Here is a 201,364-nt window from a genome sequence, read left to right on the forward strand (position 1 = left end):
AGGTGATCCGGTTGTGCCAGGAATTTGTCCGAGGCCCAGACCATCAATGGCACCCGGAACTGCTCAGGGGGTGCCATTTCACGGGGGGTTCCGTGGAAGTGGGAGTTATCGTCGATTGACTCGCCATGATCCGAGGCATAGAACACCAAAGCCTTCTTATCACGCACCTGATCAATCACATTTGCGATAAACGAGTCGGTGTACAACACACTGTTATCAAAAGCATTCACCAGTTGCTGTTTACTGCAAAAGTCATCAACGCCCATACATTCAGGCTGATAGCGGGCATAACTGCGAGGATAGCGCTGGGAATAGAGATAATGTGAGCCTTTGGTATGCAATATTACCAAATGCTTACCTATCGGATAGCGCCCAAGTGATTCCTTTAATTCATCAACCAGTAGCATGTCATCTACCGGTTTATCATCGTTACGCTTCTCTGAAGCAATCAATTCACGGAACGAGTAATTGTCAGTGTTCGCATTGTTGTAGAACCAGATTTCGCTCTGCATGGCGAACAGTTCAGAAGTGAAGCCCAATGATTTCATCACCGTGAATACATTTTGCTCTTTCAGCGTGCGCTGCGGATTATTTTCCGTGCCACCTTCACGTACAAACATACAGCGCAATGAAAGTTTGGTTGAGGTATCACAAGATGTGCCACGGAAAGCGACTAAATTTTTCTCTTTACTCAAGCGGGGGGTGGTATCACGCGGGTATCCCAGCAGCCCCATATGATCCCAGCGCGTCGTTTCACCGATGATAAACACAACATAGGTGTCATCAATGCCAGCTGGAGCAACATAAGTATGGTGTTCAGTCGGGTTATATAATGTTGCCGCATCATAGCTCTCATTATATTGGGTATAAGCATATAAACCTAATGCCGCCAACCAGTTAGAGGGCAAATATGAGTGAGCAACTACGCCGCCGTAACTTGGTAAATCCACCGTTTTTAGTTGCTCATTAGCATCTTGTACATTATCCAGATAGCGCAATGGCAACCAAACCAGCGCCACAGTAACCGCCATCAACAAAACAGGTTTAATCCGCTGCCCTGGCGTCAAAAATTGCTCAAGTAAGGTGAGCCGTAGGGTGTTTTTCCAGATAAGTAGCAGCGGCAATGCACTGACCAGCACCATCCAAATGACAAAATGTAGCCCGATGACTTCTTTTGACAAATCTGTATCGGTGGTCAACACCGAAATAACAATGCCGTAGCCGATGACCACATTGAAAAAAGTCATGTAATAGCTGGCGGCGACAGAAATGAGTACCAGCAGGGTGGCAATAACACGGTAAAACCATCGGCCACCGAGGGAAACCACCCTCATAACAAAAAAGGTAAACAGAATAATGGCCATCACTTCGATGATAGCAGATACGACTTTTATGCCTTGGATACCTTGGCTAAAGGAGTCAAAACGACGATAAAAGACAGATATATTCAGGAAAATACCAATATAAACAGCCAACAACAAAGAAATGCTTTGCTGTGATAAATATTTAACTCTGTCCATATAACGCCAGGTCTCCAGAGACACTATTTGCTACTTGAATCAATCAGACAGTGAACCCCTCCTCAGGTTCAGTGCGATATCAATAAGCACGCTATTGATTTTAATTACAAGAATTATCTTAGCAATTCTTAGCCAAGAAATACGCGAACTACTGCATACCCCCTAAAGGATATATTGGTATATTTATTTGAATTTACAGCAGAAAAGTCGGGGTAATGACATTCAGCCCACAAGATAATTCTTATGGGCTTCTGAGATAGGATATTGGTTTATTTGATATTTAATGTCACATCGATATTGCCACGAGTGGCATTGGAATATGGGCAGACAACATGCGCCTTTTTCACCAAGTCTTCGGCAACGTGACGCTCGATACCCGGCAAGCTGATATCGAGTTGAACTTCAATACCAAAGCCCGTTGGAATAGCACCGATACCCACGGTACCTTCAATGCTGGCATCATCAGGCACTTTCACCTTTTCTTTTGCTGCCACAAATTTCAGAGCACCCAAGAAACAAGCTGAGTAACCCGCAGCAAATAGCTGTTCTGGATTAGTCACAGCACCACCCGCCCCGCCCATCTCTTTAGGGACGCCCAATTTCACATCTAATACGCCGTCAGAGGAGGTTGCCCGACCATCACGCCCGCCAGTGGCTTTAGCTTTGGCTCGGTATACGACTTTTTCAATAGACATAGTACTTTCCTTCCCGAATCAGTAAATATGAAGAACAGATACGACTTGAAAGTATGGCACTTATTATGAAAAAGCCCCCGATTCGGAGGCTTTAAGACAATCTTATTTCGCTGGCGCGCCTATCTTGTCGTCTATCCGCTGCAACATATACGGATAGAATGGATTTGATGAAATACGCATCAGTGAATCTAACCCAACAACCAGTACGGCACGCTCACCACGAGCGGCAAACGTCCCCAGGCTAATACCGTATTGGTCACGCGGTTCTGGATAGCGACCATACAGCGAATCACTCATTGGGAATGGTAATGCCACATGGGACAACGAGAAGATGTCCGGTGGGTAAATCAAACCAGTGGGTACTGAAGTCTCGTTAGTCTCACCCGCCAAGGTAGTCAGTGCCACGGTTTCATTACTTTGCGGCGAAACGTTAGTAATCACCGTTACGCTGTAATTACGCGGTGGCGGAGGTAACAAACGCGCCAGAGCAGTATAAGACGATGTTCTCAATAACGGGCCGAAACTGGCGGCACGGTTCAAGTCAAACAGCACCACTTCACTGCCATTCTTTGGCAAGTGGTTATAAAGAGCAGTAACGACCGCACGAGTACTGACCGTTGAATCCATTAACGACTGGAAGGTCAGAATTGGTGGCAACTCCGCCATCTTATTATTTCTGGCATCACGAGCAATTTGCTGTTGCAGCACAGATGTCAGTAAATACGACTGGCGGGCAGCATTCACTGGGAACGAGTTATATTTGAAAGGATTAAACTCCGGCACAATCCCCAACCAAGCGGCTTTAGCAAAAGCCGGGAAAATAGCGGGCCAACCAGCAATACCGGCAAAGCGCGCAAAACTGGTTACGCCAATCATCGGGGAGATCAAGATAACCCGCGCCGGTTTCGCCAGTGTAGGATCATCCAGTGAATCCAGCGTATATTTCATTGCCAACGCACCGCCGTTGGAGAAGCCAACTACGTGTAGCGGTAAATCAGCGCCACTCAGTGCCTTAGCTTCACGCACGGCTAAGCGCGTTGCCGCCAACCAATCCTGCCATTCAACATCAGTCAGTGCCCCAGGGACTGTTCCGTGAGCGGGCAGACGAATACCAATAGCAACATATCCACGCTGACGATAATTTTCAGCAATATGACGCAGGCTATAAGGGGTATCAGTTAAACCATGCAGTAATACCACCGCACCTTTAGGTTTACCTTCTGGTTCAAGAATATATGAACGATTCCAGTCATTTTTAAAATGTGGAGGGTAAATCGAGCTACCAGAGTAATAGCGATTTAATGGAATTTCATTTCTTGGTTCTAGTTTTTCGGTAACATTAATCCGCACTTCATCGAAAAGGTTATTTTCAGCTTTGAGGTAATCCGCCCAACTGGCTTTATCAATCTCAGCCGCACGCATATCATGAGGAACAAAAGTGTGCCAAAGCTCGAGCTTAGGGCCACGTTGTGTATCGTAAATTCGAATCGCCAGTATGGTAACTGACATTACCACCAAGACCAGTACAATCCGTTTAATCCACCGCTTAACAGCTATGGCAGTCATGGGCTGCTACTCCGTAGGTATATAATTTTTCACAATTGAGATTAGTTTATCACCATCTGGCTACACCGCTACTTTAAACGCAAAACTTAATCTTGGTATATAGTCGATCACAATAAAATGAATATATGATTATTACCGCTTACTCAACATCTTTAAATACGGTTAATTATCCATTCCTCATTGGAGCCACTCTAGGATTAAATAGCCTGAAGCATTAAATAACGTGATTTAATTTTGTCGTAAACCGATCTCGACAGAATCATTCATCTACCGGGGTAACATATTATGAAAAAAACCGAACCCGTGACCGAACAGTCGCCACTACAAACACGTAAAGTCGACTATCTTCGCTTCCATCGCGCTTATGAACACTTATCAACCCCTTTCGGTAACAGTTGGTTTGCCCAGAAAGCAGAGGCTTTTGCACGTTTTTTCGGCACGCCAATCTTCCTTGGTGCACAAACACTCATTGTGGTGATCTGGATTAGCCTGAATGTGATGGGTATAGTCAAATTTGATATTTACCCGTTTATTTTGCTGAACCTGGCTTTTAGCTTACAGGCAGCCTACGCGGCACCCCTTATTTTATTGGCACAAACCCGTCAGGCAGAGCGCGATAAAGCGAATGCGCTAGCCGATGCACAACATCGTGAAGCATTAGCCATTGCGAATGAAGAAAGGCAAAAAATGGCTGCGCAAAATGCGGATCAAATGCTGGAGTTACTGCGGCAGAATACAGAACTCACCGCCTTGACCAATCAATTAACCACTCGCCTCGAAACGATGGCGGTAGAATTACACCAAAAGTTGGTGATCAATTTACTGGCACGCCCCCCACAGAGCTAAAAAGCAGCAGTATGGCCGCTGAACCGATTATCAGCGGCCAGTCGTTGCTAGGCCTCGCGACTTTCTATTTGTTTTTGCAGACTCTCTATAGGTTCCTGAAGGGATTGTGGTGGAGCCTTGCGTAACCAGACCCACCAGGCAAGTGTCATTAAGGCCACCCACGCCACCCCAACATACATGGCGATACGGGTATCAGGGAAATAACCTAAGACTGCGATAATAAACGCCATAAAGATAATGGTCAGAATCGGTGCCACTGGCCAGAACGGTACCGGGAATGTCAGCCGGGCAATATTCTCTTTACTCATAGAGCGGCGCATCGCCACCTGCGATATCAAGATCATCAACCAAACCCAGACGGTGGCAAAGGTGGCAATCGAGGCAATAATAAGGAACACATTTTTCGGGATCAGATAGTTCAGTACCACACCACATAACAGTGCGATCGCCATCACCAAAATAGTCATCCATGGTACGCCATTACGGGTCAGGCGGCTAAAGCACTTCGGTGCCAGCCCCTCTTGCGCCATGCCGTACATCATGCGGCCAGCACCGTAAATATCACTGTTAATGGCTGAAATAGCGGCAGTAATCACCACCAGATTCAGAATATTAGCGGCCGAGCTAATGCCTAAACTACTGAAAATTTCGACAAAAGGACTGCCATTTTGCCCAATGCTATTCCACGGATAAATAGCCATCAGCACAAACAAGGTCAAAACATAGAACAGCAGAATGCGCACCGGCACGGTATTAATGGCACGCGGTAGCACTTTTTCTGGGTTCTTCGCCTCACTGGCCGTGACGCCAATAATTTCGATCCCCCCAAAGGCAAACATCACTACGGCAAAGGATGCAACCACCCCAGTGATACCGTTCGGCATAAACCCTTGATGAGACCATAAATTACTGACACCGGTACTCTCATGACCCGCACCAAAACCAAACATCATGATGCCTAAGCCAGCAGCAATCATGGCAATAATTGCTGTCACTTTTAGCAGCGATAGCCAAAATTCCATTTCACCAAATACTTTGACCGAGCAGAGATTCAACGCACCGATAAAGAAAATAATACTCAATACCCAAACCCACTGCGGTGCATCAGGGAACCATAACCCCATATAGATACCGAATGCGGTCACATCAGCCAACGCCACAATAATCATCTCAAAGGTATAGGTCCATCCGGTGAGAAAACCAGCCAGTGGCCCGAGATAACGGCTGGCATAGTGACCAAAAGAGCCGGCAACGGGGTCATGTACTGCCATCTCACCCAAGGCCCGCATCACCATAAATACGGCTGCGCCACCAATAAGATAAGCGAGCAAAACCGCTGGTCCTGCCAGGCGGATCGCCTCGGCCGATCCATAAAACAAGCCGGTCCCGATGGCAGAACCTAACGCCATAAACCGGATATGCCGGGCACTGAGGCCTCGTTTGAGCGTGGATGGATCATTCTTCATGGTACATTCTCGCAAAATTTGTGCCCTTTCAGGCAGGGGTTCAGAGAGGGTGATCCCGTGAATCGGGACCACCCATAAGTTGATGTAATAGCTGGTTATCGTTGTTATTAGTAGATTAATTGTTATTAGTTGATGAACTGTTATTAGCGGATAAATTGCTGCTAAAGGCTTGGTAGCAGATGCGGAGGCATCAGTTCATTCATATGACGCTGCGCGATAAGCTGACTTGCCGCTTCAATATCGGGGGCAAAGAAACGATCTTTCTCGTAGTAGGCCACATGTTGGCGCAATAGCTGGCGCGCAGGTTCCAACGCATCCGAAGTTTTCAAACCTTTGCGCAAATCCAACCCTTGGCATGCAGCTAACCATTCAACAGCCAGAATGCCGCGCACGTTTTCGGCCATTTCCCATAAACGTTTGCCTGCACGTGGGGCCATAGAAACATGGTCTTCCTGATTGGCAGAAGTAGGAATGCTGTCAACACTGGACGGGAATGCCAGCCCTTTATTTTCACTGGTTAATGCCGCAGCAGTAACTTGCGCAATCATAAAGCCAGAGTTTACGCCGCCATTTTCCACCAAGAATGGCGGTAACTGCGACATGTGTTTATCCATTAATAGCGAAATGCGGCGCTCGGCTAATGAACCGATTTCAGCCAATGCCAGCGCCAGATTATCCGCCGCCATAGCCACCGGCTCAGCATGGAAATTCCCCCCCGACAGCACATCGCCTTGATCAGCAAACACCAGCGGGTTGTCTGATACCGCATTAGACTCGATAGCCAGAACCTCTGCCGCCTGACGCATTTGAGTTAAGCATGCACCCATCACCTGCGGCTGACAGCGTAGAGAGTAAGGGTCCTGTACTTTGTCACAATTCTTATGAGACTCAGAGACTTCACTACGACTTCCCAGCAAGTGGCGGTAAGTATTGGCTGCGTCAATCTGACCACGCTGGCCCCGCACTGCATGAATACGAGCGTCAAACGGACTACGGGAGCCTAATGCCGCTTCCACGGTGAGACTGCCAAAGACAGAGGCCGCAGCATAGAGATCTTCGGCTTCAAACAGGCCGCGTAGCGCATAAGCTGTCGAAACCTGAGTGCCATTGAGTAATGCTAACCCTTCTTTAGCTGCCAGGGTAAGAGGCTCCAAACCCGCTTTCGACAGAGCCGTGCGCGCATCAAGCCATTCGCCCTGATAACGCGCTTTACCTTCACCCAACAACAGCAAGCTCATATGTGCCAGCGGCGCTAAATCACCGGAAGCACCCACGGAGCCTTTTAGCGGAATATGTGGATAGACTTCGGCATTAACCAACGTAATCAACGCATCAATGACTTCCCGCCGGATGCCTGAAAATCCACGGGCCAGGCTATTGATTTTCAACACCATAATCAGTCTAACAATAGCATCATCATTTGGTTCGCCAACACCGGCGGCATGGGACAGGACTATCGAACGTTGCAGGTTTTCCAGATCTTCGGTGGCGATACGAGTAGATGCCAGCAGGCCAAACCCGGTATTAATGCCATAGGCGGTACGTTTTTCTGCCAATATTGTCTGTACACACTTCACACTTTGCTCGATAGGCACATCAGCACTTTCATCTAGCAATATATTGACCGGATATTGGTAAACATGTCGCAAATCTGCCAGCGTCATCTGCCCAGGGTGCAGCATCATTTTTTTATTGATTGTTTTCATGATTTTTTACCTTGAGTTGCAGCAACCATCGGCAGATTTAACCCCTGCTCTTGTGCACAATTAATCGCTATATCATAACCAGCATCAGCATGGCGCATCACACCCGTGGCTGGATCGTTATGCAGTACTCTGGCAATGCGTTCAGCCGCATCATCAGTGCCGTCACAAACCACTACCATGCCGGAGTGCTGAGAGAAGCCCATCCCAACACCACCACCGTGGTGCAGAGAGACCCACGTTGCGCCACTGGCCGTATTCAACAATGCATTGAGTAGCGGCCAGTCAGATACGGCATCAGAACCGTCCTGCATCGCTTCAGTTTCTCGGTTAGGGCTGGCAACTGAACCGGAGTCCAGATGGTCGCGACCAATCACAATCGGAGCCGACAGTTCACCACTGCGAACCATCTCGTTAAAAGCCAAACCTAATTTAGCGCGCTGCCCCAAGCCTACCCAGCAAATACGGGCCGGTAGCCCTTGGAAACTGATACGTTCGCGGGCCATATCCAACCAGTGATGCAAATGCTCATCATCAGGGATCAGCTCCTTAACCTTGGCATCGGTTTTATAAATATCCTCGGCGTCACCAGAAAGTGCCGCCCAGCGGAACGGGCCAATACCGCGACAAAATAGCGGGCGAATATATGCAGGGACAAAACCAGGGAAATCAAAAGCATGAGTGACCCCCATGTCTTGTGCCATTTGGCGAATATTATTGCCGTAATCAAAGGTAGGGATACCCATATTATGGAAGGCCAGCATCGCTTCAACATGTTCCGCCATTGAAGTTTTAGCGGCATTAACCACCAGTGCCGGTTCGCTTTGGGCGCGCTGACGATACTCTTCCCAGTTCCAGCCTTTTGGTAGATAACCGTTTAGCGGGTCATGTGCGCTGGTTTGGTCGGTCACCATATCTGGGCGAACGCCACGACGAACTAGCTCAGGTAAAATGTCAGCCGCATTGCCACACAGTGCAATAGAAACAGCTTCACCAGCCGCAGTATATTTTTTGATTCGCGCTAACGCATCATCCAGATCTGTGGCTTGCTCATCGACATAGCGGGTTTTAAGACGGAAATCGATGCGGCTCTGCTGGCACTCAATATTCAGAGAACATGCACCCGCCAAGGTTGCAGCCAGCGGTTGTGCGCCCCCCATTCCACCCAGACCGGCCGTTAATACCCAGCGCCCTTTCAGGCTACCACCAAAGTGCTGCCGACCGGCTTCGACGAAGGTTTCATAGGTACCCTGCACAATGCCTTGGCTACCGATATAAATCCAACTGCCTGCAGTCATCTGGCCGTACATCGCCAGCCCCTTGGCATCCAATTCGTTAAAATGCTCCCAGTTGGCCCAATGAGGCACCAAATTCGAGTTAGCAATTAATACCCTAGGGGCGTTACTGTGGGTTTTGAATACACCGACTGGCTTACCAGACTGAATCAGTAGCGTCTCATCGTCATTCAGATGGGTCAGGCTTTCAACAATCTTGTCATAGCACTCCCAGTTGCGGGCAGCGCGGCCGATACCGCCGTAAACCACTAATTCTTTTGGATTCTCGGCCACGTCTGGATCAAGATTGTTCATTAGCATACGTAACGGAGCTTCAGTCAGCCAACTCTTGGCCGTAAGTTTCGTACCACGCGGGGCACGAATCTCAGTATCACGGAATCTATTTTGGGCAGTCACGGCAATTTCCTTCAACCAGTTTTTCAGGTATCAACGACATTACTTAGCATAGGTATTTATTAACATATACTCGTATAGACAAGTACAATCAAGCTCTGGGAAAACGGTCATATTCTGCCGTGCCTTTAAAAAACAATAATACTAATAGTGTTTAAAATTAATTAGTTATAATTAATCTCATTCTGCATTAAGGCAGAGCGGGAGGATTTTCAACGTGGTTTTGCTAATGAAATCAGCATAAAATTGGTGTGTTTTTGCGCACGAAGTCACATATATGTCACATGGATTTTACATTGTGACACACTAAATATGCGATATCGCACCGTGTGTATTACGCAGCTTAGCGATTGACCCAACCAGGAACCGCTAAATATAAAATATATCCGTAGTTATCTATAATTCATTGTTTATGGTGGGTCTGACTATCAACAGGCGCTTGCTCCCGCTCAGTTAAGCCGTAGTCCCGCACCACTGCGGCCACCCGCAGGCGGTAACCGGCGAACACGCTCGCACGCCCCGCAGCTTGTGCGCAACGATGCTGTTCAATATTCCGCCACTGCTTAACCGCCTCTTCATCGCGCCAAAATGATAGCGATAGCAACTTCTGCGGGTTAGTTAAACTCTGAAAACGTTCTACCGAAATAAAACCGTCCATTTTTTCTAATAAAGGTTTCAGTGCCGCAGCATAATCCAGATACGCGTGGTATTCACCGTCTGCCGGTTCAACTTCAAAGATAACTACGATCATCTGTGGCTCCATCGAATAAAATGAAAGAAAACAATATTAAACGAAGCCATCGATGTATTTAAGACATTTATTTCCAATAAAAAAGCACTTAACAACATGACTAAACACGTCGATTAAATAATTTAACCGCATAACATTAAATTTAAAATGTGATAAATCAACCAGTTAACTTTCAGAGCATTTACGCTTTTCTGGGGTTAGTTGGCAATTACATAGGATGTACATCACTTACTATGCCGGTAGGGAGCATATGCTGATGCGGGTTAAAATCTGCAGTTATTGATGGGGTTGGGGGGGGGGGCAATTGCCGCCCTCATGGCGGTTACTTTATTCTTATCGGGCTGAAAGCATTGGCTCACTCCGATAAAATTCGACAATACAAAACCTTATAAAGGCGCAATGATAAAAGCCCCGACTATTGCAGTCAGGGCTTTTAAGGTACTACAGATTTAAAATTAAACATTAATCAACTTAATAACGTGACACTTATCTTAGTACTATTTATAAAGATGTACCTATTTCTACAGGAATATTTGGTGCTTACAACTAACTATATCCTCCAATATATTAACTGAATGATAACATTTCCCGTTTGTTACATTTAGCCATGCTTATGATAAGACTGACTAAATTAGTACATCACCCTCGCGATATATACTCTTGTTACATGGCTTTACTTTCTTCGCGATATCCTCGACTTCATACTTACGTACACAAATCGCGAACATTACTATTAACAACAAAGCCTTAACTCATCGCGTTATCGTCCACATATGCGATCGTAAAAATTTATTACGTGGCCTGAAATCGTCATCGCACGAGTCAATTACTAAAAACCCATCGCGAATCTCACATAAAAAAATATTTCGTGACCTTTATCGCATTATTTTAAATCAACTACATGGACACCGGCTAAATAAAGAGTTCGTTACTAATTGCACCGGTGTTGAATTCCAATCTACGTGTTCTGTACCAGATGTCAATACTGTTTTTAAGAACATGTTTTTATTATCAGTACTACTGAAGATAACCTGTGATTTTATTGAGTTAGAATCATACAAAATCATCCGTATCGAATCATCATAACTTCAACAAACTGATTCTGCTTATTTTTAATACTTACTTAAAATAGAGATATTTTGTAAGTGCTGAGGAATCGGCAAAAAAAATTTTTGGCGGAAGATCACCGGAGTAGGTATTACAAGATAACCATCTGTATCCATTATGTTTTAAAAATTTACTGTTGAAATATGTCCCCAAATACTGTTGCTTGATAGCTAGGGTGCTGAATTGAAACGGGCCGCGGTTGGTCCGTGAGTCCGTAAGAAGGGGGCTATCGTGTACATTTTTAAGATAATTTTCGACACATTAGTCGATGTGATTCATTGGCGTAAAAAGTTTTACTCATACACCAGTCAGTCTGGACAAATACAAGCGGCTCGCAGTTCTGGCATGTTGCAAAAGCGTCATTAATATAATGGGACTATTGCTGGTACAACTGGCATAGCACAAACACCATACATCTATTATGTACCTAGAACTCAAGCACAACATCATCTACATACTTGATCGCGATAACGTCACCTTGCGTATGCCGCCCACACTTCATAGCGCCTAGCCAAAAAACCTTCAGACATCGAATCACCACTCATTGTGCGAACCCGACAACATCGAAATGGATGAGCTTCATCCCCGCGGTTATTGACCCTGATGCAGTCATAAAGAAACGGCAACCATCGGTCTTAATAATTAAAAATTAAATAAATACAATGAGTTACAGGAATAAAAGAAGTGTAAAAATCACCTATAGTTCCTGTACACAACATCTATCAAGATTTTTTGATTAAAGATCATTTTTAGGGATTTAATTTGATGATAATGCATATGGCGACATATGGAGTCGCAAACATATTTAATAATCCAGTCATTAAGTATTTCGCTACGTGCTTTATATTTTATCAATTTTCCCCTTTAATTATCAGTTGGCAGGCTGTCATAATAAGCACGCAATACGACGACTGAATAATTCATTCTTTATGAGTAGCAATTAGAACTCACAAAATTACTTCATGGTTTGTTAAAAATTATGGCTTATTTTTGTGGCTAATTAAAAGCCCTTTATCGTTATTGCAATTTTTGGAATAAAATCGTGAATGAGAGGAAGTTGTATATTCTTTTCTTAGGTGATGAATATATTTCAATAACCCCAACTACTCTCAGAAATAAAGACTATTTATCTATGCTCTCAAGAGGATTTTATGAAAAGTAAATTGATCGCTTTATCAATAATGATAGTTAGCGGCTCTACGTTATCAGTAGCAAATGCTGCCGATGGTACAATTAATTTTACAGGGAATATTATTGATCCAGCTTGTACAGTAAACCCTGCATCAGCCTCTCAAACAATTGCACTTGGTACAGTGAGTAGTAATGCTCTTGCAACATCAGGAGCGACAGCTGCGCCAACAGCATTTTCGATTGCATTAACAGATTGTGCTGTCGCTGGAAATGTTAGTGTTAAATTCGACGGTACACACAATACCAGTAATCCAGATTTATTGGCCATAACATCCGGTGCTGGTGTAGCAACTAATGTAGGCATCGCATTATATGAACAAGATGGCACAACACAGATTCCACTGAATACGGCTTCGGCTGCAAAACCTATCGTCGGTAGCAGTCCTACAGGAACAGCCACTCTAAACTACATCGCAAAATACATGGCAACGGGTCAATCGACCGCAGGTATAGCAGATGGAGTGACCCAATTCTCCGTCATATACAACTAAGTATTCGTGTATTTAACACTGTGATACTTATGTTTATTAAGTAAATAATAGGGGGTCAACACTCCCTATTATTCGATTTTTATAAGCGATGCATATCATGAACTATTCTAAAAAAATTTTTATATTTCTATATTTGATATTTATGGTTGCAACCATTTCTCATGCTGGTGTTATCGTTGGTGGTACGCGAATAATATATGACGCTAATAAAAAGGAAGTGTCTTTATCGGTAAAAAACCCCGATAACTTACCTTATCTCATTCAATCATGGATAGATAATTCATCAGAAAAAGACAGTAAAAAACCGCCATTTATTATTACACCACCATTGTTTCGTTTAAATATGGGACAAGAGAATCTTTTACGTATTATCTATACCGATGACTCGTTACCAACCGATCGTGAATCCGTCTTTTGGCTTAACATTAAATCTATTGCAGCCACAGATAAAAAATTAATCAATCGCTTGCAGATTTCAGTCAGAACTCGTATCAAACTTTTTTTCCGACCAGCCAAACTTGATGGTAATCCTCAAGAGGCCTATAAGCGCTTAACCTTTGTCCATTCCAATGGACTCCTGACTATTACTAATCCAACACCCTATTTTGTTTCTTTTTATTCATTACATGTGGGCAAGTATGAAATCAATAACCCTGGAATGATTGCGCCTAAAAGCACGACTAGCCTGCCTCTTTCATCGTCAGAATCAGGAACGATCTCTTGGAAAGCAATTACTGATTATGGCGGCACCAGTGAAACAGCGCAGCAATGACGTTAAATATGGAAGGGCTTGCTCATGAACAGAAAGTTTTATTTTTTTATAAAAACGTTTCCGCGCCTGTACGCTTTACATATTACAGTATTAATCGGAGGCGTAATTCTATGTTCTCCCGTTTGGTCAGAGGATTACTTTGATCCTAATGCTATTGATTTACAAGATAATTCAAAATCAGTTGATCTAAGTATCTTTTCTCAAAATGAGCAGTTACCTGGTATTTATCGGGTAGATATCTATCTTAATGGTAAACTTTATGACACCTCACGTGATGTCATGTTTGTTAAACAAGAAAAAAAACTGGTCCCAGAAATTACAGTGGCTGAATTAGATAAAATAGGTGTCAAAATTCATGATATCGCCGCATTTGATCGATTAAATCCCGATGCAGTGATTCTTGATTTAAATAAAATTATCCCTTCAGCCGATACAAACTTTGATTTTAGTCAACAGCGATTAGATATCAGTATTCCACAGGCTGTATTAGATCTTCGCCCCCGCGATATGGTAGATCCAGCTCGTTGGGATCAGGGGCTACCCGCTTTATTTACTAACTATAACCTGAGCGGTGCAAATACCCAGCAGAAGAACAATGACGATAAGACTACTGATAACAGCATTTATCTGAATCTGAATAGTGGCCTAAATATAGGTCCTTGGCGGCTACGTAATTATTCTACTTACACTGACAATGCTGGCCAATACGCAACTACCGAAAACACATCCAGCCCGAAACGTGAACGTCATTGGCAAAATATTAACACTTATCTTCAGCGTGATATTCAGTTCTTACGTGCCCAGATGGTCTTAGGGGAGAGTGCCACACCAGGTTACATTTTTGATAGCGTGCAGTTTCGCGGCATTCAGTTAGCATCTGATGACAACATGTTACCCGATAGCATGCGTGGATTTGCTCCTGTTGTTCGCGGTATTGCTCGAACTAATGCACAAGTTACCATTCGTCAGAACGGCTATATCATTTACCAAAGTTATGTAGCTCCTGGTGCATTTGCTATTCACGATCTGTATCCGACGGCAAACAGTGGCAACCTTGATGTCACCATTCGTGAAATGGATGGTAGTGAACATACATTTGTTCAACCTTTCTCGGCAGTATCAGTGATGCAACGGGAAGGGCAAATAAAATATGCTATTACGGGTGGGGAATATCGAACCTTGACCAAAGGGGCTAGTACACCAAAATTTATTCAATCTTATGCAGCTTACGGCCTCACTAGTTCAAGTACCGCTTATGCGGGTACTGAGATTTCAGATAATTATAGTTCATTCCTGTTTGGATGGGGACAAGGCTTTGGTGACTATGGATCGCTTTCTTTCGATATAACTCAAGCGAATACTACATTGAAAGATAATAGTAAGCACGACGGCCAATCCTATCGTATGCAATATGCAAAAGATGTTTTCCAGAGCGGGACAACTTTTACTCTGGCCGGTTATCGCTATTCTACTGAGGGATTCTATGACTTCAAAGAGGCAAATGAAATAGGGTTATGGGATACAAATAATCAAGTGTATCAATACAACAAGCGCAGTAAAATACAGATTCAAATAAACCAATCCTTGGACAGTTTTGGCAGTGCCTATATTACAGCCTACCAGCAAGATTATTGGCATCAAGAAGGGCACGAGCGCACTTTTAATGCTGGTTATAACTTAACGTTAAACAATATCAGCTATGGGTTGAACTATACTAATACAAAAATAAAGGGTCACGACTCAGATCAACAGATTGCATTCAGTGTGCAGATCCCACTCAGTAAATGGCTTCCTAATAGCTGGGCCAGCTATAACGTTAATACCAGTAAGAATGGAACGACACGCAATCAGGTTGGTATTGCTGGAACTATGCTGGCGAATAATAACTTGAGTTATTCCGTACAAGAGAGCTACGGCAATAAAGGGGAAGGCAATGGTGGTAATATAAATGCAGATTATAAAGGGAGCTATGGGGAACTCCGTGGAGGATATAACTACAATCGGAATTCTCAGCAGGAAAATTATGGTGTATCTGGTGGAATTGTAGTCCATCCATATGGTGTGACATTGAGCCAACCTCTGGGTGATACCTTTGCGCTAGTCCGTGCTCCAAAAGCCAAAGATGTCAGCATTCAGAATCAAACAGGGGTTGCCACGGATTGGCGGGGATACACAATAGTACCATACGTGAGTGCCTATCGTGAAAACCGCATTGCGCTTAATCCAGAGACGTTTAATGACGATATTGATATTGATACAGCAACACAATCGGTTGTACCAACTCAAGGAGCCTTGGTTTTAGCTGATTTTAATACCCGCGTGGGGAATAGAGTATTAATGACCCTCCACTATAAAAATGGAACAGTGCCTTTTGGTGCAATAGTATCACTTCAGAGTGATAAAAATCTTATTACCGGTATCGTGGATGAGCATGGAGAAGTTTACCTTAGTGGCGTTTCGGATAAGAGTGTATTGAAAGTAACTTGGGGTAAAAACCAATGTATTGCAAATGTTACTCTACCCACACAACAAACAACGAAAAAAACAGTGATATATAAACTGACATCTATTTGTCAATAATAGCCTATTTCAGGGGGCATGATGAAAAATGTAATATGTAGTTGTAATACGATCGCATACAGATTAAGTAAGATATCTATTTTATCTCTTCTTGCAATAGTCGGAGTAATACTATCGGTAAATGTATACGCAGCTTGCCCCGCCAAGGGAACATCGACAGGAACAGTTACCTTTGGTACGCAGACTGTCACCTCAACAGCAGTTGGTGGTCTTATTGCCACCAAGACAGTGTCTATTGGTAGTGGTAATATACTCAATATTGTGGGAACACTTTATTATAATTTAACCAGATTTACCTCTCTGAGCAGTTTGGGAAATGGTATTTATGATACAAACATCCCTGGGATCGGTATTAGAGTGTACGTTGCAAATACGAGTAGTGCCAATATGTTTCCTAAAGAAGAGGTTAGGAATGGAACTGGGTACACGCAACCAGCTCCTTATATAGTAGAGTTGTATAAAACAGCCGCTAGCGTACAAAGTGGCATTATTACAACAGGCCAGATCGCCACTTTATCATGTGGAAGTCCGAGTACTAATATCTATAACGCAATAAATCTAAGTGCTGTCACTATTGTTGACTCAGCCTGTACAGTTAATTCTTCTGATATCACTGTACCTATCGGTAATGTGAATTCGTCCATATTTACCGCGGTAGGAAGCACAAGTAATGCAACGGCATTCACTATCCCTCTCACTTGCCCAAGTTCAGGGGTACAAGTCAAGATGCAATTGGATGGCAACACCGTGAATGGCTCAACCACTGCGTTGAGTCTAAATAATAGCGGCACCGATGGTGCTGCCAGTGGTTATGGTGTTCAGATTATCACAGGTTCTTCACCTATCGTTATCGGCACACCGACTGCAGTAGCCACAACTACGAGTGGTCAAGTAAGTATACCACTCAAAGCACGCTATATTAAAACATCAGCTATCAGTAATGGTGGCGTAGCAAATTCAACAGCAACGTTCACTATGACATATGAGTAAAAACACTGTAAATATGAACCATATAATGTCTCATATACATATTATTACTTGAAGTCGATGTTTTACGCACTTATTTTTATATATGAACTCAGATTCAGGCTTACCCTGATACTTAGTTTTTCTATCAGTAACCAGTACGGGAATAATTGTTTTGGTTATTTATTGTGTTGCAGAAGTCAAATTGAAAAATTATGACAAAAATAAGACCAACAATATTAACATGTGTAATTCATCTAACTTTACTGCACCAAAGAATCAATCTAAATTATCACAACTAGTCATGCTATAAAATAATAATTTTTTGACATAAATTCATAAAAATATGTTCCATCTAAAATATCATAATTTTATTTAACATCATAATATAACCCTACCTGCAGATCATTTACTTGTAAGTAGAGCTAACCATCATAAATTAAATATATAAACCACTAACAACTCCCTTAGCCATTTCATTCTAATTATTGCTAACTCCCTATTACTAACAGGAATAATACCCATTATGAATCGCTATATCTCCTCTTGATTTATTATTTAAAAACCTCAAAAAATCACTTGTACGAGTCGCAACTAACGAAAAAAGCACCCTACATAAAGATATATAAAATATAAGTACCAAAAAGGTTGAAATTTATAAAAAATATAAGCACACCTTTAATATGAAAATATTGAATTTGCGACTTTTAGTATCGCATTAAAATAACAAGGCAGAGCTTAAGTTTGAATTTTTCATTTTTTTAAATTTATCGATCGTACAACTTTAAAATTCGATATAATAATCTGCGAATTGTCTTTATTACTACATTAATGATACTGAAACACGAGCACCAGACGGAAAGCCATATTCCCCAAAAAAGTGAATTATTGAATTCTTAATGGGTTTATTGAGTGTAAGAAGAAGCTTACTTATCCAGTAAATTTTAATTAACTGTAATATTTGGGTTAGGGTGCATAATGAAAAAAAACGCGAATGAAAGTAAGAAAATTGACGTTCTTAATGCCATTATTTCATTATCTCAAGACAGAAATATCCTCCCTGGTTCAGACTCTGAACTTTGGCCAAATACTCGACAGGTGGCAGAACTTTGCGATTTGACAATTTATAAAGCCCGCTATCTTTTATTAAAACTAACGAATGAGGGTCTCGTTGATCTGGTTCCTCACGGCCTCCACAATTCCTTACACTGGAGGTTACATACACAAGAACCCGCACACATTCGTGTCCTTGACATGAATCAGGACGGTATTCAGGATAATACAGCCTTTACTATGTTAGAAATCACAACCAACGAAAAAAAACTTTCAGATATAGAGTTATCACCTGCACTTTCCTCGGATGAGCACCACCAAGAGTCTAACGGTTCTACGCTACTGGTGACTATCAGTGGCGTACGCTATTCATTGAATCTGGTTTTTGAACCACTCTATTCACCTAAAGGGGTATTAATCGCGCTTGAGGCCCTAACACGCCTGAGAAGTCATGATACGAGTAAGGACACTCTACTACCTACTGATTTCTATATGGCCGTGACCTCAAATGTAGCCTCGCAAATCCTTGACTGGCAACTACAATGCCTAATGATGCTCAAATCTTGGTTGGAACATCGTGGTGTGCGAGTTAGCTTAAACGTAAACCGGGTTCTTGCACATGCCTGTATAGACCAGGCTGATACGTTGAAAACCCTGTCTCCACTGCTGCGTTTGGAAATTAACGAACACTTTTTCACCCAAAAAATCGTTCCAGACAAAGACCCATTACTACATTCACTGGCACGTATTTGTCCATTGTGGCTCGATGATTTTGGCATTGGGAGCGCCAACTTGCAGGCATTAATGACTCGACAGTTTGAAGCAATCAAACTTGATGCCAGTGTATTTCGCCGCCTGAATAATTCATTGAGCGGTCATTTATTCATTGACGCTCTACGTCAGACTGCTGCTGAAGTCGGTACGCGACTAGTAATAGAGGGAGTGGAGACAGCGGAACATCTTGCAGAACTGAGTCAGAGCGGGGCTTGGGCCTTACAAGGCTGGTATTGGCCCGCGTTCAGCGCTGAAGATCTACTTAACAGCAATACTATAAAATCGATAACCCTTGGTAAGGATTTACTCTAAATTCCTTTTACGCGCAGCAAAATACTGTTATTCACCATGACTTCCCTTATACAAGGAAAGCACAACACACAGGTATCAAGATAGGCATGGGCCAGAGCACGACGATAAACAGCGGTACGGACTTCAACGGGCAGATAGGATTGATTCAGGGTATTCAGTCAACTAAAGCCGGACACGGATTTAGGCACATTGCTGTAGTCGGCGTTCATATTCATCCGGCGGCATATTTCCCAGCCGATAATGCCGCCTTTTCAGATTATAAAAAATGTCAGTATAATCAATAACATCAATATTCCCCTGACTTCGGGTTTTCTACCGCGTGGATAGCGACGACGCCCAGGGCGTTTATGTCGTTGTTCATTTCCATGGCGAAGAAGGCCGAAGCCTTTTTTAACCGGTCATTGTCGCTCTGCAACTGCCGTACCTGTTTTTCAAGTTCCTGTATTCGCCGTTGTTCCGGTTTTATAGCACTGGCTATCAGTGTGTTCCCGCGAATCTCTCCGTGATACTGCCGTAGCCAGTGTTGTAAGGTTGAACGGTTGAAAAACCAACATTCATTGTTTCAACAGCCTGAGTCACCGGGTTCTTATGCTGAAGAGCCAGATTGAAGCACTCCTGTTTAAACTCATGAGTAAATGATTTTTTTTCGCATTTTCACCTCGTTAGTGTTGCTCATTATATCTCTAACAAAGTGTCCGGCATTGCGGGCAATCATGTTCTGTTGTGAGGAGGATAATTGCTGTTTAAGCTGTCTAATCTCGGTTTTAAGGTCAGTATGTCGGCACCAATGTTTAAGTCCTGAATGGGTTACTGACATACCTAGACGAGAATAACTTGTACGTTTTTGGCTCGGAGCTGCTGCACGACCTTTTGATCCGCATCTTTGCCGGTGATCAGAATGTCTATCTTGCTGGCTGAACAAAACAGAATGCCTGCCCGTTGCCCCACCTTACTGCTGTCGGCTAGTACCACCAGTCGGCCCCCATGATTGAGCATTTTCTGCTCTGCCATGGCGGTCAGCACATCCATCTTGTAGAGACCATCTGCGGTAACACCTTTACCGCTTGTGAATACCCAGTGCCCTGCATAGAGGGAAGATATCTCGTCTTGCGGAGCCAGGGTGATGGATTGTGACTTATTGTATTGACCACCGATGATGACCACGCCGTCATGGTCATTCTCTATAAGATAGTTGGCAAGTGGGAAGTAATTGGTGATGACCTGGACATCCTGCCTGCAGATCTCCTGACCCAACATGAAAGCGGTGGATCCACAGTTGATTACCGCGCTCTCGCCCGGTTTGATCAGGGCTGCGGCAGCCTGGGCGATGCGCACCTTTTCGTTATGATTCAGGCTCTCGTTGCTGTCAAGGGGCGACCAGTGTGGCTTTCTCACTTGCATCAATGCTTCAGCACCGTTACGCACCTTGCGCAGCTTGCCGGAATCATTGAGCTTGTTGATATCGCGACGAGCGGTTGCCGGCGAAATATCAAAGGCTTGCATTATACTGCTGACCGAAAGGTGACGTTTCTGATCGAGCAATTCCAAAATGGCGTTATGGCGATGTGCTTCTGTCATATCATGCCTAATTATGATTTAACTTGATTGGAGTATGATTATATCGCGCATAATTTTTAATGACAGCTACCTTGCAAATTCTTTTGGTGGCTAGATATCAGGCAAGTGACAGACCGGCTTGTTGTCCCATCGTTACCAGTCGCGCTTTGGCTATTTTCAGGTTGTTGGTCCATTGCGCATCCTTGGCCCACATCTCCAGCACTAATGGCCCGCTGTAACCCATTTTTGCCAAGGTTTTAAAAATGGCGGCAAAGTCAACCTCTCCTTCCCCGATGACCAGATCACGGAACTGTCCCTGGCTATTGCCCGATACCTTAAGAGTGTCTTTGAGATGGATCTGCACAATATGATCTGCACTCAATTGCAGTTCGGTGCAGGTGTCATAGTTCCAGCCCGTGATATTGCCGACGTCCGGATAGGCCATAAAGTAGGGGGACGGTATCATCTTTTTCAGCACTTCAAATTTGCTCAGAGAGTTAAGATAGGGGGTATCCATGATCTCCACACCCAGCATGACACCAGCCCGTTCAGCCATTTTGGTCGCCGCTTTCATCCCTTGAATGAAATGTTGATGGGTTTCTTCACTTTGTGGCTCGTAATAGACGTCATAGCCTGCCAACTGGATACAGCGAATACCAAGTTTATACGACAGATTGATCGCTTTTTGCATAATGAGCGCCGCCGTCTCGCGGATAGCTGGATCTCGTGAGCCAAATGGAAATCGGCGATGGGCGCTCAGGCACATGGATTGCAGCGGGAAGCTGTGCTTCTCGCATAGGTGTCTAAGTTGATAGATCTCGGCATCTGACCAATCCAGCCGTTGCAGCTTTTCGTCTGACTCGTCAATGGATATTTCGATAAAATCGAAGCCAAGCTCTTTGGCCGAAAGAATTTTCTCTTCCCAAGCTAGTGTGGATGGTATCGCTTTTTCATAAAGGCCAAGGCGAAAGGTATGGTCAAAGTTATGCATACAAGCTCCTGCATTTCAGATAGGAAAATAGGTGTTCAGCACATCAAGGATCCCGAGTTTGTCGTTACTCTCGGAGGTTACCCGATCGGCCATCCGCTTGACCTGTGACTCGGCATTGGCCATGGCAATGCTTGCGAGGCAAAGCATGGAGGTATCGTTATGGTTGTCTCCGATGGCAACCAACTGGGCAGGATTGATCCCTTGCTGTTCGAGATATTCCCGCAGTCGCATCCGGGCAAAGTCAATCCGATTGGACCAAGACTGCTCGCCACTGAAGTGTTCACGAACCCAAGGATGGCTTGAGAAAGCCTGAATGGTCGCGATATCTTCCTCTGCGACGAACTTCCAGACATGGAGACTGTTTGCCAACTCATCTTCAAAGGAGTGAACGCAGGCCATCTGTGGCCGGAGCGGAGGTGGAAAGCTGGTAGCCCATTGTTGCAGTGCGTCCATGTAATGAACCGGATGATGGGATGAGCACTGGTCAACGTGGTGCCATCGAGGTCGAGGGCCAGGGCGAGATAGTTCATCGTCTGTTCTTCCTGGTGAGTGGTTAAGCAGCGGTGATTGATATGACACCTTGTTGGTACATATCAATCACCTTCCCTGGTGTTACTCGGAGGATTTACAGGAAGGATTTGTAAGGCAATTCCGGCTCGTCAATAAATATGTCATCGAAACCGCGCGGGTGCTGGTAGTGTCGCTTGTTCTGGTCGGTCGGGAAGGTGTACTTGCCACCGACTTGCCAGAAGAAGGGGCTGAAACGATAGCCGAGACGCTCTTTTTTCATGTTCCAAAGTACTTCGATTTCACGGGGGTCACTCTGGAAGTTGGCCCAGATATCGTGATGGAATGGGATCACTACTTTGGTATTGAGGGATTCCCCGGCACGCAAGATGTCTGATGAGGTCATTTTGTCGGTCACGCCGCGCGGATTCTCACCGTAGGAGAGTAGAGCCACATCGATCTGGTAGTCGTTGCCATGCTTGGCATAGTAGTTAGAGTAGTGAGAGTCGCCAGAGTGGTAGAGGTTACCGCCTGATGTCTTGACCAGATAGTTCACCGCTCGATCATCCATGCCATCAAGGATGCTCTTGTCTTGAGAAGATACGCCTGCCGGTAGAGTGACCAAGGCAGTACGGTCAAATGCATCAAGCACCTGGATAATGATATCCCCCACCGGGATCTCGTCACCGACATGAGCCACCACACAACGCTCGGCAGGGACTCCCCAGCGTTGCCACAGTTCGACACAGGCTTTGGGGCCGATGAACTTCACATGCTCACCGCAGTTTTGCAGGACGGCAGCAGCCACATTGACGTCGATGTGGTCGGCATGATCATGGGTAGCGAGTACTGCATCTATCTGTTTGATACCGAAAGGATCGAGCACGAACGGAGAGGTTCTAAGGTTAGGTTGCAGCTTGCGGACTCCTCCCATCCGCATCATCTGATGCTGCTTGTTCATATGGGGGTTGCCGTGGGTTCTCTTGCCCGTGCCACACCAGAAGTCGATGGCGATATTAGTATTGCCTTCAGACTTTAACCAGATACCGGTACAGCCCAGCCACCACATGGTGAAGGTGTTCAGTTTTACATCTTCCTGCTCAATCTCTTCATTCAGCCAGGTGCCCCACTCGGGGAAGGTGCTGAGGATCCATGACTCACGGGTGATTTCATCAATCTTGCTCATCTGACATACCTTTCTGGTTTGGATGATTCACACAGTTGTGATTCATCAGGTGATGACATGGCCTACATGGTTGCGAGCCAATGATTTGTTTTGATTTCTAATGACTATATATCTGCGCAATATGATTATCAATGATTGGCGTGATTTTTTTGTGACAACTGCAACAGTTTATCTCGATATAGAAATACAGCATCATTCAACACATTGAATTAATTGTTGTTTAACATTTTTATTTGACTTATGCGGATTTTTTGTATGGTTGCCATCATCCATTTAACCTAAATTTTACATTCGGATAATGCAGGGAATAGATTATCTCGACCAAGATCTTCATCACAATAAATCAAATAATGAGCATGTATGATTATTTCAGATCTTGTAGTGAGTGGAGACAGTTGAATCTGCTCGCGGGGAGTCAGGTAAAGCAATGCCCATATGAACGGTTATATGTACACACCAATCCAATAGCAATGAGTTGTCCTCATCTGGACGGAGCATAAATATGGAAACCCTCTACAACGTTTTTTTCATTTTTTACAGTCAAGTTATGACCAAAGCCCCCTTGCTGTTGGGGCTGGTGACCTGTATTGGCTATCTGCTACTCAAACAGGATGGTACCACTGTCATCAAGGGCACGGTGAAGACCATTGTTGGTTTCATGCTTGTCCAGGTCGGTGCCAGCACCCTGGTGGCAGGCTTCAAGCCAGTAGTGGATAAGATTGCGGAGTATCATCATCTCACCGGTTCAGTGATTGATCCCTATACCACCATGATGGCCACCATGGAGACGATGGGAGAAAACTACTCTTGGGTCGGCTATGCCGTATTGCTGGCCCTGGCGCTCAATATTCTGCTGGTATTGCTGCGCCGTTATACCGGGATCCGCACCATCATGCTGACCGGCCACATCATGTTTCAGCAAGTTGGTCTGATCGCGGTTTTCTACATGGTGATAGGGGCATCGATGTGGGAAACCATTCTCTACTCTGCTGTCATCATGGCGCTCTATTGGGGGATCTCCTCCAACATCATGTTTAAGCCAACCCAAGAAGTTACAGGGGGGGCTGGTTTCTCGATTGGTCACCAGCAACAGGTTGCATCTTGGATCGCCACTAAGATTGCGCCCAGACTTGGCAACAAGGAGGAGAGTGTCGACCATCTGAAATTGCCCAAATGGCTGCACATTTTCCACGACAGCATCACGGCGACAGCCATCGTGATGACCATCTTCTTCGGCATAATCCTACTTTCGTTTGGTCTAGATAACCTGCAAAAGATGGCGGGCCAGACCCACTGGTCAATTTACATTCTTGAGACCGGTCTCAAGTTTGCGGTCGCGATTCAGATCATCGTTGTTGGTGTACGTATGTTCGTTGCCGAGCTATCCGAGGCATTCAAGGGGATCTCCGAGCGCGTCATTCCTAATGCCGTGCTTGCTATCGACTGCGCCGCCATCTACGCCTACTCGCCCAATGCCATGGTATTTGGCTTCATGTGGGGAGCCATTGGCCAGTTCCTTGCCGTGCTGACACTGCTGGCCTTCAAGGCGCCGATCATGATCATTCCGGGCTTTATTCCCATGTTCTTCTCTAATGCCACCATTGGGGTGTTTGCCAACCACTTTGGCGGCTGGCGAGCGGTGATGAAGATCTGCTTTGTGATGGGGATTATCGAAGTCTTGGGTTCTGCCTGGGCTATTCATCTGTTTGCGGTCAACGGTACCAGCTTCAATGGCTGGATGGGCATGGCTGACTGGGCGCTGGTATTCCCGGTGATCATGCAGGGCCTCTCGCTCTCTTCTCTGTTCTTCTTTGTGTTGCTGGCTGGTACTGGGCTTTATATGTACTTCGCATCCCGCACCCTGCGTATGGAAGAGGATATGGCAGCACCCGGAGTGATCACAACAGAGGGGAAACCTGAAATTGTCAAAGGGAGAAATGCGGTACGGATCCTGGCAGTATGCGGAAACGGACAGGGTTCATCCATGATGATGAAGATGAAGATCGGCAAGTTTCTTGAACAACATGGTGTGCCACATGTCATGGACTCCTGCGCCGTGGCAGATTACAAAACTAAGCTTCAGACCACCGACATTATCGTCTCTTCCAAGCATCTGGCTGGAGAGATGACTCCCGGTGAGGGCAAGTTCGTGCTGGGTGTGCAGAATATGCTTAACCCCAATTCATTTGGTGATGAACTGCTGGGCATCATCAAGCACAACTTTGCAAATTAATCCAGAGAGAGCATTCTGCAAAAAGCAGTGGGCAAGGAGAAAAATATGAAATTCAAACAATCTTTAATCGAAAATGATTCGGTATTGCTCGGCGCTACAGCAACCGACTGGCGCAGTGCCATCAAACTGGGCACTGACATGCTGATACGCTCGGGTGCCGTTGAGCCTTGCTATCACGATGCGATCATCAGCAGCATCGAAAAAATGGGCCCATATATCGTGATAGCGCCGCAGTTTGCGATGCCTCATGCACGGCCAGAAAATGGCGTAAATCGTACGGCTTTCGCGTTAGTAACGCTGTCTATCCCGGTCAAGTTTGAGGGGGAAGATGAGTTGGTGGACGTATTGGTGACTCTTGCCGGTAGCACTTCGGATGAGCACATGGAGGGGCTGATGGAGGTCACTCAGGTACTGGAAGATGAAAATAGCGAGAGCGGGATCAATCTTGACAAGCTAAGAAAATGCCACAGCAAGGCTGAAGTATTTAACGTCATTGACCAAGCGTTGGCTAAAATTATCTGAGGTGCCCAAAGCGGCTCAGGAGAACGCAATGTACAAGTTATTGAAAGAGGCTGTACTGGAGACCAACCTGCTGTTACCCCGATACGGTCTGGTTATTCCCGCCTTGGGAACCATGCATGCTGATTATTTTTATGGGAATATTCCTTGCACGCGCCCGCAGACGTTGCCTGGTGCGGTAATTACGGGGCATGCACTACTTTGCAGGGGCAAGAGTGCAACACGCACTGGTCTTGGAGGCAGTTGCCACGATGGCTCTTGCTACTAGGATCTTGAATCCGGCGATACATATCGCTCAGGAACTGTCTGACAAACACTATTTCAGAAAACATGGTAAAAAATGCCTATTACGGCCAGCGTTAATTAGTCGATAAATTATTTAAACCGAACTGCTATTTATTTTTAGTGACTTTTTGTTACGGCCTTTCTTCGGATTTAAATCAATAAGCCATTTAATCACCACAAGGTTTTAAATAAAGGGGAATATATTATGACCAAGCCAATGTTACAAATCGCTCTGGATTCAACCGACCTTGCTACAGCAGTTGATATTGCCGATCATGTTGCCGGTTATGTAGAGGTAATCGAGGTTGGTACTATTCTGGCTTTCGCTGAAGGGATGTCTGCTGTACGCACTATGCGAGAGCGCCACCCGAACCACATTATTGTTTGCGATATGAAGACCACCGATGGTGGTGCCATTCTGGCGCGTATGGCCTTCTCTGCAGGAGCAGACTGGATCACCGTTTCGGCCGCCGCGCACGTTGCCACCATTGCAGCCTGTAAAAAAGTGGCCGATGAGTTTGGCGGGGAGATCCAGATCGAGATTTATGGTAACTGGACGCTCAATGATGCCAAACAGTGGGTCGATATGGGGATCACCCAGGCTATTTATCACCGTTCGCGGGATGCCGAGCTGGCCGGTATCAGTTGGACGCAGGCAGATTTGAGCAAGATGCGAGCGCTCTCCGAGCTGGGATTGGAGCTGTCGATCACCGGCGGCATTGTGCCGGAAGATATCCATCTGTTTGAAGGGATCCAAGCCAAAACGTTTATCGCGGGGCGCGCGTTGGCCTCTGAAAGCGGACAGGCAACCGCAGAAGCACTGCGTTGTGAGATAAACAAATATTGGTAAGTTGATGGTGATGGCGATCAGTGGGTTCTGTCGCATTAGGATAGGAAAGTTAGCAAAATTTCGTGGCCACATTTTTAGGTAGCCAACAAATAAAATGGTTCCACTGGTGATAAACGGGTCCGCTTGGAAAACGGAATCTATAGTCACTCCCGTTTTTGCAACACTGATTTTGAAGATATTGTTGGCTTGCTTGAATCTATCCGGCGTCTGAATGAGCTTAATTGCCCGCACCTTGATGAGTTCTGGCCTGATGAACCTCTAGAAAATATACGGCTTCAGATGAGCCTTTCCGTTTTACAGGTTCTTCAACAGGCCAGTTGGCCGTTCATATCATCAATAATCAGTATTCGCAAAACTAGATAATTGGCTGTTTAAAATTATTATCCTCGTTGGCTTTAGGCATGGAACGTCTGTTGCCGTGCCGTCAGTGCCCAGGCTATTCTGTCAGCGTGTTTGCCAGAAATTCAAAGAGCTTTGGCCTGGTAAACTTTTTACCCAGACCCAGATCGATACCAATGAATTCAATGTCTTTCATGATGGTTCTCCAGTTTAAGCCTGCCCTCTGCATAGCGGTATTTCATACGCCAGTATTTCGCCCCACTGGCACTGACTTCGAGATATAACCCTCCCCCATCAGTCAACTTGTAGGATTTCTCTTTCGGCTTTGCAGTCTCTACCTGGCGGGCATTGAGTTTCATTTGGGGGCATCTCTAAAATAACAGTATTTTTATGCCCCCTGTATAGGGTAGAAACCAGTAGACCACGGTAGATTCAGACAGACTACTTTCTCTATAACCATAGGATTATAAAAGGATTTATTGACGAAGAGAGAAAGCAGGAGATAGGCTTTGGCGGAAGATCACAGGAGTCGAACCTGCCAGGGACCGCTGGCGGCCCCATCTGGATTTGAAGTCCAGCCGCCCCACCGGGGACGATGATCTTCCATTTGGAAGAGGATGTAAGGCGGTGATTATAACGTGTTTATTGTATGGTGCTAGCCATTCAATAAACATGATAAATAATCCCCTCAAGTGGGGGGAAGGTAAGAGATGTTAGTGGGAGCGCCAAATCAGTTAATAACTCACTTCGCCATACTTATCACGATGCTCTTTCGGGGTAATGGAATAGCCTTTTTTGAATACCGAATAGAAGTATTGTAGCGATGGATAGCCACACATTTGCGATATTTCATTGATAGGCAAGGAAGTGGCAGCCAATAAGTTACGCGCCCGATCAAGCTTCTCTTCATGAATAACACCATGAATGGTCTGCCCGATATCATCCTTAAAGCGCTTTTCCAGATTTGAGCGCGACATTCCTACCGCATCTAATACCTGCTCGACCTTAATCCCCTTACAGGCGTGATGCCGGATATAATGCATCGCCTGAATCACTGCCGGATCCCGTAGCGAGCGGAAATCCGTTGAGCGACGGGCCATGACTTTAACGGGTGGCACCAGAATGCGCTGTAATGGCGGTGCTTCTTGTTGTTTTTGGCGCTGATTAAGGCGTTGATGCAACAACTTGGCTGCCCGATAGCCCATCTGCCGCGTCCCCTGTACCACCGAAGAGAGTGCCACCCGCGATAAATAGCGAGTTAACTCTTCATTATCGATACCAATAACACTCAGCTTCTCTGGCACCGCGATATCCAGATGCTCGCACACTTGTAGCAGATGCCGCGCTCGTGCATCCGTCACAGCAATAACACCGGTCTGGTGCGGTAAGGCCTGTACCCAGTCCGCCAGGCGGTTTTGGGTGTATTGCCAGTTAGCCGGGGCGGTAGCCATACCTTGATAAACCACCCCTTGGTATTGTTCCGCCGCTACTAGCTGCCGGAAAGCGTATTCACGCTCTTGTGCCCAACGCTTATCACTGCTGGCCGGTAAACCATAGAACGCAAAACGGTTTAACCCTTTCTCTTTTAAATGCATAAATGCAGCCTCAACCAGCGCTGCATTGTCAGTCGCAATATAATCGACTGGTGGATAATCTGCCGGTTGATGATAAGAACCCCCCACGCCGATTATTGGCACGTTAACATTTACCAGTAATTGCTCTATCTGCCGATCATCAAAATCAGCAATAACACCGTCGCCCAACCAATCTCGAATATTATCGATACGGCAGCGAAAATCCTCTTCAATAAAGATATCCCAATCACATTGTGAAGCCTGCAAATACTCGCCGACCCCTTCCACCACTTGCCGGTCGTACACTTTGTTAGCGTTAAACAGCAAGGTGATCCGGTAGCGTTTCTCAAACATGGAAATGGCTCCTGAAATGGGTGGGATATCAAGGCTCAATAAGCAGAAAGATCAATGCAGTATGGCATTGATCTCCCAGCGGAAGGATGGACTAAACCCGGCGTTTGGTTGCGGAATCCATCCATACAGCTAGCAACAAAATCGCACCTTTGACAATGTACTGCCAGAACGTGGGTACATCCAGCATACTCATCCCATTATCGAGAGAAGCCATAATAAATGCCCCCATCACGGCACCCGCCACACTGCCAATTCCCCCTGCAAGGCTGGTACCGCCAATCACACAAGCTGCAATAGCATCCAGTTCGGCAATATTACCGGCAGAAGGTGAACCAGCCCCCAAGCGGGAGCTAAGAATCAAACCGGCCATGGCCACCATCAATCCATTGATAGCAAATACCGCCAGTTTAGTGCGCTCTACGTTGACCCCAGATAAACGGGCTGCATCAATATTGCCACCAATGGCGTAGATCCGGCGGCCAAAAGCAGTCCGGGTAGCCATAAATATACCGGCCAGCATCAATGCCGTAAGAATCAATACCGGGGTAGGTACGCCGCGATAATCATTCAATAAATATATAGCCCCAAGAACTATTACAGCGGTAATAGATTGGCGAGTAACATCTCCTTGTGGTGCCGCAACGGGCAAACCCAGCCGAATACGGTGACTGCGCCGACGCCATTGCCAGGCCACAAACAGCATCAGGCCAATAGCACCGATACCAAAACCGAATCCATTAGGCAGATAGCTTTGACCGATTTGTGACATCGCATTGCTGGTTGGCGATACCGTGGTACCGTTGGTGATACCGATTAAGATGCCACGGAAAGCCAGCATCCCTGCAAGGGTGACAATAAATGAAGGAACCTTCCGATAGGCAACCCACCAACCGTTCCATGCTCCCAACACCAGCCCCAAGCCTAGCGTAACCACAATGGTTAGCGGCAACGGCCAGCCAAGCCACACATCAAAAATCGCTGCCACACCGCCAAGCAACCCCATCATCGAACCGACAGACAGATCAATCTCCGCGGAGATAATGACAAACACCATCCCCACCGCCAAGATGCCGGTGATCGCCGTTTGGCGCAGAAGATTCGAGATATTTCTGGCGCTGAGATACGCCCCTTCAGTGGTAAAGGTGAAAAACAGCATAATAATGGCAATAGCAGCCAACATGACAAAGACTTGCAAATTAACTGATTTTAGCCGAAATAGCGGCTTTTTAGCGCCATTATCTGGCGAGTTCAGTTCTGACTGATTAGCTTGCGACATGGGTTTCACTCCTGAGTGCGGCTTCCATGACCTTTTCTTGGGTCAGGTTATGGTTAATAAGATCAGCTTTGATGCGCCCCTGATGCATGACCAACACCCGATCACTTAATCCCAAGACCTCCGGTAATTCAGAGGAAATCACAATGACCGCAATCCCCTGCTGGACCAATTGATTGATTAATTTATAAATTTCATATTTTGCGCCGATATCAATACCGCGCGTTGGTTCATCGAGGATCAAAATTTGCGGGTTCAGTAGCAGGCATTTAGCCAGAATCGCTTTTTGCTGATTACCGCCGCTAAGGCGGGCAATTGCCAGCTCCGAAGAGGACGTTTTCACTTTCAATCGGGCCAGGGACTGCACAATGGTGGATTGCTCTTTGGCATCATCCAGCATGCTAAAAGCGCCGGTAAAATCATCCAAGGCCGCCAGTGTGATATTAGCACCCACCCCCATCACCGGTACGATGCCATCTTTTTTGCGATCTTCTGGCACCATTGCAATGCCCAGCTTCATTGCTTGCTGGCAAGTGTTGATGGTCACCGGTTTACCATCAATAAAGATATCTCCCTGCCAACGGCCCGGATAGACGCCGAACAGACATTGCACTGTTTCGGTTCGACCTGAACCTACCAACCCGGCAACACCTAAAATTTCGCCACGTTTTAATGTGAAAGAGACCTCATCAACCCTGCGAATATGGCGGTTGACTGGATGCCAGGCACAGAGATTCTCCACTCGCAGAATTTCTTCGCCAATATGGTGGGCTTCATGGGGGTAAAGCTCTTTAAGCTCGCGGCCTACCATCATAGCGATAATGTCATCTTCACTCATGGTCGCCGCCGGGCGGGTACCAATATGACGACCATCGCGGATCACACAGATATGATCGGATATCGCTTTAACTTCATTCAATTTATGCGAGATATAGATACAAGCAATACCGTGGTTTCGCAGGTCACGGATAATATCCAGCAAAATAGCGGTTTCACTTTCAGTCAGTGAGGCGGTAGGTTCATCTAACACCAGTAGCCGCACTTGTTTATTCAGCGCTTTCGCAATTTCAACGAGCTGTTGCTGCCCAAGGCCCAACTCACCCACGGGAGTGTGAGGGTCGACGAGCAGTTTGACCTGTGCCAGCATCCGCTGGCAGCGTAAATACATGGCATCGTAATCCATGATACCAAAACGCCCCCATTCAGAACCGAGGAACATGTTTTCCAGTACCGACATTTGTTTCACTAACGCCAGTTCCTGATGAATTATTGCAATGCCCTTTTGCTCTGTTTCACGAATATTTTTGGCCTGTAACATTTCACCTGAAAAAAATATTTCTCCTTGGTAAGAGCCGGTGGAATAAATACCACATAACACTTTCATTAGTGTGGATTTTCCCGAACCGTTTTCACCGCATAACGATAATACTTGCCCAGCCTCTAATGTCAGGCTGATATTATCTACGGCTTTAACCACACCGAATTGCTTGGTAATATTCTTCATTTCTAACAGGTAGGGCATAACCCCTCCTTAATACCGCTGATTTTATAGCATTGCGGCTACATTAAATAACGGCCATGTTAATAAATTAAATAACTGGCCGTTTATTACAAAGTCCAATCAGCAATATGCCAATCAATAAACATCTGCTTTTTTGTGGAATCCGTCAGCAATGATAGTGCTATCAATATTACTTTTATCAACTTGAATAGGTGTTAATAAATAAGCGGGAACATCTTTTATACCATTATTTAATTTACTGTTAGCTTTTGGCTCTTCACCTTTACCTAGTGTGACAGCAATTTCTGCCGCATCATTGGCTAATTTACTGATTGGTTTATATACGGTCATGGTTTGTGTACCGGCAACAATTCGCTTTATTGCAGCCAAATCAGCATCCTGGCCGGAAATAGCAACCTTCCCTGCCAACCCTTGTGCGGCTAACGCCTGAATCGCCCCGCCAGCAGTTGCATCATTGGATGCCACCACAGCATCAATCTTGTTATTGTTGGCAGTGAGTGCATTTTCCATGATTTTCAAGGCGTTTTCTGGTAACCATGCATCAACCCACTGGTCACCGACAATTTTTATTTTCCCGTCTTTTATCAGTGGATTAAGCACTGTCATTTGCCCTTGACGGAACAACTTGGCATTGTTGTCTACGGGTGATCCCCCCATCAGGAAGTAATTGCCTTGCGGCACCCGCTCAACCAGGCTTTTCGCCTGCAATTCACCCACTTTTTCATTGTCAAATGAGATATAAAAATCAATATCAGCGTTATTTATCATACGGTCATACGCCAATACTTTTATCCCTTCCCGTTTAGCTTCGGCGATAACGTTACTTAATACTTGACCGTTATAGGGAATAATAACCAACACATCAACGCCACGGTTAATCATATTTTCAATTTGTGACATCTGTGTTTCTTCATTGCCATTTGCAGATTGAACAAATACTTTAGCGCCGAGTGATTCAGCTTTGTTAACAAAAATATCGCGGTCTTTCTGCCAGCGTTCAAGGCGCAGATCATCTATCGCCATACCGATTTTAATTTCTTTACTGAATCCGGGCTGGCTAATCATCACCAGCGCGGCACATGCGGAGAGTAAAATGTTCTTAAATTTCATCTTTCGGTACCTTTCTTATTGTGCAAGCAGGGTAAGAGAAACGGTAAACATCAACTGCAATAGGGATTGTTGACGCTTATTTGCACATCGGCAATTACAGATTTTAATCCGCCAATTATGTTTTTTGGTTTAATGTTAATTTTATGATAACGATCATGTTTTCTTCACCATAAAATGCATGATTCCAGCGGAAGTTGTTATCCGCGCAATGAATATCTAAGCGTTTCTATAATTAAGCCGGTATTTATGAGATCTACGCCACAATTAATAATTCTCTGAATTTAAGTGTGAAATAACGTAATTGAGAGAATAGCTAACAACTCCGAAGATAAAAGCTCACCAGCCCGGCAAACGCAGGGCCAGCTTCCAAGGAGTATTGCATGCAATCTTATTTTGATGAATTAGAACAAGTGCGTTACGAAGGCAGCCAGAGCGCTAACCCGCTGGCATTTCATCACTACAACCCGGATGAGATTATCCTTGGTAAGCGAATGGCCGACCACCTGCGGTTTGCGGCCTGTTATTGGCATACCTTCTGCTGGGGCGGGGCCGATATGTTTGGCAGCAATGCCTTTGATCGCCCGTGGCAGCACTCAGGTGATGCACTGGCTCTGGCAAAACGCAAAGCCGATGTCGCGTTTGAATTCTTTCATAAACTGAATGTGCCCTATTACTGCTTCCATGATATTGATGTCTCGCCAGAAGGCGCGTCAATGAAAGAGTATCTTAATAATTTTGCTGTTATGACCGATGTATTGGCCGAGAAACAAGAGAGCAACGGCATAAAATTATTATGGGGTACAGCTAACTGCTTTACCCATCCACGCTACGGCGCGGGGGCCGCGACTAACCCTGATCCAGAAGTCTTTAGCTGGGCTGCAACTCAGGTCTTTACTGCCATGAATGCCACCCAAAAACTCGGTGGTGAAAACTATGTGTTATGGGGCGGGCGTGAAGGCTACGAAACCCTGTTAAACACCGACTTGCGCCAGGAGCGTGAGCAAATTGGCCGTTTTATGCAGATGGTGGTTGAGCATAAACACAAGACCGGTTTCCAGGGCACGCTATTAATTGAGCCTAAACCACAGGAGCCAACCAAGCATCAGTACGATTATGACGTAGCGACTGTTTATGGCTTCCTCAAGCAGTTTGGGCTGGAAAAAGAGATTAAAGTGAATATTGAGGCTAACCACGCCACATTAGCAGGGCACTCGTTCCATCACGAAATCGCCAGTGCCATTGCATTAGGTATCTTCGGTTCAGTGGATGCTAACCGTGGTGATCCGCAGTTGGGTTGGGATACCGATCAGTTTCCAAACAGTGTAGAAGAGAATGCGCTGGTGATGTTTGAGATCCTCAAAGCAGGTGGTTTTACTACTGGTGGGCTGAACTTTGATGCAAAAGTACGCCGCCAAAGTACTGATAAATATGACCTGTTTTATGGCCATATTGGTGCGATGGATACGATGGCGCTGGCACTGAAAACTGCCGCCAAAATGATTGAAGATGGTCAGTTGGCTCAACGCGTCGCCAAGCGCTATGCGGGCTGGAACACTGAGCTGGGCCAGCAAATTCTGCAAGGTAAACTGTCGCTGGAAGAGCTGGCACGCTATGCCGAGCAGCATAACCTGAACCCGCAACATCAGAGTGGTCATCAGGAACAGTTAGAAAATCTGGTTAACCGCTATTTATTCGGCTGATGCTTAAGATGGGGCACTCGCTGCCCCAACTTCACCTATAAGGAAGGCATATGTACATTGGCATCGACTTAGGCACCTCCGGCGTCAAAGCAATTCTACTGGCCGAAAATGGGCAAGTAGTTGCCAGCCAAAGTGCCGCTTTATCCGTTTCACGCCCGCACCCGTTGTGGTCAGAACAGAACCCGGCTGATTGGTGGCAGGCAACCGATCAGGCCATGCAAGCTCTGGCCGCAACACATGATTTGCAACAGGTAAAAGCCCTTGGGTTAACCGGCCAAATGCACGGTGCGACCTTACTGGATAAACAACATCAGGTGCTGCGCCCAGCTATTTTATGGAATGATGGCCGCAGTTTTGCCCAATGTCAGGCGCTGGAACACGCAGTGCCCGAGTCGCGCCAGATTACAGGTAATCTGATGATGCCTGGGTTTACCGCCCCAAAACTTAAATGGCTGGCTGAGCACGAGCCAGATATTTTTAGTCGTATTGATAAAGTACTGTTACCAAAAGATTATCTTCGCTTTCTGATCAGTGGTGATTTCGCCAGCGATATGTCCGATGCTGCCGGTACTATGTGGCTGAATGTTGCGCAGCGTGACTGGAGTGATGAGATGCTGGTCGCCTGCGGTTTAAACCGCCAGCACATGCCAGCGCTGTTCGAAGGTAGCCAGATTACCGGCCATGTCAGTACAGCTATTGCCCGCCGCTGGGGCATCAGCACCATACCGGTAGTGGCTGGGGGGGGCGATAATGCTGCCGGTGCCGTTGGTGTTGGCCTGTATCAGGCCGGGCAGGCAATGTTGTCACTGGGTACCTCCGGCGTCTATTTTGCCGTCAGTGATGGCTTTCTCAGCAACCCCGCCAGCGCGGTTCATAGTTTCTGTCATGCATTGCCGAATACCTGGCATCTAATGTCAGTGATGCTAAGTGCCGCGTCCTGCCTTGACTGGGCTTGCCAACTCACCGGTGTCGATAACGTTCCGGCGCTGATAGCAGAAGTCGAGAAAGCACCGCTTGCTGCTACCCCGGTATGGTTCCTGCCCTACCTTTCTGGCGAACGGACTCCCCATAACAACCCCAATGCTAAAGGGGCTTTTTGGGGATTTACCCACCAACATGGCAGAGCAGATTTAGCCCGTGCAGTATTGGAAGGTGTGGGATTCGCCTTAGCTGACGGGATGGACGCGGTGCATGCCAGCGGATTACAGCCGACTTCAGTCACATTGATTGGCGGGGGGGCTCGCAGTGCCTATTGGCGGCAAATGCTGGCTGATATCAGTGGCCAAACGCTGGAATATCGTACCGGAGGTGATGTCGGCCCAGCGTTGGGCGCAGCCCGGTTAGCTCAAATTGCACTAAATCCAAAAACGCCATTAGCGAACTTATTACCAGAACTGGTGCTGGAACAAACCCATTTACCTGATGCAGAGCGGCATCACCATTACACTGCTCAGCGAGTAATCTTCAAAAAGCTCTATCAGCAATTACTGCCGTTATGTAAATAAATAACACTTCGAGGCTGGGGATAATATCCCTCAACCCCGAAGTAACGTATTAGTAATAGTTGATTTTTACGATGGCAGTGGCATCAAATTGGCCCAACCGTATTGATTGCCCGGCGATAGCATTCAGGCTGGCCGTATAGTTTCTTGTTACCTGAGTCACATTGTTCAACTGCGCAAATTCTATATAACGGTTATATACAATCGCCTGGCTGGCATCATTGTAAATCGTCAATTTTGTGCCATTCTGCATATCGATGGCATTATCACCCACTAACGGATTAGTGGTTGAGAACTGCGCCTGAATAGAAAAATTGGACAAGCAACCTTGTTTGACTGCGGTAATGGAAAACGGTTGGCTGATATTGTTGCCGCTATTTTGTAGCAACGCTTTATTAAATACGCCAAAATTCACAATCTGTGATTCTGGATATACCACCAAGTCTGCACCGCAGGCGATAAACCGCACACCCGTTAACCCTGATAGGGCGTAACGCAAGTTCTTTGCCCCAGCAGTCAAGTTCAGACCGGTTGAACCATCAAGTTGGAATACCGTGAAGTTATCTGCGCCGACATAATAACCGCTCGAAGGTGGGTTACCGGTCACTTTAATATAGAGTCGGAAAGTCACCGTAACGGTAACGTTTTGCCCTCTAACTATCGCAGGGGAATTAGTATTTAAACGGGCCGCGTTAGTTTCTAACTCCTGCCCATTATAGCTGACACCTAATTGCAAACCCTGTCCCAACGATTGATGTAGCGGGTTAAAATAGAACCACACTTGGTCAACCGTCGAGCCTAATACGTTATCGCAATAGGCTGTAACAGTAATATCGTTCGATTCCCAGACTTTCGTCCCTGCTGCAACATTCGATGGTATCGCTAATTGCCCGATAGGTATCGCGGGCTTAATCACAACCCCAGTCCCCTTTTCAACACAATCAAGGGCATAAGCAGCCTGCGATAACAGCAGCGCCACCAATAAAATAACTACCGAGCCACCCATCCGGCCCGTTTTATTTAACATAGAATGAGTCATTGTCATTCCTTTACCGGTACCGGAACAGGTTGTGCGCATTACTTTTTCTTTTCCGCTGGTAGAATTTGGCAATCAACAGCCGAGCAGTTAAAAATACGTATGACCATGCCACCAAAATCATCCATATAACCAACACTATAGCGGTTGCCCCTATAACCTGGCGTCTTCGCAATCTCAGTGCCAAAAGGCGCGATCATTAAGCTATCGAAACCGGGGAAATTACCGCGATTATCCTGGCTTAAGTACCCTAACGTGATGTAATACGGTGTCGGGTTATGAATTTTCAGGCTTTCACCTTGCTTGCTAAGCTGTAATTTCTCCTGCCAGATCTCGTTGTAATCTGCTTTTATCGCCGTAGGGCGGTAAAATAGCTTCACTCTATTTTGAATCGCAATTTGCACCACGTTAGTCATTTCACTTTTCGGTGGTACTTCCCGCACGTTAAAATAGAATAACGTCTCACGATCAGTGGCTAACTTTTCAGCATCAGGCAATTTCATAATACGCACTTGGCTTTTTTGGCCCGCATCAATCCGTTGCATCGGTGGCAAAGCAACCAATGGGCTATCTATTTTCTGACCGGCGGCATTTTCTAACCATGATTGCGCCAAATAAGGTGATGTTTTACTCTGGTTCTGCAAAATAATACTGGCAGACTTGTCGTTACCGTTGAAGATAATCCGAGTGCGATCAAGGTTAATCGCCGCCTCGCTGACTATTGAGGTAAACAATAAGGCTATCCCTACCAGGGCTTTATTTATCGGCTGGTTTTTCCTAATAGGCATCATATTATTAAGGTCTTTCATGCTCTGTTCCGCTCTAATTTGTATCGTTATGCTGTGAATAACTGTTTTAAGTAAGTAACAGTTTAGTGTTAATTAATACTTGCCCACATTGTAGTCTAGTCTACTGACAAGGAAGGAGAATCTTCCCTGAATTCATGCCGTTATTTTCCGGCAATATTATTTTGCACTGTTTTTTACCCCACTGAACCGTCAGTTTCCCGGCATCGTCTAAACCTGCTAAATAGGTCAACCCACTCTCACCTAAAATACCCACCTCAGCCCCGGTTTTATCGGCAAGAACCGATGACCCAAGTGGCGGGAAACTACCATCATCAAGGCGGATTATGGCCATAATTTGCTGGCCTTTTACTGCCCTAATTTCACGGTAACCAATTGCCCCTTCAGTCAGAGTTTTTTGGATAACTGTACTATAAACTTCAATATCTTCCGGCAGGCTTTGCACATCGACCCGCACGTCAGACTGCTGATAACTGGTGACACCATTTACTACCGCCACACCAAACCGGTTGGTAATAGCCGAATTATTGTTCAGTGACACGCCTGAAACATCACCGGTATCAATCATTATTCTTGGCTCGTTACCGGATTTATTCTGGTGAGCTGAAACACCTTTCGCTGTCGCCGTTATCGAGCCATACCAGTTGGTATTCAATGAGTTATATTCATTATTTTTATGGCTGGCATCGACACCAAACTCACCATAAGGGGAGCTATGTTGATAGCCACCACGGAACACGCCATTTCCTTGCTGTATTTCAGGGCTGGCCCCCCCAGCACTAACGCGCCAGATATTCCTCGGATCCTGGCTGTTGAAATAGGAGATATTCTGTGAGTAACCGTTGTTCTTATCATGTTGCGCGTCATAACTGACCTGCTGCCCAACACCAATCGGGACGCTGAATGAGAAGAACACCTGATTTTCGCTTTCATACTGGTATTTTACTTTATTGGCAGAGATTGTCGTCGAAATGCCTTTAAAAGAGCCAATATCAAAAATTTTGCTGACAGAAACACCGTAATTATTACTGGATACATCATTCCAGTAAGTTTTATGGGTGGCCGATAAGTACATTGTGATATCCGGCCAGGCCAAGTATTGATTCGCAGTCACGGTGTATGTTTGCTTATCATTTTGTAGATAATTATTGCCATTTAGCCGATCCAAATACTGGCTCATGCTCATAAAGTTCTTTTCGGAAAAACGATATCCGGCAAAGGTAATCTGGCTATTAGTCTGGTCAAAGCGCTTGGAATAGTTGACCCGATAACTTTCGCCACTCTGCTTGCCGTCATGCGGTAACTGAGAGCGAGAATGCGTAACATCGACAGACAACGCACCGAAGTCATGCAAATTTTGCCCAGCACCCATGGCTACCGCGGTGTAATCCTGTGAAGTTGCTATCACCCCGCCATACAAGGAAACATCATTAAATGCCCCCCACGAGAATTCGCCATTAAAGAACGTGGGATCACTTACCGCGTTATTATTACCCTGCATCGGGCGGCCCAAAGCCGTTTTATAACGGATAGCACCTTTCCGAGTTAAGAATGGTACGGTCGCGGCGCTGACTTGAAAAGTAGTGACACGACCGTCCTCCTCTTCTACGCGGACATCAATATTCCCCTGTACCGCTTCACTGATATCCTGAATAACAAACGGCCCCGGAGCGACGTTGGTTTGGTAAAGGGTACGACCATTCTGGCTCAGAATAACTCTGGCGTTAGTGCGAGCAATCCCGATCACCTGCGGTGCATAGCCACGCATTGTCGGTGGTAACATCCGTTCATCACTGGAAAGTGATGCCCCCAGAAAACGAAATGAATCGAAAATACTGGAACTGAGATAGGTTTGGCCGCCAACAAATTTAGCCCCTATCGCCGGGATAGCCCTAAAAGCATACACTTGCGACCAGTCAAAATTACTGTAGTGCGAGCCTTCTGTTTCATTATTGGTATATTGATAATCAGCACGAATCCGCCATGGCCCCATATTGGCACCCGCAGTTCCATAGCTGCTAAAATTAGTGCTACTGCTACCACTTTTCGGCGCATAACGATTACCAAACAGGTTGTAATCTAATATAACGCCGGGAACACCATCATCCCATTGAGAAGGCGGCACCCAGTTAGGGTCGCTATATGCCAGCCATGCTTGTGGAATAGAAATAATTAAGTATTGTTTTTCTTTATCGTAATTTGCCGTAATTTCTTCTTTTTGATCAATAGAAACGCACTTGCCATCATTCCATAATGTTAGCGACTCGCGAACAGTTGGAGATAAGCCCAACAGGTCAACTAATTCTGGCGACAGACATAATTTAGTTGACGTCCCATTATCAACAGATAAATAGGCTATTAGGTCGCGTTCAGGCAACAGTCGGCCATTAATCAGCACATCAAGTAGATAATTACCTGCAGGGGTATAATCATCAACTTCAAAGCGAGATAGGTCAATGTTACTGCGATCTTTTGCATCAATAATATTGGTATTGAACTCTACAGCCACCGCTCGTCCAGGCAAGAATAAACATATACCGGCCAACGTTAATATTTGCACCATTCGAAAGATCATTTCTTTTCTTCTAGATTTATATTGCATAAATAAATCACTGTCTTATGGCAAAGTATTAATAAAGGGGAGTCTCCTCCCCTTAAATTGAAGCTATATATCCGGTAACCCGAACAAGTACGCACCGCTAACGCCACTGTTACGTCAAGTACAAGGGTATTACCCAAAGTAATTGGTGTTTCAGCAAGGCAGCAAACAAATAAATCCCGATGAGCTGACTCCAGTCAGTGATTCGGATGAATGAGTGCCGCTAACGCTGCTGTTACGTCAAGTACCAAGGGTATTACCCAAAGTAATTGGTGTTTCAGCAAGGCAGCAAACAAATGAATTCCGATGAGCTGACTCCAGTCAGTGATTCGGATGAATGAGTGCCGCTAACGCTGCTGTTACGTCAAGTACCAAGGGTATTACCCAAAGTAATTGGTGTTTCAGCAAGGCAGCAAACAAATGAATTCCGATGAGCTGACTCCAGTCAGTGATTCGGATGAATGAGTGCCGCTAACGCTGCTGCAACGCCAAGTACGAAGGGTAATTTTATTTATAGTTCAGCGCGTAAGTAGCCTGAGACACAATAGTACCGGTTGTTACAGGTGCGCCGGTTGCTTCAACGCGAGCTGCGAATACTATCTGATTCGGGCCAGTGACCAAGTTGACATCGGCACCGGTATCACCCACTTTCAGCAATGCGCCGTTAGTGTCGATCAGACGAATACCTGCACCACCTGCGCTACCGGTGTTTGCCAGCAATGCAGGAGAGGTTGCATCAGAAACGCCGCCGAAAGTTACGCTAACTTTAGACATTGCTGGATAAGTTACTGAACCTGCGGTTTGTTCAGTCAGATCACAATCTTGCAGATCAATGCTGTATTGAACGTTCTGAGAATATTTATTGCCGGTTTCTAATACTTTATTCGCTACCTGACCCAGATCTACGCTGATATCAGTAGAGTTTGGCGCGATAGAGCACGGTGCATTAATAACAGTACCGGTGAAATGAATACGGCCATTACCTTCATCAGCAGCAAATGCCTGGGAAATGAAAGCGGAAGATGCTAACGCAATAATAAATGCACTTTTCTTAAAGTTAGACATATTAAAAAACCTTTATTTAGACACCATATTTAAAAAATACGCTAATGGAATACCATCAGCGGCTCACGTCATTACCGATGGCTATACCACGATAAAATAAACAAAACCATGGAGATAGTAATTTAATAAAAAATGAAATCACAAAATAATGCTGAAATTAAATTGTAAAAATGCATTCCAGAATAAAAATCCCAGAATTAAGTTTCAAAATTTAAATTTTAACCATCAAAATGTAATTTATATTAAATAGTAGTCGATACTTTATAAACCTCCATGTATTTATATTACTTAGCCGTTCTCGCCCCGACTGGACATGAATAGGACTATACGCGATCTTTTTATCTAGTAAATACGCATTTATCAGCCAAATCGATCGTTATCCATAATATATTTAGCTTTTTATGCTATATAAATAGCTTAATTGTAGCTGTTTACGCCAAATTTCACTAGCTAATCAAGGTTATGCTTCAAATATATTAACAATATCAGCAATAAATCTTATCTGTGCTTATTCGACAAATCAGAGGTATCGACATGCTAAATGGAAAGTTCCTACAAAAATGCAGGAATATATTCATACAGTATCAATGGAACTGTTCTTTTCATTGTTTCAAATTGTATATTCTAGGCAGTGAATGAATTTTTAAGTCAATTTTTGTTGATACAAAAGAGGTTGGATACAGAACAATACATACACCAAGATTTCAATATACAAGTAGGTGGCGAGTAATGAGCACAGCTAACACACCTGTAAGTTGAAGGATAACAGGTATAAACCAATAGAAACTGGTCCCTTTTACTCCCTATGATGGCCGGATTTGGCATTCCTCTCTATCTAAAACCCGCCCATTATGGAGTCACACTCATACGATGGAGGGCCGGAAATGACTAACAGCGCATTATTGATTATTGATGTTCAACAATCTTTCGAACATAAAGATTTTTGGCAGCAGCATGATTTGCCCGCCTTCTCTGCGGCGTTGAATCAGTTAATTAACGGCTGTAAGCTGCGAGGAGTGGCACTGGTAGACGTTTTCCATGTCGCCCCAGAAGGGCCGTTTTCACTGGCTTCTGGCTATGTTAAACCGATGTCGCTGGTTTCCCATCAGGCGGATGTTACCGTGCAAAAGCGGGTACATAACGCGCTAACTGATTCAGGGTTGGATCAATGGCTAAAGGAAAGGCAGATAGATCATCTGATTATTGCCGGTATGCGTACTGAGCAATGCTGCGAAACCACCGCCCGTGTGGCATCGGATTTAGGTTATCAGGTGACCTTCGTGACTGAGGCCACGCTAACTTTCCCAATGACACAACCTAATGGCGTGGTATTGAGCAGCGAAGAATTGAAGCTGCGTACTGAAACCGTGTTAGTCGATCGGTTTGCCACTATCCGTACTGTCGCGGAAACACTCGATACCCTTGATACACTGCCGTCAGCCGTGCTTGCAGAAAAAACAGTAAACTGGCAACCACAGCCTTATTTGCCACGAGATATCACCTCTGCCGGCGTTAAATATCTTAAGCAGTGGCAGTTGAAGCGCTATGTTATCCGTTACTCGCAGGCTCAAGGTGACACGCCAGATTACGCCCCCGCTTATCAGTTAGTTGGGCAGTGGTTACCTGATGAAGCAGAAACAGTGAACCGCCCAGGTATTGGTTTTGTAATTGAGCATCAGGGGAAAACACTGAATTACCTGATTGTCGGATGGTGGGATAATGAAAACGAACTGCGCGTGAAAGTCTGGGTGCAAGAGCAGGGAGTGTGGCGCGCGGCGCGGGATGAATCATTCTGTGTGTGGGATTTACAGGTCATGGCCTTTGAACGCGATGCTTTTGTTGCTACTTTGCTACAGCATACCCCGGATATTCCGGCTTACCTGAACCGTTATCTGACGGTAACTGTGGATTAACCATGCAACGAAATGTCTATTTTCTATTGCTTCCCGGCGTGCTGTCGCTGGATTTAACTGGCCCTGCTGAAACTTTACGACTGGCAGGGTCGTTTAATTTGTTCTATATCAGCCCATTACCGCAAGTAACGGCCTCCACTGACATGGTGTTAGGCCATTTACACCCTCTGCCGGATAGCTTACCGGAAGGCAGTTTGCTGGTCGTGCCGGGGGTGAGTGATTCACGCCACTACTTTGCAACTGAAACGGCAGCAGTGGCCCGTCACTGGTTACAACAGCAAAAAATAGCCATTACACAGCAAAAAACGATCTTGGTTTGTGTCTGTTCCGGTGCATTACTGGCAGCGCAAGCGGGGCTACTGGACGGCTATCAATGTACCACTCATCATAATGTACTCGAGCGATTACGCCAGCAGGCACCTGCCGCACAGACAAAAGAAAACCGTATCTTTGTTGAAGACCGTGGCGTGTATACCAGCGCCGGAATTACGGCGGGTATTGACCTCTCTTTACATCTGATTAGCCGCTATTGCAGCCCACAAACTGCATTAGATGTCGCGCGGGAGATGGTGGTTTACTTTCGGCGATCAGGCGATGACCCGCAACTTTCACCCTGGTTACGTTACCGTAATCACCTGCATCCTGCGGTACACCGTGCGCAGGATGTGATATCGGCTGAACCTGAAGCCGAATGGTCACTACTTCAGGTCGCGCAGAAAGCACATGTCAGTAGCCGCCATTTAACGCGGTTATTCCGCGAACATGTCGGGATCAGTGTGCGTGAATTTCACGAACAATTACGGGTCGCAGTAGCTGAAGTTCGCCTGCAAGAAGGGTTTAATCTGGAGAAAGCCGCGCTGGCTGCCGGGTTCTCCTCCGGCCGTCAGCTTCGGCGCGCACAACAGCGTGGGCAAAGGTCAGTTAACTAACCAGACGCCGCCGGTCAATACGCTGTAACCCCATCGATAGCAAAGTGCTTAAGGCCAGAGCCAGTGCGAAAACATAGAAAATATCCAGTATCGGATAATCAGTAAAGTCGTAATGATGGGTGCGGATAAAGTGAATAATAAGCGCGTGGAAACCGTAAATCGCCAATGAATGCCCGGCGAGCCAGCTTAACCAGCCAATTTGCTGGTTCATGCAGTTTTTAAACCACACCAGCAGTGATACCGACGCAACGAAGACCAACGGGCCACAATACATATAGAAAGTATCCGCAAAACTGCCATTAATCCGCGTCTGCTTTTCAGTTGAGATAGCAATAAATATTACGCTGGCGATAAACAGCAATGCCGCCCCCCAACTGGTCGCTCTGCCTTTTGTTTCCAACATGCCGATTGCGCGCCCTAATAGCGCATACAGCAAGTAATAGAACGTATCACCATAGATATAGAGGTTGATTGGCAATAAATGGAAACCGCCAATCGAATACTTGCTAGCTTGGGGATTGGCAAACACTGCCAGCAGCAAAATCACTACCGCCAGATAGCGGCCTGATACCGGTTTGACATTAATCAGCGGTGAAACCAGATAAACCACGATAATGGCGTAGAAAAACCACAAATGGTAAAACACCGGTTTTTGCAGGATATTCTGTAATGAGGCCCAACCGTTGATCGGCGTCAGGATCGAAATATAAATCAGGGCAATCACACTGTAGAACAGCAAGCATAACCCGATTCGAGTAAAGTGCTTTTGCTGTGCGCTTTTTTCACCAAAAAACAGATAACCGGAGATCATAAAGAACAAGGGCACACATGCACGAGAAGCCGAATTAAGCAGATTGGCAATATCCCAGTTAGCCTCACCCACCTGAGCACCGCTGGTGACGTAATAGGTCGTGGCATGGATCATGACCACCATAATGCAGGCCACCGCCCGCAAATTATCAATCCAGCCAATCTTATTGGTCATGCATACTCTCTATCACCTGTCAGCATACTAAAAGCGCTGATCTATTTACGGTATCAATAATCAGGTTGCAAACAATAACGTAAATTCGATTTATACCCAAAGTAAATGAAACAGCATCAAGGATAAGGTATGAGCTTACACAAGGTAAGTGATTCGGGTGAATGAGCGCAGCTAACAATGCTGTAGCGTCAAGGACGAAGGGTAATTGTTGCTATAACGTTATATTGACGGCAAAATAACCGACCTGACGCGCTCTGAATGCACATCCTGTCTGAGCCGCATCCTTTTTTACGTTTATTATTAATAGCTTAATCTATGCAAACTTCATTTTCACCCGCGACACGTTTAGGTCGGCGGGCGCTTTTATTCCCTCTTTGTTTAGTATTGTTCGAATTTGCCGCTTATATCGCTAACGATATGATCCAGCCAGGTATGCTCGCGGTAGTGGCTGATTTTAACGCCAGTATTGAGTGGGTTCCGACATCTATGACTGCCTATCTGGCTGGCGGGATGTTCTTGCAATGGTTGCTTGGGCCACTATCAGACCGCCGTGGGCGCCGTCCGGTGATGTTGTTCGGTGTCGCATTCTTTGTGGTGACATGCCTTGCCATCTTGCTGGTCAATAGCATCGAACAATTTATTGCCATGCGCTTCCTGCAAGGGATCGGCTTATGCTTTATTGGTGCCGTCGGCTACGCCACTATTCAGGAATCATTTGAAGAAGCGGTCTGTATTAAAATTACCGCGTTAATGGCCAATGTCGCCTTGATTGCCCCACTACTCGGCCCGTTGGCCGGTGCCGCCTTGATTCATGTCGCCCCGTGGCAGGCAATGTTTGTGCTGTTTGCGGTGCTGGGTGCCATTTCATTTGTGGGCTTATGGCGCGCCATGCCGGAAACCGCCGCTCTGAAAGGGGAGAAACTATCTGTGGCAGCGATGTGGCATGACTATAAGTTGGTGCTCGCCAACCGCCGTTTCATGTGTGGTTCCCTGGCGTTGGGCTTTGCCAGCCTGCCATTACTGGCGTGGATTGCGCAATCACCCGTCATTTTGATCAGCGGTGAGCAGTTATCCACTGTTGAGTATGGTGTTTTGCAGGTGCCGATTTTCGGCGCACTGATTATTGGTAACCTGGTGCTGGCGAGATTGAGCGGCAAAACCAGTATTCCACGCCTTATCCGCTACGGTGCTGGCCCGATGATTATGGGCTTACTGATTGCCGCAGGCTCAACGCTCTATTCATCTCATGCTTATCTGTGGATGACCGCAGGGCTGAGCCTGTATGCCTTTGGTATTGGCTTGGCTAACGCCGGTTTGGTGCGGTTGACACTGTTCTCCAGTGATATCAGTAAAGGTACGGTATCTGCCGCCATGGGGATGATCAGTATGATGGTCTTCACCTTCGGCATCGAGTTTGCCAAGGTAGCTTACTTGTGGGGCAACAGCGGTATCTTTAACCTGTTCAATCTGATCAGTGGCTTGCTGTGGCTGGGCTTGGTGATGATATTTATTCGCCGTCAGCCGGAGGCGGTTACTGCGGAGTAGTTTTAAAGCGGGAGAGAGGCAGCGCTTTTCTCCCGCTAAATATTTTTGTTAGCGTAACTTTAAAGCTGAAAAGCTGTCACGCCATATAACTATCCTTGCGAATTAGGTTAGCGCCAAAAGCAGCACCCAACAATTAATACATCTCATGCGCTGGATATCGTAAAAATTACACATTAGGAGATGTATTGAGAAACAGTCCGCAGTCACGCAACAAATGGTCATTGCCACGGCGGCGGGTAAATCCGCTGCGGTCAAAGAATTCAAGAATTTGAATCGCGAGCTTGCGGCCAACACCCAGTCTATCGCGGAAATCTGAGGCACAGGCGCTGCCCTGGCTGGCATCCAGCTCACGTACCAAATCAGCGAACTGCTCAATACGCTGGCTGCGATAGTAGCGATCAGGAACAATTGCCGTGATATAGCCCAGTTGTGCGGCTTTGCGCAATAATGTGCGCATCTCACTTTCCTCAATCTGCATCTGTGCCGCCAAATCGCGCACCCACCAAGGATCATCGGCAAAATAGGATGCGACCTGCTGCCACTGAGCTTGCTCCTCGTCAGTAAATGCCAGGCCATGAGCTGACAGATGTAGCCAGCCACGGGTATTCTTTAACACCCCTTCAGCCAGCAAATCATCAATCAAACGGAATACCAGCCCCTCATCCAGCGTTGGTAAAGCCATGCGCCGCAAGCGCGCCCGCCCTAATCCCAACTGATCACCATGCTGTTGGTGATACAGGCACAAGACATGTAATAAGGTTTGTTGCGCCTGCTGAGCATGAGGGCGCGACAGTGCGATATCACCGGCGACAACACTGTCGGTCTGCGCCAGTAAGTCCGCCATATCACGTTCAGTTAGCTGGCGCGCCCAACTGAAGTCAGACAAAGAAACCGGCCCTTGGGCCAAATGTAAATCTAGCACTTCACGGTCGGAGGCTGCCTGAGCCAGCGCGGTTAACCAAGATAAATACGCAGGTTGCCGTTTGCCGCGTTTGGGGGCCGTCAGATGAATCACCCGAGCACCGCCCAAGGTCTTCTTCGCCGCAATATCACGCAGAATAAGACGATCGTTTTCAGCCAGCGATAGCGGGTTATCCAACAGCAGTTCAGCAAGTATCGGTTGGGGGTTCTCGTCGGCGGGTTGTGGATTCGTCAGTAGCGAAAAACGCCCGGTAATATGACTGGCGGCATGATGCAAATGTAAAGATTGCCAATGTTGGATCGGCGTATCGGCATCCACAATAACAAGTACTCGATCCGTGGCCTGCAGCGGCTGTCGCGTTAATAGCCAGTCACCCCGGTTGATCTGCTGTTTGCTGATATCGCCACTGATATTCAGGGCGATACGCTGACCAGCTTGCGCCTGTGATGTATTTTGATTTTGGGCATGGATAGCACGCACCCGTACCGGGCAATCACCGCCAGTAAGCCATAAGGTATCGCCTACCGCCACCTGACCTGCCAACGCCGTGCCCGTTACCACCAAGCCAGCCCCTTTCACACTGAATGCGCGATCGATAGCTAAGCGAAAACGCCGCGATAACCGGCTGTGCTGTGCATTTTGTTGGTGATATTGCGCCAGATGTTCACGTAATTCGTTGATGCCACGCTCGGTCGCCGCTGCCGTCACAAATAAGGTGACTTGCTCTGCTTGCCAGCCCTGCGCCACCAGCTCAGCCAGAACCTGCTGGCGAACTTGCTCGATACGCTCATCATCAACCCGATCAGCTTTAGTCAGTGCCACTGTCAAAGTTGGGCGACCGCTGAGGCGTAAAATCGCCAGATGCTCGCGGGTTTGAGCCATGACACCATCATCACAGGCAACCACCAGCAAAGCATGATCAATGCCGCCCACGCCCGCCAACATATTGGCTAAAAACTTCTCATGGCCGGGGACATCGATAAAACCCATAACGCTGCCATCGGGCTGGGGCCAATAGGCATAACCCAGATCAATGGTCATACCGCGCTGTTTTTCTTCCGGCAGGCGATCGGCATTCACCCCAGTAATCGCCTGTAAGAGTGTCGTTTTGCCATGATCGACATGGCCTGCTGTTGCAATAATCATCGAGCCAATTCCCTGAGCAACGCCGCCTCATCCTCCAGGCAACGCAAATCGAGCCACAAACGCCCATCAGCCACGCGGCCAATGACCGGCTTAGCCAAACCACGCCAACGCGCCGTTAGAGCTTCCAGAGCACTTCCGCCCCCCTCTTTTGGTGCGAACGTTACCGCCCAACTGGCCAGGCGGTCTACCGGTAGCGAACCGCTACCGATCTGTGACCAGCAAGGTTCTGCCGCCAGCGTGAAATCGGTGCCATAACGAGGGGTTAGGGCAACCAATACCCGTTGTGCACTCTCGGCGATAACCTGTGTTGGGCGGGTGAGTAACCGCATGGTTGGCAACAGCTCCGTCAGCCGGTCTGGCTGCTGATAGAGGCGCAAGGTGGCATCCAGTGCCGCCAGCGTCATTTTATCAGCGCGTAGCACCCGCTTAAGTGGGTGCTGCTGTAATTGCTCAATCCACCGTTTTTTACCGAGAATAATCCCAGCTTGTGGGCCACCCAGCAATTTATCGCCCGAAAAGGTGACTAAATCGATACCTGCCGCAATCAATTGTTGTGGCATTGGTTCTGCTGGCAAACCATAACGGGTCATATCCACCAATGAACCGCTGCCCAGATCCGTGGCAGTCGGGATGGAGAATTCATTGCCTAATATTGCGAGTTGCGCTTCGGCAACCGAGGCGGTGAAACCTTCAATACTGTAATTGCTGGTATGCACTTTCATCAACAGGCCAGTGTGTTCATTTATGGCTTGGCGGTAATCTTTAAGGTGCGTGCGGTTGGTAGTGCCCACTTCGACCAATTCACACCCCGCCTGCCGCATCACATCCGGGATGCGGAAAGCACCGCCAATCTCCACCAGCTCACCGCGAGAAACTACTACCTGTTTCTCAGCCGCCATTACCGTCAGCATGAGAAACACCGCAGCGGCATTGTTATTCACAATGCAGGCATCTTCCGCGCCAGTCAGCTCGCACAGTAAGTCAGCGATAGCCCGGTCACGGTGACCACGCCCTGCGCCGCTCAAAGAGTATTCCAGCGTTACCGCACCACGCATCGCATCATTCACCGCAGCAATGGCTGATTCAGCCAATGGGGCACGACCCAGATTGGTATGCAATACGGTACCGGAAAGGTTGAAGACGGGTTTTAACGCGGATTGGCGGTTATGTAGACGCTGCTTCAATGCCATTGGCCAGTCACTGCACCAATCAGCCAGCGAATGAAATTGGCTGATATATTCACGAGCCTCAACCTGCATTTGACGCAAAGTATCAGTCAATAAAACAGGGCCGTATTCAGCCACCAAAGGGGCAACGTCTGGCTCGCGTAACAAGCGATCAATTGCGGGAAGCTGACTGTATAACAGATGGAGTTCTACGCTCATACTCACTCAGGTAATAGGGTGGAAAGAGCGCCATAATAACGGCACGGCGCTCTGTCTGAGTAATTAGTGTAGCGCGATAGGGTTCACCACGCTGTTAACTAACGTTTACTGTTGCTTGGTATCCAACAATTCAACGCCCGGCGGGTTAGTCACCACCGTAACTACCATTGGTTACCTGGGAGCCTATTCCCCTGGAAACACAAAGGGATTGATACTGCTGCGGGCGAATCCTTCACCTTCCATCTTAGCATCAAGGATAAGCGAGGCCAGATCATCAGCAACCGCCTCTACTTGCGGGTCTTTTTCCTGATACAGAATTTTCAGGTAAGTGCCGCAATCACCGCAACTTTCCGCTTTTACTGCCGCCAGTTCGCTGTCCAGTGACCAGTAGTTCAAATCACGGGTCTGCTCACAGTTACTGCATTTGATTCGGACCACATGCCACTCGCTTTCACACAAGTTGCAGTGCAGATAACGTAAACCGTTTTGCGTACCGATATGCACCACGCTGGAGACCGGAATACTGCCACAAACCGGGCAGAACTGACGATGTTCACCGTATTCAGCTCGTGCCTTACCGGGGATTTGGCTGGCCATTTGCGCCCAATATAATGATAGGGCAGCCCAGATAAATGGCGCTTTTTCACTACCGATCTGTGCAAATTCGCGGTTTAACAGTGCATCGGCATACAATTCCAGCTCATGTACCGACGCCTTATCCAGATTATCCAATACTGCCACAATGTGATCAGGAGCATCAGGGCGCAGTTCAGCAATCAGTGCTGACAGGAGCTTGCGCCAATGTTCAGTTCGAGGAAAGACACTCAGATCCAAAGGCGGTTTACCGCTGACAGCAGATTGCTCCAACACCGCTTGCATATCCAACACCAGCGGATAGTCATGCAGCGCTTTTTGCTGCGCTTGGGTAATTTTAGCCGCGAAATCCAGATAATCGGACAACGGGTTATCCAGCGCAAGTTGCTGTAAACGTTCAGTACGCCGGGTATACAGGCTTTTTAAATTCGCGAAAAGTAACGGCGGGATATTCCCCGCCGTTGTGCCTTTTTCGCTTTGTTTTCCTAGTTGATCTTTAGGGACAATGCGAATACTCATCAGGGTTTCTCTTCCTGTTTTTTCTGACGCTGACTTTTGGCGTTAACCTCACGGTACCAGCGTGGATGATGCTTTTTCGCCCACGCCGCCGGTACCCAGCCTTCTACCATCGCGGTAATGGTGCCCTTCACCCACAGGGCGGCATAGACGTGCACCATAATCACGATAATTAACCCAACCGCCGCCAGCGAATGCACCAGCAGTGCCAGGCGAATCAGCGGGATCGGGAAGGAAGGCGCAAAGTAAGGCCGCCAGATAACAACACCACTGGCCAACAACAACACCAGACTGATAATAGCAGCCCAGAATACGCACTTCTGACCGAAATTATAGCGCCCCGTATCGCCGACTTCCTCATTCATGGCGATTTTATGGATATTTTTAGCCCATTCCAGGTCTTCCTTATTGATCAGATTATGTTTCCAGTAACGGAAAAACATCATCAGGAAGGCGGCGAACATAATCACCCCGGCAAAGGGGTGAAGGATGCGCGCCAACTGCGGTGTACCAAAAATATTCATCAGCCAGTTAAATGACGGGAAGAAGAACCCCAAGCCACTGATAGCGGCCAGTATAAAGCAGAAAGCCACTATCCAGTGGTTGATGCGCTCCGGCGCGCTGTAGCGCTGGATCCGTTTTTCTTTTTTCATTTGGGCATCTCCCCGTCGTCTGAGTGCTCAGCGGTGGTCTGCTCCGGTGGCGGCAATGACGTGTCAGCAGGCGTTGAATCCGGCTTATCGTCTTCGCCCTCATCTTCTTCAACCCGGTTCGGGCCGACACCAACATAGTGGAAGATACTGGCCGCAAAGGTTACCGCGAAGCCAACCGCCGCCAGTGGTTTCCAGATCCCCTTCCAGAAGGTGACTGTCGGGCTGATGGTCGGGTTCTCCGGCAGGCCATGATAGAGCTGCGGTTTATCCGCATGATGCAGTACATACATCACATGGGTACCCCCCACGCCTGCGGGGTCATATAACCCCGCATTATCAAAGCCACGGGTTTTCAATTCAGCAACCCGGCCAGCAGCGACTTCTTTCATCGACTCTTTGGTGCCAAAGTGAATCGCTCCGGTTGGGCAGGTTTTCACACAGGCAGGTTCCTGGCCGACACCAACACGATCGACGCACAGGGTACATTTGTACACCCGGTTGTCATCTTTGTTCATGCGCGGTACATCGAACGGGCAACCGGCGATGCAGTAACCACAACCGATACAGTGTTCTGACTGGAAATCGACGATACCATTGGCATACTGAATGATTGCCCCTTCCGACGGGCATGCTTTCAGGCAGCCGGGGTCAGCACAATGCATGCAGCCATCCTTACGGATCAGCCACTCCAGTTTGCCGCTCTCTTCGTCTTCAACTTCAGAGAAGCGCATCACCGTCCATGACTTGGCGGTCAGATCAGCGGGGTTATCGTACACCCCAACGTTATGACCGACTTCATCACGAATATCATTCCACTCCGAACACGCCACCTGACAGGCTTTACAACCAATACAGGTGGTGACGTCGATAAGCTTAGCCACCTCTTGCTGATGGTTACGATCCTGTGGCGGCGGCGTAAGGGAGTTGGTGCCGGAGCGCCGGATAATGTCTTGAGTTTGCAGTGACATAGGTTCTCTCCGTTACACCTTTTCCACGTTGACCAGAAACGCCTTAAACTCTGGCGTTTGCGTATTGGCATCACCGACAAACGGCGTCAATGTATTGGCCAGGAAGCCTTTTTTCGCCACTCCTTCGTATCCCCAGTGGATCGGAATACCAATAGTGTCCACTTCCTGCCCATGAACATTCAGCGTACGAATACGTTTGGTCACAACTGCCTTGGCCTTGATATAGCCACGGTTGGAGCTGACTTTCACGGTATCGCCATGCTTAATGCCCTTCTTCGCGGCCAGTTTTTCGCCAATTTCCACGAACTGTTCCGGCTGAATGATGGCATTGAGCAACACATGCTTGGTCCAGTAGTGGAAATGCTCGGTCAGACGATAAGTGGTACCGACATACGGGAACTGCTCATGGGAACCCATTGCGGCCAAATCGTCTTTAAAGACACGAGCAGCCGGGTTGGAGATAACATTCGGGTGCAACGGGTTGGTGCCCAGCGGCGTTTCGAATGGCTCATAATGTTCCGGGAACGGCCCTTCTGCCATTTTGTCGATGGCAAACAGACGGCCCATGCCCTCTGGCTGCATGATAAACGGCCCGACATCGCTACCTGGTGCAGCGGCACTGTAATCTGGGATATCAACGCCACCCCATTTGGTGCCATCCCACTCCAGCAACTGGCGTTTCGGATCCCAAGGTTTACCTTGTGGGTCAGCAGAGGCACGGTTGTATAGAATCCGGCGGTTAAGCGGCCATGCCCACGCCCAGCCCAGTGTATTGCCAAGACCGGATGGGTCGGCGTTATCACGGCGTGCCATCTGGTTACCGGCGGGTGTCCAGCTACCGGCAAAGATCCAGCATCCACTGGCGGTAGTACCATCATCACGCAGATGAGCAAAGGTACTGAGCTGCTCGCCTTTTTTGGCCAGCACTTTGCCGTCCGCATCGGTGATATCAGCCAGTGCTTTACCATTGCTTTCCTGTGCCACTTCTTCTGGCTCTGGATTGTCTGGCGTCAGATAATCCCAGGTCATATTAAGCACCTGTTCTGGCACTGCACCACCGTCCCGGCGGTACATATCACGCAGACGACTAAAGATACCCGCCAAAATGGCACCATCGTTCAATGCGTCGCCCGGCGAATCAGCACCTTTCCAGTGCCATTGCAGCCAGCGGCTGGAGTTAACAATTGAACCGTTTTCTTCAGCAAAACAACTGGATGGCAAGCGGAACACCTCGGTTTGAATTTTCGATGGGTCGACATCGTTAAATTCACCGTGGTTTTGCCAGAAATTCGCGGTTTCAGTATTGAGCGGGTCAATAGTTACCAGGAATTTCAGTTTCGACAGTGATGCTACTACTTTGTTTTTGTTCGGGAACGATGCCACCGGGTTAAAGCCCTGGCAAATATAGCCATTCACTTTGCCCTGCGACATCATCTCGAAATACTGCAATACGTCGTAGCCTTTATCCCACTTCGGCAACCAGTCGTAGCCCCAGCCGTTCTCTTTCTGGGCTTTATCACCGTAGAAACTTTTCATCAAACTGACGAAGAATTTCGGGTAATTGCTCCAGTAGTTAACCTGGCCCGGCAACAGGGTTTTCGGCGTGTTGGCCTTCAGATAAGTGTCAATATCTGGCTGTTTTTCTGACGGCAGACTCAGGTAGCCCGGCAAGCTTTGTGACAGTAAACCCAGGTCAGTTAAACCCTGAATATTAGAGTGACCGCGCAAGGCGTTAATACCGCCCCCCGCCATGCCCATATTGCCCAGCAACAACTGGATCATCGCCATGGTACGGATGTTCTGCGCGCCAACCGAGTGCTGTGTCCAGCCCAACGCATACAGGAATGTGGCGGTTTTATTGGACACACTGGTTTCGGCGAGATATTCGCAAACCTGCAAGAAATCTTCTTTTGGCGTACCACAAATGTTGGAGACCACATCTGGCGTGTAACGGCTAACGTGTTCTTTCAGCAAGTTCCACACACAGCGCGGGTCTTGCAGCGTGACATCGCGTTTGGCAAAGCCGTTTTCATCCAACTGGTAGTTCCAGGTGGTTTTGTCGTATTTGCGGTTTTCGGCGTCATAACCACTGAACAGACCGTCATCAAAGGTAAAGTCTTCCCGCACCAGCAAGCTGGCGTTGGTATAAGCTTCGACGTATTCGCGGTTAATTTTGTTGTTGGTCATCAGGTACAACAACACGCCGGACAGGAACGCGATATCGCTACCGGAGCGGATTGGCGTATAGAAGTCCGCCACCGATGCAGTACGAGTAAAGCGTGGGTCTATCACCAGCAACTTGGCATTGTTGTGGATTTTGGCTTCCATCGCCCAGCGGAACCCCACCGGATGCGCTTCTGCCGCATTACCGCCCATGACGATAATTAAGTCTGCGTTCTTAATGTCAACCCAGTGGTTGGTCATCGCACCGCGACCAAATGTTGGAGCAAGACTTGCTACCGTTGGTCCGTGTCAGACACGTGCTTGGTTGTCTACGGCAAGCATGCCGAGAGCGCGACTAAATTTCTGGGTCAAATAACCCGTTTCGTTACTGGATGCCGAGGCACACAGCATACCGGTACTCAGCCAACGGTTGACGGTAACACCAGCGCCGTTGGTCTTAATGAAGTTAGCGTCCCGGTCTTCTTTCATCAGCTTGGCAATGCGGTCAAAGGCATCATTCCAAGTGATTTGCTGCCATTTATCTGAACCCGGAGCACGGTATTCAGGATATTTCAGGCGGCTTTCGCTATGGATAAAGTCCACTAACCCTGCACCTTTCGGGCACAGCGCGCCACGGTTTACCGGATGGTCCGGGTCCCCTTCGATATGGAAAATACTCTCTTTGGCGTTTTTTGCGCCGTCACCGAGGCTATACATCAAAAGCCCGCAACCAACGGAGCAATATGTGCAGGTATTCCGCGTCTCACGGGCGCGCAGCAATTTGTAATTGCGCGTTTCCGCCAGCGCCACTGACGGCGTAAAGCCGAGTGCCGCGACCGTGGTTCCTGCCATACCGCCAGCGCAGATCTTAAAGAACTGCCTTCTGCTGACCTGCATGGGTCTCTCCTTCGTTCATTGTCACATTATTTCAGTTCACACTTCCCTCAACGAAACCGGAAGCGCTAAAATCGCTTACGCGATATCACCTTTATCGGTGTGGGATACATTCTTCTGGAAATAGAATTATACCCATACCATTCTTAATGTGAATGTTACCACATTGTGATTATGGGTTATAACTTTCAGGGCCGCATAGTGAGCCAGATCAAACCTTCAACAATTGACCTCTCCACCGGAATCTGCGGTGCAAAACAACTTAACGTGCTACAGCGCCATCAAATGGCCGAGCCGCAATTGGATTGGCTAGCGGAGGAAGTGCCGGTAGCGCTGGTCTACAACGGCATTTCCCATGTGGTGATGATGGCAACCCCGAAAGATCTTGCAGCATTTGCGCTGGGTTTTTCGTTGTCAGAAGGCATTATTAGCACCCCGCAAGATATCTACGCCATTGATGTAACACCGAGCTGTAATGGCATAGAAGTTAACATTGAGTTATCCAGCCGCCGTTTTGCCGGGTTGAAAGAGCGGCGTCGGGCGATGGCTGGCCGTACCGGATGTGGCGTCTGTGGTATTGAACAACTTGATGATATTTTTCGCCCCATCGCCCCTCTGCCTTTCACTCAGACCTTTAATTTGAATCAACTCGATAATGCGCTGGCACAGCTCAAACAGGTACAAACTGTGGGTCAGTTGACGGGTTGCACTCATGCTGCGGCCTGGATTAATCCGAAAGGTGAGCTGTTGGGGGGGTGTGAAGATGTGGGCCGCCATGTCGCACTGGATAAGCTGCTGGGGATACGGGCCAAACAACCGTGGCAGCAAGGCGCGGTGCTGGTTTCCAGCCGTGCCAGCTATGAGATGGTGCAGAAAACTGCGATGTGTGGTGCAGAGATTTTATTTGCTGTTTCTGCGGCCACTACCTTAGCGGTTGACGTTGCAGAACGCTGTAATCTGACGCTGGTTGGCTTCAGTAAACCCGGCAGAGCAACGGTTTACACCCATCCACAACGGATTAGCGAATAGAAAGACCATATAATTAGTACGGCATTGATAATCATTTTCAATATCATTTAATTAACTATAATGATCCGAATGCTTACGCGGCGCTTACTTTTTTGCGCCGCCCTACACTACGGAGACGATGAATATGAGTTACTCACTGCCATCCCTGCCTTATGCTTATGACGCCCTGGAACCCCATTTCGATAAGCAGACGATGGAAATCCATCACACCAAACACCACCAGACCTATGTTAACAATGCAAACACGGTGTTGGAGAGCTTCCCTGAGCTGGCTAAACTGAGCGTTGAAGAGCTGATCAAAGATCTGGACAAAGTCCCTGCTGAAAAACGCACCTTTATGCGTAACAACGCCGGCGGCCATGCTAACCACAGCCTGTTCTGGAAAGGGTTGAAGCTGGACACTACCCTGACGGGTGACCTGAAAGCCGCTATCGAGCGCGATTTCGGCAGCGTAGATAGCTTCAAAGAGAAATTTGAAGCAGCTGCGGCGACCCGTTTCGGTTCTGGCTGGGCCTGGCTGGTTCTGAAAGACGGCAAACTGGCGGTTGTTTCTACTGCTAACCAAGATAGCCCACTGATGGGCGAAGCGGTTTCTGGCGCATCAGGCTTCCCAATTATTGGCCTGGATGTGTGGGAACACGCTTACTATCTGAAATTCCAAAACCGCCGCCCAGACTACATCAAAGCATTCTGGAACGTGGTTAACTGGGACGAAGCAGCAGCACGTTTCGCTCAAGCCAAATAAGCCGCATAAACCGTATGTTGCATATCCAAAGAACGTGGAGTTGCAGCTAACAACCTTGTAGCTTCAAGTACGAAAGACACATGCCAGCAAGGCCATCTTGCTGGCATTTTTATTGCTAAAGTTTAGCCAATTTCTGCCGATAGAATGTGCAAGATGGTCACTGGTATTCATGGATATAAAACTCATGAACTATACCCTAAATAATTCGAGTTGCAGGAAGGCTGCCAACGCACATGCAACTTGAAGTATGACGGGTATATCGTTTGGGAAAAGCATTCTTGCCAAGGCTGCCCCGCGTACCACCAGTTCCCCAAAATCTTCTAATAACTAGACCTCCCCAAACTCACCTACGCTGATTGATTTGCATCAGAGACACCGCATAACGGAGAAGAACATGGCAATATTTAGCAACGTTTTTGGTAGATTTGAAAATGTGAGAGTCGGTAAAAAGCTGGGATTAAGCTTTTTCCTGATGTTGTTGTTGGTCGGGATCATCGCTGGTACCGCAGCTTATCATTTCTCCGTCATTGAAGAACATGCTTATAAAGTCGATTTGAGCTACAAAATCAACGATGAAGCCAATCAGGCGAAATATAACCGTGCGTTATATGAACGTACCTATGACCTGAAATACATTAAAGAAAACTCCCAACATATCAATAATATAAAAAATCTATTAACCCAAAGCGAAAGCCTTAGCTGGTCGGAAAACAACCGTAAAACCATTAGCAGTATTTCCGATGTGGTAGAAGAGTATCAGCAACAGCGGAGTAACTTTGTCAATGCCGTGGCCCATAAAGATGATGTGCGCAAAAGTTGGAATATTTCTGAAACCCAGAAAAACCTCAACGAGCTGCAACAAAGCCTGCTCAATGAAGGGGCGGATACCAATACCCAAATCCTGCTGGCAGAGATGAACCAGAAGTTGATGACCGTACGCTACAACGCACGCGGCTTATTGCTGGATCGCAACCAAGATGCAGAGTCCTCGCTGATTACCTCAATCAATATCGCCAATAGTGCCGCCAACGCGTTTATGCCGGTGTTATCGGCCGAACAGCAAAAACTACTGGCTCCGGTGATTTCCAGCCTGAGTACCTATAAAGATAACGTGTTGGCCTATTTACCGGCTTATCAGCAAGAGCTGGAAGTGGGTAAAGTGATGGAGTCTAATGCCAACGAATTGAGTAAGCTGGCCACTCATCTGTTCACCCAAGAGCTGCAAGGGACCCACGCAGAAATCAATAATGCACAATTGCAGTTAACCATTGCGGCCATTGCCGCACTGCTGTTTGGCCTGTTGATTTCATGGCGTATGACCCGCCAGATCACGGTGCCACTACGCACCACACTGGCGATGGCAGAACGCATCGCTACCGGTGATTTAACTGCGACGACGACATCACACCGTACCGATGAGTTGGGCCTGTTGATGAATGCCGTCGCTCGGATGAATGAAAATCTGCGCGCCATGATTGATGAGATCCGCATTGGTGTCAGTCAGGTGTCCCATGCCTCCGGCGAAATTGCTGCCGGTAATACCGATTTATCCTCCCGTACCGAACAGCAAGCCGCTGCCGTAGAAGAGACCGCTGCCAGCATGGAGCAATTGAATGCCACAGTTAAACAGAATGCCGATAATGCGCATCACGCCAATCAGTTGGCGACAGAGGCTTCAGATACCGCACAGCAAGGCGGCAAGCTGGTTAGCGATGTGGTGCGCACCATGAACGATATCTCCGGTAGCTCGAAGCGTATCTCTGAGATCACCTCAGTCATTAACAGCATTGCTTTCCAGACCAATATTTTGGCCCTGAATGCGGCGGTTGAAGCCGCCCGTGCCGGTGAGCAAGGCCGTGGTTTTGCCGTAGTCGCCAGTGAAGTTCGCAATCTGGCACAACGCAGTGCACAAGCGGCGAAAGAAATTGAAGGCCTGATTGGTGAGTCAGTGACTCAGGTAAATGCCGGAACCACGTTGGTGCAAAATGCCGGGCAAACGATGGAAAATATTGTCCGCTCAGTAACGCATGTGCGCGATATTATGGCGGAAATTGCCTCAGCATCCGATGAGCAGAGCCGTGGTATCACGCAGGTTAGCCAAGCTATCTCTGAAATGGACAGCACCACTCAGCAGAATGCGGCCCTGGTGGAAGAGTCTGCTGCCGCCGCCGACTCACTGGCTGAACAAGCCATTTTACTGGCACAGGCCGTCGCCGTGTTCCGCCTATCCGATGCCGAGGTAGAATCGGCACAGAAAAACACGAGCGCATCCGTGGTACATAAAAGTACGCCAACATCTCGCACTGGCACAGAAAGCAGTCGAACCGCTCAGCAAGATAATTGGGAAACCTTCTGATTAGCTGCTAAACCTCAGTACCCGGCAGGGATAGCCATTGCGGTTATTCCTGCTTATCTCATTGTTAATTTCTTTAGCCTTGGAACCCTGCGGTCAGGCAGGGTATTCTGATTCTCCCTTCGAAACGCAGACAAGGAGAGCAGATGAAGTATCCACAGATTTATATTGGTAAAATTGAGCCTTATAACGGCAGCTCCCCGAGCGCGATTGGAAAACGCCAGGTTCAGGGTGGCATCATGCTTACAGCTCTGGGATTGGAAGGGGATGAACAAGCCGAAACCCGCTTTCACGGCGGGCCAGACCGCGCCTTATGCCATTATCCACGAGAACACTATTCCCACTGGATAGAGCGATTCCCTGCACAGGAAGATATTTTCGTAGCACCAGCCTATGGTGAAAACATCTCAACTCTGGGCATGACGGAACAAAATGTCTATATGGGGGATATCTACCGCTGGGGAGGGGCTATCATTCAGGTGACCCAACCGCGTTCACCTTGTTACAAACTCAACTTCCATTTCGCTATCGAGGAAATGTCGGCACTGATGCAACAAACCGGTTATTGCGGCTGGCTGTATCGCGTAATTTCCACCGGTATTGTCAGTGAGGGCCATGCATTAGAGCTGTTGGCGCGCACCAGTGATATCTCAGTGGCAGAGGCTATTACCATCGCCTGGCATATGCCGTTCGATGAAGAACAGTATCGCCGCTTGTTGTCCGTATCGGGGTTGTCAGCCAGTTGGAGTAAAACCATGCTAACGCGCCTGTCGCAAGGAAAGATCGAGGATTTCAATCGGCGGTTATTAGGGAATACCTAATGATAGAGGTTATTGAATAGCAAAATATGCCGATCTTTATTGATAAACTTGACTGTATCTCAATTGAGATACAAACTCAGTTTATTGATGAGGAGGCAAAAATGGCTACACACACCACAATGTTGCATGTCCGTATTGATGATGACGTCAAAAAACAGGCAACAGCAGCACTCAATGCAATGGGCCTTTCGGTTTCCGACGCTGTGCGTTTATTTTTAAATCGCGTCGTCGCTGATCAGGCATTTCCATTCGAATTGAAAGTACCTAACCCCCAGACTCGTGCGGCGATGCAGGAAGCAGAAGAGATAGTTCAAGCCCATAGCGCACGTTTTACTACTTCGGATGAGTTATTTATTGAACTTGAAAAAGACAACAGTAAGTAAACGAACGACAATGCCAAGGACGGCAGATTATACCAAAGACTTCCTTAAAGACTGGGAAAGGCTGTCCCGCAGTGGTCGTTATGATATGTATCGACTCAAACATGCCATGTTACTGCTTATTGCAAATGATACGCCGTTAGGTGCCGAATGGTTAGACCATCCACTTAAAGGAGACTGGGAAAATTTCCGAGAATGCCATATCGGAGGAGATTTTTTACTGATCTATAAATTAAGTAGCAGCAGTAAAATAAGCCAGATTATCTTTGTTCGCGCAGGCACCCACTCAGAACTGTTTGATTGATAATATTTACAAAAACAAACCGGGTAGCGGCCATGCCACCCACCCGGATTTAGCGCTGCGATTAATCAGAATGCTTTTTTCGCGTAGCCGGTCACTTCTTTCAGGCCCATTTCACGGCCTAATGCCGTCATTGGGTGTACCACCACAATGCCGCGTACCGCTTTCTTTAACGTGCCCATATCCGCCTGCTCTTTTTTAGTAATAGCACGGCTGAACGGCAGTTGAGCTAGCTTTTGTGCTTCAGCACTCAGGTTTTTGACCCGCACTTCTTTCAGGCGCTGAATTTCAGCCGCCAGTTTCTCTTTTTCTTTCATATGCTGCGCGATCAAATCCATATTGCCCTGTTGGATCACGATAGGGTCTTTGTGGTTCAGCGCATCCAGCATGTCGCTTAGACGTTTGATTTCTGCATGTTCTTTCATAGTATTGGCCCGTACATGCCACTGATGGGCACGATATTTCGCTAAAGTTGGGGATAGGATAGCACTGATTGTGCATCAAGATAGAGAGTGTATCAGGATGCGGGCTTTTCAGCAGCAGCCTCCTGTATTGGTTGCCACTGCATTCCCGCCGGCAGGCTGCTAATTTCACAAGCTACCGCCCCGAGCCTGACCAAAGCCTGGGTATAGTGGTGGTTGAACGGATAACAACACGAGAGGCGAAAAGCATTACGATAGCGGCCACTCGGCGAGTAAAGCGTGCCGGGGGTCAGGCATATCTGTTCTTGCAGCAATTGATGAAATAGCGCCACGGTATCGACACTGGCAGGGAACTCCACCCAGAAAACAAAACCACCTGCTGGTTGGGTCACTTTGGTCCCACGCGGGAAGTACTGTGCAATGAGTTGCTGCGCCTGCTGTACCTGTTGCGCATAACGTCGGCGTAGCCCGCGCAGGTGGTGGTCGTAACCGCCAGACTCCAGAAACAGTGCCAGTGTTTTTGATAATAATGCCGGTTCTGCCATCGACGACACTGCTTTTAACTTATGTAATGCCTCCGCGAAGCGGCCACCATCAATCCAGCCGATGCGGAAGTCCGGGGCCAGTGTTTTGGTGAAACTGGAACAGAACAGCACCCAGCCATCGCGATCAAAGGCTTTTACCGCTGGGGACAACGTTGTACCAAATTGTATTTCTGCATATAAACCATCTTCTATCAGTGGCACCTGATGATCGTTCATCAACTGCGCCAGGCGTTTTTTCGCCGCCAGCGGCATCGTAAAGCCTAACGGATTCTGCACCGTTGGCATGGCGATCAATGCATTCAACCGCCCCTCCTGAAGCAGTAATTCCAACACATCCAGCGATAAACCTTGCTGTGGATCGGTTGGAATCTCCACTGTTTTCAGGCCAAGGCTGGCAAGCAAAGGCATCAGATAGAAATAGGTTGGCGATTCCAGCCCGACACAATCACCCGGTTTGGTGGTGACCCGCAACGCTAACTGCAACGCTTCCATACAACCATGCGTAATAGTGATATCAGCCGGATTAGCCAGCATACCTAGGGTCATGGCGCGACGGGCGATTTGCTGACGTAGGCGCTGGCACCCCGGTGGCAACGCGTATTGACTGATTAACTGTGGCTCGCGACGCAACAGCGATGCCATGATGCGGCCCAACTTGGCACTGGGGTAAAAATCCGCCGTTTGCGGGCAGGCGAGCGAGATATTAGTAAAGCGGGGGTTTTGTTGTGCGGCAAATACCGTATCAATTAAATCCAGCACCTCATTCACCGGTTTGCCGACTGTCGCTGTCGGCACCACCGCCGTTGACGCACTACAGACATAAAACCCTGACTGCGGACGCGCCTCAATCAAACCACGATCCTCCAGCGTACGATAAGCTGCCACCACCGTATTAATACTCACCTGATGGTTTTTGGCATAACCGCGCACTGATGGCAGGCGGCTACCCGCCAGCAAACTGCCTTTTTTAATGGCCTGCGCCAAATTCTCAGCCACTTGCAAGTAGCGAATTTCATTCATAACAACAGGCATGGTGACAGTTCTCCGCAGGTTCAATAGGTACAGTTCAAACTTATGCAAACTGTACCCACAACAATAGATAACTTCTGCTTCTAACGCCACAGCGGTTTGCTGTTTAAGCTGAATACCTTGATAACATAAATAATACCCACAGTAATTGGAGTTGCCGCCAGGCCGATGAGATGACTAAGCCCGTGCAACTTCGAGTACGAAGGGGAGGACATCCCATGCTAGACAGTGCTTTCATCAGTTACGTTACCGTTATGTCGATCACGCCAGGTCCAAATAACCTGTTATTAGCCGCATCTGGTGTTAATTTTGGCTTACGTCGCACCTTGCCGATGATGCTGGGGATTACCTTTGGCTGCGCATTGCAATGTGCATTAATGACCACATTGCTGGCATTAATTCTCAGTTGGCTGGGGGTTATTCGCCTACCACTGGTGACGTTGGGATGTGCTTACTTATTCTGGTTATCGTGGAAAATTTTTAATTCCGGTAGCCCGAAGTCAAGGGATGGACAACAACCAATGGGATTTATCCAGGGGGCATTATTTCAAGCCATTAATCCAAAAGCCTGGCTGATGGCTATGAATGTCGCCATCTTATTTACACCACGTGAAGGCGCTACGCTGAGCCACACCCTACTGATTGTTAGTGGTTTTGCTTTGTTGAATCTGCCTTGTGTGGCCGTGTGGGCGGTGATGGGGGATCAGCTACGCCATGCATTGCGAGTTAACTGGAAACTACGATTATTCAATGGAGTGATGGGGGGCTTGATGGCAATAACAGCATTGTGGCTGTTAGTTGACGAATGGCTCAGTGTGTTGCAGTAATTCAGGCATGGCCGAGTGGTGAAAGTTTAGAAACCTGTTTTAAGCTAATGCGGGAAAGCAATTCGGTAATCGAGAGCACCATAGTGGAACGCACCATTTGCTGATAACGCTGGCGTTGCATGGCAATCAGCGACGCGTCTGCTTCATCTGGGCGCAGGAAAGTTGGCACTGGCGGCAATTCAGCCACACAATGTAATTCACCAAATGGCCCGAGGATTTCGTCGTCAGTAAAGCGATACTCGGTGCCATCATGGTTCAGCTCTTCACGTAGTGCCATCAATAGCTCAGCATCTTCATATTCATGACGGGTGATCACACCCAAGGCATAAACCAACTTTAGCCGGACAGATAGCTCACCAAGCGGCCCATCGCCAACCAGCAATGGCTCCACGGCATATTTCACCGCATAGTCATCTTTACGAAAAACCTGCACCACGAGAATATTCAGCGCTTCTGCCAATAATTCGACAGCAGCCATCAAGAAACTCCGAACGGTCTTGCCTGCGTTCAGATGCTCAAGTACCCGATTCTCAAATGCCTGTGTTTTTTCAATCATCGCTTGTCACTGAGGTGGTTTCAGAATATCGGGCTATGAAAAGATAAATACCGCGCAATCTGACACGGTATTTATCCCTGTAATACTTCAAGCCGCATGTGCGTTGACAGCCTTCCCGCAACTCGAATTATTTAGGGTATATCACCTAACGCAAACTCGTTTTGTTCATAACGAAACAAAATTAGTGCGCCAGCTTGTCCTGCATGGCGTTATACACATTCACCGCCTGTTCGACAACCTCGCCATCAGCGGGTAAGCCTGAAATTTGCGCTAAAGCAGCTTTCGGCCCCAATTTCGCCAGTAATTCAACCAACTCCTGAGCTTGTGGATCTTGCTCACTGCGATAACTCATGGCCGCCGCAATACCGGTTACCAGATTGGTGTGTGGCAGTTGGTACTCAAGTGTACCCAATAGCGGTTTGATCAATCGATCACCGGCACTCAGTTTACGTAATGGCTGACGGCCAACACGCTCAACATCGTCATGCAGGTAAGGGTTCTCAAAACGGGAGATGATTTTATTGATATAAGCGGCATGTTTTTGTGGATCAAAAGCATAGCGTTTAATCAGTACCGCACCACTCTCTTCCATTGCGCCTTTCACTGTCTGGCGTACTGCTGGGTCCAGAATGGCATCACGGATGGTTTGATGGCCTGCCAGTTGCCCCAGATAGGCCGTTATCGCATGACCGGTGTTCAGGGTGAAGAGTTTACGCTCCACAAACGCCATCAGATTGTCGGTCAACTCCATACCTGCGATTTCCGGTGGCTGCCCTTTGAACTGGGTGCCATCAACAATCCACTCGCTGAAGGTTTCTACCGTCACTGCCAGAATATCTGTACTGCCTGCTTCTGATGGCGGCACTATACGGTCTACCGCAGAATCAACGAAACCGACATGCTGCTCAACCCACGCTTGTTCACTTTCCGGTAACGCAGCGAAGACATGTTGTTTTAACTGGCTGGTTCCGCGCACCATATTCTCACAGGCAATAATATTCAGCGGGCGAGTATTACCTTGTTGATGACGAGCGGCTAAGCCTTGTGCCACAGTGCCGGCAATACGTGCCAGAATCTGCGGGCCAACCGCGGTGGTGACAATATCGGCGTCAGCAATCAGCGCCACCACGTCTGGGCTACTACTGTTTACCGCACTTACGTTTTTGACTTCTTCAACCCGCGCCTGCTCACCGACCACATTGACTTGATAACTTTTACGTTTATTCAGTTCGTCCAGCAGCGGCTGGTTAACATCTGCGAAGGTCAGTTGCGCACCGGCATCAGCAAGAAGTTTACCAATGAAGCCCCGGCCAATGTTACCTGCGCCAAAATGTAATGCTTTCATGTTTTTTACCTTTTGCTGTAGAAGGGCCGTTTCTCCCAACGGCCCTATTCAGTTATTGCTGGGTTACTTTTTGCCACCCAATAAGTCCAATACTTCCTGCACGCTGGTAGTTTTGCTTAAACGCTCAATGACAGAATCATCGTCCAGCGCATTTGTCAGGCTGGTAATAACATGAATGTGCTCATTATTACGGGCCGCAATACCAATCACCAAACGCGCCACTTCATCTTCTTCGTCGCCAAAGCGCACGCCGTCAGGGTATTGGCAAAATACCACCCCGGTTTTCAGCACACGGTCTTTCGCTTCGATGGTACCGTGCGGTACCGCGATAGATTCGCCCAGATAGGTGGAGGTCAGTTTTTCACGTTCCAGCATCGCTTCAACATATTCCGGCTCAACATAGCCCCCCTTCACCAACTGCTCACCGGCGAAGCGAATAGCTTGCTCTTTGGTGGCTGCGTGTTGATTGAGGAAGATATTCCCTGCGCCCAACTTGAACAAATTGGCTTCAGAGGCTTCAAAGCTATCGTCCAGCGTTTCAATCACTTTCTGAGTGCTCGCTGTCGTGTTAGCCGCCTCCACCAAACGGGCTGTCAGGTTGGTGTACAACTGGCTATCAAGGAAGTTGGTCAGCGAGATATGTTGCGCTTGTGGCGCATGGCGCATGGCTCGCTCAGTCAAATCACGGTGGGTGATAACCAAGTCCACATCTTCTGGCAAGTTGTTGATAGCACAGTTAGTCACAGAGATATGCTTCAAGCCTGCATCTTGTATTTTCTTACGCAGCACACCTGCGCCCATCGCACTAGAACCCATACCTGCATCACAAGCTACGATGATTTTACGCACTGTGGTCAGGTCGCCTGCGGCAGCGGCAGCATTCGCTGCTTGTGCGCCTTTAGATTGCGCTTTCATATCTTGCATACGGCGAGTCGCATCTTCCAGGCTGTCTTCCTCGTCGTCTTTGACTTTAGAGGTTTTCAGCAAGATAGCAGACACCACGAAGGACACAGCAAACGCAGCAGCAACTGCAGCAATGTTGGCAAAATAAGCACCTTTAGGTGTCATCGCCAATACTGCCAGGATAGAACCAGGAGATGCAGGTGATACCAGACCGCCGTTCAGCATAGTCAGAGTGAACACGCCGGTCATACCGCCCAGAATAACCGCCAGCAATAAGCGCGGGTTCATCAGCACATATGGGAAATAGATTTCGTGGATACCACCGAAGAAATGGATGATAGCCGCGCCGCCAGCAGATTGCTTAGCGTTGCCTCTACCGAAGAACATGTAAGCCATCAACACACCCATACCTGGGCCTGGGTTTGCTTCGATCAGGAAGAAGATAGATTTACCGGTTTCAGTCGCCTGCTGGATACCCAGAGGTGAGAAGATACCGTGGTTAATCGCGTTATTCAGGAACAGGATTTTGGCTGGTTCGACGAAGATAGACGTTAATGGCAGCAGGTTAAGCTGCACCATGATATGCACACCAGCAGCCAGTGCTTTAGACAACACCTCTACAAATGGGCCAATCGCCATAAAGGCCAAAATCGCCAACAGCATACCGATGATACCGGCTGAGAAGTTGTTAACCAGCATCTCAAAGCCGCTTTTGATTTTACCTTCAACCCAACGGTCAAAGTGTTTGATTGCCCAGCCACCCAGTGGACCCACAATCATCGCACCGAGGAACATTGGCATATCGGCACCAACGATAACACCCATGGTGGTGATAGCACCTACCACACCACCGCGATCGCCACCCACCAAACGGCCACCGGTAAAACCGATCAGCAGTGGTAACAGGTAAGTGATCATTGGGCCAACCAGTTTGGCTAGCGTTTCATTTGGCAGCCAGCCAGTTGGAATAAACAGTGCAGTGATAATACCCCAGGCAATAAATGCCCCGATATTGGGCATAACCATGTTACTGAGGAATCGGCCAAAATTTTGAATTCTGACCTTTGCGTCTGGTGAAAACATAAAACACCCCTATTGGTACGCGCTAACAATAAGAGCGCGATATAATTGTTTTGTTGAGGCAGTTCTGCAAAACCCGCCGGTGTTATCGAATACAAACACGCTGTATGCAAAACAAACTCTAGCATGCTCCTTTATTCACGCGTAGCTCACCACCTTTGTGTGATCAATGTCACACCAAAACACCCATCACAGGGGTGTATTTGTTGACGCAGATCACACTAAATGGCTGTAAGAAAACCACGAAGGCGAATTTTTAATCTATAAAGCCCAATAAGAGTGATGTATATCACTCTTTGTGTGGGTTAGTTTGTTTTGAAAATGTGATGTTAATCACAAGTTATTTTTGCGCGCAGAGAGGAGATGAGACATTCACTCGACTAATAACCTCTCAGACTCAACTCTTGGTAGAAATGTGTAATAAAATAACAGGGGGAAGGGGCACACTATTGGAGCGGGTTTCGGTTGATATGAGTTTAGTGCTTAGGTTCGGATCAGGTTTCGGTTGATAAACGCTCAGAGGTCATTTTAGCTCAGTCGCCTCAACCGAGTTAAGGCCCATAAGCGTGGGCCTTAACAATCCGCGCTTCCGCACGTATCGCTTGCCTGCTGCGCAGGTTCCCTCGGCTCATCATTACGCTGGCGGGACGGCTTTATTCGCATCCCTGCTCATGACGCCTAAATCCGCCGTCCATGGCGGATTTCCCTGACTTCATTCTTCACTCGGCAGCTCAAATGTGCTTTTAAAGTCAAAAGAGAAAATCAAAACCTAAAGCGATGGTTTTGACGTTGAGCGCAATCAGGAATATTGCCGGCAAGGAGTGAGGGTAGAGTAAGCGGGCATGGACGCCCGCGAAAAGCGCGCTTGAGCAGGAGCGAATCGCGCTGGCTCGTCAGCCCGAAAGACGCGGGCGGTTTACCCGCAGGGCAATATTTCGCGCAGGCGCGGGATTGCACAAGGGACCACGCTTATGGCCCCTTTGCCGGTTGGTTCATCGCAGGTTAAGTAAACTCAGTTGCTTTAACAACCGAACCGATCACCAAATCAAATCAACCTAAATCAACCAAAACCATCACTGCATGACACTCGCTACACTCTTCTGCGCTGTCATCATCGCCGGGTACTTGGCGACTAAATTAGCCATCATCGTGTTATATAGCGCCGCTTGCTGTGGGGTCTGGAATTGAACACCGCCATTATTGAAGGTAACCTGCGTACCCTGCTGCTGTAAGAAATCGCCAACTTGCGCCAGATCCTGCACAAAAGCAGAAATCACCGGCACTGCTGGGATCAATACATTGGCTGGCTGAGTCACAATATTGTCGAAAGCTTTATTAAATACCACTTTCAAATCATCGGGCTGCTTCAATACAGCAACAGCACTATCAGCTTGCGTTTTTGCCGTACGAATCTGTTGCACTAACAAGTTCAATGCACCTGCGGACTGCTGTAACGCATCACGCTTGGCAAGATAATCCTGCGCCACACGAATCTCATTGATTTGAGTAATCGCCGGGGTCAAGCTGGCATCGACAGATTTGGTAAGTTGCTGTGAAAAAGTGACTAAAATCGCGTAATCACTGACATAAGGGCCAAACTTCTGCTTTTGATCTTCGCTCAGTGTTGGCAGTTTCATTCCACTACGCATCACTGTATTTTGCAGATAATCAATAAAAGCCTTACGTTGTTCTGGCTCTTTATCCCCGCAGGCGGTCAATTGGAACACCACCAGTAACGCCAGTAATGGCGCTAACCAACGTGAATATCGGGCTGTATTCAGTGCAAAAGTCATGTGAAACTGCTCCTGTAGTAAGTACTTATTTTCACAAATTCTATTCTTATCACCCAACTCCAGTGTTAAGAATAGCTAAGGGGAGCGCTTTACCCTTAATTACTTGACGTTGCCAGGGGTTTACCTGCCTGCAACGCCAAATTCGTTGGATAAATACGCTCCCCTGTTGCCAATCAAGGGCAGAATTACTGTAATAACGAAATATCAGCAACCTGCAAGAATAGCTCGCGTAATTTGCTCAGCAATGTCAGGCGGTTGACCCGCACTGCATCGTCCTCTGCCATGACCATAACACTGTCGAAGAACTCATCGACAGTTTCCCGCAGAGCAGCCAGTTCCACCAGCGCTTCCTGATAGTTACCCGCAGCAAAGACCGGCTCCAGCTTATCGCGCAATACCACTAAATGTGTTGCCAGTTTCAGCTCTGCCGGCTCTTTTAACACCGAGGCATGAACATGGTCATTCAGGGTATCCGTGGATTTCGCCAGAATATTCGATACACGCTTGTTAGCAGCAGCTAATGTCGCCGCAGCATCCAGGGTACGGAAATAGGTCACCGCCTTCACCCGGGCATCAAAATCAGCCGGTTTGGTTGGGCGACGAGCCAGTACCGCCTGAATGGTGTCAACGCTGTGACCTTCATCCTGATACCAGGCACGGAAACGGCCTAGCATGAACTCAATCACTTCATCGACCACGTTGCCATTAGTCAGCTTGCTGCCATACAGGCGCACCGCTTCTTCAGTCAGCGTTTGCAGATCAAGCGGCAAGTTCTTCTCGACGATAATACGCAATACACCCAACGCCGCACGGCGTAGCGCAAACGGGTCTTTATCACCTTTCGGATGTTGACCAATACCGAAAATACCGGCCAATGTGTCCATCTTATCGGCAATCGCTAATGCACAAGCAACGGGGTTCGACGGCAAATCATCACCGGCAAAACGTGGCTGATATTGCTCATTCAGCGCAACAGCAACATCTTCAGCTTCACCGTCGTGACGGGCATAGTGCATCCCCATCACACCTTGAGTATCGGTGAATTCAAACACCATGTTGGTCATCAGGTCACATTTGGACAACAGACCTGCACGGGTAGCATGGTTAACGTCCGCGCCAATCTGGGCGGCAACCCAGCCCGCCAATGCTTGGATACGGTCGGTCTTGTCACGCAACGTCCCCAATTGCTGTTGGAACAGCACGGTTTCCAGGCGTGGCAAATTGTCTTCCAGGCGCTTTTTACGGTCAGTCTTAAAGAAAAACTCCGCATCGGCCAGACGTGGGCGAACCACTTTCTCGTTACCGGAAATAATCTGTTGAGGATCTTTAGATTCAATATTGGCAACAAAAATGAAGTTGGGCAGCAAGCTACCGGCCGCATCGTAAACCGGGAAGTACTTCTGGTCACCTTTCATGGTGTAGACCAGCGCTTCCGCAGGTACTGCCAGGAATTTCTCTTCAAACTTGGCAGTTAACACCACCGGCCATTCAACCAGCGACGTCACTTCTTCCAACAGACTTTCACTCAGATCAGCAATACCGCCAATCTTCTGCGCTGCCAGTTCCGCATCACGCTTGATTATAGATTTACGTAATTCATAGTCAGCAATGACTTTACCGCGCTCCAGCAAAATCTGCGGGTATTGGTCAGCGCTATCAATGGTGAATTCCGCTTCACCCATAAAGCGGTGACCACGGATAACACGATCTGAATCGATACCTAACACGGTGCCAGGGATCAATTCGCTGCCTAACAGCAGGGTTACAGTATGAACCGGGCGAACGAATTGGGTTTCTTTATCACCCCAACGCATCAATTTAGGAATAGGCAGCTTACTCAGCGCGGTATTCACCATGCCTGCCAGCAGTAATTGTGCTGATTGGCCTTTGACATGGGCGCGATACAGCAGCCATTCGCCTTTGTCAGTAACCAGACGTTCGGCCTGATCGACTGTAATACCACAACCCCGTGCCCAGCCTTCGGCGGCTTTGCTCGGTTTACCTTCAGCATCAAAGGCTTGCGCAATAGCAGGGCCGCGCTTTTCAACTTCACGATCCGCCTGAGCAGCGCTTAAATCGGTCACTTTTACCGCCAGACGGCGCGGCGCAGCATACCAAACCACCTCGCCATGCGGCAGGTTGGCGTTATCCAATTCAGCAGTAAAGTTGGCAGCAAAAGATTCGGCCAGAGAACGAAGAGCCTTCGGCGGCAGCTCTTCCGTGCCGATTTCCACCAGGAAAGTCTGTTGAGTCATGACAGCCTCTTAGTTCTGATTCTTTTTGCACATAGGGAAGCCCAACGCCTCGCGGGAAGCATAATAAGCCTCGGCGACAGCTTTGGTCAGCGTACGAATGCGCAGAATATAGCGTTGGCGCTCGGTCACCGAGATGGCTTTACGGGCGTCCAGCAGGTTAAACGTATGGCCAGCTTTCAGAATGCGCTCATAAGCGGGCAGCGGCAGCGGGTTTTCCAGTGCCAGCAGCGACTGAGCTTCTTTCTCATACTGTTCAAAGCAGGAGAACAGGAAATCCACATCGGCGTATTCGAAATTATAGGTGGATTGCTCCACTTCATTCTGATGATAAATATCGCCATAAGTGGTTTTGCCCAGTGGGCCGTCGCACCAAATCAGGTCATAAACGCTGTCTACGCCCTGAATGTACATCGCTAAACGTTCCAGACCATAGGTTATCTCGCCAGTGACCGGTTTACATTCCAAACCGCCCACTTGCTGGAAGTAAGTGAATTGCGTCACTTCCATCCCGTTCAACCACACTTCCCAGCCCAGACCCCAGGCACCCAAGGTCGGGTTCTCCCAGTTATCTTCGACAAAGCGGATATCGTGGATAGTCGGGTCCAGACCCAGTTCTCTCAGCGAGCCTAAATACAGCTCCTGAATGTTGTCTGGTGAAGGCTTAATGATCACCTGGAACTGATAATAGTGTTGCAGGCGATTTGGGTTCTCACCGTAGCGACCATCGGTCGGGCGGCGTGAAGGTTGTACATATGCGGCAGCGATTGGCTCTGGGCCAAGTGCACGCAGGCAGGTCATTGGGTGGGAGGTACCCGCGCCGACTTCCATGTCCAGTGGTTGAACAATGGTGCAGCCTTGGCGCGCCCAATAGTCCTGTAACGTCAGGATCAGGCCCTGAAAGGTCTTGGTATCAAACTTTTGCATGTTGGATTCGCACGCGATACAAGTGGATTAAAATGGAATGGGCCAGTATACCCGTTGACCGTAAGATATACAGCCAGAATCCAGTAAGATGCAACAATCAAGATCGATTTGTCGATAAAATGAGCCTTTCACTGTATTCCAACTGGCTATTTTGCGCTGTGCCCGCAAAGGTAAAGAGTCCGTCGATAGGTTGCTAATCAGCTAATGAACAGCGATCATCCCCTGCTGAGACAGATAATAAAAAGGAAGATGAGTTATGAGTCTACAACGCTGCGGTTGGGTCACCTCTGATCCTCTCTATCTCGCTTATCACGACACTGAATGGGGTATCCCACGCACCGACAGTCAGGCGCTGTTCGAAATGCTCTGCCTCGAAGGGCAACAAGCCGGGCTTTCATGGATAACCGTGCTGAAAAAACGTGAACACTATCGCAAGTGCTTCTATAATTTTGATCCCGTGCGAGTGGCGAAAATGGGGCCGGACGATGTAGAAAAACGGGTGCTGGACAGCGGCATTATCCGCCATCGCGGTAAGATTCAAGCCATTATCACCAATGCACAAGCTTATCTGGCCATGGAAGCCAACGGTGAGGATTTTTCGCGCTTTATCTGGAGTTTTGTTGATGGTGAGCCAAAAATTAACCATTGGTGGTGTCTGGCAGAATCACCCGCAACCACACCCGTATCAGATGCAATGTCAAAGGCATTGAAAAAACGCGGTTTTAAATTTATCGGCTCCACTATTTGCTACGCCTTTATGCAAGCCAGCGGTTTAGTGAACGACCATCTGGCAAGCTGTTTTTGTCACCCGGATAACGCCGTAAAATGATTCGACCTTACCAACCAAGCGATCTCGATGACCTGATGCAACTGTGGCTGACCAGTACCATTGCTGCGCATCCTTTTGTGGCCGAACAATACTGGCACGAGAGCGCCCCGTTGGTACGGAATACCTATCTCCCAGCGGCCCGCACCTGGCTATATTTGTCAGCGGAAACTACCGGTGATACGAACCCCATTGCAGGCTTTATTAGTATTCTCGAAGAACAACTGGTAGGGGCGCTGTTCGTCACCCAATCCATGCACGGTAAGGGGATTGGGCAAGCGTTGATGGATTACGTTCAACAACACTACCACGCTCTAACCCTAGAGGTTTATCAACGAAACCTGCGTGCCTATCATTTCTATCGTAAGCAAGGGTTTACCGTTGCAGGGAAAGCCTATAATGCGGAAACCAAAAACACTATCCTGACCCTGCATTGGCAGCGCCCATTTAACTCATCCCTGCTTTAATTCTCCCTGCATCTGACAAATTTTAATAGCCGTATCAAACATGCAACCGCATTACTCTATTCCTGAGCCTATTTTCCTGTGGGAATAAGTGAGGGGTTGAATATGACAAGGACATTGCTAAGCATCCAATTAGCCTTAACTCTCTTAATAACATTACCCCCATTAGCTATTGCAGATAACGGTAAAAATAGAGAGGTTTGTTTATATTCTGAAGATCAATATCAAGTTGAAACAGAAGTAACGGACAACACTGAATATAGTGGATGCAGTAGAAAGGTACGGGATGCCGCTGGCACGCTAGGCTGCGCCTTCATCCCCGCCTTGGCGATTTATAATTATGTTACGCATAGCCATTGTGATCAGGCGGATAAATTATGGCGTCAGATATCACATTGGTTTTCCAATGATAATCAAGACAAGGTGGTATTGGTTAGTGGCCAGTCCCCATTGCTTAAACCACACCCCGCACGGCCCAAATATAGCGATGACGAAGCCAATCTCCTCACGCTGACCTTAAGCAAAATTGACACTCGATTACATAATCAGGCACTCACACTACCGGCCAGCGCAAGATTTTGTAAAACCTCGCTCGATAATATTCTCGCTGCGCGCTATCCCCGCAGCCCGGATGAAAACTGCCCTAGTTGGGTATCAAAAGTCTTGGCCGATTTTACCCTGTTATTCGGTCATTCTGTGCGGGACTGGACGCCTGAGCAACTACAGAATGTCGTTACGCGGATTGACGCACAACACTCAACTGGCTATGTGGGCAGCGATCAGGCCACTGAGGGTCATCTGGTCACTGGCATCCGCGCGATTATCCAACAATTGGGATTGACTGAAACCATCCGGCAGATCACCCACGCATTTCGCTATGCCCAATTAAATTATGCCAATTACGTCGAGCATAATCCCAGCGCTACGCAATCACCTGCCGCCGCACAGGCTCTTCCGTTAGGGGAATATTCACTTTCTCTGGAATCTTATCACTATCCCGCCGAGCCGCCCGCTGTCCGTATTCGTCAGCATAATGAATGGGTGACCAGACCCGACTTACATTTTGCGGTGGAGATCATTGATGCCAACACCACTGACAGGTCAGCTATTCTTCTCGCGCACACAGTGATGGATCATTGGTTTAATACTTATCTTTTCACACCATTAAAAACTGACCAGCAAGGTAACCCCGTCACTGACCTTGACCGCACTATCAGCGCGGCACGCACTACCAGTACCTCACTGTTGCTTGAGTTGGAAAACACCAGTAATGACTATCTGTTTGTGATGGTGAGGCTTGAGGGCGAGATTGTTAGTGTGCTGGGGGCCGCGAAAGGGAACGCTACCGATGAGTTCTATATCGATGTTTCGGTGAGTGCCCCGCGCAATGTACTAACACCAAATGCAGAGGGGAATATTCGCGGAGCAGGTACCGCAGCAGTACATGAATTGGCCCGTTATTTAAAAGAAAATGGAGTGAAAACATTACGCTCTAGCGTTATTTCACAACCCTCTGCCCGAATAAAAATGAAGCTAGGTTTCAAACATGATGAGTTTTGATATTTGCTCAAATATGTGATGGGAATATTTATTATTAAATAGTGTCGCCATTTTTATTAAAACTCTCAGCTCATAAAAAAGGAGTTAATTATGCAGTTGAATTTTATAAGTAAAAGTTTAACATTACTATTTTTTATAACCACCACGGCGATTTCCAGCGGAATGGGCGGTTATGTCACCCTTCCACCTGAGGTATGTTTATATTCAGAAGACAAATTCCAAGGGAAATCAAAATGTTTTGCCAATAAAGAGAACGCTGATCTTTTTAACGAAGACGATACAATGATAGGTAATGACAATGCTTCATCAACTCATATTCCCGATGGGTTGTTAGCTACCATATATAAAAACGATGATTATAACCCACCCTATTTTAATTTAACTGAATCTATCGGGCAGAACGGTTTAGCTGATTTAGACATGGATAATGAAATTAGCAGCATTAAAGTTACTTATTCGCCCATTGAAGGTTGTAGTAAACGTTGTGCTATTTTAAAACGAATGCAACTGCCCTTATCCGATATTTTTGCCCAACATTGGAATAGTCCAGCCTATCCTAATAAACAAGTTTTACTGAGTTTTGATATTAATGATAAGAGTACTTTTATGGCGGAATTATCTTTAGGGCCAATAATATGGTTTGTTAACAGAGAATTACTCATCTTTAATAATTCGCAGAATAATGAACCGCTGGCATTCCGCATTCACCCAGATGCTAATCGATTTTCCCTGTTATTTCATCTAAACAACAATAGTATTGCAGTGGATTTTATGGAAAGTCGTGGCACTGAACAGATAGCCTTATCCCCCACTATAACGCTCAGGAATGCTCCCTTTGATCGTCCCGTAGAAACCTCAACCCTCATCATTAATAACACCAGTAAGCAGCCACTGATCATCGACCAAATAGTGATGGCGGCTAGCACTGAAGATATTCAGTCTGTGCACCATAGAAGCGAACGGGATACCGCCGGAACATTAGGCTGTGCCTTTATTCCCGCGCTGGCGATTTATAATTACGTCACTCACAGTCGCTGCAATCAGGGCGATACGCTGTGGAGTAAAGTAAAACATTGGTTTTCTGATGATAACAAAGCTAAATCGGTTGTGATTACCACCAAGCCCCCCTTACTTGAACCACAGTCACAACTCACAGAAAATAGTGATAACGCGGGACTGATATTAACCAAGTTCGACACCCAATTACATAATCAGGCACTTACACTACCCGCCACCGCGCAATTTTGTAAAACCTCGATGGATAATATCCTCGCCGAACGTTATCCCCGTGATTTAGATGTGAGCTGCCGTCTGTGGGTATCAAGAATATTGGCCGATTTCACGCTGTTATTCGGTACTTCATTGCGCGACTGGACGCAGGATGTTTTGCGCCGGGTATTAATACAAATTAATACTCATGATACGACGGGCTTTGCAATCAGCGATACGGCAGCGGAAAGTCGCTTGGTAAATGAGGTCCAGTCAGTTATTCGTCAATTCGGAATAGATGAAACCATCCACCAAATAGCTCTGGCTTTTGATTATGCGAGATTAAATTACGCACGCTATCTGGCGCACAACCCCACCCCTACTGAATCCCCCTCTGGTGCACAGCGCTTGCCGTTAGGCACATATTCACTCTCTTTGGCCTCTTATCATTACCCCACCGATCCGCCTGCTGCGCGAGTGCTTGAGAATGATCAATGGGTCACCCACCCCGATTTATATTTTGATGTCGATATTTTTGATTCCACCCTCCCGACACGGCCAGATATTGATGCCGCTTTTATGGATGGTGCTTTAGCGGCGGTAGGTGCATGGTCTGACATTTATAACGCGGCACCCATCTATTACCACATAACTAACGAACCCTGGTCGGAACAGAACCGAACTATCGAGGCTGGACGGATAAACAATTTCGTCCTATATAGCGAATTACTCGCACCTGAAAATAACTATGTGTACGTAGCAGTACGGCTACAAGGAGATATTGTCAGCATTCTGGCAGCCAGGAGAGATGAAACTTTTGAGAATAGTCACGAAAACTACTACGTCGAATTTTTTGTAACTGATCCCAACTATGTACTGATGCCAGAGGATGAAGGGAGTATTCGTGGGGCAGGGAGCGCCGCACTGCACGGGCTGGCGCGTTATTTACAACAACATGGGGTGAAAGTTTTGCGTTTTCGCGCCCCGAGTCAACCCGCAGCACGAGTGAGTACAAAACTCGGCTTCAAACATGATGAGTTTTGATAGTGAGGTTTCTAGTGATATTCGGCAGTCGTAAAGCGCTTTTCTGTGCTTTTTCTGCCGACAAACGCAGCATTTAGACCAACGCCACAGCACTATGAGAGTTTTCTCAATGGTATTCTCCCCCTTTTTACCGGATAACGATGGCAGATAAAAACCAGCAACGGTGCTTACCGCTGGTTAATGATTTTTTAATCTGCTATTGGGCGACGTTATCTATTTTTTCGCCGAAATAGAGTGCCATTTAAGGGAAATTCAATGAAAAAACGTATTCTGGCCACGGTGGCCGCCGTTTCTGTGGCGCTTACGCTTTCCGCTTGTACTACCAATCCTTATACCGGCGAATCACAAGCCGGGAAATCCGGTTACGGTGCCGGTATTGGTGCAGCATTAGGTGCTGGCATTGGTATGTTGTCATCATCGAAACACGATCGGGGCAAAGGGGCGTTAATTGGCGCAGCAGCAGGTGCCGCGTTGGGTGGTGGTGCAGGTTATTATATGGATGTGCAGGAAGCCAAACTGCGTGAAAAAATGAGTGGTACAGGTGTTAGTGTCACCCGTCAGGGCGATAATATCGTGTTGAATATGCCCAATAATGTCACGTTTGATACTGACAGCAGCAACCTAAAACCCGCCGGTGCTAACACCTTAACCGGCGTGGCGATGGTATTGAAAGAGTATGATAAAACCGCTGTGAATGTGACGGGTTATACCGACAGCTCCGGTGCCAGAGCACATAACATGACCCTTTCACAACAACGTGCCGACAGCGTGGGCAGCGCGCTTATCGTGCAAGGCGTGGCAGCTAATCGTATTCGCACCAGTGGTGCTGGCCCAGACAATCCGGTCGCAAGTAACAGCACCGCCGCCGGTAAAGCACAGAACCGCCGGGTTGAAATCACCTTAAGCCCGCTGTAACTTCTGATATTTTTATAACTTCTGATACTTTTCCTGCGGATAACGTCTTAGGCTTTATCCGCATGTTCCTTGCGACAGCCAATCGGTCATCATAATGACGCCAATCTGATGCGATAAGTACAACGGCGCGAGCCGGATAGAATATGCTCAACACGCTCAACCGGTACCCCTAACACCTGCTGGAACACGGCTAACTCCGCCCGACAAAAACCCTGGCAACTGGTCGCTGCGGCACAGATCGGGCAGTGATTTTCGATTAATAACAATGAGCCGTCGGATTCTACCTGCCATTCCGCCATATAGCCTTCACGACTGCGGATTGCCACCAGCCGCTCAACCCGCTCGGTCACACTATTTGCCCCCACCATCGCCTGACAATATTGAGTGCGGGTTTCCTGCTCGCGGCTATCAATTAGCAACTCAAGGGCGCTGTCGCCTAATTGAGAACGGATTAAACCTAATAGTTGTACCGTCAGTTCGCTGTGCGTATCAGGGAACTGCGCGTTACCCGCCTCGGTTAGCTGCCATAATTGAATCGGCCGACCCACACCGCGCGTTTGCGCCTCGGAGACCACCAAACCCTCCTTAGCCAATTTGACGAATTGCTGCCGGGCCGCTTCACCTGTCGTGCCTAAAATCATCCCGGCATCACTCGCTTGCATCGGGCCACGGGTTTTAAGCAGCATCAGTAGGCGTTTCGCCACCGACTGTGGCTGACTGGTGGTATGGTCGATATTCATATCTTCCCCGGTATCATGGCTAGGTTTTTTATTTTTGCTCAATCAATGTCAGCATAACATTTTCCAAGCATATACTTGACTTATTATTGGTAACTGGCCTAAGTTATTCCAAGAATTTACTTGTTTAATTTTATCGTAACCACCAAATCAACTCAACAACCAGATTTCTGGCAGGATAGAAACGTGATAATAAATGATGCAAGCCGTTGGGGTGACCTGTTCTCCGGTAAAAATGCGGCCTTCGCCATAGCCCTGTCAGGTGGTGTGGTGCTACATGCCATTAATATCTATATTGCTACCACCATTTTACCGTCCGTGGTACTGGATATTGACGGTCTGAGCCTGTACGCCTGGAACACCACGCTGTTCGTCACCGCCTCGATCCTCGGTTCTGCCCTTTCTGCGCGCTTACTCAGTGGCTACGGGCCACGTAGCGCATACCTGTTTGCCTCGCTAATCTTTATGCTGGGCAGTGCGTTATGTGCCATGGCACCGAACATGCCACTGATGCTGTTGGGCCGCACCGTACAAGGCTTAGGGGGTGGTTTCCTGTTTGCACTCTCTTACGCCATGATTAATCTGGTATTTCCACAATCATTATGGCCACGGGCAATGGCGCTGATTTCAGGTATGTGGGGTGTTGCTACCTTGGTTGGCCCTGCGATTGGTGGCATCTTTGCTGAAATGAACGCCTGGCGTTTTGCGTTTTGGACACTACTCCCCATCACCCTGATTTATGCCATCTTTACCTGGAGAATCTTGCCTGCAGGCCGCTCCAGTACCACAGCAGCATCGGCATTGCCCGTCGCACAATTGGTGTTATTAACCGCGATTGTTTTGACTATTTCTGCCAGCAGTATTGCCAGTAGTGGCCTGATAAACATGGTGGGTATGGTGTTTGCCATCTTACTGTTGCTGTTGTTACTGCGCATAGAATCGCGCGCCACCTCTCGCCTACTCCCAAAAGATGCATTGCGCCTTAACTCACCGCTGGCCGCGCTCTATATCACCATCTCTCTGCTGGCGATCGGCATTACTTGTGAGATATTTGTTCCTTACTTCCTGCAAATCCTCCATGGTCAGTCACCGTTGATTTCAGGTTATATTGCGGCCACCATGGCAGCGGGTTGGACCCTTTCTGAGGTAATGAGCGCGGGTTGGAAGAAATCAGGCGTCCGCTGGGCGATTATCAGCGGCCCAATTATTGTGCTAGTGGGGTTAGTGGCGCTGTCTATCTTGATGCCGGCCGGTTCACTCGGCGGCTGGCAACATATGGTGCCGATCGCTATCGCATTAACACTGGTCGGTTTTGGTATCGGCTTTGGCTGGCCACATTTGCTGACTCGCATTCTGCAAGTGGCTGCTGAAGAAGATAAAGACATTGCCGGAGCCTCGATTACCACCGTTCAGATGTTTGCCACCGCACTCGGTGCGGCGATGGCGGGCATGGTAGCCAACCTCTCTGGCCTTAATTCCCCAGGGGGTGTCGCGGGGGCAGAAAATACCGCCCATTGGTTGTTTATCCTGTTTGCCATCGCACCCGCATTAGCGATTATTACCGCACTACGTTGTGCGACTATCCGCTCGCATACCCTTACAGCTAAAAATACCGCCCGCAGCGAAGCGCAATAATTCGACGCCACCAACCTGCCAACGCGGGTTGGTTTTCATCAGTCATAACATGACGAAGGTGATTAGCAGTTGATCCCACAATAGTGATCACTGGTATGCTGGCTTTAAATTTCACCCACCCAAAGTAATTGAGGTTGCGGGCAGGCATCAAGTAAGCAAACCCCGATGAACTTACACAGTCAAATGATTCGGGTTAGTGAATGAAGCTACCACCCCTGCGACTTCAAGTATAAAGGGTAACGTCATTGGAGTTTGCGATGAAGCCTTCTATCGTGCTGTACAAAAGTATTCCCAGCGATCTGCATCAGCGTTTAGCCCAACATTTTACCGTAAACAGTTTTGATGGTTTAACGCCTGATAATCAGCCAGAGCTATTATCTGCGCTGCAACAGGCGCAGGGGCTTATCGGCTCCGGCGGTAAAATCGATCAGGACTTTCTACAATTAGCGCCGCGTTTGCGCGCTGCCTCAACCATTTCCGTCGGTTATGACAACTTTGATGTTGATGCCCTGAGCCAGCGTGGTGTTGCCCTAATGCACACGCCAACAGTACTGACAGAAACCGTCGCCGACACCATGATGGCGTTGGTGCTGTCTTGCGCACGCCGAGTGGTTGAATTGGCTGAACGGGTGAAAGCCGGTGAATGGCAAGATAGCATTGGTGATGACTGGTATGGTGTTGATGTTCATCATAAAACTATCGGCATTCTCGGTATGGGCCGTATCGGGATGGCACTGGCCCAGCGGGCACATTTCGGTTTCAGTATGCCGGTGCTGTATACCAGCCGCCGCCCACATGAAGAAGCCGAAAAGCGCTTTAATGCTCGCTTCTGTTCTCTCGATACTTTATTGGCTGAAGTTGATTTTCTCTGTATTACGCTACCGATGACCGAGCAGACCTACCATATGATTGGTCGTGATCAATTGGCTAAAATGAAATCCAGCGCAATATTGATTAATGCGGGCCGTGGGCCGGTTGTTGATGAACAGGCGCTGATTGCCGCGCTACAAGATGGCACGATTCATGGCGCTGGGTTGGATGTGTTTGAACAAGAGCCGCTACCGATAGACTCACCCTTACTCTCGCTGCGCAATGTCGTTGCCGTGCCGCATATTGGTTCTGCCACCACGGAGACCCGTTACAACATGGCTGCCTGCGCGGTGGATAACCTGATCGCTGCGCTAACCGGTACCGTGACGGAAAACTGCGTGAATCCGCAGGTTTTGCAGAAAGCCTAACCACGCCCATTGGCCTGCTAGCAGGCCAATTCCCACTCATCCGCGCGTCTCCTCCCCATAAAATCCACTCAGGGATGAGGCTATTTCTTCACCAAACGGCACACTAAATCAGCCCCAATTCGCATAAACCTCTCGCTCCCTAAATAGGAAGATGTGCCATGAAACATCTCAAAATATCCTTGCTGCTGCTACTTTCACCGGCGGCGATGGCTAACTGGTCACTCCAGCATTTCCCTGTGTTCACCGAGCAGGACAGTGGTATTTTTGTCAGTAATAGCGCACTGACTAAAGGGGAGTATCCACTCAAGTTTTATCAGAATAAACAGTGCTGGCAACCCACCGGACCGGTGAAATTGAACCAGACGTTTTCGCTGCAACCCTGTCAGAATCAGGCCGATATTCAGTGGCGATTGTTCCGTGATGGTCAGTATCAAGCCCGCATTGATACCCGCAGCGGTACGCCGACGCTCACCTTAAGCCTCAAAGAACCTGTGGCAGAAGTGGCAAAAGTCGTGACCCACAGTTGCCAGCGCTGGAATGGCTTGCCTGTTACCGTAGATGTGAGCAAAACCTTTGCTGAAGGCGAAACGATACGGGATTTCTATTCCGGCCAAACGACAAAAGTCTCGCTGGGGAAAATCACGCTACAACCGGCCCCCGAAAGCGGTGGTTTATTACTACTGGAATCAGCCCAAACTCAACATGCCGCGCCATTTAGCTGGCAAAATGCGACGGTTTATTTTGCGCTGACGGATCGTTTTAAAAATGGCAATCCCGCCAATGACCACAGCTACGGCCGCCATGGCGATGGTATGCAGGAAATTGGCACATTCCACGGCGGCGACCTGGCGGGTTTAACCGAGAAACTTGATTACCTGCAACAACTTGGCGTTAATGCCTTGTGGATAAGTTCACCACTGGAGCAGATTCACGGTTGGGTCGGTGGCGGTACTAAAGGCGACTTCCCACATTACGCCTATCATGGCTATTACGGGCTGGATTGGACCCGCCTGGATGCCAATATGGGGACTGAACAGGATTTACATAAGCTGGTTGAACAAGCCCATAAACGCGGTATCCGTGTTCTATTTGATGTGGTGATGAATCATGTCGGATATGCCACTTTAGCGGATATGCAAAGTTACCAGTTCGGTGCACTCTATTTGCATGGCGACCAACTGGAAAAAACGCTGGGTAAAAAATGGACCGACTGGACGCCCGGCAAAGGCCAAACCTGGCATAGTTTTAATGATTACATCAATTTCAGTGATAAAACCACTTGGGACAACTGGTGGGGCAAGCAGTGGATCCGCACCGATATTGGCGATTACGACTCACCGGGTTATGACGACCTGACCATGTCATTAGCTTTCTTACCGGACATCAAAACTGAATCCACCCAACCCAGCGGCTTACCGGTGTTTTATCGGCATAAACCCGATACCGCAGCGCGAGAAATTGGCGGTGCCACAGCGCGCGATTACCTTACTCATTGGTTGAGCCAATGGGTACGTGATTACGGTATCGATGGTTTCCGAGTTGATACTGCCAAGCATGTGGAGAAACCAGCATGGCAACAGCTTAAACAACAAACCACCGCTGCATTGGCTGAATGGAAAGCGGCCCATCCTGAACAAGCACTGGATAACTTACCGTTCTGGATGGCCGGAGAGGCATGGGGCCACGGTGTGATGAAGAGCGATTACTACCAAAACGGCTTCGATGCGATGATTAACTTTGATTTTCAGGATCAGGCGAAACAAGCGCTCGCGTGCTTCTCTTCTATTGATAGCACCTATCAGCAAATGGCTGAAAAACTGCAAGGTTTCAATGTATTGAGTTACCTGTCATCACACGATACCCGATTATTCTTCAAAGATGATGCGCAGCAGTCATTACTAAAACAGCAACGGGCAGGCTCACTGCTGCTGCTGGCTCCAGGTGCGGTGCAAATCTTCTATGGTGATGAAAGTGGGCGGCAATTCGGCCCAACCGGCTCAGATCCGTTGCAGGGTACCCGATCAGATATGAACTGGAATGAACTCGCCGGTGCCAAAGGTGCGTTGCTGGCGCACTGGCAAAAAGTCAGTCAGTTCCGCGCTCGCCATCCGGCGATTGGTGCTGGGGTACAACAATCCCAACAAACTGCTGATTATTATGCCTTTAGTCGCCAATATCAGGGGGATAACGTGCTGGTAGTTTGGGTTGGAGACAAGAAAGAATAAATAAGAATATTATCCCGCAAAAACACTTCCTGCCGACACTTTCCATCGGCAGGAAGAAATCTTTCCGCGTTGCGCCCGCTTTTATCTGCGAGTATGGTACTTGTTCACTTACGGATAACAATAAATTTTCATTTATGAAGTTTTCACTTTTCGGCGACAAATTCACCCGCTACGCGGGTATTACCAGACTGATGGATGACCTCAACGACGGCCTTAGAACCCCAGGTTCTATCATGCTTGGCGGCGGTAATCCGGCACATATTCCAGAGATGGATGCCTACTTCCAACAACTGTGTCAGGAGATGCTGGAGCGCGGGCAATTGACCGAGGCACTGTGTAATTACGACGGGCCACAAGGCAAAGACTTGCTACTGAAAGCGCTGGCAAAAATGCTGCGCGACGAGTTGGGCTGGCAAATTGAGCCACAGAATATTGCACTGACAAATGGCAGTCAGAGCGCATTTTTCTACTTATTTAATTTATTCGCTGGTCGCTATGCTGATGGTAGCCGCCGTCGGGTGCTGTTCCCACTGGCACCGGAGTATCTAGGCTATGCCGATGCGGGTTTGGATGAAGACCTGTTCGTGTCTGCCAAGCCGAATATTGAGCTGCTGCCAGAAGGCCAATTCAAATATCACGTCGATTTCGAACACCTCAATATTACCGATGATATTGGCCTGATATGTGTATCGCGGCCAACCAATCCTACCGGTAATGTAATTACCGATGAAGAGCTGATTCGCCTTGATGCAATAGCTCAGCAACGTGATATTCCGTTATTGATTGATAACGCCTATGGTGTGCCCTTCCCCGGCATCATCTTTACTGATGCTACGCCATTGTGGAATCCGAATATCATCCTGTGCATGAGCTTGTCGAAGTTGGGCTTACCGGGTTCCCGCTGCGGTATTGTGATTGCCGATGAGAAAGTGATTTCGGCCATCACCAATATGAATGGCATTATCAGCTTATCACCCGGCAGCATGGGGCCAGCGATCGCCGCCGAAATGATTGAGCGTGGTGATTTGTTGCGCTTATCCAATGAGGTGATCCGGCCGTTTTACTTTGAACGGGTGCAGCAAACTATCGCTATCCTGCGCAAATATCTGCCGCCCGAACGCTGCCTGATCCACAAACCCGAAGGTGCTATTTTCCTCTGGTTATGGTTTAAAGAGCTGCCGATCAGTACCGAACTACTTTATCAGCGCCTGAAAAAACGGGGAGTGTTGATGGTACCGGGCCACTATTTCTTCCCTGGTTTGGAACATGACTGGCCGCACACCCATCAATGTATGCGGATGAACTATGTGCCCGCACCTGAGCAAATCGAAAAGGGTGTCGCAATTCTGGCCGAAGAGATTGAGCTGGCATTTCAGGAAGCGAAGTGATTATTAAGCAGCAAATTGCGTAACTTGCTATTCCTTTGGAAAATATCACCTTAGTCTTTATACGGTGAGGATAGGCAGAAGAGTAAAGCGTCCGCGCCAGGGATGGCGCGGCTCGAGCCTCCAGGGATGGATTGACGGCGTCTTTACGATCTGCCTGTTCTCACTGTATTAACACCCTATACGCAGGATAATCGGCTATCCATTACAATGTCCAGAACAGCACGGCGAGTATCTGCGGCGACATTATTCGTAAGAACATCGCCAGTGGGTAAACCGTGGCATAAGAGAGCGCTGCCGCACCGCTGGTTGGGTGCAGGCCATTAGCAAATGCCAACGCCGGAGGATCAGTCATTGACCCGGCTAACATACCGCACAGCGTCAGATAGTTCATCTTAGCTAACATGCGTGCCAGAATTCCTACAGTCAGCAACGGGATGCCGGTAATCATCGCGCCATAACCAATCCATGCCAGCCCATCACCATTAACCAGCGTATTAATAAAATCACCGCCGGACTTCAGCCCGACCACTGACAGGAACAGCACAATCCCCAGTTCACGCAAGGCCAGGTTGGCACTCGGTGGCATAAACCAATACAACTTACCGATGCTACCAATACGCCCAAGAATCAACGCCACCACCAGTGGCCCACCCGCCAGCCCGAGCCGTAATGCTGCCGGGAACCCAGGGATGAACAACGGTATCGACCCCAGCAATACCCCCAGACCGACACCGATAAATACCGGTAACATCTGCACTTGTTGCAGCTTCTGTTGCGCGTTACCCACAACAGCGGATACCGCCTCAATCGCTTCCGGGCGACCCACTAAATTAAGAATGTCACCGAATTGCAGACTGGCACTGTTACTGGCCACCAGTTCGATACCCGCACGATTAAGGCGCGTGATAGCCACGTCATACTTCTGCTTCAGATTGAGGTCACGGATTTTCTTACCTAACACCGCTTCGTTGGTGACTACCACCCTGGCGGTTTGCAACGCTGTCCCCGCAGTGGAAAGCGTAACGTCCACCTCTTCCCCCACCACCAGCCGCACTTTTTCTAAAGCTTCACGCTGACCCACCAAATGCAAATAGTCCCCCAGCTCAATCACTGTGGCGGGCAACGGTACCATCAGCAAATCACCACGTTTCAATCGGGAACAAACCACCTCATCACTATTGAGTAACGGCACATCCTGTACTGACAAACCATTCAGATTAGGGTTGCGCACCGCAACGTTCATGGTTTGCAGCAATTCACGATTCTGCCCGTGGCTACTATCAAACTCCTTGGCCTCACGATCAACGTTGATTTTAAAGAATAAACGGATCAGCCACATCACCAGCAAAATACCACAAATCCCAAATGGGTATGCCATGGCATAACCCATCCCCATTTGGCTAACCAACTGAGGTGGTGACCCCAAATCAGTAAGGATCTGCTGCGCCGCCCCAAGTGCCGGTGTATTGGTCACCGCCCCCGAAAACACCCCCAAAATAATCGGCAGCGGCACGGCAAACAGTTTGTGAATAATGGCGGTCACCAACCCACCAACAACCACCATCAAAATGGCAAAGCAGTTAAGCCGTAACCCCGATACCCGTAGTGAGGAGAAGAACCCCGGCCCGACTTGAATACCGATAGTGTAGACAAACAAAATCAGGCCAAATTCCTGAATGAAGTGCAGCATGTCGCCATTAAGAACAACATCATAGGTTTGTGCAAAATGGCCCACAATAATGCCGCCAAACAGCACCCCGCCAATACCTAATCCAACACCATAGATCTTCCAATTACCGATCCATAACCCCAATACGGCGACCAGCGCCAACATACTGACGGTAAGGGCGATAGCACTCATAAATCACTTCCTTGCCTAAGTTTAACAACCGGTCGGCCATGTGAAATATCACCAATGTCATACATAGCCTTAAATTCTTATAATTAGTAGGGATTCTGTCAGAAGGGAGAACGGTTGAATGTGTGATACACCACAAAATGCACCGGAGAGCGGGGAAACTCTCGGTAACAAAACGCCGCTAACAAAGCGGCGGCGTTAAGTAAGAAGGGTATACCGGCACCTCACGCGGAGGTACCGGTCATCATAATTACTGCTGTTCAGTTTGCTCGGTTGCCGCTGGGCTATCTAATACTTGACGCTCCGCAGGTGCAGCATTGCCGATGGTAATACGCTGTGGTTGCAGCGCTTCTGGCACTTGGCGCAACAGATCAATATGCAGCAGGCCATTTTCAAACTGAGCATTATCTACATTCAGATGCTCAGCCAGAGTAAAGGTCAATGAGAACTCTTTACGTATCAAGCCTTGATGCAGGTATTCAACCTGTTTTTCTACCGGCGCTGGCTTACCGCGTACCGTCAGGCGTGGGCCTTCTACTTCGATATCCAGTTCGCTCTGCTTAAATCCGGCTAATGCCAGTGAGATGCGATAGTGGTTATCATCAGTTTTCTCAATGTTATATGGCGGGAACCCTTGGGCATCCTGACTGCCTTGCATTGAGTTGGCCAGTTTATCAAAACCAATCCACTGACGAAGTAAAGGTGACAAATCATAATTACGCATAGATATAACTCCTTCTAAGAAGCGAGATAATAGAAAGCCGATCAGTCCCCAATTACGGCAGACTTGGCTCAGTTATTAATAATGTGACTTAGCCATATTATTGAAAAAATATATTAAGCTGATTGCTTAATTTCAATACGGCGCGGTTTTAAACTTTCAGGTACCAATCGCTCAAGATCGATATACAGTAAGCCATTCACTAAGTTGGCACCTTTAATTTTAATGTGCTCAGCCAACTGGAATTTCCGCTCGAAGTTGCGCTCAGCGATACCTTGATATAAATAGGTACGAGCCACAGGTTCACCAGCATGGGAACCTCTAACAATCAATATGTTATCTTGAGTAACGATGTCCAACTCCTGCTCTGCAAAGCCTGCCACAGCAATAGCAATGCGGTAGTTATTTTCGTCTACCAACTCGACGTTGTAGGGAGGGTAACCGCCATTACTTTGATTCTGGCCGGATTCTAATAGATTAAATAACCGGTCGAAACCGATAGCGGAACGGTACAATGGAGCAAGCTCGGAATTACGCATAAAAACTGCCTCCTAAATATATTAGCAAGGGTGTTATCCTATTTTTAATTAAGCCTTCCATCATGGACAGGCTAATAGTCTGAATACCCTATCGGCGTATTCTCTCTGACCTGATAATAAGATGGTATCGGTCTTGTTTTTTTCAAGAGTAAAATCAAAAAAAATTTACGAGAAAAATCCTAATAGGATGTTTATTAAACTAATATTCGATAAATTAGTTGTTATAACTTACACTTAAGTTAAATCAGTCCACAAGATTGAATCTTTGACCATCGGAAGTGTCTGTAAATGGGTGTAACAATTTACGACAAAACCTGACATAGTGTATGTGTCAGTTAATCACGGTTTCATGAGAGCTGAGTACAACAATGAGAAATACAGTTATCCCTTTTGTTACCAGTTGTTCTCTGCTGTTCGTTAGTGGCTGCTCAAGCATTATGACCCACACCAGCAGCAGCCAGGGCTACTACTCCGGCACTGAAGCCAATGTGGCGATGCTTAAAGATGACAATACCGGCTGGGCGCTACGGCCCCTGTTGGCAGTAGATCTGCCCTTCTCTGCGGTGATGGATACTCTGCTCCTGCCCTACGATTATCTGCGTTCAGATAATGAAGACAAAATGGCCAGTTCACCGCGTGAGCGTGTTCACCAATCGGAAACACAAAATCAGCAACCGGCCCAAACAGTCAGTGCACCAATACAATAATCACAGCGCGTGGCCTCTCCAGCCCCTGACAGTCTTATCTTGAGGGGCTTAGCACGATGTATTCACGGTAAAGATTTGCACCCACCCATCTATTTCCCGCATAAATGCCACCTTATTACCGTCTGGTGCAAAAACTACGGCATCCGCCAGCGGTGCAACAGCACTGCGAGCTGTCAGACGGCGCAGTTGACCCGTGGCACTATCACAAAGCATCACACTGTTATCACAGACAAAAGCCAAACTACCGCCCTGTGGATGCCAGCTAAATGCTGATTGAATGCCCCCCACGCTGAATGTCAATTGCCGTAGTGCGCCACCATTGGGGGAAGCCAGCCATAACTGCACGATGCCGTTATCATCTTTCATCAAACAAGCAATGGCACTGCCATCTGGCGATGAACGCAGCCAATGGCGCGGGCTGGTCGCAAGACCGGGGAAAAGCCGCTCGCTGGTGTAAGTTAGCCGCCGCTGAATCACCCCTGCAGGTGGCGCAGGCAGGGTAGTTTGCGTCCCCTCAAGTGGCTCCGCTCCGGCGCGGGCATACTCTCGGTCATGTTCAGGCAAATCCGCAATAAAGATTTCTGGGATTTTTTCACCCTGCGCTGAGAGGGTGTCGCCGATAAAGGCTAATGCCCAACGCTGACGGGTGCCATCCGCTTTAAGATACCCCTGCGCACCAATCCACCCCTCCTCGTATGCCCGATTTATCTGGTCGCTGCCCGCTTGTGGTCTGGGCGTGGTACGACTGACCAAAACACAGAAATGGCTGCCATCGTATTCGCGAGGATGCTGTTTCGGTGGATTAACGCCATGCAGCGGCAGTGCAATACCCACGTTGCGGCAATCCAATGACGGGTCTACTTCATGTAGTACATGGTCGTTATAGGTGAAGCTAAGGCGGCTGCCATCAGGGCTGAAAACGTGGACGTGGCTACCACCACGCAATGCCCCTGGGGTATAGGGTGGGCTGATATCCATCGCATCCAGCGTTACCGCCAACTCTCTGTCTGGTTCAGATACAATCACACCGCGCCGGTGATGAAAATCATAGTGCCAGTAGTTATCAGGATGCTCTGGCCCGTGGATAAACACATAGCGTGCCGGAGAGTCCGGGCTAACCGTTACCACACCAACATAGGCACCCTGCTGAGCGCGATAAATCACCTCAATATCACCAGTGATACAATTAACCCGCTCAATCGTTAAGCCACTAAAAGTGCCACCATTGGGCCGTACATCGTAGGCCAACCATTGGCTGTCAGGAGTCCAGACGTTGATATTGGTGAGTTGATGACCGCGAGGATCAAAGGTGAGTTGCTGTTCTTGTAAAGGGGCATCTTGCAGACAGGTCATCTTGGCTCCGGTGATACGGAAGACTAAATCATTTATACAGATTATATCACCAGCCGGTGTATGTGGTCAGAAGCTCTGCATATCGCCATTATCAGCGATATGCAGAGTCAGGGTTTATCCCACCCGTTTTACATCTCCGACGAGGAAGATATAAGAAAGTGCCCCCATGAATGCCACTGCTGCGATATAAATTAGAGAAGGCGCAAAACCATAATCCTGGGCCAGATAACCGACCACCAGTGGAACCGTGATCCCCCCCAGCCCACCGACAAAGTTAAAGACACCGCCCGTCAGGCCAATCAACCGCACCGGTGCCAATGATGAAACCAGCGACCAGGTAATAGAAGCGAAGCCGTTACCGAAGAAGGCCAACCCCATTAACACCATAATCCAGAACGGATCGTTGGTATAGTTAGCCCCCATAATGCAGGTAGAAAGCAATAAACCGCAGATAATTGGCGTTTTACGGGCAAAACCAATGGATTTGCCTTTGCGTACCATGCGGTCGGCCACCAGCCCAGAGAGCAATACACCAAAGAAAGCAGCCAAAAACGGTACGGTCGTCATAAAGCCGGCAGTCAACGCACTGATATGTTTCTCTTGGGTCAGATAGTTAGGGAACCAGGTCAGGAAGAACCACAGCGTTGAGGTTATGGCAAACTGCCCAATATAGACACCAACCAGTTTGCGGTTAAACACCAGTTTCCACTCAGCAGCCGTGATGGGTGTTCGGGCTTTTTTCTCGGTTGCAGCATCACCATCAACAATACCGCCACCCGATTGAATGTAATCCAGTTCGGCCTGATTAATACCTTTGGATTTGCGTGGTGGCTGATAAACAAAGTGCCATATCAATGCCCATATAATGCCGATCCCCCCAGTGATAATAAATACCCAGTGCCAACTGAGGACTTCCTGTACCCAAATAAGTAATGGGGTCAGAAATGCCAGACCTACAAACTGACCTGAGGTATAAAAACCAACTGCCGAGGCTCGCTCCTGCTCTGGAAACCAACTGGTAACAATACGGTTATTGGTTGGGAAAGCAGGCGCTTCAAATAAACCGGTAATAGCACGTAAACCAATCAGGGTACCCAGTCCGTTAGCGAAACCCTGTAATAAGGTCGCGACTGACCACCCAAAAATCGCAATGAAATACGTCATTTTGGAGCCAACGCGATCGAGGAACCAGCCTCCGGGGATCTGGCATAACGTATAGGTCCAGGCAAAAGCGGAGAAAATATAACCCATCTGGGTTTTGGTGATACCAAATTCTTCCTGAATATGGGCTGAAGCAACGGCAAGGTTGGCTCTATCAACATAACAAATGACAACCGTGACAAATATCATAAATAGTGTCAGATAGCGCCTTTTGCTTGGGGCAGTAGCTAAGGTCATTTCCATGGTAATGATCCCAATGATAATCGGATTAATATACGCCGAAGCTCCCTGCCAGAATTACTGATAACACTGTCGCATTACCGTATTTTGGGCGCAAGGGAACTCCTGCGTGTAGGGTCGCAATAAATTGTTATTTAATAAAATCTCTATTTTTCGACCAGTATTATTAACGGGAAGAAAATAGTTTTTTAACTGCTGATATACGTTTTATCTTTGTTAGGATTAATTCCTGATAATTGTATTAGATAATTTATTAATCGAACGAGGGCAACTTACCATTCGGCTACTGCACCATCAGGATAGCGCCAAACCGGGTTTCTCCAATCGGGGGCATTTTTGCTGCGTTCAATCACTAACTCCTCATTGATTTCTACCCCTAAGCCCGGTTTCGTCAGCGGATAGAAATGGCCATCGGTCATTTTGAAATCGTCTTTATTAATTACATAATCCAGTAACTCAGCACCTTGGTTGTAATGAATCCCCATGCTTTGCTCCTGCAATACGGCATTGCGGGCGACAAAATCAAGGTGCAAACAAGACGCCAGTGCAATTGGCCCAAGTGGGCAATGTGGTGCTAATGCCACATCATAAGACTCCGCCATCGCGGCAATTTTAAAGCACTCAGTCAGGCCACCAGCATGAGATAAGTCAGGTTGAATAATTGCCAACCCACCATCAGCCAATACCCGTTTAAATTCAAACCTGGAGAACATCCGTTCGCCTGCTGCGATAGGAATATGGGTTTGTGCTGCCAGACGGGGATAATACTCTGCCTGTTCTGCTAATACGGGTTCTTCAATAAACAATGGGCGATAAGGTTCTAATTCTTTAATCAGGATTTTTGCCATTGGCGCATTAACCCGACCATGAAAATCTAAACCAAATTCAATACGGTTACCAAAGGCTTCACGAATTTGTGCCACAACCTCGACGGCGGCATCAACTTTACGGGCATTATCGATAAGGCCCATTTCCTCACAACCATTGAGTTTAAACGTATCAAAACCAATCTCAGTGAGTTTATTAATACCGCTAATTACATCAGACGGGCGATCACCGCCAACCCAACTGTAAGCTTTAATTTTATCGCGAACCAATCCACCCAATAATTGGTAAACCGGAACCCCCAATGCTTTGCCTTTAATATCCCATAGCGCCTGATCGATGCCGGCAATAGCACTCATCAGAATAGGGCCACCGCGATAGAAACTGCCGCGATATAATGTCTGCCAAATATCGTTGATACGTGCCGGGTCTTGCCCGATAACATATTCAGATAACTCATGTACCGCAGCCTCAACGCTACGAGCACGCCCTTCAATTACCGGTTCACCCCAACCAATAATGCCTTCATCGGTTTCGATTTTCAGAAACATCCAGCGTGGGGGTAAACGGTAAGTGGTTAGCTTGGTAATTTTCATTTTGTGGCATCCTTAAAGGCTTTAATAAACGCAGCCGCTTGTTGTGCAGTCTGAGATACCGATTGGCCTGCACGGTAAAGGTCACCGCCCAAACCAGCACCAGCACAACCCGCAGCCAAATAAATAGACAAATTCTCAGGAGTAATCCCCCCAACGGCAAACACCGGCACCTCTGGGGGCAATACAGCTTTCAATGCTTTGATATAGTCGGGGCCAAAAGAGACCGAAGGGAAAATTTTCAGAGCCTGCGCCCCCGCATCCAGCGCGGTGAAAGCTTCAGATGCAGTGGCACACCCAGCACAAACCGTCATGCCTAACTCAACAGCGCGGCGGATCACCGCCGGTTGGGTGTTCGGCGTGACCACCAACTTGCTACCCATGCTATGCAACGCATCCAGTTGCTCAGGTTTCAGTACCGTGCCAGCACCAATTAATGCACGATGACCAAACTCCGCAACCGTTTGCGCGATACTCACCTCCCATTGTGGGGAATTAAGCGGTATTTCAACCGCATCAAAACCAGCATCAAGCAGAGCGGCCACATGGTCATGAACTTCTGCGGGTGTGATGCCGCGCAAAATGCCAATCAATGGCATGTTAGTATTCCATTTCATTTACAATACTCCTGATTCCAGCTTGAAAAGCCTGATCGCCATCCAACACCTGATAAAGCATCCCAGCCATCTCTAGCCCTTGGGTATAGCGCTCAACCAGTTTAGGATTGCCAATCACCGTAATACATTCACCCGCAGCGAGCGGATATTGCTGCTGCATCTGCACGATTTCATTGCCAATCAGCAGGCCAGAAAGCCAGTCGCCGACTGACGTTCGCTTCAAGCGGCCCAACACATGGGCAGCACGCGTCTCAAACAGACAACGCATGATATTGCTGTCATTAAAGCTTTGCGTCAGGCCATCGATAAATGCAGTATTGTCCGGTAATTGAGCCTCCAGCCCTGCCCCCACCAATGAATTATTAAGCAGTAAATAGTGCAATTCACCCGTCATCAAGGTGCGGAAATCCATGACCTGATCACCCTGCATTTGCACCCATTTACTGTGAGTTCCCGGCAGCAAATAGACCGATGAAGGTCGTTCGCTATACGCGCCGATCAGTTGGGTTTCCTCACCACGCATCACGTTGCGGTTATCTGGCTTATCAACACATAAACCGGGGATAATCCATGCCCGAATTGGCTCAGCCTCCGCCACACAGGTTAATTGACGCGATACTTGGGTAAGCCGGGTTGGACAAGCAAGATAAGGCACTGAAATCCAACCGGCATTGCTACCAATCATGCCCGCCATCAGCACGGGCAAGTCATACTGTTGCTGCTGCTCACGCCACGGCGCGATAACCTGCTGAAATACCTGCTGCGCACTTTGCCCATTAAAGCGAGTGACCCCGACTTCTGAGCGCAACATATCTACACATTCACCATGTAAATAAAGCCAGGCACGCAGGTTGGTCGATCCCCAATCAATGGCGATATAGCTTTTATCCATAACACTGCTCACTCATGTAATATCCTTTAGCCGTTTAGCGGAGCTGGCGATCATGGTTAGCGCAGCCCGTTCTGCCGCATCGGCATCTTGATGGCGAATAGCGTCATAAAGATCCTGATGCTCTTGTAATGTGCGCGGCATGTTTTCTTCATCAGGCATGTAGGTTCGTTCAAACACCGCCCGTTGCAGAGAGCTGATTGCCACACTGAGTTGCTGTAATACCGGATTGTGTACCGACGCCAATACCGCCTCGTGATAGCGGATATCCGCTTCGTTAAATGCGTCTCTGTCTTGATGATTGGCGATCATTTCATTGAGTGCAGTTTCAATCACCGCCAGCTCTTTCGAGGTTGCCCGCTCGGCAGCCCAGCGGGCGATGGTAGGCTCTACCAGATTACGCACTTCGCTCATCGCACTGATTAACCGTGGGTCATAATCACTGGCCAGCGCCCATTGCAGTACATCGGTATCGAGATAATTCCACTGATTACGCGGCCGGACAAAAGCCCCACGAAAGCGTTTCACTTCAATCAATCGCTTTGCCATCAGCGCCCGAAAAACCTCACGAATCATGTTACGAGAGGTTTGAAATTCCTCACAAATTTCCGCTTCGGCAGGCAACGGTGAGCCCGGTGGATATTTGCCCTCAACAATCTGCTGACCAATAACCAAAATAATTCGGTCTGTTTTACTGAGTTGTTCTTTTGTCATGTTCGCTCCGGTTATTTCAGGTTAACCAATAATGATTCACTTACTTTACGCATCTCTTGATTAACCGTCCCCACAACGCCGCACAATTTTCAAACTTTGTCGTTCAACACAAAACAGATTGTAGAGCTATAATTTATTTTTGTACTACAATTTGGATCGCAAAATAAGCAACTCATCACAAAATGAATGGAAAAAATGACACAATCGTTGTTTATTTAGAAATAAAAGTCTAATGTGGATTTTTAATTCCAAATGAAATGACCTATGCTTAGTCGATACCAGCCCATTGCCGATGCAATCGCCACACTTTTTTCTCCCTATGCTGAAGTCGCCATTCATGACTTAGCCAGCCAAAAACTGGTTTATATCGCCAACAACTATTCACAGCGGGAATTAGGGGAAGACTCCAATCTCAATGATTTGCGATTTGATCAGCACTCACAGGTGATCGGGCCTTACCAAAAGCGTAATTGGGATGGCCGTCAACTGCGTTCCATCAGCACGGTATTGCGCGATGACAACAGGCAGCCGATTGGATTGTTATGTATCAATCTGGATATCACCGTATTTGAAAGTGCCAAAGCAGCACTGGAGCTATTCCTGTCAGGGCAACAACTACAGCCACAACCGGAAGTGCTGTTTCAGGATGATTGGCAGGAACGTATCAACACTTATATCCATCAATGGTTACAACAGCAGCAACTCACTCTGGCGGCTTTGAATAATGCTAGCCGCCGGATGCTCATTGAGACCCTCTATCAACAGGGCGCATTCAACGGTAAGAATGCCGCCGGTTACGTGGCAAAAATCCTCGGTATTGCTCGGGCGACTGTTTATAACCATTTGAAAAATATAAAAACCAGCTAACGGATTTTAAGGAACCGTCATGAATACATTATTCGATGCCATTAAAGAAGCTCATCAGGTATTACGCCCACAAGTGAGAGTGACGCCGCTGGAATATAGCCCATTGCTATCGCAGCACAGTGGTTGTGAAATCTATCTTAAGTGCGAACATCTGCAACATACCGGTTCTTTTAAATTTCGTGGGGCCAGTAACAAGCTGCGTTTGTTGACCGATGAACAGCGCCAGAACGGCGTTATTACTGCCTCGACCGGTAACCACGGGCAGGCTATGGCACTGGCGGGGAAGCTGGCGGGAGTGAAAGCCACCATTTATGCGCCAGAGCAAGCGGCAGCTATCAAGCTGGAGGTGATCCGTGCACTGGGCGGTCATATTGAACTGGTAGCGGGTGATGCTTTAAATGCCGAACTGGCCGCGAGTATCGCCGCAGAACAGCAGGGCAAAGTTTATATCTCCCCTTATAACGACCCGCAAGTGATTGCCGGACAAGGCACTTGTGGCATGGAGATGGTGGAACAGCAACCGGAGCTTGATGCGGTATTTGTTGCCGTTGGCGGTGGTGGCCTGATTTCTGGTATTGCGACAGTTTTAAAGAAATTATCGGATAAGACACAGGTGATTGGTTGCTGGCCAGCAAATGCTACCAGTATGTATACCAGCCTGGAAAATGGCCAAATTCAGGAAGTGGCAGAGCAGGAAACCCTGTCTGATGGTACCGCCGGAGGTGTTGAACCCGGAGCCATCACCTTCGCACTTTGCCAACAGTTGATCGATCAGAAAGTCCTGGTGAGTGAGCAGGAAATCAAAGATGCCATGCGGTTGATTGCCCACACAGACCGTTGGATGATTGAAGGTGCTGCCGGGGTGGCATTAGCGGCAGCCTTAAAATTAGCACCACGTTGGCAAGGTAAGAAAGTGGCAGTGGTAGTGTGCGGTAAGAATATCGTACTGGAAAAATATCTGGGGGCCATCGCCGAATGCTAATTTTGAGTAAGCAACAGATTCTTGACAAGTTCGATGCAGATGCCATCACCTTACTGCTCAAAGAGGGCTTTATCGCGTATAGCCAGCAGCAGGTGCAAATGCCGCCAGTGCAACACTTGCTGTTTGGGCAAGCCAACGGTGATTGCTGTATTAAAAGTGGGTATTTACAGGGTGACAGCCAGTTTGTCGTAAAGGTTTCCGGCGGTTTCTATGATAATCCCGCGCAAGGATTATCCAGTAATCAAGGGCTGATGATGGCTTTCTCCGCCCTTACCGGTGAGCCACAAGCTATATTACTCGATGAGGGGTGGCTAACTGCGCTGCGCACTGCGTTGGCCGGGCGAATTGCAGCCGAACTTTGCGCACCAAAACATATCAACGCTATCGGTATCATCGGTACCGGTATGCAGGCACGCCTGCATCTGATGTACCTAAAAAGTGTGGTGGCATGCCGTCAGCTATGGGTTTGGGGTCGCAGTGAAACAGCATTAGAGGAATTTCGGCAGTATGCTGAAAATGAAGGTTTCGAGGTTAATACCACACTGAATGCCGCAGAGTTAGCCCGTCACTGCCAGGTGATTATCACCACCACACCAAGCAGAGAACCTATCTTGCAGGCAGTGGATATTCAGCCTGGCACCCATATCACCGCAGTCGGCGCAGATGGTGTTGGTAAACATGAGCTATCCCCTGAACTGATAGCTAAAGCCGATAAAATTTTGCTGGATTCATGGGCGCAATGCACGGAATTTGGTGAGATTTCGCAAGCATTCCAGCAAGGGTTATTAACGGCTCACACCTTAACTGAGATAGGTTCAGTTTTAGCGCAAGGCATCTCTTTTAGAGAGAATGACCAACAGATTACTCTGGCAGATTTAACCGGATTAGGGATTCAGGATGTGCAGATCGTTAAGGGGATTTTAGCATAATCATGTAATTATTATTTTTACCGACGGTTTTATTTCAAGGCCGATAAACATAATTTATCGGCTGGTATTTTAGCATCTCAATATAGAAAACCAATATTAAGGACTATTATTCTCAGGGCGTTGACGTGGCCAGAAGTATTTCACTCTAAACTCATGCACATTGGATGTTAACAATGAATAGTCAAGATGAACACCTTTAATATCAATAGCTTGCGTGGTTAACTGCAACGCAGGTTCACGAGGGCTAATTTTGAGTAAATTCGCCACTTCTTTATCAGGAATAATCGGCATAAAAGTCTCATAGCATCCGGCAATGGTCATCCCGCAATTTAGCTCGATATAGGCAAACTTTGAATTAACCATATCCCGTAAAGACAAATCAGGAAATAATGCTACAGACATCCAAGTATCTTCTAATTGTACCGGTTTATCATCAATAAACCGCAGCCTCCTAATATAATAAACCTGATCGCCATTTTTTATTCTCAATTGAGAAGATATATTTGCATCTGACTTTATCACCATAAATTTAAGTACTTTACTGGTGCAATTCTTTCCCGCCTGCTGCGCATTCTCTGAGAAACTTTTTAATGCACTAATATTCGGCTGAATATTTTTATTTCTTATATAAGTTCCAGAACCGTGCCGTTTTTCAAGCAGCCCTTCATCAACCAAGACTGTCATAGCTTTACGTAATGTATTGCGTGAAATATTCAACGCAATGGCCAATTTTTGTTCTGATGGAAAAATATCACCGACCTTATATTCCAGTGAATTAACACGGTCTCTAAGGAATTTTACAACTTCAGCATAAACCACTTATGCACCTCTTGTATTATTGTTTGTATTAATTTTTTTTCATTAAATAACAGTGAGTTAGTTATTAACTTTAAAATTTTACTGACAAGGTAGTTCTTTTTTAAGCAACTAAGTGAACACATCACAATATAAAATAAAGTGATCAAGTTAACGGTTTTAAAAATAACATCCAAGTAGTTTAGCCTCCACTCTTGTGGTACCAAAATGGCTAATCAAAAGGTATGAAATAATGGAGCATAAAAAACTGAAGTCTTTTCCCGATAATTTCCTATGGGGTTCAGCGTCTGCTGCCTATCAGGTAGAAGGGGCCTGGGATCTGGATGGTAAGGGTGCTTCCGTTTGGGATACGTTTGTCCGTATTCCAGGTAAAACATTTGAAAATACCACCGGTAATATTGCTGTCGACCATTATCATCGTTACAAAGAAGATATTGCTCTGATGGCCGAACAGGGTTTGTCAGCTTATCGCTTCTCCATTGCCTGGAGCCGTATTTTCCCTACCGGTAACGGAGCTATCAACCAAGCTGGTCTGCAATTTTATGACGATTTGATTAATGAGCTAATCGAGCACAATATCGAACCGGTGGTCACACTTTATCATTGGGATATTCCCCAGGTACTGCAAGATGCCTACGGTGGCTGGGAATCAAGGAAAATCGTAGATGACTTCACCCATTATGCCGTGACCGTTTTTAAGCATTATGGTAACCGTGTGAAGTACTGGGTAACCCTGAATGAACAAAATGTCTTTATCGGACATGGCTATAAAACAGCATTACACCCGCCGGGTGTCGCTGATGAAAAACGGATGTATCAGGCTAACCACCACGCTAACTTAGCCAATGCGGCGGCTATTACCGCTTTTAGGGCGCTCGGCATGGTAGGGAAAATCGGCCCAAGCTTTGCGTATGGCCCCAATTACTCCGTTAATGCCGATCCTCAAAATGTACTTGCTGCTGAAAATGCAGAAGAATTCGGTGCCCATTTCTGGATGGATGTCTATGTACGCGGTGAATATCCTCCATTAGTGTGGAACTGGTTAGAGGCACAAGGCTTGGCCCCGGAGACTCAACCGGAAGATACTGAGCTGCTTAAACAAGGTAAACCGGATTTTATGGGCGTGAATTATTATCGCACCATGACAAATGCTTTTAATCCTATAGATGGTGTTGGTATACAAGCAATGAATACCAACGGGAAAAAAGACAGTGCAAAATATTCCGGTGAGCCAGGTATTTATAAGCACGTATGTAATGAATTCTTAGAAAAAACCAACTGGGACTGGGATATCGATCCGACGGGTTTACGCATTGGTCTGCGCCGTATTGCCAGCCGTTATCAGCTACCGGTGATGATCACCGAAAATGGTTTGGGTGAATATGACACGTTAACCGAGGCGGGTGAAATTAAAGATGATCACCGTATTGCCTATTTACGCGACCATGCATTAGCCGTACAACAGGCGATTACTGATGGTGTTGATGTCATTGGGTATTGTACCTGGAGCTTTACTGATCTCCTGAGCTGGTTAAACGGTTATCAAAAACGCTATGGCTTTATTTATATTGATCGTGATGAACAAAATGAAAAATCACTAACACGTTATAGGAAGAAAAGTTTCTATTGGTATAAAGATGTTATTGCCAGTAACGGTAAGATTTTATCTAAATATTAATTTATTCATTTAATCGCTGTTTCTCAGGTCATTATTATTTTAGAGAATAATCATGAAAAAAATATTACTCGTATGTGCAGCAGGAATGTCAACCAGCATGCTTGTTAAAAGAATGCAAGATCATGCCAGCTCAATTGGTTTAGAAGTTGATATTGAAGCGCTATCAATTTCAGATGCTAAAGATAAAGTTGATAGTATTGATATCGTTATGCTAGGGCCACAGGTGCGTTATCAGAAAGCAGAAGTTGAGGAGATTGTTAATGGTAGAATTCCTGTCTTAGTTATCAATATGAAAGATTATGGTTCAATGAATGGTAAGGCTGTATTAGAAACAGCATTGGCCGCCATTCAGTAATCAATTGATTAAAAATTTATTAAAAAATCGTGCGTAGATATTTAATCTGCGCCTCTAACTTATTCTAAAAGAAATTAAATTTATAGTCACTCAAATATAAATGGTGTATTTTTAATAAGGAATAATAATGAGTTTCATGACATCCTTCGAAAGAGGAATGGAGAAAATTCTCGTTCCCATTGCAATAAGATTAAACTCACAAAGGCATATTGCCGCTATTCGTGATGCTTTTATTCTATCTTTCCCACTCGTGATGGCAAGTTCATTTATTATATTAATTAACTTTGCTATTCTTTCACCCGATGGCTTCATTGCCAAAATGCTTTTCTTGGGTAAGATTTTCCCTAATATTGCTAGTGCCCAAGCAATATTTTCACCGGTGATGCAAGGTTCGGTGAATATAATGGCAATATTGATTGTCTTTTTAGTGGCGAGAAACCTTGCCATTAGTTTTAAACAAGATGATCTGCTATGTGGCCTAACCGCTATTGGGGCTTTCTTTATTGTTTATACCCCCTATGAAATGATTGGCGGCCAGGCGTATATCACAATGAAGTTTATGGGTGCACAAGGGCTATTCGTGGCCATTATTGTGGCGCTGATTACTGGGGAGATTTTCTGTCGATTAGCGCGATCACCCCGTGCAACTATTGCCATGCCAGCACAGGTGCCACCAGCGGTTGCCCGGTCATTTAAAGTATTGATCCCTGTTTTTGCCGTGATGATTTTCTTCTCGGTACTGAGCTACCTGATTTCTATGATATCCCCACTTGGGCTAAATGATCTGATTTATTCTCTCATTCAGGCACCGCTCAAGCATATGGGTACCAATATCTTTGCTGTCGTGATTCTTGGTGTTGTCAGTAACTTCCTATGGATACTCGGTATCCACGGCCCGAATACGATTGCCGCTATCCGCGAAGCCATTTTCTCAGAGGCCAATCTGGAGAATCTGTCTTACGCAGCAACGCATGGCACAACTTGGGGCGCACCTTACCCAACAACCTGGGGAAGTATTTACGATACCTTTGCCAACTATGGTGGCTCCGGTATGACACTTGGCTTAATTCTTGCCATTTTCATTGCCTCGCGCCGCCCAGAGTATCGGGATATTGCTAAGTTATCGATTGTTCCTGGTTTATTTAACATTAATGAACCTATTATTTTCGGCTTACCTATTGTCCTTAATCCGGTATTGATTATTCCATTTATTATGGTGCCAGCGGTTAATTCATTAATTGGCTATTTCTTTGTCTCAATGAATATTATTCCTCCTGTGGCTTATGCCCTCCCGTGGACCACTCCTGGCCCGCTTATACCGTTCTTGGGCACAGGAGGGGATTGGCTAGCGCTCGGCGTCGGAATTCTCTGCCTGGTTGTCTCGACACTGATTTATCTGCCATTTGTGATGATATCCAACAAAGTCCAGATGAAAAACGCCGAGAATGCATAGTCGCGTAAAATATCAGGAGAGATCACAATGAAAATAGCTGCATTCGATATTGGTGGAACATCGCTAAAAATGGGCATTGTTTCATCTGAAGGCAACGTTTTAGTGCAGGGTAAAGCCGCAATACAGGATAGTAATGGCGATCAAATACTGCACGAAATGCTGCGCTGGCTCAACCTTCAGCACGGTTACGAAGGCATCGCCATCAGTGCCCCTGGGCACGTCAATCCATTCACCGGATTGATTTCAATGGGTGGGGCTATTCGACGGTTTGATAATTTTAACCTGAAAATTTGGTTGGAACAGCGGTGTAGCTTGCCTGTAAGTATCGAAAATGATGCAAATTGCGCATTACTGGCTGAAAAATGGCTGGGTAAGGCACATCAGCTAAATGATTTTCTCTGCCTGACCATTGGAACCGGCATTGGCGGTGGTATCTTCGCTAATGGCAATTTGATTCGTGGTGGACATTTCCGCGCAGGTGAATTTGGCTATATGTTCAGTTCACAACCCGGAGCGGAACACCCTGGCAGCTATACAATGAATGAAGTCTCTACTTTGCTGGTATTACGCAGACGTTATGCCGCGAAGGTTAATCGCCCGGTTGAATCAGTGACGGGTGAAGAGATATTTAGCGGTTATGACAATGGCTGTCTCATTTGCCGACGGTTGGTCGATACTTTTTATAATGATATATGTGCTGGTATATATAACCTGGTTCATATTTTCGATCCGACACATATTTTTATTGGTGGCGGTATAACTGAAAGAGAAACATTCATAGATGAACTGAATGCCCAACTTAATTGGTTTGATATCAAAGATACCGTTATTGACATTACCACACATAAGAATAATTCAGGATTATTAGGTGCCGTATATCATTTTAATCAAATTCACCAAGCTAAATAATATTTATTAACACTAAAAACCATTAGAGGATAGTAACTAAATAAAAAATCAAACAGATAAAATAATATATAAAACCCAAATTTAAATTACTTCTTAAGGTTGTGATGACGCAACCTTAAAAACTGTGTCTGGAGAATGACATGCCCTGCTATTATTCAAAAAATAAGATTGCCCTTGGTATTATTGCCGTTTGTTTATCTTATTCAACTATGGCCGCACCATTATCTGTTGAACAACGCCTTGCATTATTAGAAAAGAAACTCAGTGAAAATGAACAAGAATTACAAAAAACACGGTCAGAGTTACAGCAATATAAAACCAATAGTACCGCTGAGGTTGCAGCAAAACCGGTCACCAAGAATGACCGGGTGCTAGTTCAGCAGCAAGTCCCTGCTACCACGGTGGCCGGTAATGGGCAACCAGAAGTCCAAAATGCGGCTCTGACATTAGATGAGATCAGTAAATACATTAAAGATGACTTTGGTTTCAATTATTCTGGTTATTTCCGTTCAGGTTGGGCAACAACCCCACGCGGAGGGCCAAAATCCTGGGCCATTGGTTCGTTAGGACGTTTTGGTAACGAACACAGCGGTTGGTTCGACTTAACGCTAAGCCAAAGGGTCTACAACAAAGAGGGTAAAACAGCGAAAGCCGTTGTGACTATGGATGGTAATGTCGGCCAACGCAACAATGACAGTTGGTTTAATGACGGTGGTGATGATTTATTAAAATTCTCCGACATGTACCTAACAACGACCGGATTTATCCCTGGAGTGCCGGAAGCTAACTTATGGGTTGGCCGACATGCATTACAGCAATATGAGCTGCAAATGCTTGATTGGAAAGCACATAAAGAAAATAGTGCCAGTGGGGTTGGCGTAGAGAATCTGCCGCTTGGCACTGGGAAACTGGATATCGCGCTTAACCGCCAGGACCTGCAAAACTGCGCGCGTAACACCAACGGTTCTGCAAATTGCAGCCTTACCGATGATGTGAATACCAACTCGATTGATTTTAACTACCATGATATTCCACTGTGGGATAAAGCCAGTCTGACTTTCCGTGGCCGCTATAATTTGGCAAATAAAACCAGTGATAACAAACAGAATGAAAGAGATCATGATTTCTTCGATGTCAAAGATGCCTGGTTGGCAACAACCGTGCTGCGCCAAAACTTTGATCGAGGTGCCTTTAATGAGTTTGCCTTCCAGGTTGCCAACAACTCCATCGCTGCCGGTTTTATGAATATATCCGACGCCAATCCAGACTTTGGCCGTGGAAAATATTACTACGGTGATCAGAATGGTGGCACAGCATTCCGCTTGATTTCACAAGGGGAAGCTTACCTGTTACCGAACGTGATCATGGCAAATACCCTAGTTTATAGCCAAGGCAATAATTTATATGACTACAACACCTTGTCAGATACTGACTTCCACAGTATTCGCGCCGTAATACGCCCATCCTATATTTGGAGCGAATATAATCAAACTGGTGTTGAAGTGTCTTATTTTGATCAAGTTAATAAAGCACAAAACAATAATTATCATGAGTCTGGTTATAAAACTACGTTGTTCCATACCTTTAAAGTTGGCACCAGTTTGCTGAATTCTCGCCCAGAAATTCGTTTCTACAGTACTTACTTAAAAGTGTTGGATAACGAAATCGATCATTGGACATTCAATGATGAGAAAAAAGACCAGCTATCCTTTGGTGTTCAAGCTGAAGTTTGGTGGTAAATAAACCTAACGCGTTATTAGTGTAAAATATCAGGGGCCAGCAAATGGCTCCTGTCTCATACTTTACTAAAATGATATTGAGTCATAACAGGAGAAAATATGGATTTGGAAAGCACTGTAATGGAACTGATTATTTATGCTGGGGAATCGCGTTCAAATTCAATGGAAGCATTGCGGGCTGCTCGCCAGGGTGACTGGGAAAAAGCCGATGAGTTACTTGTGGCGGCAACCGATGCTGCACGCCAGGCGCACCATATTCAAACTCAGCTTATTGGAGCTGATGAGGGTTGCGGCAAGATCCCGGTTAATTTGATTATGGTCCATGCTCAAGACCACCTAATGAATGCCATGCTTTGTCAGGAACTTGCAGTAGAAATCATCAAATTACGCCGTGAAGTCGCCGAATTGAAAAATGCTCATTAACTGTACTCGACCATATGATAACGAGACTTCTATTTAGTGTGATCTGATTGATGAGCGGGGAAATGTACCGAGTAAGCCGTCGGAGCGCCCATCGGTGCAGTCGCCCCGCCCATCCCCAGACTAGAAAATAATTGTGGTTCTGGAGAAAATCAAAGCACAAATTTCTCTATCGCTACCGCCACACCTTCTTCGCTATTGGTGTGCGTTACAAACTGCGCGATCTCTTTCAATTCAGGGATAGCATTCCCCATTGCAACACCGACACCAGCATAGTTAACCATCGCAATATCATTTCCCTGATCACCCAGCGCCATCACATTTTCCTGTGCAATGCCTAAGTGATCCGCCAGCATTTTTACGCCAGTTCCCTTATCAACCCGCTTGCTCAGGATTTCCAGATAAAACGGTGCACTCTTCATGATAGTGAAACGTTCAAAAGCTTCGGCTGGCATCATCGCTAATGCGCTATCCAGTTTTTCTGGCTCGTCAATCATCATCACTTTAGGGAAGCGCAATGTTGGGTCCATCTCTTCGATTGCACGATATTTCAATGGAATACCGGTTAATAACACCTCATGTAGGGTGTATTTGCTGATGTCTTTGTTCGCGGTATATAAGGTGTCAAAATCAAAAGCCTGGAAGCTAACATCCATTTTGCGCGATAACGCCTCGAAATAGAGGTAATCCTCGAAACTGATGGTTTCCTGCAAAATACATTCACCCGTGGCGGCTTTTTGTACTAATGCACCGTTATTGCTGATGCAATAATCACCACTGTTTTGCATATTTAATTCACGTAAATAACGTTGGACCCCAATATAGGGCCGACCCGTGGCCAATACCACACAGACCCCTTTAGCCCGAGCAGCATCAATAGCCTGCTTTACTCGTGGAGTGATTTCATGCTGCGGATTCAGCAACGTGCCGTCCATATCGATAGCGATCAATTCAATAGCCATAGGGTCCTCACATTTATTTAACTAATACCTCATGCTAACGCGATTCAGCGCTCAAATGCTAGTAAGTCTGCATGCTGACGAATGCCATAACCAGATGAGCCCTCAATTTGGGCGCGAATAGGCAAAAAAAAGCCCAGAGGCAGCTTCCTGCTCCGGGCTTTTCTATCCGATCAATCGCTTATCGGATTAAATATCGATATTGGCTGCGCGTAACGCATTCTCTTCGATAAAGGCACGACGAGGCTCAACCGCATCACCCATCAGAGTGGTGAATAACTGATCCGCTGCAACAGCATCTTTCACCATCACTCGCAGCATACGGCGGCTGGTTGGGTCCATGGTGGTTTCCCACAACTGCTCTGGGTTCATTTCACCCAGGCCTTTATAGCGCTGAATTGCCAGACCACGACGAGACTCTTTCACTAACCAGTCCAGCGCATCTTCGAAGCTTGAAACCGACACTCGGCGTTCGCCACGTTCAACAAATGCGCCGTCTTCAATTAAGCCACGCAGTTTTTCGCCCAGCAGGCAGATCTTGCGATACTCACCGCCGTGGACAAAATCAAAGTCCAGATCATAATCGGTATCTACACCGTGGGTACGGATACGCAATATTGGCTCGAACAATTGACGCTCACGGTTTTCACGCACCACTGAACTGTAGCTGCTGCCGTGCTGCTCTTTTTCGTTCAGTAACACCACCAGCGAATCAATCCACTGTGTCACCACTGCTTTATCGCTCAAATCCTCTTCTTTCAAGGTTGGTTGATAAATCAGGTTATTCAGCAAAGCACGCGGATAACGGCGCTCCATACGAGCAATGGTCTTCTGAACGCTATAATGCTCAGCAACCAGTTTTTCAAAATGCTCGCCCACTAGCGGTGGTGCATCAGGATTGACGTGCAATGCAGCGCCATCCAGTGCCAGTGTCATTTGATACTGTTCCATCGCATCATCATCTTTGATGTATTGCTCTTGTTTGCCTTTTTTCACTTTATACAGTGGCGGCTGAGCGATAAACACATGACCACGCTCAATAATTTCCGGCATCTGACGGTAGAAGAAGGTCAATAGCAACGTACGGATGTGAGAACCATCCACGTCGGCATCGGTCATGATAATGATATTGTGGTAGCGCAGTTTGTCAGGGTTATATTCATCCCGGCCAATACCACAACCCAATGCGGTAATTAGCGTTGCGACTTCTTGCGAAGAGAGCATTTTGTCAAAGCGCGCTTTCTCAACGTTCAGGATTTTACCTTTCAACGGCAAAATGGCCTGATTCTTACGGTTACGGCCTTGTTTCGCAGAGCCGCCCGCAGAGTCCCCTTCCACTAAGTAGAGTTCGGACAACGCGGGGTCACGTTCCTGACAGTCTGCCAGTTTGCCCGGCAAACCTGCCAGGTCCAGCGCGCCTTTACGGCGTGTCATTTCACGCGCTTTACGCGCGGCTTCGCGCGCGCGAGCTGCGTCAATAATCTTGCCAACCACGATTTTGGCGTCGGTTGGGTTTTCCAGCAAATACTCAACCAGCTTCTCGTTCATCAGCGTTTCGACCGCCGTTTTCACCTCAGAAGAAACCAGTTTATCTTTGGTCTGTGAGGAGAATTTAGGGTCTGGCACTTTAACAGAAACAACAGCAATCAGGCCTTCACGGGCATCATCACCAGTGGCACTGATTTTCGCTTTCTTGCTGTAGCCTTCTTTGTCCATATAGCTGTTCAGCGTACGGGTCATCGCCGTGCGGAAGCCCACCAAGTGAGTACCACCATCGCGCTGCGGAATGTTATTGGTGAAGCAGTAGATATTTTCTTGGAAACCATCGTTCCACTGCAATGCCACTTCCACACCGATATCATCTTTCATGGTGGAGAAATAGAACACTTTCGGGTGGATCGGGTTTTTGTTTTTGCTCAGATACTCAACAAACGCCCGAATACCCCCTTCATAATGGAAGTGGTCTTCTCTGTCGTTACGTTTGTCTTTCAGTTTGATTGACACACCGGAGTTCAGGAACGACAGCTCGCGCAGGCGCTTAGCCAGAATTTCATACTGGAATTCGATGTTATTGGTGAAGGTCTGGAAACTTGGCCAGAAACGCACGGTAGTCCCGGTCAGATCGGTTTCACCCACCATTTTCAGCGGTGCCTGAGGCACGCCCATTTTGTAGGTTTGCTCGTGTACTTTGCCGTCACGGCGAATGACCAGTTCCAGCTTTTCAGACAGGGCGTTAACAACGGATACGCCCACACCGTGCAAACCGCCAGAAACTTTGTAAGAGTTATCGTCAAATTTACCGCCAGCATGCAACACGGTCATGATGACCTCTGCTGCTGATACCCCTTCCTCTTCGTGCATGCCGGTTGGGATACCACGGCCATCATCCTGTACAGAAACAGAGTTATCCGAATGGATGGTGACTATAATTTCTTTACAGTGGCCAGCGAGGGCTTCGTCGATAGCGTTGTCCACAACCTCGAATACCATGTGGTGCAGACCGGTACCGTCATCAGTATCACCGATATACATGCCCGGACGCTTACGAACCGCATCCAGCCCTTTTAATACCTTGATACTTGAGGAGTCATAAGTATTCGACATCAACGTTTCTCGCTCATTTTTAATCCTGTGGTTGAACCTCTATTTTGCCATGTTCCACGCGGAACATCTTGCCCTTTTCGCCTACCATGTCGGCAACTTGCTCAGCACTCACTGCGCTGACAAAAACCTGTGCCTGGGTAGCCTTGAGACGCTCAGCCAATAATCGACGACGGCCGGTGTCCAATTCGGAAGCAAAATCGTCAAGCAGATACAGGCAACGCCGCCCGCTCTGTCGGGTGAGAAACTCACCCTGCGCTAACCGCAATGCGCACATCAGCAACTTCAACTGACCACGCGATAGCAAATCTTCTACCGGCGTACCCTCGGCCCGAATGCGAAAATCCGCTTTATGTGGCCCGATGGCAGTATAAGTTAGCGCGCGGTCACGCTCAAACTGGCGTTCCAGCAACTCGCCATAGTCACTCTCTTTATCCCAGCCGCGCTGGAAAGAGAAACTCAGGGCGAACTCTGGCAGGAACAGGGCGCATGTGGCTGAAATATCCGCCGCAATTGCGTCGCTGTATGCCGCCCGCCACTCACTAATGCGTTCAGCCAGTGGGATAATTTCTTGGTCCCAAGGCCGAATTTGCGCATAGCGACTAACCTGGCGCAGCGCGGCGTTGCGCTGCTTAAGTAATCTTTTTAGATTGCTCCAGGCCGTAAAAAAACCAGGTTCATTATGAAAGCAACCCCAGTCTAAAAAAGCACGCCGAAATTTTGGCCCGCCATTCAATAAAGTGAACCCCTCAGGGGTGATCAATTGCATGGGCAGCATTTGCGCCAATTCAGCCACTTTGTGGCCGTCAGTGCCGTCGATACGCACCTTGCTATCACCCTGCCGGCTTTTACTCAGCCCAATAGATGATTCACGTTCATTCACATCAACCCGGCCATGTAACACAAACTCGGCACATTCGTGACGGATCACTCGGCCAGCTTGTAAACTACGAAAAGCCCTACCATGACCAAGGGTATAAATCGCCTCTAACACACTGGTTTTACCGCTACCGTTGGGGCCAACTAAAAAATTAAACCCCGCCGCCAGCGCCAAGTCTGCCGATTCAATATTGCGAAAATCTTTAATTAACAACCGTGTCAGAGCCATGCTGCAAATGTCTTCATTATTGAACATCAAACCATCAAGGGCGTAATTGTCGCAGACAGATTGGGTGCGGACAGCGCACAACCACCGGAGCGTACTTAATGTACGTGAAGATGGTGAGCACCGCACAATCCCAAGCTGGCAAGTAAGATAGCCCGCTATAGTTCAAAGACGCATTGGCATGACAACATAGGCCGCAGCCTGACTAGCACCGTCTTCAATTTGCACGCTGGAGACCGAATCGGTCAATAACAGGCGTACATCTTCACATTTCAGTGCATTCAGCACATCAAGTACATAGCTGACGTTGAAACCGATCTCCATTTCCGTTCCCTCGTAGCTTACATCGAGGATTTCTTCCGCTTCTTCCTGTTCAGGATTATTGGCGGTAATTTTGAGCTGGTTGTGGCTAACATAGAGCCGAACGCCACGGAACTTCTCATTTGATAAAATGGCTGCACGGGCAAAAGCCTGTTTCAGCAAGTCACAACCCGCTTCTAGCGTTTTGTCAGGGTTCTTCGGTAATACCCGGCGATAATCAGGGAAACGGCCATCAACCAGCTTAGAGGTGAAAATAAAATCCCCCACATGTGCACGGATGTTGTTGCTGCCAATTTGCAGGCGCAGTGGTGTATCCCCGCCATCCAATAACCTGACCAGCTCCATCACACCTTTACGCGGCACGATCACCGAATGTGAAGGTAATGTTTGCCCGATTGGCATGGAACATACCGCCAAACGGTGACCATCGGTCGCCACAGTACGCAGTTCTTCACCTTCAGTCTCAAACAGCATACCGTTCAAGTAATAGCGCACGTCCTGATGAGCCATCGAGAACTGAGTGGACTCAATCAGACGCTTCAGTGTGGCTTGCGGTAAGGTGAATTCCACCTCACTCTGCCAATCATCCAGATTAGGGAAGTCCGCCGCTGGCAGGGTAGACAGCGAGAAGCGGCTACGGCCAGAGCGCACCAGTAGACGATCACCATCCAGCGCCACCGTGATTTCTGCCCCTTCTGGCAAACCGCGCCAAATATCAAAAAACTTCCGGGCAGGTACGGTAGTTGCTCCCTGAGTATGGGGATTAGACAACGCAACGCGCGCGACCATCTCCATTTCCAGATCGGTACCGGTCAACAACAAAGAGCCTTCGGTCACTTGCAATAACAAGTTACCTAAAATTGGCAACGTAGGACGTCCACCCAGCGGGCTACTGACCTGTTGCAGCGGTTTTAGCAGATGCTCACGTTCAATGATAAATTTCATAGCGCTAGGAGGATAATGTTCTGATTAAGTTAGAGAAATCTTCTTTGATGTCGTGGCTTTCTTCACGCAATTGCTCAATCTTGCGGCAAGCATGCAACACCGTGGTATGGTCGCGGCCACCAAACGCATCGCCGATTTCAGGCAGGCTGTGGTTGGTTAGCTCTTTTGCCAGCGCCATCGCCATTTGGCGCGGGCGGGCCACCGAACGGGAACGCCGTTTGGAGAGCAGGTCAGCGACCTTAATTTTATAATATTCTGCGACAGTCTTTTGAATATTATCGATAGTAACCAGCTTTTCCTGCAATGCCAGCAAGTCACGCAGAGCTTCACGAACAAAATCAATGGTGATTGCCCGACCCGTAAAGTTGGCATTAGCTATCACACGATTCAATGCCCCTTCCAGCTCACGCACATTGGAACGCAGACGCTTGGCAATAAAGAACGCAACCTCACCGGGCAAGCGAATATCATTTTCATCCGCTTTTTTCATCAGGATCGCGACTCGGGTTTCCAGTTCCGGCGGCTCAATGGCAACCGTTAAACCCCAGCCAAAACGCGATTTCAAACGATCTTCGACGCCATTGATCTCTTTTGGATAGCGATCTGAGGTCAAAATGATCTGCTGATTACCTTCCAATAAGGCATTAAACGTATGGAAAAACTCTTCCTGGGAACGCTCTTTATTGGCAAAGAACTGTATATCATCGATTAATAATGCATCAACGGAACGATAATAGCGCTTAAATTCTTCTATCGCGTTGTTCTGCAAGGCCTTAACCATGTCTTGCACAAAACGCTCCGAATGCATGTAAACCACTTTGGCATTGGCTTTACGCGCCATGATGCCATTTCCTACTGCATGTAACAGGTGAGTTTTACCCAAACCTGTACCGCCATAGAGGAATAACGGGTTATATGCACCACCCGGATTATCGGCCACCTGGCGTGCAGCAGCACGAGCCAGTTGGTTGGATTTACCTTCAACAAAGTTATCAAAGGTGTGCTTCGGGTTCACATTCGAACGGTAAGAATGTTCAGGTTGAGCAGGCGAACTGTCCCAACTAGGGCGCACAGGTGCGCTGCGGGTAACCGGAGCAACAGGTGCGCTAACGCTGGCGGTTACTGGATGGCTATGTGCTCTTATCGCCGGTTTACTCCCTACTTCAAAACGCAGTAAAGGAACCTCGGAACCACAAAAGTCATTAAGTAAGCCATTGATATTGTTTAAGTACTTATCACGGACCCAGTCCAGTACAAAACGATTAGGGGCGTAAAGCGCCAGAGTATTGTCACTCAGTTCCGCCTGTAGGGGGCGTATCCACATACTAAATTCTGTGGCAGGTAACTCATCCTGCAATCGGGCAAGACACTGCTGCCAAAGCGAAAGTGACACGGCGGACTCCACTCGAACAAGATCAATAAAAGAAAGAAATCAGGATTTTTTGTAACTCATCGTTTTTGACACACGCCAATATGGCCTGTAGCAAGCCAAAGTGACATGCGAACCGTTTTTCGGTTGTTTTTACGACTAACATCCCCCTGCGATCCCGGAGTAATGATCCAGAGTGGCGGATGCGATCGGAATGGCGGATCATAGCGCAAAAGGAGCAATAGATCCTCCCCTTCCTCACAGATTAGATCCTTTTTATCCACAGGCCATAACTTCTGTTAGGAGTGTAACCCAGTGCACAGCTTTTCGTGTCCCTCATCGGCAATGATCGCAAAATATTTCAGAATATACTGGTAATGCCTTCCCCTTTTCCGCCAACTGATCCTCATTAATCCGCAAAGGATCTCACTGCGATCCTTGCGATTTGTCCGGGAGTCCGTATAATCCTCAGCCCTACGTGTGATGCCTGTACTCTTGATGGCTTTGGCCAAAAAGAAACCAGCGGTGAACACGGGCAGGCTCTTGGTAAACTCCCGATACAGAAAACTTCTGTGCGGGCGGGCGCAATGTCAATTGACTCAGGACTGTACAATTATTACAATCCCGCTTCTTTATATGTTGCGATTGAGGCGTCGGTGTCTTCACTCCGAGCAGCCAAACGCGTTTACTGAATCAGTAATTATTTTAAGTTTAGGTAGAAATCGCTATGAAACGCACTTTCCAACCGTCCGTATTGAAGCGCAACCGTAGCCACGGTTTCCGTGCTCGTATGGCCACCAAAAATGGTCGTCAAGTTCTGGCTCGCCGTCGTGCGAAAAGCCGTTCTCGTCTGACTGTTTCTAAGTAATAAAAGCTAACCATCTCAGTGGTTAAGCTAGCATTTCCTAGGGAGTTACGTTTGTTAACTCCCAGTCATTTCACTTTTGTCTTCCAGCAGCCACAACGGGCTGGCACGCCGCAAATCACCATCCTCGGCCGCCTGAACGAGCTGGGGCATCCCCGCATCGGTCTTACCGTCGCCAAAAAACATGTCAAACGTGCTCACGAACGTAACCGGATAAAGCGCCTCACACGCGAAAGCTTCCGTTTGCATCAGCATACGTTACCGTCTATGGATTTTGTCGTTTTGGTGAAAAAGGGTGTGGCTGACCTCGATAACCGTGCGTTGACGGAAGCTTTGGAAAAATTATGGCGTCGCCACTGTCGCCAGGCTCCCGCATCCTGATCGGGCTAATCAGGGGCTATCAGCTCGTGATTAGTCCGCTGCTGGGGCCGCGTTGTCGTTTCCATCCGACATGCTCTCATTACGGAATTGAGGCATTGCGCCGGTTTGGGATGATAAAAGGCAGTTGGTTAACACTGAAGCGCGTATTAAAATGCCACCCTTTGAACCCAGGTGGCGATGATCCCGTGCCGCCGAAACCCGACGATAACAGAGAACACTAACGATGGATTCGCAACGCAATCTTCTACTCATCGCTCTGCTGTTCGTGTCTTTCATGATCTGGCAAGCCTGGCAAGTGGACAACAGTCCACAACCAGCCGCTCAGACCACGCAACAGACAGCGAATACCGCTACCGGTGATAAAGCAAGCCAGGCTGTGCCAGGCAGTGGTCAGGGCCAATTGATTACTGTAAAAACTGATGTGCTGTCTCTGACCATTAATACCCGTGGCGGTGACATCGAGCAAGCTAACCTGCTGGCTTACCCGGATGCTCTGGGTTCAGATAAAACGTTTGAATTACTGGAAACCACACCAGCTTTCGTTTATCAGGCGCAAAGTGGCCTGACAGGCAAAAGCGGCCCGGATAATCCAGCTAACGGTGAGCGCCCATTGTTTGAAGCGCCTCAAACCAGCTTTGTATTGGCTGACGGTCAGGATGAACTGCGAATTCCATTGACCTTCACTGGCAAAGATGGCTCCGTTTTCACTAAGACTTTTGTGCTGAAACGTAACGATTACGCCATTGGCGTGGATTATCACGTTAAAAACGCCTCTGCTGCCCCGCTGGAGCTGACGCTGTTTGGCCAGTTGAAGCAAAGCATCAATTTGCCTAAACACCGTGATACCGGCAGCAATAACTTTGCGCTGCACACTTATCGTGGTGCGGCTTACTCTTCTGATGACACTAAATATAAAAAATACAGCTTTAGTGATATCGAAGACAAAAATATGGACATCACCACCAAAGGTGGCTGGGTAGCCATGTTGCAACAGTATTTTGCAACCGCATGGATCCCAGTAGCTAATGAAACCAACACCTTCTACTCTTCTGATTTGGGTAATGGTCTGGCAGCTATCGGCTTCAAAGGTGCACCAGTTATTATTCAACCGGGTGAACAGAAACAACTGGGTGCTACCTTGTGGGTTGGCCCAGAAATTCAGGACAAAATGGCGGTCATTGCGCCACATCTGGACCTGACTGTTGATTATGGTTGGTTATGGTTTATTTCTCAGCCACTGTTCAAACTGCTGAAGTTCATTCACAGCTTTGTCGGTAACTGGGGCTTCTCCATCATCGTGATTACCTTTATCGTGCGCGGTATCATGTACCCGCTGACTAAAGCGCAATACACCTCGATGGCGAAAATGCGTTTGCTACAGCCTAAACTGGCTGCCATGCGTGAGCGTATCGGTGACGATAAGCAGCGTATGAGTCAGGAAATGATGGCGCTGTACAAAGCTGAGAAGGTTAACCCGCTGGGTGGCTGCTTACCGCTGGTCATTCAGATGCCAATCTTCCTGGCGTTGTACTACATGTTGATGAGTTCCGTTGAGTTGCGTCATGCGCCATTCATCCTGTGGATTCATGACCTGTCAGCACAAGACCCGTACTACATTCTGCCGATTCTGATGGGTATTACCATGTACTTCATTCAGAAGATGTCACCGACTACCGTGACGGACCCGATGCAGCAGAAGATAATGACCTTTATGCCAGTTATCTTCACTGTGTTCTTCCTGTGGTTCCCGGCTGGTCTGGTACTGTACTATATCGTCAGTAACCTGGTGACCATCCTGCAACAACAGTTGATTTATCGTGGTCTGGAAAAACGTGGTTTACATAGCCGCGATAAGAAAAAATAATCCACAACGATAGTCATAAGTATTAAAGGGCGGTCAATATGACCGCCTTATTCTTTTTATAGAAGCCTGATTTTACACTTTCAGGCTTGTGCAAAAATAATAGGTTAAAGAGAGAAATAACCATGAGCACCACTGATACTATCGTGGCACAAGCAACCCCGCCAGGCCGTGGTGGTGTTGGTATTTTACGTGTTTCAGGTCGTGCTGCCGCAGAAGTTGCGCAGGCAGTTTTAGGCAAATTGCCCAAGCCTCGCTATGCCGATTATCTGCCATTTAAAGATACTGATGGCAGTACATTAGACCAAGGTATCGCTCTCTACTTCCCCGGCCCCAATTCCTTTACTGGCGAGGACGTGCTGGAACTGCAAGGCCATGGTGGCCCTGTCATACTGGATTTACTGTTAAAACGCATTCTGGCGCTGCCAGGGCTGCGTATTGCCCGTCCGGGTGAGTTTTCTGAGCGCGCGTTTTTAAACGACAAGCTGGATTTGGCTCAAGCTGAAGCGATTGCCGACCTGATTGATGCCAGTTCGGAGCAAGCCGCCCGCTCAGCGGTAAATTCATTGCAGGGCGCATTTTCAGTTAAAATCCATCAATTGGTGGAAGCACTTACTCACTTGCGAATCTACGTCGAAGCTGCCATTGACTTCCCAGATGAGGAAATCGACTTCCTTTCTGATGGTAAAATTGAAGGTCAGTTGAATGGAGTGATGGCCGATCTTGAGCAGGTGCGCACTGAAGCGCGGCAAGGCAGCTTGTTGCGTGAAGGGATGAAAGTGGTCATTGCCGGCCGCCCAAATGCCGGTAAATCAAGCCTGCTCAATGCGTTAGCGGGCCGTGAAGCTGCCATCGTAACCGATATCGCGGGCACAACTCGTGATGTTTTACGGGAGCATATTCATATCGATGGGATGCCATTGCATATCATCGATACTGCTGGCTTACGTGAAGCCAGTGACGAAGTTGAGCGCATTGGTATCGAACGGGCGTGGAATGAGATAGAACAAGCAGATCGCGTACTGTTTATGGTTGATGGTACGACGACTGACGCCACCGAACCTGCCGCTATCTGGCCTGAGTTTATGGCCCGCCTGCCATCGACTCTGCCCATCACCGTGGTGCGCAATAAAGCGGATGTGACAGGTGAATCGCTAGGGTTAACCGAAGTGAATGGTCACTCACTTATTCGCTTATCGGCCCGTACCGGGGAAGGTATTGACCTGCTACGTAGCCATCTTAAGCAGAGTATGGGTTTTACCAGTAACACCGAAGGTGGTTTCCTGGCTCGCCGACGCCATTTACAAGCGTTGGAAACCGCCGCACAGCATTTGGTACAAGGCCACGAACAGTTAGTAAGCGCTTACGCCGGTGAATTACTGGCGGAAGAGCTACGTTTAGCACAACAGTCATTGAGTGAAATTACCGGCGAATTCAGCTCAGATGACTTACTGGGGCGCATTTTCTCCAGTTTTTGTATCGGAAAATGAGTGTGATGTTATAGAGCTGGAGCAGATTATCGCTAATTTTGATAATCTGGCTCTATGAGTCCGAACTGTTAGAGTCTCAACCGACGGTAGCTCGAACACTTAACTTTATTCATAAACTGAGGTATCCATGATTATAAAACCACGTGTACGCGGCTTTATCTGTGTGACTGCTCACCCGGCGGGCTGTGAAGCTAACGTCAAAAAGCAAATCGACTATGTCACAGCAGAAGGCCCAATTGCTAACGGCCCAAAACGAGTATTAGTGATTGGTGCGTCAACTGGATACGGGCTGGCCGCTCGAATCACAGCAGCATTTGGTTGTGGTGCCGATACGCTGGGTATTTTCTTTGAACGCCCAGGAGAAGAAGGTAAACCGGCGACCTCCGGCTGGTACAACAGTGCAGCTTTCCACAAGTTTGCTGAGCAGAAAGGCCTGTATGCGAAAAGCATCAATGGCGATGCGTTCTCCGATGAGATCAAACGACTGACCATCGAGGCTATTAAGCAAGATCTGGGTCAGGTTGATCAAGTTATCTATAGCCTGGCCTCGCCACGCCGTACTCATCCAAAAACCGGCGAAGTGTTTAACTCCACACTGAAGCCAATCGGCCATGAAGTTAAATTCCGTGGCCTGGATACCGATAAAGAAGTTATCAAAGAAGTTGTGCTACAACCCGCAACCCAAACCGAGATAGACAACACGGTAGCCGTGATGGGTGGCGAAGACTGGCAGATGTGGATTGATGCGCTACTGGAAGCTGGCGTGCTGGCTGAGGGCGCGCAAACTACCGCCTTTACTTACCTGGGTGAAAAAATCACTCATGATATCTATTGGAACGGTTCTATTGGCGCAGCCAAAAAGGATCTGGACCAAAAAGTTCTGACGATCCGCGATAGCTTAGCGGCCCATGGCGGCGGTGATGCCAGGGTATCCGTGCTAAAAGCGGTAGTGACTCAGGCAAGCTCCGCTATCCCAATGATGCCACTGTATTTGTCATTGCTATTCAAGGTAATGAAAGAAAAAGGCACGCATGAAGGCTGTATCGAGCAAGTTTATTCGCTGTATAAAGACAGCTTGTGTGGTGATGCACCGCATCTGGACGCCGATGGCCGCTTGCGTGCTGACTACAAAGAACTGGCACCAGAAATTCAAAACCAGGTACAAGCGCTGTGGGATCAGGTTACCAACGACAATATCTACCAATTGACCGACTTTACCGGTTATAAGACTGAGTTCTTAAACCTGTTTGGTTTTGCCGTCGACGGCGTGGATTATGACGCTGACGTAAATCCTGATGTAAAAATCCCTAATCTGATTCAGGGCTAAACCCCGGTTATAGCGATAGAACCCGCTGCGGAATTTGCGCGCAGCGGGTTGATAATCCGCCTTTCGTTCCAATCACCTAATAAAAAACACTAAATCCATTATCTCTATTATAGATAAGCTAAGGTCATTTTCTTCGTTTACGCTTCATCCCCGCAATGTTTGAATGATTTCATTCTTAGCTATCCCGTTCTTAGCTAAAAGAATAACCTGCAACATAATAAATAAAGCCTCGTTTAGAGACTAAATTAACACTATTCCACAGGGAAATTATGATGAGAATGCGTTCACTGGCGATGCCTTTATTCAGTTTAATTATTTTTACTTCACTGAATGCTCATAGTGAAGAAAAGAAAGTTATCAAATTAGGATTTAATCCTGGCCCTTATAAAGAACAATTTGAAAAGGGTGTGGCCCCTTATCTGATCAACAAAGGCTATCGCATCGAATATAAAGATTTCAATGATGGTATTCAGGTTAATAATGCCGTTAGCACTGGCGAGATTGATGGCAATATCATGCAACATCCTATTTATCTGCAAGCGATAAATGAGCGACTGAGGATTGATAATACCGGTATTGTTCAGGTCCCGACGCCACCGATGGGGCTGTATTCTGATAAATATCAGCAAGGCCAAAAAGACCAAAAACCCAAAGAAGGTGCGTTGATTTCAGTCCCTAACCAGCCCTCAAATGAGTACCGCGCAGCACTGCTGTTGCAATCTATCGGCTGGATAAAGCTGAAAGAAAAAATTGATCCGGCTACCTTCTCGCAAAAAGATATAGCAGAAAATCCGTACCATCTGGTGATCAAAGAGATGGATAATGCCCAGCAAGTCAGAGCATTACCCGATGTCGATTTTGGCGCTATTCAGGGCAACTTTGCTGTATCTAACGGTATAAAACTCAGTTCGGCGCTGCAACTTGAAAAACCAACCACACAGTTTGTGAATGTGGTAACTGTCGCCGGTAAAAATAAAGATGCAGAATTTGCCAAGGATATTATTGCGGGATACCACTCGGCAGAGTTCAAAAAATACATTCAGGAAAATGAGAAATATACCGGTTATATGCTGCCTGATTATCTTAATTAATGGAATAATCTGATGATTGAACTTCAGCATATTTCCAAGACCTTTGAACGTAAAGGTGTAAAACTACAAGCGCTTAATAATGTCAGCTTAACTGTCGAAGATGGCGATATATTTGGCATTATTGGTTACAGTGGTGCGGGGAAAAGCACCTTATTACGAATGGTAAACTCGTTGGAAAGCCCAACATCTGGCGATGTGATTATTGATGGTAATAATCTACATGATTTCAGTCATGAGCAACTCAGACTGCTAAAAAAGAATATCGGTATGATATTCCAGAACTTTAACTTACTGGAATCAAAAACTGTTTTTAAGAATGTCGCTATGCCGCTTATCTTATTAGGTAGAAATAAAAAATTCATTCAGGATCGCGTCGCAGAGTTGCTGGATTTTGTCGGATTGGGTGATAAGAGTAATAGTTTTCCTAATGAATTATCGGGTGGTCAGAAGCAGCGGGTGGGTATTGCTCGTGCTCTGGCAACCAATCCATCAATTCTACTGTGTGATGAGGCTACATCGTCACTGGATCCACAAACCACCGCCCAGATTTTATTATTACTGAAGAAAATTAATCAGCAATACAATATTACGGTGTTGCTGATTACCCATGAAATGTCAGTTATTCAAAAAATCTGTAATAAGGTCGCGGTTATGGAAAACGGTCAAATAATTGAGCAGGGTTCTGTATTAACGGTTTTTGGCCACCCCACTCACCCCACAACCCTTAATTTCGTTCGTACAGTGATCAAGGACAGCCTACCCGATAGCGTGAGAAAACTGTTAGATAACAGCCATGCTGGCCGCCAGTTTCGTTTAGCATTTATGGGGGCGATCGCGACACAACCGGTGATAAATCAACTCATCAGGCAATATGATATTGGCGTGAATATTCTATTTGCCAACATGTCGGAGATACAAGACACCACATTGGGTCATATGGTGCTGCTGTTAACCGGTAACAACAACCTCATTGATAGTGCCGTCACTCACCTGGCAGGAACGGGAATTGATATACAGGAAATACATTAATGATCGAAACCGCAATTACGTTGGACCAATTTGTCCAGGCGCTACACGACACACTGGTTATGGTCAGTATTTCATTGGTGATCGGTTCTCTTATTGGTATCCCTCTGGGAATCTTATTGGTGGTAACCCGCCCAGGAGGGCTAATTAAGAATCGTACTTTTTATAATATTCTTAACCCCGTGATTAATATCATCCGATCACTGCCCTTTATTATTTTGATGGTGGCAATTATCCCACTTACCCGCTTGATCGTGAATACCACGATCGGAACACCGGGGGCTATCGTGCCATTGATTATTTTTATCGCACCTTATATTGGCCGTTTGGTCGAAAACTCGCTGCTGGATGTAAATCCCGGTATTTTGGAGGCGGCAAAATCGATGGGTGCCACGCCCCTTCAGGCGATTTGGTATTTTTTATTACCTGAAGCACTGTCATCTTTAATATTGGCACTGACCACTGCCACCATTGGCTTGATTGGTGCTACCGCCATGGCAGGTACTGTCGGCGGCGGCGGAATTGGTGATCTGGCTATAACCTATGGCTACCAGCGCTTTGATACATTCGTAACTGTCACTACCGCGATTGTATTGATTATTACGGTACAGCTCATCCAATCGCTGGGTAATTTATTTGCCAGTAAAATTCGCCGTGAGTGATAAAAAAACCCCTTTCAGCGAACAAAAGGGGTTCAAATGAAGGGGAAACGTGCCGTTGGGGTCGTAGTGGCGTAAGCCACCGAAACGCCCCTGGGTGCAGTCCCCCTTCACATACTCACTCGTTTTTCAAATAAGTCACAGTCGCGGATTAAACCTTAAAGCCGCTAATCACACTTTCCAACTGCAAAGTTTGATCCTGCATCGCCTGTGCCGCAGCAGCAACTTGTTCCACCAACGCCGCATTTTGTTGTGTTGAATTATCCAACTGATTGATTGCCAGATTAACCTGTTCGATACCTAAGCTTTGCTCCTGACTGGATGACATGATTTCATTCATTAATGCTGCCACGTTGGACACACCGCTCATTAAATCATCCATAGTCGTGCCCGCGTCAGCCACCAAGTCAGTACCAATGGCGATATCAGCCACTGAGTCCTCAATAAGTTTTTTAATCTCACGAGCAGATGTCGCTGAGCGCTGCGCCAAATTACGCACTTCAGATGCTACTACCGCAAAACCTCGGCCTTGTTCGCCCGCTCTTGCTGCTTCTACCGCCGCGTTAAGTGCCAATATATTGGTTTGGAAGGCGATACTGTCAATCACACTAATGATATCGACTATTTTCTTCGATGAGTGATTGATTGAACCCATGGTATCTACCACCTGTTTCACCACCTTGCCACCTTTCACCGCAACAGTAGATGCATCTCTCGCTAATTGGTTGGCATGGCTGGCGTTATCCGCATTTTGTTTCACCGTACTGGTAAGTTCATCCATTGAGGCTGCGGTTTGTTCAATTGAACTGGCCTGATCTTCAGTACGGGCGGATAAGTCCAGATTACCGCTGGCGATCTGGCGCGATGCCGAAGCAATAGCCAGGCTACTTTCACCGACTTGCCGCATCATTTGCTGCAAATAGTCGATAAAATCGTTGAAACTCTGATTGATTGCATTGAATTCCGGGCTGCTGCTTTCCGGCAAGCGCTGAGTCAAATCAGCCCCACCCGCTGACAAGGCAGTGATATTCTCTTTCAAAACCGCTAAGCGTTTCATAAAGACGCGGATAGAAAACACCAGGAACAAGAGCAATAACAGCATAATTGGAATCTGTACTAACCCCAGATGCAACAGGATAGCGTGGCTCTGTTTAACCAATAAACTGGTTGGTAAGTCAGTAACCAAATACCACGGACTATTGGCGATCGGGCGAATGAATAGGGTGTGAGAAGTACCGTCGACATCAAATTCACTTTCCAGTGCTTTTTGCTCTTTCAACTGCGGCAGTAACCGCTGGGTTTCTGCTGCCATCGGCGAGTTGGCCGCAAAGTCAGACAGATTTTTTAATTCTGCTTTACCATCCGCCAGAGCGCTGCTACCGACAATTTTGCCATCAGTTTCGACAATCAGAATAGTGCCATTCACTTTCTGTTCCATCTCTTTAACCAAGCGGTTAAAGAAACCTAAGGTAACGTCAATGGTTGAAACACCGTATGCCTCATCACCTTTATAAATTGCCATCGCACAGTTAGTTCTTGGCTGCGGGCTGGCATCATCCTGGTAGGCCTTAGCCCACGCGCAGAAGCCTGCGGGTGCATTTAAACCATCTTTGTACCATGGCTGCTCAAAATAATTTTGTGATTCAGGTGAATTCCAATGGGTGTTGACGGTTAACTTATTTTCTCCATTACGGGCAAAGAAAGTGCTGAACTTAATCACCCCTTGCTCACGTTTATTAGGTAATGGCCAAATGCCACCCCCAAACACATTACTGTCGCCGTACTGATCCACCAGCCCCGGTAATAGTTGATCGATGGTATTGCTGTCCATAATGGCAACAGCCTGTGTAATGCTGCGGGCTTGCGCTTCCACTTTGTTCATTTGCGCAGTGATTGCCGTCGCTATTTGGTCAACACTATTGCCTACAATGGTACTTTCAGATTGTTTGAGTTGCGGTGTCACAAAAAGCTGAATGACCACCACGGTGATTATCAGTAGTAAAATAAAAAACGCACTGACGAGTAAGGTAAAGCGGGCTTGAGTGGTTTTTAGCATTGTCGTGTCGCTCAATTAAGAAAGCTGGATAGCTCCAGATCTATTAACGGCATTTCGCGCACAGACTTGATGACTGGCAAAAACGATTTTTTCGTTCCTCTCCTGCGGTCACAGTTTCAGCGTAATAATTCCATCCATAACACAAATTTAAGTGATATTTAAATATCGTCATCCGCGAGATAGCCATTGTTTTATCACATAAGTTTGGCCTACTCTGGTAACGATATAACCCATAGATTTCAAGATGCAGGCAGTGGAGCAATATACCTGCAACGAGAAAGATGACGGGTATAAAGCCTCATCCATTTACTGAACGGGAGTATGTCATGTCACAGCAATCCCTTAAAATTGTCACTCTGCTGGGTAGCTTGCGGAATGGTTCCTACAATGCGATGGTAGCCCGCGCCCTGCCTAAATTAGCCCCTTCAGGCGTCATCATTGAAGCGCTGCCTTCTATCCGTGACATTCCACTTTATGATGCTGATGTACAGCAGGAAGACGGTTTCCCGAACACGGTTCAAGCCATTGCTGAGCAAATTCGTCAAGCTGATGGCGTTATCATCGTCACACCGGAATATAATTATTCTGTGCCAGGTGGGTTGAAGAATGCGATCGATTGGCTGTCTCGCTTGCCAAATCAACCACTGGCAGGCAAACCGGTGGCGATTCAAACCAGCTCAATGGGGCCAATAGGTGGGGCTCGTTGCCAGTATCATTTGCGTCAGATCCTGGTTTTCCTTGATGCGATGGTGATGAATAAGCCTGAATTTATGGGGGTGTGATTCAAAGCAAAGTGGATGAGCAAGCCAAAGCATTGATTGACCAAGGAACGCTGGATTTCCTCACCGGCCAACTGGCAGCCTTTGCCACCTATATTGAACGTGTCCGCGTGAAATAACTCATGATTGAAAACCCCCACTGGCCGCTGGTGATTGGGGGTTACTCTCTCGACCCACACATGTTGGATGCTACTAAATGGCCGTTAAAATCACTGTCTGGCTTATCCTGACCCTGATATCCACTCTCTGGCTGGGTTGGTATGGCTTAAATGAGCAGCAAGCTGAGCGTGAGGCCAATTTTCGTATTACCCACCGCGAATTGAGCCAGCAATTAGCCCAACAACAAGCTATTTTGTTTCTGACTCTTGAACCGAACCAACTGTCGCAACTACAGCGCCACTTCCCGCAATTGGTCGCAATCAGTCAAACTAAAGCCGATAAATCAAAAGCAGGCCAGTTAACGCTGCAAGTTCACGGCGGTGATTATCAGCTATCGAACTCATACAATGGCAGTGGCTTGCAGATTAATGGGTTGAAACTGTTGCAGGTAGTGGGCTTACCGGAAAATTTCGACAGCGTGACATTACGCTATCAGCAACATCCGTTAGCTGTGTTGGGCAATCCAAATCCAGATAGCTTCTGGCAATGGCAAAAACCATTGGGAGAGGGTGCTCAATCCTTTTCGTTAACTGGCTATGCCACGCCTCTTTGGCGTGATTTACCTTGGTTAACAGCTCTCCTGCTTTCACTCATATGGGGAGCTACCCTTTATGGTTGGCACCGTTGGCAGCAGTTGGCGCAATACCGCAATCGCGCCGAACAACGGGCTAAATTTGCTGATCAAGCCAGACTCAATGCCATGGGGGAAATTGCCACGGGTATTGCCCATGAGTTGAACCAGCCACTCACTGCCACATTGACGTATAACCAAACCGCGCTGCGATTATTACCCGCGCAGGATGACAACATCACCCCACTGCTACAGGCGTCGGTTGAGCAAATCAAACGAATTTCGGCGCTACTGGAGCGGCTACGCACGTTACTCAGCCGTGGGCAGGTGAATTTACAACCGGTGATGGTAGCGGATATCTGGCTACGCGTGAACGCTTTATTAAGTAATGAGATAGCCGCCAGCAAAGTAACGGTTGTGAATAGTATTTCAGCGAATTTACCGCCACTCTCGGCCGATCCTTTATGGCTGGAGCAAATTCTGCATAATTTACTCAGTAATGCTATCCATGCCGTGCAACACACTACGACTCCGTTAATTTATTTCACTGCCCGCCTGCAACCACAGCAATGGCTAATTCAGATAGAGGATAATGGGCCGGGGCTAAGCCATCAGCAGTTAGACCACCTGTTCACACCTTTTTATACCACTCGCGAGAGTGGTCTGGGATTAGGGCTAACCCTGTGTGAGACATTGGTACAGCGAATGGGAGGTGACATAAAAGCCGCAAACAGTGAACATGGCGGGGCTTGTTTTACCCTAACCTTTCCCCTGATTGGCGAGAATACGCATGACAAAACACATTTATCTGATTGATGATGATGACGGTGTTCGCGCCGCGCTAACCGCATTACTCGCCACCCTGGGCTGGGAAGTAAAAGCATTCAGTGACGGCCAGCATTTCCTCGATTCATTGGCAATAACCCAGCCAAGTTGCGTACTACTGGATATCAGAATGCCGGGTAAGAGTGGGATGGCAGTATTAGAAGCCATTCAATGCCGTGATAGCACTCTTCCGGTCATCATAATGACTGGGCACGGTAATATTGAATTGTGCCGCCGGGCATTTAAAGGTGGAGCGCTGGAGTTTTTGACCAAACCTATCGACGCCGATGTGCTGATCGAAACCATCAGCATGGCGTTAGAACAGCATGAACAGGCGCTGGCAATCCACAGTCAACAGGCAGCCTATCAGCAGTTGATCAGCCAACTCTCGGCTCGCGAACAGGAAGTCGCCGCGCTGATTATCCAAGGGGAAACCAGCAAGCAAATCGCCCAACGATTATCCCTTTCACCGCGAACCGTTGAGGCGCATCGCGCTAACATCTTCGCTAAACTGGAGGTCAACTCGCTGGCATCACTTATTCATAATTACTCCTATATCCTACCAATAATATACCCAAAGTAATTGGTGTTGCAGGTAGGCAGCAAGTGAGCAACAAATTGTTTGTAAACCATGTTGAACAGCGCCTGCGCTGGCCCGTAGGGTGAGCCTCTGATGAGGCTCATAATCCCGATGAGCTTACGCAGTCAAGTGATTCGGGTGCGTGAGCGCAGATAACACCCCTGCGGCGCCAAGTACCAAGGGAATAGGTAGAAGTACGGAGTAAAACGGGTAGTTAGCCGAATGTTTTTTCACCACTTATCACCGTAACATAACGGCACGGTGATGAAATCACTTCGCTAACAATAAGGATTTTATATGATCAAGCCTATTGCCCTGACCTCCGCCTTATTCATTGGCCTGATAGCTCAAGCCTCGGCTGCGGGTCTGAACACTGAACGTAATATCTCTCAGGCGCTGGCCACCGATTTGGCCAGCCGTACCCTCGCTGTTTGCCAGGCGGATGGCTACAACGTGGCGGTAACTGTGGTTGACCGTGCTGGGATCATCAAAACTGTATTACGTGCTGATAATGCCGGTCCGCACACCGTTAAAGCCAGCGAGCAAAAAGCCTTTACGGCACTATCGACTAAAACCCCAAGCGGGCAAGTGATGGAAAACAGCCAAAAGACACCTGCAGCCAACAACCTGAAAGACATTCCAGGGTTCTTGCTGTTAGGGGGTGGCGTGCCAGTGAAAGCAGGGGATGAGGTCGTCGGTGCAGTGGGTGTTGCCGGTGCACCGGGCGGGCATTTGGACGCACAATGTGCGACAAAGGCACTGGAGCAAATCAGCGCTCAGTTAAAAGCATAAGATTATAACGACAACGCCCCCATCCTCGGTGTCGAAAGGGGGGCGTTTTTATGATCGGCTATCAGTGATCGACAAAGGCAATTTTTAGCACAAACAGCAGCGCAACAACCACTACGCATGGGCTGATTTCACGCCAACGGCCAGTGCCCAACTTCATCAGGCAATAAGAGATAAAGCCCAGCGCAATCCCTTCAGTGATAGAGAAGCTGAACGGCATCATCACTGCGGTAACAAACGCAGGAACGGCTTCAGTCAAATCATCCCACTTCACCCGTGACAGGCTAGATGTCATCAGTACGCCAACATAAATCAACGCACCCGCAGCAGCATAAGCAGGCACCATACCGGCCAATGGTGACACAAACATCACCAACAGGAATAAGATACCAACGACAACAGCAGTTAAACCAGTACGGCCCCCGACAGACACCCCTGAGGAGCTTTCAATATACGCGGTCACCGATGAGGTACCGATAAAAGCACCGGCTACCGAGCTGATGCTATCCACGTACAGCGCTTGCTTCATGCGCGGGAATTTGCCTTTATGGTCGGTTAAGCCCGCTTTATCCGTGACACCAATTAATGTGCCAGATGAATCGAACAGGTTAACCAGCATGAAGGAGAAAATGATCCCCGCCATACTAATATTCAGCGCTCCGGCTAAATCCACCTGCCCGACCACAGAAGTCACACTTGGCGGCATGGAGAAAATGCCAGAGTAATGCACATCACCCAGTGCCCAGCCAATCAGTGTGGTTACTACAATCGACACCAGCACCGCAGCGTGGATATTGCGAGATGCCAGAACCGCGATAATAAAGAAGCCCAGCGCACCTAACAGCACACTGTGAGAAGTCAGATTACCGACTGCGACTAAGGTATCCGGGTTTGCTACCACGATACCGGCATTTTTCAGCCCCATCATGGCAATAAACAGGCCAATACCACTGGTAATCCCTACCCGTAGGCTCAGTGGGATGTTAGCAATCATCCAATACCGGATGCGGAAAATGGTCAGCAAAAGGAAACCGATTGCGCCCCAGAAAATAGCACCCATGCCGACTTGCCATGAAATACCCATCGCGCCGACAACCACAAAAGCGAAGAAAGCGTTAAGCCCCATCGCCGGAGCCAGTGCTACTGGTAAGTTAGCCAATAAGCCCATAAAGATGCTACCAAAGGCGGCAATCAGGCAGGTTGTCACGAAAACAGCCCGCACATCCATACCCGCAACCCCTAAAATCTGTGGGTTTACGAACACGATATAGACCATAGTCAAAAAGGTAGTGATACCGGCAATCAACTCAGTACGTGCCGTGGTACCGTGCTGTTTCAGTTTAAATACACGTTCGAGCAGCCCCTGCTCAGTATCAAGGTTTGGTTTACTCATTCGAAGAGTTCCACAGAAGGGAGTGATAGTCGGGGGATATCCTATAACAAAAAACTATTGTTTAGAGCGGGATCACACTCTTTTTTGGCTATTTTTTATCTTCACTGTTGCGCAACAACGCCTTCACCATGACTGTCTATTATTCAACCCGTTGTATTTTATTAATTTGTTATTAGTTTTTCTGCTAATAGGGTCAATAAACATCGCATTCTTACTCAGGATGATTAAAGTGAAGTGAACGTAGATCCGCACAATTAAAGGATAGGTAGAGTGAATAACATTGAATGCGTCATGTTCGATTGCGATGGCACCTTGGTTGACAGTGAAGTCCTATGTTGTCGTGCATACGTCGTGATGTTTGCCCATTACGGTATTCACCTGTCGCTGGAAGAGGTGATTAAGCGTTTTAAAGGGGTAAAACTGAATGAGATAGTCGCGCTGGTGAGTAAAGAGAACGGTCTGGATGAATCAATAGCAACGCTGGAAAAACTCTACCGCGCAGAGGTTGCACGCCTGTTTGATGCCGAATTACAACCTATTGCCGGGGCAAAAGCGCTCTTGGAGCAAATCACCCTGCCCGTCTGCGTGGTCTCTAACGGGCCGGTGAGCAAAATGCAGCACTCCCTTGGCCTGACTGGCCTGCTGTCTTTCTTTGATACGCGCCTCTATAGCGGTTACGACATTCAGCGTTGGAAGCCGGATCCCGCGCTGATTTATCACGCGGCAAAAGAGATGCAGGTTGCCGCCGAGCACTGCATTTTAGTGGAGGACTCCGCTGCTGGCACCCACGCGGGGATTGCCGCAGGTATACCGGTATTTTACTACTGCGCCGATCCACACAACCTGCCGATACACCACCCGCTAGTCACTATGTTTGATGATATGCAGCAACTGCCTGACTTGTGGCGCGAAAGAGACTGGCATATTACTCGTCATTAGTGTGCCGACGGCGCTGGTTTATTACTCAACCAGCGCCATGACCGTTTAATGGCACTTTGTTTCTTAATAGCATGCTGTGGGCTAAAGCGGCGGTTAAGGCCATTTGCCAATAAATCCAAAGCCAGGCATAAAACGAAGTAGACCAACGCGACAAACAGGAACACTTCCATCGGATAAACCATGCTGCGGTTATTGACCTGAGTTGCCAGAAAAGTCAGTTCATTCACCCCAACTATATAAGCCAGCGATGTGTCCTTAATCAATGAAATCCATTGATTGATAAATGATGGCACCATCATGCGCAATGCTTGCGGCAAGACCACAAACCATAAAACCTGCCAGCGGTTAAAACCTAGCGACAACCCAGCCTGCCACTGCCCAGCACCAATCGCCACAATCCCCGCTTTTACTGCGTGCGCCAGATAGGCGGAAGCAATCAATGCCAGTGCACACACTACCGTGGTGATTTCGGGTATATCCACACCAAATACAATTGGCAGCAGGAAATAGGTCCAAAAAATCAGCATTATCACGGGAATTGCGCGGAAAAAGCCTAAAAAAGCCGCCAATACGCCCGCCCAAACACCACGAGACATTGCCAGTAATACCCCCAGCACGGTCCCTAAGATTGCGGAAGCAACCCCAGCCATAATACTGATCAGCAGGGTTAATGCCGCCCCGCCCAGAGGGCCATCCGGGAAAGTACCCCACAATAGATAAGTCCAGTTATCGGCAATAATCGTAAAATCCATCTCAATGCCCCCTGATTGCGGTTCGCTGTTGACGCCACATGCCCCAGGCTTCAATCAACGCGATAATGGCGATATACAATACTGTTGCTACACCAAAGGCTTGAAATGTCCGTAATGTTTCGGTTTCAACCTGACGAGAAGCATAGGAAAGCTCAGCCACCCCGATAGCCATCGCTAAAGAGGAGTTTTTAATAATATTCATGTACTGGCCCAGCAATGGCGGCATGGCAATCTTCAACGCCTGCGGCAACACCACATGGCGCATAGATTGCCAGCCCGTTAACCCCAGCGCATGTGCGGCGTATTTTTGCCCTTTAGCGACACCGCTGATCCCTGAGCGTAATTCTTCAGCAATAAACGCCGTGGAATAGAGGGTTAGCCCGATAAAACCGGCCAAAAACTCAAAAGAAGGCCAGCCCAACGTGAGCCCGATAAAGGTGATTTCATGGGGCGTATTGAGCCATGGAACCCAAGTGGCGGGTAAAAACTGACTGGCAGCAAAATACCAAAAGAACAATTGGATTAGCAGCGGCGTATTGCGAAATAGCGTGCTGTAGCCAACAGCAAACCACCGCAACGCTTTGAGTTCGCTATCTCTGGCAGCAGCGAGCAAAAAGCCTAATAACGTGGCAGCAACCACCGTGCAGGCAGAAATCCACAACGTAAGCAGAAACCCCTGCCACAGCCAGTTAAGATATTGCGGGGCCAGCAACCAATCAGTGAGATGATGTAGATTCATAGGTCTTGATACCCATATCGCGCTAAAAGCATCTCAATAGCTATTATTAGCTGTGCTGTAAAATCCATCTTACCTATCCCCCATGGTGTTAATCACTAACGGATTACAATGCAAGCAGCCCCACATCGTGACAATGCAGGGCTTTAATGTTCTCACTTCAAGGACGATGGATATATTAGGCTTTAGGTTGCTGATCCAGTGGCGCAAACTTAAACTCACCGCGCGGCTGGGCTGCATTGGTTGCTGGGCCAAACCAACGATCATAAATCTTCGCCGCTTCGCCGTCTTTTTCCAATTTAACCAGTGTTTCGTTAACACTTGCCGTTAAACGCTCTTCACCTTTAGGAATACCAACCCCTTGGTACTCTTTGGTAATACTGAACGGTGAGATCTCAAAATCAGCTTTTTGTGCCGCCGGTAAGTTACCTAGCAGGCCGACAAGTTTCGCATCATCCTGGGTGATAGCTTGAACGTTACCATTACGCAAAGCAGTAAATGCCAGCGGTGTATCATCGTAAGAAATCACTTTTGCAGTTGGATAATGTTCACGCAGGGTAATTTCCTGAACCGTACCTTTATCAGCACCAATACGTAATTTGCCGATATCTTCAGGTGTCTTTAACACCCCTTTATGCGCAATAAATTTCTGACCCGTGGCGAAATATGGCAGGCTGAAGTTAACTTCCTTAGCGCGCTCATCGGTAATAGTGAAGTTTGCTGCAATCAGATCAACTTTCTTCGATGTCAGTAATGGAATACGGTTGGCCGGGTTAGTGGCGCGTAGTTCTACTTTTACACCGAGATCTTTCGCGATAGCATTCGCCACGTCCACGTCATACCCCACCAGCTTTTTAGTCTGCGGATCGATATAGCCAAATGGGGGGTTACTATCAAAAACAGCAATCCGTACCACACCTGCTTGCTTGATATCATCCAGTTTATCAGCGTGAGCCGCGCCAGAAAGCGTAGCCAGACCCGCTAACAGCGTTAATGCCAGAGCGCTTTTTTTTGTGGACAGAGATTGCTTCATTGAAAGCTCCTAAAGTGATTGAGATGTTGCGATATGGATAAGCTATCAATTCGGCGTTAGGTCAGGAAATAATATAAAACGATATGTTTATAACCAATTAATCTCAGTCAATTAGTCTGATTATATTGGCAAGGAAAGAGGGATCGGTGGCAAAGGAAAATCAGGAAAATGGGGAGCCTTAGAATGCGCCAAAAAACCCGATTCTGAAACTGTCGGCTAAAAAATGCTGTGTATTCAGTAAATAAAAAAATAACCGATGAAAAAACAACCTATATCGTGAACAAAAAACACGATTGAAGCCCTATAATTTGGCCCAATCGCGTTATTAGCATGTATTAGAAAAAAGTGAATTTGCAGAATTATTTGCTACTGGAACTGACATCAGATGTGGCTTCTTCTGCATTAGCCTTTTCCTGAGGGACGACTACAGCAGGTTTTACTTTAACCTTGTTTTGGCTGGCGGGTTCTTCTGTTATCTCAGACTGACCAATAAAGACGCCCCCTTTCTTGATTGAGAAATTGCTACCTTTCACAATGCCGTTTAAACGGCCATTCTCCAGAATTTCCAGATGATCAGAAATGCAAACCCCCTCAATCCGCCCATCTACCGTAATGTGCGGAGCGGTTAAATTGCCCTCTATCTTGCCACTGCGCATCAGCCGAATGGTGCCATCACTCACGATAATATCGCCGGTCACCACACCATAAATTTGAATATCACCATCAAGCCTAACATCACCGGTTAATTGCGTACCTGCGGCAATAATGGTATTTGTTTTAGTTGTATCCGGTGACAAATCAGTTAATGGTGAATGAACTTTATGGGGAATATTAGTCACAGGAAACACCTCGTTATTACTGTTGGTTTTCTTTTTAAACATAATTTTTATTAAGATAAAGATAAGGAATAGAGTAGGAGCAAGTAGTAGAAAGAAAAATAAATTGTAGACTATATAGCTCACTAAACATGCTATCCATAGCACCCAACATAGGCTAAGCGTTACATTTTTGTGCGTATACAGACTCATGTTCACTTATCCCGCTCCCGCGTAAAAACATACTAAAAATAATTACATTAAGCTGAATTTAAAATATCACCGAAAAATTCCGATGTGGGAAATATACCTTCCGCCAAAAGGAAAATATATCTCCCATTAATGATGAAGTCATCAGTAATATATAAAAACAGAGAAACACAATGCTATTTAATTATGTCAATTAATTAGGGTTTAGAATATAAACAAACATGAAACAATATAGAATATATTGTTCAAAAAAGGAGGGAAAATACAAAACTGATCCCCAACCCGCCTAATCAGCCAGATTGATTGGGGAAAACGTTATTTTTCAGTTTTACTGGAAAGCAGTTTTTCTAAATCATCACCACCGAGGTGGCGGAAATCCTGCCCTTTGACGAAATAGAAGATAAATTCACAAATATTCTGACAGCGGTCGCCAATGCGCTCAATGGAGCGAGCACAAAATAGGGCAGTCAGCACACTTGGGATAGTTCGCGGATCTTCCATCATATAGGTCATCAATTGGCGTACGATGCCTTCATATTCCTGATCGACCTTTTTGTCTTCACGATAGATACGGATGGCCTCGTCCAAATCCATACGTGCAAAAGCATCCAGCACATCATGCAGCATCTGTACCGTATGGCGGCCCAAAGATTCAAGACTGACCAACAAAGGTTGATGCTGATGAGAGAATTTTTCCAGCGCGGTACGGCAGATCTTGTCTGCTACGTCACCGATGCGCTCCAACTCAGAGATAGTTTTAATAATCGCCATCACCAAGCGTAAATCACTGGCCGTAGGTTGACGTTTGGCAATGATGCGCACACAGGCTTCATCAATAGCCACTTCCATCATATTGACCTTTTTATCGCCGGCAATCACTTGTTTCGCCAGTTCACCGTCCTGATTATGCATTGCGGTGATCGCATCAGATAATTGTTGTTCCACCAGTCCACCCATGGTCAAGACTTGGGTGCGGATATGTTCAAGTTCTGCATTGAACTGGCCGGAAATATGTTTATTCAGATTCAAGTTATCCATAATACTTCCCGTACATGTAAGAAGGCGAAATTGATGTATACCCTAAATAATTCGAGTTGCAGGAAGGCGGCCAACACACATGCAACTTGAAGTATGACGGGGATAGGCCGATCAGCCATAGCGACCAGTAATATAATCTTCCGTCTGTTTTTGTTGTGGCGCAGTAAACAGGGTATCGGTATCACTGAATTCGATTAGCTCGCCCAGATACATAAATGCAGTGTGATCTGAACAACGGGCAGCTTGCTGCATATTATGCGTCACAATAACCACGGTGTAATCGGACTTCAACTCACTGATCAACTCTTCAATTCTGCCAGTAGATATAGGGTCCAGCGCTGAGCAAGGTTCATCCAATAGCAATACATCCGGGCGGATAGCGATACCACGGGCAATACACAAACGCTGCTGCTGCCCGCCAGACAAGCTATAACCACTTTGGTGTAACTTATCTTTGGTCTCATTCCACAATGCCGCTTTGGTCAGCGCCCATTGCACCCGTTCATCCATATCAGCACGCGACAAGTTTTCAAACAGTTTCACACCAAAAGCGATGTTATCGTAAATCGACATCGGAAACGGGGTTGGTTTTTGGAAAACCATGCCAACCTTAGCCCGCAACAACGCAATATCTTGTTTATCCGTCAGGATATTCTGACCATCCAATAAGATATCGCCTTCAGCACGTTGATCAGGATACAACTGATACATTTTATTGAATGTACGCAGCAGAGTAGATTTACCGCAACCTGATGGCCCGATGAATGCAGTGACCTGATTCTTAGCAATATCCAGCGAGATATTCTTCAGCGCATGGAATTTGCCATAGTAGAAGTTCAGATCGCGAACCTGGATTTTGCTGTTATTGATGTCAGTAGCCATACTCATCAAGACTTCTCTCTTTTAGCCAATGCCGCCGTAGCCGCATTTTGAAATTTATTGGCGATTCGGTATTTTCATTAATCAATGCTGATACTTACGCAGCCGATCAATACTTTTTCTTCGCAAAAATAACCCGAGCCAGAATATTCAGTAACAATACGCACAGGGTAATTAGCAGCACCCCAGCCCAAGCCAGTTGTTGCCATTCGGCAAACGGGCTCATGGCAAATTTAAATATGGTGACTGGCAAGTTAGCGATAGGCTGGCTCAGATCGGTACTCCAGAACTGGTTGGAGAGCGATGTGAACAGCAGCGGTGCTGTTTCACCGGCAATACGTGCTACCGCGAGCAAGATACCCGTCAAAATACCGGAGATAGATGCTTTCAGCGTAATAGCCGATATCATGCGCCATTTCGGTGTTCCCAAGGCATAGGCAGCTTCACGCAGGCTATCTGGCACTAACTTGAGCATATTCTCAGTAGTACGGATAACAATTGGCACTTGTAATAACGCCAATGCAATCACCCCAGCCCAACCGGAGAAGTGCTCCATCTTGGCAACCACGATGGTGTAGACAAACAGACCGACCACGATGGAAGGCGCTGATAGCAAAATATCATTTATAAAGCGGGTAATTTCCGCCAACCAGGATTTACGGCCATATTCAGCCAGGTAAATCCCCGCCATGATACCCAGTGGGGTGCCAATGACAGTGGCCCACAAAATCAATAAACCACTGCCGGCAATGGCGTTAGCCAAACCACCACCCGCAGTATTGGGTGGCGGTGTCATCTCGGTAAACAGCGCCAAAGACATACCATCGATACCTTTGGTCACGGTGGAGAACAAAATCCACACCAACCAAAATAAACCAAACGCCATGGTAGCCATTGAAAGCAGTAAGGCTATACGGTTCTTTTGGCGACGCCAGGCCTGCTTTTTACGGCGAGTTTCCAGCAGCGTCGCATCACTTTGCATATCCATCGTCGCCATCTTAGCGCCCCTCTTTCTTAGCCAGACGCAAAATCATTAACTTAGATAAAGCCAGCACGATAAAGGTAATCACGAACAATATCAGACCCAACTCCATCAACGCTGCGGTATGTAAACCGGATTCAGCTTCAGCAAACTCATTCGCTAACGCGGAGGTGATACTGTTCCCCGGCATGAAGAGTGAGAAACTGTCGAGTTGGTAGGTGTTACCGATAATAAAGGTGACAGCCATGGTTTCACCCAAAGCGCGCCCCAGGCCTAGCATCACACCGCCGATCACACCGTTTTTGGTGTAAGGCAACACAATGCGCCAGATAACCTCCCAGGTGGTACAGCCAATGCCATAAGCTGACTCTTTCATCATCACCGGGGTTTGTTCAAACACATCGCGCATAACCGCTGCAATGTAAGGAATAATCATGATGGCCAGGATGACACCTGCAGCCAGAATACCAATACCGAATGCCGGGCCTGAGAACAACACCCCCACAATCGGGATACCAGACATCACATTGCCGACGGGTTCTTGGAAATAGCGGGCAAATAAGGGAGCGAAAACAAACAAACCCCACATCCCGTAAACAATACTGGGGATAGCCGCTAATAGTTCGATAGCCACACCCAGTGGGCGTTTTAGCCAGTTAGGGGCCAGCTCAGTCAGGAACAGGGCAATACCAAAACTGACGGGGACCGCAATAAGTAAGGCGATAACAGAGGTGACAACCGTACCGTAAATCGGCACTAATGCACCAAACTGCTCAGCCGGGGCATCCCATTCTTTGGTCCACAGAAAAGCCCAACCAAATTTTTGAATACTTGGCCAGGAAGCAACAATCAATGAAATGATAATGCCGCCCAGCAGAAATAGCGTAATCAGCGCAGCCAGTTTAACCAGCGCGCTGAAAATGATGTCACCGTATTTGCTCGGTGCTTTGGTAGTCGGCTTGTAATCAGCCATAGACTCTCTTCTCATCCTTCCCGTCATACTTCAAGTTGCATATGCGTTGGCTGCTTTCGTTACTCGGCCCGTCCCATGGGCTTCGCCTCTGCGAGGCCACCTGGGGATTATGAGCCTCATCAGAGGCTCACCCTACAGACCAGCGCAGGAGCTGTTCAAAATGGTTTACAACCAATTTGTTGCTCAATTGCCGCCTTCCTGCAACTCGAATTATTTAGGATATAACCTTATAAATAACCGATTACAGGAAAAACTAACTTCAATCAGAAGATTGGCTTACCGCTGCTGTCTTTTACATTGGTTTTCCAGGCCGCACGAACCTGTTCAACCACTTCTTTTGGTAATGTGGCGTAATCCAGTGCATTAGCTTGTTCAGCACCGTTTTTGTATGCCCAATCAAAGAACTTCAATACTTCAGTGCCCTTAGCCGCATTTTTCTGCTCTTTGTGCACCAAAATGAAAGTCGTTGAGGTAATTGGCCAAACCTCACCACCTTTCTGGTTGGTTAAATCTTGAGCGAAGGTTTTGCTCCAGTCTACACCTTTGGCCGCAGCGCTAAAACTTTGCTCTGTTGGGCTGACCGGTTTGCCATCGGCTGAAACCAGTTTGGTGTAAGCCAGGTTATTCTGTTTAGCGTAAGCGTATTCCACATAACCAATGGCACCTGGCAAGCGCTGAACAAATGCCGCAATACCGTCGTTACCTTTACCACCTAAACCAGTCGGCCAGTTAACCGTTGAGCCGGCACCCACTTTCTCTTTCCACTGCGCGTTCACTTTAGCTAAATAGCTGGTGAAAACGAATGAAGTGCCAGAACCATCAGCACGGCGCACCACTGCAATATTTTGGTCCGGTAATTTAACGCCCGGATTCAATTTAACAATCGCCGGGTCATTCCACTTTTTCACATTACCCAGATAAATATCACCCAGTGTTTTACCGTCTAAGGTCAGTTCACCAGATTTGATACCAGGGATATTAACGGCCAGCACCACACCGCCAATCACTGTTGGGAATTGGAATAAACCTTCAGCAGCCAGTTTATCGTCCGCTAAAGGCGCATCAGAAGCACCGAAATCAACAGTATTAGCAATGATTTGTTTCACGCCGCCTGAAGAACCGATCCCTTGATAGTTAACTTTGTTACCTGTTTCTTTCTGATAAGAATCTGCCCACTTGGCATACACCGGCGCGGGGAATGTCGCACCTGCACCTGTCAGGCTTGCAGCAGCGAACGCGGACACAGTGGTCATAGATAAAGTCGCTGCCACAATGCTGGCTACGGTGGTACGCATCAGTTTCATAATCCCTCCTAATGGGATATTAGAATTAACTCTATACCAAAGAACTTGGTATTGCAGGATGAGCCGACTAACGAACCAAGCTGACAACGCTGCAACTTCAAGTACAAAGTGTATAAATTGTTTCATCAGATTAAGTATGGTGCAGGAGGGAAAATAGGACAGTTTAATGACAGAAAAATGTACGTAATATTACAGTTATATGACAAGCCAACAGAGTTAAAACAAAATCATTATTTATCATTATATTAGCGTGATTTTTTATCTTTTTATTCGTGAGAATTTCAGTTGTGACCGTGATTGACCACTATTCAAAGTCTGAAAGCCAACCGGGGGCCGGCGGAGATATTTCTCACGCGCATAGCCACCTTAGCCAAATCGTACATCGCAAGCCATGTCGTCATAGCAAAGCAACCAACATCGAATTTATGTAAAAGAAAAGCGCATAATAAAGCTCGATTCTTAGACACCATTATCGCAGTCAGCGGTTTATTTGGTCGTTAACACAGCCATTTTTGTGATTTTAACCACAAAATACGCAGAAATCGTTTCTGATAAAATAACGTCGTTTTTATCACGTTTAATCCATTATATTAATGAATAAATTCAATTGAATGATGCTGTATTTATTCTCAGCGCTGGGGATATTCAACAAGTTGGATGAGTAAACGTAAGATAACGGAAATAAGGAGAGGAAACTCAATAAAAATACGAATATAAAGCCTATTTTTCATTCTCATCACCATCCTACGGTGCACACTTTTCCAGACGGCCCCCTCTATTATTTATTTCCCCCAGTGGTTTTTTTTTGCATTGCTGCTAACATTATTTTCTAAGGTTATGATGCTAAGTAACTCTGTATTAATTTATTCTATTGAACACCTTCACCATTTTAATAAATTCTCAATATTACACACAAAAAAGTTATAGTCTCAGGGGAAAATATCTCTTTCTTAACAACGGACTGGCTCTTTCCGGGCCAGACTCGCGGACAGGATGAGTAACAAGCGCGGCTACCTACTAAAACTGGAAGAATGCGAAAGATAGAAAATATAAATTTTCAGTCAATGCTTTTGATTTACTAAGCCAATTCCTTGTTTTATTACGCTGAATAGTTGTCTCTATATTCTATAAAACGCCCCATGCTTTAGAAAATTTTCGTATAGATAAACACAGCTCACTCATTGGGAAATGATATTATGCAACCTGCAACGCAGCCCTCAGGAAAAAACAGTTTCTCTGAAAATAATATTATTAGCAGTGTAATTAATAAATATGCAAACACCGGTGTATTTATAATTAATACCAACGATCCGCTGCTGGTAAAATTCTATGATATTCAACTGGCACTAGCAGGTGTCAGTCTGGTTCGTTATCCCAACTTCAGTCAGCTTTGGGTAAATAACAAACTGGCTAGACATGCCGTCAGCTCACTGGCGATGGGGGATAGCGATAGCGCACAACAGGTACACAGCATCGTCAGCCTGGACTCTACTGATGGGCAAACATTTTCAGCAAATGCCATTGGTTCGCTACCGGTATCAGCCGTAAACATCACGCAAACCTTAGGTATCTTTGACGAATCAGGCAGCCCGACGGGAACAGTGCAATGTAAAAAGAACTATATTTACACTGCCAATTGCCCCATTCAGGCTGATGGCACCTTCCCGGCCAGTTTAAAACAAACCCGCTATCCAGTTAATATCATCTATACCTTTTCCCAAACGGTGAATAACCAGACAGTTTACGGGGCAGAAATTGTTACAACACAAAGTTACCCAAAATTAATTCAAAATGATTCACCTGCTGATCTAAATAAAAATAATCTGATAAAAATCTGTCTGGCCCGTAAGGAAAACGACTGTGACTACTTTAATAGTTTTGACGGCAATGTCACCGTACCGATAAAAGGTAGCGTAACCTACTTCGGCAATATTGATTTAAATAATGGCAAGCCAATAAACGCTTATAACTCAATTTATCTGGTACGCGAACGGCAGGGTGGCGATCCGATCACCCCAGCCAGTAACTTTAATTTTTTTGACGACGCCAAAACCCGAATTAACGGCAACGTTTTATCTTGGGATCTAGACTGGCTTAAATTCAAACGCCCCGATTTTGAGTCCGGTGAGCGGGTTTATTATATCTTTAAAGTGACATTACAAATTGAAGGCGCAAGTGTGGCCAGTTTTATCACCAATGCTCCCGGTCAGTTCGATCCTGAACAACGCTTTTTAAATACCAACACGCTAAAACCCATGCAAATTACCTATGGTTGTTTAGGTAAAGGCACCCCCATTTTAATGCAGGATGGTAAAGAAAAAGCCATTGACGACATCCTTATTGGCGAATGGGTGCAATCGCAGGATGGGCGAGCGTTAAGAGTGGAAGATGTGATTACCGGTGCGGAGCAAAACTATCTTGAAATTGAAGTCAGGAATAGCTGCGGCCAACTCAAAACCCTAATAACCAGCCTGGGCCACCCCTTTTGCACTACCACCGGTGTGGAACTGGCGAGTGAATTGACCCTAACCAGTCGACTGCTAACCCCAGAGAGTGACTGTGGTATCAACCGTATCAACAAACAACACGGTGAGATTGAGGTGTACAACCTGCACCTTTCCACTGATGACCCCATCAAAGATCTGACAGAAAGTAACAGCACCATGTATGCCGCTGGTGTGCTAGTTGGTGATAGCACGATGCAGTATCACTACGAAGAGGCGTACCACCATCGCTCGGTGAATATCCTAAACCAGCTACCGGAAGAATGGCGTCAGGATTATCAAAACCATATTAAAACCATAAGGTAAATGATTGATATGTTTATTGGTTATCCTGATTTTCAGCAAATCATCACCGATGACAGGCTGCGCGTCGTTGCCGTCTGCCAGCAGCCAGATGTCTACTATTTGTATCCAGAACCCTTCGCCCTGATTGTCGGTGATCCGCTGGCCTTCGCGCTGGATATAATCCTTAGCCTAAGCAACAACATAATCTACGGTGACCTTGATTTTACCGCCGAGCTACAATTTACCAGCGGCAGCGCACTTGAGGCATTCAATCGCCAGCACCCCGGCAAAGCTATCCAAGGTTTGCCGGTTATCCCTTATAAGCTCGGTTTCCGTTCACCACCTGACCATGATTCAGCATTAACCCATCAGGATTACGACCCAACCTGGTATTCGGCGCAGTCGATTCAATTTCTGATCTCGCTTGATGCAGATACCACGCAACTGATGAAAAAAACGTTGCTGGACAATATTGTTGGCTTTAATGCCCGTATCGATGGTTTTGTCGAGGGTGTATCGCCACGGCTGAACTACACACTAGATTGCGATCCCGGCCAGTTAATCGCCGAATTAGCGGCCAATGTTAAAGACGCCAAACCTGCGTCCAACAACCGGATTGCGTTTCCCTACGTGTTGCTTACTCAGTACGTGTACGAAAATCTATCCCGGCTACCACTGCTGATATCGCCAGCCTTCTCCTCGACCAACCCGGCAGAAGCGCTGTTATTCGCGCAGGCTCTGCTTGATCGTCTGTTCAACACGTTGGGATCGCCCTATATCGGTAACGCCAATACCAATACTGCTTATATTTGTCTGTTGCTCCCCCAGAAACAGCGCCGCCTGATAATTGATTTAAAACGCGTTGAGCTAACCCGGCGCCCCATCTGCTTTTTACTGGATCCCTTTGCCATGGCACAACAAATTGCCAAAGAGGCTCCCGAACAGGTTATCCACCAGATAACCGCACCTGCGCTGCCAGACGGTAACCTGCGGATTAACATCCTTTACGCTTTCCCACAGGGTCTTAAAGACGGGGCGTTTATTGATATACAAATCATTTTACCACCGGGTGAGCTTTATCCTTCGGAACAACAGCAAACCCTGCTATTGATGCCCAATCAGAGTTATTTGGCTTTCACATTTATTAATAATACATTCAGTTTTAATGGTGAATACCAGTACCATATTCGCGTTAACTACCCAACCGTCAATGGATATCTCTCTCTCGTCACCGAGCAACGAACCAGCAATAACAAAATACTGACGCTGGATTATTCCAGCTTCCCTTGTCAGTTCCTGACCCTGAATATCGATCCGACATTCGCACAACACAGTACACTCACAGGCCACTACTATTCCGCTAGCCTGTCGGAACCCTTTGAACTCACGCTGGCTTCGCCCTGTTTCAGTTATCCGATAACGGGACGTGACGCCTATGCCAAGGTGACCGCCTGGGATAACGATAGCGCCGCCTCAGTGGTGCTCGATATGCCAATCACCCAGTCAGCTACCCTCGGTGTTTATAGCTTTCCTCAGTTCGGTGCGCAGCACGCCATCATTATCGCCCGGTTTGCCACTGGCATCCGCTATGCCACGTTACGATTTCAAGCTCAGGGCGAAACGCAAACGCGTGACCACACGTTTACTCAGCAGGATAATTGCTATGAATATCAATGGAATGTCACGTCAATTTACGCGGCAGGGTTTCGTTATAAAACCAGTAACGGTCAATGGTCGGACTATGTGACGGGCAATCAAACCATTACTTTTGAGGTTGAAAATGAAGACTGAACCATTAAATCCTGAAAAAAATCTGGCGTCCTTTTTTTTGCTTGATCGCGCTTTCGTCTTTCACGATCAGCGATGCGCGCCCAACAACTATACCTATGGCTGCTTCACGCCTGAAATCGTTCATGACGATCGGGGAAATAAAACCAGTGGTTTTCACCTCACCACCAGTCCGGCAGGCGGCCTCGTCATCCTGATTACACCGCTAGTTCCTCTCAATACCCAAGCTATACAACAGTATATTCAGACACATATCTCCCACTCAGGCGGTAACATCACCCTTGAGCAGTGTACTGCGAAGACGGCGATCTTCTTGCGCTTTCAAGAGCCGCGGGGTGACTCCACCTATCTGGTTGAGTTTGAAGGAAACTCTATGTCGACCACCCATTCGGAAGGGATAGCGTTGACTGAGGCCATACAGGGCGACGCGAAGCGGGTTTTTCTTGCCACCCACACACAATTCACGGTAAGCACTACGGTTAATGCCCGTCTCAACAGCGACTGGCGGCAGTTTCTGATACTGGCTTTTAACACCAAAACCCGCACACCAGAGGCTATTGCGCAGCTACTCGACAAGCAAATTACTGCTGGTGTCGTCGTGCTGGACGAGGAGTTTAAAAATACCCCGTCGCCGCAGACCAAAGAGACCGTGAGAAAAAATCTGGTCGATCTCGCTGCCAGCATCCTCAGTAATACGCTCGCCAACATCTCGCATATTGATGAGATACCCACCAAAGTTGACTATGATTTTTCTTACGAAAGCAGCCTGCCCCAATCTTATGAACTGATCGACGAACAGGATATCGCAACGCTATTCAGCGGCTTTATCGCCAATAAACTGATTTCCTATGACTCTTCACCGTTGCCTGAGCCTCAACGAAAACAACCTGACGATCCGGGAAAACAGCATACCTGCAAAGTCAGCCTGGATTTCAATGCCAGCAAGTTTACGATTATGTCGATTGAACTGACGTGGGCGGATAAAAAAGCCCCCATGCAGTGGCCAAACTTTCCTCCGCTCACCATCACCGCCGATAGTCGCGTGAATGAGATTAATATCAAGGTCACCTTTTCCGACTATTCATTCATTAATATCACGCGCCAGTGGCAAGCAGACATCAACCTGACCGTTCAGGATATCGGGTTTCATGAAGTGACCTTTGATGCCCGCCACTTACAATCTGATTTTAAGACGATTTCTGGCAGTGCCAATTACGTCCCAGATGGCCAGGCCAAACGCGCTACCTTTAATTTTTCATTTTCCGATCAACAGTGGCAAACCACTTGGTTACTCAATACCCAGTCAAATAGCTTGAATGGCCGTATTGAATACCACTGGCAGGGAAAAACGTCGTCATTTATAAGCAGAAATTACGATTCAGGTGTACAGCAGTCGGCCTCACTCCGTATTGAACTTCAATACAAAAAATAACCATGAGTTAAGAGGAATAAGCTATGTTAACCACGGCAATCCAGCATTCGATTAAAATAGAGACCAAAGAACACTTAGGCGTCAAGGTATATACCTATACCTGCTATGGCGATAGCGAAGATAAAAATATTTTTTATGTTATTCCTGAAACCCCAATATTTTCTGGTCAGGAAAACAAGCCTGACTTCTTATTCTATAAATATCGTAAAGAAGAACAACAAGGCGGATATGCACAGTTTACCGTTAAACTTCCTGTACCAACAGAAAGCGAAGCTGACAAAATAAAAGCTCAGCTTTATAATGGGATATCACCGCAACTTTTGGCGAAATCAAAACTTATTGTCCAGTATATTAAGGCTGAAAAAGTATTTAATTCCGATCCAACCAATAAAGCCAATCAAGATGCCAAAATTAAAGCTTTTCAAAATGCTGGATTAACCGAAGAGCAAGCAAAAAAATATATACTCGCTTATAACCCTGATGCGGGTGACGATCAATTTCTCGGTCAATTGATGCCCGATGGAGCGCGAAAAATAGAATTGCGCCAGCCCCGCTATACCTCAGCGCAAGCCTCGTTGATCATCAATGAGGACAAAGTATTTTACTGCCAGGTACCCACGCCACTGAGTCCCTCTGGGTTGGGGAATAACGATACTGTATTTAGCATGTCGCTAACGGGGCTGGGAGCAACCCTATTTGAGAATGTATTAAAAGGAACACCAAGTAATGCCAGCGTCGGGATTCGTTATAACTTCACGCTGGATGCCTCTCTGCCGGCAGTAAAAGTTATTGTCACCTACAACAGTACGAAAATGAAAGAAGTGGCGCAGACCATTACCCGCCATACCTGGTCTGCGGATGAAAAAGAAATCACCCGTGAATTTTCCGAGAAAGGGGCCGCCAAGGTCACTGTTATTACCAGCCTCAGCGCGAAAGAAATGGGCATGAAAGATGACCAATATAGCGCTTGGATAAAAACCTTCGAGGACTGGGGACAAGCACAACTTCAACAAATATTGTCTACCCAAACTGGGCTGGATATGAGTATGGATTTACTGAACGATGCGGGCAGTTTTGATAAATTTAAAGAAAGTCTGAAAAACACGCAGGATTTCACCCGCGTATATGAAGAAAACCGTGTTGTTCCTTTTTCCATCGCGCCGCAGACTCAGTTGCCGTCCATTCTCTCTATTGTTGGTGCTGAGAAGGTCGATGACTATTTCAAAGAATACGATCTTGATGATCCCTTCTTTCAGTTTATTCAACCGGAATTTTATGTCAGTCAGGATCTGGATAAATATGATATTGAAAATATTATTGTTATCGCAAAATATGATGATAATCATGTCAGCACACTCCGCTTCGACAGAAAAAACACCGCGCCGCAAAAAACTGAGAAATGGTATATTGATAAAAAACTGGGGCGCACCTACAGCTATTCATATACGGTGAATTTCTCAGGGTTGCATTCAAAACCCTATCATTCAGGTAAAATAGATGTAATTGATAGTCTGGTTCAATATATCAACATGGCACAATGCGGTATTGTCTACGCACAAATTGATTCGTTACTTGATGCGCAGGCATGGGAAACATTCAGCCAGGTACTATTGAAAGCCCAATATTCCGATCCAGCACATGGTGTAGAATTAAAAAGCGATACTCAGGTATTGAATGTTTCCACGCAGCCAAAACCTTTTATTTATCCAGTAGGCATGAAGCCAGAGAATCCCATTTATTTCACCACTAATTATTATACCCGTGATGGTGGTAATTTTACTTACATCGAACCAGGTATTGAACCATCTCCGCAATTACCCGGATATGGTGGCACCCGTGCGAACCAGATTCAAATAATGAATGCCTTACCGAGGAAAACGACCTACTCCATATTTTTCATCGCACCGAAGAAAGATGTACTCATTATTATCTTCGACATGATGGTGAACTATAAGACCTACAAGTTTAAACAAACTCAATCGATTAATCTGGAAGAAAAAGATCTCGTGGATGCCTCCACCCGCCGCGACCTTACCTTCGAGTTTTTACCCGATGGCACAGATGACATTCCTGAAATCACCTACAGCGGTACCATTATTTACAATGATGAGCGCGATCCCAAGCCAATTGAGGGCAAGGTAACCGGTTCATCAGTCGCGGTGGTGGTGAAGTGTTAAGGCCCGTCATTCTTCTGGTGTAGCGGCGGCCAGACATGCTGCCTCTGAACCGGTCCTCCCGTTGAGGCGGTGATGAACAGTATTCATCACTATTGGATAGGCAGGGCATCGGTCATTACATTTATGACCGATGCTCGGTTGATTGTTTTTTATTCAACATGGACAACCCCATGGATAACAGAATAACGGAACAAACTATCGGTTTTATTAATGCAATGCCAGGTAGCCAAGTTTATTATTATAGCGCGTTGGCACCCAGTATTTTGGTGAATGAGCAGGCTATTCCCGAAGTGCATTACCAAATATTCAGGAGCAGCGCCACCGCACAGCCGACGACTTACTACGCAATACTCTCATTGCAGACGCAGCTGAACAGCAGTATGGCTGCTGCACAGGCAGCGGCGCGGGATAATCCCGATATTCCGCCGGACGCGACCCTGCTCCCCTTACAAATTATTGCCAGCACTGCCACGCTCTGTATTCCACAAGCTATGCCTCAACTGCTGAATCACACCTCGCTGGGGAATAATCAATTTTGCTACATCATGGCTGCACTGACTGACGCGAATGATATTCAGCGGATCGTCGCGCTGCTTCAGCAACCGGAATCGGCACCGATTGCCGTCAGTTATAAAATCGACTACCTGCAACAGTTACCCCCCTCAACCTTTGAGCTTGATGCCCAATGGGATCAAGTATATGAATATCTAAAAATCTCATTCGGTTTTAATGCACTGATTTTTTCTTTTAATATTGATGATATTTCCGAAACCTTAATCAGTAAAAAGCTAGTTACTATCAAGGCAAGAAATACCAATCCCGACCATTATATGAGACAAGCCACGGCTGAATTGAGCACTATCCTGACTTGCGAATTTTTCACCCCAGTATTTGGTCAAATAAAAACGGCCCCCGCGCCTAAATTTGGTTTCCAATTACAAAACATCTCAGTTAAAGATATTGATAAACGCACGCTCAGTGCCAGAATCACCGAAACCACGGTAGTGCGGCGATCTCTCTATCCTCAAGCGCTTTTTGCCACATTGGTCAGCCAGAGCCATTATGATGCCATCGACGTCGTAAGCTATCACGAGCTTCAGGATGATTTTTTCGCTTACCGCACCATAAAAGTTCAACTGCTGACACCAGAGTTAGACGAGAATATTCAATTGGTGGCGCTCAATTTGACTTATGGCACCACGCGGTCCCCGTTAGTTTTCTCCAGAAATAATATGGCGGCCAAAACGTTCCATTTTTCCGCCATTATCGACCCTGTAACAAAAAAAATGTCCTGGCCGGTGGAGTATCAGTTCACATTATATTTTAACCATCCGGTCGGTGGTGTGATGTCTGCCAGTTCAGCCATCCTGAGCACATCCTTAACCGAAATTTTTCTAGACATTGAATCGTTATATAGCCGTTATCATTTCGTTATTGCCACAGAAAAAAAATTCAACTGGGCATGGTATACATCAATATTGGTAAATATCACCTGTACCCATATTGAAAACAAAGAAAACAGCACGTCAAAAAATTTCCACATTACCGAGAAAAAACCGTCGGAAGAATACAGCGTCATGCTGCCAGATCCTGAATGTTATACTTTTTCGGTAATCAAAGAATATAGTACTAGCACTAACACTCCCCATATTCCAGTAAGGTTAGACCAGCCCACCAGCCAGGATGTCAGCATATCTTCACGGCTCTATAAACAAAGAACGCTGAAAATCATCCCAGTGTTCGACTGGGAAAAAATCACACAGGTTTTAGTCAATGTGACTTATTGCTATAACCAATTCTCTATGAGTTCGTTAAAGGAAGCATTTTATTTCTCTGAAAACCAGTCAGAGCCTGAATTATTTAGCGCAGACCAACCCGACCCGACGTTGCTGTTTATTAATCTCGACATCATGATTATTGATAATGATGGCGGCGTTGAAAATAAAAAACTCATTACCGATGAAGAACAGATCGATATTACTAACTGACCATGAGGAAATATCATGTTATTACTGAGAGAAAAAACCGCCACGATTAAAAACATCACGTTTTTTTCTGATGATTCAGATGAAAACCAATTTTGGTATTTGCCCGGTGATATTCATATTGCCGTACGCGATGGAAAACCGGTATTTTCATTAATTAAATACACCGGTGATGACGCCAACCAACAGGGCGGATACATAAACTTTGAGGTTAATACTGCTGTCGATGAAGGCGAACTCAATACCGCGTTTACCGATTACCTGAATAAACTGAAGATCAAGCCGCAAAATGCCCGTAAAGCGCCAGTACCGTTTAATAACGGTACTGTGAACTTTTTTGTTCTGGATGCACAAAATGCCAACGGCCAGTTGATTAGCGCACAAAGCTCTAGCCTGTTTGGTAATAACACCGCCATTTTCAGTGCCAAACTGACGCCACAACAGGCGGTTATTCTGGAAGCTGCGTTTAATCAAGCGCAGGCACCAGCGGCAGTGGCTTACAACCTCACTTATACCGGTATCACCCCGGCATTGAAAGTGGATGTTACCGCCGAATTTGACAGCGTTTATAAGGAATTCGGTGCCAAGTTTGGCATTAATATCCCTATCCCAGTCGAGACACCGGCAAGTTTTTGGCTTGGCTTTGATAGCGTAATTAAGAAACTGGAGCAAGATCAAAAACTCGTTATTAAAGTGACCGAAAGTATGCCCAGCGACGAGGCAACCAAAGAAAAAGATTGGGCATTACAGTTTGTCAAAGAAGAACTACTAAAGATGTTTTTCAATGCAACCATTAAACCAAACGCAGAAAGTAATGAGCAGGCAAAATCGGCCAGCGCTTCCATTCTGGAATCATTGATTGGCAGTAAAGATGAGAAAGGGAAAGGCGGTCTTTTCCCCTGCGCATCGTTGGAATTGAAAGTGGTCAACATTACCGAGCATAAAACCTTATCCTTTAACTACACTTCATCAAAAGCGATTACTCAGGCTGCCGTGCCACAAAACTTTATCGGCACCGACACGTTAAAAGCCCAAAAAGAGAAACCTTATTTTATTGAAGTAAACGTCAATGATCCGTTCTTTCAGAAAATCGAACTGCAAATCTTCGGCCCAGATGGCTTTGAAGAGTTCGGTATCAAAGCGGCAGCATTTCAAGCCAGCTACAATAACAATATCTATACCAGTGATGCCTTTACCGAGGACGGTAAAGAATGGCGGAAAAATATTGCCAGAAGCAAAGACAAAAATGAATTATTCGATCTTCAAGGCGAATTTATCTTTAAATCCGCAAGCAGCTCCGGCTGGGAAGGTAACAGCAGCTATCAGTCAAAATTCAAAACCGCGTCTACCACCATCGGTCTCGATCCAAACAATTTACTCACTTTCAATGAAATTGATATTTTCCTCGATCGCCAGTTCTCCTGGGATAAATACAATCAGGTGCTGGTTGAACTCACTTATCTTGATGACAAAGGACAAAAGAAAACCAAAAAGTTCTCCTTTAACCCCGATAAAACCAAGGCGCAAACCTTCAAGTATCGCTGCCTAACAGAGAAACCCTGGACGGTTCATTATACGATTACTTATCTTGAAGTCGGCGGGCATACCCGGTTGGTCGACGGTACAGATAATCCACCAGCCATCGTTATTCCGGTATGAGTTACGGTAAATAATCATGGTTGAACGCGTTGCGGTGTTACCAGCGGCATTGGACGCCCTGGTAACCACTTTATGCCATCATGTGCCGGATTTAGCAGGCGCACTATTACCCGACATTCACCGTTTTAGCCAAAAACGGATAGCGTCGGGGCTGCTATCTGCGGCATTTAATACCAGTCTATTGGCCTATAACGGTAGTCCACTGGAGTTCACGACATCCAGCATAAAACCGCAGGCTGTGGCTTGCACGTTTGATACTTTTCTTCCGTTATCCACCCAGAGACGTGATATTGGAGCCTTCAGTGCGGAAAATTACCCGCATGCCTCGTCAGATTCGTCTGCGCTTGCAGCATCCTGCTTCGCACACATTGCCCGGATACAACGGCCAGATACACCGACCCAGGCGCTAAAATTTGGCTCATGGTTGGGACGGAAATATACCGCTGGCGGCGTTAAAACCAAAGTTTATTCCGAAGTTCCACCAAGCAATCAAGCATTACTCGCCCTATATGCCTCCCCGCTAAATCACGCCAATAGTGATTATCCCCTGCATCAGTTAACCGCAGCCGGACTATCGCTGTTGATGATTGGCTATTACCCAGATAATCCTGACACGCCAACTGAATATTATTATCAGTGGCACAGCGCAGAAATAACGCTGGCAGACATCGCCAACGTTATGCGGTTATTTGGTACTGAACGTGGGTTTCCTCCGCTGGCCGCGCTGCTCAGGCAGGTATTAACTAACATGCCTAATCCAGATGAATTCCCCGCCACCACCTATGGTTTCAGCCTGGTCTATAACCATCGACACCAGTTGGAAAGTTTTAGCCTGTTTACTATGGCGCCGCGCTTTTTAGGTGGCAATGCGCAGGCTGCCATCAAGATTGATGAACTATTGCAGCACGTGGCACAGCCCATGCCACTGCTACAAGCGTTGCTCAAGGAGAATGTGCCTCTTCAGTTTAATGTCATCGGCTTTACGGTTGATGCACAGGCAAGGTGCGGCATCAGTTGTACCTTCAGCCCGCAGAACGACCTTTGGCGCGAGGTTTCCCTACCAGACCGTAGCCCGCCGCTGCCGCGCGATATATCGCTAGCCGCGATCCTCCAGCAACAGCAGTCAGAAAACGGGGCGTTCCTGTCCAGTGTCAGAACACCCGACGGCCAGTGGCATCAGGACGCCAATGCTTTTGTCACTGCTCAGGTATTAAGGACACTCGACTACACCGAGCAAACGGCCCCCTATATCGATCGCGCGCTGGATTTTCTCGCTACTTGTGAAACCCGCCCCGGTCATTTCAGTTTCTGGCCTCGTCACGCTCATCCCCGGTGGATGAACGGCCAGATGATTGACGCCGATATTGATGACACGGCGATAATTACCGAAATGTTGTACAAATTTGGCCGTATTTCGCCTGACGCTGTTCGCCTAACGCTGATTGAGATGAATGGCTATCAGTTACAGAAGGTTGATGCCCGACTTGCCGAACCGCAGCATCAATGGGCTGAATGTCAAACCTTCCACACTTGGATGAAACAAAATAATGAAATTAGCCAGCTCGACTGCTGTGTTAATACCAATGCGCTAATTTTACTGTATCGTTTTTATGGCGAACAATGCGCAACCCTACCGGCTTATTATCGTATTATCACCATGCTGAATAAAGCCGTCGTTTGGAGTCAAAACGAATACCAGAGAATAACCCAATTAACCCCCTACTACGCCCATCCCGCTGAATGGTTGTCCACACTTGAATATGCCCAAAATATAGGTATCGATGCGCTATCAGACATTATTACGCCGTTAAAAAAATGGCAGTTCGCTAGTGGCGCTGGGGAAATACCGCTCTATCGCCGTCACGATGGACAGTATCTGTGGACCTCATCCTATTTATCAGCGCTAAGGCGTTGCTCTGTTCTCTATGATACGAAGGATACCTATGAACATCTTTCTTAATGACCTGGTCACGCTAAACAAAATCATTCTGGAAAACGCGCAGCAGCAGTTTACCGAAAACGTTAATCTGACCAGAAAATTGCGGGCAACTCTAACGCCATTATCCGACGAATTGATAGCGCAGGTCAGTACCGAGAATGTCTCTGGCGAAATACGCTATCAGATTGAAACCACAACAGATGGCATTAGTTGGACGATGGTACTGAGTTTCTTTCTCAACAAAAACGTTCAGGAAATGCCGTATGTGGTGCTCAATTTCAATCAGTTTGGCAAATTCAATGAAATGATATTTCAGGACGTGGCACTCAAAACTGAACGACAATATCAGGCTCAACTAAAACTAACCCGACTTGAGCAGCGAGATGCGTTATTAAGAGCCTTATCCAACTACGATGCGCAAACCACGCTGGTGATCGCCATCAAGTCTGATACCGGTCTGCTCAATACCATTACTGATCCTAAAATATTTTATTTTGCGGAAAATTATTATCCTTATATCTACCGCGGTATCGCGCCACCGAATCCACGTCTGGAATTAATTCTCATACCAATAGAATATCATCAATATTGGTATAACTATTATCAGGATAACATTCGTAAAGATTATCTTTATTATTTACCAGATACGTTTCAACTGGCCAGTAACAGCAATGACAATAATAAACCCATGTTGTCGATCTCCTTTTCTGCGCCAGAAGGGGCAACAGAGGTGGCTCAGTTCAATGTGACCTTTGACTATTTCTTGCTACCCAAGGTGGACAGACAACGCATTAACGACGCCGAAACTACCTTTATCCAATCCCAGCCACAGGGTAAGTTGATCCCTTTTTCCAGTGCGCATAGCCTTAAACTACGGCTGTCATTACCGGCGGGAAAAACCGAAGAGACCAACGCCATAGTAAACTTGCAAAGCGGCATTATTGATTCGTTCACGCTGCCCTCGGCGCAGTTTGCAAAAATTTGGGACGCGCTGTTTGATACCACAGCACAGCATCTGTTGCTCAATGGCGAACTGGAAGTTAAACAGGAAGGCTTCAGCCCTGACAATATCCCGGTACAACTCAGGATGCCGGTTGAATATAAAAATAATCCCCAGCCGTTTATCGATAAGTCCACCCCGGTTGAGATTGTCAAAACGCTGAAGTTTATCAGCAGCCAGGGTGCTTATGACCCCACCGGCCCAAAACCCATAGAACAGATGCTAATCAGCATCAACAACCAGACAATAGCACTGAACAGCGAGCAGCCCACCAAAACCTTAAAAGTGAAAGTGTCAGCCTTGCAACTCATTCTTAATCCGCAAGAAAAGCTGATCTACCATTATGATGTGCAGATTCATTATCAGGATGGGGCAAGAAAAGAACTTAGAGATTTAACCTCAACTTTCGAAATTATTTATGTCCCTTGACCCTCTCAATAACGTTGTGGCATTAAAGTGTAGTCAGTTAATATATTGTTTTTAAACATATAAACTGAAAGTAGTGGCAGCTATTGAGTTAGCCCACATGATACGCAAAGGGTAACGCCAACATTCAGGTGAAAAGGGATTATCATCGGCAGAACAATTTTTACCTGTTGGCTACCTAAAAAACCAGCAACGTAATTTTTGTCGATTTCTGACAATAACTGTTTTGATTTGGCCATAAAAAAAATCCGGTATGCTTTTAAACAGCATAACCGGACTTTTCGAGTTAACGGCTATTTCATCCGCCAACAATATTTTGTGCTATATCTGTCGCAGCTTATTCAACCGTGACTGATTTTGCCAGGTTACGTGGCTGATCCACGTCGGTGCCTTTAATTAGCGCGACATGGTAAGACAGTAACTGTAGTGGCACGGTATAGAAGATAGGCGCAATAATCTCTTCTACATGTGGTAACTGAATGATTTTCATCCCTTCACTGTCAGTGAAACCGGCATCTTGATCAGCAAACACATACAGCAAACCGCCACGGGCACGCACTTCTTCAATGTTGGATTTCAGTTTTTCCAACAATTCATTATTTGGCGCAACCACGATGACCGGCATATCGGCATCAATCAATGCCAATGGGCCGTGCTTCAACTCACCCGCAGCATAAGCTTCGGCATGAATATAAGAGATCTCTTTGAGTTTCAGCGCACCTTCCATCGCGATCGGGTATTGATCACCGCGACCAAGGAACAAGGCATTGTGTTTATCAGAGAAACCTTCAGCCAGTGCTTCAATGGTTTTATCCAGAGACAACATCTGTTCAATACGGGCAGGTAGAGCCTGCAACGCATGAACAATATTCTGCTCCAGACTGGCATCTGCGCCCTTGAGCTTGCCAATACGGCCCACCAGCATCAGTAATACCGTCAACTGAGTGGTAAAGGCTTTCGTCGATGCTACGCCAATCTCAGTACCGGCTCTGGTCATCAACGCTAAGTCTGACTCACGCACCAGCGAAGAACCAGCAACGTTACAAATGGCCAGAGAACCCAAATACCCCAACTCTTTCGATAAACGCAGCGCAGCTAAGGTATCGGCAGTTTCACCTGATTGTGACAAGGTGATCAGCAGGCTGTTTGGGCGCACAGCGGATTTGCGGTAACGGAACTCAGACGCAATCTCTACGTCACAAGGCACACCGGCTAATGATTCAAACCAATAACGTGAAACCATGCCTGAGTTGTAAGAGGTACCACAGGCAATAATTTGAATATGTTGAACATTTGCCAATAATGTATCCGCATTCGGGCCAAGTTCAGACAAATCAATCGCACCATGATTTAAACGGCCTTCCAGCGTATTTTTAATCGCCATTGGCTGTTCATAAATCTCTTTTTGCATGTAATGACGGTATACACCTTTATCACCGGCATCGTATTGCACTTGAGATTCAATTTCAGGGCGCTCAATAGCATTACCCTGTTTATCAAAAATTGCGATACTACGGCGGGTTACTTCAACCACATCACCTTCCTCCAGGAAGATGAAGCGGCGAGTCACAGGTAACAACGCCAGTTGGTCAGAGGCAATAAAGTTTTCACCTACACCACAACCAATCACTAATGGGCTACCAGAGCGTGCAGCCACCAAACGACTTGGGTCACGGCTATCCATGACGACAGTGCCGTAAGCGCCGCGTAATTGCGGGATAACACGCTTAACCACTTCCAGCAAAGATCCACCTTGCTGTAGTTCCCAGTGCACCAAGTGAGCAATAACTTCAGTATCTGTTTCAGAACTGAAACGGTAGCCACGACCAATTAGTAATTCACGTAAAGGTTCGTGATTCTCAATAATGCCGTTGTGTACCACAGAGATATAGTCAGAAACATGAGGGTGTGCATTGGCCTCTGATGGCTCACCATGGGTAGCCCAGCGGGTATGTGCGATCCCGGTGCCACCATGTAAAGCCTGATTTTCGGCCGCATCTGACAGCGCCTGTACTTTACCCACCCGACGTAAACGCGTCATATTACCTTCAGCGTCAACCACTGCTAAACCAGCAGAGTCATAGCCACGGTATTCAAGACGACGTAAACCTTCGATCAGAATCTCAGCGATATCACGTTGCGCTACTGCGCCAACAATTCCACACATCTGTTTTATTCCTATGTAAGATTCTTTAAGAACCTTGTCGATGTCAGTGACCTGATTTTCCGGATTTTCCGGGTTCCCCGAGCCTGTAGAGTTGGGGATTATTATGTTTTGCTCTGTGTTTTCAGCATCAATGGATAAACCAAAAACACAGGGCAAAACATCCCTTCAAAGAATAAACGATATTGAAGGGACTGTTTTAATATAACCTAAATAATTCGAGTTGCAGGAAGGCAGCAATTGAGCACATCCCCAGACGCTTACTTATTTTAAGGTCAGCGACCAATAAGTGACTGGGGTGATTGAGCGCAGCCAACGCACATGCAGCTTGAAGTATGACGGATATAGCTTATTTTTTCTTAACCGGACGCTGCCAACCCTGAACATGAATTTGCTTAACACGACTCAGCACTAATTCATCTTCTGCAATATCGCGAGTAACGGTAGTTCCCGCAGCAATAGTGGCACCCTTGGCAACGGTGACAGGAGCGACCAATTGAGTATCGGATCCGACAAAGACATCATCGCCAATAATAGTTTTAAATTTATTAGCGCCATCATAGTTGCAAGTTATTGTTCCTGCGCCAATATTTACATCCGAACCAATCTCGGCATCGCCCAAATAGGAAAGGTGACCCGCCTTCGAGCCTTTACCCAAGCGGGTATTTTTGATTTCAACAAAATTGCCAACGTGCGCGCCTTCGGCTAATTCAGCGCCTGGGCGCAGGCGGGCAAATGGCCCGACAGTACAACCAGCATCCAAGCGTGAGTTTTCTAATACGCTGTATGGGCTAATGTCAGAATCATCACCGATCACGCAATTTTTCAGTACGCATCCGCTACCAATACGAACCCGATCACCTAAAGTCACATGACCCTCAATGATGACATTGGTATCGATAGTAATATCACGACCATGTGTTAATTCTCCGCGCAAATCAAAGCGCGCAGGATCCAGTAACATCACACCCGCCAATAACAGCTTCTCAGCCTGCTCAGACTGGTATACACGCTCTAGAGCAGCTAATTGCAGGCGGTTATTTACCCCTTCAACCTCACTCAACCGAGCGGGGTGAACCGCAGCAACCTTCTTACCATCAGCATGTGCCAATGCAATAATATCGGTGATATAAAACTCACCTTGAGCATTATTGTTATCCAGCAGTGATAGCCAGCGCTTTAGATCACGCCCATTAGCAACCAGTATTCCGGTGTTGATTTCATTAATTTCGCGCTGCGCATCACTGGCATCTTTATGCTCAACAATTCCTACCACATCGCCATTCTCACGCACGATACGGCCATAACCGCTTGGATTATCCAGCTTCACAGTCAACAAGCCGATGCCACCTTGTGGCTTCGCCGCCAGCAGTCGCTGTAAGGTATCAACAGAGATCAACGGCACATCGCCGTATAGCATCAGGATATCTTCATCATCAGCAAAGTGCGGTGCAGCTTGTTGCATCGCGTGCCCGGTACCCAACTGTTCAGCTTGTAATACCCAGTTCAAAGAGGGATCGGATAGCGTTTTTTTCAGTAAATCACCACCGTGCCCATAAACCAGATGAACGTTTTTTGCACCCAGCTTCATGGCTGCATCAATAACATGCTGAACCATTGGCTTACCTGCCAATGGGTGTAACACCTTAGGAAGGTCGGAATACATGCGTGTCCCCTTACCTGCGGCAAGGATGACTACACTCATTGAGCTGTTAGACATAAGCAACCTGATAACTCCAATTTAATAGACAGAAGTAAACCTGTTTAGCGAAATAATTACTACATATTTCTCAACGAAAAACGTACTCAACCCGCGTGGTTAAAGGGTTGTTGCTACTGGTCATGTAACGAAAAAATGTGGTAAAAAGTGTCTGCGATCAGCGACGCTTACCGTGCTGTTTTTGTCAAAAAACATTCACTCATTCACGCGATTAACTACTTATTTTACGACAAGAAACAAGAATTTTCAGAAAGAAACGCGTTGAGTTTAGCTGAGGCTTAACTAAATGGTAGGAAAGCGGATTAAGGGTGCAAACAAAGGGCAAGTATCAGAACTGTCTGACGTACCAGTAAAAAAAATGCCAATCAGTTTTACTGACTGGCATTCTATTTTTCTTACACCCTTCGTACTTGAAGTTGCAGCGCTGTTAGCTACTTTCGCTTACAGCCTACCTGCAACCTTAATGACTTTGGGTATATAGAGTAATTTTATAAACCAACGAGTTAACAAAACCCATCAGTATAAAATTACATCGCCTTCCTGGTCAGTTCGATTACGCGTAATTTCGCAATCGCCTTCGCCAATTCAGCGGATGCCTGAGCATAGTCGACATCGCCGTGGGAGTTGTTGATATGATCTTCGGCTTTACGCTTAGATTCCAGCGCCTTAGCTTCGTCCAAATCAGTTCCACGAATAGCTGTGTCAGCCAATACGATCACAACGCTCGGTTGCACCTCAAGGATGCCGCCAGAAAGATAAATAAACTCTTCCTCACCGAACTGCTTCACGATACGTATCATGCCAGGCTTAATGGCAGTGAGCAGTGGGGCGTGACCAGGGAAAATCCCTAGCTCACCTTCACTACCCGTCACCTGAATTTTTTGTACCACGCCAGAGAACATTTTCTTCTCTGCGCTCACAACATCCAGATGGTAAGTCATTGCAGCCATGTCACCCTCCAGTCAACAGCGTTACAGTTTCTTGGCTTTTTCCACTGCTTCTTCAATGGTGCCAACCATGTAGAACGCCTGTTCCGGCAAGTGGTCATAGTCGCCGTTCATGATGCCTTTGAAACCACGAATGGTATCTTTCAGCGAAACGAACTTGCCCGGTGAACCGGTGAAGACTTCTGCCACGAAGAACGGTTGAGACAGGAAGCGCTGAATTTTACGCGCACGGGATACAACCAGTTTGTCATCTTCTGACAACTCGTCCATACCCAAGATAGCGATGATGTCTTTCAGCTCCTGGTAACGTTGCAGAATAGACTGCACGCCACGCGCTACATCGTAGTGCTCCTGACCAACAACCAGCGGATCAAGCTGACGGCTGGTGGAGTCAAGTGGGTCAACCGCTGGGTAAATACCCAAAGAGGCGATTTGACGACTCAAAACGACGGTTGCATCCAAGTGAGCAAAGGTGGTTGCTGGTGATGGGTCAGTCAAGTCATCCGCTGGCACGTAAACGGCCTGAACAGAAGTGATTGAACCCGTCTTGGTGGACGTAATACGTTCCTGCAACACACCCATCTCTTCTGCCAGCGTTGGCTGGTAGCCTACCGCTGATGGCATACGACCCAGCAGTGCGGATACTTCCGTACCGGCCAAGGTATAGCGATAGATGTTATCGATGAACAACAGTACGTCACGACCTTCATCACGGAATTTCTCCGCCATGGTCAGGCCGGTCAGTGCAACGCGCAGACGGTTACCTGGTGGCTCATTCATCTGGCCATACACCAAGGATACTTTGTCCAGAACGTTGGAGTCAGTCATCTCGTGGTAGAAGTCGTTACCCTCACGAGTACGCTCACCCACACCAGCAAATACAGAATAACCTGAGTGCTCAATCGCGATGTTACGAATAAGCTCCATCATGTTTACTGTTTTACCTACACCCGCACCACCGAACAGACCCACTTTACCGCCCTTAGCGAACGGGCAAATCAAGTCCATTACTTTGATACCGGTTTCTAACAAATCTTGTGAGCTGGCAAGCTCTTCGTAAGAAGGCGCTTCGCGGTGGATTGCCCAACGCTCTTCTTCACCGATAGGACCTTTCATGTCGATTGGGTCACCCAATACGTTCATGATACGGCCCAGAGTTGATTTACCAACCGGCACTTCAATTGGGTGTTCCAGGTTGATGACTTTCAACCCGCGGCTCAGACCATCGGAAGAGCCCATTGCGATACAACGAACAACACCACCGCCTAGCTGTTGCTGAACTTCCAGCACCAGCTTCTCAGCAGTGCCTTCAACCTCAAGGGCGTTGTACACTCTTGGTACAGCGTCTTGGGGGAATTCGACGTCCACTACGGCGCCGATTACCTGGATAATCTTTCCAGTAGCCATCTTGAATCCTCTACGTAATACGTTTACCCGTCATATTTCAAATTGCTGGGGCGTTGGCTGCTTTTTCTCACCCCAGTTGCTTACTTTATTAGCAAACGCCAGGGGATTTGCTCAGTTGCCGCCGTTTCGCAATCTGAACTATTTAGGGTAATAACCTGGTTAAACCGCGGAGGCTCCCCCGACGATCTCGGTGAGTTCCTGAGTGATGCTGGCCTGACGAGCCTTGTTGTAAACCAACTGCAGCTCTTTGATCAGACTACCGCCGTTATCGGTGGCGGCTTTCATCGCTACCATTCGCGCGGCCTGCTCGCTGGCCAGGTTTTCAACGACGCCCTGATAAACTTGCGATTCCACATAGCGACGCAGGAGGGTATCCAGCAATGCTTTAGGATCGGGTTCATACAGGTAATCCCAGGATTTCTTCTTCAGCTCACCATCTTCCGCAGGCGGAAGCGGTAATAGCTGCATGATCCGTGGTTCCTGAGACATCGTATTGATAAACTTGTTATTAACGATATACAGCTTATCCAGACGACCTTCATCATAGGCTTGCAACATCACTTTCACTGGCCCGATAAGTTCTGACAAGGAAGGGTTATCCCCCATACCAGTAACCTGAGCGACAATTTTGCCACCCACGGAGCCAAAGAAAGAAGCTGCTTTTGACCCAATCAGCGCTAAATCGCATTCAACGCCTTTTTCGGACCAACCTTTCATCTCAGCCAACAGTCTTTTGAACAGGTTAATGTTCAAACCACCGCACAAGCCACGGTCTGTAGAAACCACCAGATACCCAACGCGCTTAACGTCACGCTCTTCCAGGTACGGATGTTTATATTCCAGATTACCTAACGCAAGGTGACCAATCACACTACGCATAGTTTCTGCATAAGGACGGCTGGCCGCCATGCGTTCCTGCGATTTACGCATTTTGGAGGCGGCGACCATCTCCATGGCTTTGGTGATCTTTTGCGTGTTTTGCACGCTGGCGATCTTGGAACGTATCTCTTTTGCGCCGGCCATTTCTGCTTCTCCTCATTACCAGACGGCCTGCTTTCCTAATGAAAAGCAGGGCCGCATAGCGTTACCAGGACTGGGTTGCCTTAAATGTATCAAGGATGCCTTTCAGCTTGCCCTCGATCTCATCGTTGTACGCGCCAGTTTGGTTGATTTGTTGCAGAAGCTCGGCATGCTCACGGTCAGCAAACGCTAACAGCGCAGCTTCAAAGCTACCTACCTTCGCCAACTCAACATCACCCAGATAACCACGTTCAGCTGCAAACAGAACCAGAGATTGCTGCGCAACAGACATCGGTGCGTATTGTTTCTGTTTCAGAAGCTCGGTCACTTTTTGACCGTGGCTCAACTGTTTACGTGTTGCATCATCCAAATCGGATGCGAACTGGGAGAACGCAGCAAGTTCACGATACTGTGCCAAAGCAGTACGAATACCACCGGACAGTTTTTTCATGATCTTGGTTTGCGCTGCACCACCCACACGGGATACGGAGATACCTGGGTTAACCGCAGGACGAATACCGGCGTTAAACAGGCTGGATTCCAGGAAGATCTGACCATCGGTAATCGAAATTACGTTAGTCGGAACGAACGCGGAAACGTCCCCTGCTTGAGTTTCAATGATTGGCAATGCGGTCAAAGAACCGGTTTTACCTTTCACTTCACCCTTGGTAAAGGCTTCAACGTAGTCGGCGTTAACACGCGCAGCACGCTCCAGCAAACGGGAGTGGAGGTAGAATACGTCGCCAGGATAAGCTTCACGACCTGGTGGACGACGGAGCAGCAAGGAGATTTGACGATATGCAACAGCCTGTTTAGACAGGTCATCATAAATAATCAGCGCATCTTCACCGCGATCGCGGAAATATTCACCCATAGCACAACCGGAGTATGGTGCCAGGTACTGCAATGCTGCAGATTCTGAGGCGGTAGCTACAACCACAATGGTGTTAGCCAAAGCGCCATGTTCTTCCAGTTTACGCACTACGTTAGCAACAGTAGAGGCTTTCTGGCCGATAGCAACATACACACATTTGATGCCGGAATCGCGTTGGTTGATGATCGCATCAATCGCCAAAGCAGTTTTACCTGTCTGACGGTCACCGATGATCAATTCACGCTGACCACGACCAATTGGGATCATGGCATCCACTGACTTATAGCCCGTCTGAACAGGCTCATCAACGGATTGACGTTCGATAACGCCAGGTGCGATAGCTTCAACCGCTGAGAAGCCGTCGTTTTCTACCGGACCTTTACCATCAATAGGTTCACCCAGAGTATTGACGACGCGACCTAACAGGCCACGACCGACTGGAACTTCCAGGATACGGCCAGTACATTTAACCTTCATGCCTTCGGCAAGATCGGCGTACGGACCCATAACTACAGCACCTACGGAGTCGCGCTCCAGGTTCAGTGCGATTGCGTAACGGTTGCCTGGCAGTGCGATCATCTCGCCCTGCATAACATCGGCTAAGCCGTGTACACGAATGATCCCGTCACTGACGGAAACAATAGTACCTTCATTGTGAGCTTCGCTCACCACATTGAACTGAGCAATGCGCTGCTTGATCAGTTCGCTGATTTCGGTGGAATTCAGTTGCATATGCTCCAGTCCCCTTAAGACTGCAAGACGTCCGCCAGGCGTTCTAGACGACCGCGAACGCTGCCATCTATCACCATATCGCCTGCACGTATTACTACGCCGGCCATTACGGACTTATCGATTTTGCAATTCAGCTTAACTTTGCGTGATAGACGTTTTTCCATCGCAGCAGCAATTTTAGCCAGCTGTTCGTCTTTCAGTGGGCTCGCAGAGCTCACTTCGACGTCGACGGTCGACTCCAGCGAGGCACGCAGTTGAATAAACTGCTGTAGCACCTCAGGAAGAACCAGTAAACGGCCATTCTCCGCCATAACTCGAATGAAGTTCTGTGCGGATTCATCGAGCTGATCACCACAGACTGCAATAAACGTCTTAGACATTGTTTCTGGTGCAACAGCACCGGAAAGCAATTCAGCGATCTGTTCATTGCGCGTCACTTGGGCAGTAAACGCTAGCATATCCTGCCAACGATCAACCGCCTGGTGCTCAACAGCAAAGTCAAAAGCTGCTTTGGCGTAGGGGCGAGCTACAGTTACAAATTCAGACATCAGCCCCTCCCTCCTTACAGTTCAGCGACCAGTTTATCAACGATGTCGCTGTTAGCAGCTTCATCCACGGAACGTTCGATGATCTTCTCGGCGCCAGCTATAGCCAACATCGCGACTTGCTTACGCAACTCTTCACGAGCACGCTTACGTTCGGCGTCGATCTCTGCCTGCGCTTGCGCCACGATTTTGTTACGTTCCTGTTCAGCTTCAGTTTTAGCTTCATCAAGGATCTGAGCTTTGCGTTTACTTGCCTGCTCAATGATCACCTGTGCTTCTGCTTTGGCCTTCTTCAGTTGGTCGGTCGCATTGGCTTGCGCTAAGTCCAAATCTTTTTTGGCGCGCTCTGCAGAAGAGAGACCGTCAGCAATTTCTTTTTGACGCTTCTCGATGGCAGCCATAATCGGCGGCCATATATACTTCATACAAAACAGGACAAACAGGACAAACGCGATGGCCTGGCCGAGGATTGTTGCGTTAAGATTCACAGCACAATGCCTCTTTAAAAGTTAATAGTTTGGTGTAGTTCACAGTAGAGAAAACTCTACTTACGCGACAGCAAACATCACGTACAGACCCAGACCAACAGCGATCATAGGGATGGCGTCAACCAGACCCATGACGATAAAGAACTGTGTACGTAGCAGAGGAATCAGGTCAGGCTGACGTGCAGCGCCTTCCAAAAATTTACCACCCAGGATGCCGATACCGATCGCAGCACCGATTGCCGCTAAACCCATCATTATAGCGGCAGCCATGTACAGCAGATCCATATTCAGGTTTTCCATGACAGTCTCCAATTATTTCAGTTAAACGCAGTAGTGTTATACACATCATACTTCAAGCTACCTGTGCGTTGGCTTCCTTCGTTCACCCCAGTCACTTACCTATGTAAACTCCTCGGGATTTACTCAGTTGCCGCCTTCCTGCAACTCGAATTATTTAGGTATATTAAGAAAATCAGTGCTCTTCAGACGCCATCGACAGATAGACAATCGTCAGAACCATGAAGATAAAGGCTTGTAACGTGATAATCAGTATGTGGAAGATAGCCCAAGGTAAACTGAGCATCCACTGTGACCACCACGGCAACAGACCAGCGATAAGGATGAAGATCAACTCACCCGCATACATGTTGCCGAACAGTCGCAAACCGAGTGAAACAGGTTTGGACAGCAGGCTGACACCTTCCAGAATTAAGTTAACTGGAATAAATATCGGGTGATTGAACGGCTGCATCGTGAGTTCTTTTACGAAGCCGCCTACACCTTTCATTTTGATGCTATAGAACAGAATCAGGATGAAGACACCCAATGCCATGGACAAGGTAATACTCACGTCCGCAGTAGGTACCACGCGCAATGCAGGTAACCCAAAGACATGTTCACCGATGTAAGGCAGTAAATCGATTGGCAGTAAGTCCATCATGTTCATCAATAAAACCCAAACAAACACGGTCAGGGCTAATGGTGCGATGACTTTACTTTTGCCGTGGTACATATCCCGCACGCTGTTATCGACAAAACCGATAATTAACTCAACAGCAGTCTGCAATTTGCCAGGCACGCCACTGGTGGCACCTGCCGCAACTTTGCGGAACACAAACAGAAAAGCTAACCCCAGCACGACAGAGAAGAACAAAGAGTCAATGTTCAACGTCCAGAACGTTGCAGGGCCAGGTGAGTGGGGATTGACCAACTCAAAGGTACGCAGGTCCAACTGAAGGTTATTCAGGTGGTGACCTATGTAGTCCCTTGGAGTAGAGATTTCTCCTGATGCAGACATGATGCCTCTTACCCTTTTTGTAGTTAAATACGGTGACCGTTAAATACGATAACTGTTAAGTACGGTAGCCGCTAATCACGGCCGGTGCCAATATCTGCACAATCAGCACCGCTAAATAGGTTAAACCGAGTGGCGCAAACGCTGCTTTAAACAGCCCCAGAGCCACAATCAGCAAAATTATCGTCACGATAACTTTTAACCCTTCGCCAATGGCAAACGACCACGCAACACGACCCGGAGCTGCTGTTTTTGCCTGATGGCGGCAAGCAAACAGCATAAACATGGCACTGGGCAACCAGGCTGCCAATCCTCCTGCCAGAGCAGAAGCACTCCATTCCAGGCTTTTAAAGCCAAAAGCAGCACTGAGAACAACAAAAGTCATTAACTGCAAAAACAGCAGCTTTCGTGCGATTTTCCCACTGTAAAGGGATACAGGCATGACGTTTGTTCTCTCCGAACCACACTAAGGGTATGCTGAGTGAGGTATAAAACTGCCTTTTACCCCATTGAGTCAAGCAGCAAAAAACGAGCAAATTATACGGGCCACTCAAACGAATTCAATCGATAAGTAGCGAAAAGGTGAACAATTATTTAAATTTTCTTCTTTCGGACTATTTTCACAAGAAAAGCCTCGGAATAAAGCCCCCATTTAATTGTCTGACGATTCCAACCATTATCAATAAAGCGTGCAACTGATCACAAAACTTAAAACAAACTGATTTATATCCCATAAAGCTTCGGTTTGTCTTTAACGAAAAGAGCCATTAAAAACTTTTATAAATCATAATGTTAAAATTAAACTATTATCAAACAAGTTATCTACTTAGTAAAAACTTCCCGTTGACATTTCAGATAATAATCAGGCAACACTTCGTCTACATAAAAAGAGCATATCAAGCCGTTAAGGTAATGACTAAAGTAACTATTTGCCAGCTCTCAATATAGTTATGTCATCCATTGCCGCTGTTTTTGTAAACAATACGTAAAATATAATCAGACCATAGGGTACTACGCGAAGAAATACTTACCGATATTAAAAATAATAAATACGATAATTTTCCTACCACCTGCTAAGGATTTATTACATTTTTTTGATAAATAACAAAGTTAGTTTGACTTAAGAATGACCAAATGACGCTCGCCTTCCAACTCTGGCACCTGGAATCGCACAACCGATTCAAGGACAATGCCCTCAGGCAACACGGCTAATTCATCGTCCGGTCTCACCCCTTTAAGCGCATAAAAGCGCCCTTCAGACTTGGCTGGCAAATGGTGGCACCAGGACAGCATATCTTGTAGGGATGCAAATGCACGGCTTATTACACCATCAAATGGCGGTTTTGCGGCAAAGTCCTCAACTCGGCTTTGCACTGGCTCAATATTATTTAAACCCAGTTCGTGCTGTACCTGACGCAAGAAGCGTACACGTTTACCCAAGCTATCTAGCAACGTAAAGTGCGCAGTAGGCCGCACAATTGCTAGCGGTATCCCAGGAAGCCCAGGGCCAGTACCCACATCAATAAACCGGTCACCTTGCAAATATGGGTTAACCACAATGCTGTCCAGAATATGTCGTACCAGCATTTGTTGCGGATCACGAACTGAAGTCAGATTGTAAGCTTTGTTCCACTTATGCAGCAGTTCTACATAGCCTATCAACTGCAATTTTTGCTGATCGGGTAATACAATACCTGCGGTGTTTAGCAGGGAATCTAATTTTTTTAACACAACAATATCCTCTGACTAAACTCGTGCAGTCAGCATAAAAAGGGCCGAGATGAGGAATGATAATCTAGCTTGGCAGTGGTTTGAATAGCTAGTTGTGACCAGAAGGCAAAGAAGAACTTACCTGCACCGCTTATCCCTTCGCAGCGCAGGCAAATCCCGTTGTTAGGCACTACGGCGTAACAACCCTTGTTTTTTCAGCCAAACCAACAAAATAGAAATTGCCGCAGGGGTAATACCCGAAATTCGCGAGGCTTGTCCGATTGAGTTAGGTTTGTGATCATTCAGTTTAGCGATAACTTCGTTCGATAAACCTGACACCTGATGGTAATCAAGATCTGTTGGCAGGAGAGTATTCTCATTGCGCAGTTGTTTTTCAATTTCTTCCTGCTGACGGGCAATATACCCTTCATATTTAACCTGAATTTCAACCTGATCCGCCGCTTGTGGATCCGTTAATGCTGGGCCAAAAGAGGGTAAGGTTGTCAGCAAACGATAGTCAATTTCAGGCCGACGCAGTAATTCTTCACCATTGGCCTCTTTAGACAAAGGCGCTTTCAGTAATGCGTTGATCTCATCAACATTTTCAGAGTGCGGATGTACCCATATATCACGCAGACGTTGACGTTCTTTTTCAATTTGTTCAATTTTCTTGCTGAAATGTGCCCAACGAGCATCGTCAACCAGCCCCAATTTACGGCCCATCTCAGTCAAGCGCAGATCCGCGTTATCTTCACGCAGCATCAAGCGATACTCTGCGCGAGAGGTAAACATGCGATACGGTTCTTTGGTACCAAGGGTGCTTAAATCGTCCACCAGCACGCCAAGGTAAGCTTCATCACGGCGAGGTGACCATCCATCGTCATCGTTAGCGAAACGGCCCGCATTAAGCCCTGCAAGCAGCCCTTGAGCTGCTGCTTCTTCATAGCCGGTGGTGCCATTGATTTGCCCAGCAAAGAACAGACCGTGGATATATTTGCTTTCCAAAGTCGGTTTCAAATCACGTGGGTCAAAGAAATCATATTCGATGGCATAACCAGGTCGAACGATACGGGCATTTTCCAGCCCTTTCATTGAGCGGACGATTTGCATCTGTACATCGAAAGGCAGGCTGGTTGAAATACCGTTCGGATAGATCTCATTACTGGTCAAACCTTCCGGTTCGAGGAAGATCTGGTGTGAATTACGATCGGCGAAACGCATGACTTTGTCTTCGATCGATGGACAGTAGCGTGGCCCGATCCCTTCAATGATCCCGGCATACATTGGGCTACGATCCAAATTATTGCGGATCACTTCATGGGTTTTTTCATTGGTGTAGGTGATATGACAAGCCATTTGTTCTGGATGCTGGCTAGCATTACCCAAGAATGAAAATACTGGAATTGGCGTATCACCCAGTTGAGGTGCCAGTTGGCTAAAATCAATGGTTCGCGCATCAATACGTGGTGGAGTACCGGTCTTAAGGCGATTAACGCGCAGGGGTAATTCACGTAAACGCTGTGACAATGAGATTGATGGCGGATCACCAGCACGGCCACCGCTGTAGTTCTGAAGGCCGATATGAATTTTTCCGTCAAGGAAAGTACCAACGGTTAATACCACCGCTTTCGCACGGAATTTCAGACCCATTTGGGTGACTGCACCCACAACGCGATCATTTTCAACAATCAGATCTTCAACTGGCTGTTGAAAGATCATCAGATTTGGCTGGTTTTCCAATGCGGTACGTACTGCCTGGCGATACAGCACACGGTCAGCCTGAGCTCGAGTCGCTCTTACTGCTGGCCCTTTGCTGGCGTTTAGTATCCTAAACTGAATCCCGGCTTGGTCAGTTGCCATAGCCATCAGGCCACCCAGAGCATCGATCTCTTTGACCAAATGTCCCTTACCGATACCGCCAATCGCTGGGTTACAAGACATTTGTCCCAGTGTGTCGATGTTGTGCGTCAGCAATAAGGTCTGACGTCCCATGCGTGCCGCTGCCATTGCAGCTTCCGTGCCGGCATGGCCACCACCAATGATGATGACGTCAAATTGATCTGGATAAAACATGGTACTGCACCTCGCCGTTATGCGAATTTCTGTGTTTGCCCTGGGGTGGGGGATTCTACTCAAGTTTAGACGATCGACCAAGCGGCTTAGGATCCCCCTTAATTAAAAGAAGATCTTTTTATTTAAAGATCTCTTTATTAGATCTCTTATTAGGATCATGATCCTCTGTGGATAAGTGATTATTCACATGTAAGATCATAGTTTTAAGGAAGATCGTTTGCTGTGAATGATCGGTGATCCTATTGCGTATAAGCTGGGATCTAAATGGCATGTTATGCACAGGCACTTTGGGGTACCAAGGTTGTTATGTGGATATGTACCGGTTTTACCCTGCTTTTAAGCATACTTATCCACATTCGTTCGCGCGATCTTTAATCAAATTAGAGCAAATTAATCCAATTTTTGACCCAAACCTCTGCCGGATCCTCGGGAATTTCATGTTGGATGACGTCAATTTCTAAAATATCACCCAAACGTTTGGCACCTTGTGCGATCAATTGTTGATCCAATGCTCTCACGGCACCGCAGAAAGTGTCATATTCTGAACTACCCAAACCAACAGCACCAAAGTGCACTTGAGAAAGATCAGGCTTCTGTTGTTCGATTTGTTCTAATAATGGTTGAAGGTTATCAGGGAGGTCACCCGCACCGTGGGTTGATGTAACTATTAACCACGTACCCTCAAGCGTAAGCTCGTCTAATTCAGGGCCATGCAGTGTCTCTGTAGAAAAACCCGCTTCTTCTAATTTCTCAGCTAAATGTTCAGCAACATATTCAGCGCTGCCGAGTGTACTGCCACTGATCAAGGTAATGTCAGCCATAAAGAACCCAACCGAAGTAAAGAGCCGGTATTGTACGCTGTGAATGAGCTGGGATCTACCTGTGGATAATGTGGATATAGTTATTTAGTGCTTAAGGCACAATGGTACGCATGATGGGGTTTTGCAGGGATATTAGCGTCTCTGTTGACTGGATCTCATCGATAGTCTGGATCTTGTTGATAAGTACCTGCTGGAGTGCATCTATTGACTTACACATCACTTTAATAAAAATGCTGTAGTGGCCGGTGGTGTAATAGGCTTCTACAACTTCTTCTAAACTTTCCAGTTTTTTTAGTGCTGAAGGGTAGTCTTTGGCACTTTTCAAGATAATGCCGATAAAACAACACACGTCATACCCGAGTTTTTTGGGATTAACGTGAACACAAGCCGCTGTAATGATCCCTGCCTGGCGCATTTTCTCCACCCGCACATGAATTGTCCCTGGGCTAACACCAAAATTTTTCGCCAATTCAGCATAAGGTGTGCGTGCATTTTCCATTAATGCGTTCAAGATGCCGCGATCGAGATTATCGATTTGATAAATTTCACCCATATTAGCCCCTTTTTTTTATCGATTATTGAATTATAGCTGCATAAAAATGAATGATTAAAAGTGAAAAGGCAATATTGTTTGTTGGATATTGAATTTAACCCTCATTCTGTTGCTTAATCGATGTCAAGCCAGATGGCATAACCTGATTAGCATAATCAATAATAACGAATCGAGAAAACGGCAATGAAAAAACAATTTATCCAAAAACAACAACAAATCAGCTTCGTAAAATCATTCTTTTCCCGTCAATTAGAACAACAATTAGGTCTGATTGAAGTACAGGCACCGATCCTGAGCCGTGTAGGTGATGGCACTCAAGATAACCTTTCGGGTTCAGAGAAAGCTGTTCAGGTAAAAGTGAAAACATTGCCGGATGCAACTTTTGAAGTCGTTCATTCATTAGCTAAATGGAAACGCAAAACCTTGGGCCGCTTTGATTTTGGTGCTGACCAAGGGATATATACTCATATGAAAGCACTGCGCCCTGATGAAGATCGCCTGAGTGCTATTCATTCTGTGTATGTTGATCAGTGGGATTGGGAACGCGTGATGGGCGATGGTGAACGCAACCTGGCTTATCTGAAATCCACTGTTAACAAGATTTATACTGCTATTAAAGAAACTGAAGTGGCGATCAGTGCTGAATTTGGTGTGAAACCATTCCTGCCAGAGAATATTCAGTTTATCCACAGCGAAAGCCTGCGCGCGCGTTTCCCTGACCTGGATGCCAAAGGCCGCGAACGGGCGATAGCTAAAGAGTTGGGTGCGGTATTCCTGATTGGCATCGGTGGTAAATTAGCTGACGGTAAATCTCATGATGTGCGAGCACCAGATTATGATGACTGGACGTCACCGAGTGCTGAAGGTTTTGCGGGTTTGAACGGCGACATTATTGTCTGGAACCCTGTTCTTGAGGACGCTTTTGAAATCTCATCCATGGGGATCCGTGTTGATGCAGAGGCGCTTAAACGCCAGTTAGCACTGACTTCTGATGAAGATCGTTTGAAACTGGAATGGCACCAATCCTTGCTGAGTGGTGAAATGCCGCAAACTATCGGTGGTGGTATCGGCCAGTCTCGTTTAGTGATGTTATTGCTGCAACAGCAACATATTGGTCAGGTTCAATGTGGCGTATGGGGGCCAGAAATTAGCGAGAAGGTTGAAGGCCTGCTGTAAATCCCCTTTATACTTGATGTTGCAGGTGTTTACCTGCAACACCCATTAGTTTGGTTATATATTAATCCCCTTCACTCGCGAAGGTTGCAACCGCCAGCGCGAGTTTTTAATCTATGCTGTAGTGATATATAAATATTTTAAATATAACTATATGCAAGGTTGTTGATGTCATGGCCCTTTTTCATCCTATAAAGCACTATTTACACGCTCGGCCACGATTGTTGTTTTCGGTTGGCGCGGGTGTTGTCACTTATTTCCTGCTGCCAACGCATTACGCGGTAATGTTATGCCTGATGGTGAGTTGGAATGTTTCCGCCTGGCTTTATTTACTGTTCTTATGGTTGCAATTATTACGCACTGATTCGACGAAAATCAGCAAAATAGCCAGGGTGCAAGATGAAAGTGCCAGCATGGTGTTGAGTATTGTCAGCATGGCGTGTCTGGCCAGTATTCTGGTTATTTTATTTGAATTGAGCACCGCGAATCAGCTCTCTGGATCAGCCAAGGTGTTCCATTTGGTCCTGACAGGGCTGACGTTATTGGTTTCATGGTTATTATTATCCACGGCTTTTACTATGCACTACGCACATTTGTTTTATATGCGCCGTGATAAATCAGAAACGGTTCTACCGTTACTCTTCCCCAAAGAGATAACCACGCCTTCCTATTGGGATTTCCTTTATTTCTCATTTACCATTGGTGTGGCTTGCCAAACTGCCGATGTTTCTACGGGCACGTCAGATATCCGCCGCGTAGTGCTCTTGCAGTCAGTGTTATCGTTTATCTTTAATATGACGATATTGGGGTTGTCGATAAACGTCGGTGCCGGCCTGCTTAACTAGCGCTTCCAGCGGCGCATCAAGCGGCTTTTTAGACCAGTATCAAAACGCCAGATATGATCGAAAATACGCATGATACCGGGCTTACCATACGCTGACATGGCAACAGCATGAAAACGGTGCTGATGAGCCTGCTGCTGGATTTTAATCTTTCTGACTAATTCGTCTGGTAAACGCTGGGCAATAAAATCTGAAATGATCACCGCATCTGCGTCATACCATTCTCTATCTTCCATTTTGTTTAATGTGCTGGCTAAGCACGCGGCCAGATCGGTGCCACCACGAAAATGCTGGCTGAGAAAACGAATCGCCTGCTCAATGCCACTGGCAGCAGATAATTCGTAGTGAATGATTTCAGTGGCAAATAGCATGATGTAGCAGCGGCGGTTATCTGCCAGCGCAATTCGAAGCAGAGCCAAACAAAATGCCTTGGCACATTGCTCGTTAAACCCCCCCATGGAACCTGAGGTATCGACACAGACGATAAAAGGGCCGCGAGGGTGTTCATCATGGCTTTTAAGACTGACCGGGCGCTGTAAGGTTTTCTCTTGCCAGTTGTCACCCTGCAAACGGTAAGTGAGTAAGCGGCGCTCCAGTAAGCGGCGATAAAACTCAAATTCCAGCTCGCTCATCCCTAACATCACCAGTTCTGTTGGGAGCAATCGCAAAATATCATTGCTTTGATGAATGCCACTGACCTCTTCTGGCACCGTATCGGGTTGGCGGACCATGACAGTATAAGGTTCGTAGCGAGCATCTGGTGTCGGTTGTGCTTTTGCTGAACGGCTACGACCCAATTGCTCGGCCAGTTGTTGTAATTCAGGCTGTCGTTGCAGAAAGTCACCGTATTGCAGCAGCAATTGATAATCACCGCGCTGTAAGTGGCTCTGACTCATATCCCAAAGCCGGCCCGCTGCTCCGTCATTGGTTGCCAGTACAGGCTCTAATGCTCCACTGAGTGCTAATCTTTGCTGTAATTCAGCCAGAAGCTGTTCCCGTTCTTGCTCAAGTAATTGGTGATGAATAGTGATGGTTTGTAACGTTAAGCTGACACGCCAGCGCTGTAAAAATAGGGTTTGCAAGCTATCGCCGATTTGGGGATGCCTGGCTAAATCGGCAGTTTGCAGCAATGTATTGGCTTGTGAAGCAAAGGGCGAGTGCAATTGCTGTAACTGAGTCACGATATCTGGCAGATGCGCATAAAATAGCTGGCTACTTTCCAACTGGCTTTGCTGGTATAGAGAAAATTCATTTGCCAGACCCAGAGGGACTTTAGCCTCGCGGATACGCTGTTGTAAGTTTTGTTTCCAACCGGGAATATCCTTCATTAGCGCCCGCTTAATTCGCGGGAATTTTTCGAAAAATAGCACTAATTGAGGAGAGGCTAATAACCCTATCATCATATCTTCAATAAGCTCACCTTCACTTATTGATAGCAGCATATCCAATGTCGCCAGGCTGAGCATCTGTCAGTGTCCGCGCATTTTCTGTTGTTGTTGCTTTAGTTGTTCCACTACCTGCAACAAGCTGGCTTCGACTTTTGCAAGCCACGAAGATGGGGTAAACAAACATGGCTGGTGTTGATTGAATAGCCGTCGCTGTTCGGCAAGGTTATTTTCTACTGTGGTTAATTCCACCAGCAATTCTGGGGGAATAGTGGCCGTGGCCGCACCCGGTTGTGACAGTGTGGAGGGTTGGCGGCTGATATCCAGTATTGTGATATGTAATTGATCATCAATTTCTGCATCAATGGATTGGGCATAACCGACACCATTTAATTTAGCGCGTAAACTCCCTCCTTTGCTTAACCATTGAGTGAGGGCATCTTTCTCTATTTGTAAATGGTTGACCTGAATATCATGCAGGCTGAGCGGTTTTTGCAGTAATAGTGTCAACGTACTGTCGGTTAGGTTATCTGGCAGAGCATATTGGGGTTTGCGACTGAACATACCGCTTTGCTTAACAACCGTTAGCGCCTGATGGTCACTCTGCTGTTGTTGGTGCTGTAACCATTGGCCCTGAATATGCTGTAGTTTCATTAACAGGCTTTGCTGTTGATATCCCTGCTCAGTTAATAACTGTTCAAGCTGCTGTTGTAGCAGCTTAAGCGAACTGAGGTCATGCCACAGGCAATCTTTCAGCAAGATTAAGTCGATAGGTGTCACTTCATTGCGGCCGCTAAAGAAAGCACTGGCTTGTAACAGGCGCAGCGCTTTTTTCCAACGCCTATCTGAAACATAGGGGGCTTGTTCTTGTGAACTTAGCCGTTGACGTAACTGAAAAATAAGCTCAAAACAGTGATCCGGTAGAGCGATTTTGTCGATCAGCGGTTGCCACTGATAGAACTCTTCATCGCTGATACTGAGATTTTCTGCCACCGGATTATGATTTTCATTTTGTCGGCTAAGCAGTAGTGAGCGGAAGTTCTGCTTCTCTTGCACTCGATCCAGCCATAGGCGGATCAACATGCGGTCATAAAGGGCTTCCAGGCTGCTATCAGCGTCAGGTAGCTCGTTAGAGGCGGTAACCAGCAATCGCATGGGGATGCTGTCTTCTCGATCACCGTTTCGAAAGCGTCGTTCATTAATCGCTGTCAGTAAGGTGTTCAGGATTGCCGGACCCGCTTTCCAGATCTCATCCAGAAAGACGATTTCAGCTTCTGGCAGGTAACCACCGGTCATCCGTTGATAGCGCCCCTCTTCTTTCAATGCCTGAATAGATAGGGGGCCAAACACCTCTTCCGGTGTCGAAAATCGGGTCATCAGATATTCAAATGCACGGGCATTGCGGAAGGCAAATTTCAGGCGGCGGGCAATCAGGCTTTTGGCAATCCCTGGCGGGCCGAGCAAAAAGACACTCTCGCCACTGAGGGCTGCCAGCAAACATAAGCGGATAGCTTCCTGTCTTTCATACAGACCACTTTCAAGGGCACTGCTTAAGCGGGAGATTCTTTCTGCTAATTGTGATGATTGCGCCATAATTGTTCTACATGTTCCGTTAGTTGATTGATTTTTACCTGATAAAAAGGAATAAACCATCTTTTCTTTATGGGATAGCTGGTTTTATTAATAAGATAGTTCGTTGATTCGTAGAATTTTTATATCGCCAGTTATTTGTCACTGATGAATTTTCGCTCTGTTCGGTACCTCATTTAAGAGTAGGCAATCCATTGAAATCGTGCATACTGTGCGCCTTTTGGTGGGCGTATAAACAATACAGAACCGGCGATTACGGTTCTTAAACGCTCGCATCAGCTTATGGATGTTCTAGCAAAAAGAAATCAATTATGACCACAGAACATAAACAGTCTTTATCGGCGGTAACCCTGGCAGCAATAGGGGTAGTTTACGGTGATATCGGTACCAGCCCGCTCTATACCTTGAGAGAGTGCTTTTCTGGTCATTATGGTTTTGATGTCCGCCCAGACGTGGTGTTTGGTTTTTTATCGCTGATTTTCTGGATGCTTATCCTGATAGTCTCGATTAAATATCTTACTTATGTCATGCGGGCAGATAACGCCGGCGAAGGGGGCATTTTAACGTTAATGTCTTTAGCTGGGCGCCATACCTCTTCCAGAGCCACTTCAATACTGGTGATTCTCGGGTTAATTGGCGGTAGTTTCTTTTATGGTGAAGTGGTCATCACCCCAGCAATATCAGTTATGTCGGCCATTGAAGGGCTAGAAATAGCAGCCCCAGTGTTAGACCCCTATATTGTTCCCTGCTCCATTGCGGTACTCACCCTGCTGTTTGTGATTCAAAAGCACGGTACCGGCAGTGTTGGTAAATTATTCGCTCCCGTTATGCTGGTCTGGTTTCTGACGATCGCACTGCTTGGTTTACGCAGTATTATTGCGAATCCAGAAGTATTGGTTGCGCTGAACCCTAAATGGGCAATAGGTTTCTTTACTGAATATAAATCCGTATCGTTTTATGCGCTTGGTGCAGTCGTACTGGCGATCACTGGGGTGGAAGCCTTATATGCAGATATGGGTCATTTTGGTAAATTCCCTATTCGTTTAGCCTGGTTTACCGTGGTTTTGCCCTCATTAGTACTGAACTATTTTGGTCAGGGCGCGTTATTGCTGAAAAATCCTGAAGCCATCAAAAACCCCTTCTTCTTATTAGCCCCCGACTGGGCATTGATTCCGCTGTTAATTCTGGCAACCCTGGCGACCGTTATTGCCTCGCAGGCGGTTATTTCCGGTGTATTCTCGCTCACCCGGCAGGCGGTTCGCCTGGGCTATTTACCGCCAATGCGGATTATTCATACCTCCGAAATGGAGTCTGGCCAGATATATATCCCGGTCATTAACTGGACTCTCTATCTGGCGGTGGTATTGGTTATTGTCGGCTTCGAGCGTTCCAGTAACCTGGCGGCCGCGTACGGTATTGCCGTAACCGGTACCATGGTGATAACCAGTATTCTATTCTGCATCGTGGCATTGAAAAACTGGCACTGGAATCGGGTATTTGTCGGTGCCTTACTGGTAATTTTGCTGATTATCGATGTCCCGATGTTCTCTGCCAATGCGTTGAAATTGTTCTCCGGTGGTTGGTTACCAGTGTCACTGGGGCTGGTGATGTTTATCATCATGACGACCTGGAAAAGTGAACGTTTTGGTTTGCTACGTCGTATGCATGAACACGGCAATTCACTGGAAGCGATGATTGCTTCATTGGAGAAATCACCCCCAGTGCGGGTTACTGGTACTGCTGTGTATATGTCGCGCGCAATGAATGTCATTCCTTTCGCGCTGTTGCATAACCTTAAACATAATAAAGTGTTGCATGAACGGGTTGTGCTACTGACATTGCGAACTGAAGATGCGCCTTATGTGCACAATGTGAATCGGGTTACTATCGAGCAACTCTCCCCGACGTTTTGGCGGGTGGTGGCCAGTTATGGTTGGCGTGAAACACCGAATGTGGAAGAAATCTTCCATCGCTGCGGTCTGGAAGGTTTGCCATGCCAGATGATGGAAACCTCATTCTTTATGTCCCATGAGTCGCTAATCCTTACCAAGCGGCCGTGGTACCTGTTCTTGCGCGGTAAGTTATTTATTGCGCTCAGCCGGAATGCGCTGCGTGCAGCAGATCAGTTTGAGATCCCACCGAATAGGGTAATCGAGCTAGGAACGCAGGTAGAGATTTAACCTGAAAGGCCGTTATGATTAACGGCCTTTTTTGTGCCTACTATTCCTCTTTTCCCAATGTGCAGCGAAACGTTTCGATGGCGATCACAATTTTATCAAATTGGATTTGCCTTCTGCTGCTATTTTTCTAAACTCAGTATCAGCGAAACGTTTCGCTGTTGGAGTAGAAAATGAAAAAAGGCGCATTACTTAATTCTGATATTTCCGCTGTTATCTCCCGCCTGGGTCATACCGATCAGGTTGTGATAGGTGATGCGGGGCTGCCAATACCGGCAACCACCACACGTATCGATCTGGCACTGACACGAGGCGTCCCTGGATTTCTTCAGGTTCTTGAGGTGGTAACGCAAGAAATGCAGGTTGAAAGTGCAGTCTTAGCGGAGGAGATCGTTAAAAATAATCCGCAACTCCATGAAGCGTTACTCGCACAACTATCACAACTTGAGCAACACCAGGGAAACCAAATTGTTTTGCGTTATATCAGCCATGAGGCTTTTAAAGAGCAAACCAAACAAAGCCGGGCAGTGATCCGTAGCGGGGAATGTTCCCCCTTTGCTAATATCATTCTCTGCTCCGGCGTAACCTTCTGAGGCATTTATGCAACCTTTGCTGCAACTTAAAGGAATTGATAAAGCCTTTCCCGGCGTTAAAGCACTCTCCGGTGCCGCACTGAGTGTCTATCCTGGCAGGGTGATGGCACTGGTAGGCGAAAATGGCGCCGGAAAATCGACCATGATGAAAGTGCTGACCGGCATTTACAGTAAGGATGCTGGCAGCCAGTACTTTATGGGTAAAGAAGTGGTGTTTAATGGCCCAAAAGATTCGCAGGAAGCGGGCATTGGCATTATCCATCAGGAACTTAACCTGATCCCTCAATTAACTATCGCAGAAAATATCTTCTTAGGGCGTGAGTTTGTTAATCGTTTTGGCGGCATCGATTGGAAAAAGATGTATGCCGAAGCCGATTTACTGCTGGCGCGCCTTAATATCAGTTACAGCAGCCATCGGCTGGTGGGCGAGCTTTCCATTGGTGATCAGCAAATGGTGGAAATCGCCAAAGTGCTGAGCTTTGAATCCAAAGTGATCATTATGGATGAGCCAACCGATGCACTCACCGACACTGAAACCGCCTCTCTGTTTAATGTGATTAAAGAACTAAAAGCGGAAGGTCGCGGGATTGTTTATATCTCTCACCGGCTAAAAGAGATTTTTGAGATTTGCGACGACGTCACAGTATTCCGTGATGGGCAATTTATCGCCGAAAAACCGGTTGATAGTCTGACTGAAAACGCACTGATTGAGATGATGGTGGGCCGTAAGCTGGAAGAACAGTACCCGCGCTTGAATATACCCCGTGGTGAAAAGCGTTTGCAGGTCAAACAGCTCTGCGGTCCGGGCGTGAAAGATGTCAGTTTCACTTTATACAGTGGCGAAATTTTAGGGGTTGCCGGTCTGATGGGGGCTGGTCGCACCGAGCTGATGAAAATCATCTATGGCGCGCTACCGCGTAAATCAGGTTTTGTGATGTTGGATGGCCGCGAAGTTGTAACCCATTCACCACAAGATGGCCTGGCAAATGGCATTGTCTATATTTCCGAAGACCGTAAACGGGATGGTTTAGTACTCGGAATGTCAGTTAAAGAAAATATGTCTTTGACTGCGTTGCGTTATTTCAGCCGTTCAGGTGGTTCGCTTAAGCACGCTGAAGAGCAGCAAGCGGTATCGGATTTCATTCGTTTATTTAATATTAAAACGCCTTCCATGGAACAACCGATTGGTTTGTTATCCGGTGGTAACCAGCAGAAAGTGGCTATCGCACGCGGTTTAATGACCCGGCCTAAAGTGCTGATCCTTGATGAACCTACCCGTGGTGTTGATGTTGGGGCTAAAAAAGAAATTTACCAGTTAATCAACCAATTCAAACAAGAAGGGCTGAGCATCATTTTGGTTTCCTCTGAAATGCCGGAAGTTTTGGGCATGAGTGACCGCATTCTTGTGATGCATGAAGGTCAGCTAAGCGGCGAGTTCTCTATTGAACAGGCTACCCAAGAAGTGTTGATGGCAGCAGCTGTCGGCAAGCGTGATGTATTGAAAAATAATTTATTTACACTCTAAATAATTCGAGTTGCAGGAAGCCAACGCACATGTGGCTTGAAATATGACGAGTAGAGCAGGAGTAATCAGATATGAGTTCCCAAACTATCAATACCAAGCGCTGGTTCAGTAAAGAATGGTTATTAGAACAAAAATCACTGATTGCGCTGCTGGTGCTGATTGCTGTGGTTTCGTCACTAAGCCCGAACTTCTTTACCCTAAATAACATGTTTAACATTCTCCAGCAGACTTCCGTCAACGCCATTATGGCGGTGGGGATGACGCTGGTTATCCTGACTTCCGGTATTGATTTGTCTGTCGGGTCATTATTGGCACTGACAGGCGCAGTGGCGGCATCTATTGTTGGGTTGGAAGTGAATGCTTTGGTTGCCGTTGCCGCTGCATTGGCACTGGGAGCATTTATTGGTGCTATAACCGGGGTCATTGTCGCTAAAGGCAAGGTACAAGCGTTTATTGCCACTCTGGTCATGATGTTGCTATTACGTGGCGTTACCATGGTTTACACCAATGGTAGCCCGGTAAATACCGGTTTTACTGATGTTGCAGATACTTTTGGCTGGTTCGGTATTGGTCGCCCATTGGGTATACCAACACCAATCTGGTTGATGGCTATCGTCTTTGTTGCTGTGTGGTACATGTTGCACCACACTCGCCTGGGCCGCTATATCTACGCATTGGGTGGCAATGAGTCAGCAACACGGCTCTCTGGTATCAGCGTAGATAAAGTTAAGATTATTGTTTATTCATTATGTGGGTTGTTAGCGACACTGGCTGGGATTATCGAAGTGGCCCGCCTGTCGTCGGCACAACCTACAGCCGGTACCGGCTATGAACTGGATGCAATCGCAGCCGTGGTTCTTGGGGGTACCAGTCTTGCGGGGGGTAAAGGGCGGATCGTTGGCACCCTGATTGGCGCGTTAATCCTCGGCTTTTTAAATAACGGTTTGAATTTATTGGGTGTCTCCTCTTACTACCAAATGATCGTAAAGGCAGTGGTTATCCTGCTGGCGGTATTGGTAGACAATAAAAGCAGCAAATAACCTCCCTACTCACAGGAATTGCGACCATGAAAATGAAGAAACTGGCTACCTTGATCTCTGTTGTTGCCCTGAGCGCCACCGTAAGTGCTAACGCACTGGCAAAAGACACCATCGCACTGGTAGTTTCCACGTTGAATAATCCGTTCTTTGTTTCAATGAAAGACGGCGCGCAAAAAGAAGCGGATAAACTCGGCTACAACCTGGTGGTATTGGATTCTCAAAATAACCCAGCGAAAGAACTGGCTAACGTGCAGGATCTGACGGTTCGCGGTACCAAACTGTTGCTGATTAACCCAACTGATTCTGATGCAGTAGGTAACGCAGTCAAAATGGCGAATAAGGCCAATATCCCCGTTATCACACTCGACCGTTTGGCAAACTCTGGCACTGTGGTGAGTCACGTTGCATCCGATAACCGTTTTGGTGGCAAAATGGCCGGTGATTTCATTGCCAAAAAACTGGGTAATGATGCCAAAGTGATTCAGTTGGAAGGGATTGCGGGGGCGTCTGCTGCCCGTGAACGTGGTGAAGGCTTCAAACAGTCAATGGATCAACATAAATTCCAACTGTTAGCCAGCCAACCCGCTGATTTTGACCGTACTAAAGGTTTGAACGTGATGCAGAACCTGCTGACGGCTCACCCGAATGTTCAGGCTGTATTTGCACAGAACGACGAAATGGCGCTGGGCGCACTGCGTGCCTTACAAACAGCGGGTAAAACCGATGTGCTAGTGGTTGGTTTTGATGGCACTGACGACGGTCTTAAAGCCGTTCAAGGTGGCAAACTGGGCGCAACTATCGCTCAACGCCCTGACCAGATTGGTGTTATTGGCGTGCAAACCGCTAATAAAGTATTGAAAGGCGAGAAAGTGCAGGCCGTTATCCCGGTTGATTTGAAATTAGTGACTAAATAATATCGAAAAGCAGGGCATATAACGCCGCTACCCTAAAACGGAAAACAAAACGTTACGGGTGGCGGTGTCATTCACAAAGGAATAAATACGATGAAAACAGGCAAACTGGTGGTCTTGGGCAGCATCAATGCCGACCATATTCTGAATGTTGAGCAGTTTCCGCGCCCAGGTGAAACGGTGATCGGGAAGCAGTATAAAGTGGCGTTTGGTGGCAAAGGTGCTAACCAGGCGGTTGCTGCTGGCCGTAGCGGAGCAAACATCGCGTTTATTGCCTGTGTGGGTGAAGATGATATTGGTGACCGGGTGCGTCAGCAATTAGCCAGCGATAATATTGATACCGCGCCAATCGAGGCTATAGCAGATACCACAACCGGTGTTGCTTTGATTTTCGTGAATGGTGAAGGCGAAAACGTCATTGGTATCAATGCCGGTGCTAACTCAGCAGTTACACCTGAATATCTTGGTCGTTACCAGCAGCACGTTATTGATGCAGATGCATTATTGATGCAACTGGAATCACCACTTGAGACAGTTATCGCTGCCGCTAAATTGGCAAAGCAGCATCAAACGCAGGTCATTCTTAATCCGGCGCCAGCTCGTGAATTACCGGACGAGCTATTAACGCTGGTGGATATGATTACTCCGAATGAAACAGAAGCTGAGCGTTTAACGGGGATTCATATTGAGCAGGATGATGACGCAGCGAAAGCAGCTCAAATTCTGCATGATAAAGGCATCGCTACCGTGATTATTACCTTAGGTAGCCGTGGTGTATGGCTTAGTGAACAAGGTAAAGGGAAATTGGTTGCCGGGTTCAAGGTTAATGCCGTAGATACTATCGCAGCCGGTGATACATTCAATGGCGCATTATTGACTGCGTTATTGGAAGGTCAGGTAATGGACTCCGCAGTACGTTTTGCTCACGCAGCGGCCGCTATCGCGGTAACCCGCCCCGGTGCGCAGCCCTCCATTCCCTGGCGTACTGAGATCGACAGTTTCCTACAAGGCCGGGTATAACTTTGGCAACGATGAAAGACGTCGCCCGCCTGGCGGGTGTATCTACGTCAACAGTCTCACATGTTATTAATAAAAATCGCTTTGTCAGTGACCCCATTCGCGACAAAGTACTGGCTGTTATCAAGCAGCTCAACTATGCCCCTTCCGCGCTGGCCCGTAGTTTGAAACTCAATCAAACCCGTACCATTGGTATGTTGGTTACCGCCAGTAGCAACCCGTTTTATGCTGAAGTCGTCCGTGGCGTGGAGCGCAGTTGCTATGAACGTGGTTACAGTTTGATTCTGTGCAACACTGAAGGCGATATCGATCGCATGAGCCGCAGCATTGAAACTCTGATGCAAAAGCGCGTCGATGGTCTGCTACTGATGTGCACTGAAAATCACCGCCCTTCTCAAGATATTCTGCGTTGCTACCCGTCATTACCGATAATTATGATGGATTGGGCACCCTTTGAGGGGGTCAATGACGTGATTCAGGATAATTCATTATTGGGTGGTGAAATGGCAACCTCATATTTGATTGCCAGAGGTTATACCCGAATTGCCTGTATTGCGGGCCCACAAGATAAAACCCCAGCCAAAGAACGTTTGGAAGGGTATCGCCAGGCTATGGATCGCGCAGGGTTACCTATTCCATCCGGTTATGAAGTTGCCAGTGATTTTGAATTTGGTGGCGGTTTAGTCGCGATGAAACAGTTGCTTGCGCTACCGGAACCGCCAGAGGCGGTGTTTACCAGTAATGATGCAATGGCTGTTGGGGTTTATCAGGCATTGCATCAAGCGGGGTTATCGATACCACAAGATATGGCGGTTATTGGTTACGATGATATTGAACTCGCACAATATATGACACCGCCATTGACCACTATCCATCAACCAAAAGATTCCCTTGGTGAACTGGCTATTGATACACTGATTCATCGATTGAATAACCCGGAAGCGGAACCACAAGTTCTGATTCTCACTCCCGAGCTAATCGAGCGTGGATCGGTGGTCAGTTGTTAAACTTCACTCTCCGCAGATTGTGTGGCTTTTTTGCCATTACGGCCTTGAATTAGATTGTCGCCATCAGTTGGTTTCAGTAATAAGAACACCATGGATGAAAGTAATGTCACTACACCCATAGTAATAAAGGTGTAGTGGAAGTGATCGACATTGTCACCAAACGATAATTCATCATAAAACCGCAATACTACCGCACTAATGGCAACGCCAAAGCTAATGGCCAGTTGTTGGGTTACCGCCAAAACACTGTTACCTGAGCTGGCATTGTTATTGGTTAAGTCAGCCAGTGTGATGGTATTCATCGCAGTGAACTGTGTCGACATTGCCATCCCCAAGACAAATAGCGGCAATATCATCATCCACGGCGACATGCCCGGTGATTGCAACGCAAACAGCGCAATCAGTACCCCGATAATAACCGTAATACCTACCAATACGGTCCTATAACCCAGTGAACGTAATACTTGAGTAACGGCAGATTTTGCCATCATCGAACCAATGGCTGTTGGGGCCATCATACAACCGGCAATAATGGCTGAATATCCGAACCCGACTTGTAACATCAGTGGCATCAGAAAAGGCACACACCCGGTACCTAAACGGGAGGCCACGTTACCGGCAATCCCGACCGAGAATGTTCGGGTCTTAAATAGCGGCAAACCAATCAATGGATTTGGATGACCTTTGGCGTGGAATATATAGAAGAGCAACATCAATAAACCACTCAGTAACACCGTGACTGGCAGATAGCTGGCGATATCCGGTCGGCCCATTATCTCCAGACTTACGGATATCAGGACCAAACTGCTACCAAATAGCAGGAAACCGATAATATCAAAAGCACGTTTAGGCATGGTGAAGTCCGGCATATATTTACGGGCATAAAAGATGCCCAGTAAGCCGATAGGAATATTAAGGATAAAGATCCAATGCCAAGTGGTATAGGTCACCAGTAATCCACCTAATAGTGGCCCCATCACCGGGCCGACTAACCCTGGGATAGTGACAAAATTCAGAACAGGCAATAATTCACTGCGTGGGTAAGCCCTGATCAGCGCAAGCCTGGCCACCGGCATCATCATTGCCCCACCTATCCCTTGAATAACACGGGAGGCCACCAGAAAAGCCAATGAATCGGAAAGTGCGCACAGTAATGACCCTAGCGTAAATAGAGATACAGCCAGAATGAAGACCCGCCGGGTACCAAAACGGTCCGCCAGCCAACCACTCACGGGAATCAACATAGCGACAGTCAGGGTATAGCTGATAATGGCTGACTGCATGGTCAGTGGTGAGCGGTTAAGGCTTTCAGCAATTGATGGAAGTGCCGTATTTAGTATGGTGGCATCCAAAGCCTGCATAAAGAAGGCCATGGCAGCTAGCCAAGGAAGGCCCGCCATACTGCGTGCAGATTTTATCATTGTCCGTCCTGATTATTGGGGTAAGCGTGAGCACCCTCTTTATATAGAGATAGAACAGCTAGCCGCTAATTTTTATCTGTTAATAACACCTGACATGCCAGCAACGCTCCCTGACTGTCACCAGCCAGAATAGTATCAACAATATCCTGATGGTATTGCAGCTTAATCACTTCATCGCCGGTAATGGCACGGAAGTAGCTGTGATAAACCGAACTGAACAAATTGGCGAAAGAGGTCAAAAACGGGTTACCACTGGCTTCATATATTAACTGATGAAATTGAGCATCCACTTGAATCCATTTTTCACGATTAAAGTGGGTATCTAACGCCCGCATCTCTGCAATCAGTGATGCTAACAATGCTCGCTGTTGTTCATTGGCATTAATGGCTGCCAATGAACAGGCTTGAGGTTCAAGTGAAGTTCTTAATATAAGGAAGTGTTGCATCACTTGATCGAAGTTCTCTCTGTTCAGCCACCAAGTGAGTAACTCCTGATCGAGGTAGTTCCAATTTGTTTGTGGCATCACTCGAGTACCAATTCGTGGGCGCGGTAATAGCATCCCTTTGGCTGCCAGTATCTTTACAGCTTCCCGAACCGCAGTACGGCTGACACCAAATTGCTCACCCAACTCTATCTCACCAGGCAGTATGCTACCGGCTTCATATTCTCCGGCGAGAATTCGCTGACCAATTTTCTCAGCCAGCAGATAAGAGAGATTTCGCTGGGCGGCCTGTTGTTGGGTATTTAGTTGCATGGTGATTTGTCCTATCTGTCTTCTTATATATCTATTTTACTCTACTGTTTAACACTGGTAGTGAATGTTTAGCTTAATAATTGTTTAAATATTGGTCTTTTAGCCCGTTTTTGCTGAAATAAAACGCGGTTGAAAAGTTTTTTCAAATTAGGGGTTGCAGGCTGTCAGGAACTCCCTATAATGCGCCTCCACTGACCGGGAACAACGAAACATACTTCGCCGGGTCAGGAAGCGAAAAGAATGACTTTGACTTCGAAAGAAACGAAAGAAACTCTTGACTCTTCAGCGGGAAAGCGTATTATCTGCCTCCCGCGTTACCGTAAGATTCGCCGAAAGGCAAACGGGTAACGAACGCTCTTTAACAATTTATCAGACAATCTGTGTGGGCACTCGCAAGACGATATCGAAGCCTGTTTCGGCAGGCAGATGAAATATCAAAGTCTTGAAGAGTGACCAAAGCAGTACACATTTGAACTTCGGTTCGAATGCATATTTGCAGAAAGTAATCTTTGAGCATCGCTATGTTAACTCATAGCAAATCAAACAAATCTTAAATTGAAGAGTTTGATCATGGCTCAGATTGAACGCTGGCGGCAGGCCTAACACATGCAAGTCGAGCGGCAGCGGGAAGTAGTTTACTACTTTGCCGGCGAGCGGCGGACGGGTGAGTAATGTCTGGGAAACTGCCTGATGGAGGGGGATAACTACTGGAAACGGTAGCTAATACCGCATGACCTCGTAAGAGCAAAGTGGGGGACCTTCGGGCCTCACGCCATCGGATGTGCCCAGATGGGATTAGCTAGTAGGTGGGGTAATGGCTCACCTAGGCGACGATCCCTAGCTGGTCTGAGAGGATGACCAGCCACACTGGAACTGAGACACGGTCCAGACTCCTACGGGAGGCAGCAGTGGGGAATATTGCACAATGGGCGCAAGCCTGATGCAGCCATGCCGCGTGTGTGAAGAAGGCCTTCGGGTTGTAAAGCACTTTCAGCGAGGAGGAAGGCAGTCGTGTTAATAGCACGATTGATTGACGTTACTCGCAGAAGAAGCACCGGCTAACTCCGTGCCAGCAGCCGCGGTAATACGGAGGGTGCAAGCGTTAATCGGAATTACTGGGCGTAAAGCGCACGCAGGCGGTTTGTTAAGTCAGATGTGAAATCCCCGCGCTTAACGTGGGAACTGCATTTGAAACTGGCAAGCTAGAGTCTTGTAGAGGGGGGTAGAATTCCAGGTGTAGCGGTGAAATGCGTAGAGATCTGGAGGAATACCGGTGGCGAAGGCGGCCCCCTGGACAAAGACTGACGCTCAGGTGCGAAAGCGTGGGGAGCAAACAGGATTAGATACCCTGGTAGTCCACGCTGTAAACGATGTCGACTTGGAGGTTGTGCCCTTGAGGCGTGGCTTCCGGAGCTAACGCGTTAAGTCGACCGCCTGGGGAGTACGGCCGCAAGGTTAAAACTCAAATGAATTGACGGGGGCCCGCACAAGCGGTGGAGCATGTGGTTTAATTCGATGCAACGCGAAGAACCTTACCTACTCTTGACATCCACGGAATTTAGCAGAGATGCTTTAGTGCCTTCGGGAACCGTGAGACAGGTGCTGCATGGCTGTCGTCAGCTCGTGTTGTGAAATGTTGGGTTAAGTCCCGCAACGAGCGCAACCCTTATCCTTTGTTGCCAGCACGTAATGGTGGGAACTCAAGGGAGACTGCCGGTGACAAACCGGAGGAAGGTGGGGATGACGTCAAGTCATCATGGCCCTTACGAGTAGGGCTACACACGTGCTACAATGGCAGATACAAAGTGAAGCGAACTCGCGAGAGCAAGCGGACCACATAAAGTCTGTCGTAGTCCGGATTGGAGTCTGCAACTCGACTCCATGAAGTCGGAATCGCTAGTAATCGTAGATCAGAATGCTACGGTGAATACGTTCCCGGGCCTTGTACACACCGCCCGTCACACCATGGGAGTGGGTTGCAAAAGAAGTAGGTAGCTTAACCTTCGGGAGGGCGCTTACCACTTTGTGATTCATGACTGGGGTGAAGTCGTAACAAGGTAACCGTAGGGGAACCTGCGGTTGGATCACCTCCTTACCTAACGATACGCATTGCGTAGTGTCCACAACAGATTGTCTGATGAATGTAAATGAGCAAGAGCACCTGTTGATGAGGGTGATGATTGTGTAATAAGACCTCGGCATCGAGTTTTTACTGCATCAGTCGTTCGAATGTGTCACCACATTCTCACCTTTACACAAAAATACTGAATCCATGATTCAGTAGAAATTTTTGTGTCCCCATCGTCTAGAGGCCTAGGACACTGCCCTTTCACGGCTGTAACAGGGGTTCGAATCCCCTTGGGGACGCCACTCCGATAATGTGTGAAAGACATTATCAACTGAATATCTTAAAGATGACTTTAACGAGTCGTGTTTAAGATATTGCTCTTTAACAATCTGGAACAAGCTGAAAATTGAAACAATACAGCTGAAACTTATCTCTCCGTAGAATGACTGAGATAAGGATTAACCTGTATTAGAGTCTCTCAAATAATCGCAATGCCAATGTGTTTATCATTGTTGCAGTGTGAGCGAGAAGACACTCAGCCAGGCGTACAGCGCACAGCAACCGGAGTGAACTCAACGTTCATGAAGATTGCGCGCACTGCACAACACAGCAGAGTGTGTTCACAGCCACACCAATAACGAAAAAACATCTTTGGGTTGTGAGGTTAAGCGACTAAGCGTACACGGTGGATGCCTAGGCAGTCAGAGGCGATGAAGGGCGTGCTAATCTGCGAAAAGCGTCGGTAAGCTGATATGAAGCGTTACAACCGACGATACCCGAATGGGGAAACCCAGTGCAATTCGTTGCACTATTGCATGGTGAATACATAGCCATGCAAGGCGAACCGGGGGAACTGAAACATCTAAGTACCCCGAGGAAAAGAAATCAACCGAGATTCCCCCAGTAGCGGCGAGCGAACGGGGAAGAGCCCAGAGTCTGAATCAGTTTGTGTGCTAGTGGAAGCGTCTGGAAAGTCGCACGGTACAGGGTGATAGTCCCGTACACAAAAGCACACTTGCTGTGAACTCGATGAGTAGGGCGGGACACGTGACATCCTGTCTGAATATGGGGGGACCATCCTCCAAGGCTAAATACTCCTGACTGACCGATAGTGAACCAGTACCGTGAGGGAAAGGCGAAAAGAACCCCGGCGAGGGGAGTGAAATAGAACCTGAAACCGTGTACGTACAAGCAGTGGGAGCACCTTCGTGGTGTGACTGCGTACCTTTTGTATAATGGGTCAGCGACTTATATTTTGTAGCAAGGTTAACCGAATAGGGGAGCCGTAGGGAAACCGAGTCTTAACTGGGCGTCTAGTTGCAAGGTATAGACCCGAAACCCGGTGATCTAGCCATGGGCAGGTTGAAGGTTGGGTAACACTAACTGGAGGACCGAACCGACTAATGTTGAAAAATTAGCGGATGACTTGTGGCTGGGGGTGAAAGGCCAATCAAACCGGGAGATAGCTGGTTCTCCCCGAAAGCTATTTAGGTAGCGCCTCGTGAACTCATCTTCGGGGGTAGAGCACTGTTTCGGCTAGGGGGCCACCCCGGCTTACCAAACCGATGCAAACTCCGAATACCGAAGAATGTTATCACGGGAGACACACGGCGGGTGCTAACGTCCGTCGTGAAGAGGGAAACAACCCAGACCGCCAGCTAAGGTCCCAAAGTCATGGTTAAGTGGGAAACGATGTGGGAAGGCATAGACAGCCAGGATGTTGGCTTAGAAGCAGCCATCATTTAAAGAAAGCGTAATAGCTCACTGGTCGAGTCGGCCTGCGCGGAAGATGTAACGGGGCTAAACCATGCACCGAAGCTGCGGCAGCGACACTTAGGTGTTGTTGGGTAGGGGAGCGTTCTGTAAGCCGTTGAAGGTGACCTGTGAGGGTTGCTGGAGGTATCAGAAGTGCGAATGCTGACATAAGTAACGATAATGCGGGTGAAAAGCCCGCACGCCGGAAGACCAAGGGTTCCTGTCCAACGTTAATCGGGGCAGGGTGAGTCGACCCCTAAGGCGAGGCTGAAAAGCGTAGTCGATGGGAAACAGGTTAATATTCCTGTACTTGGTGTTACTGCGAAGGGGGGACGGAGAAGGCTAGGCTAGCCGGGCGACGGTTGTCCCGGTTTAAGCATGTAGGCGGAGTGACTTGGTAAATCCGGTTGCTTATCAACGCTGAGGTGTGATGACGAGCCACTACGGTGGTGAAGTAGTTGATGCCAAGCTTCCAGGAAAAGCCTCTAAGCATCAGGTAACATTAAATCGTACCCCAAACCGACACAGGTGGTCAGGTAGAGAATACTCAGGCGCTTGAGAGAACTCGGGTGAAGGAACTAGGCAAAATGGTGCCGTAACTTCGGGAGAAGGCACGCTGGCATTAGGTAAAGAGACTTGCTCTCGGCGCCGAAGCCAGTCGCAGATACCAGCTGGCTGCAACTGTTTAATAAAAACACAGCACTGTGCAAACACGAAAGTGGACGTATACGGTGTGACGCCTGCCCGGTGCTGGAAGGTTAATTGATGGGGTCAGCCGCAAGGCGAAGCTCTTGATCGAAGCCCCAGTAAACGGCGGCCGTAACTATAACGGTCCTAAGGTAGCGAAATTCCTTGTCGGGTAAGTTCCGACCTGCACGAATGGCGTAATGATGGCCAGGCTGTCTCCACCCGAGACTCAGTGAAATTGAACTCGCTGTGAAGATGCAGTGTACCCGCGGCAAGACGGAAAGACCCCGTGAACCTTTACTATAGCTTGACACTGAACATTGAGCCTTGATGTGTAGGATAGGTGGGAGGCATCGAAGTGTGGACGCCAGTCTGCATGGAGCCAACCTTGAAATACCACCCTTTAATGTTTGATGTTCTAACTCGGCCCCGTGATCCGGGGTGAGGACAGTGTCTGGTGGGTAGTTTGACTGGGGCGGTCTCCTCCCAAAGAGTAACGGAGGAGCACGAAGGTTAGCTAATCACGGTCGGACATCGTGAGGTTAGTGCAAAGGCATAAGCTAGCTTGACTGCGAGAGTGACGGCTCGAGCAGGTACGAAAGTAGGTCTTAGTGATCCGGTGGTTCTGAATGGAAGGGCCATCGCTCAACGGATAAAAGGTACTCCGGGGATAACAGGCTGATACCGCCCAAGAGTTCATATCGACGGCGGTGTTTGGCACCTCGATGTCGGCTCATCACATCCTGGGGCTGAAGTAGGTCCCAAGGGTATGGCTGTTCGCCATTTAAAGTGGTACGCGAGCTGGGTTTAGAACGTCGTGAGACAGTTCGGTCCCTATCTGCCGTGGGCGTTGGAAGATTGAGAGGGGCTGCTCCTAGTACGAGAGGACCGGAGTGGACGAATCACTGGTGTTCGGGTTGTCATGCCAATGGCATTGCCCGGTAGCTAAATTCGGAAGAGATAACCGCTGAAAGCATCTAAGCGGGAAACTTGCCTCGAGATGAGTCTTCCCTGGGGCTTTAAGCCCCCTGAAGGAACGTTAAAGACTATGACGTTGATAGGCTGGGTGTGTAAGTGCAGCGATGTATTGAGCTAACCAGTACTAATGATCCGTGAGGCTTAACCTTACAACACCAAAGGTGTTTTGTGTTTGAGAGAGAATGATATTTTCAGCGAATGTTCCGAGATTGGGCTGGCTGGCTGTGTGAAGAATTGCATAGCGGGTTAGTTTAGACAGAATTTGCCTGGCGGCCTTAGCGCGGTGGTCCCACCTGATCCCATGCCGAACTCAGAAGTGAAACGCCGTAGCGCCGATGGTAGTGTGGGGTCTCCCCATGCGAGAGTAGGACACTGCCAGGCATCAAATAAAGCCGAGACCCCATGCCAAAAGCGTGGGGTTTTTGCTATGGGTTGAATATGGCAAGATGTGTAAATATTGAGCGTGAGTGGTCACGGCCAGGAAGTATACTCAGCAGCGTTAAATATTGCAGGGGCCGGTGAGTGAAACCCGGCAGTCAGAGAGATGAATAAAACAGAAGGCTACCCTGATGGGTAGCCTTTTTGTATTTATAGTTCTGGTTGACCCGTTTTGAGCCATCTACAAATAAACTCAACGATCTGATTTGGTTGATTAATGTCTAATTGCGCTATTACAGTATCCATCGGCTCGTCACTTGCCAAAGCGATAACGTATTCATCGATCAAATCAGCGAAAGGCTTACCTACCGCCGCCCTATAAAGAGCAATTTTGCTGATTTTTTCATGCTTAAAACCCTCAACTAAAATCAAATCGATAGTTGATGTATCTAATCGGCTAGCCAGATAATGAAGATCCAACGGTGGTTGCTCAGGTGTTTCCGTCATTAATGCCCAGCGGCAATCACTAGCAACCAATGTTTGATGGGCTCCAGCTTTACGCAATTCATAGCTGTCTTTGCCCGGCGTATCAATTTCCATATTGTGATGAGTATGTTTGATTAAACCGACTCGGATTTGGCGCTGTTGGAGTAAGGGGATCAGGTGTTTTAGTAAGGTTGTTTTTCCTGTACCACTGTATGCGGCTATACCGAGTAATGGGGGGATATTTCGATTCATAATGGGCCTCTTTTACCTTGTTCCCATAACTCGCAATCTGCAGGAGTATTTAGGTTGCTGAATTGATGGGGTTGCCCATTGAATACCACTCTTTTTGCATTGATACTCGCCATAAATATCATTAACTTACGCTCCCCTTTTGCCAGATATGCTTCTAGGGTCGGTTTAAGACTAACATGCATTAAAGCTAATGTTGGATGCTCACGCTCACTATCACTGACATAAGCTGCAAGAACCTGCCCTTTTGATTGCCAGAGCTGGGAAACCAGATTAAGTGGCAGCATAGGAACGTCGCAGGGTGCAAATACAACCCATTCGGTAGCTGAATGACTTAGCCCTGCATGCATGCCAGCCAGTGGGCCTACAAAGCCGGTAATGATATCGTTGATAACGGGAATGCCACTTTCTTGGTAGAAAGCTTGGTTGCGATTAGCATTAATCAATAAATCCTCAACCTGGGGCCTTAATCTGTCAATCACATGTTGGTACAGTGGCTTTCCATTAAGGGAAATTAATCCTTTATCGTTTCCGCCCATTCTGGACGAACGGCCTCCTGCAAGAATAACGCCTGTAATATTAGGCCGCATTTCTATCACTCCACTGTATTAAACTGACTCTGGGATTGTATCTTCAAATAGGTGAACAGGTCAGGATTTACTTTTATTGACAATAGGCTCTCTTTCCCTATGTGAATATCCCTGCTACTTTGTCAGCATATTTTTGAATAGGATAACTTCGCTATGAAATGTCATCGTGTTAATGAACTGATTGAGCTTTTACACCCAGCCTGGCAGCAAGAACCTGATTTAAATCTGGTGCAGTTTTTACAAAAATTGTCCGAGGAAGCCGGTTTTACAGGTAATTTTGCAGATTTGACTGACGATGTTCTTATTTATCATCTGAAAATGCGCGGTTCGGCATCAACGGAAGTGATTCCAGGTCTGAAAAAGGATTATGAAGAGGATTTTAAAACAGCACTATTGCGAGCCCGTGGCATCATTAAAGATTAGTCACACTCCTGTCTGCGTAGGTGGGGGCTTTAATGATACTATTTCTTATTCTCAGCGCGCCGCTGCCACTAATACAGACTGAATGTTGTTATGAACAACTCTGCTTTTAATTTTCAGACTTTGTCTCCAGACCTGATTATGGACGCCCTTGAGGCTGTCGGGTTGCGGGTGGATTCAGGGTTAACTGCGCTTAATAGTTATGAGAACCGCGTCTACCAGTTTATGGATGAAGATCGTAAACGGTATGTGGTGAAATTTTATCGTCCCGAGCGTTGGAGCCGTGAGCAAATTACTGAGGAACACCGTTTTTCGCTTGATTTGGCAGAATCGGAGATCCCGGTTATCGCCCCATTGCAGTTAAACGGCGAAACTTTGCATACTTATGGTGGTTTTTTCTTTGCTGTGTTCCCAAGTGTCGGTGGGCGGCAGTATGAAATAGACAACCTTGACCAACTGGAATGGGTTGGGCGTTTTCTCGGCAGAATTCATCAGGTGGGTAGCGATGGGCTTTTTGTTGCTAGACCAACGATGGGTATTGAAGAGTATCTCACCGAGCCGCGTCAGTTACTGGCCAGCACTGTGTTAGTGCCAGCCAAACAGAAAGACAAGTTTCTGGCTGCAACCGACTTGTTGATCGCCACTATTAAGCAATACTGGCATACCGATTGGCAGCCATTACGACTACACGGTGATTGCCATCCTGGAAATATTTTGTGGCGTGATGGGCCAATGTTTGTCGATTTGGATGATGCCAGAAATGGTCCGGCGGTTCAGGACTTGTGGATGTTATTACACGGCGAGCGCAGAGAGCAATTAATCCAGTTGGATATACTGCTGGAAGCTTATGGTGAGTTTGCTGATTTTGATCAGCGTGAACTCGCATTAATTGAACCTTTACGCGCGATGCGGATGGTTTATTACCTTGCATGGGTAGCCAGGCGTTGGCAGGACCCTGCATTTCCGAAAAGTTTTCCGTGGATGGCGGAGTCTGATTTTTGGTTACAGCAGACTGCATCATTTACAGAGCAGGTTAAGCTGTTGCAGGTACCCCCTTTGCAGCTGATGCCAATGTACTAAAGCTAAGATAATGGAGATTGTTATAGTATGAAAAAAGTATGGTTAGCTCTCGTTGGCATGGTGATGGCATTCAGTGCATCTGCCGCACAGTTTACGGATGGAACCCAGTACCAGACGTTAAATAGACCAGTAACGGGTGAGCCTCAGGTCTTAGAGTTTTTCTCTTTCTATTGCCCGCACTGCTATCAGTTTGAAGAGGTTTACCATGTTCCTCAGGCAGTAAAAAAAGCCTTGCCAGAAGGGACTAAAATGACCCGTTACCATGTTGATTTCCTTGGGCCATTAGGTAAGCAACTAACTCAGGCATGGGCTGTTGCCATGGCATTGGGTGTTGAAGAAAAAATAACACCACTGATGTTTGAAGGTGTACAGAAAACACAAACTGTTCAAACTCCTGATGATATCCGTAATGTCTTCATTAAAGCGGGTGTGAGTGGCGAAGATTATGACGCAGCATTAAACAGCTTTGTCGTTAAATCACTGGTTGCTCAACAACAAAAAGCGGCTGAAGATTTACAATTACGTGGTGTGCCAGCGATGTTTGTTAATGGCAAATATATGATTAAGAACGATGGCATGGATACCAGTTCAATGGATATCTATGTTAAACAGTATGCGGATGTCGTTAAGTTCCTACTGACCCAAAAGTAATTTTGTAAAAGGAGGAGCTGGTTTTTGTCAGCTCCTCTTTCACTTATCAATACCCAGATTGTGCTCAGTACTTCAATTCTGTATCTACCTCTGACGTGGAAATCATCATGTTTACTAATGTGACGATAATACGACTAAATACTGATTTTATATTTTTCGCAGCATTATTTTAGATGGATTCATCTATTTCAGTGATGGATAAATGCCGATATTAGCGATGTTAAAAGATAAAATGAGGCGATGATGAGTAATAAAATAGATAGTGCGATAAATTATCCATAAGTGAAATTTATTTACCTTAAGTCTGTAACTGAATAAGTAATATCCACAATTTAGATAAAGGAAAAATGACAGTGAAATTAAAAAACAATCAATGTAACTGAATGATTATTCTGGTTTTAAATATTACCCCTAGGAAATAAGCCACATAGTTATAATCTGCACATGTTTTTACTCACAAAGTTATCCACAGATTAGATCATCAGGATCATTGAGTGAAAATGCTCTCTTTCGCACAAGAATGGACGCTAAAATTCGTCTCTTGTCGTCAGCTATGGCATTCTTAGTGTTAGACCTTGCTGAATAAAGATGAAGAAACCTTATGGCCCAGATTGCAGAAAACCCATTGATCCTCGTTGACGGTTCCTCTTACCTCTATCGCGCTTACCATGCGTTCCCACCACTGACCAACGGCAGTGGCGAACCAACGGGTGCGATGTACGGCGTGTTGAACATGTTGCGCAGTCTGTTGCTGCAATATCGTCCTAGCCATGTCGCGGTAGTATTCGATGCTAAAGGTAAAACATTCCGTGATGAGCTTTTCGCTGAATATAAATCCCACCGCCCACCCATGCCTGATGATTTGCGGGCTCAAATTGAGCCATTGCACCAAATGGTGAAAGCTATGGGGCTGCCTTTATTGGTTGTTTCTGGTGTGGAGGCCGACGATGTTATTGGTACTTTAGCGCAAGAAGCTGAGAAAGCAGATCATGCCGTATTAATCAGTACTGGTGATAAGGATATGGCGCAATTAGTTACGCCAAATATCACTTTAATCAATACAATGAATAACGCTATTTTGGGACCGCAGGAAGTATGCGAAAAATACGGCGTTCCTCCTGAATTGATTATTGATTTTCTGGCTCTAATGGGGGACTCCTCAGACAATATTCCAGGTGTTCCTGGTGTTGGTGAAAAGACCGCACAAGCTTTATTACAAGGTTTGGGTGGGCTGGATGCGCTGTTCAGTAATTTGGATAAAATATCCACACTGACATTCCGTGGTGCTAAAACCATGTCCGCCAAGTTAGAGCAGAATAAAGATGTTGCTTACCTCTCCTATAAATTAGCCACCATAAAAACAGACGTTGAATTAGATGTGACCTGTGATGAGCTAAAAGTTTCGGCCCCTGATGATGATCAATTACATCAGTTATTCAGCCGTTATGAATTTAAGCGTTGGTTGGTTGATGTAGAAGCAGGCAAATGGCTAGATGGTAAAAAAGATCGGCCAACGGCACAAACAAGTAATAGAGCTTTTGCGGTAGCAGAGCCAGTTGAGGCAGTTGAAGTCACCGCAGTATTGTCACAAGAGAACTATCAGACCATTTTGGATGAGAAATCTTTAGCTGACTGGATTGAGCGCCTTAAAAAAGCAGAAGTTTTCGCTTTTGATACTGAAACTGACGGTCTGGATACGCTTAGCAGCAATTTAATCGGTATATCTTTCGCCGTTGCACCGGGTGAGGCCGCTTATTTGCCCTTGGCGCATGATTATCTGGATTCTCCTGCCCAGCTCGACCGGGATTGGGTATTGGCCACGCTAAAACCACTACTGGAAGACGATAAAGCCCTTAAAGTTGGCCAGAATCTCAAGTTTGACCAAAGCATGCTGGCACGTTATGGCATTGAGCTGCGCGGTATCGCTTTCGATACCATGCTAGAATCTTACGTTTTAGACAGTGTTGCTGGTCGCCACGATATGGATAGTCTGGCAGAGCGTTATCTCAACCATAAAACTATTACTTTTGAAGAGATTGCCGGCAAGGGTAAAAACCAACTGACCTTTAATCAAATTGCGTTGGAACAAGCTGGGCCTTATGCCGCAGAAGATGCCGACGTTACGCTACAGTTGCATTTGGTGCTGTGGCCAAAACTGCAACAAAGTGAAGGGCTAAAGCGGGTATTCCAGGAAATTGAGATGCCGTTATTGCCGATTCTGTCCCGTATAGAGCGTACAGGTGTCTTGATTGACCAGAATATCTTGGCCGCACATTCAAAAGAGCTGACTATCCGCCTCGATGAGTTGGAAAAACAGGCCCACGAATTGGCTGAAGAACCGTTCAACCTGGCATCGCCTAAACAGCTTCAGGCCATTTTGTATGAAAAACAAAAACTGCCCATTTTGAAGAAAACCCCTGGTGGTGCCGCTTCAACCAATGAAGAAGTGTTGGCTGAGCTAGCGTTAGATTACCCTCTGCCGAAGGTGATCCTAGAGTATCGTGGTCTGGCTAAGCTAAAAAGTACTTATACCGATAAGCTGCCGCTGATGATTAACCCAGTTTCAGGCCGCGTCCATACGTCTTATCATCAGGCGGTGACAGCGACAGGGCGTTTGTCCTCACGGGATCCTAACCTACAAAACATTCCAGTGAGGAATGAAGAAGGCCGTCGTATACGGCAGGCTTTTATTGCGCCCAAAGGTTATCGCATCATGGCGGCTGACTACTCACAGATTGAGCTGCGTATTATGGCGCACTTGTCGCAGGATAAAGGGCTATTAGCTGCGTTTGCTGCTGGAAAGGATATCCACCGTGCGACAGCAGCGGAAGTCTTTGGTACGCCACTGGAAAAGGTCACAACTGAACAACGCCGAAGTGCCAAGGCAATTAACTTTGGGCTTATTTATGGGATGAGTGCTTTTGGTCTGGCGCGGCAGCTAAGTATTCCTCGTGGGGAAGCACAGCGCTATATGGACCTCTATTTTGAGCGCTATCCCGGCGTGTTGGAATACATGGAGCGCACACGTAAGCAAGCTGCTGATCAAGGTTATGTTACCACTCTGGATGGTCGTCGCCTCTATTTGCCAGATATTCATTCACGTAATGCAACTCGCCGTAAGGCTGCTGAACGTGAAGCGATCAATGCGCCAATGCAAGGTACCGCCGCTGATATTATCAAACGGGCAATGATTGCCGTTGATGCCTGGTTACAGCAGGAACCAGAACCATTGGTACGGGTAATCATGCAGGTACACGATGAATTGGTGTTTGAAGTGCATGAAAGTGTATTGGAAAGCGCTGAACAAAAAATTCGTGAACTGATGGAGCAGAGTATGCAACTGGCGGTGCCATTGAAGGTGGATGTCGGTGTTGGTGATAACTGGGATCAGGCTCACTAGCTTTGTGGGTAAGTGGCGATAAATAAAGCATTTTATGTAATTAAGCTACATTTATCCGCTGTTATACGGAGAAGATGTGCGCTGAATCGTGCCAATTTGTGTAACTATACAACAAAAAATTCTTTTGCCCCTGCGAAAAAATGATGTAGAGTTACAGACGTAGGGTACAGAGGTAAGATGTTCTATCTTTCAGACCTTTTACTTCACGTAATCGGATTTGGCTGTATATTAGCCGCCCCAGTTATTTATGACTGGGGCGTTTTTTATTGGGATTTATGGGGCTTTTCGCGAACCAATAGGGGAAACAGCAGACCGCCGCAGTGAAAATACGGTTTGATGATTTTTATTCAAGGGGGAGTAATATTGCCGGGTATTAATTTAGGGCGATATCAATATCACCCTTGGGGATAACAGCCCTTGCGGGCTGCTTGTTAGCACTTACTCACCTTCATCGTCATAATCATCAATCATAACTTCTGGTGGGATCTCGCTAAACCAGGTATCCAGTTTTTCCCGCAGTTTTTCGACGCAATCTTTTTCAAAGAAGAGAATGCTTCAACCTGAATATCACCCATAAATGGAATAATCGCTTCTCGCACCATGTTCAGTTGGGCCTTGCGGGCACCAGAAGCTAGCTTATCCGCTTTTGGTCAGCAATAAAAGAACCGGTGTACCAACGGCAACGCCCCAGGTGATCATCTGCTGATCTAAATCTTTCAATGGATGGCGAATATCCATCAACACAACTAATCCTTTCAGGCAGTTACGCTTCTGCAAGTATTCACCCAGCGCACGTTGCCACTTGAGTTTCATC

Annotated in this window: 156 protein-coding genes, 2 tRNA genes, 3 rRNA genes and 6 pseudogenes (1 of these 167 only partly in view); 81 read left to right on the top strand and 86 right to left on the bottom strand. The window is 47.1% G+C overall.

Annotated elements, in window-relative coordinates; translation table 11 throughout:
- The 3 genes from eptB to EL015_RS20840 all read right to left on the bottom strand — a co-directional run.
- A protein-coding gene (gene eptB, locus EL015_RS20830) for a kdo(2)-lipid A phosphoethanolamine 7''-transferase (protein ID WP_005186992.1) crosses the window boundary here: on the bottom strand, positions 1-1,520 show its 5' portion. It extends 163 nt beyond the left edge of the window; 1,520 of the gene's 1,683 nt are visible here — the first part of the coding sequence; it begins with the start codon at positions 1,518-1,520; the stop codon falls past the left edge of the window.
- Positions 1,521-1,789: 269 nt separating this feature from the next.
- The gene (locus tag EL015_RS20835) at positions 1,790-2,215 is read right to left on the bottom strand and encodes an organic hydroperoxide resistance protein (protein WP_005186989.1); all 426 of its coding nucleotides are present in this window, start codon (positions 2,213-2,215) and stop codon (positions 1,790-1,792) included.
- A 102-nt stretch (positions 2,216-2,317) separates the two neighbouring features.
- On the bottom strand, positions 2,318-3,781 hold the full coding sequence (locus EL015_RS20840) for an alpha/beta hydrolase (RefSeq protein WP_032906773.1): 1,464 nt from the start codon (positions 3,779-3,781) through the stop codon (positions 2,318-2,320).
- Between the two features lie 285 nt (positions 3,782-4,066).
- On the opposite strand from EL015_RS20840, the gene EL015_RS20845 reads away from it, so the two are divergent.
- Positions 4,067-4,627 (top strand): DUF1003 domain-containing protein, encoded by a 561-nt coding sequence (locus EL015_RS20845; protein ID WP_053011914.1) that lies wholly within the window; start codon positions 4,067-4,069, stop codon positions 4,625-4,627.
- A gap of 47 nt (positions 4,628-4,674) precedes the next feature.
- Here EL015_RS20845 and EL015_RS20850 read toward each other — a convergent pair whose 3' ends face one another.
- The 4 genes from EL015_RS20850 to EL015_RS20865 form a co-directional block, all read right to left on the bottom strand.
- Positions 4,675-6,093, bottom strand: coding sequence for an amino acid permease (locus EL015_RS20850; protein WP_032906772.1), 1,419 nt, complete (start codon positions 6,091-6,093; stop codon positions 4,675-4,677).
- A 161-nt stretch (positions 6,094-6,254) separates the two neighbouring features.
- The gene (gene hutH / locus EL015_RS20855; protein ID WP_005186973.1) at positions 6,255-7,778 is read right to left on the bottom strand and encodes a histidine ammonia-lyase; all 1,524 of its coding nucleotides are present in this window, start codon (positions 7,776-7,778) and stop codon (positions 6,255-6,257) included.
- Between the two features lie 17 nt (positions 7,779-7,795).
- Positions 7,796-9,487, bottom strand: a complete 1,692-nt coding sequence (gene hutU, locus EL015_RS20860) for a urocanate hydratase (protein ID WP_032906770.1) — start codon at positions 9,485-9,487, stop codon at positions 7,796-7,798.
- Positions 9,488-9,887: 400 nt separating this feature from the next.
- The gene (locus EL015_RS20865; RefSeq protein WP_032906769.1) at positions 9,888-10,235 is read right to left on the bottom strand and encodes an antibiotic biosynthesis monooxygenase family protein; all 348 of its coding nucleotides are present in this window, start codon (positions 10,233-10,235) and stop codon (positions 9,888-9,890) included.
- Positions 10,236-12,493: 2,258 nt separating this feature from the next.
- On the opposite strand from EL015_RS20865, the gene EL015_RS20870 reads away from it, so the two are divergent.
- The 5 genes from EL015_RS20870 to EL015_RS20890 all read left to right on the top strand — a co-directional run bounded on the left by EL015_RS20870 (position 12,494) and on the right by EL015_RS20890 (position 19,481).
- Positions 12,494-13,024 (top strand): fimbrial protein, encoded by a 531-nt coding sequence (locus EL015_RS20870; RefSeq protein WP_005186964.1) that lies wholly within the window; start codon positions 12,494-12,496, stop codon positions 13,022-13,024.
- A gap of 97 nt (positions 13,025-13,121) precedes the next feature.
- Positions 13,122-13,796 carry a fimbrial biogenesis chaperone gene (locus EL015_RS20875; protein ID WP_032906792.1) on the top strand — a complete coding sequence of 225 codons (675 nt, stop codon included), beginning with the start codon at positions 13,122-13,124 and terminating at the stop codon, positions 13,794-13,796.
- Between the two features lie 24 nt (positions 13,797-13,820).
- Positions 13,821-16,376: a fimbria/pilus outer membrane usher protein gene (locus EL015_RS20880; RefSeq protein ID WP_005186958.1), complete on the top strand. Its 2,556-nt coding sequence runs from the start codon at positions 13,821-13,823 to the stop codon at positions 16,374-16,376.
- 18 nt (positions 16,377-16,394) lie between these two features.
- Complete coding sequence (locus EL015_RS20885; protein ID WP_005186955.1) at positions 16,395-17,366, top strand: fimbrial protein; 972 nt, start codon at positions 16,395-16,397, stop codon at positions 17,364-17,366.
- A gap of 954 nt (positions 17,367-18,320) precedes the next feature.
- Positions 18,321-19,481: an EAL domain-containing protein gene (locus EL015_RS20890; protein WP_005186952.1), complete on the top strand. Its 1,161-nt coding sequence runs from the start codon at positions 18,321-18,323 to the stop codon at positions 19,479-19,481.
- A 68-nt stretch (positions 19,482-19,549) separates the two neighbouring features.
- On the opposite strand, the pseudogene EL015_RS22225 reads toward EL015_RS20890, so the two are convergent.
- From EL015_RS22225 to ulaG, 5 genes and pseudogenes are all read right to left on the bottom strand, one after another.
- A pseudogene (locus EL015_RS22225) lies at positions 19,550-19,639 on the bottom strand (DUF5375 family protein); the annotation flags it as partial.
- Positions 19,640-20,300: 661 nt separating this feature from the next.
- The gene (gene ulaR, locus EL015_RS20895; RefSeq protein WP_005186945.1) at positions 20,301-21,059 is read right to left on the bottom strand and encodes an HTH-type transcriptional regulator UlaR; all 759 of its coding nucleotides are present in this window, start codon (positions 21,057-21,059) and stop codon (positions 20,301-20,303) included.
- Positions 21,060-21,156: 97 nt separating this feature from the next.
- Entirely contained in the window at positions 21,157-22,029 is an 873-nt protein-coding gene (locus EL015_RS20900) for an L-ribulose-5-phosphate 3-epimerase (RefSeq protein WP_005186940.1), read from the bottom strand.
- A gap of 15 nt (positions 22,030-22,044) precedes the next feature.
- Positions 22,045-22,482, bottom strand: a complete 438-nt coding sequence (locus EL015_RS20905; protein ID WP_050413762.1) for an HAD hydrolase family protein — start codon at positions 22,480-22,482, stop codon at positions 22,045-22,047.
- Between the two features lie 172 nt (positions 22,483-22,654).
- The gene (gene ulaG, locus EL015_RS20910) at positions 22,655-23,722 is read right to left on the bottom strand and encodes an L-ascorbate 6-phosphate lactonase (protein ID WP_005186931.1); all 1,068 of its coding nucleotides are present in this window, start codon (positions 23,720-23,722) and stop codon (positions 22,655-22,657) included.
- 502 nt (positions 23,723-24,224) lie between these two features.
- Between ulaG and EL015_RS20915 the strand changes: the two genes are divergently transcribed.
- The 4 genes and pseudogenes from EL015_RS20915 (at position 24,225) to EL015_RS20930 (ending at position 27,609) form a co-directional block, all read left to right on the top strand.
- Positions 24,225-25,955 (top strand): PTS ascorbate-specific subunit IIBC, encoded by a 1,731-nt coding sequence (locus tag EL015_RS20915; protein WP_005186928.1) that lies wholly within the window; start codon positions 24,225-24,227, stop codon positions 25,953-25,955.
- Between the two features lie 45 nt (positions 25,956-26,000).
- Positions 26,001-26,477 carry a PTS sugar transporter subunit IIA gene (locus tag EL015_RS20920; protein ID WP_032906767.1) on the top strand — a complete coding sequence of 159 codons (477 nt, stop codon included), beginning with the start codon at positions 26,001-26,003 and terminating at the stop codon, positions 26,475-26,477.
- An 85-nt stretch (positions 26,478-26,562) separates the two neighbouring features.
- Positions 26,563-26,837: pseudogene (locus EL015_RS22130) on the top strand (class II aldolase/adducin head domain-containing protein); the annotation flags it as partial.
- A 127-nt stretch (positions 26,838-26,964) separates the two neighbouring features.
- Complete coding sequence (locus tag EL015_RS20930; RefSeq protein WP_005186922.1) at positions 26,965-27,609, top strand: 3-keto-L-gulonate-6-phosphate decarboxylase UlaD; 645 nt, start codon at positions 26,965-26,967, stop codon at positions 27,607-27,609.
- A 566-nt stretch (positions 27,610-28,175) separates the two neighbouring features.
- Here EL015_RS20930 and EL015_RS20935 read toward each other — a convergent pair.
- The 6 genes and pseudogenes from EL015_RS20935 to xylF form a co-directional block, all read right to left on the bottom strand.
- Positions 28,176-28,307: pseudogene (locus EL015_RS20935) on the bottom strand (Arm DNA-binding domain-containing protein); the annotation flags it as partial.
- A 151-nt stretch (positions 28,308-28,458) separates the two neighbouring features.
- A tRNA-Sec gene (locus EL015_RS21770) sits at positions 28,459-28,553 on the bottom strand.
- Between the two features lie 129 nt (positions 28,554-28,682).
- Positions 28,683-29,876, bottom strand: a complete 1,194-nt coding sequence (xylR, locus tag EL015_RS20945; protein ID WP_005186917.1) for a D-xylose utilization transcriptional activator XylR — start codon at positions 29,874-29,876, stop codon at positions 28,683-28,685.
- Between the two features lie 91 nt (positions 29,877-29,967).
- Entirely contained in the window at positions 29,968-31,152 is a 1,185-nt protein-coding gene (xylH, locus tag EL015_RS20950) for a xylose ABC transporter permease XylH (protein ID WP_032906766.1), read from the bottom strand.
- On the bottom strand, positions 31,139-32,671 hold the full coding sequence (locus EL015_RS20955) for a xylose ABC transporter ATP-binding protein (protein WP_005186913.1): 1,533 nt from the start codon (positions 32,669-32,671) through the stop codon (positions 31,139-31,141). The genes xylH and EL015_RS20955 overlap by 14 nt, the downstream gene beginning before the upstream one ends.
- 114 nt (positions 32,672-32,785) lie before the next feature.
- Entirely contained in the window at positions 32,786-33,781 is a 996-nt protein-coding gene (gene xylF, locus EL015_RS20960; RefSeq protein ID WP_005186910.1) for a D-xylose ABC transporter substrate-binding protein, read from the bottom strand.
- 380 nt (positions 33,782-34,161) lie between these two features.
- Here xylF and xylA point away from each other — a divergent pair, with 380 nt between their 5' ends.
- Positions 34,162-35,481 (top strand): xylose isomerase, encoded by a 1,320-nt coding sequence (xylA, locus tag EL015_RS20965; RefSeq protein ID WP_005186907.1) that lies wholly within the window; start codon positions 34,162-34,164, stop codon positions 35,479-35,481.
- A 50-nt stretch (positions 35,482-35,531) separates the two neighbouring features.
- Positions 35,532-36,986: a xylulokinase gene (xylB, locus tag EL015_RS20970; protein WP_005186902.1), complete on the top strand. Its 1,455-nt coding sequence runs from the start codon at positions 35,532-35,534 to the stop codon at positions 36,984-36,986.
- 49 nt (positions 36,987-37,035) lie between these two features.
- On the opposite strand, the gene EL015_RS20975 is transcribed toward xylB, so the two are convergent.
- From EL015_RS20975 to EL015_RS20990, 4 genes are all read right to left on the bottom strand, one after another.
- Positions 37,036-38,022, bottom strand: coding sequence for a fimbrial protein (locus EL015_RS20975; protein WP_032906789.1), 987 nt, complete (start codon positions 38,020-38,022; stop codon positions 37,036-37,038).
- 38 nt (positions 38,023-38,060) lie between these two features.
- Positions 38,061-38,828, bottom strand: coding sequence for a fimbrial biogenesis chaperone (locus tag EL015_RS20980; protein WP_032906765.1), 768 nt, complete (start codon positions 38,826-38,828; stop codon positions 38,061-38,063).
- 100 nt (positions 38,829-38,928) lie between these two features.
- Positions 38,929-41,388, bottom strand: a complete 2,460-nt coding sequence (locus tag EL015_RS20985; RefSeq protein ID WP_241971668.1) for a fimbria/pilus outer membrane usher protein — start codon at positions 41,386-41,388, stop codon at positions 38,929-38,931.
- Positions 41,389-41,931: 543 nt separating this feature from the next.
- Positions 41,932-42,489, bottom strand: coding sequence for a fimbrial protein (locus tag EL015_RS20990; RefSeq protein WP_005186875.1), 558 nt, complete (start codon positions 42,487-42,489; stop codon positions 41,932-41,934).
- Between the two features lie 884 nt (positions 42,490-43,373).
- Between EL015_RS20990 and EL015_RS20995 the strand changes: the two genes are divergently transcribed.
- Positions 43,374-44,402: an isochorismatase family protein gene (locus tag EL015_RS20995; RefSeq protein ID WP_005186873.1), complete on the top strand. Its 1,029-nt coding sequence runs from the start codon at positions 43,374-43,376 to the stop codon at positions 44,400-44,402.
- A 2-nt stretch (positions 44,403-44,404) separates the two neighbouring features.
- The gene (locus EL015_RS21000) at positions 44,405-45,331 is read left to right on the top strand and encodes a GlxA family transcriptional regulator (protein ID WP_032906759.1); all 927 of its coding nucleotides are present in this window, start codon (positions 44,405-44,407) and stop codon (positions 45,329-45,331) included.
- On the opposite strand, the gene EL015_RS21005 is transcribed toward EL015_RS21000, so the two are convergent.
- Positions 45,324-46,316 (bottom strand): acyltransferase, encoded by a 993-nt coding sequence (locus EL015_RS21005; RefSeq protein WP_005186869.1) that lies wholly within the window; start codon positions 46,314-46,316, stop codon positions 45,324-45,326. The two genes, EL015_RS21000 and EL015_RS21005, sit on opposite strands and share 8 nt — an antisense overlap.
- Before the next feature lie 315 nt (positions 46,317-46,631).
- On the opposite strand from EL015_RS21005, the gene EL015_RS21010 reads away from it, so the two are divergent.
- Positions 46,632-47,861: an MFS transporter gene (locus tag EL015_RS21010; protein WP_005186866.1), complete on the top strand. Its 1,230-nt coding sequence runs from the start codon at positions 46,632-46,634 to the stop codon at positions 47,859-47,861.
- Positions 47,862-48,027: 166 nt separating this feature from the next.
- Here EL015_RS21010 and selB read toward each other — a convergent pair whose 3' ends face one another.
- The 6 genes from selB to fdnG form a co-directional block, all read right to left on the bottom strand.
- Positions 48,028-49,929, bottom strand: a complete 1,902-nt coding sequence (gene selB, locus EL015_RS21015) for a selenocysteine-specific translation elongation factor (RefSeq protein ID WP_032906758.1) — start codon at positions 49,927-49,929, stop codon at positions 48,028-48,030.
- Positions 49,926-51,314, bottom strand: coding sequence for an L-seryl-tRNA(Sec) selenium transferase (gene selA / locus EL015_RS21020; protein ID WP_005186861.1), 1,389 nt, complete (start codon positions 51,312-51,314; stop codon positions 49,926-49,928). The genes selB and selA overlap by 4 nt, the downstream gene beginning before the upstream one ends.
- A 183-nt stretch (positions 51,315-51,497) precedes the next feature.
- Entirely contained in the window at positions 51,498-52,427 is a 930-nt protein-coding gene (gene fdhE, locus EL015_RS21025; protein WP_005186858.1) for a formate dehydrogenase accessory protein FdhE, read from the bottom strand.
- Positions 52,427-53,077 (bottom strand): formate dehydrogenase cytochrome b556 subunit, encoded by a 651-nt coding sequence (gene fdoI, locus EL015_RS21030; RefSeq protein ID WP_032906757.1) that lies wholly within the window; start codon positions 53,075-53,077, stop codon positions 52,427-52,429. Before fdoI ends, fdhE begins: the two co-directional genes overlap by 1 nt.
- Positions 53,074-54,045, bottom strand: a complete 972-nt coding sequence (gene fdxH / locus EL015_RS21035; protein WP_005186857.1) for a formate dehydrogenase subunit beta — start codon at positions 54,043-54,045, stop codon at positions 53,074-53,076. Before fdxH ends, fdoI begins: the two co-directional genes overlap by 4 nt.
- A gap of 12 nt (positions 54,046-54,057) precedes the next feature.
- Positions 54,058-57,105, bottom strand: coding sequence for a formate dehydrogenase-N subunit alpha (fdnG, locus tag EL015_RS21040; protein ID WP_126286808.1), 3,048 nt, complete (start codon positions 57,103-57,105; stop codon positions 54,058-54,060).
- 171 nt (positions 57,106-57,276) lie between these two features.
- Here fdnG and fdhD point away from each other — a divergent pair, with 171 nt between their 5' ends.
- The 6 genes from fdhD to EL015_RS21070 all read left to right on the top strand — a co-directional run bounded on the left by fdhD (position 57,277) and on the right by EL015_RS21070 (position 62,734).
- Complete coding sequence (fdhD, locus tag EL015_RS21045) at positions 57,277-58,131, top strand: formate dehydrogenase accessory sulfurtransferase FdhD (protein ID WP_005186854.1); 855 nt, start codon at positions 57,277-57,279, stop codon at positions 58,129-58,131.
- A 124-nt stretch (positions 58,132-58,255) separates the two neighbouring features.
- Entirely contained in the window at positions 58,256-58,876 is a 621-nt protein-coding gene (sodA, locus tag EL015_RS21050; RefSeq protein ID WP_032906754.1) for a superoxide dismutase [Mn], read from the top strand.
- Positions 58,877-59,270: 394 nt separating this feature from the next.
- A complete protein-coding gene (locus EL015_RS21055; protein WP_005186851.1) occupies positions 59,271-61,232 on the top strand; it encodes a methyl-accepting chemotaxis protein in 1,962 nt (653 codons plus the stop codon).
- 143 nt (positions 61,233-61,375) lie between these two features.
- A complete protein-coding gene (yiiM, locus tag EL015_RS21060) occupies positions 61,376-62,050 on the top strand; it encodes a 6-hydroxyaminopurine reductase (protein ID WP_005186847.1) in 675 nt (224 codons plus the stop codon).
- A gap of 101 nt (positions 62,051-62,151) precedes the next feature.
- Positions 62,152-62,433 carry a type II toxin-antitoxin system RelB/DinJ family antitoxin gene (locus EL015_RS21065; protein WP_032906763.1) on the top strand — a complete coding sequence of 94 codons (282 nt, stop codon included), beginning with the start codon at positions 62,152-62,154 and terminating at the stop codon, positions 62,431-62,433.
- Positions 62,411-62,734 (top strand): type II toxin-antitoxin system YafQ family toxin, encoded by a 324-nt coding sequence (locus tag EL015_RS21070; protein WP_226967878.1) that lies wholly within the window; start codon positions 62,411-62,413, stop codon positions 62,732-62,734. Before EL015_RS21065 ends, EL015_RS21070 begins: the two co-directional genes overlap by 23 nt.
- Positions 62,735-62,799: 65 nt before the next feature.
- Here EL015_RS21070 and EL015_RS21075 read toward each other — a convergent pair whose 3' ends face one another.
- Together EL015_RS21075 and EL015_RS21080 are read right to left on the bottom strand one after the other, a co-directional pair.
- Entirely contained in the window at positions 62,800-63,156 is a 357-nt protein-coding gene (locus tag EL015_RS21075) for a YibL family ribosome-associated protein (RefSeq protein ID WP_005186841.1), read from the bottom strand.
- Between the two features lie 92 nt (positions 63,157-63,248).
- Positions 63,249-64,730 (bottom strand): aminotransferase-like domain-containing protein, encoded by a 1,482-nt coding sequence (locus EL015_RS21080; RefSeq protein ID WP_032906752.1) that lies wholly within the window; start codon positions 64,728-64,730, stop codon positions 63,249-63,251.
- 215 nt (positions 64,731-64,945) lie between these two features.
- Here EL015_RS21080 and EL015_RS21085 point away from each other — a divergent pair, with 215 nt between their 5' ends.
- Positions 64,946-65,554: a LysE family translocator gene (locus tag EL015_RS21085; protein ID WP_032906751.1), complete on the top strand. Its 609-nt coding sequence runs from the start codon at positions 64,946-64,948 to the stop codon at positions 65,552-65,554.
- Position 65,555: 1 nt separating this feature from the next.
- On the opposite strand, the gene EL015_RS21090 is transcribed toward EL015_RS21085, so the two are convergent.
- The 6 genes from EL015_RS21090 to glyQ form a co-directional block, all read right to left on the bottom strand.
- Complete coding sequence (locus EL015_RS21090; protein WP_005186837.1) at positions 65,556-66,110, bottom strand: MltR family transcriptional regulator; 555 nt, start codon at positions 66,108-66,110, stop codon at positions 65,556-65,558.
- A gap of 181 nt (positions 66,111-66,291) precedes the next feature.
- Positions 66,292-67,455: a mannitol-1-phosphate 5-dehydrogenase gene (locus tag EL015_RS21095; protein ID WP_005186836.1), complete on the bottom strand. Its 1,164-nt coding sequence runs from the start codon at positions 67,453-67,455 to the stop codon at positions 66,292-66,294.
- Positions 67,456-67,518: 63 nt separating this feature from the next.
- A complete protein-coding gene (locus EL015_RS21100) occupies positions 67,519-69,441 on the bottom strand; it encodes a PTS mannitol transporter subunit IICBA (RefSeq protein ID WP_032906750.1) in 1,923 nt (640 codons plus the stop codon).
- 1,070 nt (positions 69,442-70,511) lie between these two features.
- Positions 70,512-71,231, bottom strand: coding sequence for a DUF3053 domain-containing protein (locus EL015_RS21110; RefSeq protein ID WP_005186831.1), 720 nt, complete (start codon positions 71,229-71,231; stop codon positions 70,512-70,514).
- A gap of 185 nt (positions 71,232-71,416) precedes the next feature.
- A complete protein-coding gene (gene glyS, locus EL015_RS21115) occupies positions 71,417-73,486 on the bottom strand; it encodes a glycine--tRNA ligase subunit beta (RefSeq protein ID WP_005186829.1) in 2,070 nt (689 codons plus the stop codon).
- A 9-nt stretch (positions 73,487-73,495) separates the two neighbouring features.
- Complete coding sequence (gene glyQ, locus EL015_RS21120; RefSeq protein WP_005186828.1) at positions 73,496-74,410, bottom strand: glycine--tRNA ligase subunit alpha; 915 nt, start codon at positions 74,408-74,410, stop codon at positions 73,496-73,498.
- 256 nt (positions 74,411-74,666) lie between these two features.
- Here glyQ and EL015_RS21125 point away from each other — a divergent pair, with 256 nt between their 5' ends.
- From EL015_RS21125 to EL015_RS21145, 5 genes are all read left to right on the top strand, one after another.
- Entirely contained in the window at positions 74,667-75,239 is a 573-nt protein-coding gene (locus EL015_RS21125; protein WP_005186826.1) for a DNA-3-methyladenine glycosylase I, read from the top strand.
- A complete protein-coding gene (locus tag EL015_RS21130; RefSeq protein WP_032906748.1) occupies positions 75,236-75,703 on the top strand; it encodes an N-acetyltransferase in 468 nt (155 codons plus the stop codon). Before EL015_RS21125 ends, EL015_RS21130 begins: the two co-directional genes overlap by 4 nt.
- Positions 75,704-75,805: 102 nt before the next feature.
- Entirely contained in the window at positions 75,806-77,260 is a 1,455-nt protein-coding gene (locus tag EL015_RS21135) for a GNAT family protein (protein WP_032906746.1), read from the top strand.
- Positions 77,261-77,350: 90 nt separating this feature from the next.
- Positions 77,351-79,513, top strand: a complete 2,163-nt coding sequence (locus EL015_RS21140) for a GNAT family N-acetyltransferase (RefSeq protein WP_005186813.1) — start codon at positions 77,351-77,353, stop codon at positions 79,511-79,513.
- Positions 79,514-79,768: 255 nt separating this feature from the next.
- Positions 79,769-80,428, top strand: coding sequence for an OmpA family lipoprotein (locus tag EL015_RS21145; RefSeq protein WP_005186808.1), 660 nt, complete (start codon positions 79,769-79,771; stop codon positions 80,426-80,428).
- Positions 80,429-80,517: 89 nt separating this feature from the next.
- On the opposite strand, the gene EL015_RS21150 is transcribed toward EL015_RS21145, so the two are convergent.
- Positions 80,518-81,168 carry a helix-turn-helix transcriptional regulator gene (locus tag EL015_RS21150; RefSeq protein ID WP_032906744.1) on the bottom strand — a complete coding sequence of 217 codons (651 nt, stop codon included), beginning with the start codon at positions 81,166-81,168 and terminating at the stop codon, positions 80,518-80,520.
- Positions 81,169-81,357: 189 nt separating this feature from the next.
- On the opposite strand from EL015_RS21150, the gene EL015_RS21155 reads away from it, so the two are divergent.
- The 4 genes from EL015_RS21155 (at position 81,358) to EL015_RS21170 (ending at position 87,651) form a co-directional block, all read left to right on the top strand.
- A complete protein-coding gene (locus tag EL015_RS21155) occupies positions 81,358-82,800 on the top strand; it encodes an MFS transporter (RefSeq protein WP_032906762.1) in 1,443 nt (480 codons plus the stop codon).
- Positions 82,801-83,057: 257 nt separating this feature from the next.
- Positions 83,058-84,038 carry a glyoxylate/hydroxypyruvate reductase GhrB gene (ghrB, locus tag EL015_RS21160; protein WP_032906742.1) on the top strand — a complete coding sequence of 327 codons (981 nt, stop codon included), beginning with the start codon at positions 83,058-83,060 and terminating at the stop codon, positions 84,036-84,038.
- 158 nt (positions 84,039-84,196) lie between these two features.
- Complete coding sequence (locus tag EL015_RS21165) at positions 84,197-86,263, top strand: alpha-amylase (protein WP_005186797.1); 2,067 nt, start codon at positions 84,197-84,199, stop codon at positions 86,261-86,263.
- Between the two features lie 134 nt (positions 86,264-86,397).
- Positions 86,398-87,651, top strand: coding sequence for a valine--pyruvate transaminase (locus EL015_RS21170; RefSeq protein WP_005186795.1), 1,254 nt, complete (start codon positions 86,398-86,400; stop codon positions 87,649-87,651).
- Between the two features lie 202 nt (positions 87,652-87,853).
- On the opposite strand, the gene EL015_RS21175 is transcribed toward EL015_RS21170, so the two are convergent.
- From EL015_RS21175 to ibpA, 3 genes are all read right to left on the bottom strand, one after another.
- The gene (locus EL015_RS21175) at positions 87,854-89,512 is read right to left on the bottom strand and encodes a putative transporter (protein ID WP_005186793.1); all 1,659 of its coding nucleotides are present in this window, start codon (positions 89,510-89,512) and stop codon (positions 87,854-87,856) included.
- A gap of 247 nt (positions 89,513-89,759) precedes the next feature.
- Positions 89,760-90,233 carry a small heat shock chaperone IbpB gene (ibpB, locus tag EL015_RS21180; protein ID WP_005186791.1) on the bottom strand — a complete coding sequence of 158 codons (474 nt, stop codon included), beginning with the start codon at positions 90,231-90,233 and terminating at the stop codon, positions 89,760-89,762.
- A 113-nt stretch (positions 90,234-90,346) separates the two neighbouring features.
- Positions 90,347-90,769: a small heat shock chaperone IbpA gene (gene ibpA, locus EL015_RS21185; protein ID WP_032906740.1), complete on the bottom strand. Its 423-nt coding sequence runs from the start codon at positions 90,767-90,769 to the stop codon at positions 90,347-90,349.
- A 368-nt stretch (positions 90,770-91,137) separates the two neighbouring features.
- Between ibpA and EL015_RS21190 the strand changes: the two genes are divergently transcribed.
- Positions 91,138-91,476, top strand: coding sequence for a YceK/YidQ family lipoprotein (locus EL015_RS21190; protein ID WP_032906738.1), 339 nt, complete (start codon positions 91,138-91,140; stop codon positions 91,474-91,476).
- Between the two features lie 48 nt (positions 91,477-91,524).
- Here EL015_RS21190 and EL015_RS21195 read toward each other — a convergent pair whose 3' ends face one another.
- The 6 genes from EL015_RS21195 to dgoR form a co-directional block, all read right to left on the bottom strand.
- Complete coding sequence (locus tag EL015_RS21195) at positions 91,525-92,829, bottom strand: YidR family protein (protein ID WP_005186785.1); 1,305 nt, start codon at positions 92,827-92,829, stop codon at positions 91,525-91,527.
- A gap of 114 nt (positions 92,830-92,943) precedes the next feature.
- Positions 92,944-94,233, bottom strand: coding sequence for an MFS transporter (locus EL015_RS21200; protein ID WP_005186782.1), 1,290 nt, complete (start codon positions 94,231-94,233; stop codon positions 92,944-92,946).
- Positions 94,234-94,502: 269 nt separating this feature from the next.
- The gene (gene dgoD, locus EL015_RS21205) at positions 94,503-95,651 is read right to left on the bottom strand and encodes a galactonate dehydratase (protein WP_032906736.1); all 1,149 of its coding nucleotides are present in this window, start codon (positions 95,649-95,651) and stop codon (positions 94,503-94,505) included.
- On the bottom strand, positions 95,648-96,265 hold the full coding sequence (locus EL015_RS21210; protein WP_032906734.1) for a 2-dehydro-3-deoxy-6-phosphogalactonate aldolase: 618 nt from the start codon (positions 96,263-96,265) through the stop codon (positions 95,648-95,650). Before EL015_RS21210 ends, dgoD begins: the two co-directional genes overlap by 4 nt.
- Positions 96,249-97,157, bottom strand: a complete 909-nt coding sequence (locus EL015_RS21215; RefSeq protein ID WP_005186777.1) for a 2-dehydro-3-deoxygalactonokinase — start codon at positions 97,155-97,157, stop codon at positions 96,249-96,251. Before EL015_RS21215 ends, EL015_RS21210 begins: the two co-directional genes overlap by 17 nt.
- A 12-nt stretch (positions 97,158-97,169) precedes the next feature.
- On the bottom strand, positions 97,170-97,868 hold the full coding sequence (gene dgoR, locus EL015_RS21220; protein WP_005186776.1) for a D-galactonate utilization transcriptional regulator DgoR: 699 nt from the start codon (positions 97,866-97,868) through the stop codon (positions 97,170-97,172).
- Positions 97,869-98,132: 264 nt separating this feature from the next.
- Here dgoR and EL015_RS21225 point away from each other — a divergent pair, with 264 nt between their 5' ends.
- From EL015_RS21225 to EL015_RS21235, 3 genes are read left to right on the top strand one after another with little or no spacing between them, the layout of a single operon-like run.
- Positions 98,133-98,735: a helix-turn-helix transcriptional regulator gene (locus EL015_RS21225; protein ID WP_005186775.1), complete on the top strand. Its 603-nt coding sequence runs from the start codon at positions 98,133-98,135 to the stop codon at positions 98,733-98,735.
- A 19-nt stretch (positions 98,736-98,754) separates the two neighbouring features.
- Positions 98,755-99,717, top strand: coding sequence for a threonine/serine dehydratase (locus EL015_RS21230; protein WP_005186774.1), 963 nt, complete (start codon positions 98,755-98,757; stop codon positions 99,715-99,717).
- Entirely contained in the window at positions 99,711-100,646 is a 936-nt protein-coding gene (locus EL015_RS21235) for an ornithine cyclodeaminase family protein (RefSeq protein WP_032906732.1), read from the top strand. Before EL015_RS21230 ends, EL015_RS21235 begins: the two co-directional genes overlap by 7 nt.
- 96 nt (positions 100,647-100,742) lie before the next feature.
- On the opposite strand, the gene EL015_RS21240 is transcribed toward EL015_RS21235, so the two are convergent.
- A complete protein-coding gene (locus EL015_RS21240) occupies positions 100,743-101,465 on the bottom strand; it encodes a GntR family transcriptional regulator (protein WP_005186772.1) in 723 nt (240 codons plus the stop codon).
- 229 nt (positions 101,466-101,694) lie between these two features.
- Between EL015_RS21240 and EL015_RS21245 the strand changes: the two genes are divergently transcribed.
- From EL015_RS21245 to EL015_RS21270, 6 genes are all read left to right on the top strand, one after another.
- Positions 101,695-103,140 carry a glycoside hydrolase family 1 protein gene (locus EL015_RS21245; protein ID WP_005186770.1) on the top strand — a complete coding sequence of 482 codons (1,446 nt, stop codon included), beginning with the start codon at positions 101,695-101,697 and terminating at the stop codon, positions 103,138-103,140.
- Between the two features lie 52 nt (positions 103,141-103,192).
- Positions 103,193-103,495, top strand: a complete 303-nt coding sequence (locus tag EL015_RS21250) for a PTS sugar transporter subunit IIB (protein ID WP_032906730.1) — start codon at positions 103,193-103,195, stop codon at positions 103,493-103,495.
- A 127-nt stretch (positions 103,496-103,622) separates the two neighbouring features.
- Positions 103,623-104,948, top strand: a complete 1,326-nt coding sequence (locus EL015_RS21255) for a PTS sugar transporter subunit IIC (RefSeq protein WP_050074019.1) — start codon at positions 103,623-103,625, stop codon at positions 104,946-104,948.
- Positions 104,949-104,975: 27 nt separating this feature from the next.
- Positions 104,976-105,857, top strand: a complete 882-nt coding sequence (locus EL015_RS21260) for an ROK family protein (RefSeq protein WP_005186762.1) — start codon at positions 104,976-104,978, stop codon at positions 105,855-105,857.
- Between the two features lie 140 nt (positions 105,858-105,997).
- Positions 105,998-107,596, top strand: a complete 1,599-nt coding sequence (locus EL015_RS21265; protein WP_005186761.1) for a carbohydrate porin — start codon at positions 105,998-106,000, stop codon at positions 107,594-107,596.
- A gap of 99 nt (positions 107,597-107,695) precedes the next feature.
- Positions 107,696-108,019, top strand: coding sequence for a PTS lactose/cellobiose transporter subunit IIA (locus tag EL015_RS21270; protein ID WP_005186760.1), 324 nt, complete (start codon positions 107,696-107,698; stop codon positions 108,017-108,019).
- Positions 108,020-108,168: 149 nt separating this feature from the next.
- On the opposite strand, the gene yidA is transcribed toward EL015_RS21270, so the two are convergent.
- From yidA to dnaA, 5 genes are all read right to left on the bottom strand, one after another.
- Complete coding sequence (gene yidA / locus EL015_RS21275) at positions 108,169-108,978, bottom strand: sugar-phosphatase (protein ID WP_005186759.1); 810 nt, start codon at positions 108,976-108,978, stop codon at positions 108,169-108,171.
- Between the two features lie 186 nt (positions 108,979-109,164).
- Entirely contained in the window at positions 109,165-111,579 is a 2,415-nt protein-coding gene (gene gyrB, locus EL015_RS21280; RefSeq protein WP_005186758.1) for a DNA topoisomerase (ATP-hydrolyzing) subunit B, read from the bottom strand.
- Positions 111,580-111,598: 19 nt separating this feature from the next.
- Positions 111,599-112,684 carry a DNA replication/repair protein RecF gene (recF, locus tag EL015_RS21285; protein ID WP_032906761.1) on the bottom strand — a complete coding sequence of 362 codons (1,086 nt, stop codon included), beginning with the start codon at positions 112,682-112,684 and terminating at the stop codon, positions 111,599-111,601.
- 162 nt (positions 112,685-112,846) lie between these two features.
- Positions 112,847-113,947: a DNA polymerase III subunit beta gene (gene dnaN, locus EL015_RS21290; RefSeq protein WP_005186756.1), complete on the bottom strand. Its 1,101-nt coding sequence runs from the start codon at positions 113,945-113,947 to the stop codon at positions 112,847-112,849.
- Positions 113,948-113,951: 4 nt separating this feature from the next.
- The gene (dnaA, locus tag EL015_RS21295) at positions 113,952-115,340 is read right to left on the bottom strand and encodes a chromosomal replication initiator protein DnaA (protein ID WP_005186755.1); all 1,389 of its coding nucleotides are present in this window, start codon (positions 115,338-115,340) and stop codon (positions 113,952-113,954) included.
- 703 nt (positions 115,341-116,043) lie between these two features.
- Here dnaA and rpmH point away from each other — a divergent pair.
- From rpmH to EL015_RS21345, 9 genes are all read left to right on the top strand, one after another.
- Positions 116,044-116,184: a 50S ribosomal protein L34 gene (rpmH, locus tag EL015_RS21305; protein WP_002220736.1), complete on the top strand. Its 141-nt coding sequence runs from the start codon at positions 116,044-116,046 to the stop codon at positions 116,182-116,184.
- Between the two features lie 18 nt (positions 116,185-116,202).
- Positions 116,203-116,562 (top strand): ribonuclease P protein component, encoded by a 360-nt coding sequence (gene rnpA / locus EL015_RS21310; RefSeq protein WP_025380108.1) that lies wholly within the window; start codon positions 116,203-116,205, stop codon positions 116,560-116,562.
- On the top strand, positions 116,526-116,783 hold the full coding sequence (yidD, locus tag EL015_RS21315) for a membrane protein insertion efficiency factor YidD (RefSeq protein ID WP_032906726.1): 258 nt from the start codon (positions 116,526-116,528) through the stop codon (positions 116,781-116,783). The genes rnpA and yidD overlap by 37 nt, the downstream gene beginning before the upstream one ends.
- A 2-nt stretch (positions 116,784-116,785) precedes the next feature.
- Positions 116,786-118,426 (top strand): membrane protein insertase YidC, encoded by a 1,641-nt coding sequence (yidC, locus tag EL015_RS21320; protein WP_032906724.1) that lies wholly within the window; start codon positions 116,786-116,788, stop codon positions 118,424-118,426.
- Between the two features lie 122 nt (positions 118,427-118,548).
- Positions 118,549-119,913: a tRNA uridine-5-carboxymethylaminomethyl(34) synthesis GTPase MnmE gene (gene mnmE / locus EL015_RS21325; RefSeq protein WP_005186750.1), complete on the top strand. Its 1,365-nt coding sequence runs from the start codon at positions 118,549-118,551 to the stop codon at positions 119,911-119,913.
- A 127-nt stretch (positions 119,914-120,040) separates the two neighbouring features.
- Positions 120,041-121,240, top strand: a complete 1,200-nt coding sequence (gene fabV / locus EL015_RS21330; protein WP_005186749.1) for an enoyl-ACP reductase FabV — start codon at positions 120,041-120,043, stop codon at positions 121,238-121,240.
- A gap of 272 nt (positions 121,241-121,512) precedes the next feature.
- Complete coding sequence (locus tag EL015_RS21335) at positions 121,513-122,331, top strand: MetQ/NlpA family ABC transporter substrate-binding protein (protein ID WP_032906722.1); 819 nt, start codon at positions 121,513-121,515, stop codon at positions 122,329-122,331.
- Positions 122,332-122,343: 12 nt separating this feature from the next.
- Complete coding sequence (locus EL015_RS21340; RefSeq protein ID WP_005186743.1) at positions 122,344-123,360, top strand: methionine ABC transporter ATP-binding protein; 1,017 nt, start codon at positions 122,344-122,346, stop codon at positions 123,358-123,360.
- Positions 123,360-124,019, top strand: a complete 660-nt coding sequence (locus EL015_RS21345; RefSeq protein WP_032814800.1) for a methionine ABC transporter permease — start codon at positions 123,360-123,362, stop codon at positions 124,017-124,019. Before EL015_RS21340 ends, EL015_RS21345 begins: the two co-directional genes overlap by 1 nt.
- Positions 124,020-124,167: 148 nt before the next feature.
- On the opposite strand, the gene EL015_RS21350 is transcribed toward EL015_RS21345, so the two are convergent.
- Positions 124,168-126,072, bottom strand: a complete 1,905-nt coding sequence (locus tag EL015_RS21350) for a methyl-accepting chemotaxis protein (RefSeq protein WP_005186741.1) — start codon at positions 126,070-126,072, stop codon at positions 124,168-124,170.
- Between the two features lie 326 nt (positions 126,073-126,398).
- Between EL015_RS21350 and EL015_RS21355 the strand changes: the two are divergent.
- The 4 genes and pseudogenes from EL015_RS21355 (at position 126,399) to EL015_RS21370 (ending at position 129,778) form a co-directional block, all read left to right on the top strand.
- A pseudogene (locus EL015_RS21355) lies at positions 126,399-126,970 on the top strand (NADPH-dependent FMN reductase).
- 77 nt (positions 126,971-127,047) lie between these two features.
- Positions 127,048-128,397: a sensor histidine kinase gene (locus EL015_RS21360; protein WP_005186739.1), complete on the top strand. Its 1,350-nt coding sequence runs from the start codon at positions 127,048-127,050 to the stop codon at positions 128,395-128,397.
- Positions 128,372-128,989, top strand: coding sequence for a response regulator transcription factor (locus EL015_RS21365; RefSeq protein ID WP_032906720.1), 618 nt, complete (start codon positions 128,372-128,374; stop codon positions 128,987-128,989). The genes EL015_RS21360 and EL015_RS21365 overlap by 26 nt, the downstream gene beginning before the upstream one ends.
- A gap of 294 nt (positions 128,990-129,283) precedes the next feature.
- Positions 129,284-129,778 (top strand): GlcG/HbpS family heme-binding protein, encoded by a 495-nt coding sequence (locus tag EL015_RS21370; RefSeq protein WP_005186737.1) that lies wholly within the window; start codon positions 129,284-129,286, stop codon positions 129,776-129,778.
- Positions 129,779-129,839: 61 nt separating this feature from the next.
- On the opposite strand, the gene EL015_RS21375 is transcribed toward EL015_RS21370, so the two are convergent.
- Complete coding sequence (locus EL015_RS21375; RefSeq protein ID WP_005186735.1) at positions 129,840-131,168, bottom strand: NCS2 family permease; 1,329 nt, start codon at positions 131,166-131,168, stop codon at positions 129,840-129,842.
- Positions 131,169-131,438: 270 nt separating this feature from the next.
- On the opposite strand from EL015_RS21375, the gene yieH reads away from it, so the two are divergent.
- Complete coding sequence (gene yieH, locus EL015_RS21380) at positions 131,439-132,107, top strand: 6-phosphogluconate phosphatase (RefSeq protein ID WP_032906718.1); 669 nt, start codon at positions 131,439-131,441, stop codon at positions 132,105-132,107.
- On the opposite strand, the gene EL015_RS21385 is transcribed toward yieH, so the two are convergent.
- The 9 genes from EL015_RS21385 to pstS form a co-directional block, all read right to left on the bottom strand.
- Entirely contained in the window at positions 132,104-132,859 is a 756-nt protein-coding gene (locus EL015_RS21385) for an amino acid ABC transporter permease (RefSeq protein WP_005186730.1), read from the bottom strand. The genes yieH and EL015_RS21385 overlap by 4 nt on opposite strands.
- A 1-nt stretch (position 132,860) precedes the next feature.
- Entirely contained in the window at positions 132,861-133,598 is a 738-nt protein-coding gene (locus EL015_RS21390) for an amino acid ABC transporter permease (RefSeq protein WP_005186729.1), read from the bottom strand.
- Positions 133,599-133,773: 175 nt separating this feature from the next.
- The gene (locus EL015_RS21395) at positions 133,774-134,628 is read right to left on the bottom strand and encodes an ABC transporter substrate-binding protein (RefSeq protein WP_005186728.1); all 855 of its coding nucleotides are present in this window, start codon (positions 134,626-134,628) and stop codon (positions 133,774-133,776) included.
- A gap of 359 nt (positions 134,629-134,987) precedes the next feature.
- A complete protein-coding gene (locus EL015_RS21400) occupies positions 134,988-135,656 on the bottom strand; it encodes a bactofilin family protein (protein WP_032906716.1) in 669 nt (222 codons plus the stop codon).
- A gap of 312 nt (positions 135,657-135,968) precedes the next feature.
- Positions 135,969-136,691: a phosphate signaling complex protein PhoU gene (phoU, locus tag EL015_RS21405; protein WP_005186726.1), complete on the bottom strand. Its 723-nt coding sequence runs from the start codon at positions 136,689-136,691 to the stop codon at positions 135,969-135,971.
- 111 nt (positions 136,692-136,802) lie between these two features.
- Entirely contained in the window at positions 136,803-137,579 is a 777-nt protein-coding gene (pstB, locus tag EL015_RS21410; RefSeq protein WP_004713904.1) for a phosphate ABC transporter ATP-binding protein PstB, read from the bottom strand.
- Positions 137,580-137,679: 100 nt separating this feature from the next.
- Entirely contained in the window at positions 137,680-138,567 is an 888-nt protein-coding gene (gene pstA / locus EL015_RS21415) for a phosphate ABC transporter permease PstA (RefSeq protein ID WP_005186725.1), read from the bottom strand.
- A 1-nt stretch (position 138,568) separates the two neighbouring features.
- Entirely contained in the window at positions 138,569-139,525 is a 957-nt protein-coding gene (gene pstC / locus EL015_RS21420; RefSeq protein WP_005186724.1) for a phosphate ABC transporter permease PstC, read from the bottom strand.
- A 263-nt stretch (positions 139,526-139,788) separates the two neighbouring features.
- Complete coding sequence (gene pstS, locus EL015_RS21425) at positions 139,789-140,829, bottom strand: phosphate ABC transporter substrate-binding protein PstS (RefSeq protein WP_005186722.1); 1,041 nt, start codon at positions 140,827-140,829, stop codon at positions 139,789-139,791.
- 1,196 nt (positions 140,830-142,025) lie between these two features.
- On the opposite strand from pstS, the gene EL015_RS21430 reads away from it, so the two are divergent.
- From EL015_RS21430 to EL015_RS21465, 8 genes are all read left to right on the top strand, one after another.
- Positions 142,026-143,639 (top strand): Hint domain-containing protein, encoded by a 1,614-nt coding sequence (locus tag EL015_RS21430; RefSeq protein ID WP_005186718.1) that lies wholly within the window; start codon positions 142,026-142,028, stop codon positions 143,637-143,639.
- A 9-nt stretch (positions 143,640-143,648) separates the two neighbouring features.
- On the top strand, positions 143,649-145,409 hold the full coding sequence (locus EL015_RS21435) for a hypothetical protein (RefSeq protein ID WP_032906760.1): 1,761 nt from the start codon (positions 143,649-143,651) through the stop codon (positions 145,407-145,409).
- Entirely contained in the window at positions 145,399-146,838 is a 1,440-nt protein-coding gene (locus tag EL015_RS21440) for a hypothetical protein (protein WP_032906714.1), read from the top strand. The genes EL015_RS21435 and EL015_RS21440 overlap by 11 nt, the downstream gene beginning before the upstream one ends.
- Before the next feature lie 23 nt (positions 146,839-146,861).
- A complete protein-coding gene (locus EL015_RS21445) occupies positions 146,862-149,015 on the top strand; it encodes a hypothetical protein (RefSeq protein WP_005186712.1) in 2,154 nt (717 codons plus the stop codon).
- A 170-nt stretch (positions 149,016-149,185) separates the two neighbouring features.
- Positions 149,186-151,003, top strand: a complete 1,818-nt coding sequence (locus tag EL015_RS21450) for a hypothetical protein (protein WP_005186710.1) — start codon at positions 149,186-149,188, stop codon at positions 151,001-151,003.
- Between the two features lie 15 nt (positions 151,004-151,018).
- Positions 151,019-152,659, top strand: a complete 1,641-nt coding sequence (locus EL015_RS21455; RefSeq protein WP_005186709.1) for a hypothetical protein — start codon at positions 151,019-151,021, stop codon at positions 152,657-152,659.
- Positions 152,660-152,675: 16 nt separating this feature from the next.
- Positions 152,676-154,619: a prenyltransferase/squalene oxidase repeat-containing protein gene (locus tag EL015_RS21460; RefSeq protein WP_005186707.1), complete on the top strand. Its 1,944-nt coding sequence runs from the start codon at positions 152,676-152,678 to the stop codon at positions 154,617-154,619.
- On the top strand, positions 154,603-156,027 hold the full coding sequence (locus EL015_RS21465; RefSeq protein ID WP_032906713.1) for a hypothetical protein: 1,425 nt from the start codon (positions 154,603-154,605) through the stop codon (positions 156,025-156,027). The genes EL015_RS21460 and EL015_RS21465 overlap by 17 nt, the downstream gene beginning before the upstream one ends.
- A gap of 334 nt (positions 156,028-156,361) precedes the next feature.
- On the opposite strand, the gene glmS is transcribed toward EL015_RS21465, so the two are convergent.
- From glmS to asnC, 15 genes are all read right to left on the bottom strand, one after another.
- The gene (gene glmS, locus EL015_RS21470; RefSeq protein WP_032906712.1) at positions 156,362-158,191 is read right to left on the bottom strand and encodes a glutamine--fructose-6-phosphate transaminase (isomerizing); all 1,830 of its coding nucleotides are present in this window, start codon (positions 158,189-158,191) and stop codon (positions 156,362-156,364) included.
- A gap of 346 nt (positions 158,192-158,537) precedes the next feature.
- Entirely contained in the window at positions 158,538-159,908 is a 1,371-nt protein-coding gene (gene glmU / locus EL015_RS21475) for a bifunctional UDP-N-acetylglucosamine diphosphorylase/glucosamine-1-phosphate N-acetyltransferase GlmU (RefSeq protein WP_032906711.1), read from the bottom strand.
- A 527-nt stretch (positions 159,909-160,435) separates the two neighbouring features.
- Positions 160,436-160,858 carry a F0F1 ATP synthase subunit epsilon gene (locus EL015_RS21480; RefSeq protein WP_004393020.1) on the bottom strand — a complete coding sequence of 141 codons (423 nt, stop codon included), beginning with the start codon at positions 160,856-160,858 and terminating at the stop codon, positions 160,436-160,438.
- A 21-nt stretch (positions 160,859-160,879) separates the two neighbouring features.
- Positions 160,880-162,262: a F0F1 ATP synthase subunit beta gene (gene atpD, locus EL015_RS21485; RefSeq protein WP_032906708.1), complete on the bottom strand. Its 1,383-nt coding sequence runs from the start codon at positions 162,260-162,262 to the stop codon at positions 160,880-160,882.
- Positions 162,263-162,421: 159 nt separating this feature from the next.
- Positions 162,422-163,285, bottom strand: a complete 864-nt coding sequence (gene atpG, locus EL015_RS21490) for a F0F1 ATP synthase subunit gamma (RefSeq protein WP_002220756.1) — start codon at positions 163,283-163,285, stop codon at positions 162,422-162,424.
- 61 nt (positions 163,286-163,346) lie between these two features.
- Positions 163,347-164,888: a F0F1 ATP synthase subunit alpha gene (atpA, locus tag EL015_RS21495; protein ID WP_004703877.1), complete on the bottom strand. Its 1,542-nt coding sequence runs from the start codon at positions 164,886-164,888 to the stop codon at positions 163,347-163,349.
- Between the two features lie 14 nt (positions 164,889-164,902).
- On the bottom strand, positions 164,903-165,436 hold the full coding sequence (gene atpH / locus EL015_RS21500) for a F0F1 ATP synthase subunit delta (protein ID WP_005186689.1): 534 nt from the start codon (positions 165,434-165,436) through the stop codon (positions 164,903-164,905).
- A gap of 14 nt (positions 165,437-165,450) precedes the next feature.
- Positions 165,451-165,921, bottom strand: coding sequence for a F0F1 ATP synthase subunit B (gene atpF / locus EL015_RS21505; RefSeq protein ID WP_005186686.1), 471 nt, complete (start codon positions 165,919-165,921; stop codon positions 165,451-165,453).
- A 60-nt stretch (positions 165,922-165,981) separates the two neighbouring features.
- The gene (atpE, locus tag EL015_RS21510) at positions 165,982-166,221 is read right to left on the bottom strand and encodes a F0F1 ATP synthase subunit C (protein WP_004393045.1); all 240 of its coding nucleotides are present in this window, start codon (positions 166,219-166,221) and stop codon (positions 165,982-165,984) included.
- Positions 166,222-166,393: 172 nt separating this feature from the next.
- The gene (gene atpB, locus EL015_RS21515; RefSeq protein ID WP_005161179.1) at positions 166,394-167,218 is read right to left on the bottom strand and encodes a F0F1 ATP synthase subunit A; all 825 of its coding nucleotides are present in this window, start codon (positions 167,216-167,218) and stop codon (positions 166,394-166,396) included.
- Between the two features lie 55 nt (positions 167,219-167,273).
- Positions 167,274-167,657, bottom strand: a complete 384-nt coding sequence (gene atpI, locus EL015_RS21520; RefSeq protein WP_032907978.1) for a F0F1 ATP synthase subunit I — start codon at positions 167,655-167,657, stop codon at positions 167,274-167,276.
- A gap of 668 nt (positions 167,658-168,325) precedes the next feature.
- Complete coding sequence (gene rsmG / locus EL015_RS21525) at positions 168,326-168,946, bottom strand: 16S rRNA (guanine(527)-N(7))-methyltransferase RsmG (protein ID WP_005192877.1); 621 nt, start codon at positions 168,944-168,946, stop codon at positions 168,326-168,328.
- Between the two features lie 162 nt (positions 168,947-169,108).
- Positions 169,109-170,998, bottom strand: a complete 1,890-nt coding sequence (gene mnmG / locus EL015_RS21530) for a tRNA uridine-5-carboxymethylaminomethyl(34) synthesis enzyme MnmG (RefSeq protein ID WP_005192873.1) — start codon at positions 170,996-170,998, stop codon at positions 169,109-169,111.
- Between the two features lie 380 nt (positions 170,999-171,378).
- Complete coding sequence (gene mioC, locus EL015_RS21535) at positions 171,379-171,819, bottom strand: FMN-binding protein MioC (protein WP_005192870.1); 441 nt, start codon at positions 171,817-171,819, stop codon at positions 171,379-171,381.
- A gap of 91 nt (positions 171,820-171,910) precedes the next feature.
- Complete coding sequence (gene asnC / locus EL015_RS21540) at positions 171,911-172,372, bottom strand: transcriptional regulator AsnC (RefSeq protein ID WP_005192867.1); 462 nt, start codon at positions 172,370-172,372, stop codon at positions 171,911-171,913.
- 183 nt (positions 172,373-172,555) lie between these two features.
- Here asnC and asnA point away from each other — a divergent pair, with 183 nt between their 5' ends.
- On the top strand, positions 172,556-173,548 hold the full coding sequence (asnA, locus tag EL015_RS21545) for an aspartate--ammonia ligase (RefSeq protein ID WP_005192864.1): 993 nt from the start codon (positions 172,556-172,558) through the stop codon (positions 173,546-173,548).
- A 170-nt stretch (positions 173,549-173,718) separates the two neighbouring features.
- Positions 173,719-174,390 (top strand): DUF1345 domain-containing protein, encoded by a 672-nt coding sequence (locus EL015_RS21550; RefSeq protein ID WP_032907977.1) that lies wholly within the window; start codon positions 173,719-173,721, stop codon positions 174,388-174,390.
- Here the strand turns inward: EL015_RS21550 and viaA are convergent.
- Together viaA and ravA are read right to left on the bottom strand one after the other, a co-directional pair.
- Positions 174,387-175,853, bottom strand: coding sequence for an ATPase RavA stimulator ViaA (gene viaA / locus EL015_RS21555; RefSeq protein WP_005192861.1), 1,467 nt, complete (start codon positions 175,851-175,853; stop codon positions 174,387-174,389). The genes EL015_RS21550 and viaA overlap by 4 nt on opposite strands.
- 3 nt (positions 175,854-175,856) lie before the next feature.
- Entirely contained in the window at positions 175,857-177,365 is a 1,509-nt protein-coding gene (gene ravA / locus EL015_RS21560) for an ATPase RavA (protein WP_005192858.1), read from the bottom strand.
- Between the two features lie 308 nt (positions 177,366-177,673).
- Between ravA and kup the strand changes: the two genes are divergently transcribed.
- From kup to rbsR, 7 genes are all read left to right on the top strand, one after another.
- The gene (kup, locus tag EL015_RS21565) at positions 177,674-179,542 is read left to right on the top strand and encodes a low affinity potassium transporter Kup (RefSeq protein ID WP_005192855.1); all 1,869 of its coding nucleotides are present in this window, start codon (positions 177,674-177,676) and stop codon (positions 179,540-179,542) included.
- A 170-nt stretch (positions 179,543-179,712) separates the two neighbouring features.
- Positions 179,713-180,132 (top strand): D-ribose pyranase, encoded by a 420-nt coding sequence (rbsD, locus tag EL015_RS21570; protein ID WP_005192852.1) that lies wholly within the window; start codon positions 179,713-179,715, stop codon positions 180,130-180,132.
- A gap of 7 nt (positions 180,133-180,139) precedes the next feature.
- Positions 180,140-181,657, top strand: a complete 1,518-nt coding sequence (rbsA, locus tag EL015_RS21575) for a ribose ABC transporter ATP-binding protein RbsA (RefSeq protein WP_005192850.1) — start codon at positions 180,140-180,142, stop codon at positions 181,655-181,657.
- Between the two features lie 71 nt (positions 181,658-181,728).
- On the top strand, positions 181,729-182,697 hold the full coding sequence (gene rbsC, locus EL015_RS21580) for a ribose ABC transporter permease (RefSeq protein ID WP_005192846.1): 969 nt from the start codon (positions 181,729-181,731) through the stop codon (positions 182,695-182,697).
- Between the two features lie 26 nt (positions 182,698-182,723).
- Positions 182,724-183,611: a ribose ABC transporter substrate-binding protein RbsB gene (rbsB, locus tag EL015_RS21585; RefSeq protein ID WP_005192843.1), complete on the top strand. Its 888-nt coding sequence runs from the start codon at positions 182,724-182,726 to the stop codon at positions 183,609-183,611.
- A 90-nt stretch (positions 183,612-183,701) separates the two neighbouring features.
- Positions 183,702-184,628: a ribokinase gene (gene rbsK / locus EL015_RS21590; protein ID WP_005192840.1), complete on the top strand. Its 927-nt coding sequence runs from the start codon at positions 183,702-183,704 to the stop codon at positions 184,626-184,628.
- A 2-nt stretch (positions 184,629-184,630) separates the two neighbouring features.
- A complete protein-coding gene (rbsR, locus tag EL015_RS21595) occupies positions 184,631-185,632 on the top strand; it encodes a ribose operon transcriptional repressor RbsR (protein ID WP_032907976.1) in 1,002 nt (333 codons plus the stop codon).
- On the opposite strand, the gene mdtD is transcribed toward rbsR, so the two are convergent.
- Positions 185,629-187,053, bottom strand: coding sequence for a multidrug transporter subunit MdtD (gene mdtD, locus EL015_RS21600; protein ID WP_005192836.1), 1,425 nt, complete (start codon positions 187,051-187,053; stop codon positions 185,629-185,631). The genes rbsR and mdtD overlap by 4 nt on opposite strands.
- A gap of 65 nt (positions 187,054-187,118) precedes the next feature.
- Positions 187,119-187,808 (bottom strand): FadR/GntR family transcriptional regulator, encoded by a 690-nt coding sequence (locus EL015_RS21605; RefSeq protein WP_005192834.1) that lies wholly within the window; start codon positions 187,806-187,808, stop codon positions 187,119-187,121.
- Positions 187,809-188,360: 552 nt separating this feature from the next.
- On the opposite strand from EL015_RS21605, the gene EL015_RS21615 reads away from it, so the two are divergent.
- From EL015_RS21615 to rrf, 4 genes are all read left to right on the top strand, one after another.
- Positions 188,361-189,903, top strand: a 16S ribosomal RNA gene (locus EL015_RS21615).
- Between the two features lie 199 nt (positions 189,904-190,102).
- Positions 190,103-190,178: transfer RNA gene (locus EL015_RS21620), tRNA-Glu, on the top strand.
- Between the two features lie 360 nt (positions 190,179-190,538).
- Positions 190,539-193,445 (top strand): 23S ribosomal RNA (locus EL015_RS21625).
- A gap of 116 nt (positions 193,446-193,561) precedes the next feature.
- Positions 193,562-193,677, top strand: a 5S ribosomal RNA gene (gene rrf / locus EL015_RS21630).
- The 16S, 23S and 5S rRNA genes sit together here with 1 tRNA gene alongside, the layout of an rRNA operon.
- Positions 193,678-193,884: 207 nt before the next feature.
- On the opposite strand, the gene mobB is transcribed toward rrf, so the two are convergent.
- Both mobB and mobA read right to left on the bottom strand, forming a co-directional pair.
- Positions 193,885-194,412 carry a molybdopterin-guanine dinucleotide biosynthesis protein MobB gene (gene mobB, locus EL015_RS21635; RefSeq protein WP_032907614.1) on the bottom strand — a complete coding sequence of 176 codons (528 nt, stop codon included), beginning with the start codon at positions 194,410-194,412 and terminating at the stop codon, positions 193,885-193,887.
- A complete protein-coding gene (mobA, locus tag EL015_RS21640; RefSeq protein ID WP_032907612.1) occupies positions 194,409-194,999 on the bottom strand; it encodes a molybdenum cofactor guanylyltransferase MobA in 591 nt (196 codons plus the stop codon). The genes mobB and mobA overlap by 4 nt, the downstream gene beginning before the upstream one ends.
- Positions 195,000-195,152: 153 nt before the next feature.
- Here mobA and EL015_RS21645 point away from each other — a divergent pair, with 153 nt between their 5' ends.
- The 5 genes and pseudogenes from EL015_RS21645 to spfP all read left to right on the top strand — a co-directional run.
- Positions 195,153-195,422, top strand: a complete 270-nt coding sequence (locus EL015_RS21645) for a YihD family protein (RefSeq protein WP_005191202.1) — start codon at positions 195,153-195,155, stop codon at positions 195,420-195,422.
- 90 nt (positions 195,423-195,512) lie between these two features.
- On the top strand, positions 195,513-196,499 hold the full coding sequence (locus tag EL015_RS21650) for a serine/threonine protein kinase (RefSeq protein WP_005191201.1): 987 nt from the start codon (positions 195,513-195,515) through the stop codon (positions 196,497-196,499).
- 27 nt (positions 196,500-196,526) lie between these two features.
- On the top strand, positions 196,527-197,150 hold the full coding sequence (gene dsbA / locus EL015_RS21655; RefSeq protein ID WP_005191200.1) for a thiol:disulfide interchange protein DsbA: 624 nt from the start codon (positions 196,527-196,529) through the stop codon (positions 197,148-197,150).
- A 601-nt stretch (positions 197,151-197,751) separates the two neighbouring features.
- A complete protein-coding gene (gene polA / locus EL015_RS21660) occupies positions 197,752-200,550 on the top strand; it encodes a DNA polymerase I (RefSeq protein ID WP_005191199.1) in 2,799 nt (932 codons plus the stop codon).
- Positions 200,551-200,727: 177 nt separating this feature from the next.
- Positions 200,728-200,772 (top strand): annotated as a pseudogene (gene spfP, locus EL015_RS22230) (small protein SpfP); the annotation flags it as partial.
- A gap of 216 nt (positions 200,773-200,988) precedes the next feature.
- Here spfP and EL015_RS21820 read toward each other — a convergent pair.
- Positions 200,989-201,363: pseudogene (locus EL015_RS21820) on the bottom strand (GTP-binding protein); the annotation flags it as partial.
- Between the last annotated feature and the right edge of the window lies 1 nt (position 201,364).

Source organism: Yersinia intermedia (assembly GCF_900635455.1).
Taxonomy (GTDB): Bacteria; Pseudomonadota; Gammaproteobacteria; order Enterobacterales; family Enterobacteriaceae; genus Yersinia; species Yersinia intermedia.

Coding starts and splice junctions, on each gene's coding strand:
- EL015_RS20835 (WP_005186989.1), bottom strand. CDS start 2,215: ATGTCTATTGAAAAAGTCGTATACCGAGCCAAAGCTAAAGCCACTGGC.
- EL015_RS20840 (WP_032906773.1), bottom strand. CDS start 3,781: ATGACTGCCATAGCTGTTAAGCGGTGGATTAAACGGATTGTACTGGTC.
- EL015_RS20845 (WP_053011914.1), top strand. CDS start 4,067: ATGAAAAAAACCGAACCCGTGACCGAACAGTCGCCACTACAAACACGT.
- EL015_RS20850 (WP_032906772.1), bottom strand. CDS start 6,093: ATGAAGAATGATCCATCCACGCTCAAACGAGGCCTCAGTGCCCGGCAT.
- hutH (WP_005186973.1), bottom strand. CDS start 7,778: ATGATGCTGCACCCTGGGCAGATGACGCTGGCAGATTTGCGACATGTT.
- EL015_RS20865 (WP_032906769.1), bottom strand. CDS start 10,235: ATGATCGTAGTTATCTTTGAAGTTGAACCGGCAGACGGTGAATACCAC.
- EL015_RS20870 (WP_005186964.1), top strand. CDS start 12,494: ATGAAAAGTAAATTGATCGCTTTATCAATAATGATAGTTAGCGGCTCT.
- EL015_RS20875 (WP_032906792.1), top strand. CDS start 13,122: ATGAACTATTCTAAAAAAATTTTTATATTTCTATATTTGATATTTATG.
- EL015_RS20880 (WP_005186958.1), top strand. CDS start 13,821: ATGAACAGAAAGTTTTATTTTTTTATAAAAACGTTTCCGCGCCTGTAC.
- EL015_RS20885 (WP_005186955.1), top strand. CDS start 16,395: ATGATGAAAAATGTAATATGTAGTTGTAATACGATCGCATACAGATTA.
- EL015_RS20890 (WP_005186952.1), top strand. CDS start 18,321: ATGAAAAAAAACGCGAATGAAAGTAAGAAAATTGACGTTCTTAATGCC.
- ulaR (WP_005186945.1), bottom strand. CDS start 21,059: ATGACAGAAGCACATCGCCATAACGCCATTTTGGAATTGCTCGATCAG.
- EL015_RS20900 (WP_005186940.1), bottom strand. CDS start 22,029: ATGCATAACTTTGACCATACCTTTCGCCTTGGCCTTTATGAAAAAGCG.
- EL015_RS20905 (WP_050413762.1), bottom strand. CDS start 22,482: ATGGACGCACTGCAACAATGGGCTACCAGCTTTCCACCTCCGCTCCGG.
- ulaG (WP_005186931.1), bottom strand. CDS start 23,722: ATGAGCAAGATTGATGAAATCACCCGTGAGTCATGGATCCTCAGCACC.
- EL015_RS20915 (WP_005186928.1), top strand. CDS start 24,225: ATGGAAACCCTCTACAACGTTTTTTTCATTTTTTACAGTCAAGTTATG.
- EL015_RS20920 (WP_032906767.1), top strand. CDS start 26,001: ATGAAATTCAAACAATCTTTAATCGAAAATGATTCGGTATTGCTCGGC.
- EL015_RS20930 (WP_005186922.1), top strand. CDS start 26,965: ATGACCAAGCCAATGTTACAAATCGCTCTGGATTCAACCGACCTTGCT.
- xylR (WP_005186917.1), bottom strand. CDS start 29,876: ATGTTTGAGAAACGCTACCGGATCACCTTGCTGTTTAACGCTAACAAA.
- xylH (WP_032906766.1), bottom strand. CDS start 31,152: ATGTCGCAAGCTAATCAGTCAGAACTGAACTCGCCAGATAATGGCGCT.
- EL015_RS20955 (WP_005186913.1), bottom strand. CDS start 32,671: ATGCCCTACCTGTTAGAAATGAAGAATATTACCAAGCAATTCGGTGTG.
- xylF (WP_005186910.1), bottom strand. CDS start 33,781: ATGAAATTTAAGAACATTTTACTCTCCGCATGTGCCGCGCTGGTGATG.
- xylA (WP_005186907.1), top strand. CDS start 34,162: ATGCAATCTTATTTTGATGAATTAGAACAAGTGCGTTACGAAGGCAGC.
- xylB (WP_005186902.1), top strand. CDS start 35,532: ATGTACATTGGCATCGACTTAGGCACCTCCGGCGTCAAAGCAATTCTA.
- EL015_RS20975 (WP_032906789.1), bottom strand. CDS start 38,022: ATGACTCATTCTATGTTAAATAAAACGGGCCGGATGGGTGGCTCGGTA.
- EL015_RS20980 (WP_032906765.1), bottom strand. CDS start 38,828: ATGAAAGACCTTAATAATATGATGCCTATTAGGAAAAACCAGCCGATA.
- EL015_RS20985 (WP_241971668.1), bottom strand. CDS start 41,388: ATGGTGCAAATATTAACGTTGGCCGGTATATGTTTATTCTTGCCTGGA.
- EL015_RS20990 (WP_005186875.1), bottom strand. CDS start 42,489: ATGTCTAACTTTAAGAAAAGTGCATTTATTATTGCGTTAGCATCTTCC.
- EL015_RS20995 (WP_005186873.1), top strand. CDS start 43,374: ATGACTAACAGCGCATTATTGATTATTGATGTTCAACAATCTTTCGAA.
- EL015_RS21000 (WP_032906759.1), top strand. CDS start 44,405: ATGCAACGAAATGTCTATTTTCTATTGCTTCCCGGCGTGCTGTCGCTG.
- EL015_RS21005 (WP_005186869.1), bottom strand. CDS start 46,316: ATGACCAATAAGATTGGCTGGATTGATAATTTGCGGGCGGTGGCCTGC.
- EL015_RS21010 (WP_005186866.1), top strand. CDS start 46,632: ATGCAAACTTCATTTTCACCCGCGACACGTTTAGGTCGGCGGGCGCTT.
- selB (WP_032906758.1), bottom strand. CDS start 49,929: ATGATTATTGCAACAGCAGGCCATGTCGATCATGGCAAAACGACACTC.
- selA (WP_005186861.1), bottom strand. CDS start 51,314: ATGAGCGTAGAACTCCATCTGTTATACAGTCAGCTTCCCGCAATTGAT.
- fdhE (WP_005186858.1), bottom strand. CDS start 52,427: ATGAGTATTCGCATTGTCCCTAAAGATCAACTAGGAAAACAAAGCGAA.
- fdoI (WP_032906757.1), bottom strand. CDS start 53,077: ATGAAAAAAGAAAAACGGATCCAGCGCTACAGCGCGCCGGAGCGCATC.
- fdxH (WP_005186857.1), bottom strand. CDS start 54,045: ATGTCACTGCAAACTCAAGACATTATCCGGCGCTCCGGCACCAACTCC.
- fdhD (WP_005186854.1), top strand. CDS start 57,277: ATGGGTTATAACTTTCAGGGCCGCATAGTGAGCCAGATCAAACCTTCA.
- sodA (WP_032906754.1), top strand. CDS start 58,256: ATGAGTTACTCACTGCCATCCCTGCCTTATGCTTATGACGCCCTGGAA.
- EL015_RS21055 (WP_005186851.1), top strand. CDS start 59,271: ATGGCAATATTTAGCAACGTTTTTGGTAGATTTGAAAATGTGAGAGTC.
- yiiM (WP_005186847.1), top strand. CDS start 61,376: ATGAAGTATCCACAGATTTATATTGGTAAAATTGAGCCTTATAACGGC.
- EL015_RS21065 (WP_032906763.1), top strand. CDS start 62,152: ATGGCTACACACACCACAATGTTGCATGTCCGTATTGATGATGACGTC.
- EL015_RS21075 (WP_005186841.1), bottom strand. CDS start 63,156: ATGAAAGAACATGCAGAAATCAAACGTCTAAGCGACATGCTGGATGCG.
- EL015_RS21080 (WP_032906752.1), bottom strand. CDS start 64,730: ATGCCTGTTGTTATGAATGAAATTCGCTACTTGCAAGTGGCTGAGAAT.
- EL015_RS21085 (WP_032906751.1), top strand. CDS start 64,946: ATGCTAGACAGTGCTTTCATCAGTTACGTTACCGTTATGTCGATCACG.
- EL015_RS21090 (WP_005186837.1), bottom strand. CDS start 66,110: ATGATTGAAAAAACACAGGCATTTGAGAATCGGGTACTTGAGCATCTG.
- EL015_RS21095 (WP_005186836.1), bottom strand. CDS start 67,455: ATGAAAGCATTACATTTTGGCGCAGGTAACATTGGCCGGGGCTTCATT.
- EL015_RS21100 (WP_032906750.1), bottom strand. CDS start 69,441: ATGTTTTCACCAGACGCAAAGGTCAGAATTCAAAATTTTGGCCGATTC.
- EL015_RS21110 (WP_005186831.1), bottom strand. CDS start 71,231: ATGACTTTTGCACTGAATACAGCCCGATATTCACGTTGGTTAGCGCCA.
- glyS (WP_005186829.1), bottom strand. CDS start 73,486: ATGACTCAACAGACTTTCCTGGTGGAAATCGGCACGGAAGAGCTGCCG.
- glyQ (WP_005186828.1), bottom strand. CDS start 74,410: ATGCAAAAGTTTGATACCAAGACCTTTCAGGGCCTGATCCTGACGTTA.
- EL015_RS21125 (WP_005186826.1), top strand. CDS start 74,667: ATGAGTCTACAACGCTGCGGTTGGGTCACCTCTGATCCTCTCTATCTC.
- EL015_RS21130 (WP_032906748.1), top strand. CDS start 75,236: ATGATTCGACCTTACCAACCAAGCGATCTCGATGACCTGATGCAACTG.
- EL015_RS21135 (WP_032906746.1), top strand. CDS start 75,806: ATGACAAGGACATTGCTAAGCATCCAATTAGCCTTAACTCTCTTAATA.
- EL015_RS21140 (WP_005186813.1), top strand. CDS start 77,351: ATGCAGTTGAATTTTATAAGTAAAAGTTTAACATTACTATTTTTTATA.
- EL015_RS21145 (WP_005186808.1), top strand. CDS start 79,769: ATGAAAAAACGTATTCTGGCCACGGTGGCCGCCGTTTCTGTGGCGCTT.
- EL015_RS21150 (WP_032906744.1), bottom strand. CDS start 81,168: ATGAATATCGACCATACCACCAGTCAGCCACAGTCGGTGGCGAAACGC.
- ghrB (WP_032906742.1), top strand. CDS start 83,058: ATGAAGCCTTCTATCGTGCTGTACAAAAGTATTCCCAGCGATCTGCAT.
- EL015_RS21165 (WP_005186797.1), top strand. CDS start 84,197: ATGAAACATCTCAAAATATCCTTGCTGCTGCTACTTTCACCGGCGGCG.
- EL015_RS21170 (WP_005186795.1), top strand. CDS start 86,398: ATGAAGTTTTCACTTTTCGGCGACAAATTCACCCGCTACGCGGGTATT.
- EL015_RS21175 (WP_005186793.1), bottom strand. CDS start 89,512: ATGAGTGCTATCGCCCTTACCGTCAGTATGTTGGCGCTGGTCGCCGTA.
- ibpB (WP_005186791.1), bottom strand. CDS start 90,233: ATGCGTAATTATGATTTGTCACCTTTACTTCGTCAGTGGATTGGTTTT.
- ibpA (WP_032906740.1), bottom strand. CDS start 90,769: ATGCGTAATTCCGAGCTTGCTCCATTGTACCGTTCCGCTATCGGTTTC.
- EL015_RS21190 (WP_032906738.1), top strand. CDS start 91,138: ATGAGAAATACAGTTATCCCTTTTGTTACCAGTTGTTCTCTGCTGTTC.
- EL015_RS21195 (WP_005186785.1), bottom strand. CDS start 92,829: ATGACCTGTCTGCAAGATGCCCCTTTACAAGAACAGCAACTCACCTTT.
- EL015_RS21200 (WP_005186782.1), bottom strand. CDS start 94,233: ATGGAAATGACCTTAGCTACTGCCCCAAGCAAAAGGCGCTATCTGACA.
- dgoD (WP_032906736.1), bottom strand. CDS start 95,651: ATGAAAATTACCAAGCTAACCACTTACCGTTTACCCCCACGCTGGATG.
- EL015_RS21210 (WP_032906734.1), bottom strand. CDS start 96,265: ATGAAATGGAATACTAACATGCCATTGATTGGCATTTTGCGCGGCATC.
- EL015_RS21215 (WP_005186777.1), bottom strand. CDS start 97,157: ATGGATAAAAGCTATATCGCCATTGATTGGGGATCGACCAACCTGCGT.
- dgoR (WP_005186776.1), bottom strand. CDS start 97,868: ATGACAAAAGAACAACTCAGTAAAACAGACCGAATTATTTTGGTTATT.
- EL015_RS21225 (WP_005186775.1), top strand. CDS start 98,133: ATGCTTAGTCGATACCAGCCCATTGCCGATGCAATCGCCACACTTTTT.
- EL015_RS21230 (WP_005186774.1), top strand. CDS start 98,755: ATGAATACATTATTCGATGCCATTAAAGAAGCTCATCAGGTATTACGC.
- EL015_RS21235 (WP_032906732.1), top strand. CDS start 99,711: ATGCTAATTTTGAGTAAGCAACAGATTCTTGACAAGTTCGATGCAGAT.
- EL015_RS21245 (WP_005186770.1), top strand. CDS start 101,695: ATGGAGCATAAAAAACTGAAGTCTTTTCCCGATAATTTCCTATGGGGT.
- EL015_RS21250 (WP_032906730.1), top strand. CDS start 103,193: ATGAAAAAAATATTACTCGTATGTGCAGCAGGAATGTCAACCAGCATG.
- EL015_RS21255 (WP_050074019.1), top strand. CDS start 103,623: ATGAGTTTCATGACATCCTTCGAAAGAGGAATGGAGAAAATTCTCGTT.
- EL015_RS21260 (WP_005186762.1), top strand. CDS start 104,976: ATGAAAATAGCTGCATTCGATATTGGTGGAACATCGCTAAAAATGGGC.
- EL015_RS21265 (WP_005186761.1), top strand. CDS start 105,998: ATGCCCTGCTATTATTCAAAAAATAAGATTGCCCTTGGTATTATTGCC.
- EL015_RS21270 (WP_005186760.1), top strand. CDS start 107,696: ATGGATTTGGAAAGCACTGTAATGGAACTGATTATTTATGCTGGGGAA.
- yidA (WP_005186759.1), bottom strand. CDS start 108,978: ATGGCTATTGAATTGATCGCTATCGATATGGACGGCACGTTGCTGAAT.
- gyrB (WP_005186758.1), bottom strand. CDS start 111,579: ATGTCGAATACTTATGACTCCTCAAGTATCAAGGTATTAAAAGGGCTG.
- recF (WP_032906761.1), bottom strand. CDS start 112,684: ATGGCTCTGACACGGTTGTTAATTAAAGATTTTCGCAATATTGAATCG.
- dnaN (WP_005186756.1), bottom strand. CDS start 113,947: ATGAAATTTATCATTGAACGTGAGCATCTGCTAAAACCGCTGCAACAG.
- rpmH (WP_002220736.1), top strand. CDS start 116,044: ATGAAACGCACTTTCCAACCGTCCGTATTGAAGCGCAACCGTAGCCAC.
- yidD (WP_032906726.1), top strand. CDS start 116,526: ATGGCGTCGCCACTGTCGCCAGGCTCCCGCATCCTGATCGGGCTAATC.
- yidC (WP_032906724.1), top strand. CDS start 116,786: ATGGATTCGCAACGCAATCTTCTACTCATCGCTCTGCTGTTCGTGTCT.
- mnmE (WP_005186750.1), top strand. CDS start 118,549: ATGAGCACCACTGATACTATCGTGGCACAAGCAACCCCGCCAGGCCGT.
- fabV (WP_005186749.1), top strand. CDS start 120,041: ATGATTATAAAACCACGTGTACGCGGCTTTATCTGTGTGACTGCTCAC.
- EL015_RS21335 (WP_032906722.1), top strand. CDS start 121,513: ATGAGAATGCGTTCACTGGCGATGCCTTTATTCAGTTTAATTATTTTT.
- EL015_RS21340 (WP_005186743.1), top strand. CDS start 122,344: ATGATTGAACTTCAGCATATTTCCAAGACCTTTGAACGTAAAGGTGTA.
- EL015_RS21345 (WP_032814800.1), top strand. CDS start 123,360: ATGATCGAAACCGCAATTACGTTGGACCAATTTGTCCAGGCGCTACAC.
- EL015_RS21350 (WP_005186741.1), bottom strand. CDS start 126,072: ATGCTAAAAACCACTCAAGCCCGCTTTACCTTACTCGTCAGTGCGTTT.
- EL015_RS21360 (WP_005186739.1), top strand. CDS start 127,048: ATGGCCGTTAAAATCACTGTCTGGCTTATCCTGACCCTGATATCCACT.
- EL015_RS21365 (WP_032906720.1), top strand. CDS start 128,372: ATGACAAAACACATTTATCTGATTGATGATGATGACGGTGTTCGCGCC.
- EL015_RS21370 (WP_005186737.1), top strand. CDS start 129,284: ATGATCAAGCCTATTGCCCTGACCTCCGCCTTATTCATTGGCCTGATA.
- EL015_RS21375 (WP_005186735.1), bottom strand. CDS start 131,168: ATGAGTAAACCAAACCTTGATACTGAGCAGGGGCTGCTCGAACGTGTA.
- EL015_RS21385 (WP_005186730.1), bottom strand. CDS start 132,859: ATGGATTTTACGATTATTGCCGATAACTGGACTTATCTATTGTGGGGT.
- EL015_RS21390 (WP_005186729.1), bottom strand. CDS start 133,598: ATGAATCTACATCATCTCACTGATTGGTTGCTGGCCCCGCAATATCTT.
- EL015_RS21395 (WP_005186728.1), bottom strand. CDS start 134,628: ATGAAGCAATCTCTGTCCACAAAAAAAAGCGCTCTGGCATTAACGCTG.
- EL015_RS21400 (WP_032906716.1), bottom strand. CDS start 135,656: ATGAGTCTGTATACGCACAAAAATGTAACGCTTAGCCTATGTTGGGTG.
- phoU (WP_005186726.1), bottom strand. CDS start 136,691: ATGGATAACTTGAATCTGAATAAACATATTTCCGGCCAGTTCAATGCA.
- pstB (WP_004713904.1), bottom strand. CDS start 137,579: ATGAGTATGGCTACTGACATCAATAACAGCAAAATCCAGGTTCGCGAT.
- pstA (WP_005186725.1), bottom strand. CDS start 138,567: ATGGCGACGATGGATATGCAAAGTGATGCGACGCTGCTGGAAACTCGC.
- pstC (WP_005186724.1), bottom strand. CDS start 139,525: ATGGCTGATTACAAGCCGACTACCAAAGCACCGAGCAAATACGGTGAC.
- pstS (WP_005186722.1), bottom strand. CDS start 140,829: ATGAAACTGATGCGTACCACCGTAGCCAGCATTGTGGCAGCGACTTTA.
- EL015_RS21430 (WP_005186718.1), top strand. CDS start 142,026: ATGCAACCTGCAACGCAGCCCTCAGGAAAAAACAGTTTCTCTGAAAAT.
- EL015_RS21435 (WP_032906760.1), top strand. CDS start 143,649: ATGTTTATTGGTTATCCTGATTTTCAGCAAATCATCACCGATGACAGG.
- EL015_RS21440 (WP_032906714.1), top strand. CDS start 145,399: ATGAAGACTGAACCATTAAATCCTGAAAAAAATCTGGCGTCCTTTTTT.
- EL015_RS21445 (WP_005186712.1), top strand. CDS start 146,862: ATGTTAACCACGGCAATCCAGCATTCGATTAAAATAGAGACCAAAGAA.
- EL015_RS21450 (WP_005186710.1), top strand. CDS start 149,186: ATGGATAACAGAATAACGGAACAAACTATCGGTTTTATTAATGCAATG.
- EL015_RS21455 (WP_005186709.1), top strand. CDS start 151,019: ATGTTATTACTGAGAGAAAAAACCGCCACGATTAAAAACATCACGTTT.
- EL015_RS21460 (WP_005186707.1), top strand. CDS start 152,676: ATGGTTGAACGCGTTGCGGTGTTACCAGCGGCATTGGACGCCCTGGTA.
- EL015_RS21465 (WP_032906713.1), top strand. CDS start 154,603: ATGAACATCTTTCTTAATGACCTGGTCACGCTAAACAAAATCATTCTG.
- glmS (WP_032906712.1), bottom strand. CDS start 158,191: ATGTGTGGAATTGTTGGCGCAGTAGCGCAACGTGATATCGCTGAGATT.
- glmU (WP_032906711.1), bottom strand. CDS start 159,908: ATGTCTAACAGCTCAATGAGTGTAGTCATCCTTGCCGCAGGTAAGGGG.
- EL015_RS21480 (WP_004393020.1), bottom strand. CDS start 160,858: ATGGCTGCAATGACTTACCATCTGGATGTTGTGAGCGCAGAGAAGAAA.
- atpD (WP_032906708.1), bottom strand. CDS start 162,262: ATGGCTACTGGAAAGATTATCCAGGTAATCGGCGCCGTAGTGGACGTC.
- atpG (WP_002220756.1), bottom strand. CDS start 163,285: ATGGCCGGCGCAAAAGAGATACGTTCCAAGATCGCCAGCGTGCAAAAC.
- atpA (WP_004703877.1), bottom strand. CDS start 164,888: ATGCAACTGAATTCCACCGAAATCAGCGAACTGATCAAGCAGCGCATT.
- atpH (WP_005186689.1), bottom strand. CDS start 165,436: ATGTCTGAATTTGTAACTGTAGCTCGCCCCTACGCCAAAGCAGCTTTT.
- atpE (WP_004393045.1), bottom strand. CDS start 166,221: ATGGAAAACCTGAATATGGATCTGCTGTACATGGCTGCCGCTATAATG.
- atpB (WP_005161179.1), bottom strand. CDS start 167,218: ATGTCTGCATCAGGAGAAATCTCTACTCCAAGGGACTACATAGGTCAC.
- atpI (WP_032907978.1), bottom strand. CDS start 167,657: ATGCCTGTATCCCTTTACAGTGGGAAAATCGCACGAAAGCTGCTGTTT.
- mnmG (WP_005192873.1), bottom strand. CDS start 170,998: ATGTTTTATCCAGATCAATTTGACGTCATCATCATTGGTGGTGGCCAT.
- mioC (WP_005192870.1), bottom strand. CDS start 171,819: ATGGCTGACATTACCTTGATCAGTGGCAGTACACTCGGCAGCGCTGAA.
- asnC (WP_005192867.1), bottom strand. CDS start 172,372: ATGGGTGAAATTTATCAAATCGATAATCTCGATCGCGGCATCTTGAAC.
- asnA (WP_005192864.1), top strand. CDS start 172,556: ATGAAAAAACAATTTATCCAAAAACAACAACAAATCAGCTTCGTAAAA.
- EL015_RS21550 (WP_032907977.1), top strand. CDS start 173,719: ATGGCCCTTTTTCATCCTATAAAGCACTATTTACACGCTCGGCCACGA.
- viaA (WP_005192861.1), bottom strand. CDS start 175,853: ATGCTCAGCCTGGCGACATTGGATATGCTGCTATCAATAAGTGAAGGT.
- ravA (WP_005192858.1), bottom strand. CDS start 177,365: ATGGCGCAATCATCACAATTAGCAGAAAGAATCTCCCGCTTAAGCAGT.
- kup (WP_005192855.1), top strand. CDS start 177,674: ATGACCACAGAACATAAACAGTCTTTATCGGCGGTAACCCTGGCAGCA.
- rbsD (WP_005192852.1), top strand. CDS start 179,713: ATGAAAAAAGGCGCATTACTTAATTCTGATATTTCCGCTGTTATCTCC.
- rbsA (WP_005192850.1), top strand. CDS start 180,140: ATGCAACCTTTGCTGCAACTTAAAGGAATTGATAAAGCCTTTCCCGGC.
- rbsC (WP_005192846.1), top strand. CDS start 181,729: ATGAGTTCCCAAACTATCAATACCAAGCGCTGGTTCAGTAAAGAATGG.
- rbsB (WP_005192843.1), top strand. CDS start 182,724: ATGAAAATGAAGAAACTGGCTACCTTGATCTCTGTTGTTGCCCTGAGC.
- rbsK (WP_005192840.1), top strand. CDS start 183,702: ATGAAAACAGGCAAACTGGTGGTCTTGGGCAGCATCAATGCCGACCAT.
- mdtD (WP_005192836.1), bottom strand. CDS start 187,053: ATGATAAAATCTGCACGCAGTATGGCGGGCCTTCCTTGGCTAGCTGCC.
- EL015_RS21605 (WP_005192834.1), bottom strand. CDS start 187,808: ATGCAACTAAATACCCAACAACAGGCCGCCCAGCGAAATCTCTCTTAT.
- mobB (WP_032907614.1), bottom strand. CDS start 194,412: ATGAATCGAAATATCCCCCCATTACTCGGTATAGCCGCATACAGTGGT.
- mobA (WP_032907612.1), bottom strand. CDS start 194,999: ATGCGGCCTAATATTACAGGCGTTATTCTTGCAGGAGGCCGTTCGTCC.
- EL015_RS21645 (WP_005191202.1), top strand. CDS start 195,153: ATGAAATGTCATCGTGTTAATGAACTGATTGAGCTTTTACACCCAGCC.
- EL015_RS21650 (WP_005191201.1), top strand. CDS start 195,513: ATGAACAACTCTGCTTTTAATTTTCAGACTTTGTCTCCAGACCTGATT.
- dsbA (WP_005191200.1), top strand. CDS start 196,527: ATGAAAAAAGTATGGTTAGCTCTCGTTGGCATGGTGATGGCATTCAGT.
- polA (WP_005191199.1), top strand. CDS start 197,752: ATGGCCCAGATTGCAGAAAACCCATTGATCCTCGTTGACGGTTCCTCT.